Annotated in this window: 214 protein-coding genes, 1 tRNA gene, 3 rRNA genes and 1 riboswitch (2 of these 219 only partly in view); of the genes, 113 read left to right on the forward strand and 105 right to left on the reverse strand. The window is 71.5% G+C overall.

What is annotated here, in order from left to right; all coding sequences use genetic code 11:
• Positions 1–941 carry the final stretch of an HAD-IC family P-type ATPase gene (locus OG867_RS13760; RefSeq protein WP_406285439.1) on the forward strand. 1453 nt of this gene lie to the left of the window's left edge, so only the last 941 of its 2394 coding nucleotides appear in the window; the start codon falls outside the window, past its left edge; its stop codon occupies positions 939–941.
• A 16-nt stretch (positions 942–957) separates the two neighbouring features.
• On the opposite strand, the gene OG867_RS13765 is transcribed toward OG867_RS13760, so the two are convergent.
• Together OG867_RS13765 and OG867_RS13770 are read right to left on the reverse strand one after the other, a co-directional pair.
• Complete coding sequence (locus OG867_RS13765; RefSeq protein WP_406285441.1) at positions 958–4134, reverse strand: sacsin N-terminal ATP-binding-like domain-containing protein; 3177 nt, start codon at positions 4132–4134, stop codon at positions 958–960.
• A 251-nt stretch (positions 4135–4385) separates the two neighbouring features.
• Positions 4386–5288 carry a DUF3027 domain-containing protein gene (locus tag OG867_RS13770; protein ID WP_406285444.1) on the reverse strand — a complete coding sequence of 301 codons (903 nt, stop codon included), beginning with the start codon at positions 5286–5288 and terminating at the stop codon, positions 4386–4388.
• 422 nt (positions 5289–5710) lie between these two features.
• Between OG867_RS13770 and OG867_RS13775 the strand changes: the two genes are divergently transcribed.
• Genes OG867_RS13775 through OG867_RS13790 form a run of 4 tightly spaced genes read left to right on the forward strand, consistent with a single transcriptional unit; the run spans position 5711 to position 9192 of the window.
• On the forward strand, positions 5711–7132 hold the full coding sequence (locus OG867_RS13775) for an MFS transporter (protein ID WP_328901504.1): 1422 nt from the start codon (positions 5711–5713) through the stop codon (positions 7130–7132).
• 27 nt (positions 7133–7159) lie between these two features.
• Positions 7160–7648, forward strand: coding sequence for a DUF2771 domain-containing protein (locus tag OG867_RS13780; protein ID WP_406285446.1), 489 nt, complete (start codon positions 7160–7162; stop codon positions 7646–7648).
• Between the two features lies 1 nt (position 7649).
• Complete coding sequence (locus OG867_RS13785) at positions 7650–8354, forward strand: futalosine hydrolase (protein ID WP_406285448.1); 705 nt, start codon at positions 7650–7652, stop codon at positions 8352–8354.
• Positions 8329–9192: a 1,4-dihydroxy-6-naphthoate synthase gene (locus OG867_RS13790; protein WP_328901501.1), complete on the forward strand. Its 864-nt coding sequence runs from the start codon at positions 8329–8331 to the stop codon at positions 9190–9192. The genes OG867_RS13785 and OG867_RS13790 overlap by 26 nt, the downstream gene beginning before the upstream one ends.
• On the opposite strand, the gene OG867_RS13795 is transcribed toward OG867_RS13790, so the two are convergent.
• Together OG867_RS13795 and OG867_RS13800 are read right to left on the reverse strand one after the other, a co-directional pair.
• Positions 9105–9680 (reverse strand): hypothetical protein, encoded by a 576-nt coding sequence (locus OG867_RS13795; RefSeq protein WP_406285451.1) that lies wholly within the window; start codon positions 9678–9680, stop codon positions 9105–9107. The genes OG867_RS13790 and OG867_RS13795 overlap by 88 nt on opposite strands.
• An 89-nt stretch (positions 9681–9769) precedes the next feature.
• Positions 9770–13777 carry an SGNH/GDSL hydrolase family protein gene (locus OG867_RS13800; RefSeq protein ID WP_406285454.1) on the reverse strand — a complete coding sequence of 1336 codons (4008 nt, stop codon included), beginning with the start codon at positions 13775–13777 and terminating at the stop codon, positions 9770–9772.
• Between the two features lie 555 nt (positions 13778–14332).
• Here OG867_RS13800 and OG867_RS13805 point away from each other — a divergent pair.
• Positions 14333–14623 carry a LuxR C-terminal-related transcriptional regulator gene (locus tag OG867_RS13805; protein WP_406285457.1) on the forward strand — a complete coding sequence of 97 codons (291 nt, stop codon included), beginning with the start codon at positions 14333–14335 and terminating at the stop codon, positions 14621–14623.
• A gap of 72 nt (positions 14624–14695) precedes the next feature.
• On the opposite strand, the gene OG867_RS13810 is transcribed toward OG867_RS13805, so the two are convergent.
• Complete coding sequence (locus OG867_RS13810) at positions 14696–15079, reverse strand: cold-shock protein (RefSeq protein WP_018101528.1); 384 nt, start codon at positions 15077–15079, stop codon at positions 14696–14698.
• A gap of 200 nt (positions 15080–15279) precedes the next feature.
• Here OG867_RS13810 and OG867_RS13815 point away from each other — a divergent pair, with 200 nt between their 5' ends.
• From OG867_RS13815 to OG867_RS13835, 5 genes are all read left to right on the forward strand, one after another.
• Positions 15280–15504, forward strand: a complete 225-nt coding sequence (locus OG867_RS13815) for a hypothetical protein (RefSeq protein WP_328901497.1) — start codon at positions 15280–15282, stop codon at positions 15502–15504.
• Positions 15505–15794: 290 nt separating this feature from the next.
• Positions 15795–16235, forward strand: a complete 441-nt coding sequence (locus tag OG867_RS13820; protein WP_406285460.1) for a hypothetical protein — start codon at positions 15795–15797, stop codon at positions 16233–16235.
• Complete coding sequence (locus OG867_RS13825; RefSeq protein WP_328901494.1) at positions 16232–17245, forward strand: hypothetical protein; 1014 nt, start codon at positions 16232–16234, stop codon at positions 17243–17245. Before OG867_RS13820 ends, OG867_RS13825 begins: the two co-directional genes overlap by 4 nt.
• Positions 17246–17280: 35 nt before the next feature.
• Complete coding sequence (locus tag OG867_RS13830) at positions 17281–18711, forward strand: DUF6177 family protein (protein ID WP_406285462.1); 1431 nt, start codon at positions 17281–17283, stop codon at positions 18709–18711.
• Positions 18712–18774: 63 nt separating this feature from the next.
• Positions 18775–19515: a glycosyltransferase gene (locus tag OG867_RS13835; protein WP_328901492.1), complete on the forward strand. Its 741-nt coding sequence runs from the start codon at positions 18775–18777 to the stop codon at positions 19513–19515.
• On the opposite strand, the gene OG867_RS13840 is transcribed toward OG867_RS13835, so the two are convergent.
• Together OG867_RS13840 and OG867_RS13845 are read right to left on the reverse strand one after the other, a co-directional pair.
• Entirely contained in the window at positions 19512–20138 is a 627-nt protein-coding gene (locus tag OG867_RS13840) for an HAD family hydrolase (protein WP_406285465.1), read from the reverse strand. The genes OG867_RS13835 and OG867_RS13840 overlap by 4 nt on opposite strands.
• A gap of 44 nt (positions 20139–20182) precedes the next feature.
• Positions 20183–21256, reverse strand: coding sequence for a hypothetical protein (locus tag OG867_RS13845; RefSeq protein ID WP_406285467.1), 1074 nt, complete (start codon positions 21254–21256; stop codon positions 20183–20185).
• 85 nt (positions 21257–21341) lie between these two features.
• On the opposite strand from OG867_RS13845, the gene OG867_RS13850 reads away from it, so the two are divergent.
• Complete coding sequence (locus OG867_RS13850; protein ID WP_328901489.1) at positions 21342–23783, forward strand: helicase C-terminal domain-containing protein; 2442 nt, start codon at positions 21342–21344, stop codon at positions 23781–23783.
• 46 nt (positions 23784–23829) lie between these two features.
• On the opposite strand, the gene OG867_RS13855 is transcribed toward OG867_RS13850, so the two are convergent.
• Together OG867_RS13855 and OG867_RS13860 are read right to left on the reverse strand one after the other, a co-directional pair.
• Positions 23830–23940: an SHOCT domain-containing protein gene (locus OG867_RS13855; RefSeq protein WP_406285470.1), complete on the reverse strand. Its 111-nt coding sequence runs from the start codon at positions 23938–23940 to the stop codon at positions 23830–23832.
• Between the two features lie 152 nt (positions 23941–24092).
• A complete protein-coding gene (locus OG867_RS13860; protein ID WP_328901488.1) occupies positions 24093–25733 on the reverse strand; it encodes a recombinase family protein in 1641 nt (546 codons plus the stop codon).
• Here OG867_RS13860 and OG867_RS13865 point away from each other — a divergent pair.
• Entirely contained in the window at positions 25711–27402 is a 1692-nt protein-coding gene (locus tag OG867_RS13865; RefSeq protein ID WP_406285473.1) for a DNA repair helicase XPB, read from the forward strand. The genes OG867_RS13860 and OG867_RS13865 overlap by 23 nt on opposite strands.
• Before the next feature lie 21 nt (positions 27403–27423).
• Here OG867_RS13865 and OG867_RS13870 read toward each other — a convergent pair whose 3' ends face one another.
• Entirely contained in the window at positions 27424–27594 is a 171-nt protein-coding gene (locus OG867_RS13870) for a hypothetical protein (protein WP_406285475.1), read from the reverse strand.
• 349 nt (positions 27595–27943) lie between these two features.
• Here OG867_RS13870 and OG867_RS13875 point away from each other — a divergent pair, with 349 nt between their 5' ends.
• Positions 27944–30013, forward strand: a complete 2070-nt coding sequence (locus tag OG867_RS13875) for a HelD family protein (RefSeq protein WP_406285477.1) — start codon at positions 27944–27946, stop codon at positions 30011–30013.
• 53 nt (positions 30014–30066) lie between these two features.
• On the opposite strand, the gene OG867_RS13880 is transcribed toward OG867_RS13875, so the two are convergent.
• Both OG867_RS13880 and OG867_RS13885 read right to left on the reverse strand, forming a co-directional pair.
• Positions 30067–32703, reverse strand: a complete 2637-nt coding sequence (locus tag OG867_RS13880) for a glycoside hydrolase family 9 protein (protein WP_406285480.1) — start codon at positions 32701–32703, stop codon at positions 30067–30069.
• Between the two features lie 465 nt (positions 32704–33168).
• The gene (locus tag OG867_RS13885; protein ID WP_406285482.1) at positions 33169–33858 is read right to left on the reverse strand and encodes a copper homeostasis protein CutC; all 690 of its coding nucleotides are present in this window, start codon (positions 33856–33858) and stop codon (positions 33169–33171) included.
• 323 nt (positions 33859–34181) lie between these two features.
• On the opposite strand from OG867_RS13885, the gene OG867_RS13890 reads away from it, so the two are divergent.
• Entirely contained in the window at positions 34182–36383 is a 2202-nt protein-coding gene (locus OG867_RS13890; protein WP_406290945.1) for a heavy metal translocating P-type ATPase, read from the forward strand.
• Between the two features lie 23 nt (positions 36384–36406).
• On the opposite strand, the gene OG867_RS13895 is transcribed toward OG867_RS13890, so the two are convergent.
• Complete coding sequence (locus OG867_RS13895) at positions 36407–36958, reverse strand: GNAT family N-acetyltransferase (RefSeq protein ID WP_406285484.1); 552 nt, start codon at positions 36956–36958, stop codon at positions 36407–36409.
• Between the two features lie 41 nt (positions 36959–36999).
• Positions 37000–37614 carry a GNAT family N-acetyltransferase gene (locus OG867_RS13900; RefSeq protein WP_406285486.1) on the reverse strand — a complete coding sequence of 205 codons (615 nt, stop codon included), beginning with the start codon at positions 37612–37614 and terminating at the stop codon, positions 37000–37002.
• Positions 37615–37750: 136 nt separating this feature from the next.
• On the opposite strand from OG867_RS13900, the gene OG867_RS13905 reads away from it, so the two are divergent.
• Entirely contained in the window at positions 37751–38302 is a 552-nt protein-coding gene (locus OG867_RS13905) for a hypothetical protein (RefSeq protein WP_328901481.1), read from the forward strand.
• Positions 38299–38847: a hypothetical protein gene (locus OG867_RS13910; RefSeq protein WP_406285489.1), complete on the forward strand. Its 549-nt coding sequence runs from the start codon at positions 38299–38301 to the stop codon at positions 38845–38847. Before OG867_RS13905 ends, OG867_RS13910 begins: the two co-directional genes overlap by 4 nt.
• Positions 38848–38876: 29 nt before the next feature.
• Here the strand turns inward: OG867_RS13910 and OG867_RS13915 are convergent, their stop codons facing one another.
• Positions 38877–39548, reverse strand: a complete 672-nt coding sequence (locus OG867_RS13915) for a maleylpyruvate isomerase family mycothiol-dependent enzyme (protein WP_406285491.1) — start codon at positions 39546–39548, stop codon at positions 38877–38879.
• Between the two features lie 278 nt (positions 39549–39826).
• Here OG867_RS13915 and OG867_RS13920 point away from each other — a divergent pair, with 278 nt between their 5' ends.
• Genes OG867_RS13920 through OG867_RS13930 form a run of 3 tightly spaced genes read left to right on the forward strand, consistent with a single transcriptional unit; the run spans position 39827 to position 41915 of the window.
• On the forward strand, positions 39827–40186 hold the full coding sequence (locus tag OG867_RS13920; protein WP_328901478.1) for a hypothetical protein: 360 nt from the start codon (positions 39827–39829) through the stop codon (positions 40184–40186).
• Positions 40183–40974, forward strand: a complete 792-nt coding sequence (locus OG867_RS13925) for a hypothetical protein (RefSeq protein WP_328901477.1) — start codon at positions 40183–40185, stop codon at positions 40972–40974. The genes OG867_RS13920 and OG867_RS13925 overlap by 4 nt, the downstream gene beginning before the upstream one ends.
• A 32-nt stretch (positions 40975–41006) precedes the next feature.
• Positions 41007–41915: a transporter substrate-binding domain-containing protein gene (locus OG867_RS13930; protein WP_328901476.1), complete on the forward strand. Its 909-nt coding sequence runs from the start codon at positions 41007–41009 to the stop codon at positions 41913–41915.
• A gap of 31 nt (positions 41916–41946) precedes the next feature.
• Here OG867_RS13930 and OG867_RS13935 read toward each other — a convergent pair whose 3' ends face one another.
• The 3 genes from OG867_RS13935 to OG867_RS13945 form a co-directional block, all read right to left on the reverse strand.
• A complete protein-coding gene (locus tag OG867_RS13935; protein ID WP_406285494.1) occupies positions 41947–42810 on the reverse strand; it encodes a biotin-dependent carboxyltransferase family protein in 864 nt (287 codons plus the stop codon).
• Positions 42807–43445, reverse strand: a complete 639-nt coding sequence (locus OG867_RS13940; RefSeq protein ID WP_406290947.1) for an allophanate hydrolase subunit 1 — start codon at positions 43443–43445, stop codon at positions 42807–42809. Before OG867_RS13940 ends, OG867_RS13935 begins: the two co-directional genes overlap by 4 nt.
• A gap of 110 nt (positions 43446–43555) precedes the next feature.
• Positions 43556–44305 carry a LamB/YcsF family protein gene (locus OG867_RS13945; RefSeq protein WP_406290950.1) on the reverse strand — a complete coding sequence of 250 codons (750 nt, stop codon included), beginning with the start codon at positions 44303–44305 and terminating at the stop codon, positions 43556–43558.
• A gap of 174 nt (positions 44306–44479) precedes the next feature.
• On the opposite strand from OG867_RS13945, the gene OG867_RS13950 reads away from it, so the two are divergent.
• The 6 genes from OG867_RS13950 to OG867_RS13975 all read left to right on the forward strand — a co-directional run bounded on the left by OG867_RS13950 (position 44480) and on the right by OG867_RS13975 (position 50279).
• On the forward strand, positions 44480–45205 hold the full coding sequence (locus tag OG867_RS13950; RefSeq protein ID WP_406285497.1) for a GntR family transcriptional regulator: 726 nt from the start codon (positions 44480–44482) through the stop codon (positions 45203–45205).
• Between the two features lie 287 nt (positions 45206–45492).
• Complete coding sequence (locus tag OG867_RS13955) at positions 45493–46224, forward strand: DUF969 domain-containing protein (protein ID WP_406285500.1); 732 nt, start codon at positions 45493–45495, stop codon at positions 46222–46224.
• A complete protein-coding gene (locus OG867_RS13960; RefSeq protein ID WP_406285503.1) occupies positions 46221–47189 on the forward strand; it encodes a DUF979 domain-containing protein in 969 nt (322 codons plus the stop codon). The genes OG867_RS13955 and OG867_RS13960 overlap by 4 nt, the downstream gene beginning before the upstream one ends.
• 67 nt (positions 47190–47256) lie before the next feature.
• Positions 47257–48285 (forward strand): DUF2891 domain-containing protein, encoded by a 1029-nt coding sequence (locus tag OG867_RS13965; protein WP_406285505.1) that lies wholly within the window; start codon positions 47257–47259, stop codon positions 48283–48285.
• Between the two features lie 29 nt (positions 48286–48314).
• Positions 48315–48962: a hypothetical protein gene (locus OG867_RS13970; RefSeq protein WP_328901472.1), complete on the forward strand. Its 648-nt coding sequence runs from the start codon at positions 48315–48317 to the stop codon at positions 48960–48962.
• 90 nt (positions 48963–49052) lie between these two features.
• Positions 49053–50279, forward strand: a complete 1227-nt coding sequence (locus tag OG867_RS13975; protein ID WP_328901471.1) for a Cmx/CmrA family chloramphenicol efflux MFS transporter — start codon at positions 49053–49055, stop codon at positions 50277–50279.
• A 37-nt stretch (positions 50280–50316) separates the two neighbouring features.
• Here the strand turns inward: OG867_RS13975 and OG867_RS13980 are convergent, their stop codons facing one another.
• Together OG867_RS13980 and OG867_RS13985 are read right to left on the reverse strand one after the other, a co-directional pair.
• Entirely contained in the window at positions 50317–50592 is a 276-nt protein-coding gene (locus OG867_RS13980) for a DUF4031 domain-containing protein (protein WP_328901470.1), read from the reverse strand.
• The gene (locus OG867_RS13985; protein WP_328901469.1) at positions 50589–50981 is read right to left on the reverse strand and encodes a hypothetical protein; all 393 of its coding nucleotides are present in this window, start codon (positions 50979–50981) and stop codon (positions 50589–50591) included. The genes OG867_RS13980 and OG867_RS13985 overlap by 4 nt, the downstream gene beginning before the upstream one ends.
• A gap of 98 nt (positions 50982–51079) precedes the next feature.
• Between OG867_RS13985 and OG867_RS13990 the strand changes: the two genes are divergently transcribed.
• The 4 genes from OG867_RS13990 to OG867_RS14005 all read left to right on the forward strand — a co-directional run bounded on the left by OG867_RS13990 (position 51080) and on the right by OG867_RS14005 (position 56497).
• Positions 51080–51997, forward strand: a complete 918-nt coding sequence (locus tag OG867_RS13990) for a MurR/RpiR family transcriptional regulator (RefSeq protein WP_328901468.1) — start codon at positions 51080–51082, stop codon at positions 51995–51997.
• A gap of 80 nt (positions 51998–52077) precedes the next feature.
• Positions 52078–53034, forward strand: coding sequence for an N-acetylmuramic acid 6-phosphate etherase (gene murQ / locus OG867_RS13995; protein ID WP_328901467.1), 957 nt, complete (start codon positions 52078–52080; stop codon positions 53032–53034).
• Between the two features lie 44 nt (positions 53035–53078).
• Positions 53079–54605: a PTS transporter subunit EIIC gene (locus OG867_RS14000; protein ID WP_328901466.1), complete on the forward strand. Its 1527-nt coding sequence runs from the start codon at positions 53079–53081 to the stop codon at positions 54603–54605.
• Between the two features lie 329 nt (positions 54606–54934).
• Positions 54935–56497, forward strand: a complete 1563-nt coding sequence (locus OG867_RS14005; protein WP_406285510.1) for an FG-GAP repeat domain-containing protein — start codon at positions 54935–54937, stop codon at positions 56495–56497.
• Between the two features lie 59 nt (positions 56498–56556).
• On the opposite strand, the gene OG867_RS14010 is transcribed toward OG867_RS14005, so the two are convergent.
• The 3 genes from OG867_RS14010 to OG867_RS14020 all read right to left on the reverse strand — a co-directional run bounded on the left by OG867_RS14010 (position 56557) and on the right by OG867_RS14020 (position 58968).
• Positions 56557–57162, reverse strand: a complete 606-nt coding sequence (locus OG867_RS14010; protein ID WP_328901464.1) for a Uma2 family endonuclease — start codon at positions 57160–57162, stop codon at positions 56557–56559.
• A gap of 119 nt (positions 57163–57281) precedes the next feature.
• Positions 57282–58163, reverse strand: a complete 882-nt coding sequence (locus OG867_RS14015; RefSeq protein ID WP_406285513.1) for a DMT family transporter — start codon at positions 58161–58163, stop codon at positions 57282–57284.
• A 10-nt stretch (positions 58164–58173) separates the two neighbouring features.
• Positions 58174–58968: a hypothetical protein gene (locus OG867_RS14020; protein ID WP_406285515.1), complete on the reverse strand. Its 795-nt coding sequence runs from the start codon at positions 58966–58968 to the stop codon at positions 58174–58176.
• Here OG867_RS14020 and OG867_RS14025 point away from each other — a divergent pair.
• A complete protein-coding gene (locus tag OG867_RS14025; protein WP_406285517.1) occupies positions 58960–59139 on the forward strand; it encodes a hypothetical protein in 180 nt (59 codons plus the stop codon). The two genes, OG867_RS14020 and OG867_RS14025, sit on opposite strands and share 9 nt — an antisense overlap.
• Positions 59140–59147: 8 nt before the next feature.
• Here OG867_RS14025 and OG867_RS14030 read toward each other — a convergent pair whose 3' ends face one another.
• The 4 genes from OG867_RS14030 to OG867_RS14045 are packed head-to-tail and all read right to left on the reverse strand — an operon-like array spanning position 59148 to position 60840.
• Positions 59148–59975 (reverse strand): inositol monophosphatase family protein, encoded by an 828-nt coding sequence (locus tag OG867_RS14030; protein WP_406285520.1) that lies wholly within the window; start codon positions 59973–59975, stop codon positions 59148–59150.
• 9 nt (positions 59976–59984) lie between these two features.
• Positions 59985–60371, reverse strand: coding sequence for a HEAT repeat domain-containing protein (locus OG867_RS14035; RefSeq protein ID WP_328901462.1), 387 nt, complete (start codon positions 60369–60371; stop codon positions 59985–59987).
• Positions 60368–60607, reverse strand: a complete 240-nt coding sequence (locus OG867_RS14040; RefSeq protein ID WP_328901461.1) for a hypothetical protein — start codon at positions 60605–60607, stop codon at positions 60368–60370. The genes OG867_RS14035 and OG867_RS14040 overlap by 4 nt, the downstream gene beginning before the upstream one ends.
• Positions 60604–60840 (reverse strand): hypothetical protein, encoded by a 237-nt coding sequence (locus OG867_RS14045; RefSeq protein WP_328901460.1) that lies wholly within the window; start codon positions 60838–60840, stop codon positions 60604–60606. The genes OG867_RS14040 and OG867_RS14045 overlap by 4 nt, the downstream gene beginning before the upstream one ends.
• 113 nt (positions 60841–60953) lie before the next feature.
• Here OG867_RS14045 and OG867_RS14050 point away from each other — a divergent pair, with 113 nt between their 5' ends.
• The 5 genes from OG867_RS14050 to OG867_RS14070 all read left to right on the forward strand — a co-directional run bounded on the left by OG867_RS14050 (position 60954) and on the right by OG867_RS14070 (position 64372).
• Entirely contained in the window at positions 60954–61796 is an 843-nt protein-coding gene (locus OG867_RS14050) for a Scr1 family TA system antitoxin-like transcriptional regulator (RefSeq protein ID WP_406285523.1), read from the forward strand.
• Positions 61777–62043, forward strand: coding sequence for a DUF397 domain-containing protein (locus OG867_RS14055; protein ID WP_406285525.1), 267 nt, complete (start codon positions 61777–61779; stop codon positions 62041–62043). The genes OG867_RS14050 and OG867_RS14055 overlap by 20 nt, the downstream gene beginning before the upstream one ends.
• 187 nt (positions 62044–62230) lie before the next feature.
• Complete coding sequence (locus OG867_RS14060; RefSeq protein ID WP_406285527.1) at positions 62231–62596, forward strand: MerR family transcriptional regulator; 366 nt, start codon at positions 62231–62233, stop codon at positions 62594–62596.
• Positions 62597–62642: 46 nt separating this feature from the next.
• Positions 62643–63659, forward strand: coding sequence for an NADPH:quinone oxidoreductase family protein (locus tag OG867_RS14065; protein ID WP_406285530.1), 1017 nt, complete (start codon positions 62643–62645; stop codon positions 63657–63659).
• 71 nt (positions 63660–63730) lie between these two features.
• A complete protein-coding gene (locus OG867_RS14070) occupies positions 63731–64372 on the forward strand; it encodes a maleylpyruvate isomerase N-terminal domain-containing protein (protein WP_406285532.1) in 642 nt (213 codons plus the stop codon).
• Between the two features lie 19 nt (positions 64373–64391).
• Here the strand turns inward: OG867_RS14070 and OG867_RS14075 are convergent, their stop codons facing one another.
• Positions 64392–64514 (reverse strand): hypothetical protein, encoded by a 123-nt coding sequence (locus OG867_RS14075; protein WP_406285534.1) that lies wholly within the window; start codon positions 64512–64514, stop codon positions 64392–64394.
• Between OG867_RS14075 and OG867_RS14080 the strand changes: the two genes are divergently transcribed.
• Positions 64513–64665 carry a hypothetical protein gene (locus OG867_RS14080; protein WP_406285536.1) on the forward strand — a complete coding sequence of 51 codons (153 nt, stop codon included), beginning with the start codon at positions 64513–64515 and terminating at the stop codon, positions 64663–64665. The genes OG867_RS14075 and OG867_RS14080 overlap by 2 nt on opposite strands.
• A 199-nt stretch (positions 64666–64864) precedes the next feature.
• A complete protein-coding gene (locus OG867_RS14085; protein ID WP_406285538.1) occupies positions 64865–65704 on the forward strand; it encodes a hypothetical protein in 840 nt (279 codons plus the stop codon).
• 59 nt (positions 65705–65763) lie between these two features.
• On the opposite strand, the gene OG867_RS14090 is transcribed toward OG867_RS14085, so the two are convergent.
• From OG867_RS14090 to OG867_RS14105, 4 genes are all read right to left on the reverse strand, one after another.
• The gene (locus tag OG867_RS14090) at positions 65764–66189 is read right to left on the reverse strand and encodes a hypothetical protein (protein WP_406285541.1); all 426 of its coding nucleotides are present in this window, start codon (positions 66187–66189) and stop codon (positions 65764–65766) included.
• Positions 66190–66406: 217 nt separating this feature from the next.
• Positions 66407–66991, reverse strand: coding sequence for a DinB family protein (locus OG867_RS14095; RefSeq protein ID WP_406285543.1), 585 nt, complete (start codon positions 66989–66991; stop codon positions 66407–66409).
• Positions 66992–67040: 49 nt separating this feature from the next.
• A complete protein-coding gene (locus OG867_RS14100; protein ID WP_328901450.1) occupies positions 67041–67595 on the reverse strand; it encodes a hypothetical protein in 555 nt (184 codons plus the stop codon).
• Positions 67596–67681: 86 nt separating this feature from the next.
• Entirely contained in the window at positions 67682–68308 is a 627-nt protein-coding gene (locus tag OG867_RS14105) for a maltokinase N-terminal cap-like domain-containing protein (protein ID WP_328901449.1), read from the reverse strand.
• A gap of 85 nt (positions 68309–68393) precedes the next feature.
• On the opposite strand from OG867_RS14105, the gene OG867_RS14110 reads away from it, so the two are divergent.
• Positions 68394–68516 (forward strand): hypothetical protein, encoded by a 123-nt coding sequence (locus OG867_RS14110; RefSeq protein WP_328901448.1) that lies wholly within the window; start codon positions 68394–68396, stop codon positions 68514–68516.
• A gap of 10 nt (positions 68517–68526) precedes the next feature.
• Here OG867_RS14110 and OG867_RS14115 read toward each other — a convergent pair whose 3' ends face one another.
• Together OG867_RS14115 and OG867_RS14120 are read right to left on the reverse strand one after the other, a co-directional pair.
• Positions 68527–70587: a glycosyl hydrolase family 28-related protein gene (locus OG867_RS14115; protein ID WP_406285547.1), complete on the reverse strand. Its 2061-nt coding sequence runs from the start codon at positions 70585–70587 to the stop codon at positions 68527–68529.
• Between the two features lie 197 nt (positions 70588–70784).
• Positions 70785–72467, reverse strand: coding sequence for a CocE/NonD family hydrolase (locus tag OG867_RS14120; protein WP_406285549.1), 1683 nt, complete (start codon positions 72465–72467; stop codon positions 70785–70787).
• Positions 72468–72592: 125 nt separating this feature from the next.
• On the opposite strand from OG867_RS14120, the gene OG867_RS14125 reads away from it, so the two are divergent.
• On the forward strand, positions 72593–73303 hold the full coding sequence (locus tag OG867_RS14125) for a TetR/AcrR family transcriptional regulator (RefSeq protein ID WP_406285551.1): 711 nt from the start codon (positions 72593–72595) through the stop codon (positions 73301–73303).
• 118 nt (positions 73304–73421) lie between these two features.
• Here the strand turns inward: OG867_RS14125 and groL are convergent, their stop codons facing one another.
• The 4 genes from groL to thrC form a co-directional block, all read right to left on the reverse strand.
• A complete protein-coding gene (gene groL / locus OG867_RS14130) occupies positions 73422–75047 on the reverse strand; it encodes a chaperonin GroEL (protein WP_328901444.1) in 1626 nt (541 codons plus the stop codon).
• Positions 75048–75369: 322 nt separating this feature from the next.
• On the reverse strand, positions 75370–75576 hold the full coding sequence (locus tag OG867_RS14135) for a cold-shock protein (RefSeq protein ID WP_003967346.1): 207 nt from the start codon (positions 75574–75576) through the stop codon (positions 75370–75372).
• Between the two features lie 355 nt (positions 75577–75931).
• Complete coding sequence (locus OG867_RS14140; RefSeq protein WP_018101573.1) at positions 75932–76210, reverse strand: MoaD/ThiS family protein; 279 nt, start codon at positions 76208–76210, stop codon at positions 75932–75934.
• Between the two features lie 28 nt (positions 76211–76238).
• The gene (gene thrC / locus OG867_RS14145; RefSeq protein ID WP_406285556.1) at positions 76239–77531 is read right to left on the reverse strand and encodes a threonine synthase; all 1293 of its coding nucleotides are present in this window, start codon (positions 77529–77531) and stop codon (positions 76239–76241) included.
• Positions 77532–77548: 17 nt separating this feature from the next.
• Positions 77549–77675: riboswitch (SAM riboswitch) on the reverse strand.
• Between the two features lie 153 nt (positions 77676–77828).
• On the opposite strand from thrC, the gene OG867_RS14150 reads away from it, so the two are divergent.
• Together OG867_RS14150 and OG867_RS14155 are read left to right on the forward strand one after the other, a co-directional pair.
• Positions 77829–78767, forward strand: coding sequence for a glucosyl-3-phosphoglycerate synthase (locus OG867_RS14150; RefSeq protein WP_406285558.1), 939 nt, complete (start codon positions 77829–77831; stop codon positions 78765–78767).
• 64 nt (positions 78768–78831) lie between these two features.
• The gene (locus OG867_RS14155) at positions 78832–80223 is read left to right on the forward strand and encodes a trehalose-6-phosphate synthase (protein WP_406285560.1); all 1392 of its coding nucleotides are present in this window, start codon (positions 78832–78834) and stop codon (positions 80221–80223) included.
• A 161-nt stretch (positions 80224–80384) separates the two neighbouring features.
• Here OG867_RS14155 and otsB read toward each other — a convergent pair whose 3' ends face one another.
• From otsB to OG867_RS14170, 3 genes are all read right to left on the reverse strand, one after another.
• Positions 80385–81218 (reverse strand): trehalose-phosphatase, encoded by an 834-nt coding sequence (otsB, locus tag OG867_RS14160; RefSeq protein ID WP_328901440.1) that lies wholly within the window; start codon positions 81216–81218, stop codon positions 80385–80387.
• A gap of 128 nt (positions 81219–81346) precedes the next feature.
• Positions 81347–81607, reverse strand: coding sequence for a DUF3263 domain-containing protein (locus OG867_RS14165; protein WP_018101578.1), 261 nt, complete (start codon positions 81605–81607; stop codon positions 81347–81349).
• A 44-nt stretch (positions 81608–81651) separates the two neighbouring features.
• The gene (locus OG867_RS14170) at positions 81652–82875 is read right to left on the reverse strand and encodes an extracellular solute-binding protein (RefSeq protein ID WP_406290952.1); all 1224 of its coding nucleotides are present in this window, start codon (positions 82873–82875) and stop codon (positions 81652–81654) included.
• Positions 82876–83194: 319 nt separating this feature from the next.
• Between OG867_RS14170 and OG867_RS14175 the strand changes: the two genes are divergently transcribed.
• The 5 genes from OG867_RS14175 (at position 83195) to OG867_RS14195 (ending at position 88381) form a co-directional block, all read left to right on the forward strand.
• Entirely contained in the window at positions 83195–84103 is a 909-nt protein-coding gene (locus tag OG867_RS14175; RefSeq protein ID WP_406285562.1) for an SIS domain-containing protein, read from the forward strand.
• A gap of 215 nt (positions 84104–84318) precedes the next feature.
• Positions 84319–85212: an ROK family protein gene (locus OG867_RS14180; RefSeq protein WP_406290953.1), complete on the forward strand. Its 894-nt coding sequence runs from the start codon at positions 84319–84321 to the stop codon at positions 85210–85212.
• Positions 85212–86372 (forward strand): N-acetylglucosamine-6-phosphate deacetylase, encoded by a 1161-nt coding sequence (gene nagA, locus OG867_RS14185; protein WP_406285565.1) that lies wholly within the window; start codon positions 85212–85214, stop codon positions 86370–86372. Before OG867_RS14180 ends, nagA begins: the two co-directional genes overlap by 1 nt.
• Before the next feature lie 149 nt (positions 86373–86521).
• Positions 86522–87466 (forward strand): 1-phosphofructokinase family hexose kinase, encoded by a 945-nt coding sequence (locus tag OG867_RS14190; protein WP_406285567.1) that lies wholly within the window; start codon positions 86522–86524, stop codon positions 87464–87466.
• Between the two features lie 63 nt (positions 87467–87529).
• Positions 87530–88381 carry a ketose-bisphosphate aldolase gene (locus OG867_RS14195; protein WP_406285569.1) on the forward strand — a complete coding sequence of 284 codons (852 nt, stop codon included), beginning with the start codon at positions 87530–87532 and terminating at the stop codon, positions 88379–88381.
• A 70-nt stretch (positions 88382–88451) separates the two neighbouring features.
• Here the strand turns inward: OG867_RS14195 and OG867_RS14200 are convergent, their stop codons facing one another.
• A complete protein-coding gene (locus OG867_RS14200; protein WP_406285571.1) occupies positions 88452–89423 on the reverse strand; it encodes a carbohydrate-binding protein in 972 nt (323 codons plus the stop codon).
• A 143-nt stretch (positions 89424–89566) separates the two neighbouring features.
• Positions 89567–91201 (reverse strand): diguanylate cyclase CdgB, encoded by a 1635-nt coding sequence (cdgB, locus tag OG867_RS14205; protein WP_406285573.1) that lies wholly within the window; start codon positions 91199–91201, stop codon positions 89567–89569.
• A gap of 268 nt (positions 91202–91469) precedes the next feature.
• On the opposite strand from cdgB, the gene OG867_RS14210 reads away from it, so the two are divergent.
• On the forward strand, positions 91470–92033 hold the full coding sequence (locus OG867_RS14210; protein WP_330313019.1) for a flavin reductase family protein: 564 nt from the start codon (positions 91470–91472) through the stop codon (positions 92031–92033).
• Between the two features lie 82 nt (positions 92034–92115).
• On the opposite strand, the gene arfB is transcribed toward OG867_RS14210, so the two are convergent.
• The gene (arfB, locus tag OG867_RS14215) at positions 92116–92550 is read right to left on the reverse strand and encodes an alternative ribosome rescue aminoacyl-tRNA hydrolase ArfB (RefSeq protein ID WP_328901430.1); all 435 of its coding nucleotides are present in this window, start codon (positions 92548–92550) and stop codon (positions 92116–92118) included.
• Positions 92551–92719: 169 nt separating this feature from the next.
• Here arfB and OG867_RS14220 point away from each other — a divergent pair, with 169 nt between their 5' ends.
• Both OG867_RS14220 and OG867_RS14225 read left to right on the forward strand, forming a co-directional pair.
• The gene (locus OG867_RS14220; protein WP_328901429.1) at positions 92720–93295 is read left to right on the forward strand and encodes a TerD family protein; all 576 of its coding nucleotides are present in this window, start codon (positions 92720–92722) and stop codon (positions 93293–93295) included.
• A gap of 254 nt (positions 93296–93549) precedes the next feature.
• Positions 93550–95124, forward strand: a complete 1575-nt coding sequence (locus OG867_RS14225) for a M4 family metallopeptidase (protein WP_406285576.1) — start codon at positions 93550–93552, stop codon at positions 95122–95124.
• Between the two features lie 25 nt (positions 95125–95149).
• Here OG867_RS14225 and OG867_RS14230 read toward each other — a convergent pair whose 3' ends face one another.
• Genes OG867_RS14230 through OG867_RS14245 form a run of 4 tightly spaced genes read right to left on the reverse strand, consistent with a single transcriptional unit; the run spans position 95150 to position 98950 of the window.
• A complete protein-coding gene (locus OG867_RS14230; RefSeq protein WP_406285579.1) occupies positions 95150–96565 on the reverse strand; it encodes a M1 family metallopeptidase in 1416 nt (471 codons plus the stop codon).
• A gap of 51 nt (positions 96566–96616) precedes the next feature.
• Positions 96617–97690 carry a hypothetical protein gene (locus OG867_RS14235; RefSeq protein ID WP_406290955.1) on the reverse strand — a complete coding sequence of 358 codons (1074 nt, stop codon included), beginning with the start codon at positions 97688–97690 and terminating at the stop codon, positions 96617–96619.
• Positions 97691–97731: 41 nt separating this feature from the next.
• Positions 97732–98361 carry an ankyrin repeat domain-containing protein gene (locus tag OG867_RS14240; RefSeq protein WP_328901425.1) on the reverse strand — a complete coding sequence of 210 codons (630 nt, stop codon included), beginning with the start codon at positions 98359–98361 and terminating at the stop codon, positions 97732–97734.
• Positions 98362–98392: 31 nt separating this feature from the next.
• Positions 98393–98950, reverse strand: a complete 558-nt coding sequence (locus OG867_RS14245) for a heme-binding protein (RefSeq protein WP_328901424.1) — start codon at positions 98948–98950, stop codon at positions 98393–98395.
• 230 nt (positions 98951–99180) lie between these two features.
• On the opposite strand from OG867_RS14245, the gene OG867_RS14250 reads away from it, so the two are divergent.
• From OG867_RS14250 to OG867_RS14260, 3 genes are read left to right on the forward strand one after another with little or no spacing between them, the layout of a single operon-like run.
• On the forward strand, positions 99181–100410 hold the full coding sequence (locus OG867_RS14250) for a sensor histidine kinase (RefSeq protein ID WP_406285581.1): 1230 nt from the start codon (positions 99181–99183) through the stop codon (positions 100408–100410).
• On the forward strand, positions 100407–101060 hold the full coding sequence (locus OG867_RS14255; RefSeq protein ID WP_406285583.1) for a response regulator: 654 nt from the start codon (positions 100407–100409) through the stop codon (positions 101058–101060). Before OG867_RS14250 ends, OG867_RS14255 begins: the two co-directional genes overlap by 4 nt.
• Positions 101061–101113: 53 nt before the next feature.
• Positions 101114–101611, forward strand: a complete 498-nt coding sequence (locus OG867_RS14260; RefSeq protein WP_265542672.1) for a hypothetical protein — start codon at positions 101114–101116, stop codon at positions 101609–101611.
• A gap of 18 nt (positions 101612–101629) precedes the next feature.
• Here the strand turns inward: OG867_RS14260 and OG867_RS14265 are convergent, their stop codons facing one another.
• The 3 genes from OG867_RS14265 to OG867_RS14275 are packed head-to-tail and all read right to left on the reverse strand — an operon-like array spanning position 101630 to position 103798.
• Positions 101630–102310: a pentapeptide repeat-containing protein gene (locus OG867_RS14265; RefSeq protein ID WP_328901420.1), complete on the reverse strand. Its 681-nt coding sequence runs from the start codon at positions 102308–102310 to the stop codon at positions 101630–101632.
• Positions 102311–102351: 41 nt separating this feature from the next.
• The gene (locus OG867_RS14270) at positions 102352–102828 is read right to left on the reverse strand and encodes a GNAT family N-acetyltransferase (RefSeq protein WP_406285587.1); all 477 of its coding nucleotides are present in this window, start codon (positions 102826–102828) and stop codon (positions 102352–102354) included.
• Positions 102829–102859: 31 nt separating this feature from the next.
• Positions 102860–103798: an aminoglycoside phosphotransferase family protein gene (locus OG867_RS14275; RefSeq protein ID WP_406285590.1), complete on the reverse strand. Its 939-nt coding sequence runs from the start codon at positions 103796–103798 to the stop codon at positions 102860–102862.
• Between the two features lie 33 nt (positions 103799–103831).
• On the opposite strand from OG867_RS14275, the gene OG867_RS14280 reads away from it, so the two are divergent.
• A complete protein-coding gene (locus OG867_RS14280) occupies positions 103832–104491 on the forward strand; it encodes a rhomboid-like protein (RefSeq protein ID WP_328904404.1) in 660 nt (219 codons plus the stop codon).
• A 32-nt stretch (positions 104492–104523) separates the two neighbouring features.
• On the opposite strand, the gene OG867_RS14285 is transcribed toward OG867_RS14280, so the two are convergent.
• Positions 104524–104600: transfer RNA gene (locus OG867_RS14285), tRNA-Thr, on the reverse strand.
• A gap of 180 nt (positions 104601–104780) precedes the next feature.
• On the opposite strand from OG867_RS14285, the gene OG867_RS14290 reads away from it, so the two are divergent.
• The 3 genes from OG867_RS14290 (at position 104781) to OG867_RS14300 (ending at position 107335) form a co-directional block, all read left to right on the forward strand.
• Positions 104781–105917, forward strand: coding sequence for a sn-glycerol-3-phosphate ABC transporter ATP-binding protein UgpC (locus OG867_RS14290; RefSeq protein ID WP_328901417.1), 1137 nt, complete (start codon positions 104781–104783; stop codon positions 105915–105917).
• Between the two features lie 229 nt (positions 105918–106146).
• Positions 106147–106578 carry a hypothetical protein gene (locus OG867_RS14295; protein ID WP_406285592.1) on the forward strand — a complete coding sequence of 144 codons (432 nt, stop codon included), beginning with the start codon at positions 106147–106149 and terminating at the stop codon, positions 106576–106578.
• Positions 106579–106624: 46 nt separating this feature from the next.
• Positions 106625–107335 carry a nucleotidyltransferase family protein gene (locus tag OG867_RS14300; RefSeq protein WP_328901415.1) on the forward strand — a complete coding sequence of 237 codons (711 nt, stop codon included), beginning with the start codon at positions 106625–106627 and terminating at the stop codon, positions 107333–107335.
• A 71-nt stretch (positions 107336–107406) separates the two neighbouring features.
• On the opposite strand, the gene OG867_RS14305 is transcribed toward OG867_RS14300, so the two are convergent.
• The 6 genes from OG867_RS14305 to OG867_RS14330 all read right to left on the reverse strand — a co-directional run bounded on the left by OG867_RS14305 (position 107407) and on the right by OG867_RS14330 (position 113834).
• On the reverse strand, positions 107407–109020 hold the full coding sequence (locus tag OG867_RS14305; protein WP_406285594.1) for a DoxX family membrane protein: 1614 nt from the start codon (positions 109018–109020) through the stop codon (positions 107407–107409).
• A 191-nt stretch (positions 109021–109211) separates the two neighbouring features.
• Entirely contained in the window at positions 109212–110168 is a 957-nt protein-coding gene (gene rlmB, locus OG867_RS14310) for a 23S rRNA (guanosine(2251)-2'-O)-methyltransferase RlmB (RefSeq protein WP_406285596.1), read from the reverse strand.
• Positions 110169–110248: 80 nt separating this feature from the next.
• Positions 110249–111652: a cysteine--tRNA ligase gene (cysS, locus tag OG867_RS14315; RefSeq protein WP_406285598.1), complete on the reverse strand. Its 1404-nt coding sequence runs from the start codon at positions 111650–111652 to the stop codon at positions 110249–110251.
• An 85-nt stretch (positions 111653–111737) separates the two neighbouring features.
• Positions 111738–112256 (reverse strand): 2-C-methyl-D-erythritol 2,4-cyclodiphosphate synthase, encoded by a 519-nt coding sequence (gene ispF, locus OG867_RS14320; protein ID WP_328901411.1) that lies wholly within the window; start codon positions 112254–112256, stop codon positions 111738–111740.
• A complete protein-coding gene (gene ispD / locus OG867_RS14325; protein WP_406285601.1) occupies positions 112246–112992 on the reverse strand; it encodes a 2-C-methyl-D-erythritol 4-phosphate cytidylyltransferase in 747 nt (248 codons plus the stop codon). Before ispD ends, ispF begins: the two co-directional genes overlap by 11 nt.
• A gap of 359 nt (positions 112993–113351) precedes the next feature.
• A complete protein-coding gene (locus OG867_RS14330; protein WP_006380568.1) occupies positions 113352–113834 on the reverse strand; it encodes a CarD family transcriptional regulator in 483 nt (160 codons plus the stop codon).
• 610 nt (positions 113835–114444) lie between these two features.
• Between OG867_RS14330 and OG867_RS14335 the strand changes: the two genes are divergently transcribed.
• Entirely contained in the window at positions 114445–115095 is a 651-nt protein-coding gene (locus OG867_RS14335) for a DUF461 domain-containing protein (RefSeq protein WP_406285604.1), read from the forward strand.
• A gap of 82 nt (positions 115096–115177) precedes the next feature.
• Here OG867_RS14335 and OG867_RS14340 read toward each other — a convergent pair whose 3' ends face one another.
• The gene (locus tag OG867_RS14340; protein ID WP_328901408.1) at positions 115178–115858 is read right to left on the reverse strand and encodes a response regulator transcription factor; all 681 of its coding nucleotides are present in this window, start codon (positions 115856–115858) and stop codon (positions 115178–115180) included.
• Positions 115855–117129: a sensor histidine kinase gene (locus OG867_RS14345; RefSeq protein WP_406285606.1), complete on the reverse strand. Its 1275-nt coding sequence runs from the start codon at positions 117127–117129 to the stop codon at positions 115855–115857. The genes OG867_RS14340 and OG867_RS14345 overlap by 4 nt, the downstream gene beginning before the upstream one ends.
• A 208-nt stretch (positions 117130–117337) precedes the next feature.
• On the opposite strand from OG867_RS14345, the gene phoU reads away from it, so the two are divergent.
• The gene (gene phoU / locus OG867_RS14350) at positions 117338–118015 is read left to right on the forward strand and encodes a phosphate signaling complex protein PhoU (protein WP_328901406.1); all 678 of its coding nucleotides are present in this window, start codon (positions 117338–117340) and stop codon (positions 118013–118015) included.
• A 237-nt stretch (positions 118016–118252) separates the two neighbouring features.
• Positions 118253–118402: a hypothetical protein gene (locus OG867_RS14355; protein ID WP_185992863.1), complete on the forward strand. Its 150-nt coding sequence runs from the start codon at positions 118253–118255 to the stop codon at positions 118400–118402.
• Positions 118403–118428: 26 nt separating this feature from the next.
• On the opposite strand, the gene OG867_RS14360 is transcribed toward OG867_RS14355, so the two are convergent.
• Positions 118429–119733 (reverse strand): MDR family MFS transporter, encoded by a 1305-nt coding sequence (locus tag OG867_RS14360; RefSeq protein WP_406285609.1) that lies wholly within the window; start codon positions 119731–119733, stop codon positions 118429–118431.
• A 185-nt stretch (positions 119734–119918) separates the two neighbouring features.
• Here OG867_RS14360 and OG867_RS14365 point away from each other — a divergent pair, with 185 nt between their 5' ends.
• From OG867_RS14365 to OG867_RS14375, 3 genes are all read left to right on the forward strand, one after another.
• Positions 119919–120677 (forward strand): phosphoglyceromutase, encoded by a 759-nt coding sequence (locus OG867_RS14365; protein WP_328901404.1) that lies wholly within the window; start codon positions 119919–119921, stop codon positions 120675–120677.
• Between the two features lie 136 nt (positions 120678–120813).
• Positions 120814–121062 (forward strand): hypothetical protein, encoded by a 249-nt coding sequence (locus OG867_RS14370; protein ID WP_073964763.1) that lies wholly within the window; start codon positions 120814–120816, stop codon positions 121060–121062.
• A complete protein-coding gene (locus OG867_RS14375; RefSeq protein ID WP_161207978.1) occupies positions 121059–121301 on the forward strand; it encodes a hypothetical protein in 243 nt (80 codons plus the stop codon). Before OG867_RS14370 ends, OG867_RS14375 begins: the two co-directional genes overlap by 4 nt.
• Before the next feature lie 7 nt (positions 121302–121308).
• On the opposite strand, the gene OG867_RS14380 is transcribed toward OG867_RS14375, so the two are convergent.
• From OG867_RS14380 to mshA, 3 genes are all read right to left on the reverse strand, one after another.
• A complete protein-coding gene (locus OG867_RS14380; RefSeq protein ID WP_406285612.1) occupies positions 121309–122109 on the reverse strand; it encodes a hypothetical protein in 801 nt (266 codons plus the stop codon).
• Between the two features lie 414 nt (positions 122110–122523).
• Positions 122524–123048, reverse strand: a complete 525-nt coding sequence (locus tag OG867_RS14385; protein ID WP_406285614.1) for a YbjN domain-containing protein — start codon at positions 123046–123048, stop codon at positions 122524–122526.
• A gap of 88 nt (positions 123049–123136) precedes the next feature.
• Complete coding sequence (mshA, locus tag OG867_RS14390; protein WP_328901400.1) at positions 123137–124501, reverse strand: D-inositol-3-phosphate glycosyltransferase; 1365 nt, start codon at positions 124499–124501, stop codon at positions 123137–123139.
• Positions 124502–124711: 210 nt separating this feature from the next.
• On the opposite strand from mshA, the gene OG867_RS14395 reads away from it, so the two are divergent.
• The 3 genes from OG867_RS14395 (at position 124712) to OG867_RS14405 (ending at position 128520) form a co-directional block, all read left to right on the forward strand.
• Positions 124712–125491 carry a class I SAM-dependent methyltransferase gene (locus tag OG867_RS14395; protein ID WP_406285616.1) on the forward strand — a complete coding sequence of 260 codons (780 nt, stop codon included), beginning with the start codon at positions 124712–124714 and terminating at the stop codon, positions 125489–125491.
• Positions 125492–125778: 287 nt separating this feature from the next.
• Entirely contained in the window at positions 125779–126831 is a 1053-nt protein-coding gene (locus tag OG867_RS14400) for an NlpC/P60 family protein (RefSeq protein WP_406285618.1), read from the forward strand.
• 351 nt (positions 126832–127182) lie between these two features.
• A complete protein-coding gene (locus OG867_RS14405) occupies positions 127183–128520 on the forward strand; it encodes a SpoIIE family protein phosphatase (protein WP_328901397.1) in 1338 nt (445 codons plus the stop codon).
• Here OG867_RS14405 and OG867_RS14410 read toward each other — a convergent pair.
• The 4 genes from OG867_RS14410 to OG867_RS14425 all read right to left on the reverse strand — a co-directional run bounded on the left by OG867_RS14410 (position 128502) and on the right by OG867_RS14425 (position 131204).
• Entirely contained in the window at positions 128502–128837 is a 336-nt protein-coding gene (locus OG867_RS14410) for a DUF2516 family protein (protein ID WP_328901396.1), read from the reverse strand. The two genes, OG867_RS14405 and OG867_RS14410, sit on opposite strands and share 19 nt — an antisense overlap.
• A 116-nt stretch (positions 128838–128953) precedes the next feature.
• Positions 128954–129613: a hypothetical protein gene (locus tag OG867_RS14415; RefSeq protein ID WP_328901395.1), complete on the reverse strand. Its 660-nt coding sequence runs from the start codon at positions 129611–129613 to the stop codon at positions 128954–128956.
• A gap of 50 nt (positions 129614–129663) precedes the next feature.
• On the reverse strand, positions 129664–130071 hold the full coding sequence (locus OG867_RS14420) for a helix-turn-helix domain-containing protein (RefSeq protein ID WP_328901394.1): 408 nt from the start codon (positions 130069–130071) through the stop codon (positions 129664–129666).
• A gap of 284 nt (positions 130072–130355) precedes the next feature.
• The gene (locus OG867_RS14425; protein WP_406285621.1) at positions 130356–131204 is read right to left on the reverse strand and encodes an alpha/beta fold hydrolase; all 849 of its coding nucleotides are present in this window, start codon (positions 131202–131204) and stop codon (positions 130356–130358) included.
• Positions 131205–131272: 68 nt separating this feature from the next.
• Between OG867_RS14425 and OG867_RS14430 the strand changes: the two genes are divergently transcribed.
• Entirely contained in the window at positions 131273–131878 is a 606-nt protein-coding gene (locus tag OG867_RS14430) for a sigma-70 family RNA polymerase sigma factor (protein ID WP_406285623.1), read from the forward strand.
• Between the two features lie 91 nt (positions 131879–131969).
• Here the strand turns inward: OG867_RS14430 and OG867_RS14435 are convergent, their stop codons facing one another.
• Positions 131970–132956 carry an asparaginase gene (locus OG867_RS14435; protein WP_406285625.1) on the reverse strand — a complete coding sequence of 329 codons (987 nt, stop codon included), beginning with the start codon at positions 132954–132956 and terminating at the stop codon, positions 131970–131972.
• A gap of 50 nt (positions 132957–133006) precedes the next feature.
• Complete coding sequence (locus OG867_RS14440; RefSeq protein WP_406285627.1) at positions 133007–133636, reverse strand: ABC transporter substrate-binding protein; 630 nt, start codon at positions 133634–133636, stop codon at positions 133007–133009.
• Positions 133637–133754: 118 nt separating this feature from the next.
• On the opposite strand from OG867_RS14440, the gene dtd reads away from it, so the two are divergent.
• The gene (gene dtd, locus OG867_RS14445; RefSeq protein ID WP_361029909.1) at positions 133755–134204 is read left to right on the forward strand and encodes a D-aminoacyl-tRNA deacylase; all 450 of its coding nucleotides are present in this window, start codon (positions 133755–133757) and stop codon (positions 134202–134204) included.
• Positions 134205–134222: 18 nt separating this feature from the next.
• Here the strand turns inward: dtd and OG867_RS14450 are convergent, their stop codons facing one another.
• The 6 genes from OG867_RS14450 to OG867_RS14475 form a co-directional block, all read right to left on the reverse strand.
• Complete coding sequence (locus OG867_RS14450) at positions 134223–135188, reverse strand: YgfZ/GcvT domain-containing protein (protein ID WP_406285629.1); 966 nt, start codon at positions 135186–135188, stop codon at positions 134223–134225.
• 45 nt (positions 135189–135233) lie between these two features.
• A complete protein-coding gene (locus OG867_RS14455) occupies positions 135234–135704 on the reverse strand; it encodes a Fur family transcriptional regulator (RefSeq protein WP_406285631.1) in 471 nt (156 codons plus the stop codon).
• A gap of 47 nt (positions 135705–135751) precedes the next feature.
• Positions 135752–136324 (reverse strand): FABP family protein, encoded by a 573-nt coding sequence (locus tag OG867_RS14460; protein ID WP_328901379.1) that lies wholly within the window; start codon positions 136322–136324, stop codon positions 135752–135754.
• Positions 136325–136582: 258 nt separating this feature from the next.
• Positions 136583–137485 (reverse strand): hypothetical protein, encoded by a 903-nt coding sequence (locus OG867_RS14465; protein WP_406285633.1) that lies wholly within the window; start codon positions 137483–137485, stop codon positions 136583–136585.
• Positions 137482–138303, reverse strand: coding sequence for a hypothetical protein (locus OG867_RS14470; protein ID WP_406285635.1), 822 nt, complete (start codon positions 138301–138303; stop codon positions 137482–137484). Before OG867_RS14470 ends, OG867_RS14465 begins: the two co-directional genes overlap by 4 nt.
• Complete coding sequence (locus OG867_RS14475) at positions 138300–139154, reverse strand: hypothetical protein (RefSeq protein ID WP_406285637.1); 855 nt, start codon at positions 139152–139154, stop codon at positions 138300–138302. Before OG867_RS14475 ends, OG867_RS14470 begins: the two co-directional genes overlap by 4 nt.
• Before the next feature lie 107 nt (positions 139155–139261).
• On the opposite strand from OG867_RS14475, the gene OG867_RS14480 reads away from it, so the two are divergent.
• Positions 139262–139624, forward strand: a complete 363-nt coding sequence (locus tag OG867_RS14480) for a DsrE family protein (protein WP_328901375.1) — start codon at positions 139262–139264, stop codon at positions 139622–139624.
• Positions 139625–139633: 9 nt separating this feature from the next.
• On the opposite strand, the gene OG867_RS14485 is transcribed toward OG867_RS14480, so the two are convergent.
• The 8 genes from OG867_RS14485 to OG867_RS14520 form a co-directional block, all read right to left on the reverse strand.
• On the reverse strand, positions 139634–139963 hold the full coding sequence (locus tag OG867_RS14485) for a DUF3099 domain-containing protein (protein ID WP_406285639.1): 330 nt from the start codon (positions 139961–139963) through the stop codon (positions 139634–139636).
• A gap of 155 nt (positions 139964–140118) precedes the next feature.
• Positions 140119–140406: a DUF1416 domain-containing protein gene (locus OG867_RS14490; RefSeq protein WP_018101653.1), complete on the reverse strand. Its 288-nt coding sequence runs from the start codon at positions 140404–140406 to the stop codon at positions 140119–140121.
• Between the two features lie 47 nt (positions 140407–140453).
• On the reverse strand, positions 140454–141299 hold the full coding sequence (locus tag OG867_RS14495; RefSeq protein ID WP_328901373.1) for a sulfurtransferase: 846 nt from the start codon (positions 141297–141299) through the stop codon (positions 140454–140456).
• Positions 141300–141459: 160 nt separating this feature from the next.
• Complete coding sequence (locus tag OG867_RS14500) at positions 141460–141567, reverse strand: putative leader peptide (protein ID WP_406285642.1); 108 nt, start codon at positions 141565–141567, stop codon at positions 141460–141462.
• Positions 141568–141774: 207 nt separating this feature from the next.
• On the reverse strand, positions 141775–142464 hold the full coding sequence (locus OG867_RS14505; protein WP_328901372.1) for a DUF2993 domain-containing protein: 690 nt from the start codon (positions 142462–142464) through the stop codon (positions 141775–141777).
• Positions 142465–142585: 121 nt separating this feature from the next.
• Complete coding sequence (locus tag OG867_RS14510; protein WP_406285644.1) at positions 142586–143722, reverse strand: hypothetical protein; 1137 nt, start codon at positions 143720–143722, stop codon at positions 142586–142588.
• Between the two features lie 10 nt (positions 143723–143732).
• Positions 143733–143987, reverse strand: coding sequence for a MoaD/ThiS family protein (locus OG867_RS14515; RefSeq protein WP_406285646.1), 255 nt, complete (start codon positions 143985–143987; stop codon positions 143733–143735).
• Between the two features lie 65 nt (positions 143988–144052).
• On the reverse strand, positions 144053–144937 hold the full coding sequence (locus OG867_RS14520) for an alpha/beta hydrolase family protein (protein ID WP_406285648.1): 885 nt from the start codon (positions 144935–144937) through the stop codon (positions 144053–144055).
• Between the two features lie 239 nt (positions 144938–145176).
• Here OG867_RS14520 and OG867_RS14525 point away from each other — a divergent pair, with 239 nt between their 5' ends.
• The 8 genes from OG867_RS14525 to OG867_RS14560 all read left to right on the forward strand — a co-directional run bounded on the left by OG867_RS14525 (position 145177) and on the right by OG867_RS14560 (position 154500).
• Entirely contained in the window at positions 145177–145962 is a 786-nt protein-coding gene (locus OG867_RS14525) for a response regulator transcription factor (protein WP_328901369.1), read from the forward strand.
• 24 nt (positions 145963–145986) lie between these two features.
• A complete protein-coding gene (locus tag OG867_RS14530; RefSeq protein ID WP_328901368.1) occupies positions 145987–147027 on the forward strand; it encodes a LacI family DNA-binding transcriptional regulator in 1041 nt (346 codons plus the stop codon).
• Between the two features lie 92 nt (positions 147028–147119).
• The gene (locus OG867_RS14535; RefSeq protein ID WP_406285652.1) at positions 147120–148187 is read left to right on the forward strand and encodes a S1C family serine protease; all 1068 of its coding nucleotides are present in this window, start codon (positions 147120–147122) and stop codon (positions 148185–148187) included.
• Positions 148188–148243: 56 nt separating this feature from the next.
• A complete protein-coding gene (locus OG867_RS14540; protein WP_018101662.1) occupies positions 148244–148975 on the forward strand; it encodes a response regulator transcription factor in 732 nt (243 codons plus the stop codon).
• Positions 148972–150390 (forward strand): HAMP domain-containing sensor histidine kinase, encoded by a 1419-nt coding sequence (locus tag OG867_RS14545; RefSeq protein WP_328901366.1) that lies wholly within the window; start codon positions 148972–148974, stop codon positions 150388–150390. The genes OG867_RS14540 and OG867_RS14545 overlap by 4 nt, the downstream gene beginning before the upstream one ends.
• Before the next feature lie 182 nt (positions 150391–150572).
• A complete protein-coding gene (locus OG867_RS14550) occupies positions 150573–151526 on the forward strand; it encodes a 5-dehydro-4-deoxyglucarate dehydratase (RefSeq protein ID WP_406285656.1) in 954 nt (317 codons plus the stop codon).
• A complete protein-coding gene (locus tag OG867_RS14555) occupies positions 151523–152791 on the forward strand; it encodes a glucarate dehydratase family protein (protein WP_406285659.1) in 1269 nt (422 codons plus the stop codon). Before OG867_RS14550 ends, OG867_RS14555 begins: the two co-directional genes overlap by 4 nt.
• 56 nt (positions 152792–152847) lie before the next feature.
• Positions 152848–154500, forward strand: a complete 1653-nt coding sequence (locus OG867_RS14560; protein WP_328901363.1) for a hypothetical protein — start codon at positions 152848–152850, stop codon at positions 154498–154500.
• A 4-nt stretch (positions 154501–154504) separates the two neighbouring features.
• Here the strand turns inward: OG867_RS14560 and OG867_RS14565 are convergent, their stop codons facing one another.
• On the reverse strand, positions 154505–155317 hold the full coding sequence (locus OG867_RS14565; RefSeq protein WP_328901362.1) for an IclR family transcriptional regulator: 813 nt from the start codon (positions 155315–155317) through the stop codon (positions 154505–154507).
• Between the two features lie 179 nt (positions 155318–155496).
• On the opposite strand from OG867_RS14565, the gene OG867_RS14570 reads away from it, so the two are divergent.
• The 3 genes from OG867_RS14570 to OG867_RS14580 all read left to right on the forward strand — a co-directional run bounded on the left by OG867_RS14570 (position 155497) and on the right by OG867_RS14580 (position 159499).
• A complete protein-coding gene (locus OG867_RS14570) occupies positions 155497–157044 on the forward strand; it encodes a sodium:solute symporter family protein (RefSeq protein WP_328901361.1) in 1548 nt (515 codons plus the stop codon).
• A gap of 49 nt (positions 157045–157093) precedes the next feature.
• On the forward strand, positions 157094–158773 hold the full coding sequence (locus OG867_RS14575) for a hypothetical protein (RefSeq protein WP_406285663.1): 1680 nt from the start codon (positions 157094–157096) through the stop codon (positions 158771–158773).
• A 69-nt stretch (positions 158774–158842) separates the two neighbouring features.
• On the forward strand, positions 158843–159499 hold the full coding sequence (locus OG867_RS14580) for a hypothetical protein (protein ID WP_406285665.1): 657 nt from the start codon (positions 158843–158845) through the stop codon (positions 159497–159499).
• A gap of 76 nt (positions 159500–159575) precedes the next feature.
• Here OG867_RS14580 and OG867_RS14585 read toward each other — a convergent pair whose 3' ends face one another.
• Positions 159576–161459 carry a bifunctional metallophosphatase/5'-nucleotidase gene (locus OG867_RS14585; protein ID WP_406285667.1) on the reverse strand — a complete coding sequence of 628 codons (1884 nt, stop codon included), beginning with the start codon at positions 161457–161459 and terminating at the stop codon, positions 159576–159578.
• Positions 161460–161712: 253 nt separating this feature from the next.
• On the opposite strand from OG867_RS14585, the gene mshD reads away from it, so the two are divergent.
• The 11 genes from mshD (at position 161713) to pstB (ending at position 173285) form a co-directional block, all read left to right on the forward strand.
• On the forward strand, positions 161713–162651 hold the full coding sequence (mshD, locus tag OG867_RS14590; RefSeq protein WP_406285669.1) for a mycothiol synthase: 939 nt from the start codon (positions 161713–161715) through the stop codon (positions 162649–162651).
• A 90-nt stretch (positions 162652–162741) separates the two neighbouring features.
• Positions 162742–163152 (forward strand): GntR family transcriptional regulator, encoded by a 411-nt coding sequence (locus OG867_RS14595; RefSeq protein WP_328901356.1) that lies wholly within the window; start codon positions 162742–162744, stop codon positions 163150–163152.
• Positions 163149–164039: an ABC transporter ATP-binding protein gene (locus tag OG867_RS14600; RefSeq protein WP_406285672.1), complete on the forward strand. Its 891-nt coding sequence runs from the start codon at positions 163149–163151 to the stop codon at positions 164037–164039. The genes OG867_RS14595 and OG867_RS14600 overlap by 4 nt, the downstream gene beginning before the upstream one ends.
• Positions 164036–165052 carry a hypothetical protein gene (locus OG867_RS14605; protein ID WP_406285674.1) on the forward strand — a complete coding sequence of 339 codons (1017 nt, stop codon included), beginning with the start codon at positions 164036–164038 and terminating at the stop codon, positions 165050–165052. Before OG867_RS14600 ends, OG867_RS14605 begins: the two co-directional genes overlap by 4 nt.
• A gap of 252 nt (positions 165053–165304) precedes the next feature.
• A complete protein-coding gene (locus tag OG867_RS14610; protein ID WP_406285677.1) occupies positions 165305–167560 on the forward strand; it encodes an RNA degradosome polyphosphate kinase in 2256 nt (751 codons plus the stop codon).
• Positions 167526–168563: a CHAD domain-containing protein gene (locus OG867_RS14615; protein ID WP_406285679.1), complete on the forward strand. Its 1038-nt coding sequence runs from the start codon at positions 167526–167528 to the stop codon at positions 168561–168563. Before OG867_RS14610 ends, OG867_RS14615 begins: the two co-directional genes overlap by 35 nt.
• Positions 168560–168973 carry an NUDIX hydrolase gene (locus OG867_RS14620; RefSeq protein WP_406285681.1) on the forward strand — a complete coding sequence of 138 codons (414 nt, stop codon included), beginning with the start codon at positions 168560–168562 and terminating at the stop codon, positions 168971–168973. Before OG867_RS14615 ends, OG867_RS14620 begins: the two co-directional genes overlap by 4 nt.
• A 176-nt stretch (positions 168974–169149) precedes the next feature.
• Complete coding sequence (gene pstS / locus OG867_RS14625) at positions 169150–170286, forward strand: phosphate ABC transporter substrate-binding protein PstS (protein ID WP_406285683.1); 1137 nt, start codon at positions 169150–169152, stop codon at positions 170284–170286.
• A gap of 127 nt (positions 170287–170413) precedes the next feature.
• The gene (pstC, locus tag OG867_RS14630; protein ID WP_328901349.1) at positions 170414–171400 is read left to right on the forward strand and encodes a phosphate ABC transporter permease subunit PstC; all 987 of its coding nucleotides are present in this window, start codon (positions 170414–170416) and stop codon (positions 171398–171400) included.
• Entirely contained in the window at positions 171397–172485 is a 1089-nt protein-coding gene (gene pstA / locus OG867_RS14635) for a phosphate ABC transporter permease PstA (protein WP_406285685.1), read from the forward strand. Before pstC ends, pstA begins: the two co-directional genes overlap by 4 nt.
• Positions 172486–172508: 23 nt before the next feature.
• Entirely contained in the window at positions 172509–173285 is a 777-nt protein-coding gene (pstB, locus tag OG867_RS14640; RefSeq protein WP_161210951.1) for a phosphate ABC transporter ATP-binding protein PstB, read from the forward strand.
• A 117-nt stretch (positions 173286–173402) separates the two neighbouring features.
• Here the strand turns inward: pstB and OG867_RS14645 are convergent, their stop codons facing one another.
• On the reverse strand, positions 173403–174401 hold the full coding sequence (locus tag OG867_RS14645) for an anion permease (RefSeq protein WP_406285687.1): 999 nt from the start codon (positions 174399–174401) through the stop codon (positions 173403–173405).
• A 5-nt stretch (positions 174402–174406) separates the two neighbouring features.
• Positions 174407–175027 (reverse strand): DUF47 domain-containing protein, encoded by a 621-nt coding sequence (locus tag OG867_RS14650; protein WP_164401152.1) that lies wholly within the window; start codon positions 175025–175027, stop codon positions 174407–174409.
• A gap of 200 nt (positions 175028–175227) precedes the next feature.
• Between OG867_RS14650 and OG867_RS14655 the strand changes: the two genes are divergently transcribed.
• Positions 175228–175605: a metal-sensitive transcriptional regulator gene (locus OG867_RS14655; protein ID WP_073964812.1), complete on the forward strand. Its 378-nt coding sequence runs from the start codon at positions 175228–175230 to the stop codon at positions 175603–175605.
• A gap of 15 nt (positions 175606–175620) precedes the next feature.
• On the opposite strand, the gene OG867_RS14660 is transcribed toward OG867_RS14655, so the two are convergent.
• Both OG867_RS14660 and OG867_RS14665 read right to left on the reverse strand, forming a co-directional pair.
• Positions 175621–175830, reverse strand: a complete 210-nt coding sequence (locus OG867_RS14660) for a hypothetical protein (RefSeq protein ID WP_328901346.1) — start codon at positions 175828–175830, stop codon at positions 175621–175623.
• Positions 175831–175955: 125 nt separating this feature from the next.
• Complete coding sequence (locus OG867_RS14665) at positions 175956–176816, reverse strand: hypothetical protein (protein WP_406285690.1); 861 nt, start codon at positions 176814–176816, stop codon at positions 175956–175958.
• A gap of 179 nt (positions 176817–176995) precedes the next feature.
• Here OG867_RS14665 and OG867_RS14670 point away from each other — a divergent pair, with 179 nt between their 5' ends.
• Together OG867_RS14670 and OG867_RS14675 are read left to right on the forward strand one after the other, a co-directional pair.
• The gene (locus OG867_RS14670) at positions 176996–177169 is read left to right on the forward strand and encodes a hypothetical protein (RefSeq protein WP_328901344.1); all 174 of its coding nucleotides are present in this window, start codon (positions 176996–176998) and stop codon (positions 177167–177169) included.
• 36 nt (positions 177170–177205) lie between these two features.
• The gene (locus OG867_RS14675) at positions 177206–178801 is read left to right on the forward strand and encodes an FAD-binding oxidoreductase (protein WP_406285692.1); all 1596 of its coding nucleotides are present in this window, start codon (positions 177206–177208) and stop codon (positions 178799–178801) included.
• 77 nt (positions 178802–178878) lie between these two features.
• Here OG867_RS14675 and OG867_RS14680 read toward each other — a convergent pair whose 3' ends face one another.
• The 5 genes from OG867_RS14680 to OG867_RS14700 form a co-directional block, all read right to left on the reverse strand.
• Entirely contained in the window at positions 178879–179610 is a 732-nt protein-coding gene (locus OG867_RS14680) for a phosphatase PAP2 family protein (RefSeq protein WP_406285694.1), read from the reverse strand.
• Positions 179611–179854: 244 nt separating this feature from the next.
• On the reverse strand, positions 179855–180865 hold the full coding sequence (locus tag OG867_RS14685) for an NlpC/P60 family protein (RefSeq protein WP_406285696.1): 1011 nt from the start codon (positions 180863–180865) through the stop codon (positions 179855–179857).
• A 636-nt stretch (positions 180866–181501) separates the two neighbouring features.
• Positions 181502–183379, reverse strand: a complete 1878-nt coding sequence (locus tag OG867_RS14690; protein ID WP_406285698.1) for an alpha/beta hydrolase — start codon at positions 183377–183379, stop codon at positions 181502–181504.
• Complete coding sequence (locus OG867_RS14695) at positions 183376–183639, reverse strand: hypothetical protein (RefSeq protein ID WP_018101688.1); 264 nt, start codon at positions 183637–183639, stop codon at positions 183376–183378. The genes OG867_RS14690 and OG867_RS14695 overlap by 4 nt, the downstream gene beginning before the upstream one ends.
• A 315-nt stretch (positions 183640–183954) precedes the next feature.
• Positions 183955–185502: a hypothetical protein gene (locus OG867_RS14700; protein ID WP_406285700.1), complete on the reverse strand. Its 1548-nt coding sequence runs from the start codon at positions 185500–185502 to the stop codon at positions 183955–183957.
• 336 nt (positions 185503–185838) lie between these two features.
• Between OG867_RS14700 and OG867_RS14705 the strand changes: the two genes are divergently transcribed.
• Positions 185839–187035 carry a low temperature requirement protein A gene (locus OG867_RS14705; protein ID WP_406285702.1) on the forward strand — a complete coding sequence of 399 codons (1197 nt, stop codon included), beginning with the start codon at positions 185839–185841 and terminating at the stop codon, positions 187033–187035.
• Between the two features lie 2 nt (positions 187036–187037).
• Here OG867_RS14705 and OG867_RS14710 read toward each other — a convergent pair whose 3' ends face one another.
• On the reverse strand, positions 187038–188201 hold the full coding sequence (locus OG867_RS14710) for a hypothetical protein (RefSeq protein WP_406285705.1): 1164 nt from the start codon (positions 188199–188201) through the stop codon (positions 187038–187040).
• Between the two features lie 287 nt (positions 188202–188488).
• On the opposite strand from OG867_RS14710, the gene OG867_RS14715 reads away from it, so the two are divergent.
• From OG867_RS14715 to OG867_RS14750, 8 genes are all read left to right on the forward strand, one after another.
• Entirely contained in the window at positions 188489–189277 is a 789-nt protein-coding gene (locus tag OG867_RS14715) for a DUF4232 domain-containing protein (protein ID WP_406285707.1), read from the forward strand.
• Between the two features lie 160 nt (positions 189278–189437).
• The gene (locus OG867_RS14720; RefSeq protein WP_328901334.1) at positions 189438–190127 is read left to right on the forward strand and encodes a DUF402 domain-containing protein; all 690 of its coding nucleotides are present in this window, start codon (positions 189438–189440) and stop codon (positions 190125–190127) included.
• Between the two features lie 279 nt (positions 190128–190406).
• Positions 190407–190715, forward strand: coding sequence for a hypothetical protein (locus OG867_RS14725; RefSeq protein ID WP_024493027.1), 309 nt, complete (start codon positions 190407–190409; stop codon positions 190713–190715).
• A 183-nt stretch (positions 190716–190898) separates the two neighbouring features.
• On the forward strand, positions 190899–191768 hold the full coding sequence (locus OG867_RS14730; RefSeq protein WP_406285710.1) for a hypothetical protein: 870 nt from the start codon (positions 190899–190901) through the stop codon (positions 191766–191768).
• A gap of 49 nt (positions 191769–191817) precedes the next feature.
• Positions 191818–193101, forward strand: a complete 1284-nt coding sequence (locus OG867_RS14735; RefSeq protein ID WP_406285712.1) for a hypothetical protein — start codon at positions 191818–191820, stop codon at positions 193099–193101.
• Entirely contained in the window at positions 193098–194648 is a 1551-nt protein-coding gene (locus OG867_RS14740) for an SCO6880 family protein (RefSeq protein ID WP_406285714.1), read from the forward strand. Before OG867_RS14735 ends, OG867_RS14740 begins: the two co-directional genes overlap by 4 nt.
• Before the next feature lie 39 nt (positions 194649–194687).
• Complete coding sequence (locus OG867_RS14745) at positions 194688–196106, forward strand: ATP-binding protein (protein ID WP_328901331.1); 1419 nt, start codon at positions 194688–194690, stop codon at positions 196104–196106.
• A gap of 1 nt (position 196107) precedes the next feature.
• Positions 196108–197817, forward strand: a complete 1710-nt coding sequence (locus OG867_RS14750; RefSeq protein ID WP_406285716.1) for a type VI secretion protein — start codon at positions 196108–196110, stop codon at positions 197815–197817.
• 15 nt (positions 197818–197832) lie between these two features.
• Here the strand turns inward: OG867_RS14750 and OG867_RS14755 are convergent, their stop codons facing one another.
• The gene (locus tag OG867_RS14755) at positions 197833–198390 is read right to left on the reverse strand and encodes a GNAT family N-acetyltransferase (RefSeq protein ID WP_406285718.1); all 558 of its coding nucleotides are present in this window, start codon (positions 198388–198390) and stop codon (positions 197833–197835) included.
• Positions 198391–198533: 143 nt separating this feature from the next.
• Between OG867_RS14755 and OG867_RS14760 the strand changes: the two genes are divergently transcribed.
• Genes OG867_RS14760 through OG867_RS14775 form a run of 4 tightly spaced genes read left to right on the forward strand, consistent with a single transcriptional unit; the run spans position 198534 to position 202211 of the window.
• On the forward strand, positions 198534–199463 hold the full coding sequence (locus OG867_RS14760; RefSeq protein ID WP_406285720.1) for an ATP-binding cassette domain-containing protein: 930 nt from the start codon (positions 198534–198536) through the stop codon (positions 199461–199463).
• Positions 199460–200248: an ABC transporter permease gene (locus OG867_RS14765; protein ID WP_406285723.1), complete on the forward strand. Its 789-nt coding sequence runs from the start codon at positions 199460–199462 to the stop codon at positions 200246–200248. The genes OG867_RS14760 and OG867_RS14765 overlap by 4 nt, the downstream gene beginning before the upstream one ends.
• A gap of 32 nt (positions 200249–200280) precedes the next feature.
• Complete coding sequence (locus OG867_RS14770; RefSeq protein ID WP_406285726.1) at positions 200281–201549, forward strand: sensor histidine kinase; 1269 nt, start codon at positions 200281–200283, stop codon at positions 201547–201549.
• A complete protein-coding gene (locus OG867_RS14775) occupies positions 201546–202211 on the forward strand; it encodes a response regulator (protein WP_406285728.1) in 666 nt (221 codons plus the stop codon). The genes OG867_RS14770 and OG867_RS14775 overlap by 4 nt, the downstream gene beginning before the upstream one ends.
• Before the next feature lie 49 nt (positions 202212–202260).
• Here the strand turns inward: OG867_RS14775 and rrf are convergent.
• The 4 genes from rrf to OG867_RS14795 all read right to left on the reverse strand — a co-directional run bounded on the left by rrf (position 202261) and on the right by OG867_RS14795 (position 208635).
• A 5S ribosomal RNA gene (gene rrf / locus OG867_RS14780) occupies positions 202261–202377 on the reverse strand.
• A gap of 79 nt (positions 202378–202456) precedes the next feature.
• Positions 202457–205581, reverse strand: a 23S ribosomal RNA gene (locus OG867_RS14785).
• 303 nt (positions 205582–205884) lie between these two features.
• A 16S ribosomal RNA gene (locus tag OG867_RS14790) occupies positions 205885–207410 on the reverse strand.
• Together the 16S, 23S and 5S rRNA genes form the textbook arrangement of a ribosomal RNA operon.
• Before the next feature lie 670 nt (positions 207411–208080).
• Positions 208081–208635, reverse strand: coding sequence for a MarR family transcriptional regulator (locus OG867_RS14795; RefSeq protein ID WP_328901324.1), 555 nt, complete (start codon positions 208633–208635; stop codon positions 208081–208083).
• Between the two features lie 156 nt (positions 208636–208791).
• Between OG867_RS14795 and OG867_RS14800 the strand changes: the two genes are divergently transcribed.
• Positions 208792–210087, forward strand: a complete 1296-nt coding sequence (locus tag OG867_RS14800) for an MFS transporter (protein ID WP_406290957.1) — start codon at positions 208792–208794, stop codon at positions 210085–210087.
• A 9-nt stretch (positions 210088–210096) separates the two neighbouring features.
• Here OG867_RS14800 and OG867_RS14805 read toward each other — a convergent pair whose 3' ends face one another.
• Together OG867_RS14805 and OG867_RS14810 are read right to left on the reverse strand one after the other, a co-directional pair.
• On the reverse strand, positions 210097–211743 hold the full coding sequence (locus tag OG867_RS14805) for a SpoIIE family protein phosphatase (protein WP_406285731.1): 1647 nt from the start codon (positions 211741–211743) through the stop codon (positions 210097–210099).
• 179 nt (positions 211744–211922) lie between these two features.
• Positions 211923–213239 (reverse strand): NAD(P)/FAD-dependent oxidoreductase, encoded by a 1317-nt coding sequence (locus OG867_RS14810; RefSeq protein ID WP_328901322.1) that lies wholly within the window; start codon positions 213237–213239, stop codon positions 211923–211925.
• A 419-nt stretch (positions 213240–213658) separates the two neighbouring features.
• Here OG867_RS14810 and OG867_RS14815 point away from each other — a divergent pair, with 419 nt between their 5' ends.
• Positions 213659–214543, forward strand: coding sequence for a TetR/AcrR family transcriptional regulator (locus tag OG867_RS14815; RefSeq protein ID WP_406285733.1), 885 nt, complete (start codon positions 213659–213661; stop codon positions 214541–214543).
• Positions 214544–214763: 220 nt separating this feature from the next.
• A complete protein-coding gene (locus OG867_RS14820) occupies positions 214764–216815 on the forward strand; it encodes a sigma-70 family RNA polymerase sigma factor (RefSeq protein ID WP_406290959.1) in 2052 nt (683 codons plus the stop codon).
• Between the two features lie 60 nt (positions 216816–216875).
• Here the strand turns inward: OG867_RS14820 and OG867_RS14825 are convergent, their stop codons facing one another.
• Complete coding sequence (locus tag OG867_RS14825; protein ID WP_406285735.1) at positions 216876–220319, reverse strand: AfsR/SARP family transcriptional regulator; 3444 nt, start codon at positions 220317–220319, stop codon at positions 216876–216878.
• A gap of 138 nt (positions 220320–220457) precedes the next feature.
• Positions 220458–222569, reverse strand: coding sequence for an asparagine synthase-related protein (locus OG867_RS14830; RefSeq protein WP_406285738.1), 2112 nt, complete (start codon positions 222567–222569; stop codon positions 220458–220460).
• Between the two features lie 1259 nt (positions 222570–223828).
• Between OG867_RS14830 and OG867_RS14835 the strand changes: the two genes are divergently transcribed.
• From OG867_RS14835 to trmB, 3 genes are all read left to right on the forward strand, one after another.
• On the forward strand, positions 223829–225406 hold the full coding sequence (locus OG867_RS14835) for a sporulation protein (RefSeq protein ID WP_328901319.1): 1578 nt from the start codon (positions 223829–223831) through the stop codon (positions 225404–225406).
• A 112-nt stretch (positions 225407–225518) separates the two neighbouring features.
• Complete coding sequence (gene lhgO / locus OG867_RS14840) at positions 225519–226769, forward strand: L-2-hydroxyglutarate oxidase (protein ID WP_328901318.1); 1251 nt, start codon at positions 225519–225521, stop codon at positions 226767–226769.
• A gap of 81 nt (positions 226770–226850) precedes the next feature.
• Positions 226851–227398 carry the 5' portion of a tRNA (guanosine(46)-N7)-methyltransferase TrmB gene (gene trmB, locus OG867_RS14845; RefSeq protein ID WP_406285740.1) on the forward strand. 289 nt of this gene lie beyond the right edge of the window, so only the first 548 of its 837 coding nucleotides appear in the window; the start codon lies at positions 226851–226853; the stop codon falls past the right edge of the window.

Below are 227398 nucleotides of genomic sequence, written 5' to 3' on the forward strand. Positions count from 1 at the left end.
CGGTCTCGGTCGGCGCGGTGGCCGCGAAGCTCGGGATGGAGGGCGCGGACCATCCCCTGGACGCGCGCCGGATGCCCCAGGACACGGACGAGATAGCGTCCGCCATGGAGCAGAACGCGGTGTTCGGCCGGGTCACCCCGCAGCAGAAGCGGGAGATGGTCGCCGCGCTCCAGTCGCGCGGGCACACGGTCGCGATGACCGGCGACGGCGTCAACGACGTCCTCGCGCTGAAGGACGCCGACATCGGCGTCTCCATGGGCTCGGGCTCCGAGGCGACGCGCGCGGTGGCCCAGATCGTGCTGCTGAACAACAGCTTCGCGACCCTGCCGTCGGTGGTCGCCGAGGGCCGTCGCGTGATCGGCAACATCACCCGGGTCGCGACCCTGTTCCTGACGAAGACCGTGTACTCGGTGCTGCTCGCCGTCCTGGTGGTCTGCTTCCAGGTCGAGTACCCGTTCCTGCCGCGCCATCTGACCCTGCTGTCCACACTGACGATCGGCGTCCCGGCGTTCTTCCTGGCCCTCGCCCCGAACAAGGAGCGCGCGCATCCGCACTTCGTACGCCGCGTGATGCGGTACGCGATCCCCTCGGGCGTCATCTGCGCCGCCGCGACCTTCGTGATGTACCTGATCGCCCGCCACCACTACTCCGGCACGGGCGCGCTGGACGCGGAGACGAGCGCGGCGACGCTGACGCTCTTCCTGGTCTCGATGTGGGTCCTGGCGATCATCGCCCGCCCGTACACCTGGTGGCGGGTCTGCCTGGTGGCCGCGATGGGCCTGGCCTTCCTGGTCGTCCTCGCGGTGCCGTGGCTCCAGGACTTCTTCGCCCTGAAGCTGGTGGGCAGCCGGATGCCGTGGACGGCGGTGGGCATCGCGGTGGTGGCGTCGGCCTTGCTGGAGTACGCGTGGCGGCTGGTGGGCCGCCGCTTCGGGGGGTGAAACGGCGGCCCGGGCCTCAGTCGAACCAGCGGTCCCGGGCCAGTTCCCGCGTACGGGACGGGTCTTCGAGGAGCGCCGCGACCTCGAAGCGGCGGGGCCACTGGGCGGCGGCCCAGGCCAGGCCCGCCGCGACGCCCTCCAGGGTCGAGGCGTGCAACACGCCGTCGGGGGTGCGGCGCCAGTCGAGTTCCACGCCGCCCGCGCGGAGTTCGCCGTGTTCGATGTACGTCGCCGGGGTGGCGGGCCCCAGCAGGACGCGGACGGACTCGGGCACCTCGTGTTCCTCGCCGTCGCTCGTGACCTCGGCCTCCACGGTCTCGCCGAGCCGCCGCACCTGGAACAGCTCGGCCAGTTCCGCCGCGTGCGCCGGGGCGACGGGCAGCAGCGGCAGCCCCCCGGTGAGCGGCAGCAGGTCCGGCGCGTCCGCGATCACGGTGTCCGCCGCGTCCACGACGCGTACCTCGCCGTCCACGACCGCCCGCAGCTCGTCCGGCAGCGTGACCTGGTCCGGGTCGAGCGCGGACAACGCCGTGTACAGCGCGTGCAGGTGTACGGCGGTGACCGGGCGGTCCTCGTCGGCGAGGCGGCCCAGGAGCTCGGCCGCGCCGCCCGGCTCGTCCAGGAGGGCGGCGAGCGACGTCCGTACGCCCAGGGCGCGCAGCACCTCGGCGTCCTCGAAGCCGGTCGCGTCGACGGAGTCGTACAGCCCCGCGAGCCGGGGGTCCCCGCCGTGGGCGCGCAGGCCCGCCGGGCGGCGGCCGTCCAGCACCGGGTGACCGCGCAGCCACCACGCGCTGTACGGGCGCACGGACTCCGTGGTGCCGTCCGGGAGCAGCACCCGGACCGGCTGGGTGAGCGCGTCCCGCAGCGGCGGCCGGGCCAGCATCGCGAGGGCCTGCGGCCAGGCGTCGTCGTCCACCAGGTCCAGATCCCGTACGGCGACGAGCTCGGTGGCGACCGGCGGCACCGGGCCGTCCGGCAGCTGGTCGAGGATGTCCTCGCACCACACGTCCACCGCGTCGAGCAGCCCGGCGTCGTCCGGCTCCGCGAAGTCGCTGTCCCTGGGCTCCAGTTCGTCCGGGTCCAGGACGACATCCGTGGCCCGTACGAGTGCGAAGGTGGCGAGCACCCCGCAGGCGGTGAGCGGCTGTTCGCCCCAGCGCTCGGCCAGCTCCGCGTCGCACAGGGCGAGTTCGCCCTCGCGCATGACGCCGGCGAACGGGCTGTCCGGCAGCACGAGTTCCCCGGCGGGGGCGAGTTCGCCGTCCTCGTCGGGCAGCGCGAGCGCGCCGAGCCAGGGCTCCTCGCCCGGTTCCAGGGCGGCCTCGCGAACCAGGGTGAGCACGGTCTCCACCAGCTCGTCGCCGTCGAGCGCGTCCTCGTCCCAGATCTCGCCCGCGTCCAGCGACCCCGCGACGGCGGCCCGCACCTGCGGGGTCGTCAGCACGGCGCGCGGCGTGGCGGGCAGGGCCCCCAGCTTCTCCAGGAGCGGATGCGCGGCCTCCGGATGCGCGACCTTGAGCCCGAGCCGGCCGAGGCGGTCGAGGACGGGGCCGGAGAGGGCGTCGGGGAGCGGGAGGAGGACCTGACGGGGGCCGATGGTGGTGCGGGGAGGCGCGTCCGGGGTGGCGCCCGCCAGCGGTACCGGGAGCCCCGACAGGCGGTCCGGGTCCACGCCGGCCAGGCTGTCGTAGAGCCGCCGCCACCAGGCGGGTTCGCGTTCCAGGCCGGCCAGGCGGTCGATCGCCTCCGTCAGCGGGACGCGGGCGACGCCGAGCGTGCGCAGCTCGACGCGCCGCTCAAGTCCCGCGGGCAGCAGGCAGGGCAGCACCTCGGCCAGCACGGCGACCGTCAGCGTGCCGGCGCCCTCCACCACCTCGGCCTCGACCGGCCGCAGCCCGACCGTGTCCTTCGCGTCCTTGCGGACGCCCTCGTCCCAGTCCGCCCAGCGCTCCGGTTCGCGCGGGGCGGCGGCCTCCAGGAACGCCACGCGCGGCAGCCGCTCCAGGATCGCCCCGCGCAGGGCGCCGTCCAGCGCGCCCTGGCCGAGGGGGCCCGGCACCAGGCCGATCGTCGCGACGGACACCGGCTCCCAGTCGCCGAGCAGCTCCGCGTACGCGTCGGCGGCGCGCTGCACCAGGAAGTCGGTGAGCGGTCCGGGGGCGGGGTGCCTGCGGGTGGTGTCCAGCGGCAGCGAGGCGATGAGCAGCGCGGGCAGGCCGAGCGGTTCGTCGGTGGGCGTCGGCGCGTGCACGACGGGTGCGGTACGGGGGTGGACCGGGGCGCCGTCCGCGTCCACCGGGACGGCCCAGGTCACCGACCAGTGCGGGCGGAGGCGTTCCTCCAGCGGGCGGTCGGCGAGCAGGGCGGGCTCGACCGGGCCGTGATGGACGGCGGTGCGCCAGCGGTTCGTACCGTGCGCGGAGTCCTCGATGTGCGTGTACGGGCCGTGCTGGGAGCGGCGGAGGGTGCGGACGCCCTCCGGGGTCTCCACGACGACCTCGTCCAGGCCGGTCAGCGTGAGCAGGAGGGCGTCGTCCACGGCGGCCAGCAGCCGTCCGACCAGGTCCTCGGCGACGCCGTCGCGCAGGGGCAGCACGACGACGGTGTCGTAGCCGTCGGGCGCGGTGCCCTCGGCGGGCAGCGGGAGGCGCAGCAGCGGTACGTGGCCGTCGCGGCGGCGCAGCTCGTCGCCCAGGCCGGGGCTGCCGACGGCGGCCTCGCGGGCGAGTTCGCGGGCCTCCGCGAGGGACCAGCGGACGCCGCCGTGCCGGCCGGTGACCGCCGGCTCGTCGCTCACCGCGAGCACGGCGGCGAACCCGACGCCGAAGCGGCCCACGGCGCCCTCGTGCCCCTCGCGCTTCGCGGACGCGCGCAGCGTGGACAGCGATTCGACGCCGGTGGCGTCCAGGGGGGCGCCGGTGTTCGCGGCGGCGAGCACTGCGGGCGTACCGTCCGCTGCGGGGTGCAGCGTGAGCCTCAGGCGGCCCGGGGTCCCGGCCCGGGCGGCCGCGTCGGCGGCGTTCTGGGCCAGCTCGACCACGAGGCGGTCGCGGTAGCCGCCGAGCGCGAGGTCCTCCTCGGCGTTGGCGTCCTCCCGGAACCGGGCGGGTCCGGCGCCCCAGGCGCTGAGCACGCCACGCCGCAACCGCGCGGTGCCGAACGGATCGCCCTCCGTCGCGTTGATGCCCATGCGCGTGCTCCCTCTGCCGGTGCGGTGTCGCGTACCCCGCGAAGCTACCGGTTACGGCCCGGGCCCTCCGACTCCCCGCCCCCCGGGGTGCGCGACCCCCGCCTCAAGGCTTCCGTCCTCAATCGCCGGACAGGCTGGACTTGGCCGGTGCGCGCTGGAAGCGGCTCGCAGCCAAAAGCCCACGCCAACCGAACCGAGCCCGTCCGGCGATTGAGGACGGAACCGGTTCGCCGGGGCAGCCCGCGCCCCGCCTACGCGTGGCCCAGGTCCTCCGGCGAAGCCGAATCGTGCAACGGGTACTCATCCACCCGCACCGTGTCCAACCGATGCGGCACCGCCGCAGGCGGCTTCGGCATGACCGCCGCCTCCGAGTGCCCCCCGCACCCGTACGACAGCGACACCACATGCCCGTCCGCCGGACCGAACTCGTTCGCGCACACCCCGAACGCCTGCCGCAGCGAGCCCGACAGCGGGACCAGGAAGGCGCAGGAGACGCACGAGGCCGGCGCGGCCTGTGCCATCGGGGTCTTCGGGCCGAACTCCTCGTCCCAGCGGTCCGCCGCCGAGTGCAGCCCGTAACGGGACAGCACCCGCGCCCGCCGCATGCCGAGTTCTTCCGCCACCGCCGCGATCGACCCGCGCACGGCCGGATCCGGGCGCGTCGTCAGCTCCGCGTCCTCGACGTCCACCAGGTCGGCCAGCTCATCGGTGGGCGGCGCGTTCGGCGGCGGCTCGTCCGCCCCCGTGTAGCCGGGTTCGAGCCGCAGATCGTCCGCCTCGGTCGGCAGCAGGTCCCCAGGACCCATGTCGCCCGGCCGCAGCCGCTCGCTCCACGGCACCCACTCCGGCGCGAGCAGCGCGTCGGAGCCCGGCAGCAGCACGGTCTCGTCCAGGGTGACGTTCTTCGCGCGGGAGGCCCGGGCCACCGTCACGGCCCAGCGCCAGCCCCGGTAGCCGGGGTCCTTGCACTCGAAGTAATGCGTGACGACCCGGTCCCCCTCGGGGACCACCGCCACATGCTCACCCACGATCCCCGGCGCGGCCGCCTCCTCCGCCGCCGTGCGGGCGAGGTCTACCGCCTCGGCGCACAAACGGTCGGGAGCGGGGGTACGGGCGGTACGGGCCGTACGGCCTCGCGTCGTCGCAGCACTCACAGGTCTCGCTTCTCTCCTACGCCAGTCTCACGAGCGCGCCAGCACATCGACCATCGATTTCGGCCATACGGTCGCGGACGGAGCGGACCTGAGGGCCGCGTCGACGTCCACACCCGTTGAGCCGACCTCGGGCACGCCTTCCGTAATCCATTCTGCGGGATCACCGAGAGGCGCGCGGCCGAGAACAACCGCCGGTGGCGCGCTACGCACGCTACCCTCTCCGCCGCTCCCCGCCCACCTGCCGTCCGAAACGCCGCCGTTTCCGCCCCTCGCGCCGCCCCGCTGACGAGCCCCGCGCACGGCCGTCTCGCGCCGACGCGACGCCCCACGACCTGCCCGGTCGCTGACCCGACGGGGCGTTCCCGACCGCGCCCCGCCAGGATGCCGGTTCGCACGGCCCGGTCCTGGGGCACTATGACCAAGTGGCTTCAGCCAGGTCGCACGACGGTCCCGGCCCGCTCCGCAGTGCGGGCCGGTCGATCGGTCATGCCCTGCGTGTCCCCTTCACCGGCACCGCCCGCGGCATCCGCAAGGCGACCCACGCACACGGCGCCGGCGAGAGCGGCCTCGGCAAGCTGATCGAGCTGCACGCGGTGAACGGCGCGGGCGATGTGATGATCACCGTCGCGCTCGCGTCCACCGTGTTCTTCTCCGTACCGACCGACCAGGCGCGCGGCCGGGTCGCGCTGTACCTCGCGGTGACGATGGCGCCGTTCATCCTGCTGGCCCCGGTCATCGGCCCGCTCCTGGACCGCCTGCCGCACGGCCGCCGGGCCGCGATGGCCGGATCCATGCTGGCGCGGGCGGTGCTGGCGCTGACCATGTCGGGCGCGGTCGCCACCGGCGACCTGGAGCTGTATCCGGCGGCGCTCGGCGTACTGGTCTGCTCGAAGGCGTACGGAGTGGTGCGCAGCGCCGTCGTACCGCGCCTGCTGCCACCGAAGTTCTCGCTGGTGAAGGCCAACTCACGGGTGACCCTCGCCGGGCTGCTGGCCACCGGGGCCGCCGCGCCCGTCGGGGCGGGGCTCCAGACGATCGGCCCGCAGTGGCCGCTGTACGGCGCGTGCGCGATCTTCGTCGGCGGCGGGATCCTGGCGTTCACGCTGCCGCCCAAGGTGGACTCGGCGAAGGGCGAGCGCCGGGCGCAGCTCGTACCGCCGCACGGCGAGAGCGCGCCGCGGCCGTCCTCCACGAAGGCCGGGGACAAGGCCGGAACCAAGGCCGGGGCCAAGGGCCGCGAGCGGCGGCCCGGCCTGCGGTCGGTCGGCCCGTCCGTGCTGCACGGCCTCCAGGCCAACGCGGCGCACCGCGCGCTCTCCGGGTTCCTGATCTTCTTCCTGGCGTTCCTGCTGCGCGAGCACCCGCTCGCCGGGCAGAGCGCCGCGATCTCGCTGGGCATCGTCGGCGTGGCGGCGGGCGTGGGCAACGCGCTGGGCACGGCGGTGGGCTCCTGGCTGCGGGCGCGCGGCCCGGAGATCATCGTCGCCTCGGTGCTGGCCCTGGCCCTGGGCGTGGCGGTCCTGGCGGCCGTCTTCTTCTCCACGGTCATGGTCGCCGCGCTCGCCGCTACGGCGGGCCTCACGCAGGCGCTGTCGAAGCTGTCGCTGGACGCGATGATCCAGCGCGACGTGCCGGAGGAGGTGCGGACGTCCGCGTTCGCCCGCTCCGAGACGGCGCTCCAGATGGCCTGGGTGGTGGGCGGCGCGATCGGCATCGCCCTCCCCCTCAACGGCGTACTGGGCATGGCCGTCGCCGCCGGGCTGCTCGCACTCGGCGCGGCCGCCTCCGTACGGGGGCTGCTGGGCGCCGCACGGCGCGGCTCGCCGCACCCCCGCGTGGCGTGAGCGGGAGCGACCGATAGCCTTCGGCCCATGACCGTTGCGTTCTTCTCCGGTAAGGGCCGTCGAATCGGCGTCGCTCTTGGTGCCGTGTCCGCGGGACTCCTTGTCCTCTCCGCCTGCGACAAGCCGACGCCGCTCGCCACCGTGACGGTCGGCGACAGTTCGGTGAGCTCCGAGGCCGTCTGCTACGACGACGGCAAGGGCATCACGAACTCCGAGGCGCAGAAGTGCCTCAACAAGGAGGCGGAGAAGACCGTCGAGGTCTCGATGACCGACATGGTCCACTTCGGTGTCGACCCGGAGATCGCGGACAACGGCTGGACCCTCTTCCTCGAAGGCCAGCGCGGCGAGCCGGAGCCGTCCAAGAAGACCTACCGGTCCATCAACGGCAGTGCCTTCTTCTCCAGCCAGAGCCAGTCCGGCGAGCCCGCCCCGAAGGAGACGCAGATCTCCATCGTGGAGAACAAGGGCGCGAAGGTGATCGGCATCTGGAGCTTCAAGCTGAAGAAGACCGACTGACGTGCGCGTACTCGTCGTGACCGCGGTCCCGGTGGAACGGGACGCGGTCACGCGTGCGTACGGGGACGAGCCGGCGGTCCACTGGATACGCGGCGCGGAGATCCACCGCGCCGGCCCGCTGGACGTGCTCGCGGGCGGCGCGGGCCCGGCCGCCTCGGCGGCGTCGACGGCGTTCGCGCTGGCGGCGGACCGCTACGACCTGGTGATCTCGGCGGGCATCGGCGGCGGCTTCGCGCCGGTCGCCCCGGTCGGCTCGCTGGCTGTCTCCCGCCGCATCGTCGCGGCGGACCTGGGCGCCGACACACCGGAAGGCTTCGTTCCGGTGACCGAGCTCGGCTTCGGCCGTGCCGCGCACCTCCCGCCCCGCTCCCTCGTACGCGCCGCCGCCGAGGCCACCGGGGCGACGGCCGGCGACATCCTCACCGTCTCCACCGTCACCGGCACGGCGGACCGCACCGCCGCCCTGCTGGCCGCCCACCCGCACGCGGTCGCCGAGGCCATGGAGGGCTTCGGGGTCGCGGAGGCGGCGGACCTGGCCGGCGTACCGGTCCTGGAGATCAGGGCCGTGTCGAACACCGTCGGCCCGCGCGACCGCGACGCCTGGCGCATCGGCGACGCGCTGACCGCGCTGACCGAGGCGTTCGGGAAGCTCATACCCGTACTGGAAGGCTGGACCCGCCATGACCGAGACGACACCGCAGGCTGACGCGCTGCGCATCGCCTTCTCGCCCTGCCCGAACGACACGTTCGTCTTCGACGCCTGGGCGCACGGCAGGGTCCCCGGCGCACCGGCGCTGGACGTCACGTTCGCGGACATCGACCTCACCAACGGCATGGCCGAGCGCGGCGAGCTGGACGTGCTCAAGGTGTCGTACGCGGTGCTGCCCTGGGTCCTGGAGGAGTACGCGCTGCTGCCGTGCGGCGGGGCGCTGGGCCGGGGCTGCGGCCCGCTCGTCCTCACCCGCGAGGCGGGCACCGACCTGACCGGGAAGACGGTCGCCGTACCGAGCGAGCGCTCCACGGCGTACCTGCTGTTCCGGCTCTGGGCGGCCGAGGTGGTGCCGGGCGGGGTGGGCGAGATCGTCGTCATGCCCTTCGACGAGATCATGCCCGCCGTCCGGGACGGCAAGGTGGACGCCGGCCTGGTCATCCACGAGGCGCGCTTCACGTACCAGAACTACGGCCTGCACAACCTGGCCGACATGGGCCGGCACTGGGAGGACACCACCGGCCTGCCGATCCCGCTCGGCGCGATCATCGCCAAGCGCTCGCTGGGCGCGGACACGCTGAAGCTGCTCGCCGAGTCCACCCGCACCTCGGTCCGGATGGCGTGGGACGACCCGGAGACCTCCCGCCCGTACGTCCTCGCGCACGCCCAGGAGATGGACCCGTCCGTCGCGGACCAGCACATCGGCCTGTACGTGAACGAGTTCACCGCGGACCTGGGCGAGGACGGCTACGCGGCGGTCCGCGGCCTGCTGACCCGCGCGGCGGCCGAGGGCCTGGTACCGCCACTGGCGCCGGACGCGCTGTCGTTCGGCTGAGAGCCGGGCGTTTCCTTCGGCCGCGTCCCGGCCCGGCCGGCGCAGAACGAGTCGGGCGCGTTCTTCAGATTCGGGTGGCCGAGCCGCGCGATCAGCTCGGCCTGGTAGCAGGCCATCGTCTCCTTGAGGTCGTCGGGGCGGCCGTAGCGGGCGTGCGTGGAGAAGGTGACGACCGTGGTCTCACCCTCCCGGGAGAGCGCGGCGACCTCGATGGCCCCCTCGTGCGGCACCGGAACGGCGGCGAGCCGCGCCTCGGTGAGCGGGGCGTCGCGGGAGGCGTCGAAGAGCGCCCTGGCGTAGTCCCAGGCGTCGCGCTCCATGGCGGGGGCCATCTGGCTCTCGGCCGTGGTGCCGGGCGGTGGCGGTTCGGGGAGCGTCGCCATCACCCACACGAAGCCGATGACGACGACGGCCGCGAGGGTCCCGCCGCAGCCGGCGATGGCGCGGTAGGTCGCGGACTGACGCGGCGGGGAGTAGCCGGCGCTCATGGCGGTTCCTTCGGCGCACCGGGTGGTGACCTCCGCGCGTGCGGAGGTCACCACCCGGTGGCGGTTCGAGAGGGCGGGAGCCCTCGGGGTCAGTACTTCGCCGCGGCCAGAGCCTGCTGGAAGGCCAGGGCGTAGCGGGAGGTGCCGGTGTTCGTGGGGTGGTAGCTCTCCATGCTGGGGCAGATCAGGCTGCCCGGGCAGGAGAAGTCGCCCAGCACCCCGTCGGCGGGACCTGCGACCAGGTCGTTGATGCCCGAGGGGTTGTCACACATCCGGTAACCGTCGAACGCGTCGTCGGGAGACTGGAAGGTCACGGGGACCCCGTTCCCCTTGGCGGTGTTGACGGCGGCCTGCTGCTTGTCCCGCATGTCGTCCGCCCAGCCGTTAATCAGGACCTGGGCACCCGTCGTCATCACACTGGTGCAGGTGAGGCTGTTCGGATTGAACAGCTTCGGGTACCCGAGAAGAATGATCTTGGCGTTCTTCGCCCTCTTGTGGATCTCGTCAAGGACGTGCGGCAGCCTGCCCGTGGCATACGTGAGCCTCTGCTGGACAGTGGCGTCGTCCGGGCAGCCCACGAGGATGTTGCCGCAGTCCCCCACGGTGCCACCGAAGTTGGCGTCGTTCCCGCCCAGGGTGAGAGCCACCAGTGTGGTGTCGGCGTTGAGGAAGCCCGAGTCCAACTGGGTCACCTCCCCGTAGCGCCCGAGCGAGCCCGGATCCCCGACCCCCGGGGAGGCGTAGAAGGGATCCACATCGTACGTATAGGCCCCGCTGCATGCCACGGAGTGGAAGTCCAGGGTCTTGTCCAGGGCGTCCGCGCGGCCCCCCACCGTGGTGGACGAGCTGGGCAGGACCGCCTTGCGCGCCCAGGAGTTGCGGCTGCGCATGCAGGCGTTCCAGTTGTGCCCCGGCGAGGTCTGGCTGCTGAGGGAGGCGTACGGGCCCGTCACCGTCCCGTAGTCGTACGCGCCCGCGCCGGTGCCCGAGGAGTAGGAGTCGCCGAGCTGCACGACGACGTCCTTGGGCTTGGCCGGAAGCGGCTGGAAGGCGACGGCGTCCCAGGTGACGTCCTCGTCCGCGGTGCCGTCGGGCGTGAAGTTGCTCAGCGAGACGCTCTGGGTGCCCGACGCGGAGGAGAAGTTGAAGACACCGAGACTGACCCAGGTGTTCTTCTCCACGTGCACGTTGAGGATGCGGTTCTGCGAGTCGCCCGCGCCCGGGTCGACGGTGTAGACCGCGTCCTGCGTCTGGGAGCCCGTGTCGGGCAGATGGACCATGACGCGGGTCCAGCCGTCGATCGGCTGGCTCAGTTTCCAGGTGCCGGTGATCGACATGGGCCCGCCGACCTCCGGGATGTCGGAGATGTCGCGCGGGTTGTAGGCGCCGGTACCGGAGTTGCGGGTGTGGGCGTACCAGAAGTGGTCGCCGAAGCCTCCGCCGATCTGGTGGAGGTCCCCCTTGGCCTCGTAGTGGTTCTGCCAGTCCGCCTCGAAGGCGTCGAACTTGAAGGTCCCCTTGTTGGACCAGCCCGCCTTGGAGCAGCCGTCCGTCATCGTGGGGACGTCGTTGGGCACGTTGTCCACGACCAGGGCGCCGGCGGGCACCGAGTTGTCGCACATGTGCCCGGCCCCGTTGTTGCCGTTGGGCAGCTCCGCCTTGAGGGTCTTGTACGTCATGTACTCGTGGCCGCAGCTGGTGGGGCAGTTGACCTTCCAGGTGGTCTGCGTCTCGTGGTACCAGTGCGGCGGGTCGCAGGTCGGGCCGAGGTGGTCGACCTCGCAGCGCGGCGGGTTGGCCGGGTCGCAGGCGTTCGCCTGCGGGTCGCAGAAGGTGTCGAGTTCCGGCTTGACGGTGGAGCGGTCGTGGTCGGTGCTCCACCAGGCGGGCGAGTAGCCGGCGGTGTTGCTGTCGTCCACGACGCCGTCGGAGCCGTAGGCGCGCCCGGTGTCCATCGGCCAGGCGCCCCAGCCGAGCACCTTCTCCTCGTACGACCACTTCTGCGGCGAAGCGGCGTCGGCGTAGGTGTTGCTGTCCAGGAAGGCGTGCCGGTCCGGCGGGTAGAGCGGGTTCGACGGGTTGTTGAGGAAGCCGAGGCCCCACGGTTCGGTCGCGCCGCCGCCCGGGACGTAGAAGTTGAAGCCCGAGTTGTAGTTCCACAGCGCGGCGAACCAGTTCTCCGGCGCGGCGGGGTCGTCCGTGTTCAGCTTGATCGTGGTCGAGGCGTTGTCGGTGTGGATCTCGTTCCACTTGTCCGAGAGCGTCTTCGCCGCTACCGCGATGTTGGACGTGTAGTCGAGGGCGATGGCCTTCTGCTGGCCGGCCGGGAACTCACCGATGCCCCCGATCTTCATGCCATCGGTCTGCTGCCCGATGCCGTAGCCGCAGTCGGCCTCGTCCCAGTCGATCAGCCAGTGGTCCGACGGGTTGGTCGGACTGTTCGGGTGGCCGTAGAAGCCGTTGGTGCTCGCGAGGGTGGAGCTGGTCTGCCCGGGCAGCGCACCGCCCTCGGCCTGCCACATGTTCGATTCCTGGGCCACCACGCCGAGCAGGACCTGGGCGGGGATGCGCCCGCCGCTCGTCCCGTTCAGCGTGGGCAGCGGGAACATGCCCTGCGGGTTGACCGTGCCGAGCCCGTTGGCCGTGCGCCAGCCGCCCTGCCGGACGTACCCGCTGGTGAGTTCTCCGCGTACGGCCATGTCGACGGCCCACTCGACCTGGTTGGGCGTCGGCTGGTACGCCTGCTGCTTGGGGTCGTTACGGGGCTGCGAACAGGCCCGGTCGTTGTCGATGGTGGTGTTGGGGTCGCCGGCCACGGTCGCCGCCAGGGTGGTGCTCTTGGCGGTGGCGCCCTTGGCGGTCGCGCCCTTGGCGGTGGCCGTCAGAGCCGGGGACGCCTTCTTGCCCTGGGCGGCGCGCGCCGCTTCCGGGCGGGCGGCCGCGGCCGCGGGCACCGTGAAGGAGATCTTCTTCGAGGTCGCCGGGACCTCGGTCCTGATCTGGAGGGGCGAGGGCTCGTTCCACCCCGTCGCCGCCAGGGGGCTGGACACATGGCTGCGCAGGCTGGCCGCGACCGCCTGGTCGACGGCGAGCGCGCCCGTGGAGGAGACCTTCGCGTCGGCCGGCACCTTCAGGTGCCGTACCGGAGCGGGCAGGTCGCTCGTGGACGTGGGCGTGCCGGTGAGGAAGACCCGTCCGGCGGTGCCGGCCTCCAGGCCCAGCGCGCCCGTACCGCCCTGCGCGAAGGTGGTGGTGCGGCCGTCCAGCGAGCGGCGCGCCCGCACCGTCTTGCCCTTGCGGTCCAGGAAGTTGACGCCGCCCTCGGCGTCGACCCGCAGCTCGAAGGCGGGCCCGGAGGTGGTGGCGAGCTCGGTGGTGCGGTCCTCGCGGTCGAACCGGATCAGGCGGCCCGCGGCGGCACCGACGATGGCGTCGCCGACCGGGACCGCCGAGGTGACCTGGACGCTCTCGGCCTGCTTCCGGGTGACGGTTCCGGTGACCGTGTCGACGGTCAGCAGCCGTGTGCGGTGCTGGTCGTCGTCGCCGAGCTGCGTCAGCACGGCGGTCTCGCCGGCCCCGCAGCCGGGGTTGAAGTACCCGAGGGTGACGTTGTCGGGGAGCTTGGTGACCTTGCCGTTCGTCAGGTCGACCACCGCCGCGAAGGCGCCCCGCTCCATCAGTTCCGGCTTGTTGGTGAACTCCCGGGGGGCGTACACCACGACGGCGCGTTTTCCGGACCCGGTGACACAGGAGTTCCCGATCCACAGGGCGGTGCCGAACCCGGGCTCCGAGAGCGTGGCCAGGGTGCGCCACTGGTACGCCTGCTTGCTGTCGGCGGCGAGGACATGGAGGCCCGATCCGTCACCGGCGACCGTGACGGCGCGGTCCGCGGACGTCTTCCATGCCTTCGGCAGGTCCTTCTCGGGAGCCAGCACCTTGGACGACTGGTCCTGGCGCGGCCCCTGCGGGCCGGCGCTCTCCGCCGCCGTGGTGCCCTCGTGGGACGGACCGGCCCATGCCTGTCCGCCCTGGATCAGCCCCGCCGCGACGACGGCCATCGTGACCATCGCACAGGGGATGCGCGTTCTCTTCCGCACTCTCAAGGATTCTCCAAGTTTATGCATATATCTGGCAAAGTACATGCCCTCGATATGGCCTTCGGACATGCGCGAACTCGGCGACTACCCCACCCGGCAGCCACCGAGAAGGGCCCGGGCAGGGTCGAAGGTCATTGGCGCGAAACGCGCTTCAGGACCACGTCGCTCTTTTCTCATTTCCTGCCGAGCGAAAGTCGATTACCTTTGAATTCTGCGTACGAATCCTCGCCCGACACGACCGGCCGCACATTCGCCCGCACATTCTCCCGGCGGATTGCATTCGCCTGGCGGACGGCTGATCAACTCTGCGGACCTGGGCGAAGACCAGGGACGTCGTACGCCTGTCAACGAGCCCCCTTACGAGTCGGCACAGCCACCATCGGACACCGATAACTCCCCGCACACGCCTGTCGCCAACCTCGCGGAGCCTGGCGTAAATACGTCAGCCGCGACGCATGTTGGGGCACCTTGGGATGATTCATGGGGGCTGCCCCGCCTCCCCCGAGTGCGCTAGCTTGGTGCGCGCTACAGACTTAGCGATCCCCGGGGGGGGAAATGAGTAAGTCGGACATAGGTAACGGAGTCAACGAAAGAGAGCTAAGGCTCCTGCAACTCCTGTATTCCGGATATGAGGACGCCCGGGCGGCGCGCGCCCTGGGTCTGAGCCATCGCACCGTGCAGCGTGATGTGAAAGGGCTGATGCTCAAGGTCGGCGTGAACAGCAGGCTGGCGCTCGGCGCACGGGCGCAGGAACTCGGCTGGCTCGACCGGCCCCGTGGGAGCAGTGAGGGCCGCCGCCCCGGAGCACCGTGGGAGCAGGGGGTGGCCGGCCGGGATGCGGCCTAGGTGTTCTGTCCGGGGGCGGACACGGCTGTGGGCGCCCCCGGCCGGGGACGCCCACACCGCGATAGGTCGCTGCTATACGTCGAGCTGGTCCGCGACCGCTCTCAGGAGGCCGGCGATCTTGGCGCCCGCCGCCTTGTCGGGGTAGCGGCCGCGCTCCAGCATCGGCGTGATGTTCTCCAGGACGGTCGTCAGGTCCTGGACGATCGAGGCCAGCTCGTCCGGCTTGCGGCGCTGGGCGGCCGCGACGGACGGGGTCGGGTCGAGGATCGACACGGAGAGCGCCTGGTCACCGCGCTGCCCGGCGACCACGCCGAATTCGACGCGCTGACCGGGCTTGAGAGCGTCGACCCCGGCGGGGAGCACGGACGAGTGCACGAAGACGTCGCTGCCGTCGTCGCGGGAGAGGAAGCCGAAGCCCTTCTCGCTGTTGAACCACTTGACCTTGCCAGTCGGCAAAGCACGCACCCCATCTCAACCCGTATGCCGGAACGAATGCCCTCAGCAGGTCAGGCCGTCCTGTGGTCGTGCTCCCCTGCTGGCTGAAGCCTCCACAGGGGAAGTACCCCTCGTCAAGCCTGGTCATCCGGACTGTGTCCGGAAACGGCACCTGCGTCACCCGGACACGGTTCCGCCCGCTCGGGAACTACCCTGACGGGGTGAGTACCTCATCTTCCGGCGCGGGCGACCGGCTGGTCCGGACCGGCGCGATCGTCTTCTTCATCGGCGCCCTCTCCACCCTCGCCACCATGGCCCCGCTCTTCCTCGGCACCCATCCGCTGCCGTCCATCGCCTGGTCCCTCTGCATGCTGATGGGCGTCGGCTTCCTGATCGCCGCGGCAGGCGTGATCCGCTCGGCCCGCGCGGGGTCGCGGGAGCGGTAGCCGCGTCGTCCGGCCTTTGGCCAGAAATGCGTTGCACATGCAACGCACCCCTTGGTAAAGATGGAGCTCCTTGCAGCGCCGTACCGGGGGGACGACATCCGGTTCAGAAGCGAGCCGCTCCAGAACCCGTTCCAGCACATTCGGCTTAGGGCGCTTCCTTCCCGGAACGCTCTGCACGGCGTCGCGGATGCGTTGGGCAGCGCGTCGCCGACATCATCGCTTCGGGCCGGTTCAATCAGGCCGATGAGTACGGCCAGGTCGTCTCCGCTCTGGGAGCGAACAAGGCACACATGTTCCAGCCGTCCGCCGACCAGTTGATCTTCGCGGACAAGCTGGTGGAGAGCGGTGTCCCGGCGCACGCCATCGACTTCGAACAGAAGGTGCCCGTCGGCGCCGATGTGGACATCCGTATCAGGGACGAATCAGGTGATGTGTACGCGTACCAGATGAAGCACCTCAACGATCCGCAGGACCCGGTCAGCGAGATCACGCGGGGCAAGTACTTGTTGCAGTTGGCCATCGCCGACGCAGACCACTCCGTGATGCTCGTGGACGGAGGGCGGGGAACCGTGCGGGACTGGATGACCAACGGCTCCTACGATGAGCTCCTGGCCATCCACAACGGCGCGCGGGGACGCAAGGGCACAGGCATCACGTTTGTCATCCGGCTGGAGGACGGCAGTCTCGTCATTCCGCCGGGCAGTCGCACCGACCCCAAGGACATGTTGTGATCACCTCGACCCCTGTCGGCGAGTGGGTGTGGGAACTCTCCACGAACAGTGACGAATTCCGCCCCAGCGATGCCGCACGGACTGCGGCGGGACTGTGGGGCCGGCTGGCGGACCAGGGCCTCGCCGCATCGGGCGGGACGGCTGCTCTGCGGGTCTCCGGCCGGAGCAACCCGCGGGACATCCGGATGGAGCTGAGCGGGCTGGGCCTCGGAGCGCCGCCATGGGCACCGGCTTCGCCCTTCGCCCGGGCGGTGCGGGAGGCGGACGCGCTGGAAGGGGACCTCGTCGTCGTCATTCGTGTCGAGTGCCCCGGCACGTGGCTGGAGCCCGGGGGCTCCCACCGTGCCGAAAGGCTGTTCGCCGTTCAGGTGGAGGTGTGGGGCGGCACCCTGCTGGTCACGACGCTGGAGACGTACTCCGATGCCTGGCTGACGATGGACACCCGCGGCCGGGAACAGCCCGAGGTGTACGCGTTGAACGCACCCCGGCTCGCCGCCGCGCTCGACGGCATCTCGGCGCTGCTGGGCGGCCCGCCCGAACCGGGTGAGGAGAATCGGTACGCGGCACCGAGCACGAGCGGATTCCGGGACGTACGGGCCGAAGGTCCCGCCTACGACGATGCCTGGGGGACCTTCGAGACGCTCGACCGCACACGGCTGCTCGACTCCCGCCTGCCCCGGTCCGAGGACGACTACGAGCAGATCGCCGACGGTCCCGTCCGGTACCTCGCGGTTCGGCGGGACGACCGGACCGTGGGATTCGTCTGGGCGGCCGTCAACGATTCCGCCGCCGGGTACGTGCCCCGTACCGCAGCCGGCGACGCGGCATTCGACGCCGGGGCCGCGTGGCTGACGGCTCTCAGGGAGGCCCGCCGGAACGGGCTCACCCCGCTCGCGGCTCTGCGTGGGATCCGGCGCCCGGAACGGCCGGAGGCCGGTGTCATCGCCCAGGATGCTCCCGAGGAAGCGCCGACCCTGGACGCCCTGGAGGAGCTGTCCGGCCGGTACTGACCGCATCGCGCGCCCTCCTCACAAGACGGAGCAGCATGACCCAGGACGTCATCGCCCTCACCCCCCGAATGCCCGACACCAGGACGCTGCTGGCCGGGCTGCACGCCGGCGGGCCCGATCTGCGGGTGGACGAGGCGGGGGACGGCGCCGTCGCACGGTTGTGCACGGACTCCGGGCAGACGCTGGTCTCGCTCGAAGCGCCCCGGTATCTCCAAGTGCCCGGCGAGGTCGAGAGGTTGCTCGGCAAGGGCGTCTGGGACGAGTCGCCCGTGTGGTGGACGGAGGCGCGGGCGTCCAGTGCGGCGGCGGAGGCCGCGCGGCTCGCGGGGTCCGTCGCGGGGCGGCTGGCAGCGGTGCTCGGGGGCGCCGTCTGGCCGCCGGGGGCCGGGCACACCGAGGTGGTGCCCGGCCTCGCGGGGCTCAGCGGTGATACGGCTCCCCCCGGCGTCGATGTTCTCACCGCGAGGGCGGCCGTCGTCATCCAGGGACGTCCCGTCGTGGCCGCGACCACGTGGCTGACCGACGTCGCCCGTAACGCCGTACGCACCGGGCGGGAGCTGCAACTCGTCACGCCGCCGGGCACCCGGCTCACGTTCCCCGTTCACACCCTGCTCGACGGGCTGCCGTCGCGCTGGGTCGTCCGGGACCCGGAGTGCGGCTACTACGACGGCCTCTCCGGGGCTGTACTCGACTGGCATGACGGGCACTTCACCCCCGCCACCACGGATCACGGCGCGCCACGGATCGCGGGGGAATTCCGGCGGCGGGCCGGGGTCGAGGGGGAACGACAGCTGCTCCTCTCCCTCCGCACAATTCATCCGCCCGATGACCGCCTCACCCTGGGCGGCGCACTGGAGCTGGCCTGGCGCACGCTCACGGGAGCGCCGCCCGCCGGATGGTCCACCGCGGAGCCCGTCAACGTGCCCTGGTCGACTCGCCAGTTGACCGAACTGGCCCGCGGGCGCGCCCAGCGGTCCCTGCCGACCTGGGTGGTCGCCGTCGGCAGTTCCGACCGCCCCTCGATCGCCACCGTGCGGGTGTCGCACACCGCTGTCGGCGTCGAGGAACGCGCCACGATCGTGCTCGGCTACGGGCCCGGCCACGACGTGCCTCTGGATCTCGTGCCGGAACTCGCGGCGTCCCTGTGCACCGGGCACGGTCTCGCGTCCATGGTCGTCCAACTGCGGTCCGCCCGGGGCGGCCTGAGCACTCCGGCCCGCTACCAACCACCCTCGGCGCCCGTCTCCTTCACACTGGGGCCCGATGCCGTCGCCGACCTCGACCTCATCGGCACGGCCCTCGCCGGCACCGTGCCGATGCGCCTCGGACCGGCCGCCGGGCCGGGTCTGCACTACGCGCTGGGGGACGGCTGCGACCCGTCCGGCTGGGAACGGCTGCGGGAGATCCATGGGCGCATGAGACGCATCGCACCGACCACCGATTTGGTCCCACCGAAAGCCTTTTGACGGGGTGTCGGGGCTGTGCTTCGCTGCCCCGGGCATGTTGTTCCTCTGCCCGGAAGGCCGCTCATGACCCACCTCTTGTCCCTCATCACCCCCGTCCACCGGGCCGGGCTCGCGTATCTGCGGGAGACGTACGACTCGCTCGCGGGACAGGTTCTGCCCGAGGGGTGGGAGTGGGAGTGGCTGATACAGGAGGACGGCGCGGGGGTCGGGGCGGCGGAGTTCCTGCCGGACGATCCCCGTATCAAGGTCGCCTCCTCCCGGCGCGGCGGGCCGCATGTCTCGCAGACCGTGGCGCTGGGGCGGTCGTACGGGGAACTCGTCAAGACGCTGGACGCCGATGACCTGCTGACCGACGGGGCCCTCGCCCGGGACATCCGGGTGCTGACCGAGCGGCCGGAGGTCGGATGGGTCACCTCGGCCGTCCTGGACCTGATGCCGGACGGCAGCCGCGTCGGCTTCCCGGACCCGGCGGAGGGGCCGGTCGAGCCCGGCGACGTCCTCGCCCACTGGGAGCTGCACCACCGGGCACAGGTCCACCCGGCCACCCTCTGCGTACGCCGTCAGCTCATCGTCGCCCTCGGCGGCTGGACCGCCCTGCCGGCCTCGGGCGACACCGGACTGCTGCTCGGACTCGACGCCTTCAGCCCCGGCTGGTTCCTCGGTGAGGTGGGGCTCCTCTACCGGAAGCACGACGGCCAGATCACCACCGACCCGGCCCACGCACAGGGGCCAGAGTGGGACGCGCGCATGCGGATCATCGGGGAACGGGCCAGAGCGTTCCGGGAGCTGTTCGGGGCGCGTTAGCGCGTGGTGCGCTTCGTGTACGCGTCCAGCCAGGCGGGGAGTTCGGTGAGGGAGGCGAGGACGGTGTGTGCTCCGGCCGTACGCAGTTCCTCCGCGTCGCAGGGGCCCGTCGTGACGCCCACCGGGACGGCGTTCGCGGCCTGGGCGCCTCGGACGTCGCCGATGTGGTCGCCGACGTAGACCGTGGCGCCGTGCTCCTTCAGCGCGATGGCCTTCTGCTCCGCCCAGAGGTCGCCCACGATGACGTCCGGCTCGATGCCGAGGTGGGCCAGGTGCAGCTTGGCGCTCGGCTCGTACTTGGCGGTGACGACCATCGTGCGGCCGCCGCGCTCCCGTATCGCCTCGATCGCCTCCCGGGCGCCAGGCAGGGCGAGGGACGCCTCGATGGCGTACGTGGGGTACAACGCCCGGTACCGGTTCACCATGGCGGGGACGTCGGCGGCGGGGAACCAGTTCGCGAGCTCGTGCTCCAGCGGGGGGCCGAGGCGGCTCACCACGAGATCGGTGTCGATCGGGGTGCCCGTCTCGGCGACGAGGGCCTCGTAGGCGGCCTTGATGCCGGGGCGGGAGTCGATGAGCGTCATGTCCAGGTCGAAGCCGACCGTCAGAGGCGAGGAAGTCATACCCCCATTCTGAACGCCGTACGGACCCGGCGGGCCGCCCCCTGCTACCTCCGCCTCGCCCGCCACATCAGGAACAGCGCTGACGCCACCGCCGCCGCGCGTACCGTGACCGGCCATACGTCGCCCAGAGCGTCCTTCATACCGTGTTCCGGGATCGGGGTGCCCCAGCGGCCGTCCATGCGGCCCCAGAGCCAGACCAGGGCGGCCGCCGCGACCACGCCGGGAAGGCCCATCGCGGCCCACTTCGCTTCCGCGCGGGACAGTTTGCGGGAGCTGTACGCGAGCAGCCAGCCGCCCGCGAGGGCCAGCAGGGAGCCCATCGCGGCGCCCACCACGAGGAGGGCCGCCGCCAGCAGCAGCACGGGGTGGCCGAAGCCCCGGCGGGGAGCCGCCTCGGGGGCCACCGGGACCGGGCGGGCGCGACGGAACCGGCGGCGCGCCTTCTCCGGAGGCGCCTCCGGCTCCGCCTCCTCGTCCGGCGCCTCCTCCTCCGCCTCCTCCTCCGCCTCCTCCTCCGGCTCCTCTTCCTCCTCCGCCTCCGGCGGACGCAGCAGCGCCGGGATCTCGACGCCGCCCCGGAACCCCGGCACCTCCGTACCCGGGCCGAACTCGCCGAACGCCCCGGGCCCCGTCTCACCGAACGGCCCGGGCTCGTCCCGCCACCACTCGCCGTCACCGGCGTCCGCCCCGAGCTCGTCCATGCCCAGCCGGTGCGGGGCGGAGGTGTCGGAGTCGTCCGGTCCCGCCTGCCGCGGCACCGGAGCGCCGGCGTCCGGGGCCGCCCGGCGCGGACCGGCCGCATCCGCATCCGCCCCCCGCCGCCCCCGGCCCCGAAGACTCGCGCGACGCGGTTCAGGGATTTCCCGGGGTTCCGGCGTCTCCGACGCCCCCGTCCTCGCCGCCGCCGCCACCAGTTCGTCCGGGGTGCCGAGGGTGCCGATGAGGCGGCGGACCTGGCCGGGGGTGTGGGCGCCCTGCGCCTCACGGCGGCGGTCGATCTCCGTGCGGAGCTCCGCGACGAGGCGCATTCGGGCGCCCGACGGCAACTGTTGCTGCTGGGCCAGGTCGCCGACCCGGCTCAGATAGTCGTAGACGAGCTGGTCGCTCTCGATCCCCACGCGTCGCTTCCCCTCGGTTCCCCGCCACCGGCCTGCACCGACGGTAGCGCCCTCAGGGCTGTCCGGAGCGGCTACCGTGGGGCGGATGGGGACGACCACACCACCGCGGACGCTCGCCGAGGCGCTGCGCGCCCGGGACGACGAGTCACTGGCCTGGCTGCTGCGGGCGCGGCCCGATCTCCTCTCCCCCGTGCCGGGCGACATCACGCAGCTCGCCACGCGCGCGGGCACCCGCGCGTCCGTCGTACGCGCCCTGGAACGCCTGGACCGGTTCGCCCTCCAGGCCGCCGAGGCGCTCGCGGTGGCGCCCGACCCGGCACCGTACGAGACGCTGCTCGGGCTGCTGACCGGGGACGGGCAGGACGACGGCGAGCAGCGCGACGACGCGGGCGCCGCGATCGTGGCGGCGCTGCCCGGCGCGCTCGGGACCCTGCGCGAGCAGGCGCTCGTGTGGGGCGACGACGACCGGCTCCGGCTCGTACGCACGGCGCGGGAGCTGCTGTCGCCGTCGCCGCAGCACCCCTCCCCCACCGGCCTCGGGCCGACCGTCGCCGAGGCCACCGCGGGCATGTCGCCCGGCCGGCTCCAGGAGATCCTGGCCGCCGCCGGGCTGCCCGCCACGCACGACCCGGTGTCCGCGGTGGCGGCCCTGACCGGGCTGTTCACCGACCGCGCCCGGATGGGCGAGCTGCTGGACACCGCGCCCACGGAGGCCCTGGCGGTGCTCGACCGGCTCGTGTGGGGGCCGCCGTACGGGGAGGTCACGCCGAATCCGACGGCGCCCGTGAAGTGGCTGCGCGACCGGGGGCTGCTGCTGCCCGTCTCGACCCGGACCGTCGTGCTGCCGCGCGAGGCCGCGCTGCATCTGCGGGCCGGGCGCGCCCACCGGACGCCGGAGCCCCGGCCCCCGGTCGTGACCGCCGTCGCCGAACGCGATCCACAGGCTGTGGACAGCGCGGCGGCCGGCCAGGCGTACCTGGCGGTGTCGACCGTCGAGGAGCTGCTGAAGCACTGGAACGGCGGCGGCCCGGCCGTCCTGCGCGCGGGCGGGCTGAGCGTGCGGGAGCTGCGGAAGACGGCCGCCGCGCTGGACGCCCCGGAACCGGCCGCCGCGTTCTGGGTGGAACTCGCTTACGCGGCCGGGCTGCTGGCCTCCGACGGCGAGGCGGACGAGCGGTACGCGCCGACGCCGGCGTCCGACGAGTGGCTGGAGCTGCCCGCGCAGGAGCGCTGGGTCTCCCTCGCGACGGCCTGGCTCACCGCGACCCGGACCTCCGGCCTGGTCGGCGGCCTGGACGCGAAGGGGCGGGCGCTGTCCACGCTCGGCCCTGACCTGGACCGTTCCGCCGCACCGGAGGTACGCCACCGGGTCCTCGCCCTGCTCGACGCGTTGCCCGCCGGTACCGCGCCCGACCCCGAGTCCGTGCTCGCCCGGCTCCGCTGGGAGCGACCGCTGCGCGGGGCCGCCGCCGAGGGGACCACGGATCTGCGGTCCCGGATCGCCCTGTGGACGCTGAACGAGTCGGAGTTCCTGGGCATCACCGGGCGCGGCGCGCTCGCCGCCCAGACGCGCGCCCTGCTCACCGAAGGGCCCGCGAAGGCCGCCGGGCTGCTCGCCCCGCTGCTGCCGGAGCCCCTGGACCACGTCCTGCTCCAGGCCGACCTGACGGCCGTCGCGCCCGGTCCGCTGGAACGCCCGCTGGCCGACCTGCTCGGCACGCTCGCGGACGTCGAGTCCAAGGGCGGGGCGACGGTGTACCGCTTCACGCCCGGGTCCGTACGCCGGGCCCTGGACGCCGGGCAGACCGCCGCCGACCTGCACGCCTTCCTCGCCACGCACAGCCGTACGCCGGTGCCGCAGCCGCTGAGCTATCTCATCGATGACGTGGCCCGCCGCCACGGGCACCTCCGGATCGGCGCCGCGTCCTCGTACGTGCGCTGCGACGACGAGACCGTGCTCGGCGAGATCCTGGCCGACAAGCGGTCCGCCGCGCTGCGGCTGCGCCGGATCGCGCCGACGGTGCTGGCGGCCCGGGCCGATCCGGCGTCCCTGCTCGACGGGCTGCGCGAGATGGGGTACGCCCCCGCCGCGGAGTCCGCCGACGGCGACGTCCTGATCACCCGGGCCGGGGCCCACCGCACCCCGCCCCGGTCCGCGCCCGCCCCCGTCCCCGAGGGCCCGCCCGTGCCGGACACCACCCTGCTCGGCGCGGCGGTCCGGGCGATCCGGGCCGGGGACGACGCGGCGACGGTCGTCCACGCCCAGAAGGACACCGCCGCCGCGACGCCGCCGGGCGCACTGCCCCGCACCACCGCCGCGGAGACCCTGGTCACCGTCCAGGCCGCCGCGATGACCGGCTCCGCGGTGTGGATCGGCTACGTCAACGCGGAGGGCGCCGCGAGCCAGCGCGTGATCGCGCCGGTCCGCGTGGAGGGCGGCTATGTGACGGCGTACGACCACACGGCGGACGAGATCCGCACGTACCCGCTGCACCGGATCACGGGCGTGGCGGAGCTGGCGGAGTAGGGCGCGCGCATCGCCCACTGAACTGCGGGAGCAGGTGGACGCAGATTCACTGACCGAGGATGCGAGACTTTTGCGCGTCGAATTCCTCCGGGGTCAATATGCCGGCCTCGCGGAGGCCCGCTAGCTTGGTCAGCTCGTCCGCTCCCGATGACGGCATGGTGTCGTGTGCGTGCCTCGAGGTGTGCTGAGCCAGGATTGCCGCGTCGAGTTGAGTCCACCAGTACGCCGCCTGAACTGACTCGAGACGGCGGCGCCCCCACTGCGTCCGTCCGGTGAGGGCGACCCCGCGTGTGTTCGATGACGTCGGCGTCAGCCCGGGCTGACAGCTGCCTCGGTCCCCTGTGCGCTCTCCTTCACCGCTGCCGCCCGCCGCATGTGCCCCTCCTCGCCGAAGTGCACCGACAGACGCGACGTGTCCAACTTCTTGCCGCCGCGCCGCGCGGGTGCCACCTCCACGTAGCCTCCCGCGTTCAACAGCAGATCTCGCTTGCCGGCCACGTCCGAGCGCTTCCACTGCTCAGCGTGCGTCTCGCCGGTCGGCTCCGCCTTCATGCCGCCCGGCTTCGCCGTTCGCTGTCTCTCCTTCAAGGTCGCCAGTCGCTCCTCCAGATTGGCGTACTGCGCCGTGTACCGGATCGTTCCGTCGTCGCCCTTGAACAGGCCCCGGTCGTATCGATCCTTTTGCAGATCGGACAATGCGTCCTCGGCCTGCCTGATCTGCGGCCGGAAGTCCTCGCCCGCCTCCTGGACCGTCCGCATCACGGAAAGGTGCCCGTATTCCGCGAGGAACTGCTCGGTGACGTACTCCTCGGTGGTCACCCCCGCCACAGTCGGCCCGTAGCACTTCACGCCCGGCTTCTCCTCCCCCTTCGCCGCCCGCTGGCGGTACTTCAGAGGGCCGATGCACCGGTACCGAAGCTGACCGTTGCGCCCACTGAAGGTGTACATGCGCTCCCCGCAGACGCCGCAGTGCATAACGCCGCGCAATAGCGACGTCCCCTCTCGGCGCTTGTCACCGGGGTTGGCCCGGCGCTCCAACTCGTCCTGGAGTATCTGCCAGGTGTCCGTGTCGAGGATCGGCGGGCGGTTGACCAGAGGGAGACCGTCCGTCCGCAGGATCGGCTTTCCGTCCTCTATGACCTGACCGAGCAACTGGGGGTTGGCCAGCAAGCTCCGCAGCGTCGTCGTGTACCACTGCTTGGAGTCGCTGCGCTTGCCCGTGGTCTGGCGTGAGGAGTGGCCCGGGGAAGGAACACCCTCCCTGTTCAGATTGTTGATGATCTGCATGAGCGAGTCCTTGGCCAGGACCCGCTCCACGATCCGCTTGATCGTCCTGGCCTCGTCCTCGTTGACCGCGAGGACCTTGCCCGCACCGTTGGGATTGGGGATGACCAGGTACCCGTACGGGACCCGACCGCCGGTGTAGCGGCCCTCGCGGCGCAGGTGCTCATGCGCGCTGGACACCCGCATGCCGATGGTGTCGGACTCCAGCTCCGCGAAGACCGCGATCACCTTCGCCATGGCCCGGCCCATGGCCGACGTAAGGTCGAGCGGCTCCGTCGCCGACGCGAGCGCCACGTTCTGGTGCTCGGCGAGTCGCATGATCTCCGCGAAGTCGACCGTCGAGCGCGCAAGTCGGTCGATCTTGAAGAACACGATCACGTCCAGCTCAGCGAGCCTGGTCAGGATGCGTTGCAGGCCCGGCCGATCAAGCCCCCGCGAGAAGCCGGAGACATCGATGTCCTCCTCGATGAATATGACGTCCCAGCCACGTGCCTCACACAGCGCCTCGCATGCCGCTCTCTGGCGCTCAGGAGAAGTCGTCTCGTCCGTTTCACGCGATAGGCGAACATAGATAGCGGCGCGCATCCCCGGCGCGTCGGCCGGTACGCCCTTCCGGCGCCGGGCACGGGGCATAGCCCGAGCCATGGCAGGTGTGGTGTCTGTCACGGCGACAACCCTATTCGCGGAGGTATGCGTGTCCTGCCTAATCGTCCAAAGTGACAAAACCCTCCTCCTCGAAGTCGACCACGCGCAGGCCGACGCCTGCCGTCGGGCCATCGCGCCGTTCGCCGAGCTGGAGCGGGCGCCCGAGCACATCCACACGTACCGGCTGACCCCGCTCGGGCTGTGGAACGCCCGCGCGGCCGGGCACGACGCCGAGCAGGTCGTGGACGCGCTCGTGACGTACTCCCGGTATCCCGTACCGCACGCGCTGCTCGTCGACATCGCCGAGACGATGGACCGCTACGGCCGCCTCACCCTGTCCAAGCACCCCGTGCACGGGCTCGTCCTCACGACGACCGACCGGCCGGTCCTTGAGGAGATCCTCCGGTCGAAGAAGGTCCAGCCCCTGGTCGGGGCGAGGCTCGACCCGGACACGGTCGCCGTGCACCCCTCCGAGCGCGGCCAGGTCAAGCAGACGCTGCTCAAGCTGGGCTGGCCCGCCGAGGACCTCGCCGGTTACGTCGACGGCGAGGCGCACGCGATCGAGCTGGCCGAGAACGGCTGGGCGCTGCGCCCGTACCAGCAGCAGGCCGTCGACGGCTTCTGGCACGGCGGCTCCGGCGTCGTCGTGCTGCCCTGCGGCGCGGGCAAGACGCTCGTCGGCGCGGGCGCGATGGCGCAGGCCAAGGCGACGACGCTGATCCTGGTCACGAACACCGTCTCCGCCCGCCAGTGGAAGCACGAACTGGTGAAGCGGACCTCGCTGACCGAGGACGAGATCGGCGAGTACAGCGGCACGCGCAAGGAGATCCGGCCGGTCACGATCGCCACCTACCAGGTGCTGACGACCCGCCGGAAGGGTGTCTACCCGCACCTGGAGCTGTTCGACTCCCGCGACTGGGGCCTCGTGATCTACGACGAGGTGCACCTGCTCCCCGCCCCCGTCTTCAAGTTCACCGCCGACCTCCAGGCCCGCCGCCGCCTCGGCCTGACCGCGACCCTCGTCCGCGAGGACGGCCGCGAGTCGGACGTCTTCTCGCTCATCGGCCCCAAGCGGTTCGACGCCCCGTGGAAGGAGATCGAGGCGCAGGGCTACATCGCCCCGGCGGACTGCGTCGAGGTCCGGGTCAACCTCACGGACTCGGAGCGGCTGGCGTACGCGACCGCCGAGGCCGAGGAGAAGTACCGGTTCTGCGCGACGACCGCGACGAAGCGGAAGGTCACCGAGGCGCTGGTGCGCAAGCACCAGGGCGAGCAGACCCTGGTCATCGGGCAGTACATCGACCAGCTGGACGAGCTGGGCGAACATCTGGACGCCCCGGTGATCAAGGGCGAGACGAGCAACGCGCAGCGCGAGAAGCTGTTCGAGGCGTTCCGTCAGGGCGAGCTGAACGTGCTCGTGGTGTCGAAGGTGGCGAACTTCTCCATCGACCTGCCGGAGGCCACGGTCGCCATCCAGGTGTCGGGGACCTTCGGTTCGCGCCAGGAGGAGGCCCAGCGCCTGGGCCGGGTGCTCCGGCCGAAGGCCGACGGGCACGAGGCGCGGTTCTACTCGGTCGTCGCGCGCGACACGATCGACCAGGACTTCGCGGCGCACCGTCAGCGGTTCCTGGCCGAGCAGGGCTACGCGTACCGCATCGTGGACGCGGACGAGCTGCTGTCGGACAGCTGAGGGAGGGGCACGGGTGCGGCGTCAGCGCCGCCGCACCCCCGCCTCCTCCGCGTACTCGCCGAGGACGGCGACGCCGAAGGCCGCCTGCGCGAAGACCTTCACGGCACGCAGGGCGCCGGAGGCGCGGTTGTGGGGGTGGCCGGGGGCCGCGGTGGCCCCGGTCCTTCGCGGGTCAAGGGTGACGGTGCTCATGTATCCATGGTGCTCCGGACGGATACGCCGGGGCGTCGCCCCGCAGACGGAAGCGCGACGCCCCCCGCGTACGCCTGCGGTCGCACGGCATCCCCTACGGGAGGGACGACCCACCCCCGTAAACCATTCGCGCCCACCCCCCGCCCCCCGGTACACTCCCCGGTCTGCCCGCCTCCCGCACCGTGGTACCGGCGGCCCCCAAGGGGCCCTTCCGGCAGCCGGGGGAGCGCCGCCGACCGGACGGAAACCGGCCGACAACCGTACGCACGATCGATCCCCGAGCGGACCGCACACCCCCCAAGGGTGAGACGCGGTCCGTCGTCCTGCGTTGAATGCCGGAGGCAACACCGTGCCCGCGCACGAATTCGAGAGCGACACCACCACCGACCCCCTCGCCCATGAACGCGCCCATCTCGCGGCGTCCCGCGCCGCGCTGCGCGCCATGCGGGAGGACGCCCAGGCCCTGGACATCCGCGACGTCACCGCGAACTGGGTGAACGCGGCGGTGCTCCAGGCCCAGATCGACGAGCGCATCAAGTCGCTCGCGGACCTGGCCCACACCCCCCTGTTCTTCGGGCGCCTGGACTATCTGCACATCGTCGGGGCGGCGGAGGCGGAAGGCGCGGAGGGCGAGCAGTTCTACATCGGGCGCCGCCATGTGCACGACGCGCAGGGCGACCCGATGGTGATCGACTGGCGCGCCCCGGTCTCCCAGCCCTTCTACCGCGCCTCCCGCAAGGACCCGCTGGACGTCGGCCGCCGGCGCCGCTTCGGCTACACGGGCGGCGACCTCACCGCGTACGAGGACGAGCACCTGACCGACCCCGCCGAGGCCGAGCAGACGAGCAAGCTGCTCCAGGCGGAGATCGAGCGCCCCCGCGTCGGCCCCATGCGGGACATCGTCGCGACGATCCAGCCGGAGCAGGACGAGATCGTCCGCAGCGAGCTGGGCGGCACGGTCTGCGTGCAGGGAGGCCCCGGCACCGGGAAGACCGCCGTCGGCCTGCACCGGGTCGCGTATCTGCTGTACGCGCACCGCGAGCGCCTGGCCCGCACCGGGACCCTGGTCGTCGGCCCGAACCAGTCCTTCCTGCACTACATCGAGCAGGTGCTCCCGGCCCTCGGCGAGCTGGAGGTCAAGCAGGCGACCGTCGAGGACCTGGTCACCGCGCACATCGAGGTCCGGGGGACGGACGAGGCCCCGGCCGCCGTCGTCAAGGGCGACGCCCGCATGGCGGAGGTGCTGCGGCGCGCACTGCGCTCGCACGTCACCCCGCCGACCGAGCCCGTGATGGTGGTGCGCGGCTCGCGGCGCTGGCGCGTACCGGCGTACGAGATCGAGGAGATGGTCCAGGAACTGCTGGCCCGGGACATGCGGTACGGCGCCGCGCACGAGGCGCTGCCGCAGCGCATCGCGCACGCCGTGCTGGTGCGGATGGAGGAGGCGGGCGAGGCGCCCGACGACCGGGTGCAGAACGCGGTGGCCCGCACCCCCGCCGTGAAGGCGGCCGTGAAGGCGGTCTGGCCTGCCGTCGAACCGGCGAAGCTGGTCCTGCGGCTGCTGTCCGACCCGGAGTTCCTGGCGGAGCACGCGGAGGGGCTGCTCTCCGAGGACGAGCAGAAGGCGATCCTGTGGCTCAAGCCCGCCCGCAGCGTGAAGACCGCCCAGTGGTCGACGGCGGACGCGGTGCTGATCGATGAGGCGGGCGACCTGGTGTCGCGTACGCACTCGCTGGGCCATGTCGTGATCGATGAGGCGCAGGACCTCTCCCCCATGCAGTACCGCGCGGTCGGCCGGCGCTGCTCGACCGGTTCGGCGACCGTCCTCGGCGACCTGGCGCAGGGCACGACGCCCTGGTCGACGCAGAGTTGGGAGCAGGCGCTGCACCACCTGGGCAAGGGGGACGCGCTGGTGGAGGAGCTGACGGCCGGATTCCGCGTGCCGCGCGATGTGATCGCGTACGCCTCGCGGCTGCTCCCGGTGATCTCGCCGGGGCTGGCGCCGGTGGAGTCGGTACGTGAGTCGCCCGGTTCGCTGTCCGTACGGGAGGTGGGCGTCGATGGCCTGGACGCGGCGGTGGTCGCGGCCTGCGAGGAGTCCCTGACGCACGAGGGGTCGATCGGCCTGATCGCCGCCGACGCCCGCGTTCCGGCCCTGGCCGACGCGCTGACGGCGGCCGGTCACACGTACCTCTCCCCCGGCCAGGAGACGACCGCCGAGTCCCGGCTGACCCTGGTCCCGGCCTCGCTGGCGAAGGGCCTGGAGTACGACTACGTGGTGCTGGACGAACCGGCCGCCGTGGTCGACGGCGAACCGGACGAACGCACGGGCCTGCGCCGCCTGTACGTGGCGCTGACCCGTGCGGTCTCCGGCCTGACGGTGCTTCACGCCTCGCCGCTGCCGGAGGAGTTGACGTGACGAAGTGAACGGGGGCGGGAGGACCTACGTCCACTCCCGCCCCCGCCCGGTCATCAACCGGCGGTGCAGGCCCGCCCGTTCAGCTTCCCGGTGCCCGGGTCGGCTGCCGGTCCCGTGCGGCTGCTGTTGAACCCGAAGTCGATCGAGGCTCCGGGTGCGAGCGTCCGGTTCCAGGACAGCGGCGTGGCCGTCACCGTCCTTCCGTACTGGCCGAGTTCGGCGCTCCAGGTGTGGCTGAGCTTCTGGTCGCCGGGCAGCAGCCAGGTCAGGGACCACGGGGTGACGGCCTTGCCGCCGGTGTTCTTCACCGTGACCGTGGTGGTCGAGCCGGTGTTCCACGGGTGCGAGGAGTACGTCACCGTGCAGGCCCGCTCCGGCCCCGTGGCGTCGCCCGCGTCGTCCAGGTAGGAGGCGATGTAGGCCAGCGGGGCGTTCCAGTTGACGGCGACCTCGTTGGTGGCGTACGAGCCGTTGTCGTCCAGGTAGCACATCGCGGCCGCGCACCCCTTGAGCTTCGAGGCGGCCTCCGGGTCGCCCGAGGTCGGGGCGGTCAGGTTGGGCCCGCCCGCGAGGGACCCGGCGGGCGGGTGCGGCAGGGACGGGTCGGACTCGTGCGCCCAGAACCGGTGGTGCTGGTTCTGCGAGTACCGCTCGCCGTAACCGGTGACGTACGACTGGTTGAGCGGGTTGCGCCCGAAGAGGTAGTCCGCGCCGCGCAGCACGGCGTCCCGGTATCCGGCGTCACCGGTGAGGTCGGCGGCGGTGGCGAGCACGATCATGTTGTTCAGGACCTGGCTGTTCGAACCCCAGGCGTAGTTCAGGTCCTTGGGCGCGTACGGCACGCCGTACAGCTGGTCCTCGGTCTGCGCCTGGTACTGGTCGGCGGCCGTCGTCACGACGTTCCGTACGTCCGCGAGCTGGGCGGCCGTCAGGTCGTTCGGGACCGTGGCCAGGGTCAGCACGCCGAGCCCGGCGGTGCCGCCCCACCACATCCCGCCGTCGGCGGGGAAGGCCGCGTCCACGTCACCGTGCAGCGGGGAGTCCAGCAGCGCCTGCCGGTACGTGTCCTCGCCGGTCGTGGTGAACAGCTCGGCGGCGGCCCAGTAGAACTCGTCGCGCACGTCGTTGTCCTCGTACGTCCCGCCCCCGACACCGTCGGCCGGGCTGGCGTACACCGCCGGATGCGCCTTCGCGGCGGCCCACGCCGTCTCGGCGGCGGTACGGCACTGGGCCGCGAACTCCGCGTCGAACGGGGCGTACAGGCGGGCGCACTGGGCGGCCGTCGCGGCGAGGTTCAGGGTCGCGGCGGTCGTCGGCGGGTGCAGTTCGCGCTGCTCCGGGTCGAGTTCGGGCCGCATCGGGATGCCGGTCCAGTTGGCGTCGTGCACCTTGTGGTGGACCATGCCCGCCAGCGGCTCCCCGGCCGGGACCTGCATGCGCATCAGGAACTCCAGCTCCCAGCGCGCCTCGTCCAGGATGTCCGGCACGTCGTTGCCGTGCTCGGGCACCCGCAGCGCGCCGTCGCCCAGCTCGGCCGCCTCCGCGCCGTCGGCGGTCAGCGTGCGCTCGTAGGTGTCCATCAGCTCGGCGACCGCGATGCCGCCGTTCACGACGTACTTGCCGTGGTCCCCGGCGTCGTACCAGCCGCCGCGCACGTCGAGCCGGTAGTCGCAGACGCCCGCCTGGCAGGGCACGTCCGTGTCGCCCTTGTTCGGCGCCACACCGAGGTGCCCGGCCGGGCGCGCGTACTCCTCGCCGACCAGGTCCGCGTCGATCGCGATGCCGCTGCGGTTCTGGTAGAAGTACGCCAGCGAGTCGGACCGGAGGCTGTCGTAGAGGTCCGCCCGGATCGAGAAGGGCTCGCTGACCTGCCCGTCCGCCTCGATCGTGAAGCCGTCGCCGGTGGCGGTGGCGTCGCTGAAGTCGAAGGTGTGCACGTTCTGCCGCGAGGTCGGGTCCTCGCCGCCGGGCTTGGTCGTCCCGCTCGCGACAGTCGTCCCGTCGGCCGCCTTCAGCGCCCACGGCAGCGGGTCGGTCGCGTCGGTGACCAGGGTGCCGGTCTTCGGGCCCTTGGGGAGATAGCCGACCTGGTTGACGCGCACGGGCGACCCGGTGTCGGGCTCGTACACGGGCGGTTCGGCGCCCCCGCGCAGCGACACGTCGTCCACGCAGAAGGTCGCCGCGTTCGCGCCTCCGCCGACCTGGAAGGCGACCTGCGCGGCGTCCTGGTCGGCGGCGGCGGTGAAGACGTGCGTGTGCACGGTCGCCTCGGCCCCGATCTGATCGGTCGCGGAGAGATCGGTGGTGTACGGCTCCGTCGCGATCTGCACGTTGGTGTGAATGGACAGCGGTACGGTCGAACTCGCCGTGTACGTAAGGGTGTACGCCTCCCCCGCGACGAGCGGCAGGTCGTTCTGCCCGACGATCGCGTCCCACGGATTGGCGGTCCCGCCAGGAACGTCGGCACACAGCCGCCCGTCCACGACGGCGACCGGCGCATTGGCCGTCGACCACCAGGGCGCGACCCCCGCGGAGAAGTCACCATTCGTGATCTGCTCCGGAGCGGGGTCGCCGTCGGCGGCGACGGCACCGGGCGCGCTGAGAATCCCGCCGCAGAGCGCGGCAGCGGCCAGCACGCCGAGCGCCCGCCGTCGGCGCCGGACGGAGGAGGGGGGTGAGGAGGCGTTCACCGAGGGCCTTTCGTCGTGGGGACGGAAGAAGACGGCGATGGGAGCGCTCCCACAACAGACGGGCATGCCGGGGAGGCGCGCCATGGGAGCGTTCCCATCACCGCGTGGCCATTGTGGGGCGGGGGACGCGGGTTGCGCCAGGGTCATGACAGGAAGACGTTCCGCGCCGCCGCTTGATCGCCCCGGTCCGGGCCGAGGGTTCCGTCCTCAAACGCCGGACGGGCTGACTTTCCAGGGCACGCCGGTCACTCGCGGGGGCGACCCCCCAGCGCCGCCGGGCAATCTCAGCCCCTCCGGCGCTTGAGGAGCGGGGGCACGGGGGCAGCGCCCCCGAAACCACGGCGCCGCACGCGGGCGGCGCACCCACGCCCGCCCAATCCAGCCCCTCCGGCGCTTGAGGAGCAGGGGTCCGGGGGCCGCGCCCCCGCAGGAACGGGGCGCAACGGGCGCCCCCACGCCCCGCGCCTAGCGGTCGAGCACCGCCCGCCACTCCCGTACCGCATCCGCGTCCACCGGCCCGCTCCACCCATCCGACCGCGCCGCACCACCGATGTGCACGGCGTCAATCCCCGCGTCCAGGAGCGCCGGAAGGTGCTCCAGCCGCAACCCGCCCCCCACAAGAATCCGCGGCTCGTACCCGGGCTCGCCCCGCCGCCCCGCCTCAGCCACCAACGTCGGTATCCCGGCGTCCACACCCGCCGCCGCCCCGGCCGTCAGATACGTGTCCAGGCCCGGCAGATCCGCAAGCGCCTTGCGCAGCGCGTCCCGGTCGGCCGCCCGGTCGATCGCCCGGTGGAACGTCCACCGGCAGCCGTCCAGCGCGGCGACGAGCCGTTCGACCGCGACGAGGTCCGGGTTCCCGTCCGCGTCCAGGAAGCCGAGGACGAACTCGTCCGCCCCCTCCGCCCGCAGCTCACGCGCCTTGCGTACGAGTATCTCGACGTCACCGGCCGCGAAACCGTCGGCGACCCTCAGCATCACGCGCAGCGGAATGTCCACCGCGGCGCGAATCGCCGCGAAGGTCGCGCAGGACGGGGTGAGGCCGTCCGCCGCCATGTCGGTGACCAGCTCAAGCCGGTCCGCACCACCCGCCTGGGCAGCGACCGCGTCCTCCGCGTCGAGAGCGATCACCTCCAGGACTGCACGGTTGCTCATGGGATCCCAATCCTCCAGGAAGCAGCTACAGGTCTAGTCCAATGGCCCAGCCTACGGGGCGGTAGGCCGACGGCGCAGCCCTGACCGTGAACGTGAAGATACGCGAGGCCGAACGGCCGACGGGCGACCGACCGGCGCGGTCCGCGCACCCACAGAGGATCACCCTTGCTTCGGCATAGGGGGTGGGGGTATACAGGGGATGAGGAACAGATACCCCTAGGGGGTACCCGGAACGGAGTACCCAGGGACCACCACGAGGAGGGCCCGTGCCCGCGCACACCGCACACACCACAGAGGCCGGGGTAGAGCTGGTCATCGGCGGCATGACCTGCGCCTCCTGCGCGGCCCGCATCGAGAAGAAGCTCAACCGGATGGACGGCGTCACGGCCACCGTGAACTACGCCACGGAGAAGGCCCACGTCACCTACGACGGCGCCGCCGCCTCCGTACAGGACCTCGTCGCCACGGTCGAGAAGACCGGCTACACCGCGCACGAACCCGCACCTCCGGCACGTAGAACGGAAGAGGCGGCCGTACCCACCCCGCAGGCGCCCGACACCCTGCGGCAGCGGCTGATCACGGCCGTGCTCCTCGCGGTGCCGGTGATCGCGATGTCGATGATCCCGGCGCTCCAGTTCGACAACTGGCAGTGGCTCGCGCTCACCCTCACCGCGCCCGTCGTCACGTACGCGGGCCTGCCGTTCCACCGGGCCGCGTGGACCAACGCCCGGCACGGCGCGGCGACGATGGACACGCTCATCTCGCTCGGCACGTCGGCCGCGTTCCTGTGGTCGCTGTGGGCACTGTTCTTCGGCACCGCCGGGATGACCGGCATGACGCACCCGTTCGAGCTGACCATCGGCCGCACCGACGGCGCGGGGAACATCTATCTGGAGGCGGCCGCCGGCGTCACCGCGTTCATCCTCGCCGGGCGCTACTTCGAGGCCCGGTCGAAGCGGAAGGCGGGCGCCGCGCTGAAGGCGCTCCTCGAACTGGGCGCCAAGGAGGTCACCGTCCTGCGCGACGGCCGCGAGGTGACCGTGGACACGGCGGACCTCCGCGTCAGCGACCGCTTCCTCGTGCGCCCCGGCGAGAAGATCGCCACGGACGGCACGGTGGTCGAGGGCTCCTCGGCGGTCGACGCGTCCATGCTCACCGGCGAGTCCGTCCCGGTCGAGGTCTCCACGGGCGACACCGTGACCGGCGCGACCCTCAACGCGGGCGGCCGCCTCGTGGTCGAGGCGACCCGCGTCGGCGCGGACACCCAGCTCGCCCGGATGGCGAAGCTGGTCGAGGACGCGCAGAACGGCAAGGCGGCGGCGCAACGCCTCGCGGACCGGATCTCGGCGGTGTTCGTCCCCGTGGTCATCGCGCTCGCGCTCGGCACGCTGGGCTTCTGGCTGGCGGACGGCGCGGGGCTGACGGCCGCGTTCACGGCGGCGGTGGCGGTCCTGATCATCGCCTGCCCCTGCGCGCTCGGCCTCGCCACCCCGACCGCGCTGATGGTCGGTACGGGACGCGGCGCCCAGCTCGGCATCCTCATCAAGGGCCCCGAGGTCCTGGAGTCCACCCGCCGCGTCGACACGATCGTCCTCGACAAGACCGGCACGGTCACCACGGGCCGCATGACCCTCCAGGCCGTCCACACGACCCCCGGAACCACCGAATCCGACGCCCTCCGCCTCGCCGGAGCCCTGGAACACGCCTCCGAACACCCCATCGCCCAGGCGGTGGCGACCGGAGCCGCCGAACGCACGGGCACCGCTCTTCCCACCCCGGAGGACTTCGCGAACGTCCCCGGCCTGGGCGTGCGGGGCGTGGTGGACGGCCATGCGGTCCTCGTCGGCCGCGAACAGCTCCTCGCGGAGTGGGAGATACGCCTCCCGGCGGACCTGGCCGCCCGCAAGGCCGAGGCGGAGGCCGCCGGACGGACGGCCATCGCGGTCGCCTGGGACGGCGAGGCGCGCGCGGTGCTCGAAGTGGCCGACGCGGTGAAGGACAGCAGCGCGGAGGCGATCGGACGCCTGCGCCGCCTGGGCCTCACGCCCATCCTGCTGACCGGCGACAACCGGGCGGTGGCGGAGTCGGTCGCGGCCGAGGTCGGGATCGACGAGGTGTACGCGGAGGTCATGCCGCAGGACAAGGTGGACGTCGTCAAGCGCCTCCAGACGGAGGGCCGCTCGGTGGCGATGGTCGGCGACGGCGTGAACGACGCCGCCGCGCTGGCCCAGGCCGACCTGGGCCTGGCGATGGGCACCGGCACCGACGCGGCGATCGAGGCGGGCGACCTGACCCTGGTCCGCGGCGACCTCCGCGCGGCCCCGGACGCGATCCGCCTGGCCCGCCGGACCCTGCGCACGATCCGGACGAACCTGTTCTGGGCCTTCGCGTACAACGTGGCAGCGCTGCCACTGGCCGCGGCGGGCCTGCTGAACCCGATGATCGCGGGGGCGGCGATGGCGTTCTCGTCGGTCTTCGTGGTCGGCAACTCGTTGCGCCTGCGGGGGTTCCGGGGGGAGGCGTAGGCGCGGACCGTACGCCCCCGTTGTCAGCTCCGGCGCTCCGCCCACTCCTCGTACAGCAGGCCGTAGACCACCCGGTCGTACCAGCGGTCGCCCACGCGGACGGCGGAGCGCCGGCGTCCTTCCTCCACGAACCCGGCGCGCCGGAAGGTCCGCATGGCGCGCTCGTTGCCGCTCCAGGTGTCAAGTTCGACGCGCCGGATACCGCACGCGCCGAAGAGGTGTTCGAGGAGCAACCGCAGGGCCTCGGAGCCGTATCCGCCTCCCCAGTGGCTGCGCTCGCCGATGGTGATGCCCACCGTCGCCTGCCGGGTGAACGGTTCGACGTCGCGGTAGTCGACGGTGCCGATGACCCGCCCGTCGGCCAGGTCCTCCACGGTGAGCGATGCCTCCGTACGCGGGTCCTGCCGGAGCCGCGCGTCGTGGAACCCCTCCAGGGCCTGACGGGTGATGGGCCCGTAGTGCGGGTCGCCACCGGTGGCCCAGTGCACGACCTCGTGGTCGTTGCGCCATCGCAGGTGGGCGTCCAGGTCGGAGGCGTGCAGGGCGCGGATTCGAACGAGCTTTCCCTCAATCATGCGGTGATCGTAAAGGAGCCGGTACGGCGTACGACCGGCCCTCAGCGCGCGATCCGCGCCTCCAGGCGCCCCCGTACGTCGGGCCACTCCACGGCCGTGACGGAGAAGATCGCCGAGTCCCGAAGCAGCCCCTCCTCGCCGGGCGCCCAGGAGCGGGACCAGTTCCGCAGGACGCCCTCGAAGCGCGCGCCCACCGACTCGATCGCGGCCCGCGAACGCCGGTTGCGCGCATCGGTCTTGAGGTCCACCCGCGAGACGCCCCACTCCTCGAACGCGTGCCGGAAGAGCAGGTACTTGGACTCGGTGTTCACCCCGGTGCCCTGCGCGGACGCGGCGAGCCAGGTGAAGCCGACCTCGATGGCGGTGAGACTGTCGTCACCCATCCAACAGCGCGGCTCCCAGAAGGCCGTGGCCCCGATGATCCGCCCGGACCCCCGGTCCACCTGGACATAGGGCGCCAGCTTCCCGTCGGCGGCCCGCCCCAACTGGGCGTCGATATACCCCTCGACCTCCCCCGGCCCGGGCACCCAGGTGTAGCCGTAGGAACTCCGGTTCTCCTGCCCCGCGAGCAGAAGCCCCTCCGCGTGCCGGTGTTCGAGCGGTTCGAGCCGCACCCGAGAACCTTCCAGAACCGGCCCCACCAGCACGAAAGTCATCGCTCACCATCCAGTCGACACCCAAACTCAACGGGCCCACGCCCGCGCGTAGATTCCCAGAGCCACACCCTCCGTGTCGCCCGAATATGGCCGCACGCCCAACCCCGTTGTCAGTCCCCCCGCCTACGCTCGCCGCATGACTTTTATCGACAGTGCGTACGAGTTCCCGGGCCACGAGGTCAACCTCGTGTTCGCCCGGGGGCTGTCCCGGGACGCGCTCGTGGCGGGGGTGCGGGGGCAGCATCGTGAGGCGCTGGCAGAGGGAGAGGCGGGGGGTTGGGCATGGGCGGTGCATGACATGGCCAACTGGGAGATCGAGGACTACGACAACATCGACTACACGCGCATCTGCGCGTCCGGGGGCGAGATCGTGGTCATCGTGACCGAGCCGTGCAGCGCCAAGGCGCACGGGCCGGACTTCACGTATCTGCGCGACGGGAAGTGGATCGTCCACTTCAGCTTCGAGGACGTGGAAGAACGCGTCGGCGACAACCCGGACTACATGTCCGCCGAACTGCTCGCCGCGAATCTCATAGGCCCCGACGCGGAATGCGTCGCCTGGGAGACCGATCCGAGCCACGACTGCGATGTGCACGACTTCGACAAGAGGGAGCGGATCATGCGCGCGATAGCCGCCTGCTTCGGCCTGCCCTCACCGCCGCTCGCCCAGGAGGTGGCGGCGGCATGAGCGCACCCTTCATCGCCCCGGACACGTTCGTCACGTACGCCAAGGGCCTCGACCTTCCCACCCTGAGCGGGATCTACACGGACCTGGGCCTCCCCGCCCGTACGCAGGGCGCATCCGACGTCTGGGCCTGGCTGACGCACGACGCGGCGACGTACAAGGGCGGCGACCTCGCGACGCGGGCGGGATACCTCACCGGATTCCGTTACGAGGAACGCTTCGGCCGTCCCAATCCCCTGGAAACCGTGTTCCTGGCCTCCACCCCGGCCTGCGCGTGCCCCCATGGGCAGAACTACTCGGTCCCGCACTGCGAGGTGCACCCGTTCCACTTCATCAACACCAGGCGCGGCTTCTCGACCACGTGCTTCAACATCGGCGCCCGCCGCGAGACCCGCCGCTCCGGCGACCTGCTCGTACGCGAACTGCTGGCCGCCGGGATCGTCGGCCGGGAGACCCCGCGTTACGAGACCGAGCCCGGGTTCAACGCGGACGGCGCCGTGACCCTGCGGATCATCGCCGACCGCTTCGGCCTGCCCGCCACGGCCTGAGCGGCGGGCGCGCCGCACCGCACCTCGCCTCAGCCGAAGAGGTTCAGCTCGCCCTCCCGCGCCCCGGCCAGCTCGTACCGCGTGCCGGTCAGCGGCCGGCCCGCGTACAGCCGGATCAGCGTCGCCCCGTCCCCGGCGTACCGGCCCCGCGCACGGCCGCCGTCCTCGGGGCCGCCGTCCTCGGGGCCGAGCCGCAGCTCCCCGTCCGCGCCGGTCAGCCGGGCGGTGAGCGGGACCGGGCTCCGCTTCCGGCTCACCGCCGCGAGGAGGTCCAGGGCGGGGGCGAGTCCGACCCCCGCATAGGCCCCCTCGGCACCGAACGCCTCACGCACGTCCCCCGCGTGCACCCACTCGCCGAGCGCGATCCCGTCCATCGCCCCGCCCCCCGCCGCGATGACCGCGCCCGCCCCGGTCATCCCGCGTTCCAGCTCGTCCACGATGCGCGCGTTCGTCCAGTCGGCCCGCTCCGCGATGTCCCGGTCGTTGGCCTCGGGACTGAACACCCCCGGCTCGAACCGGCCCTCCACCACCCGCGTCAGCGCGGCCCCGCAGTGCGCGAGCACGTCCCGTACGGTCCAGCCGGGGCAGGCGGTGCGCAGCTCGAAGTCGCGGTCGTCCGCCTCGCGCAGCAGCGGCACGAAGACGTCCCGTTCGGTGCGCAGCAGGAGGCCGGGCAGTTCCGGATCACGTTCGTCAGCCATGGCCACAACATAGCGTCCGCCGTCGGCACCGTCGGCCGGGAGAATCCGCGTCACGAGACCGAGCCCGGCTTCGACGCGGACGGCTCTTGCGAAGGACGGCCTATTTCTTACGGAGAAATGACGTTGTCTCAACTACCTTGTAAGTCACGATAGTTGTCTCAGGAAACGCCAAGTCCCCTGGAGCCCTCGTGTCCGTACTGCTCGATCTTGCCGACATGTTGCCCCCTCACCTCACTCGACTCGCCTCCCGCTTGGCCGACGGAGTGCTGCAGAGGACCGTGGACCAGATCGCGGACCGGGGCCTCGAAGCGGGCGAAGGTGTCTTCCGCGGTCTGGTAGGGCGGGACGCTCCGGAGGGTGACGACGAGTCGGCACTCACTCCGCGGACCGCCGGCGAGATGGACCGCAGGCTCGGGGAGCTGACCGACACCGAGCGCGCCCAGCTCGGCGCGGCGATCCTCGCCTGGCTGCGGACTCCGCAGAGCGAGCGCCGCGACCTCGTGGATCTGGTCGTCGCACAGCAGCGCGAGCCCGCTCCGGCCTCTTCGAGCACCACCGTGACGTCGTACGGCAACGACAACACGGTGATGGGCAACGTCGAGACCTTCAACCAGCACGTCAGAAGAGACCGGCCGTGAGGGAGCGCCACGGCGACTCGGACCAAGCCTCGGCCCATTCGACCGGTGACAACAATCTGGTCGTGGGCCGGGTCAACACGCTCTCCCAGATCTTCTACGAGCGGGCCACGTTCGCCATGGGCTGGGCGTTCCTCGTCCTGGCCGCCGCCCTCGCGGGCTACGCCGTGGCGAACTGGCCCGGTGGTTCCCGCAAGCAGTACGTGGGCTTCTTCGCCTTCCTGCTCCTGGCCGCCGTCGCCGCCGTGTGCCATATCGGGGTACGCAAGCCCGACAGCGGCCACAGTGGCGGCGTCGGACCGCACGCGCGACGCCAGGAGTTCCGGAAGGGCGCCCGACCCCGGCTGCCCGACCTGCTGCTGATCGCCGCGCTCGTCTTCTCCCTGCTCAGCTGGTGGTCGTTCGAGAACGTCGTCCGCAACGGCGAGGTGACCGCGACATTCGACGTGCACGGCTCGCGGCCCCTGACCGGAGCGCCGGGCAGCGTGCTCACCATGAAGCTTGTGAAGCCCGACCGCGCGGACCTGAGGGACCGGCTCCGCCTCACCCTCCGCATCGGGGAGGACGACCCGGACGCCCCGGCGTGCTCCCACAAGACACGGGTCGATCTCACGGCGGTCACCGCGGGGGTCACCCCGCACGAGGCCGACCTCCCCGCCCGCTCCACGACCGACTTCGCCCTCGGTGATCTCACCGGCCGGACCGGCGCGGTCTTCGAGATCCGGGTGCGCACCGACGAGGGCTGCGCCCTGCGTCTGGTGGGCTGGCAGGGCATCCTGCACAACGACTGACGGCGCACGACTCAAAGGGAGCGAGACTTGAGATGGCAGGAGCATTCCGGAACCGGCGAGCGCTGACCGTCCCCGCCGCCATGGCGACGGCCCTCGTCTACGTGTCCGCGACCGGCTGCGATTCCGAACCTCCGTCGATCCTGAGCGACCGTACGGAGGTCGCGGCCAAGAGCGACCAGCCCGGTACGAGCTACTCGCCGCACGACGGCGAGTACAACGGCTTCGACATCGCCGTCGTCGGCAACCTCATGAACATGCTCGGCTACGACACCCCGCGCTTCAGCGGGGTGCTGTCCAAGAACCGCGCCAAGCTGCTGCACGACGGCGACGTGCAGCTCGTGGCAGCCACCTTCTCGATCACCCCGACCCGGATGGCGCCGAAGGACGAGGGCGGCGACGACCTCGACTTCGTCGGCCCGTACGCCTCCACCCTGCAGGGCTTCCTGATCCACAAGGACGACGACAGGAACATCCGCACGCTGGCCGACCTCGACGGCAGGACCGTCTGCGTATGGAGGGGCACCACGTCTGCCAACGAGCTCAACAAGCCGTCCCACAACACCATCGTCACGCGTGTGGAGGAGGACGCGAAGACCTGTGTCAACGCGCTCAAGGCCAAGGAAGTCGACGCGGTCTCCACGGATCAGCTGATCCTGTACGGATTCATGCAGGCCAACCCGACGCTCAGGGTGGTGCCCGGCCTCAAGTTCGGCGAGCCCAACGACTACGGCATCGCCATGGCCAAGGGCCACCGCAAGGACTGCGTCCGGCTGCGCGACGTGCTCAAGCAGTACGTCCGCCAGGCGACGTCCTGGGAACGCGACTTCCAGAACAGCCTGCCCAAGGTGCCCAAGGAGACCCGGGACGAGGCCAAACCGACCGAGGACGAGATCATGGCCCTGTCCTGCGTGGACCGTCCGGGCGACAGCCCCGCCGACTGACCGACGCCGCTGATGTCCCCTCGCGCCGGGCTCACCCCCCGGCGCGTACGAACCGCACCACTGTCCCCGCCGCGGCCTGGGCCGCCGCCGCCAACGCGGGTTCGGACACAACCCCCACCACGGGGTAACCGCCCGTCGTCGGATGGTCGTTGAGGAACACCACCGGCCGGCCGTCCGGCGGCACCTGGACGGCGCCGAGCACCATGCCCTCGCTCGGCAGCTCGCCCGCACGAGCGCGCTCCAGAGCCGGTCCCTCGGTGCGCAGGCCGATGCGGTTGCTCTGCGGCGAGACCCGGTACGCGGCCGTGGTCAGCGTCCGCAGCGCCTCGTCGGTGAACCAGGCGTGCCGGGGGCCGAGGTGCACGGGCAGGACCAGCACCTCGGGCACGGCCGGCCACGGCACGGCGTCGACCGCGACGGGCTGCGCCACCTCGTGACCGAGCGGCAGTACGTCCCCGTCGCGCAGCGGCGCGGGGCCCAGCCCGGAGAGCAGGTCCGCGGACCGGCTGCCGAGCACCGGTTCCGGCAGCAGTCCGCCCCCGAACGCGACGTAGCTGCGCAGCCCCCGCGTCGCGGGGCCGGCGTCGAGCACCGCGCCCGCCGGTACGCGGACGGGTGCGCCCCAGGCGACGGGCCGCCCGTCGACCGTGACCCGGCAGGGCGCACCGCCGACGACGGCGACGACCGGCCGGTCCGGGCGGACCGCGCAGCCGGTGACGGTCGTCTCCAGGACCGCCGCCGTGCCGGGATTCCCGGCCAGCCTGTTGGCGAGCCGGTGGGAAGGGGCGTCGAGGGCGCCGGACCGGGGCACCCCGAGGTGCGCCCAGCCTCCGCGCCCCGCGTCCTGGACGGTGGTCAGGGCCCCCGCCCGGACCACCTCGATCCGGCAGGTCACGACCGCACCTCCGAGGCGACGAAGCGCACCCGTGTCCCGGGGCTCAGGAGGGCCGCCGGTTCCCGGGCCGGGTTCCACAGCTCCGCCTGCCGGGACATCCGCCCGATGATTTGCCAGCCGCCGGGCGACGAACGGGGGTAGACCCCGGTGTACGGCCCGGCGAGGGCCAGGGCCCCGGCCGGAACGCGGGTGCGCGGAGTCGCGCGGCGCGGCGTGTGCAGGTGCTCGGGGAGCCCCGTGAGATAGCCGAAGCCGGGAGCGAACCCGCAGAAGGCCACCCGGAATTCGGTCCCGGCGTGGATGCCCGGCACCTCCTCCGCGGTGACGCCCCAGGCGTCGGCCACGTCCGCGAGGTCCGGGCCGTCGTAGACGACGGGGACCTCGACGGCCTCCCCGTCGTCGTGCCGCAGGGGCGGTATGTCCCAGGAGACGAGCGCGTGGGCGAGCGCGGCGCGGCCCTCCGGAGTGCGGTCCGCGATGCCGTCGAGCAGGACGGTCCGGGCCCCGGGCACGATCTCGCGCACCGCGGGCAGCTCGCCGCGCGCCCGGCGCCGCAGCAACTCGGCGTGAAGGGCCCGGGCATGCTCACCGCAGGACAGCTCGACCAGCAACGCACAGGGACCGGCGGGAAGCACCCGGAGGCCGGCGGGGCCGGCCGACTCGGTCCCGCCACGGCCGCCCCGGGCCGGCAGACCGGAAGACCGGGGATCCCCCACCGTCCCCTTCGCGGCGCCCGCTCCTCCCCTCACCCGAACGCCCGCACGGCCACGCCCGCCGCTTCCAGCGCCGACCGGACTCTGTGTGCCAGCGCCGCCGCGCCCGGGGTGTCCCCGTGGACGCACAGTGAGCGTGCGGCGACCGGGATCCGGCTTCCGTCCCCGGCGGTGACGGAACGGTCCACCGCCATCCCGACGCTGCGGCGCACGACCTCGTCCTCGTCGTGCAGCACCGCACCGGGCTCGCTCCGGGGGACGAGGGTGCCCCCCGGGGTGTACGCGCGGTCGGCGAATGCCTCCTCGACGGTGGCGAGACCCACGGCCGCCGCGTGGCCGAGCAGGCGCGAACCGGGAAGTCCGAGGACCGCGAGGTTCCCGCCCGCCATCCGGACCCCTGCGACCACGGCCGCGGCCTGGTCGTCGTCCCAGACGGCGCGGTTGTACAGGGCACCGTGCGGTTTGACGTACGCCACCGTGGAGCCGGCCGCCTCGGCGAAGACCCGCAGCGCACCGATCTGGTAGGCGATCTCCGCGGAGAGTTCCGCCGGGGGCACGTCCATGGAGCGGCGCCCGAAGCCGGCCAGGTCGCGGTAGGAGACCTGGGCGCCTATCACGACCCCCCGGGCCGCGGCCGCGTCGCAGACCCGCCGCATCACGGACGCGTCGCCCGCGTGGAAGCCGCAGGCGACATTGGCACTGGTCACGCAGTCGAGCAACGCCTCGTCGTCGGTGAGGGTCCAACGCCCGAACCCTTCGCCGAGATCCGCGTTGAGATCCATCACATGCGCTTGGTCCGTCTTGCTCACCGGGTTCGTCAGATCCATCACGGGGCGCACGCTAGCGATTGTTCAACAATTCGACAAGACCCGGAGGGGAGGCGGCGACGCCAGTACGGTTCACTGATCACAGGGTGCGCACCCGCACGACGTGCGCCGGGGAGGCAGGGGACGGGCATGGCGGAGACTGCGATCGACCGGACCGCTCCGGACCGTCCGGAACATGCGGAGCCCGCGCCGGACGGCGCGCCCCTCGCCCGGTCCGGCACTGCCGAGCGGGTCGCCGTCACCCTCCGGGACCGCATCGCCGCGGGTTACTTCCCGCCGGGCAGCCGGCTCTCCGAGGAGAGCATCAGCGGCGCCCTCGCGGTGTCCCGGAACACCCTGCGCGAGGCGTTCCGCCTGCTCTCGCACGAACGCCTCCTGGAGCACCGGCTCAACAAGGGCGTCTTCGTCCGCGTCCTCGCCGTGGACGACCTGGTCGACATCTACCGGGTCCGGCTCCTCGTCGAATGTGCGGCCCTGCGGAACCTGGGCGCGCCACCGTACGACCTGACGGCCGTCGAGGCGGCCGTGTCGACGGGCGAACGAGCGGCGCTCGCGGACGACTGGGCCGTCTGCTCGACTGCCAACATCCGCTTCCACCAGGCCCTGGCCGGCCTCGCGAACAGCCCCCGTACGGACGAGCTGATGCGCAGTGTCCTCGCGGAACTCCGGCTGGCGTTCCATGTGATGGCCGACCCACGCCGGTTCCACGAGCCCTACCTCTCCCGCAACAGGGAGATCACCAACAGGCTCGCCGAGGGCGACGCGGCGGGCGCGGAGCGGATGCTCGCCTTCTACCTGGAGGACTCGCGGCGCCAGCTGGCGGAGGCGTACGCGGAGCGTCTGACCGCACGGTAACCCGACCTCGGGCGTCCGACCGCACGGTAACCCGACCTCGGGCATCCGACCGGCGGCGCCTCGACGCCGCCCCACCCGGAACGTTCCACGATCCTTCCAGCCCTCGGGCGCGAAGTCTCCAACGCGCACACGGCCCATGGCGCCCTCCGCCAGGACGGTCGCTTATTCGTGTACCTCACACCCTTGTGTGTTTGTTGAACAATCGCCTATGGTCTCGCGCAATACCCCCGTCCTGTCAGGACCGCGCAGCCTCGCCTGCACGTCCATGCGCGGAAGAAGGCCGACGCGTGATCGTTCTCCTCGGCGTGCTCGTGGTGATCCTCGGATTCGCCACCCGCCGCAATCCCCTCCTCGTGGTGGGTGTCGCCGGCATCGTCACCGGACTGCTCGGCAAGCTCTCCCCGCAGGAAGTGCTCGCCTCGTTCGGCAACAGCTTCGCCTCCGCGCGCTCCGTGACCGTCTTCGTCATCACCCTGCCCGTCATCGGGCTGCTGGAGCGGTACGGACTCCAGGAGCAGGCTCGTACGCTCATCGGCAGGCTGGGCGGACTCACCACCGGCCGCTTCCTGACGCTCTACCTGCTGATCCGGCAGCTCACCGCCTCCGTCGGCCTCACCAGCATCGGTGGACCCGCGCAGAGTGTCCGGCCGCTGATCGCCCCCATGGCCGAGGCCGCGGCCGAGGCGAAGGCGGGGCGCCCGCTGCCGCGGAAGCTGCGCGAGAAGGTCCGCTCACACGCGTCCGGCGCCGACACCATCGGCGTGTTCTTCGGCGAGGACTGCTTCATCGCCATCGGATCGATCCTGCTGATCACCGGCTTCGTGAACTCCACCTACGACCAGCACCTCGAACCCCTGCACCTGGCCCTGTGGGCCATTCCTTCGGCGATCTGCGCCTTCCTGATCCACGGCGCCCGCCTGCTCCACCTCGACCGGCAGCTGGAACGCGAACTCGCCGTCGCCGCCGCCGAGAACGACCTGACGGCCCACACCGAGGTCCGGGCGGAGGACGCCAAGTGATCAAGTCCGAGTACTTCTTCTGGCTGGTGGGCGCGGTGTTCCTCGTCATGGCCGCCCAGATGGCCATGGACCGCACCAACCCCAAGCGCTTCGGCTCGGCCGGCTTCTGGGGTCTGCTGGGCGCCGCGTTCCTCTACTCGACCGGGGTCGTCGACAAGTCCCTCCCCGCCGAACCGCTGGGCGTCGCCGTCCTGATCCTGATCGTCCTGGGCGGCTGCGGCCTCACCGGCAAGGGCGAGTCGCACACACCGCCCCGCGAGAAGCGGGCCGCCTCGGCCGCCCGCTTCGGCAGCAAGCTCTTCCTTCCGGCGCTCACCATCCCCGTCGTCGCGATGATCTGCGCGACGCTCGTGAAGGACTGGAAGATCGGCGGCGAACCCGTCCTGGAACCGGGTTACGAGACCATCCTCGGCCTCGGCGTCGGCGCCATCGCCGCCCTGGCGGTGGGCATGGTGCTGCTGCGCGAACGGAAGGTCTCCGTGCCGCTCCACGCCGGCCGCAACATGCTCGAATCGATGGGATGGGCGCTCCTCCTGCCGCAGTTGCTCTCCGTCCTCGGCTCGATCTTCCAGTCCGCGGGCGTCGGCGAACAGGTCGGAAGGATCACCGAGGCGGTCCTGCCGGACGGCCAGAAGTTCGTCGCCGTGGCCGTCTACTGCTGCGGCATGGCGCTGTTCACCATCGTCATGGGCAACGCCTTCGCCGCGTTCCCGGTGATGACCGCCGCGATCGGCTGGCCCGTCCTCATCCAGCAGATGCACGGCAACACCCCGGCGATCCTCGCCATCGGCATGCTGTGCGGCTTCTGCGGCACCCTCGTCACACCGATGGCCGCCAACTTCAACCTGGTCCCCGCGGCCCTGCTCGAACTCAAGGACCAGTACGGCCCGATCAAGGCCCAGCTCCCGACGGCCGCGGCCCTGCTGGTCTGCAACATCGCGATCATGAGCCTGTTCGCCTTCTGAACCACCGCGCCCGCCCCCGCACGGCTCCCGACCCGAGCAACCCGTCCACCCCTCTGGAGTGACCCCCATGTCCCCCGCGCTCCCCGCCGCGTACGCCGTGCCCTTCGCCGAACTGGCCCTCGCCAACGTCGTACGCGAATACCCCAACGCCCCGGCCCACCTCTACGGCGGCCCCGAGGAGCTGGTCGAGCCCCGCGCCCTGCACCCCGCGTTCTACGGCGGGTACGACTGGCACTCCACGGTGCACATGCACTGGCTGCTCGTCCGGCTGCTGCGCCGCTTCGCGCACACCGGCGACCTCCCCGCCACCCTCACCACCCGCGTCCGCGAAGTGCTGGACACCCACCTGACCCCGGAGAACCTCGCCGTCGAGGCGGCCTACCTGCGCGGGCGCCCGCACTTCGAGCGCCCCTACGGCTGGGCGTGGCTGGTGGCCCTGGCGGCGGAGTGCCGTGCGGTCGGCACCCCGGAGGGCGACCGCTGGGCCGACGCGCTCGCCCCCGCCGTGGAGGTGGTCGGCGAACTCCTCACCGGCTGGCTGCCCCGGGCCACGTACCCGGTCCGGCACGGCGTCCACCCCAACAGCGCCTTCGGCCTGGGCCTGGTCCTGGACGCGGGTCCGCGTGCCGGGCTGTCCGGTGCCGTCCTGGACGCGGTGGCGGACCGGCTCCGCGCCTGGTTCACCGAGGACCACGACGCCCCCGCCCACTGGGAGCCGTCCGGGCAGGACTTCCTGTCCCCGGCCCTGACCGAGGCGGACGCGATGCGCCGTGTCCTGCCCGCCGACGCGTTCCGGAGCTGGCTGGCCGGGTTCCTGCCGGAGCTCACCACGTCCCCGCTGCTCACCCCGCCCGTCGTCTCCGACCACGCGGACCCGCAGATCGGCCACCTCCTCGGCCTCACCCTCAGCCGGGCGGCAGCGCTCCGCACGATCGGCGACGCCCTGGGCCGGGGGCCCGTCCGCGACGCCCTGGCCGCTTCCGCCGAGGCGCACCTCGCCGTGGGCCTGCCCACGGTCTCCTCCGGTGACTTCAGCTCGGACCACTGGCTGGCCACCTTCGCCGCCCTGGCCCTGGACACCCCGCCCGGACACTGACCGTCCGGCACACGCCCTACCCTCGGGGCATGGACGACATGGCTCAGGCGCTCCGCACCCGCTGGCACGACGCCCTCGTCGCGGCCCGGGCCGGTGCGGAGGGGCCCGATCCGCTCCCGTACGCCGACAACCTCCTCGCCCGCTGGGCCGAGCCGCAGCGCAAGTACCACACGACCGCCCACCTCGCGGCGGTCCTGGACCGGATCGACACGCTCGCCGGGCACGCCGCCGACGCGGACGCCGTACGTCTGGCGGCCTGGTTCCACGACGCGGTGTACCGGCCCGACCGGTCGGAGAACGAGGAGCGCAGCGCGGTGCTCGCCGAGCGGGCGCTCCCGGAGGCCGGGGTGCCGGACGCGATGACCGGGGAGGTCGCCCGGCTCGTCCGGCTCACCGTCACGCACGACCCCGCCCCCGGCGACACCAACGGCGAGGTGCTGTGCGACGCGGACCTGGCCATCCTCGCGGCGCCGCCGAAGGAGTACGGGGAGTACGCGGCGCAGGTCCGCGCGGAGTACGGCTTCGTGCCGGACGAGGCGTTCCGGGACGGACGGGCGGCCGTACTGCGGCAACTCCTGGGACTGCCGCAGTTGTTCCGTACGCCGTACGGGACGCGGGAGTGGGAGCCGAAGGCCCGGCAGAACCTGCTGACGGAGCTCGAACTGCTCACGCGCTGACCGGGAGCGACCGGCGCCCGGGGAATGTGAGGAACGTTTCCGCTGTTGCCACCTGTCATGCCTGACTCCGCCGTGCGCACCCCTTCCCGTATGCCCCTGGCCGTATACATCCTCGGTCTCTCGGTCTTCGCCCTGGGCACGAGCGAGTTCATGCTCTCCGGGCTGCTGCCCCCGATCGCCGACGACATGGACGTGTCGATTCCGCGCGCCGGACTCCTCATATCCGCGTTCGCGATCGGCATGGTGGTCGGCGCCCCGCTGCTCGCCGTGGCGACGCTGCGGCTGCCGCGCCGCACGACGCTCATCGCGCTGATCTCGGTCTTCGGCCTCGGCCAGGTCGCGGGTGCGCTCGCTCCGACGTACGAGGTGCTGTTCGCGTCCCGCGTGGTCAGCGCGTTCGCGTGCGCCGGATTCTGGGCGGTCGGGGCGGCCGTCGCGATCGCGATGGTGCCGGTGAACGCACGGGCCCGCGCCATGGCGGTGATGATCGGCGGGCTGTCCATCGCGAACGTGCTGGGCGTCCCGCTGGGCGCGTTCCTCGGCGAGAACCTGGGCTGGCGGTCCGCTTTCTGGGCGGTCGGCGCGGCCTCTGCGGTGGCCCTGGTCGGCGTCGCGACGCTGATCCCGCGCATCCCGCTGCCCGCCGAGAAGCCGCAGCTCAAGCGGGAGATGGGCATCTACCGCGACCGCCAGGTGTGGCTGTCCATCGTGATCACCGCGCTCGCGGCGGGCGGCGTGTTCTGCGCGTTCAGCTACCTCGCGCCGTTGCTGACGGACGTGGCCGGTCTCGACTCCGGCTGGGTGCCGACCGTGCTGGCGCTGTTCGGCGTGGGCGCCCTGGTCGGTACGACGATCGGCGGCCGGGTCGCGGACGCGCACCTCTTCGGGGTGCTGCTGAGCGGGATCGCCGCGTCGACGGTGTTCCTGGCGGCGCTGGCGCTGTTCGCGTCGAACCAGGCGGCCGTGATCACGCTGTCGTTCCTGCTGGGCCTGTCGGCGTTCTACACCGCGCCCGCGCTCAACGCCCGGATGTTCAACGTGGCGGGCGCCGCGCCGACGCTGGCGGGGGCGACGACGACCGCCGCGTTCAACCTGGGCAACACGGGCGGTCCCTGGCTCGGCGGCACGGTGATCGACGCGGACTTCGGCTTCGAGGCGACGGCCTGGGCCGGGGCGGCGATGACCGTGGCGGCGCTGGTAACCGTGGTGTTCTCGCTGCGGCTCCAGCGGGCGCGCGGCTCGGCGGCCTCCCGGCTGGTGGCGCAGGGGGCGCCCAAGGGGGCGCCGGTGGAGTCGACGGAGTGCGCGACGGGCTGAGGCGTACGACGGGGGCGTACGACGGGGGCTTGAGGGCTTACGGCTGCGGCGCCGGGCGCCCCTTCGGTCGCCGCAGCCCCGCCTCGGTCAGCCGCCGGACGAGCTCCTTCGAGCCGATCTCCCGCGCCCCGGCCCGCACCGCGTCCTCGTACCGCGTGGCCGGGATGTCGTAGTGGTCGCGCTCGAACGCCCGCGCCGGGGCGCCGATGGACGCCGCGAAGGCGTGCAGCTCCTCGAAGGACACATCGCTGACCAGATGCGACCAGAGGCGCCCGTGGCCGGGCCAGGTCGGCGGGTCGATGTAGAGCGTCACGGCCGGAGTATCCCGCCGAGCGCGCCGACCGGGGCGACCGCCACCGCGGCCTTGGTGCAGACCCAGTGCGGGTGCGGCCCGAGCTCCGGCTCGACGTCCAGCGCGTGCGGGTCGCCCGCGTCGCAAACCGGGCAGAGCGGCCAGCGGCCGTACCGCTCAAGAAGCGCGTCCTGGACGTCCTGGGCGACGAGGCCGACGACGAACTCCGCGCCCTCCGGCCACTGCTCCACCCACCAGCGGCGGTGCGTCACGGCGTCCTCGACCAGGGACACGATCTGCGCCTCGGCGACGTGTCCGGCGGCGAGGTCGGCCATGACGAGGGCGCGGGCGGTGTGCAGCGCCTGCTCCAGGCGGTCGGGCCGGTCGGACTCCGGCGGATTCTGCTCCATGCAGCCATTGTCCACCCGTACGGCGGCGTCAACGGCTTCTGCCAAAGGTCACACCAAAGAGGGTTGACGCCCTTCCGACTTGAAAATATCTTTCAAAGGTGACCAATGACCTGAAGGAAAGTTTCAGTACGGACTCGCCGCCCGCCCCGGCGGCCCTCGCCGCCAAGGTGCGGACACTGGCGCCGTCCATGACCCGCTCCATGCAGCGCGTCGCCGAGGCCGTCGCCGGCGACCCGGCGGGCTGCGCCGCCCTGACGGTCACCGGTCTCGCCGAGCTGACGGGCACCAGCGAGGCGACGGTGGTCCGCACCGCCCGCCTCCTGGGCTACCCGGGCTACCGCGACCTGCGCCTCGCGCTCGCCGGTCTCGCCGCCCATCAGGAGTCCGGCCGCGCCCCCGCCGTCACCGCGGACATAGCGGTGGACGACCCCATCGCCGACGTGGTCGCCAAGCTGGCCTACGACGAGCAGCAGACCCTCGCCGACACCGCCGCCGGGCTCGACACGGTGCAGCTGGGCGCCGCGGTCGCCGCCGCCGCCACCGCGCGCCGGATCGACATCTACGGCGTGGGCGCGTCCTCCCTCGTCGGCCAGGACCTGGCCCAGAAGCTGTCCCGGATCGGCCTCATCGCCCACTCCCACACGGACCCGCACCTCGCGGTGACCAACGCCGTGCAGCTCCGCTCCGGCGACATGGCCATCGCGATCACCCACTCCGGCTCGACGGGCGACGTCATAGAGCCGCTGCGCGTGGCCTTCGACCGGGGCGCGACGACGGTCGCGATCACCGGCCGCCCCGACGGCCCCGTCACGCAGTACGCGGACCACGTGCTGACGACGTCCACGGCGCGCGAGAGCGAGCTGCGCCCGGCCGCGATGTCGAGCCGAACCAGCCAGCTCCTGGTGGTCGACTGCCTCTTCATAGGCGTCGCCCAGCGTACGTACGAGACGGCCGCCCCGGCCCTCGCCGCCTCCTACGAGGCACTGGCCCACCGCCACACCCCGCGCACCCGCTGACCGTCACCCGGACGCCCTCCGGCAGCGCCCCGCATCCGCCCCGCACCCGCACGCCGTACGAGAAAGCAGAGCCGCCCTCCATGACCTCCCTGACCGACGCCACCCCCGACGGCTACGGCGAGCTGCGCGCCGAGCTCGCGACCCTCACCACCGAGGCGTTCCGCCCGGAGCTCGCCGAGATCGACCGGCTGGCCACCGCGGAGATCGCCCGGATCATGAACGGCGAGGACCAGACCGTCCCAGCCGCCGTCGCCGAGCGGCTGCCCGAGATCGCCGCCGCGATCGACGCCACCGCCGAGCGCATGGCCCGCGGCGGACGGCTGATCTACGCGGGCGCGGGCACCGCGGGACGGCTGGGCGTGCTGGACGCCAGCGAGTGCCCGCCCACGTTCAACACGGACCCGGCGGACGTCGTCGGCCTGATCGCGGGCGGCCCGTCCGCCATGGTCACCGCCGTCGAGGGCGCGGAGGACAGCAAGGAGCTGGCCGCCGCCGACCTGGAGGCGCTGGAGCTCACCGCCGACGACACGGTGGTCGGCATCTCCGCCTCGGGCCGTACGCCGTACGCGATCGGGGCCGTGGAGCACGCCCGGGCGAAGGGCGCCCTGACTCTCGGCCTGTCGTGCAACGCGGCCTCCGCGCTGGGCGCCGCCGCCGAGCACCCCCTTGAGGTCGTCGTCGGCCCCGAGCTGCTGACCGGCTCCACCCGGCTCAAGGCGGGCACGGCCCAGAAGCTCGTGCTCAACATGATCTCGACCATCACGATGATCCGCCTCGGCAAGACGTACGGGAACCTCATGGTCGACGTGCGTGCCTCCAACGAGAAGCTGCGGGCCCGCTCCCGGCGCATCGTCGCGCTGGCCACCGGCGCGTCCGACGAGGAGATCGAGGCGGCGCTCGCCGCCACGGACGGCGAGGTGAAGAACGCCATCCTGACGATCCTCGGCCAGGTCGACGGCCCCACGGCCGCCACGCTCCTCACCGAGTCGCGCGGCCATCTCCGCGCCGCGCTCGCCGCCGCCCCCCGCACCACCTGACCCACCCCGCACCACGTCCCCCGCACAGCAAGGCACCACGCACCATGGCTACAGAAGACAAGAACCGCGCCACTGCCGCCGCGATCCTTCCGCTCGTCGGTGGCGCCGCGAACGTCCGCTCCATCGCCCACTGCATGACCCGGCTCCGGCTCGGGCTGCACGACCGTTCGCTCGTCCAGGACGACGCGCTGAAGGCCGTCCCCGCGGTCATGGGCGTGGTCGAGGACGACACGTACCAGATCGTCCTCGGTCCCGGTACGGTCGCCCGCGTCACGCCGGAGTTCGAGAAGCTGGTCGAGGAGGGCAAGGCCGAGGCTCCCGCCCCGGCCGACGCCGCCCCGCTCACGGCGGAGGAGCTGGCCGCGCAGGGCGCCGAGATGAGGGCGGCCCGCAAGGCGAAGAACGCGACGCCGTTCAAGCTGTTCCTGCGCAAGATCGCCAACATCTTCGTGCCGCTGATCCCGGCCCTGATCGGCTGCGGCATCATCGCCGGGCTCAACGGCCTGCTGGTCAACCTCGAATGGCTGCCGTCGGTCACCCCGGCACTCGCCGCGATGGCCTCCGGCTTCATGGCGCTGATCGCGGTCTTCGTCGGCTACAACACGGCGAAGGAGTTCGGCGGCACGCCGATCCTGGGCGGTGCGGTCGCGGCGATCATCGTCTTCCCGGGCGTCGCGAACATCGAGGCGTTCGGCCAGAAGCTCTCCCCCGGCCAGGGCGGCGTCCTCGGCGCCCTCGGCGCGGCGGTCCTCGCGGTGTACGTGGAGAAGTGGTGCCGCCGCTGGGTGCCGGAGGCGCTGGACGTGCTGGTCACGCCGACGCTGACGGTCCTCATCTCCGGCCTGGTCACGATCTTCGGCCTGATGTACGTGGCCGGTGAGGTCTCCACCGCGATCGGCGACTTCGCCAACTGGCTGCTCTCCAACGGCGGCGCGGGCGCGGGCCTGATCCTGGGCGGCTTCTTCCTCCCGCTCGTCATGCTCGGCCTGCACCAGGCGCTGATCCCGATCCACACCACGCTGATCGAGCAGCAGGGCTACACGGTCCTGCTCCCGATCCTCGCCATGGCCGGTGCGGGCCAGGTCGGCGCGGCCATCGCCACGTACTTCCGCCTCCCGCGCAACGAGTCGATCCGCAAGACCATCAAGTCCGCCCTGCCCGCCGGTTTCCTCGGCGTCGGCGAACCCCTGATCTACGGTGTCTCGCTGCCGCTGGGCCGCCCGTTCATCACGGCCTGCGTGGGCGGTGCCTTCGGCGGCGCGTTCGTCGGCTTCTTCAACCAGCTGGGCGACGCGGTCGGCTCCACCGCGATCGGCCCCTCCGGCTGGGCCCTGTTCCCCCTGCTCGACGGCAACCACGGCCTGGGCGCGACGATCGCGATCTACGCGGGCGGCCTCGTGGTCGGCTACCTCGCGGGCTTCCTGGCGACGTACTTCTTCGGCTTCAGCAAGGAACTCCTGGCGGAGTTCAACGTGAGCCAGGAGGAGGACGCCGCCCCGGCGACGACGGCCACCCCGACCCCGGACCCGGCCACGCCGTCCGAAACGGCGAAGGCGCCGGCGGCGGTCTGAGACACGCGCGGAACGAAGCGGCGGCACCCTTCACCAAGGGGGGCCGCCGCTTCGTCGTCACGGCTCGGTTCTTGCCGGCACCGAGGGAGATGGCCGAAAATTTGCACCGCAGATGGCTGAAAATCGCCCCCTCCAACGGGGGCCGACGCGGGTCGATGTGAACACCAGCTGATTCAAGCCTGAATCACTCCCGTCCCACTGGTGACACCCATACGCGGAGAATCCCTGGGGGGACATTGTCTTCCGCTACACCCGGCCGTTTCGGTCCCGCACGCGCGAAGCGCGCGAGACGCATCTCGGCCTGCACCGCACTCGTTCTCTCCGCCGGCATGCTGCTGGCGGCTCCGGCCTCGGCCGACGACGCCTCCAAGGGCTCCGGCGGCCCCGAGACGCCGGCCACTACGAAGCCGCGCCTGGACCTGAACGGCAACGGCGACAACGACCTCATCTACCGAGGCGTGGACGGCGGCCTGTACGTCAAGACGGGCCCGAACACCCCGGACTACCCGTTCCGGATCCCCGCCACCGACCAGCGGGAGATGCACAAGGACATCATCGCGATGGGCGACCTCAACGCCGACGGCCCGCCCGAGATCGTCACGCTGTCCGCGAGCGGCACGCTCACGCTGTACCCGAGCGCGGGCGAGGAGCGCACCTCCCCCGCCACATGGTCCAGTGACGGCTGGCAGAAGTACAACAAGATCCTCTCCCCCGGCGACCTGACCGGTGACGGCCGCAACGACCTGCTCGCGCGCACGCCCTCCGGCGACGTCTACCTCCACGCCTCCACCGGCGCCATCAAGGGCGAGCCCTTCGCGCCCCCGGTCAAGGTGGCCTCCGGCTGGGAGACGTACGACCAGATCGTCGGCCTCAACGACAGCAACGGTGACGGGTTCGGCGATGTCGTCACCCGCACCACGGGTGGCGACCTGTACTTCCTCGCGGGCACCGGCGACGCGGCGAAGCCCTTCAAGGCGCCCGACAAGATCGGCTACGGCTTCCAGATCTACAACCAGCTCGTGGGTGTAGACGACCTCAACGGAGACGGCCACGGCGACCTCATGGGCCGCAAGCCGAACGGCGACACGTACGTCTACCGGTCCACCGGTCAGGGCAGCTTCCGCGCGCGTGCCGCCGATGCCTTCGGCTGGCAGAAGGCCGCCCTGTTCGTCGGCCAGGGCGGAAACCCCGACTTCGGCAAGCACGAGACCGTGGGCATCACCGACGATGGCCGTTCGTGGTGGTACGACTCCAGGAACAACGGGCAGTTCAACACCCGCATGTTCCACAGCGCCGCCCAGCCCGGGCTGATGAGGCTCGTCTCCTCCCTCGACGCCGACGGCCGGGCCGAAGAACTCCGGGTCCAGGACGGTCGGCTGACCATCGGGGACCACTCCTTCGGTACCGGCTGGGGCGTCTACGACGATCTCATCGGGCCGGGCGACCTGAGCGGTGACGGCAAGGGTGACCTGCTGGCCCGCGACGCCAAGGGCGACCTGTACCTGTATCCGGGCAACGGCCTCACCGAGTTCGGTGCCAAGATCAAGGTCGGCTACGGCTACGGCACGTACCGCCACATCGTCGGCGCCGGCGACCTCACCGATGACGGCAGGACCGATGTGGTGGCCGTCGCCAAGGACGGCACGCTGTACCTGTACGCGGGCACGGGCGAGGCGTCCGCACCGCTGAAGGCGCGCGTGAAGATCGGCTACGGCTTCGACATCTACGCCAAGTTCGCCGCGCCCGGCGACATCAACGGGGACGGCAGGGCCGACCTGATCGGCGTCAACGGCTACGGCGACCTGTACCGCTACACGTCCACCGGGACCGGCACGATCAGCAAGCGCGTACAGATCGGCTACGGCTTCGACATCTACAACGGCCTGTACTGATCACTGCGCCGCCGGCGCCCTCCTCGCGGATCCGCGGGAGGGCGCCTTCGTCGTAGACCTCAGACCGGAAAGCCGTCCGTGGGCAGCGCGACGTCGAAGGGCGCGGGAAGCGCGAGCGGCTTACCGAACGGCACCGCGTCGGAGTGCTTGTACGTGCCGTGCTCGCCCGGCTCCGTGAACAGGGTGGCCAGGGCGCCCCGGGTGTCGAACCGGTCGATCAGCAGGTACATCGGCACCCCGGCCCGGGCGTAGGCCCGGTACTTCTTCGTACGGTCCTCGCGGGCGTTGCCCTTCGAGGTGATCTCCACGACGAGGAGGGCTTCGGAGGCGTCCATGGGGGCGCTGACGTCGGGGTCGGCGGCGTCGATCAGCTCGGACGGCATGACCACGAGGTCGGGGACGTACAGCTTGTCGAGCGGGGCGACGTGCACGCCCAGCGTCTGGTAGATCTCCAGTTCGTCAGGCAGATTCCCGTAGAGACAGCGCTGCACCTTGGCGGCGATCCCGTTGTGATGTGCATGCGGCGGCGGTACCAAGACGATCTGCCCCTCGTCGATCTCGGCGCGCCACCCCTCGGGCACGTCCAGTTCCTGCCAGGTGCGCAGGAGGTAGTCCCACTGGCGGCCTTCAGGGTCCTGCTGGGGTTCGACCATCGCGGCGGTCATCGCGGGTCCCTTCTCCGAAGCCTGTCCGAGGGAGCGTAGATCGGCGGTTTCACGGCGCGAGGCCGCTTTCCTCAGCGTCCCACGTTCGTGTGAGCGACGCACCGAGCGCCGCACGCTCCTCAGCGCCCCGAGGGAACGGGCTCCGACGGCCGTTCCCTCCGCACCGTCACCAGCGTGATCCCCGCGCAGCACGCCGCCAGCAGCAGGAGTTCGGCGGGGGACGGGGCCGACGCGCTGCCCAGCGCCCAGTCACCGAGCCGGACGGTGAACGGAACGGCCAGTTGTACGGCAGCCGTGAAGACGGGGCCCCGGAGCAGGATCAGCCGGTGCTGTACGAGGTAGGCGGGCGCGTACACAGCGGCGCCCAGCACGACGATCCCGCCCGTCGCGGCGAGCCCCGGCGGATGCGCGATCAGCCCGGGAAGCGACATCGGGAGCAGCAGGCAGGTGGCCGCCGCGAGCAGCACCGGCAGCACGGCGAGCGGCGGCAGCCCCGACAGCCGCTGCCGGTAGAGAAACCCGTACACCGCGAAGGCGACCGTAGCCGCCGCCACCAGCAGGAGACCCACCCCGTCGAGGTCCCCCGCGTCCGCGCCCAGCGCCGCGTACCCGGCGGCCGCCGCGCAGGCCAGCACGGCGCCACCGGCCCGGCGCGGCCCCGACCGCTCGCCGAAGAACAGCGCACCGACGGCCACCGAGGCGCACGGCATCAGCGCGACCACGAGGTTGGTGAGCGAGGTCCCGATGCGCGGGATGGCGAGCAGCGTGCCGGCGGCGTACCCGGCGAAGCCGAGAAGTCCCAGCAGCCACACGGTCCCCGGCCGCCCCGCCGTACGCCGCAGATCGGCCCGTCCGCTCGCGGACGACGCGGCGACGACGGTCAGGACCAGACAGCACACGGCCGTCCGCCCGACCGCCACGGTCAGCGGTTCCGTACCGGTGACCAGGGCCCCGGAGAGCAGCCAGGTCCCGGCGAGCAGCAGGACGAGAACGATCGGCATGGCGGTCCCGTCACCGGTCCAGCGTCGCGGCGTGCAGCGTCACGTTGCCGTCACCGGCCGCGCTGTGCGAGGTCCCGACCTGGTAGGTGATGGTCAGGGTGGCCTGCGGCGAGGCCGCTGCGAACCTCAGCTCGGCCGTCCCGTACGCGCTGCCCGACGCGGCGTCGAAGGTGCCCCGCCATACGGGCGCGGAGCCGTCGCTGAGGGTCGCCGTCAGCTCTCCCTCCGCGCTCCAGGCGCCGAGGTGGATCCGCAACCGCCGCGCGGGATCGCCGAGCCCGATGGTGGCGAGTTCACCGATCGACGGCGAGGCGACGGCCTTGCGGTCGGCTTCACCGACGGCGGTCCGCCCCCAGTGCACCCAGTCGATGCCGCCCCGCGCCGTGAGGTCCACGTTCCCCGGACGCTGGATGCTCTCGGCGGGGTGGACGACGCCTTCGAGGTTGATGGGCTGGTCGCCCACCACGAAGTCGGCGTGCGCCGGATCGATGGTCTCCGCGAGGGTGTAGACGGACGTGCCCGCATAGGTGCTGGTGGGCAGGGACGAGCCGGTGTCCAGGATGTGCTGCCAGCGGGCGCGCTCCGCGCGGTCGACGCCAAGCACCCGGGAGGTCTCGATCAAGGTGCGGTGGACTGTTCGGATGTAGCCGAGGTCGAGTCCGGAGTTGAAGTCGTCCCAGCCCTCGTGGGAGCCGCTGTGCTCCACGACGTAGCGGGAGGCCACCGCGTCCCACGTCATGTAGTCGTCCCAGAAAGCGGCCAGTTCCTTGAACGCAGGGTACAACTCCTTCCGCAGGTGAGCCACTTCCCGGTCCTGCTCGACCCGCTGCGCGACCGGCTCGCCGGCCTCTGCCTGTTCCCGGTCGACGTGGTGGCCTCCGGGCTCGGCGATCGCTCGGTCGCGACGGGTGCGGTACGTCTGGCTCTCGACGCGCTGGAGCGGCGGCTGTTCGAGGTGCCGACCCGGACGGCCTGACGTTCGACTCAGCCTTGGGCGGGGGTACGCGCCAGAGTCATCAACACCCCATGCGTCTCCCGGTCCGCAGCCACGATGAGTCCGCCCGCCCCCTCGTCCACCGGCAGCCCGTCGATCCCCGTCACCACGCAGCCCGCCGCCTCGCACAGCGCGATGCCCGCCGCGAAGTGGACGCTGTCCAGGCGGAGGCCGGGCCCGCCGTCCGTGACGTACGCGGCACGGCGCCCCGCCGCCACCCACGCCACGGCCACCGTGCTGGAGACGACGCGCGGGCGGAACCCGGCGACGAACTCCGGCGCGGCCATGACCTCCACCGCCCGGAACCCCGGCGCGTGCGGAAACGGCGGGTCCAGGTTCAGGTCCACCAGCCGGGAGCCCGCCGAGGGTATGAGGCGGTCGTCCCGCCCGTCCGCCCCCCGGACCCACGCCCCTGCCCCGTCCGTCCAGAAGACCTCCCCGCTGAACGGGTCGGCGGAGGCGGCCGCCGTGATGCGGGAGGACGAGGCGTCCCGGAGCGCGACGTTCACCGCGACGAGCATGCTGCCCACCGCGTAGTTGAGCGTCCCGCACAGCGGGTCGACCAGCCACCGCCGCCCCGCCCCGGCCGCCCCGGTCGCCCCGCTCTCCTCACCCGTCACCGCGTCCTCGGGCCGGGCCGCGCGCAGCACGTCGAGGACGGCCTCCTCCGCCGCGAGGTCGGCGGCCGTGGCGAAGTCACCGCCGCCCTTCTCGTACCGCGCCAGCGACGCCCCGTACATCTCGCGTACGACGGCCGCACCGGCGGACGCGGCCCGGAGGGCCACCAGCGCATCGCTTTCCATGTCCATGGTCACCATCTCCGCAGGCTAACTCCGGCCCCTCACCCACACCATGAGCTCCGCAGCCGCCCGCCGGACCTCCTCATCCGGGTCCCAGGCAAGCGCCGCGCAGGCCGCCGCGAGGTCCGGCGCCTCCGCGTCCAGCACCCCGGTCTCCAACCAGTCCGCCTGCCCCTCGTCCGCCCCGGCCACCGCGCGGGCCAGCACCCGCACCGCCGCCACCGACCCCACCCGGGCCAGCGCCTCCGCCGTCCGCCGGGTCACCGCCGTGTCCTCGGCGTCCAGCACCAGCCGTACCAACGCCTCCGCGACCTCCGGCACCTCCGCGAAGGCCGCGAGGTCCCGCCCCGCACGCGCCCGCCGCTCCCACGAGGGAGACGACGCCGCGACCAAGCCCGCCTCCCACGCGCTCACCTCGGCAACTGTCCTTCCCGGTTGATCTCCGTCACCCGCGCCCGCAGCACCGCCCCGGGCGGCGCCTGCCGTACGGAGTCGGCGGGGCAGTCCCACACCACCCCGCCCCCCGGCGGCCGCAGCCGCACGTACGGCCCGACGCGTCCCAGCACCCGCCCGATCCGCCCGTCCCGCACGTCCACCGCGAACGACCCCGGTTCCGGCGTACACGCCTCCAGACTCTCCCCGCCCGTCACGAGGCCGCCGCCTTCTCGTCCAGCACCCGGCTGAGCTGCTGCGCCGCCGCGAGGTTGCACCGCCCCAGGTCCACCAGGACCGCCGGGTCGTCGCCCGCACACGAGGCCGCGTCGATCCGCAGCGAGGGCAGCTTCACCCCGGCCCGCGCGAAGCCCTCCCTCAGCAACGCCACCACCTCCTCCGCCTCCCGAATCTTCGCCACTGCCGCTCTGCGCCGTTCCGTTGTCGTCATGATCCATTCCTTCCACGCTGAGTAATGACGATGCATACCCAGAGTGGTGATTCTCTCGCTAGCCTGAAAGAGGCGCAGGCCCAACAAACTCACGTGTGTAACAGGGAGTTGTCATGCCAGGTCCCAAAAAGCTCGACCCCTCGTCCTCCCCCCGAGCCCTCCTGGGCGCCGAACTCCGCCATCGAAGAGAGCGCTCAGACCTCTCCCAGTCCGAGCTGGGCGAACTGCTGTACGTCAGCGGCTCGTTCATCGGCCATCTGGAGAACGGCTCCCGGAGCATGCAGATGGACCAGGCGATCAAGCTTGACGAGTTCCTGAACGCGGATGGCTTCTTCGAGCGCAACTGTGCGGCTTTGGAGAAGTCGAAGTACCCGGATCATTTCGTGGAAGCGGCGGAGGCAGAGGCGCGGGCGACCGAGATCAAGGAGTACGCGCCGCAGCTCATCCCGGGCCTGTTGCAGACGGAGGCGTACGCGCGGGCGGTGTTCTGGGAGTACCACCCCACGGCCGTCGAGAGTGTGATCGACGAACTGGTGGCAGCCCGTCTGGAGCGGGCACAGCTCCTCGCAGATCCAACTGTGCCCTTGTTGTGGGCCGTGCTGGACGAATCGGTGTTACGTCGACGGGTGGGCGGCCCGGACGTCATGGCAGCCGCACTCCGCCACATCGCGGGCCTAATAAGGCGGCATCGGATCATCGTGCAAGTACTGCCATTCGACGCAGGCGCGCACATGGCACTGGAAGGCCCTCTCAAACTGATGGCCTTCCCCGACGCGCCCCCACTCGCCTACCTGCAGGCCCTGGGCACAGGGCAGTTGCAAGACGATCCGGCAACGGTCAAGCAGTACGAACTGACCTACGATCTGGTCGTGGCCAGCGCGCTCTCACCGACAGCGTCCCTGGCGTTGATCGAGTCGGTGGCGGAGGATTACGAACATGAAGCACAACAGTTCTAACTACGACCTGTCCACGGTCATCTGGCACAAGTCGAGCTACAGCGGCCCGAGCGGCGGGGACTGCGTAGAGGTCGCCACCTGGCGCAAGTCCACGTACAGCGGCGGCAGCGGCGGCGACTGCCTCGAAGTCCTCGACGGCATCCCGGACGTCGTCCCCGTCCGCGACTCCAAGATGACCGACGGCCCGGCCGTCATGTTCGCAACGACCGCCTGGCAGCAGTTCGTCACCGACCTCAAGCACGTCTGACGCGGCGAGAGCCGAACGCCGGTACCACTGACGGCCACGGTGGTACCGGCTCCTTGACCTCAAGCTCGCTTGAGGCAACACGACCTGCGCCCGCTCGCCCCGCTGGTGCGCCGCATCCTGGCCGACCAGACCCGTACGCGACTGGTCGGCCGGAAGAACCCGGGGCCTCCTGGGCGTTGGTGCCTGTATGAAGATCGGTGAGGCTTCCAGAGTCAGCGGTGTGAGTGCGCGGTCGTTACGGCACTACGAGGACGAGGGCCTGATCGTCCCCGGCCGTTTCAGCAACGGATTCCGTGACTACTGCCAGACGACCGTCGACCGGGTGCTCGTCATCCGCTCGCTGCTGGAGTCCGGGCTGCCCGTGCGGCTGATCAGGGAAGCCCTGCCCGGCCTCACCGAGGGCTCCGATGCCGGCACCGACGTGGTGTGCGCGGAGTTCCTCCGCGAGGTGCAGAGCCATCGCGATCGGCTCGCCGCCCGCATCGCCGTGCTCAGCGGTCAGCAGGCGGCACTCGACGCCTACCTGCGAGACGCCCGTCGTACTGATCTCTGACGGCCGCTTGACCTTGACGCAAGTGTCAGGTTTCTACGTTCGGTGCATGGGAAACAACGAGCGGCGGAACACCGTAGAACCGACCGTACGAGCACTGGTCCAGCAGTCGCGGCGGGGGCCGAGGGACCTGACTCTCACGACCGATCGGCGCCGCCCCGCCCCGGGGCCCGGCGAGTACCTGATCCGCGTCGGCGCCGCCGGGGTCAACTTCGCTGATGTCATGCAGACCCACGGCACCTACGCAGGGGGTCCGCAGGCTCCCTACGTGGCGGGTTTCGAGGCCGCCGGCGAGATCGTGGGGGTCGGTCCGGACGTCGGGACTCCGCTGCGGCTCGGCACACACGTGGTCGGGGCCGGACCGGGCGCCTTCGCGCAGTACATGACGATGCCCGCCGCGGGTGTGCTTCCCGTGCCGTCCGGCTGGAGCGACGCCGAAGCCCTCGGCCTGGTGCTGAACTGGGCCACGGCCTTGGCGGCACTGAGGCCGCTCGGCGGGATCAGGGCGGGTGAGGTGGTCCTCGTTCATGCCGCGGCCGGAGGTGTGGGGCAGGCCGCCGTCCGCCTGGCCCGCCACTACGGCGCACGCGTGATCGCCACGGCCTCACCGGAGAAGCACCGCACCGTCGAGGCGCTCGGCGCCGACGAGGTCCTGGACGGTCGACGCCCCGATCTGGCCGAGGAGATCACCCGCCTGACCGGCGGTGTCGATCTCGTCCTGGAATCGGTGGGACGGGCCACGTTCAGGACCAGCCTGTCCGTCGCCAAACCCTTCGCCGGACGCGTCGTCGTCTTCGGCGCCGCGTCCGGCGACGCCACCCTCACCACCCACGACCTGGTCTTCACCCACCAGGTCCAGGTCAAGGGCCTGCACATCGGCGCACTGGCGGTCGCGGCCCCTTCCCTCTACCGGTCGTTGCTCGCCGAGCTCGAAGACCTCATCGCCCACGGTGTCTACCCGCCCGGTACCCCCCACGTGCATCCCCTGGCCGAGGGCCCGGCGGTTCTTCGGCAACTCGAAACGGGCCGCACCCAGGGCAAGGTGGCCCTCGACCCCTGGCTCTAGCGCGATGCCGTCGAACGACCGACAGGCGGACAGCTCGGCCGCTGTGGTCTTCGCATGGGCAGGATGCCCGCATGACTACGGAGACACGCAAGGCGTACCTACTGGCCGCTGAACAGGCTGTGCAACTCCTCGCCACCGAAGGGGTGGCGAGGAGTTGGGATGAGGAGTCCGTGCTGCCGGGGATGTCGGTGGGCGGACTCGCCGGACACCTCGCACGCAGCGTTCTGCAGGTCGAGTGGTTCCTCGATGGCGAGGTGGTCGGCGCGGAACCGGTCTCCCCGGTGCACTACTACGCCAGGCTCGTGGGCACGTCCGTTCCCGACTCCGCGCTGAACGTCGGCGTGCGGGCGCGGAGCGAGGAAACGGCCGCCGCCGGTCCCGCCGCCGTTGCGGAGCAGGCGCACGCCGCGTGGCAACGGTTGGCGGACCGGCTGGGCAGGGAGCCGGCGGACCGGCGGGTTTCCGTCCTCCACAGGCCGGGAGAGGAGATGCTGCTCGACGGCTACCTCCAGACCCGCTGCGTCGAACTGGCGGTTCACCTGCATGACTTGGCCCTGAGCGTGGGCGCTCGTTGCTCGGCGCACGAGGCCGCCCTGGCCATCGCGGTCGACGTACTCGTCGCGGCTGCCCGCGAACGGCATGGCGATCAAGCCGTCTTGCACGCGCTGGCCAGGCGCGAACGCGACGCCGGCCAGGCCCTGCGCGTCCTGTAGGCGGTCTCACGGATCGTGCTCAGCGCGCGCCGGTCCGCCGGGCCCGGCCGGTGGCGGTGCGGACGTCACCGGTGCCGGGCAGGCCGTGGCCGGGCAGGAGCAGGGTCGCCCCGGTGAGCGGGGACGATGAACCGCTCACCATGGCCGAGCGCCCTCAGCTCCAGGCCGTCCTGGCCACGCGCGACGCCCGCACCAGGCTCCGCCTGTACGCCGCCGCCTACGAGGACTGGCTGACGGGCATGCTCGCCTCGGCCCTTCCGGGGCTCAAGCCCCGAGCTTCGAGCGCTCTTTGAGTGGAATGGTTGGGAGGGCCTTTACCCGCCCACCCGCCCCGTTACCCGCAAGGGTTCACTTTTCGCGATCGAGTTGCGACGGACGGTAGGGACGTTCTAGCTTCAGCGAGGACATAGACCTTGAAGACGGCCCCCGCCGGTGTTGCCACACCGCCAGGGGCCTGACCACCTCGATCGAACCCTCGAAAGCAGCGATCTGATGGCCGACGTTCAGTCTAGTAGCGCCCCCTTCCCCCACCACCCGATGGCGAACCCCGGTTACGGCAAACGTTCCGCGCCGGACGAACGCCCGCGTACGGGTCAGGACTTCACGCACCTCCATCCCCGTGATGCCGCCATCGCGGCGTACATCGACGGGCTGTGCGACGGCGCCGACATCTCCGTGAAGGCGCTCGCGAAAGCCCTCCCGTACGGGCAGTGCGCGGTCCGGACGTCACTGAACCGCCTTCAGGAGGCGGGGCACCTGCGCCGGGGCAGCGAGTGCGTGGCGAGCGGGGTGAACCTGCTGTGGGTGACGCGGACGTTCTTTTCCCGCACCGCTCGCGACGACACGTGGTGGGCGAGTTTCAGCCGGGGCGACGTACCCAAGGAGACCCAACGGGAAACGCGCTCACGGGCGTTCATCCTGCTCGCGGCGCTGGGCCGCCAGGCCCCCGTGCTGTCGCTGTCGCACCGGGAGTGCGTGGCGCTGGAGCCCCAGGCGTCGGAGTGGCTGCGCAGGGGCGCCACGGAGCCCGAAGTCCTCCGGGCCCTCACCACCGGGCTCCCGAGCCCCATCCACCACCCGGCGGCCTTCGTTGCCAAACGCCTCCAGACGAAACTTCCCCCGGCCCGCGAACCCCACCCGGTCCTGCGCACCCTGGAATGCAGCGCGTGCCGCGCCCCGGGCACCCCTGAAGCGCTCCCGGGCGGCAAGTGCCGCCCCTGCGCGGGCAAACCGACCCGCGAGACCCCGGCCCTCCCCGCCCAACAGGTCCGGGCCCAGGCCCGAGCCGTACGAGCGGGCCTGATCCCCAAGTCGGACCGCCCCAAGCGCTGACGGCAGCCCCGAAGTCAACGGCTCCGCGCCGGAGGGCGGCCTTCGGCAAGCGAAGCCGATCAGGAGAGGTACGGCGAAGAGCACAGGTTCAGCTGCGTACTTCCCTCGTACCTGGCGACCTGCACCCAGACCGCAGTGATTCCATCACTGCCCGCCGGCACGTATGAATTGAACATCTTCCATGTTCCGGCGCCATCGTTATTGGCATGCCACGGATAGTAGGTAATACCGCCACGGTAGTAGGTCACGCCCAGCCGAATACTCGCGTGATGCCCGTCGGACAGCGAATCGTAGACGCTCAATTGCACGCTGGGGATTCCCTTGTCCATGGACTTCCAGCCAGATATATTCGCATCTCCGGTGGCGCCGGTCGTCTTACAGCTGGTGTAGCGCGCCGTGTTGGCGGCGGTCGCAGGGCTGGCCCCGAACCCCGCGACCATGAGGGCACTCGCCGTAAGAATTCCCAGCTGCGTCATTTTCTTCATTCCGACCTCCATCGGTCCGACATTAATTGCGCGGGATCGCATGCCGACCCCATGGACGCACGGAGAGTATCGCGCGGTACGTGCATTTCTCGATGCATTGACGCTTTTACGTCATGCATGCGCTACGACGCCCCCGCGCCGGGTGACGGCACCGAGGTCAACGGCTCCGCGCCGCAGGGCGGTCTTGATCATGAAAGGTTCCCCGCCTCGAAAACGGTCACGGCCTGCCGGGCGCGGCCGGCCCGGCCGCCCGCTCGATCATCGCGCGATGCGCCGCGCGGGCGTTCTCATCGATCGGCTGCTCGTGCTCGGGACGCAACCCGGTCCGGCCGTCGAGGCCCTCGCGCAGGATGTCGGCGTGACCGGCATGCCGGATGGAGTCGCCGAGAACGTGGATCAGGACGGCGAACAGGGTCGTGTCGTCATAGGGTTCCGGCCACCACGGCACATGACCGGGGGCGTCGAGGGGAAGGGCCGCGATCGTCGCGTCCGCGTGCACCCAGGTGCGCCGGTAGAACCCGATGACCTGCTCGCGGGTCTCCCCCTCGGCCGCCCACAGATCACTCCCGTCGGCATCCTGCCACCGGGGCAGCGACTCGGGCGAAGGACGCCCGAAGACCTCCCCGAAGTACCGGGCCTCGACGGTGGCCACATGCTTCACGAGCCCGAGCAGATTGGTCCCGGTCGCCGTCAGCGGCCGCCGGGCGTCGTACGCGGACAACCCGTCGAGCTTCCAGAGCAACGCCTCACGGTCGCGCCGGAGCCGCTGGTGCAGAACGTCTTTCGCCGTCTCATCGATCATGCGACGCGACCCTGCCACGGAGCCCCCGGGCCCTCAAGGTCCACAGGCCCTAGTACGGAGCCATGACCCCATCACCAATCACCCGCAGCCCGAGCTGTGCGGCCAGCCAAGGCGCGCGCTCGGCCTCGAATTGCTTGACGTGTACGTAGACCATGTAATCGTCCGCAGGCTCAGCCAGTTCGAGATCGTGAACGTTCACACACAGCGTCACGAAGGCCCCTCTGGCCCCTCCGACGCCCAACCCGACCTCGGGTGCGGCCGGCCACCCGCTGAAGTCCCACCGCACCGTGGCCGGGGTGCCGTTCAACGCTTCGAGGAACCGCGGAACGGTCTCCGGCTCATCCGCCAAGGCGCGCCAGTAAATCGGCAGGCACGCCGCCGGATCAAGGCCCGGCCCCGGCGACCCGCTCTCGTCGCAGGCGAACCATGTTCCGTACGCCAGGAACTCCGACAGCGCCTTCAGCGCGTCGGGCGAGGAAATCAACGCCGTGTAGTCGACTTCGAGATCCATGAGGTCGGCGATCCCGAGCAATCCGTCGACCGCGCGCAGCGCCGCCGAGAGATCAGCCGTCTTCAGGATGGGCACCGCGTGCGAGTTGGACATGCCGTCCATCCTCCCGCCACCGACCGCGAAAGCGCTCCCGGTTTACGCGCGGCGGTCGGGACTCCTCAGGCGGGACTCAAGGGCGCCTAAGCCGTACGCAGCTCCGCGAACACCCCGCGCACCTCCGTGTCGTCCGGTGTGCGCCACGGCCCTGAGATGTGGCCCGTCGCCTCCTTGGGGGCGGCGGGGCGCAGGACGCGGTTCACGTGGAGGGTCGCGCCCGGGACGGACAGGTCGGTGCCCTCGGGGCCGTCGGTCACCGCGGTGACGACGGAACCGAAGGGGCTCCCCGTGGCGGAGTGCGTGATCGTCGGGTCCGGGGCGTCCGTCTCGCTCTGGGCCTGGGGTGCGGCCCGGCCGTCGAGGAGGGCGAAGAGCTGGGCCGTGAGGACCGGGTCGTGGCAGCCGTCGTACACCCAGCGCTCGCCCAGCACGCCGTGCGTGGTCATGCCGACGAGCGCGTCCTCCGCGCCCCCGAGCGGGGCGCCCCGGTAGGTGAGCGGCACGAAGTACGGCACCGGCCCGTCGCCCGAGGTGTCGGTGACCACCATGAACTCGATGCCCACCTCACCCCGCGGGTCGTCCAGCCGGAAGCCGCCGGACTTGACGAGGGAGGGGCGCCCGGGGCCCCCGTACCAGGGGCGGGTCGGAAGCCAGGCGGTGAGCAGTTCGGTCTTGGTCGGCGACAGGGTGGTGCGGTGGATGACGGCCATGCCGGAGGTCTCCCGTGGGTCGCGTGAACAGCTGGTTTCCCTGCGGGCGGAGGCCGTTGTCAGACCCCCGCGCTACCTTGAGCCTATGACCTCTGGGGGCAGCACCACCGTGCGTATCAGGCCGCAGCAGTTCCACGAGACCGCCGGTCCCGGGGACAACGAGGCGTGCATAGGGGTGGCCGGTCCGCCCGGACCGGCCACCGACTAGCGCTTACGCGTCACCAGCCGGACGGTGCCGGGGGCGGGACCACCTCCGGACGGTCGTCGCAGGTGATCGTGTTGGGCAGCAGCCACGGCGCGAGCCAGCCGCCGTCGTTGCCGCCCAGGTCCGTCAGGCCGAACTCCGAACCGGTCGAGGGGAAGTTGAACGAGCCGCAGTTGTTGACGCCCACCGCGCCCACGTTGCGCGCGTCCACGTTCTCGAAGGTGGCGCCGCCCGCCGCGCGGGCGCTCAGCACCGAGGTGCCCGTGCCGTCGACCCTGATGTCCTTGAAGTGGAGGTTCTTGATGACGTACTGGTCCTTCACCCCCCAGTCCGAGACCAGCATGACCGCGTTGTAGGTGCTGTCCAGGAAGTCGCTGCCGGTGACCCGGATATCGGCGCCGTCGATGCTCCGGTCCAGGGCGTAGACCCACAGCGCGCCGAGCCCGATCTTCCAGTTGAGCTCGAACGTGCCCGCGCGGACCGTGGTGTTGCGCGCGAGGTCCACCTTCCCGGCGAAGGGCTCGGCGCCGAAGCGGGAGCCGAGGTGCAGGGCGCTGCCCTCGCGGACCGGGTCGGCGACGAGGTTGTCGGAGACGGTGATGTCGCTGCCGCCGTAGATCGCGATGCCGTTGGCGAGGACCGGGGTCTGCACGGTGTTGTGGTCGAAGGTGTTGCGGGCGTTCGTGGTCTTCTCGGCCCACATGGCGAGGCCGTCGTCGCCCGAGTTGCGTACGAAGGTGTTCGTGACGCGCGAATCGGTCACGCCGGTGTGGAAGTTGATGGCGTCCGCGATCTGGTCCACGATCACGGTGTCGGAGACCTTCAGGTTCTTCATCGGGCCGTCGAACCACATGCCGACCTTGGTGTGGCTGATGTGCAGGCCCGCGAGGGTCGAATCGCTCATCGCGCCGCCGATCGCGTTGACCTGGTCGGTGTCGACGCGCTCGCGCACGTCGCCCTCGATGGCGAAGCCGGACAGATGCACGTTGCGGCTGCCGCCCTCGGCCGCGGACTTCCCGTAGAAGCCGACGCCGGTGTGCGTCGAGCCGTCGGCGGCGGGCTCGGCGAGCGCGACCTCGCGGCCCTTGATCTTCGTGTACCAGCTGCCCGCGCCGGTGATCGTGACGTCGTCCACGACGATGTGCCGGTCGACGCGGTACGTCCCCGACGGGATGTACACCTTCAGATGGGTGCGCCGGGCGAACGCGATCGCCTTCTCGATCGCCCCCGCCGCGTCCCGCCGCCCGGTCGGATCCGCTCCGAACGCGAGGACGTTGGCGGCGAGGAGTTCGACGTGCGGCAGCCCGACCCGCTCGGAGTCCAGCAGGTCGATCGCCGTCCACGCCGCCCGGCTCCCGGCCGGCACGGTCAGCCGTACGGTGTCGCCCGCGCGGTACGTACGGCCGAGCAGGAGGCGCTGCTCGTCGTAGAAGTGGCTCGGCCGGAAGGGCTTGTCCACGACCGGGGAGGGCGTCGTCTCGGCGGGCACGCAGCCGCACTCGGTGATCCACCAGTCGGGGTGGAGGAGCCCGGCGCCCGGGTCGTTGGAGAACGGGTACTGGTTGTACAGCCAGGAGTACTGGGAGGTCAGCGTCATCGTGGACCGCTTGGAGCCGTTCACCGAGACGTCCAGCGGCGCCGTGATCCCGCCGCCGCCCGGCGCGTCCGGGATGCTGTAGCGCACGGTGATCGCGTTGGCCGCGGCGGGCAGCGTGAACTCCACGTGCTGCCCGGGCGCCAGCTTGACCGCCTTCCGGCCGGACGCCTCGGACGGCAGCGTGTACGCGTCCCGGTCCGGGCCGATGACCGTGCCGTTGGTGACCGCGTTCTCGGCCTCCTGCTCCGCGAACGCCACCTTCGCGCCCCGCCCCTGCACCAGCGCGGGGTCGAGCGCGGCGCGCGTGACGACCGGGGCCGGAGCGGCGGCGGGCCGGGGCCCGGCGAGCGCGGGCGCACCGGCCAGCACCCCGAACCCGACGGCGGCCGCGGTCACCGAGGCGACCGTGGACGCGTACAGCCCGGCCCGACGCGGTCTTCGCACCGCCGCCGCGACAGCGGCGATCTTCCGTGACATCGCATGCCCGTTTCTCTGAGGAGTCGACGGGGCTCAACAGCCGTACACGCGTGGGGAGGCCGCCACCGTCATGAGTGAGCCGACAGTAGGGCGCGCGGCGGCCCACCCACAAGACTTATGCGAGGAGATTTCCTCTATATGAGTATTACGTGCACTGACTCGTCATCTTTTTGCGTTCAGATACGCAACAGTGTCGCTCAGCCCTCCGCCACCGCCAGCGTCAACTCCGAGTCCGCGTGCACCGTCACCCCTACGGGTACGAACTCCGTCGCGTCGATCCGGGGCTCCCCCGTGCCCGGGTTCAGGGCGTAGCGCGGGTGGGGGCCGGGGCTGATCTGCCAGCGGACGCGGTGGCCCGGGGCGAAGCGGTGGGCGGCGGGGGTCATCGGGATCGTGACGCGGACCGGGTCCATGCCCGTGGTCCGGAGCCGGGCCAGACCGTCGCAGACGTTGACCGACCGGCCCTCGGGGTCCACGTCGCACAGCCGGACGAACAGGTCGCCGTGCCCCGTGTCCGTGGAGGCGCTGATCCGCGCGGAGACCGGACCGAGGACGGTGAGCGGTCCGGCCAGGGCGGGCCCGGTGAACGTGAGGACGTCCGCGCGCGCCTCCGACGACACGTTGTCCCGCGCCCCCGCCGTACGGGAGAGCAGCGCGCCGCCCAGCGTGGGGACCGGATCGTCCGGGTCGTGGCGGAAGGAGGCGACGGGGGCGGTGTCCGTGGGGGCCTCGCGGGTGAGGTGGCCGTCGGCGGTCGGGTACCAGGAGGCCGTGGCCGCCTCCGGGGGCCACGCGTCCAGGTCCCGGGCGCCCGCCTCCGCGCCGCCCACGTGCACGCGTACCGGCGTCGGGCGCAGACCGGACGGGTCGTCGCACAGATGGGCCCGGAGCCAGGCCAGGGATTCGGTGAACACCTCGGCCCAGCCCGCCTGGAGCGCCGAGGTGTGGGTCCACGGGCCGACGAGCAGGGACGCCTCGCCGCCCGCCCGGCGCAGCCGTCCGTACTGCGCGAACGTCTGGTCCACGAGGGCGTCGTGCCATCCGGTGACGAGGGCGGTGGGCACGGCCGCCCGGTCCGCCGCCCCGGTCAGGGACGCGCCCTCCCAGTACGGGTCGTCCGCCTCCGGGTGGGCCATCACCTCGTCCAGCCAGGGGATCTCACCGCCGAGCGCGTCCGCGTACGCCCCGCGCAGCGGACGCGCGGTGACGGCGGAGCGCAGCCGGCGCTGGAGGCGCAGGGCCGCCCGGAGGAACGCGCCCATACCCCGGTGCTGGTGGGTCATGCCGGCGCCCACGGCGAGCGCGGTCTCCAGGTTGAGGACGCCGTCGGTGTGGAAGAGGGCGTACGGATCGTGCAGCCCCACCTGCACCACCATGGCCTTCAGCTCCGGCGGCGGGTCGAGGGCCAGCGCCCACTGGACGTACCCGAGGTAGCTGGGGCCGACGGTGCCCAAGCGGCCGTCGAACCACGGCTGTTCGCGCAGCCGGCCGACCGCCGCGAGGCCGTCGGCGTGCTCATTGCGCCAGAGGTGGAAGTCGCCGCCCGAGCCGCCCGTGCCCCGGCAGCTCTGAACGACCACGTGGAAGCCCTGCTCGGCGAAGAGGATGCCGTACTGCGGGGACCACGGCACTCCCCGCCCGTACGGCGTACGGACCAGGAGGGTCGGGAAGTCGCCCTCGGCACGCGGGAAGTAGTGGTCGGTGAGCAGAGGACTGCCATCGGCGGCGGGGACCGTCAGGCCGCGCTCGACGCCCACCTTGTGGCGCGCGGCGGGCAGACCGCGCCAGGAGGCGCGCATCAGCCGGGAGGCGAGCGGCGGCTTCGCGGACGACGGCGTCCATGCGGCCCGGGGGCGGGCGTCGTGCGTCGGTCGGGTCATCGTCGCCTCCATCGGTACGTCATGCAGTGGTGCGGCAGCCCCGCACTCTATTCTCGTACTAAGTACGAGAATACTCGATGCTTGGATGGCCTGAGGAGGCGACCCGGGTGAGAGAGGCTGAGCACGTGACCCGCACCGAAGGTGCCGCAGGCATCGATCCACGAGTTCTCTGGCGGGAGCAGGACCGGCCCAGGCGCGGCCGCAGACCCGCCTTCAGCCGCGAGGCGATCACGGCCGCCGCCGTCGCCGTCGCGGACGCCGAGGGGATCGAAGCGGTCACCATGCGGCGGGTCGCCGCGGAGGTGGGCGCCGGCGTCATGTCCCTGTACAGCTACGCCCCCGACAAGGAGACGCTGCTCGACCTGATGATCGACCACGTCTCCGGTGAGCTGCCCACGTCCGGCCCGCTCACCGGCGACTGGCGCGCCGACCTCAAGACCCTCGGCCGCCACCAGCGCGCGAACATGCTCAGCCACCCCTGGCTGCCCGCGGCCGTGCAGGCCCGCCGCACCCTGGGCCCCCGCACGCTCGCCTTCGTGGAGCACGCCCTCGCGGCACTGCGGCCCATCGGGCTCGACGGGGCGGCCCGGCTGGAGATCTTCGCCCAGCTCACGTCGTTCGTGGCGGCCCATGTGGCCTACGAGGTCGCCCAGGCCCGCGCGGCCCAGGACCCCGGGCGGGCGGCCGCCGAGGCGCTGTATCTGGCGGAGGTCGCGGCGGACGGCGACCATCCGGAGCTCGCCGACGCGCTGGCGACGGCCGGACGGCCGGTCACCCCGGACGCCATGTTCGACCGCTTCCTCACCCGGCTCGTGGACGGCCTCGACGCGGGCTGACCCGTACTCGTACACGTACGCACACAGGCGTACCCGTGCACACGACGACACCGGCCCCCGGGGACGAATCCCCGGGGGCCGGTGTCTTGGTACTGCTGGAACTACCGATCCGTCAGGATCAGAAGTCCATGTCACCGCCCGGCATGCCGCCCGGAGCGCCGCCGGCAGCGGCCTTCTCCGGCTTGTCGGCGATGACGGCCTCGGTGGTGAGGAACAGCGCGGCGATCGACGCGGCGTTCTGCAGCGCGGAGCGCGTGACCTTCGCCGGGTCGAGGATGCCCTCGGCGATCATGTCGACGTAGTCGCCGGTCGCGGCGTTCAGGCCGTGACCGATCGGCAGGTTGCGGACCTTCTCCACGACGACGCCGCCCTCAAGACCACCGTTGACGGCGATCTGCTTCAGCGGGGCCTCAAGCGCGAGCTTGACGGCGTTGGCGCCGGTCGCCTCGTCGCCCGAGAGCTCCAGCTTCTCGAAGACGGCCGAAGCCTGGAGCAGAGCCACGCCACCACCGGCGACGATGCCCTCCTCGACGGCGGCCTTGGCGTTGCGCACCGCGTCCTCGATGCGGTGCTTGCGCTCCTTGAGCTCGACCTCGGTGGCGGCACCGGCCTTGATGACGGCCACGCCGCCGGCCAGCTTCGCCAGGCGCTCCTGGAGCTTCTCGCGGTCGTAGTCCGAGTCGGAGTTCTCGATCTCGGCACGGATCTGGTTGACGCGGCCCTGGACCTGGTCGCTGTCACCGGCGCCGTCGACGATCGTCGTCTCGTCCTTGGTGATGACGACCTTGCGGGCGCGGCCGAGCAGGTCGAGACCGGCGTTCTCCAGCTTGAGGCCGACCTCCTCGGAGATGACGGTGCCGCCCGTGAGGATGGCGATGTCACCGAGCATGGCCTTGCGGCGGTCGCCGAAGCCCGGGGCCTTGACGGCGACGGACTTGAAGGTGCCGCGGATCTTGTTGACGACCAGGGTCGACAGGGCCTCGCCCTCGACGTCCTCGGCGATGATCAGCAGCGGCTTGCCCGACTGCATGACCTTCTCCAGCAGCGGAAGGAGGTCCTTCACGTTGCTGACCTTGGAGTTGACGATCAGGATGTACGGGTCGTCCAGGGACGACTCCATGCGCTCCATGTCGGTGGCGAAGTACGCCGAGATGTAGCCCTTGTCGAAGCGCATACCCTCGGTGAGCTCCAGCTCCAGACCGAAGGTCTGGGACTCCTCGACGGTGATGACGCCTTCCTTGCCGACCTTGTCCATGGCCTCGGCGATGAGCTCGCCGATCTGGGTGTCGGCGGCGGAGATGGAGGCGGTCGAAGCGATCTGCTCCTTGGTCTCCACGTCCTTGGCCTGCTCCAGGAGGGCGGCGGAGACGGCCTCGACGGCCTTCTCGATGCCCCGCTTGAGAGCCATCGGGTTCGCACCCGCGGCCACGTTGCGCAGACCCTCGCGGACGAGCGCCTGGGCGAGAACGGTGGCGGTGGTCGTACCGTCGCCGGCGACGTCGTCCGTCTTCTTGGCGACCTCCTTGACCAGCTCCGCACCGATCTTCTCGTACGGGTCCTCCAGCTCGATCTCCTTGGCGATGGACACACCATCGTTGGTGATCGTGGGGGCGCCCCACTTCTTCTCAAGGACGACGTTGCGACCCTTGGGGCCAAGGGTGACCTTGACGGCGTCGGCGAGCTGGTTCATGCCGCGCTCGAGACCGCGCCGGGCCTCCTCGTCGAACGCGATGATCTTGGCCATGTGAAGTGGTCCTCCCGGACAGGGGTGGATTGCTCCGGACCGAGTGGCGCCCGCGACGGACGGCCTGCGTGCCCTGCGGTTCCTTCCCGCCTGGCCTGCGGGCCTCACCGGCCCGGTCCAAAATTCTGTCACTCTCACCTGGAGAGTGCTAAGCCCAATGATTAGCACTCGACCCCCGAGAGTGCAAGCGCCCCCGGCCGGAGTGTGGACAACCCCGGCAGCCCCGGGACGCACCCGGGCAACGCGAAGGGCCCGTACCCCTATAGGTACGGACCCTTCGTACGTACGTGCGTGGCGTCGCGGCCGACGTGCCGTGCCGGGCTCAGCCGACGGCGAGCTTGACCATGTCCGCCTGCGGCCCCTTCTGGCCCTGCGAGATCTCGAACTCGACCCGCTGACCTTCTTCGAGGGTGCGGTACCCGTCCATCTGGATCGCGCTGTAGTGGACGAATACATCCGCACCACCGTCGACCGCGATGAAGCCGTACCCCTTCTCCGCGTTGAACCATTTGACGGTGCCCTGAGCCATGCCTAACTCCCCTGTAACGTGTATGCGCCGAAGCGCGTCGACCGCGGCTGAATGTATCTGCCCAACTGCCCTGTGCAACAGGTCAATCGGACGACAATTCTGCGCAGCACCGATCGCCCGAATATGAGGAATTCATGAGTTTCCGGGGCAAGTCGGGCCCGGCAAAGGCGACTTAAGGCGCAAGAGGCGCAGGCACATTGGCTGCTTCTGATCGTGGCGCGGCGCATTCTCATATGCGAGGGGCACGGGCAGCGAAGGGGACTTCCCACACTCTACCCCGCTCAACCATGCAGAATTGCCCCCTCCGCTTCTCGCGCGGAGGGGGCAATTACGGTGACGCCACGGAGCCTTGGGCTCAGCAGCCGCCGGCCACTGCGGGGATGATCGAGACGCCGGCACCGTCCGGGGTCGCCGCGTCGAGGCCGCCTTCAAAGCGCACGTCGTCGTCGTTGACGTACACGTTGACGAAGCGGCGCAGCTTGCCCTGGTCGTCCAGCACGCGGGCGGCGATGCCCGGGTGGTCCTTCTCCAGCGAGGCGATGACCTCGGAGAGGGTCGCGCCCTCGGCCGGAACCTCGGCCTGGCCGCCGGTGTAGGTGCGGAGGATGGTGGGAATGCGGACCTTGACGCTCATGGCGGTGCCTTCCTGAAGTCTCGGGTGGTCAGCTGGTGGCGAGTCCGGCGGCGCGGAAGGCGTCCAGGCTCGGGCGGATCGTGGCGGTCGCCTGCGAGGTGTCGGCCACCGCGTCCAGCGTCTTGAGGCCGTCACCCGTGTTCAGGACGACGGTGGTGAGTGCCGGGTCGAGCAGGCCGGCGTCGATCAGCTTCTTCGTCACGCCGACCGTCACCCCGCCCGCCGTCTCGGCGAAGATGCCCTCGGTGCGGGCCAGCAGCTTGATCGCGTCCACGACCTGCTCGTCGTTGACGTCCTCGATGGCACCGCCGGTGCGGCGGGCGATGTCCAGGACGTACGGGCCGTCGGCCGGGTTGCCGATCGCGAGGGACTTGGCGATCGTGTTCGGCTTCTGCGGGCGGACCACGTCGTGACCGGCCTTGAAGGCGGTGGAGACCGGGGAGCAGCCCTCGGCCTGGGCGCCGAAGATCTTGTACGGCCTGTCCTCGACCAGGCCGAGCTTGATCAGCTCCTGGAGGCCCTTGTCGATCTTCGTGAGCTGCGAGCCGGACGCGATCGGGATGACGATCTGGTCGGGCAGCTGCCAGCCGAGCTGCTCGCAGATCTCGTACGCGAGCGTCTTGGAACCCTCGCCGTAGTACGGACGCAGGTTGACGTTGACGAACCCCCAGCCCTCGCCCAGCGGATCGCCGATGAGCTCGGAGCAGAAGCGGTTGACGTCGTCGTAGTTGCCCTCGATGCCGACCAGCTCACCGCCGTACACCGCGGCCATGACGACCTTGCCCTGCTCCAGGTCGTGCGGGATGAACACGCAGGAGCGCAGGCCCGCCCGCGACGCGGCGGCGCCGACCGCACCGGCGAGGTTGCCGGTCGAGGAGCAGGAGAGCGTGGTGAAGCCGAAGGCACGGGCCGCCTCGACGGCGATGGCGACGACGCGGTCCTTGAAGGAGTGCGTCGGGTTGCCGGAGTCGTCCTTCACGTACAGGCCGCCGGTCACACCCAGCTCGCGGGCGAGGTTGTCGGCCTTGACCAGCTTGGTGAAGCCGGGGTTGAGATTGGGCTTGTCGGCCACATCGGCGGGCACCGGCAGCAGCGGCGCGTAACGCCAGATGTTGTTCGGGCCGGCCTCGATGCGCTTCTTCAGCTCGTCGGAGGAGCCGCTCGGCAGGTCGTACGCCACTTCGAGCGGCCCGAAACAGGACGCACAGGCGAAAAGGGGACCGAGTGCGAACCGTTCACCGCACTCGCGACAGGAAAGAGCCGCGGCGGGACCCAGGTCCACAGAAGATTCGGTGTTCACTGCGACGGTTTCAACAGCCATGATGGCGAGGCCCTTTCTCCTCATCTTCCTCACGGCGCTTTTCGCCGCAAGACGGAATTGGCACCTTCCCCACCTGACCTCGCGGTCGGCAGGAGGGTTGCCGGGACTTCAACGGGCCGTTCCCTCTGTCCCTCTGGATGAGCGCTGTGGCAACGGATCATGGATCCGCGCGTTTGTCGGCGGACCGACCCCGACATGCGAGGGACGTCCGCGTTGTTCAAGACTGTAACCGAAGGACCGGACGGGTGAGATAGCCGTCCGTACCGCGAGATGGATCACAAACAGGGAGTATCGACCGTGCTCGAAGAGGTCGAACGCTGGCTGACCAGGCGTTCCTGGTCAGCCGCCGACCACCCGCCGGAGAGTGTGCGGGCCGCCGCGAACGGTACGGGCGTGAGCGTCGTTCTACCGGCCCTCAACGAGGCCGCGACCGTCGGCGACATCGTCGCGACGATCCGGCGCGAGCTGATGGAGCGCGTTCCGCTGGTGGACGAGCTGGTCGTGATCGACTCGGGCTCCACGGACGCCACCGCCGAGGTCGCCCGCCGCGCGGGCGCCCGGGTCGTCCACCGCGACGCGATCCTGCCCCGCCTCCCCGCCGTCCCCGGCAAGGGCGAGGTGCTGTGGCGGTCGCTCCTGGTGACCAGCGGCGACATCCTGTGCTTCATCGACGCGGACCTGAAGGACTTCTCGGCCGACTTCGTCTCCGGCATCGTCGGCCCGCTGCTCGCCCACCCCGAGGTCCAGTTCGTCAAGGCGATGTACGACCGGCCGCTCGGCGAGCTGGCCGGCCAGGGCGGCCGCGTCACCGAGCTGGTGGCCCGCCCCCTGCTGAACCTCCACTGGCCGCTGCTCGCGGGCTTCGTCCAGCCGCTCGGCGGCGAGTATGCCGTACGCCGTACGCTTTTGGAGCGGCTGCCGTTCCCGGTCGGTTACGGGGTCGAGCTCGGCCTGCTCGTGGACGCGCTGCACACCGTGGGCCTCGACGCCCTCGCCCAGGTGGACGTCGGCGTCCGCGTCCACCGCCACCAGGACGGCCAGGCGCTCGGCCGGATGGCCGCCGCGATCTACCGCACCGCGCAGGTGCGGCTCTCCCGGGGCCATCTGGTGCGCCCCTCGCTGACCCAGTACGAACGCGGACCGGACGGGTTCGTTCCCCGCACGTACCCCGTCGACACGCAGGAGAGGCCGCCCATGTGCGAGATCGAGGAGTACGTGGCACGCCGCGCGGCCTGATCACGACCCCACGCCGTCCGGCTTCGTACGTTTGGGCGGATCGGGTTCGGGCTAGATTCCGGCCATGGTCTCCGAGCACGCCCCCCAGCCCGCTGCCCAGGTCCTCGTCGCGTCCAACCGCGGCCCCGTCTCGTACGCCGTGGGCGTAGACGGCACCCTCGAAGCGAAACGGGGCGGGGGCGGGCTCGTCTCCGGCCTCAGCGCCGTGGACGACAAGATGTGGGTCTGCGCCGCCCTCGGCGACGGCGACCGCGAGGCGGTGCGCCGGGGGGTCGGCGAACCGGGCGTCCGGATGCTCGACATCGACGCCGGGGTGCACGCCGACGCGTACAACGGCATCGCCAACTCCGTACTGTGGTTCGTCCACCACATGCTGTACCAGACGCCCGTCGAGCCCGTATTCGACGCGGAGTTCCGCAGGCAGTGGGCCTCCTTCGAGACGTACAACCGGGCCTTCGCCGAGGCGCTGGCCCAGGAGGCGGGCGAGGGCGCGGCCGTCCTCGTGCAGGACTACCACCTCTCGCTGGTCCCCGGCATGCTCCGCGAGCTCCGCCCCGACCTGCGGATCGGCCACTTCTCGCACACCCCGTGGGCGCCCGTCGACTACTTCCGGCTGCTCCCCGACGACATCGCCGAACAGCTGCTGCGCGGCATCCTCGGCGCCGACCGCGCCGCCTTCCTGACCCGCCGCTGGGCGGACGCCTTCATCAGCTGCTGTACGGAGATCCTGGGCGGCACCGGCCGCACGCGCATCGGCGTCCACGGCCTGGGCGCCGACGCCGGTTTCCTGCGGAGCCGGGCGCACGAGGCGGACGTGGACGAGCGGATGGCGGCCCTGCGCGAGCAGATCGGGCCCGACCGGAAGACCATCGTCCGCGTCGACCGCACGGAGCTGTCCAAGAACATCGTCCGGGGCCTCCACGCCTACCGCACCCTGCTGGACGAACGCCCCGAGTGGCGCGAACGCGTCGTGCACGTCGCCTTCGCCTACCCCTCGCGCCAGGACCTCGCGGTCTACCGGGAGTACACCGCGGAGGTCCAGCAGGTCGCCGACGCGATCAACAAGTCGTACGGCACGGCCGGCTGGACCCCGGTCGTCCTGCACGTGAAGGACGACTTCGCCCGCTCGCTCGCCGCGTACCGGCTGGCCGACGTCGCCCTCGTCAACCCGATCCGGGACGGCATGAACCTGGTCGCCAAGGAGGTCCCCGTCGTCTCCGACGAGGGCTGCGCGCTGGTCCTGTCGCGGGAGGCCGGAGCGTACGAGGAGCTGGGCGAGCACGCGTTCACGGTCAACCCGTACGACGTCTCGGCCACGGCCGACGCGCTGCACGAGGCGCTGACGCTCCCGGACGACGTGCGGGCCGCCCGCACGGAACGGCTGGCCGAGGCGGCCACCGCACTGCCCCCGCAGCAGTGGTTCCTGGACCAGCTGGACGCGCTGCGGCGCGACTAGGGCCTGTCCGGCGGATCTTCGTGGATCAGCCCGCGGCGTCTGGTGCGTGCTCTCGGCGTGCGCCCGGATCGTCCTTGTACTGGATGTACTTGGATGATTCGGGCGTGCGGCGAGAGTGCGTGCCAGGCGTCGCGGGCCCGCGAAGATCCGCCGGACAGGCCCTAGCCGAGGCGGTCGGCGAGTTCCCGCAGGTACGCCACGACCGCGCCGGGTCCGGGCAGGGCCAGGTCGGCGCGGTCGGCGAGCTCCGGCACCTCGGCGCTGCCGCTGCAGATGAGCAGCCCGGGGACGGGATTCGCCTCGTCCGCGCGCAGCTTCTCCACCGCCGCGTACGCGGCGAGGTCGCCCAGGTCGTCGCCCGCGTACAGCACGGACGTCGCGCCGATCTCGCGCACGTACTCGGTGAGCGCGACGCCCTTGTCCATGCCCGGCGGGCGCAACTCCAGGACCAGGCGCCCCGGTTCCACGATCAGCCCGTGGCGCGCGGCCAGCTCGCCGAGGGGCCCGCGCAGCGCCTCGAACGCGGCCTGCGGGTCGGCGGCGCGGCGGGTGTGCACGGCGAGGGCGCGGCCCTTGTCCTCGGTCCAGGTCTCGCCCCGCGGGTCGGACTCCGCCAGCACGCCGGGGAGTTCGGCGCGCACGGCCGCGACGCCGGGGTGCGGGGCGGGGGCGTGCACGGTCCCGGTCACGGCGTCCCAGCGCTCGGCGCCGTAGTGCCCGAGCACGACGAGGTGGTCGAGCCCTTCGACTCCGGCGACCCCGGCATACCGCACGGCGACCTCGGCGGGGCGCCCGGTGATCACGGCCACGGACGCGACCTTCGGCGCGAGGGCGGCGAGCGCCGCCACGGCTCCGGGGTGCGCCCGCGCCTGCTCGGGGTCCGGCACGATGTCCGCCAGCGTCCCGTCGAAGTCGAGCGCGACGAGGGCCTCGGCCGGCCTGGCGAGGATGGCGTCGAGGCCGGTACGGCCTGCGGTCGTCTGTGGGGTGCCCATACGGTGAGCGTATCGGGGGCGCTGCCCCCGCACCCCCGCTGCTCAATCGCCGCAGGGGCTTGAAGTGGCCGCCGCACCATCCGGCCCCGCCGGCGTTTGAGGCGCGGGGTCCGGGGCAGAGCCCCCGGTTACCGTCGCCCCCGCCGAGCGTCCCGCACCCGCCGAAGGCGATTCACCGTCACCGGGTCCTCCTCCAGCGCCCGCCGATCATCCAGCAACGCATTCAGCAGCTGGTAATACCGCGTCGGCGACAACCCCAACCGCTCCCGGATCGCCCGCTCCTTCGCCCCCGCCCCCGCCCACGACTGCCGCTCCACCGCAAGCACCGCGCGATCGCGGTCGGACAGCGGCGCGGACTCGGCAGGGCCGTTCGGGGGGTGGGCGGTCATATCAGCCAATATATGGCGCGCCCCGCCCCCGCGGAACGCGGAGGTTACTCCGCCGCCTCCGCGTGCGTCGCATCCCGCGATATCCGCTCCAGCACGCTCTGCGGGCTGGATCCCGGCTCGACCGCCTTGCCGATGTTCTCCTTGATCGACTCGCTCGCCGCCGCCCAGGACGTCTTGCCGAACGGGTAGAACTCCGACTCCGGCAGCGCCGCCAGGAACTGGTGCAGCGGCTTGTACTTGGCGTCGTCCTCCATCGCCGCCGACGCGCTGTTCGTGGGCGGCAGCAGGTCGTACATGTCGGCGAACTGGATCACGTTCTTGTCGGTGAACAGGTAGTCGAAGAACTTGCCGACCTCGACCCGGTGATCGTTCTGCTTGAAGCCCATGATCCAGTCGGCGACGCCTATCGACCCCTCGGTGGGACCGTGCTCGCCGGGCAGCGGGACCATGCCGACGCTGACGCCCTGCTTCTGCGCCTCCTCCATCAGCGTGGGGTGGCCGTTGAGCATGCCGACCTTCCCCTTCGAGAACTCCTCGAACGCCTTCGCGCGGTTCAGCTTGCCGGGGGCGACCGGGCCGACGAGCCCCTTGTCCACGAGGTTCGACTTCAGCCAGTCGAACGTCTTGACGTTCTCCTCGGAGGCGATGTCGTACGAGCCGACCTCGTCGGTGTAGGCGCCGCCCCCGCTGAGCATCCACATCAGGGTCTCGGCCTGGGACTCCTCCGGGCCGAGCGGCAGCGCGAAGGGGTACGACACCCCGCGCTGCTTGAGCGCGGCGGCGTCGGAGGCTATGTCGCTCCACGTCTTCGGGGCGTTGAGGCCGGCCTGCGAGAAGAGCTTCTTGTTGTAGAAGAGCAGCCGGGTGGAGGCGACGAACGGCAGCCCGTACTGGATGCGGTTGACCTGCCCCGCGTCGATCAGCTTCGGCAGGAAGTTCGCCTGGGTGGGGATGCTCAGCATCTCGTCGGCGGAGTAGAGCTTCCCGGCCTTCGCGTAGTCCGCGTAGGCGCCGATCTGCGCGATGTCGGGGGCCTCGCCGTCCTTGACCATCTTGGCGACGTCGCGGTCGATGTCGGTCCAGGGCAGGACGGTCACGTCGACCTTGATGCCGGGGTGGGACGCCTCGAAGCCGCGGGCGATGCCGTCCCAGTACTTGTCGGACTTGTTCGCCTCGCTCGTGCCGTAGTCGGCCGCGACCAGCTTCAGCGTCACGTCGCCGGAGCCGCCGCTCGTGCCACAGCCCGAGAGCGTCGCCGTCATCCCCATCACGGCGACAGCCGCCGTCAGTCCCAAGTAACGCCGCTGCACAGCTCAGTCCGTCCTCGTCGATTACACCGCCCGCGGCTCCCACGTCCGCGCGGGGCACTCCGGGTGAGCTGCGATTTTCCCCGCCACCGGCGTAGAGGTCTACACCACGGAGGTATCGCTTCCACAACGCAGCAGCATTGCACGGGGGCCGCGGCGACTGCTAAGTAGGTCTCGACGTACGGGCCTTATTGGTCCAGACCTTCTATCGAAGGTGCGTCAGTTCTCTTGCAGGTCCGTTCCGTCGCCCGACCCGCCCAGCCTCAAGGAGCCGCTCCGCATGTCGCGTACCGCATCTGAGATTGCCACCCAGCCCAGCTGCTGGCGGCGCGCCGCACAGGCGGGCGCGGAGTTCGAGGGGCTGCCGAAGCCGGGCGAGCGCGTCGCCGTCACGGGATGCGGCACCTCGTGGTTCATGGCCATCGCGTACGCGGCCCTGCGGGAGGCCGCCGGGCAGGGCGAGACGGACGCGTACGCCTCCTCGGAGTTCCCGGTGGGACGGCCGTACGACCGCGTGGTCGCGATCACCCGCTCCGGTACGACGAGCGAGGTACTGGCGCTCCTGCGCGAGCTGCGCGGGAAGACCGCGACCGTCGCGCTGACCGGCGACCCGAGGACCCCGGTCATGGAGGCCGCCGACGCGGTCGCGGTGCTGGACTGGGCGGACGAGGAATCAGTGGTCCAGACCCGGTTCGCGACGACCGCGCTCGCCTTCCTGCGGGCGGGCCTGGAGGCGGCCGGTCCGCTTCCCGCGGGCGTGAAGACGGTCGCCGAGGCGGCGGTGGACGCGGAGCTGGCGGTGACCGAGCCGCTGGCCGAGGCGGTGGTCGCGGCCGAGCAGTGGACGTTCCTGGGGCGCGGCTGGACCTACGGTCTCGCCCAGGAGGCCGGGCTGAAGATGCGCGAGGCGGCGGGCGCCTGGACCGAGTCGTACCCGGCGATGGAGTACCGCCACGGCCCGATCGCGATCACCGGTCCGAACCGGGTGGCCTGGGTCCTCGGCGCCCTGCCCGAGGGGCTGGCCGGCGAGGTCGCGGCGGTCGGCGGCACGCTCGTCGCGCACGGGACGGCGGACCCGATGGCCGACCTGATCCGCGCGCAGCGGCTCGCGGTGGCCCTGGCCGAGTCGAAGGGGTACGACCCCGACCACCCGCGCAACCTCTCGCGCAGCGTGATCCTGCCGGAGTAGGGCCTGCGCGAACGGGGAACGGACCCGGGATCGGGCAGGCGCGGAGCCCTTCCCGGGCGGCCTTCTCGACAAACCGGGTCCTTCCCCGTAACCGGTACCGGGATTTTGTATGGATGCGCAACAAACAGCACTAGTGGACTAGACCTTTTGGGGTCCCTCGGGCGAAACTGTTCCACGTGAAACACGTCATCGCCCTCGATGTGGGCGGCACCGGAATGAAGGCCGCACTGGTCGGGGCCGACGGCGCCCTGCTCCACGAGGCACGGCGCGCGACCGGCAGAGAGCGCGGCCCCGAAGCCGTCGTGGAGTCGATCCTCGCCTTCGCCGCCGACCTGCGCGCATACGGCGAGGAGCACTTCGGCGAGAGCGCCCTCGCGGCCGGTGTCGCCGTACCCGGCATCGTGGACGCGGAGAAGGGGATCGCCGTCTACGCGGCGAACCTGGGCTGGCGCGACGTACCCATGCGGCAGCTGCTCGGCGAACGGCTCGGCGGCGTACCCGTGGCGCTCGGCCACGACGTCCGCACCGGCGGGCTCGCCGAGGGCCGGATCGGCGCAGGTCAGGGCGCCGACCGCTTCCTCTTCATCCCGCTCGGCACCGGGATCGCCGGAGCCATCGGCATCGCCGGCGCGATCGAGGAGGGCGCCCACGGCTACGCGGGCGAGATCGGCCACATCGTGATCCGGCCGGACGGTCCGGACTGCGGCTGCGGCCAGCGCGGCTGCCTGGAGACCCTGGCCTCCGCCTCCGCCGTCAGCCGCGCCTGGGCGGCCGCGTCCGGCGACCCGAAGGCGGACGCCGCCGACTGCGCCAAGGCCGTCGAATCCGGCGACCCGAAGGCCGTCGAGGTCTGGCAGAACGCCGTCGACGCGCTCGCCGCCGGACTCGTCACCGCACTCACCCTGCTGGACCCGCGCACGCTCATCATCGGTGGCGGGCTCGCCGAGGCCGGGGAAACCTTGTTCACACCACTCCGTGCGGCCGTCGAGGAACGCGTCACGTTCCAGAAGCTGCCCCACATCGTCCCGGCGGCCCTCGGGGACACCGCCGGATGCCTGGGCGCAGGGCTGCTCGCCTGGGATCTACTCTCCACGGAGGTATCCGCCTGATGGCCGGACGCGTAGACAGCACCGTTCTCGCAGGGGCCCGGGTGGTACTGCCCACCGGCACCGTCGAGGACGGCCGGGTGACCGTCGAAGGCACCCGCATCTCCGGCACCCAGGCCGAGAACGCCCCGGTCCTGGACCTCTCCGGCCACTGGATCGTCCCCGGCTTCGTGGACATGCACAACCACGGCGGCGGCGGCGCGTCCTTCACCTCCGGCACCGTGGACGAGGTCCTCACCGGCGTCCGCACCCACCGCGAGCACGGCACCACCACCCTCGTCGCCTCCACGGTCACCGGCGAGATGGACTTCCTCGCCGAGCGCGCCGGCATCCTCTCGGAACTGGTCGAACAGGGCGACCTCGCCGGTATCCACTTCGAGGGCCCGTTCATCTCCCCCTGCCGCAAGGGCGCCCACAGCGAGGCTCTGCTGCGCCACCCGGACCCGGCCGAGGTCCGCAAGCTGATGGACGCCGCGCGCGGCACCGCGAAGATGTTCACCCTCGCGACCGAGCTGCCCGGCGGCATCGAGTCCGTACGGCTGCTCGCCGAGCACGGCGTCATCGCGGCCATCGGCCACACCGACGCCACGTACGAGCAGACCGTCGAGGCGATCGACGCGGGCGCCACCGTCGCCACGCACCTCTACAACGCGATGCCGGCCATCGGCCACCGCGCGCCCGGCCCGATCGCCGCGCTCCTGGAGGACGAGCGGATCACCGTCGAGCTGATCAACGACGGCACGCACCTGCACCCGGCCGCGCTCGGACTGGCCTACCACCACGCGGGCGCCGACCGCGTCGCCCTCATCACCGACGCCATGGACGCGGCCGGCTTCGGCGACGGCGTGTACCAGCTCGGCCCGCTCGCCGTGAACGTCGAGAACGGCGTCGCCCGGCTGGTCGAGGGCAACTCCATCGCCGGCTCCACCCTCACCCTGGACACCGCCTTCCACCGCGCCGTGACCATCGACCGCATCCCCGTCGGGGACGTGGTCACGTCCATCTCCGCCAACCCGGCGCGGCTCCTCGGCGTGTACGACAAGGTCGGCTCGCTGGAGCCCGGCAAGGACGCCGACCTGGTCGTTCTGGACGGGGACTTCCGGCTCAAGGGCGTCATGCGCAAGGGCGAGTGGATCGTCCGCCCCGAGGCCGCGGCGAACTGACCCGCACGTAACGAAGAGACGGCGGTTGGCCCCGAGGTCTGGGCCGACCGCCCCCTCTTTGGCATGATCGCCTGGGAAACCAGCACGGAAAGCGCGTTCCAGCAAGGAATCAGCGCGCAGCACGGAACGAACGCGAAAGGGCGGCCGCGGTGATCCTCACGGTCACGCTGAACACGGCACTCGACCTCACCTACTCGGTCCCCGCCCTCGTACCGCACTCCAGCCACCGGGTCACCGATCTCTCCGAGCGCCCCGGCGGCAAGGGCCTCAACGTCGCCCGCGTGCTCACCGCCCTCGGCCACGACACCGTCGTCACCGGCTTCGCCGGCGGCGCCACCGGGGCCGTCCTGCGTGACCTGCTCGCCGCGCTCCCCCGGCAGGGCGGCGCCCTCACCGACGCGCTCGTCCCCGTCTCCGGCGACACCCGCCGCACCCTCGCCGTGGCTGACGCGGCCACCGGCGACACCACCCAGTTCAACGAGGCGGGACCGCACGTCACCGCCGACGAGTGGACCGCCTTCCTCGGCGCGTACGCGGGCCTGCTGAAGACCGCCGACGCCGTCGCCCTGTGCGGCAGCCTCCCGCCCGGCATCCACGTCGGCGCGTACGGCGAACTCGTCCGGCTCGCCCGCACCGCCGGCGTCCCCGTCCTCCTGGACACCAGCGGCGAACCGCTGCGCCGGGGCATCGCCGCCCGCCCCGACCTGATCAAGCCGAACGCCGACGAGCTCGCCCAGCTCACCGGCTCCCGCGAGCCCCTGCGCGCCACCCGCGACGCCCGCCGCCGCGGCGCCCACGGCGTCATCGCCTCGCTCGGCCCGGACGGCATGCTCGCCGTCACCCCGGACGGCGTCTGGCGGGCCTCGCCGCCCGCGCCGGTCAGGGGCAACCCGACCGGAGCGGGCGACTCCGCCGTGGCCGGGCTGCTCTCCGGCCTCGTGGAGTCCCTGAGCTGGCCGGACCGGCTGCGCCGGGCGGTGGCACTGTCGACGGCGACCGTGCTGGCCCCCACCGCGGGCGACTTCGACCGCACGGCGTACGAGGAGCTGCTGCCCCGCGTCGCCATCGAGGAACACGCAGCGGGGGCGGCCTGACGCCGCGCCCCGCCCCACACCGGGCCCGCCTGCCGGGTCCGGAGAAACAAACAGAGGTCAGCAATGCCGCTCGTCAGCACCGGTGAACTCGTCTCGGCCGCCCAGGCCCAGGGACGCGGGATCGCCGCCTTCAACGTCATCACCCTGGAACACGCGGAGGCCATCGCCACCGGCGCCGAACGCGCCGGCGCGCCCGCCATCCTCCAGATCTCCGAGAACGCCGTGAAGTTCCACGGTGGGCGGCTCACCGCCATCGCCGCGGCCGCCGCCGCCGTCGCCCGGACCTCCTCCGCGCCGCTCGCCCTGCACCTCGACCACGTCGAGTCCGTGGACCTGCTCCACCAGGCCCACGACGAGGGCTTCGGCTCCGTGATGTTCGACGCGTCCAAGCTCACCTACGAGGACAACGTCCGGGCCACCGCCGAGGCCGTCGCCTGGGGTCACGAGCGCGGCATCTGGATCGAGGCCGAGCTCGGCAAGGTCGGCGGCAAGGAGGGCGAGGCCCCGCTCGACGCCCACGCCCCCGGCGTCCGCACCGACCCGGACGAGGCCGCCGCGTACGTCGCCGCGACCGGCGTGGACGCCCTCGCCGTCGCGGTCGGCTCCTCGCACGCCATGACCGAGCGCACCGCCGCCCTCGACCACGAGCTCATCGGCCGGCTCCGCGCCGCCGTCCCCGTCCCGCTCGTCCTGCACGGCTCCAGCGGCGTCCCGGATGACGAGATCCGCCAGGCCGTAGCCGCCTCCGGCATGGTCAAGATCAATGTCGGCACCGCCCTGAACACCGCGTTCACCGGCGCCGTCCGCGCCCACCTGGCCGAGAACACCACGGGTGTCGACCCCCGCAAGTACATCGCCCCCGGCCGCGAGGCCATGGCCGCCACGGTCGCCGGCTTCCTCGCCCTGATGGGCTGAGCGGACCCGGGAAACGCACCGGCCCCCTCGCCCGGAGGCGAGGGGGCCTGGTAAGCCGTACGTCGTACGGTCAGCGGGTCTGGTGACCGGCCTTCAGCGACAGCTGGTCCAGGTTGGCGTCGCACTGATCGCCCTCGTTGCACGAGATCATCAGCGTGTTCTGGCCCTTGACGAGATTGACGTAGGCGTACGTCGTCGTCCAGCCCTTCTCCAGATCGCCCTCGGGGGCGTTGGCGAAGTTCTTCATGTTGATGTCGCGCGGGTCCTCGGCGTTGACCGTCAGCGAGGTCTTGGCATCCTTGCCCGGCACGCCGTACGTCACGAACAGCGTGTACTCACCGGCCTCCGGCACCTCGACGGACCAGGTCGCCGAGCGGCCCACCTCGTTGAGGTTGATGTACTGCCCGTTCGCGCTCTTGGCGCCCTTCACCGTGTTGTCGAGCTGCGCCGTGCCGCCCAGCTGGAGCGCGGCCGCGTCCTGCTTCGGGAGCTCCGCCGGGGCCGACGAGGACGAGGACGTCTCCGGCTTCGGGGACTCCTCGACCTCCGAGCCGGGGCCCTCCGAGGACGTCGCCTCGGCCTTCTTGTCCTTGTCGCCGTCGCTCGTCATCAGCGCCGCGCCGATGCCGATGAGCACCACCGCGACGACCGCGACCGCCGCGATCAGCAGGCCCTTGGTGTTGGGGCCGCCCTTGCCGGGACCGCCGCCGCGACCGCCCTGCTGCGGCACCTGCGTGGTGGCCGCGCCACCGGGATACGTCTCCGGGGCGGCGTACTGCGGGCTGGGCTGACCGTACTGGCCCTGGGGCGCCTGCGGCGGGTAGCCGTACGCCTGCTGCGGGACCTGCTGCCCGTACTGGCGCTCGCCGACGGTCCGCACCTGGTTGTACGAGGTCCGGGGCACACCCGGCTGGGCGGCGGGACCCGGGTAGCCGTAGCCGCCCTGTCCCGGCGGCTGCGCACCGGCCGCCTGCCCGTCCTCGTAGAGGTAGCCGAACGGATCGTCGTCCTCGGGTGTGCTCGCGCCGTTGTTCCCGGCCATCCCTGGGTCACTCCTCACCATGTCGCCGGCCGTCGCCGAATAGCGCCGACCGTCGCCGACCGGCCGAGCCTACCTCGAATGGACGATGTCAAGAATTGACAAGGACCTCGGCGGGAACCCGGGCGGGGACGCGCGGAAGAACGTCAGCCGGCCCTGCGGTGAACCTTCGACCGCGACCGCTTCTCCACGTACATCCGCTGGTCGGCGGAGCGCAGCACCTCTTCCGCGGTCATCCCGCAGGCCGCCCAGCCGATGCCGAAACTCGCCCCCACGCGCACCGCGCGACCGTCGACCCGAATGGGCGGAATGATCGCATTTCGCAGGCGAACGGCCAGGTCAGCCGCGTCCGCCGCACCCAGGCCGTCCGCGAGAACGACGAATTCGTCACCCCCGAGCCGGGCGACGGTGTCCCCGTCCCTGACGCAGGTGGTCAGCCGCCGGGCCACCTCGATGAGAACCGCGTCACCCGTGTGGTGCCCGAACCGGTCGTTGATCGACTTGAAGCCGTCCAGGTCGCAGAAGAGGACCGCCAGCCCCTTCGCCCCGTCGTCCCGCGATGTGTCCGGCGCCACCGCGTGCACATGGTGGTCGAACGGATGCGTACCCGGACCGCCGACCGGGTAGTGCCCCCGCGTCTCGTCCACGTCCCCGTACGCCGCGTCCACCGCCTCGACGTCCGTCGTCGCCGCCGCGTCCGGGCGGGCGCACAGCCGGGCGCCCAGCCGGGCCCGCAGCTCCGCGCTGTTGGGCAGCCCGGTGAGCGCGTCGTGCGAGGCGCGGTGCGCGAGGTTCAGCTCATGGCGCTTGCGCTCCTCGATGTCCTCCACGTGCGTCAGCAGGAAGCGCGGCCCGTCCGCCGTGTCCGCGACGACGGAGTTGCGCAGCGACACCCACAGGTACGAGCCGTCCCGCCGGCCCAGGCGCAGCTCGGCCCGTCCGCCCTCGGCGGAGGTACGGAGCAGGGTGCCGATGTCCTCGGGGTGGACCAGGTCGGCGAAGGAGTAGCGGCGCAGCACCGACGCGGGGCGGCCCAGCAGCCGGCACAGCGCGTCGTTCGTCCGCAGCAGCCGCCCCTGCTGGTCGCCGCCCAGCTCGGCGATCGCCATGCCGCTGGGGGCGTACTCGAATGCCTGGCGGAAGGATTCCTCGCTGGCCCGGAGCGCCTGCTGCTCGCGCTCCAGCCGGACCAGGGCCCGCTGCATGTTGGCCCGGAGTCTGGCGTTGCTGATCGCGATGGCGGACTGCGAGGCGTACATATGGAGCGCCTCGCGGCCCCAGGCGCCCGGGCGGCGTCCGTTGCGCGGCCGGTCGACGGATATGACGCCCAGGAGGTCCGAGCCGCCGCCGGACGCGTACATCGGGGCGTACAGCCGGTCCTGCGGGTGCCACTCGTCCTCGAAGCGCGGCTCCGGGCCCTCCGTGTGCCACTGCGGCACGTCGTCGTCCAGGAGGACCCAGCCCTCGGTGTGCGGTATGAACCGCAACCCGTCCCACGCCTCGCCCATCAGGAGCCGGCGTTCCCAGGAGGCGCGGGAGCCGACCCGGCCGGTGATCAGGGCCTCGGCGGCGTGGTTCCCGGCGAGGGCGGCGACGACGAGGTCGCCGTCGGGACGGACGAGGTTGACGCAGGCAAGCTCGTAGCCGAGGTTGGCGACGATCCCGTCGGCCACGGTCTGCAGGGTGTCGGCCAGGCTCCGCGCCGTGTTGAGATCGGCGACGGCCTGATGCAGCTGCCGCATCGTCGCGAGACGGACGTAGGGCTCCGACTCGGCGTCCATCGCTCGCACTCCCCGAGACCTCGACAGCACTCCAGAATTCATATCGACGTACGTGACGTACTTACTGCAGTGTCACGGCCACTGAATCACAGCGAGCTGTGCACCCGGTACACAGGGTCAGCAAATATTGCACTCTGTGACTCAAGTCACAAACGAGCGGGAAGAGGTCACAGCAGGTCAGAGAGGTGTCAGGAGCGGGCGGTCCTAGGACCCGGCTGGTCCCCTGGCCCGATGCGGGGGCGCGGAAGGCGCGGCTAGCGTTCCCGGTGTGTTGCAGACGAAACCCCCCACCCCGCGTACCGAGCCCGTCCCCCATGCTGAGGGGGTGAGCAACGAAGAGTTCCGTGCCGCCCTGTCCCGGCTGGCGGCCGGCGTGGTGCTGGTCACCGCCCAGGAGCCGCCGCTCGACGCGGACGGACGCGGTGAGGACGTCGGCATGACCGCGACCGCCTTCATGTCCGTGTCCCTGGACCCGCCGCTGGTCATGGTGAGCCTGCGCAACGACTCCCGGATGGACGACCTGCTCGCGGAGCAGCCGCTGTGGGCGGTGTCCGTGCTGGCGGAGAGCCAGCGGCACATCGCGGGCCGGTTCGCGATGAAGGGCCGGATCAGCGACCGGCTGCTCTTCGAGGACATCCCGTACGTACGCGGCGAGGTCACCGGCGCCCCGCTGGCGGGCGGCGCGCTCGCGACGCTGGAGTGCCGCACGGAACAGCGGGTGGTCGCGGGCGACCACACCCTGGTGATCGGCCGCGTGCTGGGGGCGCGGGTCCCGAGCGGGGACGGCGGGCCGCTGACGTATTTCCGGGGCAAGTACCGGCAACTGGGCTGAGCCGAGGGGCCGGGGCCGGAGGGCCGGGGCCGGAGGGCCGGGCCGGACAGCCCGCAGCGCCGGGCCGGGCACGGCGACCGCGCTACCAGTCGCGCCCCGAGCGACCCCGCTTCGTATCGCCGCGCTGCTTCTTCTCGCGCAGCCGGCGTTCGTTGATCCCGCGGGGGATCTTCTTCTTCACGCGCGGCCTGGGCGGCGGGGCGGACGCCTCCGCCAGGAGGGCCGCGAGGCGTACGGCGGCCGTCTCACGGTTGCGCCACTGCGAGCGGTGCTCCGATGCGCGTACCGCGAGCACACCGCCGGTCAGCCGGCCCGCCAGCCTTTCCAGCGCGCGGGCCTTCCACACCTCGGGCAGCGCCTCGGTGGCCGCGAGGTCGAAGCGCAGCTCGACCTGCGAGTCGCTGGTGTTGACGTGCTGCCCGCCGGGCCCGGAGGACCGCGAGAAACGCCACATGAGCTCGGCCTCCGGCAGGGAGACCGAACCGCGGATGACATAGGGCCCGGACATGACACCCATGTTCCCCGCCCCACCAGCTGTTCGTCACCTCTTTTTGCGGCGCCCCGGCACCTCTTCGGCAAAGAAAGTAAAGGCGCGCGGAACCTCTCGGTCCCCTGTCGGCGTTATGACCTGTGACGGTAGCTTCGTGACCGCGAAGCCCGCACCCGACAGATGAAAGGGACTTCCCATGGCAGTAAGCCTGTCCAAGGGCGGCAACGTCTCCCTCACCAAGGAGGCCCCCGGCCTCACCGCCGTCACGGTCGGCCTCGGCTGGGACGTCCGTACCACCACCGGCACCGACTTCGACCTCGACGCCTCGGCGATCGCGGTCAACACCGGCGGCAAGGTCTACTCCGACGGCCACTTCGTCTTCTTCAACAACAAGGCGACCCCGGACCAGACCATCGTGCACACCGGTGACAACCTCACGGGTGCGGGCGAGGGCGACGACGAGCAGATCAACGTCAACCTGGCGGGCCTGCCGGCCGACGTCGACAAGATCGTCTTCCCGGTCTCCATCTACGACGCCGAGACCCGCAGCCAGAACTTCGGCCAGGTGCGCAACGCGTACATCCGCATCCTCAACCAGGCCGGCGGCGCCGAGATCGCCCGCTACGACCTGAGCGAGGACGCCGCCACCGAGACCGCCATGGTCTTCGGCGAGCTGTACCGCAACGGCGCCGAATGGAAGTTCCGCGCCGTGGGCCAGGGCTACGCCTCCGGCCTGCGCGGCATCGCCCAGGACTTCGGCGTCACCCTCTGACGCCAGCAAGCCCTTTCGAGGAGCCCCCGGCCGCACGTCCTGCGGCCGGGGGCTCCCGCATGTCCGGACACCCGATCCCGACATGCCCGGTCCCGACCGGTCAAAGGCCGCCGGATAACGGACATGACAGTGCCTCAGTCGGACAAGAACTGGTCAAGGAAATGTGAGGCATTTGTTGGTACACCGTCAATAGCGCCGATTCGGTGGCAGGCTCCCGGCTCGTAACCCCCCACGGAACGAGCAACGGAGCTTGTATGACCCCCCACATCACCACCCGTCGCGCCGCAGCCCTGGCCGCCGTGGCCGCGATGGTCCTCGTCGGGATGCAGTCCGGTGCGGCGAACGCCCACCCGAACACCCCCGGCGACTCCGCCTCCGCCTCCACCACCCCGGCCTTCAGCAGTGCCTCGGTCCGCACCACCGCCATCAAGTCCGCCCAGTCCGACGCCTCCTCCACCGCCTCCGCACTGAAGCTGGGCGCCAAGGAGAAGCTGATCGCGCGTGACGTGATCAAGGACGCCAACGGCACCGTCCACACCCGCTACGAGCGCACCTACGCCGGGCTGCCCGTCCTCGGCGGCGACCTCGTCACCCACACCGCCGCCGACGGCAAGCTCAAGAGCGTCACCAAGGCGACCACCGCACGCATATCCGTGCCGTCCACCACGCCGAAGATCAAGACCGCGGCGAGCGCCCGCACGGTGATCTGGGCCGGTGACGGCACCCCCGTCCTCGCCCTGGAATCCGTGAAGACCGGCGTCCAGAAGGACGGCACCCCCAGCCGCAAGCGCGTCATCACCGACGCCACCACCGGCAAGGTCCTCCAGAGCTACGAGGAGATCGAGACCGCCGGCGTCGGCAACAGCCAGTACAGCGGCAAGGTCGACCTCACCACCACCGCGTCCGGCTCCGGCTTCGAGCTGACCGACGGCGACCGCGGCGGCCACAAGACGTACGACCTCGACCAGGGCGAGAGCGGCACCGGCGACCTCGTCACGGACGACGACGACACCTGGGGCGACGGCACCGGCAACGACCGCCAGACCGCCGCCGTCGACGCCCACTACGGCGCCGCGCAGACCTGGGACTTCTACAAGTCCGCCTTCGGCCGCGACGGCATCGCGGGCGACGGCAAGGCCGCGTACTCCCGGGTCCACTACGGCGACGCGTACGTCAACGCCTTCTGGGACGACAGCTGCTTCTGCATGACGTACGGCGACGGCGCCGACAACAAGAGCGCCCTCACCGCCCTCGACGTCGCCGGCCACGAGATGAGCCACGGCCTCACCTCTTCCACCGCCAACCTCAACTACTCCGGCGAGTCCGGCGGGCTCAACGAGGCCACGAGCGACATCCTCGGCACCTCCGTCGAGTTCTTCGCCGACAACGCGACCGACGTCGGCGACTACCTCATCGGCGAGAAGATCGACATCAACGGCGACGGCAGCCCGCTGCGCTACATGGACGAGCCCAGCAAGGACGGCGGCTCGGCCGACTACTGGGACAGCGGCGTCGGCGACCTCGACGTCCACTACTCCTCCGGCGTCGCCAACCACTTCTTCTACCTGCTGTCCGAGGGCAGCGGCGCGAAGACCGTCAACGGCGTCGACTACGACTCCCCGACCTCCGACGGCTCCACCGTCACCGGCATCGGCCGGGACAAGGCCGTCCAGATCTGGTACAAGGCCCTGTCCGAGTACATGACCTCCACCACCGACTACGCGGACGCCCGCACCGCCACCGAGAAGGCTGCGACCGACCTCTACGGCGCCGACAGTGCCGAACTCAAGGCCGTCGACGCGGCCTGGAGCGGCGTCAACGTGAAGTAACCCGTACGCGGGAAGCGGGAGCCGGTCAGCCGTCCGCGGCGGGCCGGCTCCTGCCGTACAGCCATGCCTTCCACAGATCCGACAGGTCCTGGCCCGTCTCCTCCTCCACGTACGCCGTGAAGTCGGCCGTCGACGCGTTGCGGTGCCGGTACTTCTTCGTCCAGCCCTTCAGCAGCGCGAAGAACTCCTCGTCGTCGTCCACCGCCTCGCGGATCCTGTGGATGACCATCGCCCCGCGCCCGTACACCGGATCGTCCGAGATCCGGGCGGCGGACGGCGGATCGGCGGGCGGGAAGGCCCAGTTGTCCTTGTCCTCGTAGGCGTCCTCGAACGACTCCTCGGCCGGGGTGTCGTTCCTCTCCTCCTCCCACAGCCACTCCGCGTACGTCGCCAGACCCTCGTTCAGCCACATGTCGCGCCAGCTCTCCGGCGTGACCGAATCGCCGAACCACTGGTGCGCCATCTCGTGGACGAGCAGCCCCACGCTCGGCGGGCCGGGGAAGAACGGCCTGTTCTGCGTCTCCAGCGCGTACCCCGCGTCGTCCTCGCGGTCCACGATCGCGCCCGTCGCGGAGAACGGATACGGACCGAAGTGCTCCGCCTCCCAGGCCACGACCTCCGGCACCCGGGCGACCGTCCGCGCGCTCGCCTTCGCCACCTCCGGGTCCACCGCTGTGAACACCGTGATGCCGCCGGCCATCGTGGACGTCTTCGTCTCGAACCTCCCGATGGCCAGCGTCGCGAGATAGCTCGCCATCGGCTCGGCGGTGTGCCAGCGGAACGTCGTGCGACCCTTCTCCGTGACCGGCGGACCCGCCATCACCCCGTTGGAGACCGCCGTCAGCCCCTTCGGGACGGTGACCGTCAGGTCGTACGCGGCCTTGTCGCTCGGGTGGTGATTGCCGGGGAACCAGGCCATCGAACCGATCGGCTCACCGAGGGCCAGCGCCCCGTCGTCGGTCGGCAGCCAGCCCTCCTCGGACTCGTCCGGGTCGGTGATCGTCTTCGGTGAGCCGGAGTAGCGCACGACGGCACGGAACGTCTCGCCCTTCCGCAGCCGGTCCTCGACCTTCGCGTCCGTACGGAGCGTCAGCTCGTTGCCCGCCCGGTTCACGGCGGCCGGACGCCCTTCCACGGTCGCCGACTTCACGGTCAGCCCGGCCAGGTCCAGATGGAACGAGCTGAGATCCTGCGTGGCGCGCGCGGTGATCTCGGCCGTCCCGCGCAGGGTCTGCTCGTCCGGGTCGACGTCGAGCGTGAGGGCGTAGTGCGTGACGTCGTAGCCCCCGTTGCCCAGCTTCGGGAAGTACGGATCGCGGACCCCGGCCGCGCCCGGCCTGCCCTCCACCCCGCCCGTGCAGGCGGGCGCGAGGACGGCGAGGGCGAGCAGGGGGAAGGCTGCGCGGGCCGCCCTGCGGCGTGCCGGGGTTCGATGATCCACACGGATGATCCTATGTGCGGAATGTCGTAATCCGGAGGTGGTACGCCGGGCTCACAGCACCGCGATCCCCAGCGGCCGTTCACCCGCAGCCAGACGGACCGGAGGGGTCTTCCCGTCGAGAGTGACGATCGTGATGCCGTTCCAGTAGCCGTCCCGGGTGAAGCCTCCTGTGACGTACGCCGTACGGCCATCCTGCGACACGGCGACGTCCTCGTGCGGGCCGTCCAGCTTCACGACGCGTTCGGAGCCGTTCGGCTCACGGATCGTCAGCGACGCCTCCTCGTCGTCGGAGGCGATCGGGCCGGTGCCGACGACGAGCAGCGTGCCGTCGGGGGCGAGCGCCGCGCCGTGCTGGTGGGTGTTGGCCGTCATCCGCTCGACGGCCACCTTCCCGGTGCGCGGGTCGAGGACGGCGAGCCGCTCGCCCTCGAACGGCAGCAGCACCTTCCCGTCGGACGGCCGGACCACCGCGTAGTGCGGCTTCAGCCAGGAGCCGAGCCCGCCCTCGGTGCCGTACGGGGCGACCTCCATGCGGCGCGCGCGGAGCGTGTCCGTACGGACGGACGTCACGTCGAACGAGTCGTGCCCGGTGGCGTACGCCTCCGAGCCGTCGCGCGACACGTCCACGTCGAACGGCCGGCGCCCGACGGGGACCGTGCCGGTCACCTTCCGGGTCGCGGTGTCGATGACCTCAAGGACCCCGTCGCCACCGGGCACGTTGACGCCGACGTACGCGTGCCGGCCGTCGGGAGCCAGCGCGATACCCATCCCGCCGCCCCGGTACTCACCGGTGGTCGCGGGGCCGGTCCGCGTCTTGTACGGGATCAGGGCCGGCCGCGTCCGCTTCTCGGTGTCCACGACCGCGACGCCCTCGGCGGTGGTGACCCACGCCCGCCCGTCCGCGCCGACAGCGACGCCGTAGGGAGCGGTGCCGACCTTCACCCGGTCGAAGGCACCCCGTACCGGATCCACGAAGGACACGGTGTCGGCCCCGAAGTCGGCGACGAGCAGGGTGCCGTCCGGGGTGGTGCGCGGGGCGGGCGCCTGCGCGCCGGGGGAAGTGGTGGGCGAGGCGGCGGGGGACACCGGCGCCTGCGTGGCACCGCATCCCGCGAGCACGGCCATCGCCGCGACGGTGGCCAGGAGGGCGGGAACAGGGCGGGCCCTCACCGCGCACCCCCGCTGTCCGGCGCCTCCGCGCCCCGCGCGGCACGCAGCAGCGCCGCGATCCCCGCGAACCCGCGCCGCTCCGCGTGCTCCAGCGCGGTCACCCCGTCGCCGTCCGGCAGCCCCGGCGTCGCGCCCGCCGCGAGCAGCAGCTCCACGATCTCCTGGTGCGCCCGGCCGCCGTCGCCGAGGATCACGGCCTCCAGCAGGGCGGTCCAGCCCAGCCGGTTCACGTGGTCGACGTCGATGTCGGTGACCCTCAGCAGCTCCCGTACGTACGCGACATGACCGCGCTCGCTCGCCGGGATCAGCGCGATCCCGCCGAACCGGTTCCGCAGCTTCAGGTCGGGACCGGCCGGCAGCAGGACGCGCAGCATCTCCACGCTGCCCGTCACGCCGGTGGCCAGCCAGGGGCTCTCCTCGCGCCGGTCCTGCGCGTCCGGGTCGGCGCCCGCCGCGACGAGCGCCCGGGCGGCCCCGGCGTGGTTGCCGTGGACGGCCAGGAGCAGCGGGGTGCGCAGCTCCTCGTCGCGGGCGTCGACCCGGGCGCCGCCCTCGATCGCGGTCCGCACTCCGTCGGTGTCGCCGGTGCGCGCGGCGTCGAGCAGCTGGTGATCGAGGGCGTTCATGTCCGTCTCCCGGGAGGTGTGCGCGTACGTACTACTTGGCGAGGGCGGCGACGCCGGCCTGCGCGAACTTCTCGTCCAGGTCGCCGCTCGGGGCCCCCGCGACGCCGATGCCCGCCACCGGGGCACCCTTGACCTGCACGGGGGCGCCGCCCGCGAGGAACAGCGTGCCAGGGATGTCCTTCAGGTTCGGGGCCTGGGCGAGCCGCTTGGCCAGCTCGGAGGTCGGGGCGTTCCACGACACGGCGGTGTACGCCTTCTTCTCGGCCGACTCGTACGCCTGCGGGCCCGAGCCGTCGCCGCGCAGGGTCAGGATCGTGTTGCCGTTGCGGTCGACCACCGAGACGGCGACGCGCTGGTTCTCCTTCTTCGCCGCGTCCAGGGCGGCCTGCGCGGCCTTCGTCGCGGCGTCGAGCGTCAGGTGCGGCGTCTCCTGGAGGTTGCGATGCGCGGTGTCGGCCTTGACGGTGGTCGCGGGGGCGGCGGCCGGGGTGGACGCGTTCGCGGACATCGCGCCGAAGGTGCCGGCCCCGAGGGCGGCGGCGGCGACGGCACCGGTCAGGACACGGGTGCGCAGCGACATCTTCTTCATCAGGGGCTCCTCAGCGGGGCGGACGGAAGCGGGTGGTTCCCGCGTCCTGTCATCCATCGTTGGCCCGGAACCGCCCCCGGACGGTCGTCGTACCGGCTCGACCCGGCGCCCGGGACGGCTGACGTCCCCATCGGCCGATCGGTTGATGCGGAGACGGCCGTCCGGGGGGACGATGGAATGTCCACGCAGGTCAGCGCGGGTCCACCCGGACCGGAGAACAGGGGTACGAGGTGCGGCACGGGTACGAGGACGGGCCCCGGCCCACGCCGGAGCGGGACGCCGACGACACCCGCTCCCTCGCCCTCCTCATGCACGCCGCGTTCTTCCTGCTCCTCGGCGCCTCGCTCGCCCGGTTCCTGCTCCGGCACCCCGGTGAGGCCCGCACGCCCTGGATCATCGGCCTGTCGATCGCCCTGGCCGTGCTCTACGTCGTCGGGCCCGTGCTCGGCTCGCGCCCCACCGCCCGCAGCCTCGTCTGGCTCGGCGGGCTCGTCGTCGTGTGGATGGTGGTGGTCGTCCTCGCGCCCAGCTTCGCCTGGTGCGCGGTGCCGCTCTTCTACACCGGGCTGCGCATCCTGCCGCCCCGTGCCGCGTACGCGCTCGTCGCGCTGCTCACCCTGCTCGTCGTCGCCGCGCAACTCCGCCTCGCACACGGCTTCGACCCCAACCTCGTGCTCGCCCCGCCCGCCGTCGCCGCCGTCGCCACCGCCGTGTTCGTCCATATGCGGCGCCAGGCCGTACGGCAGAGCGGGCTCATCGACGACCTGCTCCGCACCCGCCGCGAACTCGCCGCCACCGAGCGCCGCGAAGGCACGCTCGCCGAACGCCAGCGGCTGTCCATGGAGATCCACGACACCCTCGCCCAGGGCCTGTCCAGCCAGCAGATGCTCCTCCAGGCCGCCGACCGCACCTGGGACACCGACCCGGCCGCCGCCCGACGCCACATCCGTACCGCCGAAGGCATCGCCGAACGCAACCTCGCCGAGGCCCGCCGCTTCGTCCACGACCTGGCCCCCGCCGACCTGGCCGAGGGCGGCGGCCTCGACGCCGCCCTGCACGCACTCGCCGCCCGCGAAACCGCCCAGGCACAGGGCAGGCTCACCGTCCGCTGCCACATCGAGGGCGCCCCGCACACCGTCCTGCCCGACCGCACCCAGTCCGCCCTGCTGCGGATCGCCCAGGGCGCCCTGGCCAACGTCACCGAACACGCGGGCGCCACCGAGGCCGCCCTCACGCTCACGCACCTGGACGACCGCACCGTCCTCGACATCGCCGACAACGGCCACGGCTTCACGCCCACCGCCGGCACCCCCGGCGGGGTGCGCGGCCACGGGCTGCCCGCGATGCGCGCCCGCCTCCACCAGCTCGGCGGCACCCTCACCATCGAATCGGCCCCCGGCGAAGGCACCGTCGTCACCGCCACCGTCCCCGTCGCCCCCACACCCCAGGACCCCGCATGACCGCCGACAGGACCACAGACATGAGCGCCGACCGCATCCGCATCCTGCTCTGCGACGACCACGCCGTCGTACGCGCCGGGCTCCTCGCCCTCCTCGGCAGCGAACCCGACATCGAGGTCGTCGGCGAGGCGGGCAGCGGCGAGGAGGCCGTGGCACTCGCCGCCCGGCTCGCCCCCGACGTCGTCCTGATGGACCTCCAGCTCGGCACCGGCATCGACGGCGTCGAAGCGACCCGCCGCATCGCGGCCGGCCCCGGCACCCACGTCCTCGTCCTCACCACGTACGACACCGACGCCGACATCACGCGCGCCATCGAGGCGGGCGCCACCGGCTACCTGCTCAAGGCCGAACGCCCCGAGGAGCTGTTCGCCGCGATCCGCTCCGCCGCCCAGGGCCGCACCACGCTCTCCCCGCCCGTCGCCAGCCGCGTGATGGCCCGCATGCGCGCACCCCGCCCCACGCTCACCGACCGCGAACGCGACATCCTCGGCCAGCTCTCCCGGGGCCTCGGCAACCGCGAGATCGCCCGTGCCCTGTTCATCAGCGAGGCCACGGTCAAGACGCACCTGGGCCGCATCTACGACAAGCTCGGCGTCGACACCCGCGCCGGAGCCGTCGCCGTCGCCAAGGAACAGCGCCTGCTGCCCTGAAGCCCCCGCCCGCTGGTGCCGGACCGACACGCCGGGCATGACACCATCGAACCGTGCTCGACATCGGCTACTCCCTCTCCCGCCGCTTCCCCGACCCCCCGCAGACCGACTACCGCCGCGCGGACGTCCGCGCGCTGCGGCACGACCTGTTCTCCGGGGACGTCTACCTCGCGGACACCAAGGCGGACCGCGAAGTATCCACAGCCTGGGGATGGGTGCCGGTGCTCGACTTCGCCTGGGCGCTGTGCGACATCGTGGAGCGGATCGACCAGGACCCGCGCGGCAGCCGCTCGCACCGCCGCCAGCAGGCCGAACTCGACTTCACCGAGTCCACCGACCGCATGCTCTTCGAGCGCCGCTTCGGCTGGGTCGACATCGAGGCCGACTGGATGGACCCCGAGGAACCGCCGCTGACCTTCAGCCACTCCCTCCTGCGCCGCGAAGCCCGCGACTTCCTGCACGACCTGATCGCCGACCTGGCCGACATGCACGAGGGCCTGGCCGACAACCCGGCCGTCTGGGACCTCCAGGCCCGCTTCCCCCGCCTCTGACCGGGCCCGGCCCGCGCCTCACGCCTCCACCCGCACCCCGATCTGCGCCGCGAACGCCGGCGCCAGCTCCATCAGCTGCACCGGGCTGATCACCGCGCCCGCCAGCCGCTCCACGCCCCGCGCGATGTCCAGCTCCGCGGTCCCCCGCAGATCCACGTCCTCCATCCGCACCGCGCTGAAGTCCGCCCGCTTCAGCACGCAGTCCCGGAACTCGACCCGCGTCAGCCGCGCACCCCCGAAGTCCGGCTCCGCCAGCACACAGCCCTCGAAGACGACGTCCGTCAGCCGGGCCTCCCGCAGATTCAGGTAGTCGATCTTCCCGCCCCGCACCACCACCCGCTCCAGCACCGCGCCGTGCAACTGCACCCCGCCCAGCCGCGCGTCCACCACCTCGACATCCCGCAGCGACGCCTCCGCGAGATCGGTGCCCACCCCCCGTACGCCCGTCAGCACCGAGTCGATGAACCGGGCCCGCACCAGCTCCGCCCGGTCCAGGGCGCAGCCCTCCAGCGCGCAGTCCATGAACCGCGCACCCCGCCCCGACGCGTCCTCCAGGTCCACGGACGCCCCGAACCGCACCCCGTCGTAATCCCCGTCCGGTTCGAGCCCGCCCTCCTCGAAATCCACCAGCGGCGGCAACCGCACCTCAGGCCGCCGCGCCGCCTTCACCCCACCGCTCCGACCACCACTGCGCACCATGCCCCCATCGTGACGCACGCCACTGACAACGCCCCGGCGCCTCACGCCCCGCCCAGCTCCGCCAGCGCCCCGTCGGTCAGCCGGTACACCGTCCACTCGTCCTGCGGACGCGCGCCCAGCGACTCGTAGAACGCGATCGACGGGGCGTTCCAGTTCAGCACCGACCACTCCAGGCGCTCGTAACCCCGCTCCCCACAGATCCGCGCCAGCTCCCTCAGCAGCGCCTTCCCGTGCCCGCCGCCGCGCCGCTGCGGGCGTACGTACAGGTCCTCCAGGTAGATGCCGTGCACCCCGCGCCACGTCGAGAAGTTCAGGAACCAGAGCGCGAAGCCGACGACCTCGCCGTCCTCGTCCGACTCCGCGATGTGCGCGAACGCCGCCGGCCGCTCGCCGAACAGCGCCTCCCGCAACTGCTCCTCCGTCGCACGCACCTCGTGCAGCGCCTTCTCGTAGTCGGCCAACTCACACACCATGGCGTGGATGACGGGGACATCGGCGGGGGTGGCGGTACGAATCATGCGTGCAGCGTAGACATCGCCCCGCCGAAAGCTACGCCCGGCCCATCCGTCGGACAGACCCCCGCACCACCCGCGCGATCTCCGCCTGCTCCGGCGCCAGCCGCCGCGACCCGCCCTCCGCCGACCAGCACGCGTTCTGGAGCACCCTCCCCAGGGTCCAGGCCGCCGCCCTGCCCCGGTCGAGCCCCAGCACCCCGGTCATCGCGTTGAACCGCTTCCCCACCGCGCCCGCGTCGAACCGGTCCACCAGCGCGGGCAGCAGTTCGAACCCCGGGTCCCCCACCAAGGGCTTCGGGTCGATGGCCACCCACCCGGCGCCGTCCTCCCCCGCCAGCACGTTCCCGAAGTGCAGGTCCCAGTGCAGCAGCCGGTCTCCCGGCTCCCCCGCCACCTCACGCACCGCCGCCGCACAGTCCCGTACGAGCCCCCGCTCCTCCTCGTCCACCAGTGCCGCCACGACATCCGGCGCGGCGGCCAGCATCCGCGCGGCGGCCTCCCCGAGCCCTCGCAGCCCGGCCCCGGCCCCCTTCGCGCGCTCCCCCGGCCGCACCGCCGTCAGCTCCGCCAGCAGCCCCGCGATCACCCGGACCGCCCGGTCCGGGTCCGGCTCGCCCGCCAGCGAACGGTGTCCGTCCAGCCGCTCCAGGAGCATCGACCCGGTCTCCGGATCGTGCTCCAGCAACCGCACCGCCCCGGCCCCCGCCGCATCCCACAGCCGCAGCGCGACCGGCTCCCCCGCCGTCTCCGCGTCCACCGGCTGCAACTTCAGCACCGCCCGCCGCCCGTCCCCCGCCCGCACCACCGGCAGGACCAGCGCGCACACCCCGTACATCGCCGCACCGTCCCGGCGCAGCCCCCACCGCTCCAGGAACTCCGCCGCCAGCCCCGGCAGCGCCGCCACGAACGCCCGGCCAGCCTCCCCGTTGTATGCGGACTGAGTAGCGATGAGCGCATCCGGAATGTCGATCACGCCCCCGATCGTAGGAGCGTGCGTCAATCGGGCATGCCCTCCGGCCACCCAGCCCCGCCCGCCCGGCCCCGCACCACCCCCGCCGGGCGGCTGCTCCGCACCCTCGGCTCCTGGATCCGCAGCGCCCCCGGCACGTACCTCTGGCTGACCGCCCTCTTCGTCACCACGGTGATCGTCCACCAGATGTCACCGGCCTTCGAGGAGGAGTTCCTCCGCCAGCGCTCCACCAACATCCACGAGCTCTCCCGTAACCCCGTCCGCGTCCTCATCACCAGCGCCTTCTGGATCGACAGCGGACAGTGGCTCCCCTACGCCGTCCTCTACACCGTCTTCCACGCCCCCGCCGAACGCCGCCTCGGCACCCTGCGCTGGCTCACCGTCGCCGCGACCGCGCACGTCCTCGCCACCCTCGTCAGCGAGGGCATCCTCGCCTGGGCCATCCGCCACGGCCACGCCCCGGCCTCCGCCGCCAACACCCTCGACGTGGGCGTCAGCTACGCCCTGGCCGGCGTGGTCGCGGTCCTCACCTATTACGTCCCCCGCCCCTGGCGCCCGGCCTACCTCTTCGCGGTCCTGGTGATCTACACGGTCCCCCTGATCACCAACCCGACGTTCACGGACATCGGCCACCTGACAGCGGCACTGATCGGCCTGGGGTGCTACCCGCTGACCCGACGCGGAACAGAGGCATGAAAAAACCAGGCCGGGGAAGACCGGCCTGGCGGTGGAGCCCCCTGTCGGATTCGAACCGACGACCTACGCATTACAAGTGCGTTGCTCTGGCCAGCTGAGCTAAGGAGGCGTGCCGGAGCAGTCTAACCAACCCGGCCCCCGGCACCGTGCAGAAATTTCACAGCCAGGGAACTACTGACAGATCCGAAACCGCCAGGTAGCGTCCATGCAGGTTCACTCAGATGGACCAGACCACTCCCTTACAACGGATCGTCCGGCACGTTCCTGCCGGTGGAGGAGAAGAATCAGCATGGCCAGTGTCACGTTCGACAAGGCGTCCCGCGTCTACCCCGGCTCCACGAAGCCCGCGGTCGACCAGCTCGAGATCGACATCGCGGACGGCGAGTTCCTCGTCCTCGTCGGTCCCTCCGGTTGTGGCAAGTCCACCTCGCTCCGCATGCTCGCGGGTCTTGAGGACGTCAACGGCGGTGCGATCCGCATCGGTGACCGCGACGTCACGCACCTGCCGCCGAAGGACCGGGACATCGCCATGGTGTTCCAGAACTACGCGCTGTACCCGCACATGTCCGTCGCGGACAACATGGGCTTCGCGCTCAAGATCGCCGGTATCAACAAGACCGAGATCCGGGCGAAGGTCGAAGAGGCCGCCAAGATGCTGGACCTCACCGACTACCTGGACCGCAAGCCGAAGGCGCTCTCCGGTGGTCAGCGCCAGCGTGTGGCGATGGGCCGCGCGATCGTGCGTGAGCCGCAGGTCTTCCTCATGGACGAGCCGCTGTCGAACCTCGACGCCAAGCTCCGTGTCTCCACCCGTACGCAGATCGCCTCGCTCCAGCGCCGCCTGGGCATCACCACCGTGTACGTCACGCACGACCAGGTCGAGGCCCTCACCATGGGCGACCGCGTCGCGGTCCTCAAGGACGGTCTCCTCCAGCAGGTCGACTCGCCGCGCAACATGTACGACCGCCCGGCCAACCTCTTCGTGGCCGGCTTCATCGGCTCCCCCGCGATGAACCTGGTCGAGGTCCCGATCACCGACGGTGGCGTGAAGTTCGGCAACAGCGTCGTCCCGGTCTCCCGCGAGGCGCTGACCGCCGCCGCGGACCGCGGCGACACCACCGTCACGGTCGGCATCCGCCCCGAGCACTTCGACATCGTGGAGCACGGCGGCGCCGCCGCGAAGTCCCTCACCAAGGACTCCTCGGACGCCCCGGCCGGCCTGGCCGTCTCGGTCAACGTGGTCGAGGAGCTCGGCGCCGACGGCTTCGTCTACGGTGCCGCCGAGGTCGGGGGCGAGCACAAGGACCTGGTCGTCCGCGTCGGCGGCCGCGCCGTCCCGGAGAAGGGCACCAAGCTGCACGTCGTGCCCCGCCCGGACGAGCTGCACGTCTTCGCCACGTCGACCGGTGAGCGCCTCACCGACTGACGTCGCACCCGCTGTACGGTGGCCCCGCACGATCTTCGTGCGGGGCCACCGCGCGTCGCGGGCCCGGTTCGAAGCGCCGGACGCGTGTAAAGCGGCGGAGGCGAATTCCCCGCCAGAACGGTCATTTCGCTTCCGTTCGTCAACACGCGATTCGAAAAGCACACTCGAACCATCCCCCGCGAGGGTGACGTAATGTCGCCATGTCATCACCGGCCGCTACGCTCGCTGCGTGACCCACACCGTGCGCCGTATCGGCCGAACTCTCGCTTTCGTACTGCCCGTCGTCATGGTCCTGTCCGGGACCCTCGCGGTCACCGCCGTGCCGTGGGCAGCCAGCAACTCCGACTCGCAGCTCCTCGCCGCGTCGGCCCGTACCGTCTCCGACGCCAAGGGTGCCAAGGCCGCCGTCAAGCCGCGCGCCCCGCAGGACGTCCTGCGCGACCGGCTCCTCCAGGAGCTCCGCGCCAAGGACCCGGGCGTCGCGCTGACAGACCTCCAGCGCGCCGTCGAGGGACGCCCGTCGCTCGCCAAGCACTGCATGTCCCTCGCGAAGACCCTGGGCAAGGCGGCCGTCGACAAGTACGGCCCGACGCGCGCGCACCGCTTCTCGCGCCCCGTCTGCGACACCTCGTTCGCCTCGGGCGTCGCCCAGTTCAGCTGACCGACGCGACGCTCCCCGCTGCCGGGCACGGCTTATCGTGCCTGGCATGCATACGTTTCCGACGCAGGCCGTGATCCTGGCGGGTGGCCAGGGGTCACGGCTGCGCCCGTATACCGATGACCGCCCCAAGCCGATGGTCGAGATCCCGGGTACCGGGACGCCGATCATCGGCCATCAGCTTTCCTGGCTGGCCGCCGAGGGCGTGACCGATGCCGTGGTGTCGTGCGGGCACCTGGCCGAGGTGCTCCAGGAGTGGCTGGCAGACGCGGTGCTTCCGCTGCGCGTGACGACGGTGGTGGAGTCCGAGCCGCTGGGACGCGGCGGCGGCCTGAAGTACGCGGCGACGCGCCTGCCCGAGCCGGACGAGCCGTGGTACGCGACCAACGGGGACATCTGGACGCGGTTCTCGCTGCGCGAGATGGCGGCGTTCCACGCGGAACGCGACGCCACGGCGACACTGGCGCTGGCACGGCCCCGGATTCCGTGGGGCGCGGTCGAGACGGACGCGTTCGGGCACATCACCGACTTCATCGAGGCGCCGCCGTCGCCGTATCTGATCAATGCCGGGGTGTACGTGTTCTCCCCCGCTTTCAAGGGAACGCTGCCGGACCGGGGCGACCACGAGCGGACCACGTTCCCGCGACTGGCCCGCGAACGCCGACTGGCCGGTTATCCGTTGCCGCACGGGGCGTACTGGCGGGCGATCGACACCGCGAAGGACCTGACGGAGGCCGCCAAGGAGCTGGACGGGCGGTAGGGCGTACGAAAACGGGGCGGACCCGGAGGATTTCCTCCGAGCCCGCCCCGTTCCCGTGTGGGCGCCCGCCGTCAGCCCAGGAGGCCGCCGATCGGGTTGCGGCCCCCGCTGTCGTCGCCGCCCGAGGTGGAGCCGGGGTCGGGGTCGGTGCCGCCGGTGCTGGAGCCGCCGCCGGTGCCGGTGCTCCCGGAGGAACTGGGGCCGGAGCTGGTGGCGGGCGGCTGCTGGGGGGTGGTCTGCCGCGGGGGCTGCTGGCCGGTGCCCTGCGTCTGGCTGGGCTGCCCGGTGCTCGCGCCCGCGGCCTGGCCCGTCTCGCGGACGCTGTCCGAGGAGGGGGTGGAGGCGTCGGCGGACGGGGTGTGCGGTGCGGTGCTGTGCGAGGGCGTGGGCTGGTGGCCGGTGGGGCTCTTGGACGCCTTGCCCTTGCGGGACTTGTCGGGGAGGGGCGAGCCGGGCAGCTGGTTGGTCGGGACACCGTGGGGGCCGGGGACGGTGACGACCTCCGTGGAGCGGACGGCGCCGCCGAGGACGGAGCCGATGAGCAGGGTAAGGCCGACGACGACGCTGGCGACGACGGCGCCCCGGCGCAGCACACGGCGGCGCAGGTCCCAGATCTCGGAGCGGGGGCCGAGCTTGCGCCAGGCTTCCCCGGCGAGCCGTCCGTCGATGGAGTAGACGGGGGCGCCCGCGATGATCAGGGGGCTCCAGGCGGCGAGGTAGATGATGTCCGGCGCGTCGTAGGCGGCGACGGTGCGCCAGCTGACGGTGACCAGGAGGGCGGCGGACAGCAGGGCGCCGACGGTGGCGGCGACGCGCTGCCAGAGCCCGAGGACGGTGAGGACGCCGACGACGACCTGGAGGAAGGCGATCGAGAGCCCGGCGCCGACCGGGTGCGAGAGGGCGAACTCGCGCAGCGGCTCGGCCAGCGCCCACGGGTGGAGCGAGTTGAGCCACTTGACCATCGAGCCGCGCTCGCCGCCGTCGAAGTAGACGGGGTCGCAGAGCTTGCCCATGCCCGCGTAGATGGAGATGAAGCCGAGGAAGACCCGCATCGGCAGCAGAACGACGCCGAGGTTCATGCGGCGGCCCGGGTAGTACGCGTGGCGCACGTCGTCGGTGCCGCTCTGGCGCCGGCCACGGTCCTCCTCGTCGGTGAGGTCGCCGGCGGACTCGTCGTCGTACGGGCCCCGCGCGTCGTAGCCGTCCGGGGCGTACGGGCCCGGGTCGACCGGGTCGTAGGCGCCGACCGCCCGGCGCATGGGGGGCAGCAGGGGGCCGCCGCCGGAGCGGGGTGCGCCGATGACCGGGTTGGGCTGGGTCTCTTCGAGGGGGGACTCGTCGAGGCGCGGGATGACCTGGGTGCCGGCGCCGCCACGTCCCTGGTCGAACTCGTACGAGGCGTACGGGTCGTAGGGGTCGTACGCGGTGTCGGGGCGGCCGGCGGTGGAGTTGCGTACGGCCTGGAGGAGTCCGGTGGCGCCGGGGTCGCCGGGGGCGGACTTGCCGCTCCAGACGACGGGGGCGCGCCGGCCGCGACCGGCTCCGGGGGCGCTCATGGCGGGGATCCTGGGCGCGCCGGCGGGGGTCACACCGCGCAGCCGTGCGCGCTGGCCGGGGGCGAGCTGCACCCGGAAGCTGGCGTGGTTGACGATGACCTGCGCAGGGTCGCAGTCCACCTTGGTCATGCTCAGGGCGGGTAGTTCGTCGAACCGAGGCGTTCTGGTGTCCACACTCATCTAACCGAGTGATGTGTGATTAGGACACTGCCTCGACCGTGTCGAAGGTGTCCGAGACCCGTCAACAGGTGGTGGTGGGTTGCGCGGGGGCGCGTGCACGTGCGCGCGCGCCCCCGCCGGCCCGTTCCGGGCCGGGTGGATCAGGCGCGGCGGCGCGCGACCTCGTACATGACGATGCCGGCGGCGACACCGGCGTTGAGCGATTCGGCGCCGCCCGGCATGTTGATGCGGACGCGGTAGTCGCAGGTCTCGCCGACGAGGCGGCCGAGGCCCTTGCCCTCGCTGCCGATGACGATGACGACGGGCCCGCCGAGCGCTTCGAGGTCCTCGACGGTGTGCTCGCCGTCGGCGGCGAGGCCGACGACCGCGATGCCCTCCTTCTTGAACGCTTCGAGGGCGCGGGTCAGGTTGGTGACCTTGGAGACGGGGGTACGGGCGGCGGTGCCGGCCGAGGACTTCCAGGCGCCCGCGGTCATGCCGGCCGCGCGGCGCTCGGGGACGACGACGCCGTGACCGCCGAAGGCGGAGACGGAGCGGACGATCGCGCCGAGGTTGCGCGGGTCGGTGACGCCGTCGAGGGCGACGATGAGCGGGTCCTCGCCGTTGTCGTACGCGGCTTCGAGGAGGTCCTGCGGGTCGGCGTACTCGTAGGGCGGGACCTGGAGGACGAGACCCTGGTGGTTGAGCCCGCCCGTCATGCGGTCGAGCTCGGGGCGCGGCGCCTCCATGAGGTTGATGTTGCCGCGCTCACCGGCGAGCTGAAGGGCCTCACGGACGCGCTCGTCGTTGTCGATGTACTGCTGGACGTAGAGCGTGGTGGCGGGGACGCCGTCGCGCAGGGCCTCGAACACCGGGTTGCGGCCGACGACCATCTCCGAGGTGCCCTTGACACCGCCGCGCCGGGGGGCGGGGCGGCGGTTGGCGGCCTGCTTGGCCTTGGCGGTCGCGATGCGGTTCTTCTTGTGCTTCTTGCGCTCCTCGGCGGGCGGGGTGGGGCCCTTGCCTTCGAGGCCCCGGCGTCGCTGGCCACCGCTGCCGACCGTGGCGCCCTTCTTGTTGGACGTGCGGCGGTTCCTGCGCTGGCTGTTCCCGGCCATGACCTACCTGTTTCGTTGCTTCGTCGTGCGTACGTATAAGTGCAGTGTGCCGCCCGGCGGACCGGGCGGCATGTGGTGGGCTACTGGCGCGGGCCGAGTGTCCACCGGGGGCCGGACGGGCTGTCCTCGATGACGAGTCCGGACTGGTTGAGTTGGTCGCGGATGGCGTCGGCGGCGGCCCAGTCCTTGCGGGCGCGCGCGGACTGCCGCTGGTCGAGGACGAGGCGGACCAGGGTGTCCACCACGCCGTGGAGGTCGTCGCCGCGGTCGCCCTCCCCGGCCCAGTGGTCGTCCAGCGGGTCGAGGCCGAGGACGCCCAGCATGGCGCGGACCTCGGCGAGCCGCGCGACGGCGGCTTCCTTGTCGTCGGCGGCGAGGGCGGAGTTGCCCTGGCGGACCGTGGTGTGGACGATCGCGAGGGCCTGTGGAACGCCGAGGTCGTCGTCCATGGCTTCGGCGAAGGCGGGCGGCACCTCGGCGGCCGGGGCGACGGTCTCGCCGGCCTTCTCGGTGACGCGCTGGATGAAGCCCTCGATGCGGGCGAACGCGGACTCGGCCTCGCGCAGGGCCTCCTCGCTGTACTCGATCATGGACCGGTAGTGCGGGGTGCCCAGGTAGTAGCGCAGGACGATGGGGCGCCAGGTCTTGACCATCTCGCTGACGAGCACGGAGTTGCCCAGCGACTTCGACATCTTCTCGCCGGACATGGTGACCCAGCCGTTGTGCACCCAGTAGCCCGCGAAGTCGTCGCCGAACGCCTTGGCCTGGGCGATCTCGTTCTCGTGGTGCGGGAAGATCAGGTCGATGCCGCCGCCGTGGATGTCGAAGGCGGTGCCGAGGTACTTGTGCGCCATGGCGGAGCACTCCAGGTGCCAGCCGGGGCGGCCGCGGCCCCAGGGCGTCTCCCAGCTGGGCTCGCCGGGCTTCGACGCCTTCCACATGGCGAAGTCGCGCTGGTCGCGCTTGCCGGTCTCGCCCTCGCCGGAGGGCTGGCGCAGATCGTCCAGCTCCTGGTTGGACAGCTGCAGATAGCCGTCGTACGAGCGCACGTCGAAGTAGACGTTGCCCTCGGCGGCGTACGCGTGGCCGCGCTCGATGAGGCCCCGCATCATCTCGACCATCTCCGGGACGTGCCCGGTCGCGCGCGGTTCGTAGGTGGGCGGCAGGCAGCCGAGCGCGTCGTAGCCCGCGTTGAACGCCCGCTCGTTCTCGTAACCGATGGACCACCAGGGGCGGCCCTGCTCGGCGGACTTGGCGATGATCTTGTCGTCGATGTCCGTGACGTTCCGGACGAACGTCACCTCGTAGCCGCGGTGGGCGAACCAGCGGCGCATGATGTCGAAGTTCAGTCCGGACCTGATGTGCCCGATGTGCGGGGCGGCCTGGACGGTAGCGCCACAGAGGTAGATCGAGACACAGCCCGCTGCGAGCGGGACGAAGTCACGGATCTGCCGGGCGCTGGTGTCGTACAGGCGAATAGTCACCCCTCAAGGGTAGTGGGCCCGCACCAGTGCCCCGCGCCCCTGTGGATATCGCGGTCGCAGTTGTTACGGGGCGGGCGCGGGCGGGTCAGCCGGTGCGGTGGACGAGGGCGGTCGCGAGGCCCGCGATGCCCTCGCCGCGGCCGGTGAAACCCAGCCCGTCGGAGGTCGCGGCGGACAGCGAGACGGGGGCGCCGACCGCGTCGGACAGCACCTGCTGCGCCTCCTCGCGCCGCTTGCCGATCTTCGGGCGTACGCCGACGACCTGCACGGCCACGTTGCCGATCTCGAACCCCGCCGCGCGGACGATGCGGGCGGCCTCCGCGAGCAGGGTGACCCCGGCGGCGCCGGACCACTCGGGGCGCCCGGTGCCGAAGTGCTGCCCGAGGTCGCCGAGGCCGGCGGCGGAGAAGAGCGCGTTGCACGCGGCATGGGCGACGACGTCCGCGTCGGAGTGGCCGGCCAGGCCGGGGCCCTCGCCGTCCCAGCGCAGACCGGCGCACCACAGCTCGCGGCCCTCCTCGAAGGCGTGGATGTCGGTGCCGATGCCGACGAGCGGGATGACGGGGGCGGGGGCCTGGGCGGGCCCGGTGGTCTCAGAAGCCATCGTTGGCCCTCCTGCGTGCGAGAACCGCCTCGGCCAGGACCAGGTCCAGGGGGCGGGTGACCTTGAACGCCTCTTCGTGTCCGGGGACGACGACGACGGGCGCGCCGAGCTGTTCGACCATGCCGGCGTCGTCGGTCGCGCCCTCGCCGCTGACGGCGACCTGCTCGTGGGCGCGGAGCAGGGTGGCGCGGTCGAAGCCCTGCGGGGTCTGTACGGCCCTGAGCCGGGCGCGGGCCGGGGTGGAGAGCACCGGCTCGGGCGCGCCGGGGGCCCCGGGCTCGACCTCCTTGACGGTGTCGGCGAGCGGCAGGGCGGGAACCACGGCGGGGGCGCCGTCGCGTACGGCCTCGACGACGGCGTCGACGGTGTCCACGGGGACGAGGGGCCGGGCCGCGTCGTGCACCAGGACGGCGGAGATGGTGTCGGGGAGCGCGTCGAGGCCGCGTTTCACGGATTCCTGGCGGGTGTCGGCGCCGGGCACGACGAGGAAGTCGGTGCGCTCCGGCAGGGCGTACTCGTCCAGGAGGGTGCGGACCTCTGCGACGCCCTCGGGCGGGGCGACGACGACGACCAGGGACACGTGCCGGGAGGCCGCCATGGCGCGGACGGCGTGCACGAGCATGGGCGTCCCGCCGAGCGCGCGGAGCGCCTTGGGGGCGCCGGGGCCGAGCCGTACGCCGCGGCCGGCCGCGGGGATCACGGCGGCCGTGCGGTAAGGACGCGGTTCTTCAGACATCGGTTGCACTCCGAGGCTTCGGCATGTTTGTGTCCACGGTGGACGTGGGTATGGCCACAAGCGAGCCGGGCGCTGCGCCATGACTCGACCGGGACCCTTTCCGTGACCCCGGGGCGAGCCGGGACGCGCCGCGGCCGTTCGGGGTCGGTCTCGCACGCCGGGTTCAGCAAGATCGCGAGCAACGTACCAAGGACGTGTACCGGGGGATGATCGGCGCGTGGCCGGAATTCGCCGTTGGATTGCGGTCCGGACATGCCGCAGCGCCCGACGACACAGCGTGAATACAGCTGGTCAGCGGGCACCGCGGCACATTATCTACGGCCGGTGCGATCCGGTCGTCATGACCGGTGCCATCCGGTTCAGGATGCGAGGACCTCGTCGAGGAGAGCCTCGGCCTTGTCCTCGTTGGTGTTCTCCGCGAGAGCGAGCTCGCTCACCAGGATCTGCCGCGCCTTGGCGAGCATGCGCTTCTCACCTGCGGAGAGTCCGCGCTCACGCTCACGACGCCACAGGTCGCGAACCACTTCGGCGACCTTGATGACATCACCGGATGCGAGCTTCTCGAGATTTGCCTTGTAACGCCGGGACCAGTTCGTCGGCTCCTCGGCATACGGTGCGCGCAGCACCTCGAAGACGCGGTCCAGCCCTTCCTGCCCGACTACGTCGCGCACGCCCACGAACTCCGCATTGTCCGCCGGCACACGCACCGTCAAGTCGCCCTGAGCGACCTTGAGCACCAAGTAGGTCTTGTCCACGCCTTTGATCTGGCGAGTTTCGATAGCCTCGATCAGCGCGGCCCCGTGATGGGGATAGACCACGGTGTCGCCAACCTTGAACGTCATGTGACAGGTACCCCTTCCGTGGCTATCAAGCGTAACACGAGAATCGCCACTCCTGAATGGCGTTTTCGCAGGTCAGGGCATATCTCGGGGCTTGACAAGAGAGACAGGAACGTGCTGCGGAGGCCCCGCGGAAGACGGTATTCGCAGGTCGGAGCGGCTGTCCGGCGACAGAGAAACGCGGACGTTACACACACCCCGACCCGCTTCGAAGAGGTCGAACGTCCCGTTTTGTCGGGTTCCACTTGCTGAACTTTCCGTAGCCCGTTCGATGATGGATCACTCGTTCGGACGTAAGTACCCATGGCCAATGAAATTGATCAACGTACGACCCCGGCGGGGATTATGCGCAATGAATGCGCCACCGTCCGTGAACAGCACAGGAAGCCCAGGGCGAACGCGTGGCCGGAATTTGATCAAGCGCGTTATGTGCGGGGACTGCGAATGTCCGTACGTGTCCGGGTGCCGCGATCACGGACCCGTCAGGGGCGGGTCGGGTGCGAGGCGGCGAGGAGGGCTCGGTAACCTGACGGCTGACAGACCCTTAGGGCGGCTTTACCCCAGGCGCCCGACCCGTCCGAACCGTCCGCACGTTCAAGGAGTTGCCGCCGCCGTGAGCCGCAGCCTTCGACACGGCGCCCTCGCCGCCACTGCCATCGCGTTCTCGATCACCGCGCTCACCGCATGCGGTGCGGGCAACAACGCGCAGACGCTCGAAGTCCGCCCGGACAACGCCTCCACCCGGTCCGGCGACATCAAGATCCAGAACGCCAACGTCATCACCCAGCCCGAGCGCGAGGCCAAGGGCCCGGCGGTCGTCACCGCCACGGTGTTCAACAACGGCTCCCAGGCGGAGACCCTGGACTCCATCACCCTGAAGGGCGGCAGCGGCACCGTGCAGCTGCACCCCGCCGAGGGCTCGGGTCCGGTCGTCGTCCCGGCCGGCGGCCGGGTGATCCTGGGCGGCCAGGGCAACGCCTCCGCCGTCATCGAGAACGGCGACGAGGCCACGGAGAACGGCAACGTGCAGCCGCTGGTCTTCAAGCTCAGCCGCTCCGGCGACATCTCGCTGACCGCCTCGGTCGTCCCGGCGAAGCACTACTTCAAGGGCTTCGGCCCCAGCGCGCTGCCCCAGCCGTCGGAGACGCCGGACGCCTCGCCGTCCGGTTCCCCGACCGGCTCCGCGTCGCCTGACGCGTCCGGGAGCCCGTCCGGCGAGGCGTCGGCCTCGTCCTCGGCCTCCGAGTCCGGCCAGCCCGGCTGAGCCGCACCCCGCACCGCACATGGCCGAGGCGCCTTCCCCGCCGGGGGGAGGCGCCTCGGCCATGTCATGCGTACGGGCCGGCCTACGGCTCGAACTTGTACCCGAGGCCCCGGACCGTCACCAGGAACCTGGGCGCGCCCGGGTCCGGCTCGATCTTGGCGCGCAGCCGCTTCACGTGGACGTCGAGGGTCTTGGTGTCGCCCACGTAGTCCGCGCCCCAGACCCGGTCGATGAGCTGCATCCGGGTCAGCACCCGGCCCGCGTTGCGCAGCAGCATCTCCAGCAGGTCGAACTCCTTCAGCGGCAGGTCGACCTTGCCGCCGGAGACCGTGACGACGTGCCGGTCGACGTCCATGCGGACCGGTCCGGCCTCCAGGGCGGCGGGGGTCACCTCCTCGGGCTCGCCGCGCCGGCGCAGCACGGCGCGGATGCGGGCGACGAGCTCGCGGGAGGAGTAGGGCTTGGTGACGTAGTCGTCGGCCCCTATCTCCAGGCCGACGACCTTGTCGATCTCGCTGTCCTTGGCGGTCACCATGATCACGGGCACGTTGGAGCGGCTGCGCAGCTGGCGACAGACCTCGGTGCCGGGGAGTCCGGGCAGCATCAGGTCGAGCAGTACGAGGTCGGCGCCGTTGCGCTCGAACTCGTCCAGGCCGTCGGGTCCGGTGGCCGCGATGGCGACCTCGAAGCCTTCCTTGCGGAGCATGTAGGACAGGACGTCGCTGAAGGATTCCTCATCCTCGACGACAAGCACTCGGGTCACGGAAGGGCCTCCGGGGAAGGGAATGAATCGAAGGAGTCGGGGGCGGCGTCCGGATGGGACGCCTCGTCGCCGTTGACGATGAGCGGACCGCCGGACGCACGGTCCCGGCCGCGTGCGGAGCCCGCTTCGGGCAGCCGCAGGGTGAAGGTGGAGCCCTGTCCCTCCGAGCTCCACACGGTGACCTCCCCGCCGTGCGAGGCGGCCACGTGTTTGACGATGGCCAGGCCGAGGCCCGTACCACCGGTGGCGCGTGAGCGGGCCGGGTCGACGCGGTAGAAGCGTTCGAAGACCCGTTCCCGGTCCTTCTCGGAGATGCCGATGCCCTGGTCGGTCACGGCGATCTCGATCTCGTCCCCGCCGGGCACGACCACGCGGCGGGCGGCGATGCCGACGCGGGTGCGGGCGGGGCTGTAGTTGACGGCGTTCTCGACCAGGTTGCCCAGGGCCGCCGCGAGCTGGCCCCGGTTTCCCCATATCCGCAGGTCGGCGGTGCCGCCGGCGGCCATGGTGATCTGCTTGGAGCCGGCCTGCTGGCGGCAGCGGTCGATGGCCTCGGCGACCAGCTCGTCCACGCGGACCGGCTCGGCGTCCTCCAGCGGGTCGTCGTTCTGCACCCGGGAGAGGTCGATCAGCTCCTGGACGAGGTTGGTGAGCCGGGTCGCCTCGATCTGCATGCGGCGGGCGAAGTGCTCGACGGCCTCCTGGTCGTCGGAGGCGTCGAGCACGGCCTCCGAGAGCAGGGACAGGGCGCCGGTCGGGGTCTTGAGCTCATGGCTGACGTTGGCGACGAAGTCGCGCCGGACCGCCTCGATGCGGCGGGCCTCGGTGAGGTCCTCCACGAGCAGCAGCACCAGGCGGGAGCCGAGCGGGGCGACCCGCGCGGAGACGGCCAGGGCCTCGCCCCGGCCCGTACCGCGGCGCGGGAGGTCCAGTTCGACCTGCCGTATCTCGCCGTCGCGGCGGGTGTCCCGCGCCATGTTGAGCATCGGCTCCACGGCGAGGCGCCCGCCCCGGACGAGCCCCAGCGCGTACGCGGCGGAGCTGGCCTTGACGACGCTGTCACTCTCGTCCAGCACCACCGCGGAGGAGCTGAGCACGGACAGGACCGTGTCGACGCCCGGGGGCAGCGGGGCGCCGCTGTCGGGCCGCAGGGAGGTGCGCGTCGGCTTCTTCTGGTCGCGCTCGCTCCAGCGGAACGCCAGCATGGCGATCACACCGGTACCGACACCGGCGATCGCGGCAGCTGCGGCGACCGCCGCGTTCACGTCCATGTCTCCAGGTTATGCGGCACCTCGGACACTCTCCCAGCCGTCGGGGGGCCTCCTCGGTCACTCGTCGCCCAGAGTTCACCGAGGGGCAAGGGCCGGTTCACTTGGCCGGTCGGAATCCGACGCGTACGCCCGTCACGGTGGTGGCGTGGGGTTCGGAGCCGGTCGTCGGCGGGCCCCGGCCTCGGTCAAGGACTGGAGAGGGACACCCATGCGTGACGCGTACCACGAGGAACTCGACTCGATCGGCGAGGACCTGGTCGAGATGGCCCGGCTCGTCGGCTCGGCGATAGGCCGGGCGACGACGGCGATGCTCGACGCCGATCTGAAGCTGGCGGAGTCGGTGATCGCCGCCGACCAGAAGGTGGACGACCTCCAGCACGAGCTGGAGGCGCGGGCCATCGCGCTCCTGGCCCGCCAGCAGCCGGTGGCGACCGATCTGCGGATCGTGGTGACGTCGCTGCGGATGAGCGCGGACCTGGAGCGCTCGGGCGACCTCGCCCAGCACGTCGCCAAACTGGCCCGGCTGCGCTTCCCGCAGTCCGCGGTCCCGTACGACCTGCACGCCACCATCCTGGAGATGGGCCAGCTCGCGCAGCGCCTGATGGCGAAGGCGGCCGAGGTGATCGTCACCAAGGACGTCGACCTCGCGCTCCAGCTGGAGCAGGACGACGACGAGATGGACCTGCTGCACCGCGCGCTGTTCCAGCACCTGATGGACGACCGCTGGAAGCACGGCATCGAGACGGCCGTCGACGTGACGCTGCTCGGCCGCTACTACGAGCGGTTCGCGGACCACGCGGTGTCGGTGGCGAAGCGCGTGGTCTACCTGGTGACGGGTGAGCACGCGGACGAGATCCAGCAGCCCACGCCGGTCGACGGAGCTTAGAGCCGGCCGGGTCGACAGGGCTTGGACGGGCTCCGGTGCGGGAAGGGGGCGGGGCACTCGGTGGCCGGGCGCACGCCCGCGCGCACGGCTCGTACATACGTTCCTGCGCGCGTGCGCCGTTGATGCGCCCGTCCGGGTGGGCATGCAATAGGGCGGGGCGGCACGACGTGTCCGTACGCCCCGGTCGCGAGCCCCTCGGTGGGCCTGCGGCCCTGTCGTACGCCTTGAGGAGGAACCATGGCCGATTCCCCCATGACCGAACCGGAGCGGGAGGCCCCCGCCGAGGTGGTGCCGCTGACCGTGCTGGGCGCCTGCGGCTGCGGATCGGGCTGCGGGTGCGGCTGCCAGTCCGGAGCGCCGTGCCAGTGCGGGGGCTGCTCCGGCTGACACCGCCGGCCGCTGGGCCGTACGGGTTACGAGGGTGACGCCTCCGCCTTCGTGACCCGTGCCCCGGCCGGCCGCGCCGGTGCGTCGGTCTCCGCCACCGCGGTCTCCGCCGTCGGTAGCCCGCGCATGAGCAGCCAGTAGCCGGCGGAGGCCACCGTGCCCAGGAGGGCGGTGGTCGCCCACAGCCAGCCGGCGCCCAAGTGGTCGATGACCACACCGGACATCAGCGGGGCGATGAGCGCGGCGGCCGACCAGGACAGGGTGTACATGCCCTGGTAGCGGCCCCTGCCGTGGGCCGGGGACAGCTGGACGACCAGACCGTTCTGCACGGGCGCGTTGATGATCTCGGCGACCGTCCACACGCTGATGGTCAGCGCGTACACCCCGACGGAACCGGCGAAGGCCGTCAGCCCGAACCCGTACCCCGCGAGCAGCGAGGAGGCGACGAGCAGTCGGCGCGGGTCGCGGCTCTGGATGAACCGGGTGACGGGGATCTGGAGCACGACGATGAGGACGCCGTTGACGGCGATCGCCGTACCGAAGTCGGAGCTGCTGAGCCCGTCCGTGCCCATGGCCACCGGCAGGCCCACGTAACCCTGCTGGAAGATCAGCGCGATCACGAACGACAGGCCGACGACGCCCATGAACCGTCCGTCGCGCAGCACGGTGGAGAGCCGTACGCCGTCGCCTGTGGGCACCCCGCCGACCGAGGGCCCGCCGGACCGCTCCGGGCGGGACTCCGGCACCTTCAGGAAGACGACGACCGCGCAGACGAGGGTCATCGCGGCCTCGCCGACGAAGCCCGCGCGGTAGCTGTACTCGGCGACGAACCCGGCGCCGGCGGAGGAGACCGCGAAGCCGAGGTTGATGGCCCAGTAGTTGAGCGAGAAGGCCCGCACCCGGTCCTTCGCGGGGACGATGTCGGCGATCATCGCCTGGACCGCGGGGCGGGAGGCGTTGCTCGCCATGCCGACGAGGAACGCGACCCCGGCGATGGCCGCCGGATGCGTCATGAAGCCGAGCACGGCGACCGCGGCGGCGGTGGAGAGCTGGGCGGCGAGCATGGTGGGCCGCCGCCCGACGCGGTCGGTCAGCACCCCGGCCCCGAGCGAGGAGACGACCCCGCCGAGCCCGTGGAGGGCGGCGACGAGACCGGCGTACGAGGCGGAGTAGCCGCGGTCCAGGGTCAGATAGAGGGCCATGAAGGTGGCGACGAACGCGCCCAGGCGGTTGACCAGGGTGCTGGTCCACAGCCACCAGAACTCCCTGGGGAGCCCGGAGACGGTTTCCCGGGTGGCACGGGTGGCCCGTCCGAGACCGGTGGCAGACATGCGGGTTCCCCCCGGGGACGTACGACGGATGACGCCGGGGGAAGTAAGAGGCCCACCGACGGTCCGAACATTACGAATCCGTGAGGCCGCCTGCCACTCGATTGACGGTCGCCGTCAAACGACGGCCCTGTCCGCTCTGTGACCGGTCGCGCGCGGCTCGGACGGGTTCGATTACGCTCGGACTCATGGCCGACGCACCGTACAAGCTGATCCTCCTCCGCCACGGCGAGAGCGAGTGGAACGCGAAGAACCTGTTCACCGGATGGGTGGACGTCAACCTCACCGAGAAGGGCGAGAAGGAGGCGGTCCGCGGCGGTGAGCTGCTGAAGGACGCCGGCCTGCTCCCCGACGTGCTGCACACCTCCCTGCAGAAGCGCGCCATCCGCACGGCCCAGCTCGCGCTGGAGGCCGCGGACCGCCACTGGATCCCCGTACACCGCTCCTGGCGTCTGAACGAACGTCACTACGGCGCGCTCCAGGGCAAGGACAAGGCGCAGACGCTCGCCGAGTTCGGCGAGGAGCAGTTCATGCTCTGGCGCCGCTCGTACGACACCCCGCCGCCCGCCCTTGAGGACGGCACCGAGTTCTCCCAGAGCGACGACGCGCGCTACGCGACGATCCCGCCGGAGATCCGCCCGCGCACGGAGTGCCTGAAGGACGTCGTCACGCGCATGCTGCCGTACTGGTACGACGGCATCGTCCCGGACCTCCTGACCGGCCGCACGGTCCTGGTCGCCGCCCACGGCAACAGCCTCCGCGCCCTGGTCAAGCACCTCGACGGCGTCTCCGACGCCGACATCGCGGGCCTGAACATCCCCACGGGCATCCCGCTCACCTACGAACTCGACGCGGAGTTCCGCCCCCTGAACCCGGGCGGCACCTACCTCGACGCGGACGCGGCGAAGGCCGCCATCGAGGCAGTGAAGAACCAGGGCAAGAAGTAGTACCTGCCCCGAGAAGGCCCCCGCCCTGCACGGTCAGGCGGGGGCTTCTCCGTGTTCCGGAACTCCTGGACGGAGTGACGCGCGTCACCCCGGCCCGTACCCTGTGCCCCATGCGGGGAAGAGCGGGAGGGCGGTTATGGGTGAGCCTTTGAAGACCTTTGTCGGGGGTGCCGAGGTCGAGGTGCCCAACAGCATTCCGGCGATCCGGGACGCGTTGCCGGAGGGGCGGCGGGCGGAGTTCGAGCGGGCCATCAACGAGGCCGGGGTGCATGAGATCCAGGCCGTGATGCGGCACTGGATGCTGGAGGCCGTGCCCGATCCGGAGGCCGAGCGGATTCTGGACCGGCTGGCGCGGGACGAGGCCGAGAGGCGGAGCGTCGCTTGAGCTTCCGGATCTCCTACGCGCCGCCCGCCGACGACACCCTTGCCAAGATGGCGGACGGTGAAACATTCCGGGACGAGATGGCGGCGACCCTGGGCCGTGAGCCCTATGGGCACGGGTCGACCGCCGTCAAGGGGGAGCACGATCGCCGGGAGGCGACGGTCGCCGGGGCGATCGTGCTCTATTACGTCTCCGGTTCGGTCCTCACCGTCACCGTCGTACGGCTCGTTCCGCTTCCTTGACGAGAGGTCAGGCGAGCTTCTTCGCCTGCGCGTCGATCACCGCGGTCGGCAGGTCGAAGTCCTCGCCGGAGCCCGCGGCCGCGAGGTTCATCGAGCTGAGCGTGGCGAGCGTCGCGCCCTGACGCAGCGCGGTGAGCTTGAGGGAGTTCTTCTCGCCGTCCGACTCCACCGTCACCGTCCAGGCCGCCGCCTCCTCGCCGCCCTTGACCTGCTCCTCCACGATCTTGGCGACCTTCTGCTTGTCCCCGCCGACGGTGAATGTGAAGCCGCCCGCGCAGTCCGTCGCGGCGGTGCGCAGCGCGGCCAGCGTCTCCTCGGCGCCCTTGCCGTCGTACGACGCGAGCGTGGTCATCGTGGTCGTGATGTCGAAGGCGGCCTTGAACGCCTCCTCCGGGTCGGCGATGTCCTTGTCCGCGCCCTTCTTCGGCACGCTGGCAACCTTGCGCTGGGTGCTGGCGACGGGCGAACCGGCCTTCGCACCCATCAGCGCGTCGCCGAGGACGTCGCAGGACTCCTTGTCCGCGGTCACGTCCTTGGCGTCGATCAGGTCGGCCGGACCGGCCTTGGTGATCTTGTGGTCCTTGACGTCGCCCTGTGCCAGCGAGACCTGCTCCAGCTCGGCGGCGGACAACGCCTTCGCGGGGGCCTCCGCGCCCTTGTCGGCGCCCTTCCCCGAAGGCTGGGCAGAGGAGCCGGCCGCCTTGTCGGCGCCCTTGTCGTCGCTGTCCGAACCGCAGGCGGCGGCGAACAGCGCCAGGGACATCACGGAGGCGGCAACGGCGGTACGGCGTATGACAGTGGGTCGCATGGCCCGTCCTTCTGCTCAAAGTGTTTCGCCCGCACGCGAGCAGCCAGGCCGGGTTCGGCGCGGCTGAAATGAGGGTGCGTGGGGGTGCTCCAACTCTATGAGCCCACTGTGGTTTGGCAATCCTTTACCTTGGGCATCGCACGTGATCGTGACGACGTCGTGATCACTTCGCGCACACCGTTCAGGGGGCCCGTCCGTCAGCCGGACGCGGCTGACGGCGTTGTACATGCCCCCGGTCAGCGGCTCGCAGGCCGCCGAGCTCGACCCGACCGCCGCCACCGGCCCGTACGTGGTCATGTCCGCGCGGCACGTCCGGGGACCAGCTGGAGTGGGCCCGGAACGAGGTCGCACCCCGTCTTGAGGCCACGCTGAAGGGGATCGAGTCGGCGACGCGCGTACGAGGGTGACGCGAGGTCAGCCCGATGGGCGCTGGGTGAGGTGCGCGAAGGCGTCGAGATTACGCGTGGACTCGCCGCGCGAGACCCGCCAGGCGTACTCCTTGCGGATCGCGGTCGCGAAACCGATCTCCAGCAGGGAGTTGAAGGCGCCGTCCGCCGCCTCCAGCACGGAGCCGAGCAGCCGGTCCACCTCCTCGGGCGTCACGACGGCCAGCGGCAGCTTGCCGGTGAGGTAGATGTCCCCGAGCTGGTCGATCGCGTAACCCACGCCGAACAGGCGCAGGTTCCGTTCCAGCAGCCAGCGGTGCACCGCCGCGTCGTTCTCGTCGGGGTGCCGGATGACGAAGGCGTTGAGGGAGAGGCTGTGCGCACCGACGATCAGCGAGCAGGTGGTCGCCAGCTTGCGGGTGCCGGGGAGCTGGACGACGTAGCTGCCCGGTGCGGGGCTCTCCCAGTCGAGCCCGGCGTCGGCGAAGCTCGCTTCGAGCACCTGGGCGGCCCGAGTGGCCTCGTTCTTCGCCGGTACGGGTGCGTCAGCCATGTTTCGAGCGTACGTCAGGTGGCAAAGGCGCGCGGTCGGGGCTGGTGTGGAGGGGGTTACGCGGTGGCGCGCGGCGGGTACGGCCCGGTCAGGCGTGACGGGTGCGGGTCCGCCTGCGGTGTTCCTGAATGGCCGCCGTGTACACCTCCGCGGTGGCGGCCGCCGCCGTGTCCCAGCCGAACCGCTGGGCATGCTCCGCCGCCGCTCCGCCCATCCGCGCGACCAGCTCCGGCGCCTGCGCGAACCGCTCCAGCGCCTGGGCGTACGCGGCCGGATCGTGCCCGGGGATCAGGAAGCCGCTGACCCCGTCGCGCACGGCCACCGGGAGGCCGCCCACCGCCGCCGCGACGACCGGCGTCCCGGCTGCCTGGGCCTCGACCGCGACAAGCCCGAAGGACTCGCTGTACGAGGGCATGACCAGCACGGAGGCGGCCCGGAACCAGTCGGCGAGCTGGTCCTGCCCGACCGGCGGGTGGAACCGCACGACGTCCGCGATGCCCAGCCGGGCCGCGAGCTTCTGCAGCCCCTCCGGCTTCGCGAGGCCGCTGCCGCTGGGGCCGCCGACGACGGGCACGACGATCCGGGACCGCAGCGAGGGGTCCCGGTCGAGCAGCACGGCGACCGCCCGCAGCAGCACGTCGGGGGCCTTCAGCGGCTGTATGCGGCCCGCGAAGAGGGGGATCAGGGCGTCCTGCGGAAGGCCGAGACGGGCGCGGGCGGCGGCCCGGCCGTCGCCGGGGCGGAAGCGGTCGAGGTTGACGCCGGGATGGACGACGGCGACGGCCTGCGGGTCGGCGTCGTAGAACCGGACCAGCTCGCCCGCCTCCTCGGCGGTGTTGGCGATCAGCCGGTCCGCGGCGTCCACGATCTGGGTCTCGCCGATGACGCGGGCGGCGGGCTCGGGGCTGTCGCCCTCGGCGAGCGCGGCGTTCTTCACCTTGGCCATGGTGTGCATGGCGTGCACGAGGGGAACGCCCCAGCGCTGTGCGGCCAGCCAGCCGACGTGTCCGGAGAGCCAGTAGTGGGAATGGACGAGGTCGTAGTAGCCGGGGCGCTGACCGGCCCACGCCTGCATCACACCGTGGGTGAAGGCGCAGAGCTGCGCGGGCAGCTCCTCCTTGGCCAGACCCTCGTACGGCCCCGCGTCGATGTGTCGGACGAGGACACCGGGCGCCAGGTCCACGGCGGAGGGCAGCCCTCCGGTGGTGGAGCGGGTGAAGATCTCGACCTCGATGTTGATCGCGGCGAGCCGCTTGGCCAGCTCCACGATGTACACGTTCATCCCGCCGGCGTCGCCCGTCCCCGGCTGGTGCAGCGGGGAGGTGTGCACGGAGAGCATCGCGATACGGCGGGGCCTGCGGTGACCGGCGGTGAAGGAGCCGGTGAGACCTGCGGGGAACCTGAGACGCGGTGCGCCACGGCTGCTGCCGAGCCGAGAGACGTACTGGGTCACGTCGTCCGTCCTCCTCGCTGGGCCCCGGTGCCGGCGCGGTTCACGGCATGGCACCGAAGGGGCACACGGTCCCTTCGAAGGTGGGGAACAGCGGAATCCCTCCTTTCATTTCCGCTTTGCCAAATCATTACGGCGCAAACGCGGGGGCCGCCCCGATGCTCTCCCGCCCGCCCGGCGCCCGCATCCGCCCGGATCGTTACGCTCTGTGTCATGCGCCCGATCGGCACCGCGACCCGCGGGACCACCAACCCGAACCGGCTGCGCCGCATGGACCGCTGGATCGCCGCCACGCACGGCCCCGCCCTGCGCCGCGCCGAGACCCCCGTCGCCGTCGACCTCGGTTACGGGGCCGCGCCCTGGACCGCGGTCGAACTGCTGGAGCGCCTGCGCACCGCCGAACCACGCACGGCGGTGGTCGGCATCGAGATCTCCCCGGAGCGGGTCGCCGCCGCGCAGCCGTACGCCCGCGAGGGCCTCACCTTCCGGCACGGCGGCTTCGAGATCCCGTTGCCGGAGCGGCCCTCCCTGATCCGGGCGGCGAATGTGCTGCGCCAGTACGACGAGGGCGAGGTGGCCGGGGTCTGGCAGCGGCTGTGCGAACGGCTGGCGCCGGGCGGGCTGCTGGTGGAGGGCACCTGCGACGAGATCGGGCGCCGGCACGTGTGGGTGGCGCTGGGGCCGGAGGGGCCGCGCACGGTGACCTTCGCGACCCGGCTGGGCTCGCTGGACCGGCCCTCCGATCTCGCCGAACGGCTGCCGAAGGCACTGATCCACCGCAATGTCCCGGGTGAGCGGGTGCACGCCTTCCTGCGCGACTTCGACCGGGCGTGGGCGGCCGCGGCGCCCTACGCCTCGCTGGGGGCCCGGCAGCGCTGGATCACGGCGGTGCGGGCGCTCTCGGGCGACTGGCCGCTGACGGACGGGGTGCGGCGGTGGCGCCAGGGCGAGGTAACGGTGGCGTGGGGGGCGCTGGAGCCCGGGGGGTGGTGAGGGGGCGCACTTGGGCAGCGCGAGGGCGCGTCCTCGTTGCGCCGGGATTCACCCCCTGCGGTGGGAACGGCCGGCGGTCATCGTTCGTCGGAGTGAGTGGGACGTCGGGGGCGCGGGGTGGCGGGGAATCACGGAATAGCGAAGTGCCGCCCGAAGGCCGGGGTGTGTCTGCCTCTGTTGCTTTTCGGTACGGCATGGCACGATCTGGTCGACGTCACATGTTACTGACGGTTAATCAGTTTTCTGGTGCTGCTCGAACAGTTGGGAACTGCTCGGAGGGGGAGCTCGTGTACCGACGCCACTGTGCCGCCGCCGCGATCACTCTGGTCTGCGCGCTGGCGGTCCTCGCCTCGCCGGTCCAGGCACTCGCCGCACCGCCACCGCCGGGGTCCGCCGACGGCGGCGGGAAAAGCCTGGAAGAGGTGCGCGCGGAGATCGATGAGCTGTACCTGGAGGCGGGCGCCGCCACGGACGCGTACAACCTCGCCGAGGAGAGGGCCAAGAAGCAGTCGGGCGAGCTGGTCGAGCTGGCGCAGTCGATAGTTGAGGGCCGGGCGAAGATCGCCGCTCTCAAGGACCGCGCCGGCGCCCAGGCCCGCGAGGAGTACCGCAACGCCGGGCTCCCGCCGGGCGCGCGGCTCATGCTCAGCGGCGACCCGCAGCTCTTCCTCGACGGCATCAGCCGTACGCGCCAGGGCCAGCAGGCCGGCAAGGGTCTCCTGGAGGAACTGACCAGGACGCAGCAGGACTTGGAGACGTACACCAAGGACGCCAGCACCAACTGGACCAAGCTGGAAGCCGGCCGGGTCAAGCAGGCCAAGGCCAAGAAGAAGATCAACTCACAGATAGCGGCGGCGAAGAAGCTGGAGTCGCGGCTGGAGAAGGAGGAGCGGGCCCGGCTCCTCGAACTGGAGCGGGAGGCGGCGCGGCAGGCGCAGACCGCGTGGCTCGACTCCGGCGCGCTGAAGGAGATCAACCGGAACGCGAGCCCGCTCGGCAAGCAGGCGGTGGCCTTCGCGACCGCGCAGATCGGCAAGCCGTACGTGTGGGGCGCGGAGGGCCCCAAGTCGTACGACTGCTCCGGGCTGACGTCCCAGGCGTGGGCGGCGGCGGGCCGCCCGATCCCGCGCACCTCGCAGGAGCAGTGGCGGCTGCTGCCGCACATCGCGATCAAGGACATGCGCCCCGGCGACCTGATCATCTACCACGCCGACGCCACCCACGTCGGCATGTACGTGGGCAACGGCCAGATCATCCACGCCCCTCGCCCCGGCCGCGACGTCACCCTGGCGGGCGCGGGCTCGATGCAGATACTCGGCGTGGTCCGCCCCGACGCGTAGTCCTCGGGCGGACGGCGGGGCGGGGTACCGCGCCGGACGCCGTTGGCCCCGGCGGGGCCGGGCCCCGGGCCGCCCACCCGCGCCAACGCCTTCCGGGGCCTTTCCGTCGGCTGCGCGCGGCCCGGGACGGGCCCCGGGTGGCGTGACCTTTGTCATGTCGGGATCGGCCGCCTCGGCGCGGCCACCGCGCCTGATCCGTGGTGGGACGCGGCTTATGGCGGTGCAGATGCCAGGCGCGGCGGGCGGGTCGCCATTCCGTTCCCCTGGTCCGTACCGCTATGGTCCCCGTCTGGCGGGACGTCGTTCGTCGCTCCGCCGCGCCCTCGGGGGGAGGGAAGGAAACCCGAACCGATGCCCGTACCCGTACCGCAGCCGTGTTCCGCGCCCGCTGCGGAGAACAGCTCCGGCGCCGGCCTCACCCTCCTCGTGATCGAGGACGACCCGGCGGGCACCTTCACCGCCCCGGAGCTCTCCACCGCGGCCGGTGCCCGGGTCCGTATCCGTGCCGCCCGGAACCTCACCGAGGCGGGCCGGCTCCTCACCGACGACGTGGACTGCATCCTGCTGGACCTGGCCCTGCCGGCCGGCGCCGAGGCGCGGGGCGACGGGGAGGGCGAGGAGGACGGGCTCGCCACGCTCAAGCACGTCCTGCGGATCGCCCCCCGGCACGCCGTGCTCGCCCTCACCGCGGAGGACGACGCCGAGCTGGCCGCCGAGGCGGTCCGGGTGGGCGCGCAGGACTATCTCTTCCGGGGCGAGCTGGACAGCAGGCTGCTGAGCCGGGCCATCCGCTACGCCGTGGAACGCAAACGGGCCGACGTCGCACAGCACCAGCTCACCGAGTCCCGGCTGCGCGCCCAGGAGAACGCCCGGCTGGAACGCGGGCTGCTCCCGACCCCGCTCCTCGACGGCTCCGACCTGCGCTTCGCGGCGCGCTACCGCCCGGGCCGCAGCCGCGCGCTGCTCGGCGGGGACTTCTACGACACGGTCCGCACTCCGGACGGCACGGTGCACGCGATGATCGGCGACGTCTGCGGCCACGGCCCGGACGAGGCCGCGCTCGGCGTGGAACTGCGCATAGCGTGGCGCGCGTTGACGCTGGCGGGGCTGTGCGGCGACGAGCTGCTGTCCACGCTCCAGGAGGTCCTGGAGCACGAGCGGGAGAGCGAGGAGATCTTCGCGACGCTCTGCACGGTGGACATCGCACCGGACGGCCGCCGGGCGGGCCTGTGCCTGGCCGGGCACCCCGCACCGCTGATCGCCCGCCACGGACGGGCGGCGCAGCTGCTCCCGTACCAGGACGGCGGACCGGCCCTGGGCCTGCTGCCGCGTGCGCGGTGGCCGCGCCGGCAAGTGGAACTGGGCGGGGCCTGGAGCCTGATGATGTACACGGACGGCCTGATCGAGGGCCGCGTCGGCGACGGCACGCAGCGCCTCGGACAGGACGGCATGGTGGCGATGGTCAACCGGCAGCTCGCCGAGGGCCTGACCGGCGAGGAACTGCTGGAAGCTGCGGTCGCCCAGGTGCGGGAACTGAACGGCGGCGAACTGACGGACGACGTCGCGGTCCTGCTGCTCGACCGCGACCAGGACGCCACCCGCCTCCGGCCCCCGGGCGGCGCGCGGAGCGTGAACATCCCGCGCCCGCGCCCGGCCTCACCGGCGAGGGCTCAGCGCCCGCCGTTGTAGGGGCCGTACGGGCCGTCACTGCTGGATCCGCCGCGTCGGCGGCCACCGCCACCGACGGCCTTGAGGGCGGGCCGTACGTCCACGAAGAAGACGATGGTGGCGATCAGGCCGGCGATCTGCAGGAAGATGAAGATGGGCCAGAGGTTCACCGCCACCACGATGCCGAGGACGATCAGCCAGAAGGACTTCTTCTGCTTGTCCGCCGCGCGGTAGGCGTCCTCGCGGGCCATCAGAGCCATGACCAGCGCGACCACGGCAAGGACGAGCATGGCCGCGGAGAGCAGCCCGAGGAACGAGTTGAAGCCGTCGAGCAACATGATGTGCACCGCCTAGTCAGGTGAAAGCGCCTCGCGGCCAAGGTACCGGGACAACGAACGGGCCACCCGGAATGTGCCCGCCCGCCGCCCCGGCACACCTGCCGGGGGCATCGGCGCTACTTGCCGGAGGGCGGGGTGGCCTTCTTCGCGGCGGGCTTCCGCGCCGGCGCCTTCTTGGCGGCGGTCGGCTTGGCAGCGGCGGGCTTCGGCTTCGCGGCGGCGGGCTTGGCCGTGGTGGCCGGCTTGACGGCGGCGGGCTTGGCGGCGGGAGCGGGCTTCGCGGGGGCGGCCGGCTTCGGCGCGGCAGCCGGCTCGGACTCCTTGCGCGGCTCCACGACGACGGCGATCTCCACGATCTCGTCGGCGGTCTCGCCCCGCCACGTCCGCACGGTGCGCTCGCCGCGCTCGGCGACCTTCTCGTACGTCTCCCGGGCCCGTACGGCGTACTCGGCGGCGACGCCCACCCCGCGCAGCGCCAGGTCCTGGGCGTTCTCGCCGAGCTTCTTCAGGTCGGTATCGAAGGCGCCGATCACCTCGGTGACCCTGGCCTGGAAGACGGCCTGCGCCTCCCGGGCCTGCTCGGTGACCCTCTCCTGGACGGCCTTGGGGTCGGTGTTCCGTACGGCCTCGATCCGCTCCGGGGCCTCGGCCCGCAGCTGGTCGAGCAGCGCGGGCACCTTGCGGGCCTGGCGCACGGCGAGGTCGGCGGTGCCGGCGGCGAAGTAGAGGGGGGTCGGGTCGGTGAGGGTCTTGCGCAGGTCATCGGTGATGGCCATGACTGTGGTCCTCCCGGATCATCAGACTGGGTGTGAGGGTGATGGAGCTCTCAAGCTGTATCGGCAGCACTGCCGTCGGCATTGAAGGGAGTGTCTGCCCCGGGCTCGTCGTCCAACCCGTTCTCCTTGCGGAAGGACGCGTAGATCTGGAGCAGCACGCTCTTCTGGCGCTCGTTGATCGACGGATCGGCGAGGATCACCGCCCGCGTCTCCAGCTCGTCCTGCTGCCGCTCGTCCAGAATCCCGGCCCGCACGTACAGGGTCTCGGCGGAGATGCGCAGCGCCTTGGCGACCTGCTGCAACACCTCTGCGCTCGGCTTGCGCAGCCCGCGCTCGATCTGGCTGAGGTAGGGGTTGGACACCCCGGCGGCATCGGCGAGCTGCCGCAGGGAGAGCTGCGCGCTGCGGCGCTGCTCCCGCAGGTACTCGCCGAGATTGCCGACGTTGAGTGAGGCCATGCCTCGATGCTGCCCCCGTTTGCTAACTTTTGCAAGCACCCGCTTGCAAAAGTGTTCCGCGCGACCACCCGGCACACGAGCCGCCCAAACCGTCCTGGACGAGGTCGACCCCAGGCACGGCACGCGGTTCCGGCTGATGCGTCGCCCGGAAGCATCCTCCTGGACGCCGGGCGGGTCAGCGGCGTCGTGGACATCGAGGCGGTCGGCAGCGGGACCCCGGGCCTTCGACTACGCGATCCTGCTCAGCGCCGAGGGCCCCGGAGACGGACCGGGCGGCGCCCTCCTCAGCCGCGCCCTCCGAGGAACCCCGCCACCACCGCCCCGAACGCCTCCGCGTCGTCCGCCCACGGATAGTGCCCCGCCCCCGGCTGCACGACGAGCGCGGCATCCCGGAACAGCTCGGCGAACGCGGCCACCGCGCTCGGCGGGCTGTTCAGGTCGTACGCGCCGGCGAGCAGCAGGACGGGCGCGGCGAGGGAGGCGAGGGCCTTGCGGGTGGCCGGCGGGTCGAACGCACCCTCGGCGCCGAAGAGCGCGACGGACTCCGGGTTGCCGGGGCGGCCGAGCTCCCGCAGGCGGCGGGCCGCGTCGTCCCAGCGGCCGTGGAAGAACGGTTCGACGGCCTCCCGGTCGGTGCCGTTCCCGCGTGTGATCGCCTCCAGCGCGGGGAAGGCCGCCGGGAACCACGGTTCGCCGCTCCTCAGCCGCGCGAGCGCCCGTCGCTCGTCCCCGGTGATGTCGATGCCGACGGCCCGTGTACTCGGGGCGATCAGGGCGAGCCTGCCGATCCGGGCCGGGCGGCGCTCCGCGTACTGGACGACGATGTTCGCCCCGGCGGAGTGGCCGAGCAGATCGACGCGGGCGAGCCCGAGGTGGCGGCGCAGCGCCTCCACGTCCTCGGCCAGACGGTCGCAGCGGTACGAGGAGACGTCCTCCGGAACCGCCGAGCCCCCGTTGCCCCGCAGGTCGGGGACGACCAGGCGGCGGTGGGCCGACAGGCCGCCGAGGTCACCCAGATAACGGGAGTCGGCCGGGCCGCCCGGCACGCAGACGACGGGGTCGCCCGGGCCGTCCCCGTAGGTCCGGTAAGCGAGCAGGGTGCCGTCGGGCGCGGTGAAGGTGTGCGTGGTCATGCGAGCAGAGTGACAGCCATAACCAGGTTGTACAACCTGGTTATGGAACCCCGGTATATAACTGGGTTGTGGCAGGCGATCAGAGGCAGAAGAACTGCGGCACCCCCGCGCTCACCGAGGCGCAGGCCGCCCGCATGCTCGCCGGGATGAACGAGGCCATCCGCGCGGGCGAGGAGATGCGCGGACTGCGCACCGAGATGATCAAGGTGCTCGCCGACCTCGGCTGGACCCAGGAACGCATCGCCCGCCTCACCGGAATGAGCCAGCCCGCCGTCTCCAAGCAGATGGTCAAACACCGCGACGCCGGACCGCCCCAGCCGCTCGGCCTCGCACTCGGCCAGGACGACCCCCCGTGGCTGGAGGGGCGGCTGTGGGGCGTGGCGGAGGACATCGCGGAGACGTACGGCTCCGCCGCGCGCTGCCGCCCCGCCGTCGACGCCCTCGCGCGCGGCCGGCAGCGCTTCACGCCCGAGAACACCGACGCGCTGCGCCGGCTCGTCGAGGAGGACCTGCGGCGGTACGGGGACGAGCTGGCCGCGCACCGGGCCGCGTACGACGAGATCAGCCGCGCGCTCGACGTGCCGTCACGGACCGCCGGCTCCCCGCCCGGCTCCCCATCCGTACGCCGTACGCTCGCCCACCGCCTGCAACTCGGCCGGCTGCGGGGCGAGTAGGCCGGGGGCAGGACGCCCGCCGCGCCGTGGCCTCGCCCGACGACGCGTGGCGGCCCGTTTTGACGGCCGCACACGCGGGAAGATCCGGGGCTCAGAACGCCGCCCGGATCTCCCCCACCTGCGCCCGGCCGCCCGACAGCGGCGCGCGGCCGATCCGGCCGACCACGGGGGCGTCGATCCCCAGCAGCTCCAGCGCGCGGGCCAGGACCGGGCCCAGTGCCCGGGTCGAGCCGTCATCGATCTTGAAGGCCAGCGCCCGGCCGTCCGCCAGGGCCACCGCCTGCACGGCCTCCGCGCCCATCTTGGAGAGGGTGCCGGGCACCTCGCGCATCAGCCAGGTGTCGGGGCGCCGGGTGCCCGCCACGTACTCCGGGTGCGCCCGCATCGCGTCCGCCACCCGGCGCTCCGCCGTACCCGGCTCCGCCAGGACGAAACCGCGGAACGCGCGCGCCAGGCCCACCAGCGAGATCGCCATCAGCGGCGCCCCGCAGCCGTCCGTGCCGACGGCGGCGACCTCCTCGCCCGCGGCCTCCTCCACGACCTGGTGCACCAGCTGCTGGAGAGGGTGCGCCGGGTCCAGGTAGCCGTCCATGTCCCAGCCGTTGTGCGCGCAGACGGCGAGCATCGCCGCGTGCTTGCCGGAGCAGTTCATCGTGAGGCGCTCGCGGACATGCCCGGCGGCGAGATACGTCTCGGCCTCCACCGCGTCCAGCGGCAGGTCCGGCGGGGTCTGAAGGTCCTCGGGCGACAGTCCGTGCTCGGTGAGCATCTTGCGTACGAGATCGAGGTGGAAGCCCTCGCCGGAATGGCTCGCGGCGGCCAGCGCCAGCCGCTCCCCCGACAGGTCGAGCCCGGCCCGCAGCACCGCCGCCGCCTGCATCGGCTTGTTCGAGGAGCGCGGGAACACCGGCGCCGCCGGGTCGCCCAGGGACAGCTCCACGCTGCCGTCGGCGGCCAGCACGACCAGTGAGCCCCGGTGGTGGCCCTCGGTGAAGCCGGACCGCACGACCTCCGCCAGCACGGGCAGGCCGGGGGCCGGGTCGGATATGGCGGAGGTGCGGGCTGCGCTGGAGGTCATGGTGGCCTTCCGGGGACGGGAGGGACCCGCCCGTCCCCGGAGGGATCGCCTCAGGCGAGCAGGTCGTCTACTTGTGCTTCCCCGTCACGGTACCTGCGGGCGATCTCCGCGCCGCAACCGTCCGTCGTGCGCTGGAGCCGGTGCCGGCGCCGGGAAACCTGCTGCTCGTAGCGGACCAGCCGCCCCATCGCGGTGTGCAGCTCTTCGTCCGTCCGGGCGTCGAGGTCGGACAGCTCCACCTCGGCCAGCGTCTCGGCGGCGAGCTTGCGGTACTCGTCGCTGCGCGGCGTCGACAGCGTGACGTGCCGGGCGGACGAACGCTGCGGGGACGGGGCGTCGGCGAGGATCTCCGACAGCCGGTCCACCACCGGCGACTCCGGGCCCCGGCGCCGGGCCAGCTCGGCCCGCAGGATGTCGATCCGCCCCTGCACGAGCCGCCGCACATAGCTGAGGTCGGCCTCGTCGCGCTGGGCGTCGCGGCGCAGCGCGCGCAGCTCCGGCAGGCGCAGGGCGGTCAGTTCGGCCCGGGCCGCGCCGTCGCCGGTGTCGTCGCCCTGCCCGGTCCGCTGTACGGGTGGGCGCATGGTGCTGATACTCGTACCGTTGCCCGTGCTGCCGCTGACACCGGGGCGCGCGACCGGCACTGCGCCCGGGGACTGCCCGGTTCCATGGGTGCTCATGCTTGTGTCCATCCCCTCGACCCGGTGCGTCGGCGCACCGCCTCCCGAGCATCGTGCCACCCCGAGGGGCCTTCTGAGGTTGCTCTGTACCCGTTCGGCCCAAGATAGGTTGGTCTGTATGCGTGCAGTGGTACAGAGGGTGGATGGTGCGAGCGTCACGGTGGCGGACGTCGCGGACGGCGACGGCGGTTCCCGCGTCGTCGGGGAAATAACCGGCGAGGGCCTGTGTGTGCTGGTGGGGGTGACCCATGAGGACACCCCGGAGAAGGCCGCACAGCTCGCCCGGAAGCTCTGGTCGGTCCGCATTCTGGAGGGCGAGAAGTCCTGCTCCGACGTGAATGCGCCGCTTCTGGTGATTTCGCAGTTCACCCTCTACGGGGACGCCCGGAAGGGCCGCCGCCCCACCTGGAACGCCGCCGCGCCCGGCGAGGTCGCCGAGCCCCTGGTGGACGAGGTGGTGGCGCGACTGCGGGCGCTCGGGGCGACGGTGGAGACGGGCCGGTTCGGGGCGGACATGCGCGTCTCGCTCACCAACCACGGCCCGTTCACCGTCATCATCGAGGTCTGAGCCCCACTCCCCAGGTTCCTACGGCTCGACCACCGTCTCCTGTGCCGCCGCCGTGTCCCCGGCCAGCAGCCGCGCGTCGACCGCCACGTTCCGCTTCACCAGGGCGAGGGCGATCGGGCCCAGCTCGTGGTGGCGGGCGGACGTGGTGACGAAGCCCAACTGGCGGCCCTCCGGCCCGTCCGACGCGAGCCGGACCGGGGTGCCGGGGCCCGGCAGGTGGACCTCGCTGCCGTCCAGGTGCAGGAAGACCAGGCGGCGCGGCGGCTTGCCCAGGTTGTGCACCCGGGCGACGGTCTCCTGACCCCGGTAGCAGCCCTTCTGCAGGTGGACGGCGACGCCGATCAGGCCCAGCTCGTGCGGGATGGTGCGGTGGTCGGTCTCGAAGCCGAGCCGCGGCCGGTGCGCCTCCACGCGCAGCGCCTCGTACGCCAGCACCCCGGCGACCGGGCCGTGCTCCGCCGCGTACGCCTCCAGCCCGGCGCGCGGCAGGAACAGGTCGCGGCCGTGCGGTGTCTCGCGTACGACGGCCCCGTCCGGGACCTCGGCGATCGAGCCGGCCGGGAGGTACACCACCGCGAAGTCCTCGGTGCGGTCGGCGACCTCCACCCGGTAGAAGAACTTCATCGACTCCAGGTACGCGATGAGGTCGCCCTGCGTACCCGGTTCGACGTGCATCCACACCGTCTCGCCGTCGTCCACGAGATACAGGGCGTGTTCGATGTGGCCGTTCGCGCTGAGGATGAGCGCTTCGGTGGCCTGGCCCGGGCCGAGCTCGGTGACGTGCTGCGTGATCAGGAGGTGCAGCCAGGCCAGCCGGTCGCTGCCGGTGACGGCGACGACGCCGCGGTGCGAGAGGTCGACCAGGCCCGAACCGTCGGCGAGGGCGCGCTGCTCGCGGAACAGGTCGCCGTAGTGCGCGGCGACGCCTTCGTCGCGGCCCTCGGCGGGGACGGCGCCGGGCAGGGACAGCAAGGGGCTCTTCATGCGACCAGCGTACGACTGCTTTTCGGGCCCCGGCCGCCCGGTGCCTCAGGCCCCTGCCGCCGGTGCCGGACCGGTGGCGTCCGGGCCGTCCTTCGCCGCCTTCGCCGTGCAGTCGGCGCAGCGGCCGAAGATCGCGAAGTGCTTCATGTCCGTCTCGAACCCGAACGCGCCGCGCAGCTTCTCGGTGAACTCCGCGACGACGCTCACATCGGCCTCGATCACGTCCGTGCAGTCCCGGCACACCAGGTGGATGTGGTGGTGGCGGTCGGCCAGGTGGTACGTGGGAGCGCCGTGCCCCAGATGGGCGTGGCTGACCAGCTCCAGCTCCTCCAGGAGCTCCAGCGTCCGGTAGACCGTCGAGATGTTCACGCCCGACGCGGTCCGGCGCACCTCGGAGAGGATGGCGTCGGGCGTCGCGTGTTCGAGCGCGTCGACGGCCTCCAGGACCAGTTGGCGCTGCGGGGTCAGCCGGTAACCGCGATTCCGGAGGTCGGTCTTCCAGTCGGTGCTCACCACAGACCCAGTGTAGGTCCGGGCGGACGGCCGCTCGGCGGAAACGGCGGCTACTTGAAGAAGGCGATCCCGTCGTCCGGCAGGTCACCGAGGCTCTTGGCCATCGCCTCGACCTCCTCGGGCGTGACGGTCTTCTTCAGGTGCGCCGACATGTACGGCCGCAGCTCGACCTCGGGCGTCGCCTTCTCGCCGACCCACATCAGGTCGCTTTTCACATAGCCGTAGAGCCGCTTGCCACCGCTGTACGGGCCGGAGGCCGCGGTACGGGCCACCGCGTCGGTGACCAGGTCGATCTGCGGCTTCTTGTCGGCCAGCTCGCCGTACCAGATCTCGATGACGCCCTGGTCGCGGGCCATGACGACCTCGACCTTGCGGTCCTTGTCGATGCGCCAGTAGCCGGTCTCGGTCTCCAGCGGGCGCACCTTGTTGCCCTCGGAGTCGAGGACCCAGGAGTGCGAGGTGTACTCCAGGAAGTCGCGGCCGTCCTGGCTGAACGTGACCTCCTGGCCGAAGTTGCACTTCTCGGCGCCCGGGAAGTCGGAGACTCCCGCGCCCGCCCAGTTGCCCAGGAGGAAGGCCAGCGGGACGAGGTCCGGGTGGAGGTCGGACGGGATCTCGATCATGAGCGGCTCAGTCGATCTGTGAGGCGGGAGGCGGGAACGCCGGGAACAAGGAGGGGGTCAGCGCTGACCCTGGTACAGCTTCTTCACGGTCACGGCGGCGAAGGCGAGAACGCCGACGCAGACCAGGACCAGCAGGGCGGAGAAGAATGCCTCAAGCACGGGGGCTCCTCGGACGAGCGGTTGGGCGGCAGTACAGGGCAGTACAGGACCGGGCCCCAGCCTAATAGGTGGGGCCCGGTCCCGCCGTTCCGGGTCCGGTCAGCCCAGCAGCTGGTTCTGGAGGATCAGCGTCTGGTGGAACGGCACGCGCGGCGTCCCGGCGCCGCCCTTGCGCGACTGGACGACCACGGCGAGGGTGTCCCCCGCGATGACGTAGCCCGTCCGTACCTGCGCGGAGCCGTAGGGCTTCGGCTCGCTGAAGACGTACGAGGCCGTGGCCTCCACCTTCCCGCCGCCCTTCCAGCTCTCGTCGAGCTCCATCTCGTGCGCGCCGGGCATGTCGTCCCCGGCCGACGCCCCGATGAAACGGTCGTCGCGGTACGCGTCGGCGTCGTCCGCCGAGCTGAACTGGAGCAGGTAGATCCGGTTCGACGTGCCGTCGGGCATGGTCCAGCCGCGTGCCGCGATGTGCCGCAGGGTGCCCTCGCGCAGGGTCTCGCCGATGCCGGCGCGCCCGCCCTCGGTGAACTCGGAGGCGAACCGCTCGTTGCTGACCCAGCCGCCCTTGAGCTTCTTGTCCACCGTGGCCCCGGCCGGCGCGGGCAGCAGCAGCTCGCGCAGGTCCGCGTGGTGGATCTCGGACGGGTTGCCGTCGTTGTAGGGGCGCGGCGTGTCCGCCGGGAGCGCGGGCAGGGTGAGCCGGGGGTAGTCCCAGCGCCCGTCGTCCTCGGTGGCGAGACCCGGTACGTCGGTGCGCTCCATCGAGGTGATGCCGTACGCCGTACCCGCCCCGGCCGCGCCGAACACCAGCACCGCGGCGGTCCACCGCGCCACGGCCCGCAGCACCCGGCGCGGGGGGCGGGGGCCCTGCGCCACGGGGGCCGGCGGCGCCGGCGGCATGGGCGGGAGCTCAGGGAGGTCCGGGAGCCGCGGGGGCACGGGGGCGGAGGCCGGAGCCTCGGACTCCGGACCGGTCGCGGGCGCGGCCGTCTGCTCGGTCATACGTACTCCCCCGGGGACGTGATGTGGTTCAGCTGGTCCTTGACCAGTTCGGCGACGGCCGACTTACGGAACGGATCGGTGCCCGACGCCGAGAAGGTGACCATCACCTCGCCCTCGTACGCCATGCAGAACATGCCCTCGATCCGCCGGTCGTCGTCCTTCGGGTCGAGGAAGCAGGAGGCGTTCCTCTTGTGGCCGGCGATCTTCGGGCCGTCGCGTAGGACGTCGACGCTGTCGAAGAGTTCGTGCCGGAAGGTGTAGAGGTCCCGGAGGGCCTTCTTGTCCTTCATCCGCACCAGCTGGGTGTCGATGACCAGGTCGTTGTCGTGCGAGGCGTAGGTGCGGACCGCCAGGCCCTGGATGCGGAGCTTGTCGATCCGCTTCTCGAACTCGCGCCGCTGCCGGCCCGACAGGCCGCGCCCGCCGTCCTTCATCTCGGCGGTGGCCGCGGCGCCGCTGAGTTCGGCGTCGTTGCCGTACGTGCCGGAGTCCGGGCCGAGCCGGTAGCCGGCCGGCACGGGCAGCAGCAGCTTGCTCAGCTCGGTGGTGGCCCTGCCCCGCGCCAGGTCCCCGGCGGGGTCCTTGGCCGGTTCGTGGGCGGGCTTCTGCCACAGCCGCGTCGGGACCGCGCGGTCCGCGCCGTCGACGGTGACCTTCGTGTACGCGGCGGCGCCACCGACCGCGGCGAGCACCAGCACGACGGGGAGGACCGCGAGGACCACCCGGCGCGCCCTGCCCCTGCTCACGGGAGCGGGCGCCGCGAAGGGGTTGCCGTCGTTCACCGGCGGAACGGGCTCGGGGGTGTGGTCGTCGTTCACAGGCGCTCCAGCTGTCGCTCGGCCAGCGTCCGGATGTCCTTCTTGCTGATCGGAGCGCTGTCGAAGATGTGGATGTCGACCATCACGTCGCCCCGGCTGAAGATCGCCCTGGCCTGGTAGAAGGGCAGGTATCCGGCCTCGCGCTCGGCCGGGAAGAGGTAGTAGCGGCCTTCCGCGCTGCCCTTGAGGGCGGTGCCCTCGTTACCGGCGCTCTTCTTCTCGGGCATGTACGAGCGCTGGTCCTCGGCGTGCGCGGCGGCTGCGGCGCCCGAGCGGAACTGCACCAGGGAGACGGCTCCCGTGCGGTACTCGCCCTTCTTCCAGGCGGCGCCCGCGACCCGGCGGATGCCCTGGTCGAGGAGGTCGCTGAACATGTAGTCCTCGCTCTCGAAGTCCAGGGCGTAGTTCTCGACCCCCAGCCACCCGTCCTGGGTGAGGGCGGTCAGGCTCTTGTCCTCCTGCCAGCCCTTCGGCCGGGGCACGATCAGCTTGCGCAGGTCACCGTCGGTGCGGACCCGGCGGTCCTGCGAGGCCGGCAGCGGATCGGGCGCCTTGCCGGCGGGCAGGGCCTTGCCCGGGTACGCCAGACCCGGCTGCGAGAGCGCGGCGAGCGGCGTCGGGGCGCGGCCGGCCTGGACGCCGTAACCGGTCGCGATGCCGCCGGCGATGCCGAGCGCCGCTGCGGCGGCGATGATCAGGGTCGTACGCCCGCGTGGGCGCCGCCTCACGGGGACGGCGGGCTCCACGGCGGGCTCCACGGCGGGCTCAGGGTGCTCCCCCGCATCGGCCGCCTCGGCCGCGTCGACGGGCGGCTCTGGCTGCCCGTCGGAAATGCTGTCGTTCGCGTGCAAAATGGGTCCCCCCACGAGACCTTGAAGCACGGATTCCGTTATCCGCGCACACAACTGACCCACAGCTACGGGGTGGGGTTGTGCGGCCGAGGATTACAGTTCCGTATATGCCGAAGAAGCTCGTGATCAAGGTGACCGCAGGTGCCGACTCCGCCGAGCGCTGCTCGCAGGCGTTCACGGTGGCGGCGGTGGCCGTCGCCAGCGGGGTGGAGGTTTCGCTCTGGCTGACCGGGGAATCGGCGTGGTTCGCGCTGCCGGGCCGCGCCGCCGAGTTCGAACTGCCGCACGCCGCACCGCTGCCGGACCTGATCGAGTCCATCCAGGCGGCCGGCCGGATCACGCTGTGCACGCAGTGCGCGGCCCGCCGCGACATCACCGAGGCAGACGTCCTGGAGGGCGTGCGGATCGCCGGGGCGCAGGTCTTCGTCAGCGAGATCATGGCCGACGGGGTGCAGGCGCTCGTCTACTGAGAGGCCCGCTCAGCCGCGCCGCTTCCGGCCGTCCAGCTCGTCCCACCACGCGTCCGACTCCGGATCGCCGGTGGCGCCGCCGTCCTTGCGCGGCCGGGCGTCACCGGGCGGCGGAGGCCGCTGCCGCTCCTCCTGCCCCCCGGGCTCGTCCCACCAGCGGTCCTCGGGCCCTTTGCGGTTGCCGACCATCGCGGCGACGGGCGGGATCACCATCGCGACCACGCACATCGCGATGGCGGCCGGCATCGACCAGAGCCTCACGAAGGCCCAGGCCGAGACGAAGAGGACGAGGCATACGCCCATCAGTACGAAGTAGGCGCGCCGGCGTCGGCGGTACATGAGTCCAGCGTAGGCCCGATCGGCCTGCTCGGCCGGTCCTGGGCGAACCCGCACTTCACGCGGGCGGCACGAAGGGCCGTACCCGTGCCAGGCAAGCGTCCAAACCCCCTGGGGTACGGCCCTTCGGCCGGTCATCGGCCACGCCGACGGTCGTGCTAGACGGCGATGGCCACCTCGGCCAGGCCACCGGTCTGCGCGACGACCGTGCGGTCCGCGGTGCCGCCGGGGACGAGGGCGCGAACGGTCCAGGTGCCCTCGGCCGCGTAGAAGCGGAACTGGCCGGTCGCCGAGGTGGGGACCTCGGCGGTGAACTCGCCGGTCGAGTCCAGCAGGCGGACGTAGCCGGTGACGGGCTCGCCGTCGCGGGTCACGCTGCCCTGGATGGTGGTCTCACCGGGCTTGATGGTCGAAGCGTCGGGGCCGCCGGCCTTTGCTCCACACATGGTTCAGTCCTTCTGGTCGGGGGTCGTGCAGGTCCGGGTCGTACGGATTACTTGTTGGCGCCGAGCTCGATCGGCACGCCGACGAGGGAGCCGTACTCGGTCCACGAACCGTCGTAGTTCTTGACGTTCTCCTGGCCGAGCAGCTGGTGCAGCACGAACCAGGTGAGCGCGGAGCGCTCGCCGATGCGGCAGTACGCGATGGTGTCCTTCGCCAGGTCGACCTGCTCGGCCTCGTAGAGGGCGCGCAGCTCGTCGTCCGACTTGAAGGTGCCGTCGTCGTTGGCGTTCTTCGACCACGGGATGTTGCGGGCGCTCGGCACGTGGCCGGGGCGCTGCGACTGCTCCTGCGGGAGGTGCGCCGGGGCGAGCAGCTTGCCGCTGAACTCGTCGGGCGACCGCACGTCGACCAGGTTCTGGGTGCCGATGGCCTTCACGACGTCGTCGCGGTAGGCGCGGATCGACTCGTCCTGCGGCTGGGCCTGGTACTGCGTGGCCGGGCGGGACGGGATCTGGTCGCCGTCCACGAGGTCGCGGGAGTCGAGCTCCCACTTCTTGCGGCCGCCGTCGAGCAGGCGGACGTCCTGGTGGCCGTAGAGCTTGAAGTACCAGAACGCGTAGGACGCGAACCAGTTGTTGTTGCCGCCGTAGAGGACGACCGTGGTGTCGTTGCCGATGCCCTTCGCGGACAGCAGCGCCTCAAAGCCGGCCTGGTCGATGAAGTCGCGGCGGACCGGGTCCTGGAGGTCCTTGGTCCAGTCGATCCGGATCGCGTTCTTGATGTGGTTCTTCTCGTACGCGGAGGTGTCCTCGTCGACCTCGACGATGGCGACCTGCGGGTCGTCGATGCGGGCCTCGACCCAGTCGGCGTCTACCAGGACGTCACTGCGGCTCATTGTGTTTCTCCTCCGGGGCAGTCTGCGGCGAGATGGTGCACGGGTCGTGCGTGATGCGGATGTGCGGGGCGCGGGCCGGGCCCGAATCCACGGGCGGCATGCGCGAGGGCCCCGACGTGCGGTCGAAGGGCCTGGGAACGCGGGAAACCGGGCGTCCCGCTCAGACAGTGCGACAGAGCATGGCGGCGACGCGGCACAGGTCCACTGCCCGCCGCTTCGTGAGATCCGCCTGGCCACCCTGAGAGAGGCCGCCCATAGAGCACTGCATGGGACCGATCGTAGGGACGTACGGGCGGACATGTCACCGCCGTGTCGTATGTTGAGACAGGATCGTCCGCAATGCGGAACGACTGCCGCTACGACACCGGCCGGGCGCCGTCGCGCGAGGCGCCGGAGCGGTCGTCCATCTGCGGACCGGACCGGTCCGTCTCACTATGTGGCGGGGCCACCCATCCCTACCCCCGCGCGGGCCCGGTCATCCCGCCAGGCGCACGTCGGTGCCGGTCCCCGATATCTCCAGACCGTCCTCGGTCGGCTGGATCTTCTCCAGCTTCAGGCCGCTCGGCAGCCCGCCGACCTCGCGCTCGAAGTCGGTCTTCTCGCGGACCAGCTTCTCCAGGCCGGGAATGCCCTCACCCGGCACCTTGTCCGCGTGGACGCGGACGGTGTGGCCGTCGAGCAGGGTGACGGTGGACAGGACGCTGCGCGAGATCGGGCGTCCCAGGACGTTGACCGTCCCGGTCACCTTCACCTTGTTCTTGCCGCCGTACTCGACCTTGACGCCGTCGCTGGCGGCCTTGGTCAGGTCCTCGTACGAGATGACGACCGTCCCGGTGGCGCGGTCGGCGACGGCGCCCGAGAAGCCGTCGGTCAGCCGCACGTCGTGCAGCTCGGCGTCCAAGGTGGAGATCCGCAGCGTGTGCCCCCCGGCGCGGGTCTCGATGCCGGTGATCTTCACGTCGACCTCGTCCAGCTCCGAGCCGGCGAGCTGGGTGAGGAACGGGAAGCCCTTGACGGAGATGTCGGTGGAGTCGATCTGCGCGCCCGGGACCTTCACCCGGTCCTCGGCCTGCGACTCGGCGATGTTCACCGCCACCCGGTCCACGGCCACGAACAACGCCGCCAGGATCACCAGGGCGATGCCCCATATTCGCAGTGCACGCATGCCTGTCCTTCCCCCACCCTGCCGCCCGTACGGCGTGATCGACGTGCGAAAGCCCCCCAACGGTTCCCCGTGGAGGGCTTCGCCATGCGGATGGAGCGGTACGAATGTGAGCGGTACGGGACTACGTCAGCACGCGGCCCAGCACATAGACGGCCGGCGCGGCCGCGGTCAGCGGCAGGGCCACACCCGCCGTCATGTGCACGAAGCGTGACGGGTAGTCATAGCTCGCGACCCGCAGCCCGATCAGCGCGCAGACCCCGGCGGCGAGGCCCAGCAACGCCCCCCTCGCACCCAGGTCCGTCACGCCCCCCGCCACCGCTCCCGCCCCCGCCGCGACGGCCAGCGCGGCCACGACGGACACCGGCGCGGGCAGCGGCAGCGCCCGTACGAGCACGGCGGCGGCCACCGCGACCGCGCCCACCGTCACGGCGTCCGGGACGGCCGCGAGGTGGCCGGCCGCCAGCACCGCGAGAGCGGCCGACGCGACGGTGGCCATGAGGCCCTGCATCCGCTCGTCCGCGCCGGCCCGGCTGCGCAGCTGGAGGACCACGGTGAGCAGCACCCAGACGCCCAGCGTGCCGATGATCGCGGCCGGACCGTTCTCCCGGCCCGCCGCGAGGAGCGCCACATCGGCGACCAGGCCACCGGCGAACGCCAGCGCGATGCCCTGCCGGGCCGGCCACATGCCGTTCAGCCGGAACCAGCCCGCCGCCGTCACCGCCTGGAGCAGCACCAGCGGCACGGCCAGCGCGTACGAACCGATCGCGGCGCCGAGCGCCAGCAGCAGCCCGAGCACCGCGGTGATCGCGGCCGGCTGGATTCCCGGCGCGATGACCGGGGAACGCCCCTCGGCCCGGGCGCGCTGCGCGTCGGTGATCCGGGCGTTGCCGACGGTGGTGGGCGCGCTGTACCCCTCGGCGGCGGAAGCGGCGGGGGCGGGCGGCGCGGGCGGCACGGGCTCCGCGTGGGCCTCGGGCGGCAACGGGTAGGAGCCGGTGGCCGGCTGGTACTGCGTGTCCCAGGTCTGCCCCTGCCAGGTCTGCGCGGCGCCCTGGTCCGGCTGCCCGGCCGAGGGGTCCGGATACACCTGACCGCCGTACGCGGGTTCGCCGTACGCCTGCTGCGGGTACGCCTGGTCCGGGTACGCCTGCGGCTGCGGCTGGCCGTACTGCCGCGGGTCCTGTCCGTACCCGTACTGCGGCTGCTGTTCCGGGCCCTGGCCGCCCGGGTGGTACGGATACTGCTGATCGTTGCTCATGTGCTGGGGTTCACCCTCCTGCGAACGGCGGGAGCACCTCGACCGTGCCGCCCTCGGCAAGGCGTACGGTCTCATGGCTCCGGGTACCGACGGGATCGCCGTCGATGAGGAACGAGCACCTTCGCAGGACGCTGCTCAGCTCGCCGGGGTGCCGCTCGCGCACCGCGTCGAGCGCCTCCTTGAGGGTCCCGGCGGCGTACGGCTCCTCCGCGGTCCCGGCCGCGGCCTTGGCGGCTGCCCAGTAACGGATCGTTCCCGCGGGCATGGCGGCGCTCCTTTCGTTCCGTTCCTCCGGTGCCGGTTCGGGGGACACCGGCCCCCCATCATGGTTCACCGTCGCACCACCCAGTCGGCGATGCGGGTGAGCAAGCTCTCGTCGGCCGCGTTCTCCGCGTGCCCCATGCCGCGCTCCAGCCACAGCTCCGCCGCGTCGCCCGCCGCCGCCGCGAGCATGCGGGGGTGGTCGAGCGGGAAGTACGGGTCCCGGTCGCCGTGCACGATCAGCAGCGGGGCCGGGGCGATCAGGGCGGCGGCCGCGACCGGGGAGAGCGGGACCTGGTCCCACGCCTCGCGGTGGATGCGCGTGCGGAAGCCGTAGCGCCCGACGAGTCTTCCGGCGGGCCGGGTCACCATCCAGTGCAGGCGGCGCATCGGAGCCGTCCCCCGGTAGTACCAGCGCGCGGGGGCGCTCACGGACACCACCGCATCCGCGTGCGCCCCCGTACGCGCTCCCACGCGCCCCCCGCGCTCCGCAACGTCCCGGTCGGCGCCGACGTCCCCGCCGGCCGCCCCCGGGGAGGCGTACAGCGCCCCGTGCCGCAGCACCACCGAGCCGCCCATCGAGAAGCCGACGGTCACCACGCGCCGGTGTCCCAGCGAGCGCGCCCAGGCGACCGCCGCCGCCAGGTCCAGCACCTCGCGGTCGCCGACCGTGGAGAACCCGCCGGACCTGCCGTGACCCCGGAAGGAGAAGGTCACCACCGCCGCGTGCCGGGAGAACGTACGCACCGCCCTCCGCACCGCCGGGCGGTCCACCGAACCGGTGAATCCGTGCGCGACGACGATCGCCGTCTCCCCGCCGCCATCCCCCGTGCACGGGTCGTACACCGCCTCGATCCAGGTCCCGTCATCCGCCCGCAACGCGGCCCTCAGGGGCACCCGCGTGACCGAGCGAACAGCGAAATCCGGAATTCTCCCCTCTGACACAGAACTCATGTGGGTTATTCTCCTGTGAAGAGGATCCGGGCAGAGCAGCCCCCGGATCCTTTTGTGCTTTCCGGACGTTGTTACGGCGACGTTTCGACAAGCTCAGCGGAACCGTACGAAGCAGAGCCGCATACTCCCCCGGGCCCCGCCCGGGAGTGCCCCTCTCGCAGGGAACGAGGAGGACCGAACGTCATGGGCGAGCCGACCGTGCACCATCAACGACCGACGAACCGGGCAGGTGGACGGCGATGAGTTCTCTGCTGCTCCTCACGAATGCCCTCCAGCCGTCGACGGAGGTGCTTCCCGCCCTCGGTCTCCTGCTCCACAGCGTGCGCGTCGCCCCCGCCGAGGGCCCCGCGCTCGTGGACACCCCGGGGGCCGACGTGATCCTCGTGGACGGGCGCCGCGACCTCCCTCAGGTCCGCTCCCTCTGCCAGCTGCTGCGGTCCACCGGGCCCGGCTGTCCGCTGATCCTCGTCGTCACGGAGGGCGGCCTCGCGGCCGTCACCGCCGACTGGGGCATCGACGACGTCCTGCTGGACACCGCGGGCCCCGCCGAGGTCGAGGCCCGGCTGCGGCTGGCGACCGGCCGGCAGCAGATCACCGCCGACGACTCCCCGATGGAGATCCGCAACGGCGACCTCTCGGTGGACGAGGCGACGTACAGCGCGAAACTCAAGGGCCGGGTCCTCGACCTGACCTTCAAGGAATTCGAACTGCTGAAATACCTGGCGCAGCACCCGGGCCGGGTCTTCACCCGCGCCCAGCTGCTCCAGGAGGTCTGGGGCTACGACTACTTCGGCGGTACGCGCACGGTCGACGTGCACGTGCGGCGGCTGCGCGCCAAGCTCGGCCCGGAGCACGAGTCGCTGATCGGGACCGTACGGAACGTGGGCTACCGCTTCGTCACCCCCGAGAAGGTCGAGCGGGCGGCGGAGGAGGCCAAGGCGGCCAAGCGGGAGGTCACCCGTTCGGAGCAGTCACGCGTTGCCGAGGTCACGGAAGAAGCCCCGGTCCGGCCTGCCAAGAGGTAGTTCCATCCGCGTAGACTGCCGCGCGTGGCCAAGGTGACGCGGGACGATGTGGCGAGACTGGCGGGGACGTCGACCGCGGTGGTCAGTTACGTCATCAACAACGGACCCCGGCCGGTCGCCCCGGCCACGCGCGAGCGGGTGCTCGCCGCGATCAAGGAGCTGGGCTACCGGCCCGACCGGGTCGCCCAGGCGATGGCCTCGCGGCGGACCGATCTCATAGGGATGATCGTCCCGGACGCCCGGCAGCCCTTCTTCGCGGAGATGGCGCACGCGGTCGAACAGGCCGCCGCCGAGCGCGGGAAAATGGTCCTCGTCGGCAACTCCGACTACCGCGACGAGCGCGAGGTCCACTACCTGCGGGCCTTCCTCGGCATGCGGGTCTCCGGACTCATCCTGGTCAGCCAGGGCCCCAGCGAGCGCGCCGCCGCGGAGATAGAGGCGTGGGACGCCCGGGTCGTGCTGCTGCACGAGCGGCCCGAGGCCATCGACGACGTCGCGGTCGTCACGGACGACATCGGCGGCGCCCAGCTCGCCACCCGCCACCTCCTCGAACACGGCAACGCGTACGTGGCCTGCCTCGGCGGTACGGAGGAGACCCCGGCGGTCGGCGACCCGGTCGCCGACCACGTCGAGGGGTGGCGGCGCGCGATGCACGAGTCGGGCCGCTCGACGGAGGGCCGGCTCTTCCAGGCCCCGTACAACCGCTACGACGCCTATCAGGTGGCCCTGGGGCTGCTCGCCGGGCCGGACAGGCCGCCGGCCATCTTCTGCGCCACGGACGACCAGGCGATCGGCGTGCTGCGGGCCGCGCGCGAGCTGCGCATCGATGTGCCGGGCGAACTGGCCGTCGCCGGGTTCGACGACGTCAAGGAAGCCGGGCTGACCGATCCGCCGCTCACCACGGTCTCCTCGGACCGCCCGGCGATGGCGCGGGCGGCGGTGGACCTGGTGCTCGACGACTCGCTGCGGGTGTCGGGGTCGCGGCGGGAGCGGCTGAAGCAGTTCCCCTCGGCGCTGGTGGTCCGCCGCTCGTGCGGCTGCGGAGAGCCGCCGGCCTCCGCCTGAGCCCCGGGCTTTATATCGGGCATACGAGGTTCTGCCGGGCTTCTCAGGGCGCCCTCACGCTCCTCTCATCTTGGCCGGACAGGCTCATAGACATGACAGAGAGCCAGCGCCCGAGCGGCGAGTACCCGATGTACCCCTCGTACGGCAACGGCGAAGCGGCCTACCCGCCGCCGCCGTCATACCAGCCCGCTCAGCCGGTCTTCCCGGACCCGATGGGCCCCGGTCCCGCCCCCGAGCCGCCCGCCCCCCACCGTCGGGTCCGCAAGCCGGTCGCGCTCCTCGCCGCGGTGGCCATCGCGGCGGCGATCGTCGGCGGCGGCACGGCGACGGTGATCGGCAGGCTCACCGACGACCCGGCCACCACCGCGGCCGCCGGCAGCGGGGTCGTGCCGGGCACCACCGTCTCGCAGAGCGACAAGGGCACGGTGGCCGGTGTGGCCAAGGCCCTCTCGCCGGCCATCGTGGAGATCGGCGCGACCTCGACGGCCGGCCAGTCCACCGGTTCGGGCGTGGTCATCACCTCGGACGGCGAGATCGTCACCAACAACCACGTCATCGCGGACGCCTCCCAGATCAAGGTCACCCTCAGCACCGGCAGGACGTACACCGCCGACGTCGTCGGCACCGACGCCGACAAGGACCTCGCGCTGATCAAGCTCCAGGGCGCGAGCGGGCTGAAGACGGCCACGCTCGGCGACTCCTCCCAGGTCGCCGTCGGCGACGAGGTCGTCGCGATCGGCTCGCCCGAGGGCCTGACCGGCACCGTCACCAGCGGCATCGTCTCCGCCCTCGACCGCGACGTCACCGTCGCCAAGGAGGGCGACAACGGCCAGAGCCGGGGTCAGGGCCAGGAGCAGCAGGGCGGCGGGCGCCAGTGGCCCTTCGAGTTCGGCGGACAGCAGTTCAACGGCGACACCGGCGAGTCCACCACCACGTACAAGGCCCTCCAGACCGACGCCTCGCTCAACCCGGGCAACTCCGGCGGTGCGCTGATCAACATGAACGGCGAGATCATCGGCATCAACTCCGCGATGTACTCGGCGAGCTCCGCCGCCGGCCAGGGCAGCTCCAGTGCGGGCAGCGTGGGCCTCGGCTTCGCCATCCCGGTGAACACCCTGAAGGCCGACCTCGACACCCTGCGGGCCGGGAACGGCTCCTGACCGTGCGGGGCTGAGAAACTGGCGGCCCGTACGACCGAGAAGAGGACAAGACAGCGATGAGCCCCGCCGAAGACGATCCGCAGCGCATCCTGATCGTCGACGACGAGCCCGCCGTGCGCGAGGCCCTGCAGCGCAGCCTCGCCTTCGAGGGATACGGCACCGAGGTCGCCGTCGACGGCCTCGACGCCCTCACCAAGGCGGAGTCGTACGCCCCCGACCTCATCGTCCTGGACATCCAGATGCCCCGCATGGACGGACTGACCGCCGCGCGCCGCATCCGCTCCACGGGCGCCACCACGCCCATCCTGATGCTCACGGCCCGGGACACCGTCGGCGACCGCGTCACCGGACTCGACGCGGGCGCCGACGACTACCTGGTCAAGCCGTTCGAACTGGACGAGCTGTTCGCCCGCATCCGCGCGCTGCTGCGCCGCAGCTCGTACGCGACGGCGTCGGGCGGTCCGGTCCCCGACGACAACGTGCTCTCCTTCGCCGACCTGCGCATGGACCTGTCCACCCGCGAGGTCATGCGCGGCAACCGGCGCGTGGAGCTGACCCGTACCGAATTCACGCTCCTGGAGATGTTCCTCGCGCACCCGCGCCAGGTGCTGACCCGCGAGCAGATCCTCAAGGCCGTGTGGGGCTTCGACTTCGAGCCGAGCTCCAACTCCCTGGACGTGTACGTGATGTACCTGCGCCGCAAGACGGAGGCCGGCGGCGAACCGCGCCTCGTGCATACCGTGCGCGGTGTCGGGTACGCGCTCCGCTCGGGCGGGGGCGACGGATGACGGGGCCGCTGCGACGCGTCCGCGCGCTGCCGCTCCGCTCCCGGCTGGCCCTGCTGGTCGCGACGGCGGTCGCGGCGGCGGTCGCGGCGGTGGCGGTGGCGTGCTGGTTCGTGACGCGGGAGCAGCTGGAGGAGCAGCAGGACGAGGCGCTGCGCGGTGCCACGGTCGACAAGGACTATCTGAGCGACCTGTACCAGTACTGCAAGCGCACCACCGCCAAACGGCCGCCCACGCCCTACACCGGCCTCACCGTCCAGCTCATCGACAGCCAGGGGAACGTGTGCGTGGCCCCCGGCTCGCCCCGGCTCCCGGTGACGCAGGACGACCTCGCGGTGATCGGTGGCGAGCCGTCCGGCGAGCTGCACACGGAGACCGACTCCGACGGGGCGAAGATGCGCGTCCTCACCTCCCCGGTGACGGCGACGGGTGTTCCGGGTGAGCCACCCATCCCCCTCGGGCTCTCCGTCGCCCGTCCCCTCAGCGAGATCGACGACCCCCTGTCCACCCTCGCCTGGGTCCTCCTCCTCGTCGGCGGCATCGGCGTCATCGGCGCGGGCGCCGCCGGGCTCTGGGTCGCCCGGTCCGGCCTCCGTCCCGTGGACGAGCTCACCGAGGCCGTCGAGCACGTGGCCAGGACCGAGGACCTGACCGTCCGCATCCCCGTCGAGGGCGAGGACGAGATCGCGCGCCTGTCCCGGTCGTTCAACTCGATGACCGCGTCCCTGGCGACCTCCCGCGACCGGCAGGCCCAGCTCATCGCGGACGCGGGCCACGAGCTGCGTACCCCGCTCACCTCGCTGCGAACCAACGTCGAGCTGCTGGCCCGCAGCGACGAGACCGGCCGGGCGATCCCGCCGGACGACCGCAGGGCCCTGATGTCCTCGGTGAAGGCGCAGATGACGGAGCTGGCCGCGCTCATCGGCGACCTCCAGGAGCTGGCCCGCCCGGACGCCGCCCAGCCGGGCCCGCTCCAGGTGGTGGCCCTGCACGACATCGCCCGCGCCGCCCTCCGCCGCGCCCGGCTGCGCGGTCCGGAGCTGACGATCACGGAGGACCTGGCCCCCTGGTACGTACGCGCCGAACCGGCCGCCCTTGAGCGGGCGATCGTCAACGTCCTGGACAACGCGGTCAAGTTCAGCCCGTCGCACGGCACGATCGACGTGGTGCTGCACCGGGGCCGCCTCACGGTACGCGACCACGGCCCCGGCATCCCCGCCGACGAACTCCCGCACGTCTTCGAACGCTTCTGGCGCTCCCCGTCCGCCCGCCAGCTCCCGGGCTCGGGCCTCGGCCTGTCGATCGTGGCCCGTACGGTCCAGCAGTCGGGCGGCGACATCGCCCTCACCCCGGCCCCGGGCGGCGGCACCGAAGCGGTGATCAGCCTCCCGGGGGCGCCGCAGCCGCCGCCGGAGTAGCCACGCGCATCCCCTCGGGCGCCTGCCGGTTCGTGACCGCTCACGAACCGGCAGGCGCCTTTCGCTGTCCGCCGCGCTTCTCGTACGAGCCCTGCGCACAGGGTTGACCGCTCCTGGGCGCACGCCTACAGTCCCGAATGCAATCCACGGATGCATACATCGTCTACATATGAAGATTGACCATGGAGGGGAGCCCCGAGTTGTCGACGTTCGACGGCGTGCTGTTCTTTCCGGTGACACCGTTCACCTCTTCCGGCGAGGTCGATCCGCAGGCGCTCGCGGAACACGTCCGCACCGGACTCGACGCGGGGCCGGGCGGCGTCTTCGTCGCGTGCGGCACCGGCGAGTTCCACGCCCTGGAACCCGAGGAGTACGCGCGGGTGGTGCGTACCGCCGTCGAGGCCGTCGACGGCCGGGTGCCGGTCTACGCGGGCACCGGCGGGGCCCTCCCGCTGGCCAGGCGGTTCGCCCGGGCCGCGAAGGAGGCCGGGGCGGACGGGCTGCTGCTGCTTCCGCCGTACCTGGTCCAGGGGCCGCCCGCCGGGCTCGTCGCGTACACCAGGGCGGTCGCGGAGGAGACGGACCTTCCGCTGATCGTCTACAACCGTGGAACCGCCCGCTTCGACACCGCGTCGGCCGTGGAAGTGGCACTGCTGCCCCAGGTGGTGGGCTTCAAGGACGGCCACGGCGATCTGGAGCAGCTCGCCCGCAGCGTCGTCGCGGTCCGCTCGGCCCTCCGGGACGAGGGCGGAACCAAGCCCTTCCAGTTCTTCAACGGCATGCCGACCGCCGAGGCCACCGTGCCCGTGTACCGGGGCATCGGCGTCGAGTTGTACTCCTCCGCGGTGTTCTGCTTCGCACCGGAGATCTCCCTCGCCTACTACCGGGCCGTGTCCAAGGGGGACGACGCGCTGGTGGAGCGGTTCCAGACGGTGTTCTTCCACCCGCTGATCGCGCTGCGCGACCAGGTCCCCGGCTACGCTGTCTCCCTCGTCAAGGCGGCCGTGCGACAGCGCGGGCTCGACGTCGGCGGCGTCAGGCCGCCGCTCACCGACCCGGCGCCCGAGCACCTGGAGGAACTGCGGCGCATCACCGAGGCCGGGCTCGCGCTGTGCGCGGAGGTGGCCGCCCGATGAGCGACCGCATCCTCATCACCTCGGTGACCGTGACCCCGGTCGCCTTCCGCGACCAGGCGCTGCTCAACGCCGTGGGCGTGCACGAGCCGTACGCGCTGCGCGCCGTCATCGAGATCGCCACCGACCAGGGGATCTCCGGGCTCGGCGAGACCTACGCGGACGAGGGGCACCTGCGGCGCCTCGCCGCCGCCGGGCAGGCGGTGACCGGCATGGACGTGTACGCGCTCCACGCGATGCACGCCGAGGTGACCCGGGTGCTCGGCGGCGACACCGGCACCGACGGCCACGGGCTGACCGGCATGATCACCACCAGCTCCACGGTGGACCGGGTGTTCTCGCCCTTCGAGGTCGCCTGCCTGGACATCCAGGGCAAGGCCGCCGGGCGCCCGGTCTCCGACCTGCTCGGCGGTGCGGTGCGCGACTCCGTACCGTTCAGCGCCTACCTGTTCTACAAGTGGGACGGGCACCCGGGCGCGGCGCCCGACGACTACCCCGAGGCCCTCGACAGCTCCGGGATCGTCGCCCAGGCGCAGCGCATGGTCGGCGCGTACGGCTTCTCGGCCATCAAGCTCAAGGGCGGGGTGCTGCCCCCTGGGCAGGAGGTCGAGTCGGTCCTCGCCCTGCGCGAGGCGTTCCCGGACACCCCGCTCCGGCTCGACCCCAACGCGGCGTGGACCGTGGACACCTCGATCGAGGTCGCGCGCCGGCTCGACGGCGTACTGGAGTATCTGGAGGACCCCACGCCCGGGCTCGACGGGATGGCCCGCGTCGCGCGCGAGGCGCGCATGCCCCTCGCGACGAACATGTGCGTCGTCGCCTTCGACGAACTCGCCCCTTCGGTCGCCCGGGACTCGGTCCAGGTCGTGCTCTCCGACCACCACTACTGGGGCGGGCTGCACCGCTCGAAGCTGCTGTCGGGCATCTGCGACACCTTCGGCATGGGTCTTTCCATGCACTCCAACTCCCACCTGGGCATCAGCCTCGCCGCGATGACCCATCTGGCCGCCGCCACCCCGAACCTCACGTACGCCTGCGACACGCACTGGCCCTGGAAGTCCGAGGAGGTCGTCCAGGACGGGGCGCTCGCGTTCTCCGACGGGGCGGTGCGGGTGCCGACGGGCCCGGGGCTGGGCGTCGAACTGGACCCGGACGCGCTCGCCCGGCTGCACGAGCAGTACCTGCAGTGCGGTCTGCGCAACCGGGACGACACCGGCTACATGCGGCGCATCGACCCGGACTACCGGGCCGTGTCGCCCCGCTGGTGAACGCACTCCTCACCTCGTCACCGCCATCGATGAGAACGCCGAAGGAGATTTCCACGATGAATGACCGGAACGCGCGCGGCACCACCAGGCGCAGGCTCACCCGGACCGCGCTGGCCGCCGCCCTTGTGGCGGGCGCGGGCCTACCCGCCGGGCACGCCTTCGCCCAGGACGGCGGGGACACCCCCGCCGCCACCCCCTTCGCCCTGAACGCCACGACGCACGGCCCGGGCGCCGGGACCCGGCTCACCGGCGACCACCAGGGCTTCTCCGTGGAGTCCGCGGACTTCGCCCACGGCTACCTGACCAAGGAGCGGATGGCGGACCGGCTGCGGACCCTGGGCGACGACGGGGTGATCCGGCTGGGCGGCTACTCGATGGACCTGGTGTGGCCCGCGTTCGGCAGGTGGAGCGGATCGGCGGCACCGAAGGAGGCGATCGGCGGCACGGTCGACCAGTCGGACCTGGACGCGCTCAAGAGGCTGGTGCGCGCCTCCGGCTGGAAGGTCACGCTGGGCGTCCCGCTGAAGGCGGTCATCGACCAGTCCCTGCTGAAGGACCCGTCGAAGGACCCGGCCCCGCCGGTCACCCTCGACCAGGTCGTCGCCGAGGTGAAGGCGGCGCACGAGACGCTCGGGGACGACCTGCTGTCCGTGGAGATCGGCAACGAGTTCGACAACGTCACCACCATGACCGGCGGCGACATGTGGGAGACCGTCAAGCGGTACGAGGCCGCCATCCACACGGCCCTGCCGCACGCGCACATCAAGGTGCTGGGCCCGTCCGCCAACACCGCGGCGACCAACACGAAGCTCGACGAGTTCACCGCGGCCGCGGCGGCGGACACCACCGTGAAGCCGGAGAAGATCCTCTCCGAGCTCTCCTCCCACTTGTATCCGGGAAGCCACTGCGGCTCGGCGAACATGCCGCTCGCGCAGGTGCTCGCCCCGGAGACGTACACGAAGACGCAGGCCAAGCTCGACGGCATCAAGGCGCTCGGAGCCCGGTTCGGCGACCGGATACCGATGACGCTGAACGAGTCCAACAGCGCCTCGTGCAGCGGGCAGCCGGGCGTCAGCAACGCGTACGCGACCGCGCTGTGGTCGCTCGACTACCTGATGCAGACCGCCCAAAGCGGTGTCGACCGGGTCGAGTTCCACACCAACACCGGCGGGATCTGCGGGGACTTCAAGCCGCGTGACTCGGCCGACTACCCGATCTCGTACCGCTATTACGGGGCGTTCTGCGCGAAGGACCGGGCGGAGCTGGACGCCGGCGGGCTCTCCGCGAACCCGCTGTACTACGGCCTGTGGGCGTTCCGCCAGGTGCCGGAGGGCACGTTCGTGGATCTCGGCCTCGCCGACGCCGACCTGGGCGAGCTGCGGGCATACGGTGTCCAGGGACGGGACGGGAAGCTCACGCTGGTCCTGATCAACGTCCAGGACCCGGCGGCGGCCGGCAGCACCGCGGACGAGGTCACGGTCACCCTCCCGTCCTCGTACCGCACGGGCCGCGCCACGACGCTGCGCACCTCCGCGCCGGACGGGCTCGCCTCGGTGGACGCGTCCGCCGTGCGCCTCGGGGACCGTACGGTCTCCCCGGCGGGCAAGGCGTCCGGGCACCTTCGGACGACCTCCGTGGACGTCGGCCACCGGAGCGCCACGGTCGAGGTGGCGCCGGGCACGGCGCGGATCGTGACGCTCTCGCGGTGACCCGCTAGCGGATTCCCTGCCGCCGCAGCACCCGGGCCAGCTCCTCCGCGTGCCGCAGGACGGTCCCGCCGACCCGGGCCAGCTCCTCGGCGGTCGCCCGCGCCACCGGGATCGCGCAGCTGATGGCGTCGGTGGCGGGAATCCGGTACGGGACGGAGGCCGCGACACAGCACAGGCCCGGGGTGTTCTGCTCGCGCTCGACGGACCACCCGCGCTCGCGGGCCTCCTCCAGCTCGGCGAGCAGTTCGGGCCGCCCGGTCACGGTGTTCTCGGTCAGCGGGTCCTGCTCGACGTCCGCCATGAGCGTCTCGACCTCCGGGCCGGTCAGCTCGGCGAGCAGGGCCTTGCCCAGCGCCGTCGCGTGGGCCGGGAGCTGGCGCCCCACCCGGGAGGTGAGCCGATGCGAGTCGGTGGCCTCGCGGCTGGCCAGGTAGATGACGTGCGGGAGATCGAGCCGGGCGTAGTGGGTCGTGTATCCCACCTCCTCGCGCAGCCGCTCGATCTGACGGATCGCCGGCGGCAGCGCCGGATCCCGGTCCAGATAGGCGGTGCCGCACAGCAGGGCGCGCGGGCCGATACCGAAGGACAGATCGCCCTCGGGGCTCTCCACCCACTTCAGGGCGCTGAGGGTGCGGAGCAGGGCGTAGAGGCTGGAGCGGGGGTATCCCGTGGCCTCCTGCAACTGCCCCAGGCTGAGCCGGCCGGGCGAGGCTGCCAGCGCTTCCATGATCAGGACCGCGCGCTCGGCCGACTTGACCAGACCGCGTCCGGACTCGTCGGTCTCGCTCGCGGACGGGGTGGCCTTTTGTCCAACCAATGAAAACCCTCCCAAGTCATTGACCGCCATCATACGGCGGGCTAGCCTCCCGCCTGATCAAAGTCCACGAATGAAATCACTGTCTACATATGCAGACACGAATTTCATGAACCACCTCTCCCTTCCGCTCACTGCCCACCGACAGCCGGCGAGTGCCGACCGGGCAACTAGGAGTTCACATGGCTGCGTTGGACTGGGTCGCACTCGGCGGCTACTTCGTCGTGATGCTGCTGATCGGCTTGTGGTCGCACAAACGCATCAGCAACGTCAGCGATTACTTCACCGGCGGAGGCCGGATGCCCTGGTGGCTCTCCGGCATCTCGCACCACATGTCCGGCTACAGCGCGGCCGTGTTCGTCGCCTACGCCGCGGTGGCCTACAGCTACGGCATCACCGTCTACGTCTGGGCGTTCATCCCGCTGGCGGTGGGCACCGGCCTCGGCGCCGTCGTCTTCGCCCCCCGCTGGAACCGGCTCCGCAAGCGGTACGGGGTCGCCTCGCCCCTCGAATACCTCGCCACCCGGTACAACGTGCCCACCCAGCAGGCCCTCGCCTGGAGCGGCACCCTGCTCAAGGTCTTCGACGTGGCGGCCAAGTGGGCCTCGGTGGCGATCCTGCTCAACGTGTTCACCGGCATGAACATGAACACCGGCATCGTGCTGACCGGTGTGGTCACCCTGCTGTACTGCACCGTGGGCGGCCTCTGGGCCGACGCCCTCACCGACTTCGGTCAGTTCGTCATCCAGGGCGTGGCCGCCATCGCCATGGTCGTGGTCGTCCTCGGCGAGCTGGGCGGGATCTCCGGCCTGGGGACGCTCTGGGACGACCTCCCCGCGCACCACACCGAGCCGCTGGTCGGCCCGTACACGGCGACCTTCCTCACCGCTTACATCATCATCAAGATCTTCGAGTACAACGGCGGCATGTGGAACCTGGCCCAGCGCTACATGGCCACGGAGAACGCCAGGGACGCCCGCCGCTCCGCCGGCCTCTCCGCGGTGCTCTACCTGATCTGGCCGGCCTTCCTGCTCTTCCCGTCCGTCGCCGCGCCCGTCCTGCTCCCGCACGTCGCGGACCCCCAGCAGGTCTACGCGCTCATGAGCGAGAAGTTCCTGCCCGCGGGACTGGTGGGGCTCACGCTCGCCGGGATGTTCTCGCACACCATGGCCATGGCCTCCTCGGACGCCAACGCGATCTCCGCGGTCGTGACCCGCGACATGATGCCCGCCCTCTCCCGCAGGGCGCGCGGGATGAGCGAGCGGTCCGCGCTGCTGGCCGCCCGGATCGTCACGGTCGCCTTCATCACGCTCAGCATGCTCGTGGCCATCGAGGCCGACCACTTCGGCGGCGTGCTCGGCATCATCGTGGCCCTCGTCGCGGCGGTCATGGGACCGATCTCCATCCCGCTGCTGCTCGGGCTGCTCGCCCCCTTCCGGAAGTTCGGGCCGCGCGCCGCACTGATCTCCTGGGCCGGCGGGCTCATCGGGTACTGGATCGTCAAGTACGGCATCGACAGCACCGACCAGACCGCGGTCGTCCTCACCCCCCTGGTCACCTCGCTGGTCCTCTTCCTCGTCGTCGGCCTCCTCAGCCCCGAACCCAGCCCGGAGGCCGACGCGCTCGTCGCGGCCCTGTCCACCGACGGCGACGACGACAGCGGTGCGGCGGCCGGCGCCGTCCCCGTGCCCGCGCGGGAGCCGCAGCCCTTGTCCCGGGCCGAGGACTGAGCCTCCCGGCCGGCCGCACCCCACTCCCCCGTACGAGAGAGGCAGGGTCATGACGCATCCCCCCGCTCCACCGCGCGACGGCACCCACCGCGCCCGTCACCGGGTCCGTGCCGTCGCCTGCGCCCTGGCCCTCGCCGCGGTCGCGCTGGGCACGGGCCCGGGAGTCGGGCACGCCGGTACGCCGCACGTCTCCGGGCCGGCCGTCCCGGGCCTCCGGGACGGCCGCGTACCCGGCCACTACGTCGGCCTCAGCATCGAGTGGTCCCTGATCGAGCGGTACATGGGGGAGAAGAGCCGCCCGGCGTTCGTCGCCCTGCTGCGCAACCTCGGCACCGGCATCCTGCGCATCGGCGGCTCCTCCCAGGACATCACGCCGTTCGACGCCACCGCGCCGAACACCGACCGGGTGATCACACCGGAGGACCTGCGCGACATCCGCGACACCCTGGAAGCCGCCGACGCGGGCCGCCCGCACGGCTCCCGGCCCGCCTGGGGCGTGGTCCTCGGCACGGCCATGGCGCCGCCCGGTGAGACGAGGCCCTTCGTGAGCCCGGACCACACCCGCGCGTTCCTCACCCAAGGTGTCGCGCCGGTGTTCGCGGGGAAGGCCGCCCGGTTCGTCGCCGGCATCGAACTCGGGAACGAGCCCGACCTCTCGTACGGCTCGCACCTCGACGACTACCTCGCGGACCTCGCCACGTACACCGACCCCTCCGTCACCGGCCGCTTCCCGCTCGTCGCGCCGAGCACCAGCGAGGACATCCTCCCGTGGACGGACGTCGCCCAGCGGACCGTGCCCACGCGGTACTTCTGGAACTGGCCGCAGATCCTGGACACCACCGCGGACCGGGTCAGGGCGAACGCGGGCCCGTTCGGCGGGTGGGTGAGCGATCACTTCTACCCGCTGGCCCGCACCTGTGTGAACAAGCCCTACCGCTGCCCCAGCGCGGAGGCCCTGCTCTCCGACACCCACATGGACTCCCTGGACCACCAGGTGTACGTCCACGCCCGCGAGGCAACGGCACACGGCCTCGGCTACCGGCTGGAGGAGACGAACACCGCCGCGAACCGGGGCGCCGACGGCGTCAGCAACACCGCAGCCGCTGCCACCTACGCCCTGGACCTGATGTTCCACACGGCCTGCCCGCAACCGCCCGCCGCGCCGGGAACCAACACCGGCTGCGCCGCCGGCACGGGCGCCACGGGCGTCAACTTCCACAACGCCGAGGTGCGCGCCTTCTACGCCCCCGAAGAGGGCAACGCCTACTACAACGCCGTGAACTACGACCCCACCCCGGCCATCGGCTCCCCCACGGCAGCGCCCCTCTACTACGCCCTGCTGCTGTTCGGCCGCTTCGCCCAGGACGCGCGCGACCTGCGTCCCGTACACCCGCGCGTCGAGGGTTCCGAGCCCGCACAGCTCAAGGCGTGGCAGCTGACCGGCCAGGACGGTGAGCGCCGGATCTTCCTCATCAACAAGAGCGCCCACCCCGCCACGACCACGCTCGACGCGTCCACGCCCCGCGCACGGATCGACCGGATGACCCCGTACGACCCGACCGGCGCCGGGCGCGGCCTGGACGCACCGGAGGTACGCATCGACGGACGGGCCGTGTCCCCCGACGGTTCCTGGGCAGGATTCCGCCCGTCGTACGCGAGTGCCCTCGGGCACCGGCTCACCACCACCCTGCAACCGGGTGAGGCGGCGGTGATCACACTGCGGCGATGAGACCGCGATCCCGGCCGAGGAACAGCGCGACCCCCACAGCAGGCTCCCCCCACCAGCAGGAGGACACCCATGGCGCGACGCACCCACGCACTGCTGCTCGGCCTCGCCACCGCCGCCGCGGTCGCCGTGGTCCCGGGCACCGCCGTACAGCAGACGACGGCCCAGGCGGCCGTACGCAAGCAGATCGACACCGACTACACCCTGCTGCGCCGCAGCCCCGCCTCGTACGTCATCGGCACCGCCTACCGGGGCTGGACCGTCGACGTGCACGGCGAGGCGGACGGCGGCTACCGATGGGGGCGGGTCTTCGGGACCATCAACACCTGTCTGTGGACGTACGCCGGTGCCGTCTCGGGCGACGGCGCGACCACCGACAGCTGCGGCGCCGCCACGACCCTGCCGACCTCGGCGTTCACCAACGGCCAGATCGGCGGCGGCACGTCCGACGGTGCCTCGGTGGCCACCGTGGCGGGCGCCGGCTGCGCGACGTGGGACGGCACGCACATCACCGCGTACGGCAACGTCAGCCCCTGGGACGTACCGGCGAAGCCGAGCACCCAGGTCAACAGCCAGGTGGCGATGGGCCAGACGGTGCTGTGGCGCTATGTGTCGAGGGACGGCGGCTACGTGATGGTCCGCGACCCGCGCGGCGGCTCCACGGACGGGGTCGGCCTCCAGAGCTGGTACTTCATCCCGCGCGGCTGCCTGCCGACCACCCTCCCCTGACGGTCCCCGCCCCGTAACAACGGAGGCGCGGTCCGGGGCGACTGCCCCGGACCGCGCCTCCGTCGTCACCTACCGCCTACTGCACGATCGTGATCCGGTCCGTCGCCGGCGGGGCCAGCGGGGACGAGGCCGTGGAGTGCGCGGCCAGGTAGGCGTTGAACAGGTCCAGGTCGGAGGCGCCGACCAGCTTGTTCGTGCCCTCGCCGAGCGCAGCGAAGCCGTCGCCGCCGCCCGCCAGGAACTCGTTCATCGCGACGCGGTACGTCTTGCCCGGGTCGATCGCCTCGCCGTTCAGCAGAATCGTGTCCGTGACGACGCGGTCCGCGCCGGACTTCGTCATGTCCAGCGTGTAGGTGAGGCCCTTCGAGACCTGGAGGATCTTCGGGCTGGCCTCGTTCGAGCCGCTGACCTGCTGCTGAAGGGCGCTGACGAGCTGGGCGCCGGTCAGGTCCACTACGTTCATCATGTTGGTGAACGGCTGCACGGTGAACGACTCGCCGTAGGTGACGACGCCGTCGCCCTCACTGCCGGACGCCTTGTACACCAGGTCCGCGCGGATGCCGCCCGGGTTCATGAAGGCGACGACCGCCCCGCCCTTGTCCGCCGGGGCCAGGCCCTCCAGCTGCGCGTCGGCGATCAGGTTGCCGAGCGGCTTCTCCGGGGCGGTGGAACCGCGCCCGTTGATGTCCGCCGAGATGTAGCCCTGCGGCCGGTTCGAGATCGGCGCCGCGAGCGTGTTCCAGCGGGCGATCAGGTCCGTCATGTCCTTGGCGGGCTTCTGGTCGCGGCTGACGAGGTGGTTCGCGGAGACCGGGTTCGACGGCGCGGGAGCGTGGTGCTTCGAGCCGTGCTTGCCGCTGCCCCTCACCGCCGTGCGCACGATGTCGCCGGTGCGGCGGTCGTACGTCAGCGTCGTGTCCGTGTACAGCCGGCCGAAGGAGGCCGCCGACGTGACGAGGCGCGGGTTGCCCGCGGGGTCCGGGATGGTGCAGACGTACGCCTGGTGGGTGTGGCCCGTGACCAGGGCGTCCACCTTCGGCGTGATGCCCTTGGCGATGTCCGTGATCGGCCCGGAGATGCCGTCACCGGCGCCGGGGCTGTCGCAGTCGTAGTTGTACGAGGCGGAGGCGGGCAGGCCGCCCTCGTGGATGAGCGCGACGATCGACTTCACGCCCTGGCGGTCCAGCTCCTTGGCGTACTTGTTGATCGTCTCGACCTCGTCGTGGAACGTGAGCCCCTTGACGCCGTTGGCCGTCACGATGTTCGGCGTGCCCTCCAGGGTCACCCCGATGAAGCCGATCTTGACGCCGTTCTTCTTCCATACGGTGTACGGCTTGAGGATCGGCTTCCCGGTCTTCTCGCTCGTCACATTGGCCGCGAGGTACGGGAAGTCAGCGCCGGGGAACTTCTTGCCCTTCTCGTAGCACCCCTCGACCGGGTGGCAGCCGCCGTTCTGCAGGCGCGCCAGCTCGGTCGCACCCTCGTCGAACTCGTGGTTGCCGACGCTCGTCACATCGAGGTCGATCTTGTTCAGCGCCTCGATGGTCGGCTCGTCGTGGAAGAGCCCCGACAGCAGCGGGCTCGCGCCGACCATGTCGCCGCCGGCCGCGGTGATCGAGTACGGGTGGCCCTTGCGGGCGGTACGCAGCGAGGAGGCGAGGTACTCGACGCCGCCGGCCGGGATCGCCTTCGTCGTACCGTCGGCCTGCGTCTCGGTGACCGTACCGGCCGAACCGGCCGGCGGCTCCAGGTTGCCGTGCAGGTCGTTGAAGGACAGCAGCTGTACGTCGACGGTCCGGGCCGGCGTGTGGTGACCGTGACCGTGGTCGCCGCCGTGCCCGTGGCCGCGCCCGTGGGCACTGGCCGGCATCGCGGCGACGAGCGCGCCCACGGTGGCGAGACCGGCCGCGGCGGCGAGCACCCGCCGTGACGCCCGGTTCTTCTGCGGTGTCGCTGACATCGGTCCCCTTGTGAGTTCAGCGGGTGGAGTTCGAGCCGCAGCCTAAAGTCAACGCGCGTAGCGCGACAGATGTTTGGGGTTACGAACTGGTTGCCGACCGGTCTGAACCTGGACGATTCACCCGTCCGGAGGCCGGGAACGCGGGGTCGGGCGCGCACTTTCGAGCCCGTCCGGCGGTTGAGGACGGAACCGTCGCGCCGGACCGGGGCAAGCAGCCGGGATCCCCGGGCCGGAGGCCCGTACGCTCGGACCCATGACGACAGACGCACCCCTCCCCGCACCCGGACGCGAGATCCAGACGCTCGACACCCTCTCCCCCGACCAGGCCGCGGCCGTGCTCGACCTGCTCGCCGAGGCCGCGCGGTCCGACGGCCGGCAGGCCGTCTCGGAGCAGGGCCGTCTGCAACTGCGGGGCGGACAGCGGGCAGGCGTACGGCACTTCCTGCTGTCCGCCGGGGGCGTGCTCGCCGGGTACGCGCAACTGGAGGACACCGACCCCGTGGAGGCACCGGCCGCCGAACTGGTCGTGCACCCCGCACACCGGGGCCACGGCCACGGCCGCGCGCTCGGGGCCGCCCTGCTCGCCGCCACCGGGAAGCGGCTGCGGGTCTGGGCGCACGGCGGGAAGGCCGCGGCGCGCCACCTCGCCCAGGTCCTCGGCCTCTCCCTGTTCCGGGAACTGCGCCAGCTGCGCCGCCCGTTGAACCCGCTGAACCTCGCCGAGCCGGTCCTCCCGCCGGGCGTCACCGTGCGCACCTTCGTCCCGGGCGAGGACGACGCCGCCTGGCTCGCGGCGAACCGCGCGGCCTTCGCCCACCACCCCGAGCAGGGCTCGCTGACCCAGCGCGACCTGGACGACCGCAAGGCCGAGTCCTGGTTCGACCCGGAGGGCTTCTTCCTGGCCGAGCGCGAGGACGGCGCGGGCGGCGCGGAGCTGATCGGCTTCCACTGGACGAAGGTGCACGCCGAGGAGCAGCTCGGCGAGGTGTACGTGGTCGGCATCAGGCCCGACGCCCAGGGCAGCGGCCTCGGCAAGGCGCTCACCGCGATCGGCCTGCACCACCTGGCGGCGGAGGGCCTGCCGACCGCGATGCTCTACGTCGACGCGGACAACCCGGCGGCGCTCGCCGTGTACGAGCGGATGGGCTTCGTCACGCACGAGGTCGACCTGATGTACCGCACGGAGTCCTGACCTCCCCTCAACTCCTCCCGGGGCGGCGTCGCTTGACGCCGCCCCTTCTTTACGACACCCTTTCACTACTCAATTAGTGAAAGGGTGAAGATGGCAGAGTCCGCGGCAGTCGAGTTCCGCATCGACCGGCGCAGCGGCGTCGCCACCTACCTCCAGATCGTCCAGCAGACCAAACAGGCCCTGCGCCTGGGCCTGCTGGAGCCGGGCGACCGGCTGCCCACCGCCCGGGAGGTGGTCGAGGCGACCGCGATCAACCCGAACACCGTGCTCAAGGCGTACCGCGAACTGGAACGCGAAGGGCTGGTCGAGGGCCGTCGCGGCCTCGGCACCTTCGTCACCCGGTCGCTCGGCGGCGCGGCGGCTGCCGACGACTCCCCGCTGCGCGCCGAACTCGCCGCCTGGGCGGGCCGGGCGCGGGCGGCCGGACTCGAACGCGACGACGTGAGCGCGCTCTTCACCGCCGTACTGGACAGCACATTCGAGGGGGACCAGGACCGATGACGGGTACCGCGCTGGAGGCCGAAGGGCTCGGCATGAGATACGGGGGCCGCAGGGGCGACTGGGCACTGCGGGACTGCGCGTTCCGGCTGCCGGCCGGCGCCGTCTGCGCGCTCGTCGGGCCCAACGGCGCCGGCAAGTCCACCCTGCTCGCCCTGGCGGCGGGTTTCCTGCGGCCGGCGGAGGGAACGCTGCGGGTCCTGGGTTCGGCGCCCGGCGAGACGCGTGCCCGGATGGCGTACGTGGCCCAGGACAAGCCGCTCTACCCGCAGTTGACGGTCTCCGAAACACTGTGGGCGGGTGCCGAGCTGAACCCGGACGGCTGGGACCGGGAGGCGGCGGCGCGCATCGCCGAACCGCTGCCGTCGGACGCGAAGGTCCGCGCCCTCTCGGGCGGGCAGCGCACCCGGCTCGCCCTCGCCCTCGCCCTGGGCAAGCGGACCGAACTCCTGCTCCTGGACGAGCCGATGGCCGACCTCGACCCCCTCGCCCGCCACCAGCTGATGGGCGTCCTGATGGCCGAGGCCGCCGAGCACCGGACGACCATCGTGATGTCCTCGCACATCCTCAGCGAGCTGGAAGGCTCCTGCGACCACCTCCTCCTCGTCGACGGCGGCCGCGTCCGCCTCGGCGGCGAGACGGACGAACTGCTCGCCGCCCACGCCCTGCTCACGGGCCCGGTCCGCGACCTCGCCCCGCACACGGTGATCGAATCCCGCACGACGGGCCGCACCCTGACCGCCCTGGTCCGCCCGGAGGGCCCGGTCGACGCCGCCTGGGACCGCTCCGAACCCTCCCTGGAGGAACTGTTGCTCGCCCACCTGCGCTCCCCGGAGGCCCCCGCGCTGCTGACGCCGAGCGCGACGGTCCGCGAGGGGGTGGCGGCATGAGTGCGCTCACCGGCATCGCGCCCGCCACGCCGCGTACGGCCCGGCCCGGACCCGCCCTGGGCGCCGGTGCCCGCGTCCTCGTACGCCAGCACCGGTGGGCCCTGTGGTGCACGGGCGTCCTCGCCCTGGTCTGGATCGCCGTCGTCGTGGGCATCACCCTGTGGGCCGGCCACGTCAACGACGCGTTCGAGGCGAGCCCCTGCACGTCGCTGGTGACCGACCGCGCCTGTGACGACCGGTGGCAGAAGTTCGACCTCGCCCTGTCGGTCCGGCAGACGGTGCTCGGCTACGCGGGGCTCTGCCTGACCGTCCTGCCCGGACTCGTCGCCGCGTTCGTCGCGGGCCCGATGATCGGCAAGGAGTTCGAAAGCGGTACGTACAAACTCGCCTGGACGCAGTCGGTGTCCCCCGTCCACTGGCTCCTGGCCAGGCTCGCGGTCCCGGCCGCACTGCTGGTCGCGGGGGTGTCCGTCCTGTCCGCCGTCCTCGCCTGGGCACGGGCGCGGTCGGAGGGGCAGTACCCGGTCCACTGGTTCGGCAACACCTCCTTCGGCGCGCTGGGAACCGCACCCGTGGGGTACGCCCTGCTCGGGCTCGCCCTCGGGGCGCTCGCCGGGCTGCTGACGCGCCGCACCCTGCCCGCCATGGCCGTGGCCTTGGTCGCCACCGCCGCGGCGGCCGTGGCGCTGAACCGGGTACGCAGCGGACTGTGGCCGCTGAGCACGCGGACCAGCACCGGCTCGGTCCCGCCCCCGACGCCCGACGACGCGTGGCTCGTCGAGACCGGCCGGCTCACCGGCGACGGCGCCCGGCTTCCGGTCGACACCTGCTGGGCCGCAGGAGCCAAGGCCGACCGCTGTCTCGCGGACCGCGGCGTCACCGGCTACTACGTCGACCACCACCCCGTCTCCCATTTCTGGCCCCTCCAGCTCATGGAGACGGGCATCCTCCTCGCCCTCACCGCAGCCGTCACCGCCCTCGCTTTCCGGGTGCTGCGCCGCTACCACGCCTGACGCGTTCCCAAACCCGTCCGGGGCCCCGGCCCCGGACGGGACCCCCACACACGGCCACCCACCGCTTCCCGCACGTCATATCGTCGTAACCAGCCATTCAGACGACCTTGCGACCCTCGCAGGATGCAGCCAGCTGTGCCGTCCCCCCGCGACGGGCGAAATACCGGCAGAACGCGCCCCGACCGCGCCGTTCTCGCGATCTCGTCCGCCTCCGACGCGCCCCCGGAGCACTCCGGGCGGAACAATGGATCCATGAGCCAGCAGCCCAGCTCCGAGGTCCCGGTCCAGCCCGCCGCCCAGCCGTCCGTCGGCGCCCTCGCCGCACACCGGCCGCACGCCGTCGCCCCCTCCTCCGGAACAAGCGCGGCCCTGTCCACCGCCGCCGATTTCGACCCCGACATCGACGCCGACGCCGACGCCTACGAACCCGAGGTGGACGGCGACGAGCTGCCGCAGGGCCGTTTCCTGGACCGCGAACGCAGCTGGCTCGCGTTCAACGAACGGGTGCTCGAACTGGCCGAGGACCCCACCACGCCCCTCCTGGAGCGGGCCAACTTCCTGGCGATCTTCGCGTCGAACCTGGACGAGTTCTTCATGGTCCGGGTCGCAGGACTCAAGCGCCGCATCGCGACCGGGGTCGCCACCCGGTCCGCGTCCGGCCTCCAGCCCCGCGAGGTGCTGGAGCTGATCTGGACCCGCTCACGCGAGCTCATGGCCCGGCACGCCGCCTGCTACCAGCAGGACGTCGCCCCGGCCCTCTCCGACGAGGGCATCCAGCTGATCCGCTGGCCGGAGCTGACCGACAAGGAGCAGGCCCGCCTGTTCACCTTCTTCCGGCAGCGCGTCTTCCCCGTCCTCACCCCCCTCGCCGTGGACCCGGCCCACCCCTTCCCGTACATCTCCGGCCTGTCGCTGAACCTCGCCGTCGTCGTACGCAACCCGGTCAGCGGCCACCGCCACTTCGCCCGGGTCAAGGTGCCGCCGCTGCTGACCCGCTTCCTGGAGGCGTCGCCGCAGCGCTACGTCCCCATAGAGGACGTCATCGCGGCCCACCTGGAGGAGCTGTTCCCGGGAATGGAGGTGCTGGCGCACCACATGTTCCGGGTCACCAGGAACGAGGACCTGGAGGTCGAGGAGGACGACGCCGAGAACCTCCTCAAGGCCCTGGAGAAGGAGCTCATGCGGCGCCGCTTCGGCCCGCCGGTCCGCCTGGAGGTCGAGGAGTCCATCGACCCGTACGTACTGGACCTGCTGGTCCGCGAGCTGAAGGTGTCCGACGCCGAGGTCTACCCGCTGCCCGGACCCCTCGACCTCACCGGCCTCTTCGGCATAGCGTCGCTGGACCGCCCCGAGCTGAAGTACCCCAAGTTCATCGCCGGCACCCACCGCGACCTCGCCGAGGTCGAGTCCGCGTCCGCACCGGACATCTTCGCCGCCGTACGCGAACGGGACGTCCTCCTGCACCACCCGTACGACTCCTTCTCCACCTCCGTCCAGGCGTTCCTGGAACAGGCGGCCGGCGACCCGGACGTCCTCGCGATCAAGCAGACGCTGTACCGGACCTCGGGCGACTCGCCGATAGTGGACGCCCTCATCGACGCCGCCGAGTCCGGCAAACAGGTCCTCGTCCTCGTCGAGATCAAGGCCCGCTTCGACGAGCAGGCCAACATCAAGTGGGCACGCAAGCTGGAGGAGGCGGGCTGCCACGTCGTCTACGGGCTCGTCGGCCTGAAGACCCACTGCAAGCTCTCCCTCGTCGTCCGCCAGGAGGGCGACACGCTGCGCCGCTACTCGCACGTCGGCACCGGCAACTACCACCCGAAGACGGCCAGGCTCTACGAGGACCTGGGGCTGCTCACCACGGACCCGCAGGTCGGCGCCGACCTCTCCGACCTCTTCAACCGGCTCTCCGGCTACTCCCGCCGCGAGACCTACCGCCGCCTCCTCGTCGCCCCCAAGTCGCTGCGCGACGGACTGGTCGCCCGCATCACCAAGGAAGTCACGCACCACCGCGCGGGCCGACCCGCCTACGTACGGATCAAGGTCAACTCGATGGTGGACGAGGCGATCATCGACGCCTGCTACCGGGCCGCCCAGGCCGGCGTCCCCGTCGACATCTGGGTACGCGGCATCTGCGCGATCCGCCCCGGCGTCACCGGCCTCTCCGAGAACATCCGGGTCCGCTCGGTCCTCGGCCGCTTCCTCGAACACTCCCGGGTCTTCGCCTTCGGCAACGGCGGCGAACCCGAGGTCTGGTTCGGCAGCGCCGACATGATGCACCGCAACCTCGACCGCCGCATCGAGGCCCTGGTCCGGGTCACCGACCCCGCCCACCGCGCCGCGCTCAGCCGCCTCCTGGAGACCGGCATGGCCGACACCACCTCCTCCTGGCACCTCGGCCCCGACGGCAACTGGACCCGGCACTCCACGGACGCGGACGGCAAGCCCCTGCGGCACGTACAGGAAATGCTCATTGACGCCCGGAGGCGCCGGCGTGCGACGCCCTGACCAGCACACCCAGGCCGCGGCCCCGGCCCACGCGCCCGGCATCACCGGCGTGAGCGCGGGGTCGGTCCTCGGCCCCTATCTGCGCACCCAGGCCGCGGACTTCCTCCGCAGCCTGCGCCTGCACCGCGAGAACACCGCCCCCACGGACGCCGGATCACGCGCCGCCGACCAGGCCGCCACCGCGCTGCGCCGCTCCTCCCGCCGGATCGGCGCCACCCTGCGCACCTTCCGCACCGCGCTCGACCCGCTCTGGGCGGAGCAGCTGCGCACCGAGCTGTCCTGGCTCTCGGGCACCCTCGCCCGCGAACACGCGTACGCGGACCGGCTGACCCGGCTCCTGGAAGCGCTGCACGGCCTCTCCGGGGAACCCGTCCTTCCGGCCGCCCGCACCGGCGACTCCGCGGGAACGGGCCGCCCCGTCCTCGGCGTCGGCGCCGCCCGTGCCGGCGCCCTGCTGGAACGGCAGCTCACCCTCGCCCGGACCCGCGCCCACTCCGCCGCCCTCCAGGCCCTCGGCTCCGCCCGCTTCCACGCGGTGGCCGACGCGGTCGCGCTGCTCGCCTCCGAGGTCCCGCTCGCCCCCGCCGCGGCCGGCCCCGCCGGCGAACTGCTCGCCGAGCCCGCGGACCGGGCGGAACAGCGGCTGCTCGGGGCCGTCGCCGCCCTGCCCTCCGACGAGTCGGCGGAGCCGTACAACGAGGCGCACGACGCGCCCTGGCACCAGACCCGCCTGCTCCTCCGGTTGCACCGCTACGCCCACGAGGTGGTGCACGGCGCCCCCGACCCGGTCCTGGCCGCCCCAGGCCGCGCCCTCGACCTGCACCGGGACGCGGCGGAGGCGGCGGGCGCGGCGGCCGCGGCCGCCCGCACTCCGAGGATCGCCCCGGCGACCGCGTACGCCCTGGGCGCGCTCCACGCCGACCAGCGCCACGAGGTGGAGGCGGCGCGCGCGGTCTTCCGCGCGAGCTGGCCCTACGCCACGACGGGGCCGGCGCGGCCGTGAGCGGCACGGTGCGGGCGGCGGGCTGCGTCCTGTGGCGCCGGCCGCCCGCACCCGCCGGGGGCGTGGAGCTGTGCCTCGTACACCGGCCGCGTTACGACGACTGGTCGTTCCCCAAGGGCAAGCTGAAGCGCGGCGAGTCCCTGCGGGAGGCGGCGGCTCGCGAGGTCCTGGAGGAGACGGGCCACCACTGTGTACCGGGGGCCGTGCTGCCCATGGTCCGGTACGTCGCGCACGGCCGCCCGAAGGAGGTCACGTACTGGTCCGCCGAGGCCACGACGGGCACCTTCACCCCGAACGACGAGGTGGACGCGGTGCTGTGGCTGCCGCCGACGGCCGCCCGCGAACGGCTGACCCAGTCGCGTGACCGCGAGGTGCTGGAGGCGGCGCTGAAGACGCTGCCGGAGGCATAGCACCGGAACCGGGCCGCCCGCCACGGTTCACTCTCCGTTCACTCACCCCCGTAAACCACGTCACCTGTTCTGCCTAATTTCAGACCTACCGGGTGCAGCGATCAGCCACTGCACCACCCGCGTCGCACGCCGCCCGACACAGCAGCCGCGGCGGCTCCTGGAAGGAACACCCGAAAGTGAAGCTTCAGCGCAAGAACCGGCTTCGTGCCACCGCGCTCGGTGCCCTCGCCGTCTCCGGCGCCCTGGTCCTCACGGCGTGCGGTTCGGACGACAACAGCGGCGAGACCTCGGCCACCGGCGGCGCCAAGACGAAGGCCGCGTCCAACGTCAAGTGCGACGGCGCCAAGGGCCAGCTGCGCGCCTCCGGCTCCAGCGCGCAGAAGAACGCCATGGACCTCTGGGTCAAGGAGTACATGGCCGCCTGCTCCGGCGTGGAGATCAACTACAACTCCTCCTCGTCCGGCGAGGGCATCGTCGCCTTCAACCAGGGCACCGTCGGCTTCGCCGGCTCCGACTCGGCGCTGAAGCCCGAGGAGGTCGCCGACTCCAAGAAGATCTGCAAGACCGGCCAGGGCATCAACCTCCCGATGGTCGGCGGCCCGATCGCCGTCGGCTTCCACCTCGAAGGCGTCGACAGCCTGACCCTGGACGCCCCCACCCTCGCCAAGATCTTCGACACGAAGATCAAGAAGTGGAACGACGAGGCGATCGCCAAGCTCAACCCCGACGCCGAGCTGCCGGACAAGGCGATCCAGCCCTTCCACCGCTCCGAGGACTCCGGCACCACCCAGAACCTCGGCAAGTACCTCGGCGCGGCCGCCCCGAAGGACTGGACGTACGAGGCCGAGAAGAAGTGGCCCGCCCCCGGCGGCCAGGCCGCGTCCGGCTCCTCCGGCGTCGCCTCCTCGGTCAAGCAGGTCGACGGCTCCATCGGCTACTTCGAGCTGTCCTACGCGACCTCGCAGCAGATCTCCACGGTCGACATCGACACCGGCGGCTCCGCCCCGGTCAAGGCGTCCTCCGAGAACGCCTCCAAGGCCATCGCCGCCGCCAAGGTCAAGGGCACCGGCAAGGACCTGGCGCTCGACCTCGACTACACGACCAAGGCCGACGGCGCCTACCCGCTGGTCCTCGTCACGTACGAGGTCGTCTGCGACACCGGCAACAAGGCCGACACCCTCGGCACCGTCAAGTCCTTCCTGACCTACACCGCCTCCGCGGACGGCCAGAAGCTCCTCACCGAGGCGGGCTACGCCCCGATCCCCGAGGAGATCAACGCCAAGGTCCGCGAGACCGTCGCCGGCCTCTCGTAACCAGCCGTACGACACCCAGCGCAACCGGCGGCCGGTCCGGAACACCCCTCCGGACCGGACCGCCCCAGCCCCTCCGGTGCACCGCCGCCAGGGGAGCCCCGGCTCCCCCACACAGACCGGAAAGACCATGGCTTCCACCACGCAACAGATACAAACCCCGCCGGGCAGGCGATCTCGCCCCCGGTCCACGGGCCGCGCAGGCGACCGGATCTTCCTCGGCCTCTCCCGCGGCTCCGGCATCCTGCTCCTGGTGATCATGGCGTCGATCGCCGTGTTCCTCACCTACCGCGCCGCGATCGCCCTCTCGAAGGACGAGGGCAACTTCCTCACCACCTTCGACTGGAACCCGGCCGGTGACCCGCCCGTCTTCGGCATCGCCGTCCTGCTCTTCGGGACCGTCGTCAGCTCCGTCATCGCGATGGCCATCGCGGTCCCGGTCGCCGTCGGCATCGCCCTGTTCATCTCGCACTACGCCCCGCGCAAGCTGGCCGGCGCCATCGCGTACGTCATCGACCTGCTCGCCGCGGTCCCCAGCATCGTCTACGGCATCTGGGGCGCCCTCGTCCTCGTGCCGTACCTGGAGGGGCTCAACCTCTGGCTCGACCAGTTCTTCGGCTGGACCTACGTCTTCGAGAAGACCGAGATCGGCGTCGCCCGCTCCCTCTTCACCGTCGGCATCCTGCTCGCGATCATGATCCTGCCGATCGTGACCAGCGTCAGCCGCGAGGTCTTCCGCCAGGTCCCCCGGACGAACGAGGAGGCCGCGCTCGCCCTCGGCGCCACGCGCTGGGAGGTCATCCGCCTCTCGGTCCTGCCGTTCGGCCGCTCCGGCGTCATCTCCGCCTCGATGCTGGGCCTCGGCCGCGCGCTCGGCGAGACGATGGCCGTCGCCACCGTCCTGTCGCCGAACTTCCTGATCTCGCTGCACGTGCTCAACCCGGGCGGCGGGACGTTCGCCCAGAACATCGCGGCGAAGTTCGGCGAGGCCGACGCGTTCGGGCGGGACGCCCTGATCGCCTCCGGCCTGGTCCTCTTCGTCCTCACCCTGCTGGTCAACGGCGCGGCCCGGCTCATCATCGCCCGCCGCAAGGAGTACTCGGGGGCCAACGCATGAGCCACGCCACCACCACCCCCGGCGTCCAGGACCTCCCGACGCCCACACCGGCCGCCCCGAAGGGCAGCCTCAGCAGCCGGTCCCTGCCGCGCCTCGCGCCGCTCGGCTTCGCCGTCGTCGCCCTCGCCCTCGGCATCGGTCTGAGCCTCGCCGCCGGCTGGCAGAGCCGTGTGCAGTGGGGCCTGATCTCCGCGCTGCTCTTCCTGGCCATCTCGTACGTCGCCACCAGCGTGGTCGAGAACCAGCGCCAGGCCCGCGACCGCCTCGCCACCAGCCTGGTCTGGGTGTGCTTCCTGCTCGCCGTCGTGCCGCTGGCCTCGCTGCTCTGGACGACCGTCAGCCGCGGCTCCGAACGCCTGGACGGCTACTTCCTGACCCACTCGATGGCCGGGGTCCTCGGCCCCGAGGCCAGCGGCGGCGTCTACCACGCGCTGATCGGCACCCTCGAACAGGTCGGCATCGCCACCCTGATCTCCGCCCCGCTCGGCCTGCTCACCGCCGTCTACCTGGTCGAGTACGGCAAGGGCGCGCTGGCCAAAGCCGTCACCTTCTTCGTTGACGTCATGACCGGCATCCCGTCGATCGTGGCCGGTCTCTTCATCCTGTCGATCATGCTCATCGCGGGCCTGGAACCGTCCGGCCTGATGGGCGCGCTCGCCCTGACGATCCTGATGATCCCGGTCGTCGTCCGCTCCACCGAGGAGATGCTCAAGCTCGTCCCGAACGAGCTCCGCGAGGCGTCCCTCGCCCTCGGCATCCCGAAGTGGCGCACGATCCTGAAGGTGGTCCTGCCGACCGCGATCGGCGGCATCGCGACCGGCGTCATGCTCGCCGTCGCCCGCGTCGCCGGCGAGACCGCCCCGATCATCCTGCTGGTCTTCGGCAGCCAGCTGATCAACACCAACCCCTTCGAAGGCGCCCAGTCGTCACTGCCCTTCTACATCTACGAGCAGTACAAGATCGGTGAGGCCGCGTCCTACGACCGTGCCTGGGCGGCGGCCCTGGTCCTGATCGCCTTCGTCATGATCCTCAACCTGGTGGCCCGCGGCATCGCCCGCTGGAAGGCCCCGAAGACCGGCCGCTGAGGCCACCGAAAGCAGTGATCCAGATGGCCAAGCGCATCGACGTCAGCGGACTGTCGGCCTACTACGGCAGCCACAAGGCGATAGACGACATCTCCATGACCATCGAGCCCCGCTCGGTGACCGCCTTCATCGGCCCCTCCGGCTGCGGCAAGTCCACCTTCCTGCGCACCCTGAACCGTATGCACGAGGTCACCCCCGGCGGCCGCGTCGAGGGCAAGGTGCTCCTGGACGACGAGAACCTGTACGGCACGCATGTCGACCCGGTGACCGTACGCCGTACGGTCGGCATGGTCTTCCAGCGCCCGAACCCCTTCCCCACCATGTCGATCTTCGACAACGTGGCGGCGGGCCTGCGCCTCAACGGCTCGTACCGCAAGAGCGCCCTCAACGACATCGTGGAGAAGTCCCTGCGCGGCGCGAACCTGTGGAACGAGGTCAAGGACCGGCTGAACAAGCCCGGCTCCGGCCTCTCCGGCGGCCAGCAGCAGCGCCTGTGCATCGCCCGCGCCATCGCCGTCGAGCCGGACGTGCTGCTGATGGACGAGCCGTGCTCCGCCCTCGACCCGATCTCCACCCTCGCCATCGAGGACCTGGTCGGCGAGCTCAAGGAGCGGTTCACGATCGTCATCGTCACGCACAACATGCAGCAGGCGGCCCGCGTCTCGGACCGCACCGCGTTCTTCAACCTGGCGGCGGTCGGCAAGCCCGGCAAGCTCATCGAGATCGATGAGACGGAACGCATCTTCTCCAACCCGTCGGTCCAGGCCACCGAGGACTACATCTCCGGCCGCTTCGGCTGATCCGCCCGGCCCTCCTACGGCCTTGGGGTGCTGCATGGCGGTGCCACCACAAGGCGAAAAGGGTCCGCCCCGCACTCCCTCGGGAGTGCGGGGCGGACCCACGTAAAGCAGCCGGCGTCAGCCGAACATCAGGTAGACGACCCCGTAACTCGCGGCAGCGACCAGCGCGGCGGCCGGCATCGTGATGAACCAGCCGAGGATGATGTTCTTCGCGACACCCCACCGCACCGCGTTCACCCGCTTCGTGGCGCCCACACCCATGATCGCCGAGGTGATCACATGAGTGGTCGAGATCGGCGCGTGGAAGAGGAAGGCCGAACCGAACATGATCGACGCACCCGTCGTCTCGGCGGCGAAGCCCTGCGGCGGGTCCAGCTCGATGATCTTCCGACCGAGCGTACGCATGATGCGCCAGCCGCCCGCGTACGTACCGAGCGACAGCATCAGCGCGCAGACCAGCTTCACCCAGACCGGGATCGGATCGCTCGGGGACTCGACGTCGGCGATGACCAGGGCCATCACCACGATGCCCATCGTCTTCTGCGCGTCCTGGAGACCGTGCCCGAGCGCCATGCCCGCCGCCGAGACCGTCTGCGCGATACGGAAACCGCGCTTGGCCTTGTGCGGGTTGGCCTTCCGGAACATCCACATGATGGCGACCATCACCAGATAGCCGACCACCAGGCCGATCACCGGCGACAGGAACATCGGGATGACGACCTTGTCGAGCACCCCGTCCCAGTGCACCATCGTCCCGCCGGCCAGCGCCGCGCCGACCATCCCGCCGAACAGCGCGTGCGAGGACGACGAAGGCAGGCCGAAGTACCAGGTGACCAGGTTCCAGATGACGGCACCGACGAGCGCGGCGAAGAGGATGCCCATCCCCTTGTTGCCCTCGGGCGTCGCGATCAGGCCCTCACTGACGGTCTTGGCGACCCCGCTGCCGAGGAACGCGCCCGCGAGGTTCATCACGGCCGCCATCGCCAGCGCCGCACGCGGCGTCAGCGCACGGGTCGAGACCGACGTGGCGATCGCGTTCGCCGAGTCGTGGAAGCCGTTGGTATAGGTGAAGCCGAGCGCGACGCCGATGGTCACGATCAGTACGAAGGTGTCCACGTGGTTCAGGACTCCTTGACCGCGATGGTCTCCACCGTGTTCGCGACGTGCTCGAACGCGTCGGCAGCCTCTTCCAGCACGTCCACGATCTGCTTCAGCTTCAGCACCTCTATGGCGTCGTACTTGCCGTTGAAGAGGTGGGCGAGCAGCTTGCGGTGGATCTGGTCGGCCTGGTTCTCCAGACGGTTGACCTCGATCCAGTACTCGGTGAGGTTGTCCATCGTGCGCAGACCCGGCATGGCCTCGGCGGTCAGTTCGGCCGCCCGCGCCAGCACCTCGACCTGCTGCTCCACACCCTTGGGAAGCTGGTCGATCTGATACAGCACGACCAGATCGACGGCCTCCTCCATGAAGTCCATGATGTCGTCGAGCGACGACGCGAGGTTGTAAATGTCCTCACGGTCGAACGGCGTAATGAAGGAGGAGTTCAGCTGGTGGAAGATCGCGTGGGTGGCATCGTCCCCCGCGTGCTCCGCTGCCCGCATACGCTCCGCGATCTCGGCCCGGGAGGACGAATCCGCCCCGAGCAGTTCCATCAGGAGTTTCGAGCCCGTGACGATGTTGTCCGCGGATGCGGAGAACATGTCGTAGAAGCTCGTCTCCCTGGGGGTCAGACGAAAGCGCACGTGGGGTCCTCGGGGTGCTTTGGATTCGGTCAGGCTGATGCTAGGCGCATCATCCGGCCACGGCTAACCGGCATTCTTCAGTGTCGCGCATCAGGCACAGTGATCAGCACGGGACCCCGGTCACGTTTCAGCTGAATTCGTTAGGATATACCCACCAGGGGTATATAAACGGCAGGGTAAAGGGAAAACGGGAGGCAGCAATGACCACCACCGAGGCCATGGGGACCGGGCCCTCACCGGACGCGGTACCCGGCGCGGCCCCCGTGGAAGCGATCGTCACCGACCACGACCGCGGAATACACGGCTACCACCACCAGAAGGCCGAACACCTCAAGCGCCTGCGCCGCATCGAGGGCCAGATCCGCGGCCTCCAGCGCATGGTGGACGAGGACGTCTACTGCATCGACATACTCACCCAGGTCTCGGCGTCCACCAAGGCGCTCCAGTCCTTCGCGCTCCAGCTCCTGGAGGAGCACCTGCGGCACTGCGTCGCCGACGCGGCCCTCAAGGGCGGCGACGAGGTCGACGCGAAGGTCGAGGAGGCCACCAAGGCCATCGCCCGCCTGCTGCGCACCTGACCCCTGGCGATCCCGTCAGCCCCGGTGCTCGCCCTGCCGGGGGACGGTGGTGCGGTCGGTGGCGGTGGTGCGGTCGGTGCTCACCTTCACATCGAGCACCTCGTCAATGCGGTCCGCACTGAGCCGTTCCCCGATCGCCGCGGACGCGGCGATCATCAGTTCCCCGCACAGCTCGATCTCGGCGAGCGCCACATGGTCCGATACGGTCGGGCTGAGCGTCACCACGTCACTCACCTCTCACTGCCGTCACCGGCTTCCTAGGGTAGAGAGCCCGGCACGCACCGCGCATGGCACGGACGGACCATTTCGCCCCCACCGGAGGGCTAGGAGACGGGTCCGTGCGACTCATCTCACGCCCGTCCCTGTTCGATCTCGCCGGTGTAGATGTCCCGGTCGTGCGGCAGCCGTACGGTGACGGGCACGCCGAACCCGTACAGGAGCGTCGTGGAGACGACCTCCGCCGCCGGGCCCTCGTTGGCGAAGCTGAACCGGTGGCGCACCTTGCGCAGCCTCCCCTGCTCGTCCAGATACGCGTCGAACGGCACGGCCCGCGTGCGGAACCCTTTCGCCGCCGCCGCCAGTGCCGCCCGCGCACCGGGCGCCGCCAGCCGGGCCGCCCGGCCGATGTCAGCGGTGCCCCGGTAGTGCCGCACGGCCACTCCGGCCACATCCGTCTCGCCCACGTACGTCACGGCCCCGGCACCCCGCAACAGTTCGGCGGCGGCCAGCGGATCGGTCACCCCGCCGGTGACCAGGTTCCCGTCGTCCAGGGCCGTCGTGTCGATCCGCACCCACTTGCCGGCGGGCACCCCCGCGCCCCGGTTCATCATGTACAGCGCACCCGGCGCCAGCAGCTCCGTGATCGGCCGGTGCTCCTCCTCGCCCGCCGCGTCGGGCGGCAGCACCACCTTCAGCCGGCCCGAACCGGCCCGGAAGTCGTACGACCCCGAGCCCCTGATCGTGACCCGGGTGCCGCCGGCGGCCGTCTCCATCGACGTACTCACCTCGGCGCTCGCGACCCCGTCCCCGGCGAGCACCGCCGCCGCCCGCCGCACCACCTCGACGCCGCCGTCCCGGGCGTCCGCGGCCGCCGCGGCACGGTCGGCGCCGCCGCCACCGGAGCACCCGGCGGCCGCCGCCGTCACGCCCACCGCGACGAGGGCGCGCACGACGCGCGCCCCACCTCCGGACCTGTGCTGCTGCACCACCATCGCCTGCCATCCCCAAACGCCGAACCGCTTGCCCGAGGCCCCGCCCGCCTCGCATAACGACGACCCGTGCCCCCTGTAACGTCCACGCCCCCGATTGGCGCCGTCGCTACCGTCCGAGCGCCCCCTCCTGGTTGACGGACCCCTCCCGGCCGGGCCGCCCCGCCCAGTACCGTGTTCGCGTGTACGACCAACACACCGCCGACATCCCGCCGGCCCGCCCCGCCCATGAACCCACCACCGTCGAACGCGGCTCGTTCTGCACCGCCCGCTGCGCCTGCGGCTGGTCCGGGCCCGCCCGGCGGTCCCGCGACCGGGCCCGCGCGGACGCCGACGAGCACCGCACCACGGCCTGACCACCGGCCTCCCCCTCTCCCCCCACCGGAGGTCCGATGACCCCGCCGAACCGGCGCACGCTCCTCGCGGCGGGCGCCGCCGTCCTCACCGGCGCCACCGCCACCGCGTGCGAGGGCCCCGACGCGACGGACCCGGCCCCGGGCGACACCCCGGCCACCACCGGGTCCGCGTCGTCCCCGGCCCCCTCGACGTCCACACCCTCCAAGCCCTCCGGCCCAGCGGACTGGTCCGCGCTGGCCAAGAGCCTCGACGGGCCGCTGATCCGCCCCGGCGACACCGCGTACCCGACCGCCCGTCAGCTCTACAACACCCGCTTCGACGGCCAGAAACCGGCCGGGATCGCCTATGTCCGGCACGAGGACGACATCCGCGAGTGCCTGGCCTTCGCCCGCCGCGCCTCCGTGCCGGTCGCGATCCGCAGCGGCGGCCACTCGTACGCCGGCTGGTCGAGCGGCAACGGCCGCCTGGTGATTGACGTCGCGTCACTCAACCGCGTCGAGGCGAACGGCACGATCGGCGCAGGCGCCAAGCTCCTCGACGTCTACGAGGGCCTGGCCGCGCACGGCGTGACGATCCCCGGCGGCTCCTGCCCCACGGTCGGCATCTCCGGGCTCACCCTCGGCGGCGGCCACGGCGTCGCCGCCCGCGCCTACGGCCTGACCTGCGACAGCCTCACCGGCGCCACCCTCGTCACGGCCGACGGCCGCACGGTGACCGCCGACGCCACACACGACCCGGACCTCTTCTGGGCGCTGCGCGGCGCGGGCAACGGCAACTTCGGCGTCGTCACGAGCCTCCGCTTCCGTACGCACTCCGCCCCCCGGACGGTCACCGCGTACATGTCCTGGCCCTGGTCGCGCGCCCGGGACGTCGTCACCGCCTGGCAGGAATGGGGCCCGGCCCAGCCCGACGAGATCTGGTCCGCCGCGCACCTCGACGCCGGGCCGGGCGGCAGCAACCCGACGGTCTCGGTCTCCGCGTTCAGCCTCGGCACGTACGGGGACCTGCAGAACGCCGTCGACCGCCTCGCCGACCGCATCGGCGCCTCCGCCACCTCGGTCTCGCTGCGCCGCCGCGACTACCGGGAGGCGATGCTCGTGTACGCGGGCTGCTCGGGCCTCACGGACGCGCAGTGCCACCTCCCGGGAACCACGCCGGGCCGCACCCCGCGGGGCGCCCTCCAGCGCGAGACGTACGCCGCCGCCTCCGACTTCTACGACCGCTCCCTGCCCCCGGCGGGGGTGTCGGCCCTGCTCGACGCGGTCCGGGCGTTCACCCGGCTCGCCCCGGGCGAGGGCGGCGGCGGCTCGGTCGCGCTGACCGCGCTGGGCGGGGCGGTGAACCGGGTGGACCCGCAGGCCACGGCGTTCGTCCACCGTCGCTCCCGGATGCTCGCCCAGTACATCGGGGCCTGGCGGCCCGGGGCCCCGGGAACCGCCCAGCAGAAGTGGCTGAAAGAAACCCATGCGGCGATGCGCCCGTACGCCTCCGGGGCGGCGTACCAGAACTACACGGACCCGACCCTGACCAACTGGCGCTCCGCGTACTACGGCTCGGGGGCGACGCGCCTGGCCCAGGTGAAGAAGCGGTACGACCCGGAGGGGCTGTTCACGTACGCGCAGGGGGTGTGAGGGGCGCGGGTCCCCTCACACACGTGTGCCCCGGGCCGCCTTGCGGGCTCCGGGGCACATGACGGGGACGACCGGGCTCAGGCCGCGAGGCCCTTCTCGCCGTCGGAGCCGCCGCCGCGCGAACCGGGGCGCGGCTCGGGGATCCCGAGCGCGTCGTCGCGGCCGGAGTCCACCGCCCGGGGGCGGCGCGAGCGGACGAGGGGGCCGATGCGGGCGGACCGGGAGACGGCCGCCACGAGGGGCGTCAGCATCATCATCGCCAGGGGCGCGAGGAGCAGCGCGACGGCCGTACCGAGGGCGAAGCCGCCGACGACGTCGGTCGGGTAGTGGACGCCCATGTAGACCCGGCAGAAGCCTTCCAGCAGGGCGAGCCCGATGGCCGCGATGCCGAACTTCCGGTGGGCGACGAAGAGCCCGACGCCGAGGGCCATCGCCATCGTGGCGTGGTCGCTGACGAATGAGAAGTCGTTCTTCCCATCGACCAGGACGTCGAGCCCGGAGTGGTCCTTGAACGGCCGCGGCCGCTCCACGAAGCCACGGATCGGAATGTTGATGAGCAGGGCGATCCCGGCCGCGAGCGGGGCCCAGACGAGCCCGGCCACCGCCGACACGGAGTCCTCGGCCGTGCCGCGCCGGCGAACGCTCCACCAGCACCACAGGACCACGAGGACCATGCCGAACATGATCCCGTACTCTCCGACGAACTCCATGACCCGGTCGAACCAGGTCGGAGCGGACTTGGCGAGCCCGTTGATGTCGTAGAGCAGGCTGACGTCGGGGTTCGACCCATCCAGTGCGAGTCCAGCCATCTGCTGCGGCCCCTTGCCTTGTCTGCTGCTGCGGCACACGTCCCTGTGCGCCGCGATTCACGAACCCCCGTGTTATTCGGTTCGTCCACGTCGATCACTCACGCGCCCAGCCAGAGAACGACGCGCCCCGTGCGTACGTTCCACTCTCCACCGAATGATCACCATGACGTTATCGAAGAGTGACACATCGTCGCTGCTCAGGGCCCGGGCTTCACGGAGGGTTCCAGCCACCGGCACGCGCACCTCAGGCGGCCGGCCGCGCGGTCGGCAGCGCCGCGGCCCCGTCCTTGGTCACGCGAGTGGCACCGAAGTAGTCGGGCGTGTCGATCTTGTCGAACCGAATGACCGCACCAGTGTACGGAGCGTTGATCATGTACCCGCCCCCGACGTAGAGGCCGACGTGATGAATGGCACGGGAATTGGTCAGATCGTCGGAGAAGAACACGAGATCGCCGGGAAGCAGTTCATCGCGTGCCGGATGCGGCCCGGCGTTGTACTGGTCGTTCGCGACGCGGGGCAGCTCGATGTCCACGGTCCGGTACGCGGCCTGGGTCAGCCCGGAACAGTCGAACCGCCCGCCCTGCTCGGGCGTACCGTTGCCGCCCCACAGGTACTTCGTGCCGAGCTTCTTCTGCGCGAAGTAAATGGCCCCGGCCGCCTGCTGAGAGGGCTGCACACGGCCGACGGGCCGGGCGAAGCTCTTCTCCAGTGAGCGGATGATCTTGACGTAGTTCTTGGTCTCGGCGATGTCGGGCACGCCCCCCGACTTGATCACCCGGTACGCCCCCGCGTTGTAGGCGGCGAGCATGTTGTCGGTGGGGTCACCGGGGACCTTCTTCACGTACCCGGCGAGCTCGCAGTCGTACGAAGCGGCGGAGGGGATCGCGTCGGCCGGATCCCACACGTCCCGGTCCCCGTCCCCGTCCCCGTCGATCCCGTGCCCCGCCCACGTCCCGGGAATGAACTGCGCGATGCCCTGCGCGGCGGCGGAGCTCTCGGCGCGGGGGTTCCACCCGCTCTCCTGGTAGAGCTGCGCGGCGAGCAGGGCCGGATTGATCGCGGAGCACAGGTTCCCCCACTTCTGCACAAGCCCCTGATACTTGGCCGGCACCGCCCCCTTGGCCAACGCAACGGCCCCCCCACCCGCCCCCCCGACGAGCCCGGCAGCAGCGGAGTAGGTCCCCACGACGAGCAACGCCACAAAACACAGGGCCCCCCCGACCCCGACCCCCACGGCCACCCAGAATCTACGCACCCGTCAACCATCCCCCATCGGGGCACGGTTCGGCAGCGTTTTCGACGGTGTGTACGAGTCATGCGGGGGGAGCGGGGAGCGCTCAGGGAGCGCGGAGCGACCAGAAGTCGGAGCGGACGTTGGGGGCTGGTACCGGTTCGCCCACATGCTCGTCACTACCGGCGCGCGGAGTGGGCTTAGAAACCGAGGACCGATCAACGCATGGCGTAGCGACCTCAAAGAACGCCTGCCCACGCCCCCCAATGAGCAGCCTCACTCGAAATCGGTCCGGCGTCTCAAAGTATGTTGCCGGGCTCCGCGTGCTGGCGTTTACCCCGACCTGGCGATAACCGGCCTTCTCCCACTGCCGTTCAACAACCCCCAGGAAGCTTCCCCGTCGCTCCTCAGAGATCACCGTGGTAACCGCCCTTCTGCGTGAAACATCACAACTTCCTTCAGTCGATTCACCATGAACCCACTCCACCGGAGGTTTGATTCCAGAAAACGTCTCGTCGAGAATCCCGTCAGCTCGATCGGCAGCCTCTTGCATGTTCAATCCACCGCTCCTCTGGCCATCCTGCGAAACATTAGAATCATCTGACCACGCACAGCTTGATACCAGCGACACGACAGCTACTGCGGCAGCCATGCGAACCTTCACCTTGGACGCTCCCGCTCGATTTCATCCGATTTTCCGGAAACAATTCTCGCGATGTTATCTGCCGACACTTGATCTTTCGCAGGGTCGAAATAGTTGGAGTGCGCTTCCCCGGGCCCGTGCCCCCACTCCAGGGGCCGAGGTCCTTCGCTTACCGCAAACCGGGTTGCCCCGAAATTCCGGTGCGCGGGATCGGTGCCGAACCAAACGTCACTTTCCTCGCTCTGGGCATCTTGCGCCGCATACCCCATAGCGCCGCCGGCCACGCCGCCCGCCACACCACCGACCGCCGCTCCAACGGGCCCTCCACTCAACCCGAGCGAAAATCCGGCCGATGCGCCCCCAACGACCCCGGAGCCCAAGCCACTCGCTTCCCGATCATTAGGCAACTTCGTGACTGGGTCGTTCTCGGCTGCGCCGACAAAGACGTGCTCTCTCCCCACCCCAAGTTCATCTGCGGACTGTGCGCCTGTCCCCGGGCTTCCAACCAAGACCACGTCGTCAACCCCCGGGATTCCGCCCTTCTCCTGAGCGGCGAGGCCCACTGTCAGCGAACCGTACGAGTGTCCGATCGCGGTGACATGAGGGTCTGAATTCTGATTCGTTGCCGAAATGCCCTCCATGAACTGATTGTAGGCAGCTGCACCGGCCTCTGCGTTCGACTGACTCGTAACACCCAAAGGTTCATCCAACGATGCTTGCGGTGCGTCGTAACCAAGCCACACAATCGATGCCACGGAAGCTCCTGGGTTCATCTCTTTCGCGCCGATGGCGGTATCACGCGCCCGCTTGAGGTCCCCCCTAGCAAAATCCTCATCCAACGAAGTGTTCAATCCCGGCACATACGCCGCAACATTCCGCGCCGTATCCGGATTCCCGTACGACACAATCGCGCGCCCGTTCCCCTCGTCCCCAATGCCGAGGAGGTACATCGGCGGCTGGCCGCCCGCGTCCAGTTGCCGGTGAATCTCCCGCAGCCCCGCCAACCGCACCCGTGACACCTCGTCATCCCGCCCCTCCAGCTTGCCGATCAGGAGCTGGAGGTTGTCGCGGTTCGCCGTGTCGCGGGTCAGGGACGGGATGCCGTCCAGGTTGCCGATCTGGTCCGGGTACACCGCGAGGTACTCTTCGCGCTGTTCGTCCGTCAGGTGTTCCCACCACTCACGCACCGCCGCAGGCGACGCGTCACGCGGGATGCGGGACTTGAGGTACCCGCGCGCCGCCTCCCGGACCGCCGCCGCGTCACCCGCCGCGTCGGTCCACGTGCGGTCCGGGACCTTCAGGCCCTCCTCGGCCCGCAGCCGCCGCAGGATCCGCGTGAAACGCCAGTCGATCCGGGCAGCCGTACGGACCGCCCCCGTGACCCGGTCCGAGATGTCCCGCGCCCGCGCGGCATGGGTGTCCGGGGCGACCAGCCCCGAGGAAGGCAGCAGCCCGGGCATGCCGGTCACCCGCGCCGTGCCACCGGGCAGCGGATCGCCGTCGAACAGCCCCCCGGGCCCGGACGGATACGACACCGACCCATCCGCGTGCACGGTGAACTTCAGCGACTCCGCCTCCTCCAACGCACGCCGCAGCACCCCCTGCTGCACCCGCATCTCGTGCGCGAGGCTGTTCAACGCGGTACGGATCAACCCGCACTCCGTGTACACGTACTGCAAGTTCCGGCTCATCCGCCGCAGCCGCCCGACCGCCGCATCGGCCGCCGCTCCGCGCTGGGACTCGCGCAGACCGACGAGCAACTGCTTCTCGATCCGGTCCCGCCCCGCATCCGCACGGTTGCTCGCCTTGCCCCAGCCATCCGCCGCGCTCTCCAGCTCGGCGCACTTGAGGTCGCGTAACTGAGCCCACGTCAACGTGGAGGACAACGCGGTCACCGCTCGACCCCGTGGGTCAGGCGCGCGACGGGCGAGAAGGACGACCGCACGGACTCATTCGTCTCACCCTGCGCCCGCGCGACAGCGCGCAGGCTGCCCGCGAGCGCCCCGCACTCATGACGGGCGGACTCGACACGGCGTACCCAGGACTCCCGCACCGCACCCAGCTCGGCCAGGGAGTTCAGACCGGCGGTCCCGGCGATCAACCCCTCGTGCGCCGTCGTCAGTTCCCCGCGCACAGGCCCGAGATGGGCCCCCATTCCCTCCGCACCCCCGGCGGCCCGCAGCCACGCACCACCGCTGTGCCGCAGCTCATCCCCGGCGGCAGGGCCGCCACCCGCACCGGAGCCGCCCCCGCCGGCGGAGCCGGCACCCGCAAGATCGACCAACCTCAACCGCGCACCACTCATCGTCCACCCCGTTCTTGATCACGAAGATCGTGGAGCGGCACTGTGCCAAACGCGGCAACCGCGACACGCCGGACACACAGCGGCCGGGGAGCGGGCACACCCCCGCGCCCCGGCCCTGCCAACGCCTCGGCCCCGCACAGGAATCACCCGATCGGTGGACCGGCGCTAACGCCCGTACGCCCTCGGGTCCTCCTCACTCAGCCGCCGCAACGCGGCCGCCGCACGGTCCTCCGGCGGGGTGCCGTCCTCGGGGATGTGCCAGAGGATCTGCCGTACGTGGCCGTCCTCGACGTCGTGCAAGAGGCTGACCAGCGTCTCGTCCGGGTCACGGAAGGCCGTCCCGGCCCAGTCGAACCGGACGCTCCAACGCGCGAGGAGGTCCGGCCGTCCGCGCAGTCCGGCAGCGACCAGCCGGGCGGCCCGGCCACATCCAGCTCTCGTCGCCCGACGCACGGGCGATCTCGGCGTCGTACGCGGATGCGTCGAAGCGGAGTTCGGGCAGTTCACGTCTGCCACCCGGCGGAACGGGGCCTCGCCAGCCGGACCAGACGACCTGATCCCCGTCCCGCCGCACGGTGACATACAGCGCCCCGCAACAGCCCTCCGCGCAGTACGCCTCGGCAAGCCGCACCTCGCGCGGTTCGTCCGTGGCCCGCAGGGTGCCGGGGAACAGCAACTCCTCCGGGGAGTTGGCGGGCCCCCGGCCGAAGTAGTCCGGGACGAGCGGACGCCCGTCGACAAGAACACGCGCCTCGACGGTGGCCGGATCTCCGGGTCCCGCTCATGGATCGCGATACGCAACCGCGCACCCGGCGCCTGCGGCGCCCCCAGCACCTGCGCCCGCGTACGCCGCACCCACGCGACCCGCCACCGCACACCGGACTCGTCGCCCTCACCGTCCGGCACCACCCACCACTCCGGCCGCCTCAGGACGGCCATCAGCTGCGACAGCGCCGCCTCACGCCGCCCGGGCCCCCAGGCGTGCAGCACGGTGGGCCCCGTGCTCAGCTCCTGAACGGCGGACAGAAGAAGCGCATGGTGGTCGAGCGTGGCGGGAAGGAGCCCGGCGCCCCGCGCGAACGCTGCGTACGCGCGAGGGGCGTCCAGGTAGGAGAGGATCTCGGGCCGATAGTCGCGGAGGGTGGTCATGAGGAACAGCAGCCGCCCGGTCCGGGCGACCAGTGCGGCGCCCTCGCGGATCGGAAGGCCGGGGACAGCCGTCAACAGATCGGCCAGTCGGAACGCCTCCGCCACCCGCCGGGCCACATCGGGCGCCAGGTCCCCTTCCAGCGCGGCCAGCCGTCCCCGTACGGCGGTGCGGTCACCGGCGTCGAGGGCGGCGAGCAGCGGCCCGAAGGTCACGGGCTCGCGGTGGTTGCGGAGTTCGAGCAGCGCACCGGCCGGCCTGTCGAGGACGTCGAGCGCGTGGATGACGGGATACGCGAGGGTACGCAGCCGGCCGAGGGTCCGGAGATACGGCACGTCCTGCGACTCGCCGAGCTCGGTGAGCAGGGCGAGCCCGGTGCAGACGGCCAGGTAACCGGTCCCCGTGCGCACGAGCACCCGCGCCAGCGCCCGCGCCCGTTCCTCGTTCTCCACCGGCATCCCGGCGACGAGGAGGCGCAGCGTGCGATGCCTGACGGGCGGGTCCAGGGCGTCGAGCCGCCGGTGCACCTCTTCCGCCGCCTCGACCGGATCGGGGGCGACCAGCAAGGGACCGAGGAGACGGGTCAGCTCGTCCCTGGTTTGAGTGAAGTCCCGGCTGCCCCGATTGGACGAGGCCCGGCGGGGTACGGGCGGCGCCGCGTCCACCCGGGACCAAGGCCCCTCGGGCTCCGCGCGTTCGACACGCAGCGCGCACGCGTGCAGGGAGGAGGGCCGGGGAATGAGCGCTCCGCGCTCTTCCGGGGCGCTCAACGGGCGGGGTGGTTCTCGATTCCGTAGGTCATGGCGCGGAGTCTGGCAGAGCCCCGCCGCACCACGCCGGCACTTTCCCTCCGGGCGCGGTTCACGCGTGCTTACCCCGCCCAGCCGGAAGAATGCGCCCCCATGAGCTCATCGCCCCCCTCCCCCAGCTTCTGGCACCGGCCCATGGTGGCGCGCAGCGCCGACGAGCAGCACCGCGCCTCTACGATGCTGGAACTCTTCTTCGACCTCTGCTTCGTCGCCGCCGTCGCCCAGGCGGCCTCCGCCTTCGAACACGAACTCGCGGCAGGCCGCATCGGCCACGCCGTCCTCGGCTACGCGATGGTGTTCTTCGCGATCTGGTGGGCGTGGATGAACTTCACCTGGTTCGCCTCCGCGTACGACACCGACGACGTCCCGTACCGGCTGCTGACGCTCGTACAGATCACCGGAGCGCTCGTCCTCGCGGCGGGCGCGCCCGAGGCGCTGGAGCACGAGGACTTCACCGTCATCACCTGGGGCTATGTGATCATGCGGCTCGCGATGGTCACGCAGTGGCTGCGCGCCGCCCGCTCGGATCCGGAGCGGCGCCGCACCTGCCTGGGGTACGCCGCCGGGATCCTCCTGGTGCAGATCGGCTGGGTCGTACGGCTGGCCCTGCCCCAGGACGCCGGCCTGGTGACGTTCGCGGTCCTCGTCGTCGCGGAAATCGCCGTTCCCGCACTGGCGGAACGTAAAACCACCACCACCTGGCACCCGCACCACATCGCCGAACGGTACGGCCTCTTCACGCTGATCGTGCTCGGCGAGTCCATCACCGCCGCCACCGGGGCCGTACGCGCAGCGCTGGACACGCACGCGGCGCTCGGCGACCTCGCCGCACTGGTCGCGGGCGGACTCCTGACGGTGTTCGCCCTGTGGTGGCTGTACTTCGCGCAGAGCGCACCCCGGCTGCTGACCAGCCTGCGTACGGCGCTGCTGTGGGGGTACGGGCACTACCTCGTCTTCGCGTCGGCGGCCGCGGTCGGCTCCGGGCTCGCCCTCAACGTGGCGCACACCGCGGGCCACGGCCACCTCTCCGACCGCACGGCGGCGGCCGTCTACACCGTCCCGGTCGCCGTGTTCATCACCCTCGTCTGGCTACTGCACCACCGCACCGCGGGGCTTCGCCGCGCGGCCGACGTGCTCCACCCGGTGGCGGTGCTCGCGGTCCTGGCGGCCACCTACGCCCCGTCCCCCATCCTGACCACCGGCATCGTCACCGCACTGCTCATCGCGGCGACCCTGCTCCTGGCCGCCCGGAACGCGGGCAGCGGCCCCGGGCAGACCGCGGCGCACTGACCTCAGCCGCCGGTCCGCACCGCCTGTCCGGGCAGGGCGATCCCCTGCGCCTGGGCGGTCCTCCCCGGCCTCAGGGTCCACGGCACCGGAGGCGTGGACGCCAGCCAGCCCTCCGCGATGAGGGTGTGCACGATGATCCCGCGCAGCTCCCGCCCGAGCTTCTTCCACCGCAGGCCCTTGCACAGCTGGCCGTGCGACGGTCCGTGGCCGTGCTCCGCCCGGAACTCGACGGTGAACAGGGCCGCCTCGCGCCCACAGTCCGGGTGGGCGGCTCGCCACGACTCGTACGCGTCGAGAGCCGCCCGGGGCGCCGGCAGCGGGGACGGCCCGCACATGAACGCCGGAGCGAGCCGCACGAAGGGGAGATGGCAGAGGGCGCACGCCTCGACCGCCTCCGCGTGCCGCAGCAGTGCGGGGCTGACGCCGGACTTCCAGGCAGCCCAGCTCTCCGGAGTGGGCTCGGCGGCGGCCGCCGCCTCCCGGGCCGCCCGGCGTTCCTCCTCCTCCCGCGCGATTGCGGCGAGCTCCTCCGGGGTACGGAACCGGCCCGCGAGGTGCCTCACCGACTCGCCGAGCCGGTACGTCTGCCCGGACACCTCGGCGAGGAACCCCTTCTCCAGGAGCATGGGCACCGCCCCGTAACAGGCGACGGGCAGCTCGGCCGGCGCCCGGCCGACCAGCTCGTCGGAGCAGTGGGCCGCCAGGAACAGCGCGGCCAGCCGGACCCCCGACGCCCCCTTCCGTACCGGCTTGGCCAGCCTCGTACGCATGGACCAGCCCGACACCCGCGACCGCGCGTCCTTGCCGAGGCGCAGTACGCGGTCGGGCCCCGGGGCCAGTTCCGGCACCACGATGGCGTACGGCACATCCGGATCCCCGCCGATGAGCTGTCCGGGCACCTCCCACCCCGCCGCCGTCAGCTCGGCCAGGGCGCCCTCCGGATCCTCCAGCCGCAACGAGCGCAGATCGGTCCCCGTGAGGTTGCCCGCCCCCGTCCGCGCGGCCCGGATCCCCACGACGACCGCCAGGAGCCGCGCGTCGACGGAGTCCAGCGGCAGGCCGGCCACGTACGAGAGGAGCGCACGGGCGCCCTCCCCCTGACCCGGTGTGAGCAGGAAGGGCGGCGGCGAGGCGGCGACACCGTCCGCGGCGGAAGCGGTCGTCACGGGCGGCACGGCGGACACGACAGGCTTGGGCACATCACATCTAACGGTGATCGGACCGCCGAAGTCACGCCCGGACCCGCTCTTCCCGCTCGGCCGGCAGGTCATGCGTGAGCCGAAGCCCTCCTTCGAGGGACGTCAGCGGGACGTCAGGCAGGCGTTAGCAGAACATGAGCGGCGCGCGGGAGGCTTCCCATGTCAGACGGTCCGGAGGGGGAGCGGTTCGCCGCAGATCCCGGCCCTGTCTGCGCCGACCGACCCACCGACCGCCACACACTTCGGGGAATCCCATGCAAACGCTCCGCAAGCGCTCCGCTGTCCTCGGCGCCGCTGCCACCGCCGTGCTCGCCCTCGCCCTCACCGCCTGCGGCGGGGACGGCAGCGGGACGAAGGCGGCCGGTCCGGCCGACGACTCCGCCTCGGCCAAGGCCACCGTGGCCGCGAAGGACACCTCCAAGGACACCGCCGGCGACGCCGCCCAGGACCAGGGCGGCACGGCGGGCGACGGCGCGAAGACGGGCGGCGGCTCCACGGACGCGGTCACCTCCAGCACCGGCAAGTCCAACGGGGGCGCCGCGAAGACGGGCGGGGCCGCCGCCGGCGACACCAGTGACGGCTACGCGTACAAGCACCCCTGCAAGAGCGGCGACCTGTCGGTGCGCGTGTACGCCCGCGAGGGTTCGGCCACCCAGCACGTGATCGAGGTCAACAACACCGGCAAGAACTCCTGCGGCCTGAGCTACTTCCCGCGCGTCAGCCTGGGCGCGGCGAAGGCCACGGACCACAGCGGCGACATCATCCCGCTGGTCCCGGGCGGCCTCGGCGGCGCACCGGCGTACCCGGTGAAGCCGAAGACCGCCGCGATCGCGGTGATCGACCTCAACCCGGGCGGCGGCAACGGCGTGACCTGGGTGGACGAACTGAACGTACTCGCCGACGGCGACCACATGGCCAACGCCGAGCAGCTCAACTTCCCGCTCGGCCCCGACGTGAAGGTCGGCACCCCGAAGCTGGGCCTGTACGAGCGCACGGTCGCCGACGCGGTGGCCTCCATGAAGCAGGCGAACACGAAGCCCTGATCCCCGGACCACGACGGCGCCCTCGGACGGACCACGAAGGTCTGTCCGAGGGCATCGCCACCGCCTGACGGACGACGCCCCGTCAGGGACGTTTCCTGAGCTGCCTGTACGTGTCCGGCTGTACGTGTCCGGCACCCGCGCGGCGGGAATGATCAATCGCATGAAAGAGGACAACAGAGACACCGCGAGCGGCACACCCGGCCAGATCCTGCACTGGAACCTGTTCATAGGCGGCCACCTCAGCGCCTCCGTACCCGTGCGCCTGGTCGAACGAACGGACACCGGGCAACTGGTGTGGATGAAATCGGGCACCCCGATGTGGCACACCGCCCTCCCGCGCGGCGTGACCCACCTGCGCGACATCGCCCCGCACGAGCGCCCGGCCGAGGGCTTCCCCGTCGTCGCGGGCCGCTGGCCGATGGGCGACGCCCTCTTCTACCAGCCGACGGGGGCGGCCCATGCGGTGCTGTGGCTCTTCGGCCGCAGGCACAAGTTCCGCGGCTGGTACGTCAACCTCGAACGGCGCGTGCATCACGGCGCGGACATCGACATCGCCGACCACGAGCTGGACATCAACGTCGCGCCGGACCGGACGTGGAGCTGGAAGGACGAGCAGTCCTTCGCCGAGAAGACCGGCCACCCCGCGTACTGGACGGCCGAGGAAGCGCTGGCGATCCGGTCCGAAGGAGCGACCGTCGCACACCTCGCCGAGGCCGGAACCTTTCCCTTCGACGGCTCCTGGTGCGACTTCCGGCCACCGTCGTACTGGAGGACCCCGCCCCGTCCACCGATTCCGCGCCACTCATTGCTGCGCCCGATGGGCGCTCCGGCCTCGCCTCCGCCGCCCTGAAGTGGGCGATTCGGCCGCTGCGGGACATCTCGGCCAGCCTGGCGCGATGGCGATCGTTGCCCGGCGTCACTCTGCGTGATACACAGAGTAACCATATGCATTTCGTCCCTACACCGATTCGATCCGCAGGTCAGGGCGGTCAGACCGGTCAAATGTGCGAGATCAGGGTAAAGAGAGCCGTGAAGCCGTCGTACGAATCCAGTTTCATCAGCGAAGATAGAGACTGACCCGTGCCATGCGGTACGGGCGGTGAACTACCCAACTGGGGCGGTGACTTACATGATCCTGGCAGCTGAAAAGGGCGACATCACCACCATCATCGGCGGAATCGCCCCGAACTGGGGGCCGTTCGGGACCCTGGGCAACGAGGCCCGCGTGATGATCGAGGTGGTGATGGCGATCGCCATCCTGCTGTGCCTCGGCATCGCGATCTGGGGGGCAGCCAAGCAGCGGATCGGCGCGACGGCTCTGCGCGACACGTTCAGCGCGGAACAGGGCAAGGGGCTGATCGTGGCCGGCCTGACCGGTGTGTTCATCATCGGATCGCTCGGCACCCTGTTCACCATTGTCTACGGGATGGCCGTCTGACCCGGCGTCACCCTGGACTCTGGCCCGTCCCCCCGCCCCTCCCATCCGTCCGTCCGTCGTGCCCACCGGCAGAGGTTGCGTACCCCTGATGTCGAGTCACCACACCGCGTCCGCGCGGAGAGCAGCACGGCTACCGTCGTACTACGACGTGGTTCAAGCAACGGTTGAGGGGGCGTACGCGGCATGAGTCTCGGCGACGAGGACGGCTACGGCAACGACGCGGGACGCACGAGCGACGCCTACAGCACGATCGGCGGCACCCGCCAGACCCGCACCCGCCTGCCCGACGGCCCCACCGGCGACCCCTACGGCCCCCGCCGCCCGGTCCGCAGCTCCCGCTCCCTCATCACCGTCGCCGGCGTGGTGATCCTCCTGCTGGGCGCCATCGCCTTCGCCAACATGGGCGGCGACAAGGACGACTCGAACGCCAAGCCCGGCACCACCTCGGGCAACAGGGCGGACGCCGCCCCGACGTCCCCCACCGGCACCAAGCCGGTCACCGGCAAGACCGGAACAATCCCCTCAGGCTTCGCCCACGACCAACAGGGCGCGGAGAGCGCGGCCTCAAACTTCGCGGTGGCGCTGGGGTCTGCCGACATGTTCGTCGCCTCATCCCGTCAGGCCATCGTGCAGGCCACCCACGACCCGGCCGTCGTCGGGAAGCTGACTGCAGATCTCGATACCGCCTACTCCCCGGACTTCCTCAAGAACGTCGGCCTGAATGAAGACGGCAATGCTCCCAGCGGCTTGACGTTCGTCTCTCGCACGATCCCAGTAGGAACGAAGGTGATCGAGCACACCGATGGCTCGGCCACGATCGAGGTCTGGTGCACCGGTCTCGTCGGAATGGCCGGTGAGGGATCCACGAAGCCAGTGACCGAGACCTGGTTCACAATCTCGGAGAAGCTCAAGTGGATCGGCAACGACTGGAAGATCGAGTCGTCAAGTCAGACAGAGGGGCCCACTCCCGTGAGCGGTGACAACCGGGCTTCCTCGGCCGACGAGATCGCCGGCGCGGTAGAGGGATACGGAGGATTCGTCTATGCCCGCTAGCCGTCGCCGGAGCATGCGCTCCCTGACCACACTGAGCATCCTTCCCGCGATGGTCCTGCTGGCCTCACGGGCCGCAGCGGCACCATCACCGTCCCCGTCGCCCAGTAAAGAGGGCAACGATGCATGCGACCTCATCGTGGGGCTCGCCAAGGACTACTGCGAAGGCGGAAGCGCCAGCTCCCCCAAGTCCACCCCGCCCGCCAGCACCGACCCCGCGCTCGATCCGCTCACCTCGCTCGGGCGCGGCTGCGCCGACGCCGCCGCGTGGATCGTGGGCAAGCTCAGCGACGCCGTCAAGGACACCGCCAACGTCGACTTCACGAACACCCGCTTCCTCCAGCAGTACGCCATCGTCTTCGCCGCCTCCACCGTCCTCACGCTCGTCCTCTGGCTCCTCGCCGTAGCCAAGCGCGCCATCCGCGGCGTCCCCCTCACCACCGCCATCTCCGAGGCCATCGGCTTCCTCTGGCTCACCGTCCTCGCCTCCGCCTTCACCCCCCTCATCCTCTACACCATCGTCTCCGCCACCGACGGCGTCACCGAAGTCATCGCCTCCTCCTCCGGCGGCCAGACCGACGTCTTCTTCGGCTCCTTCGCCCAAGCCCTCAAGAAGGACTCCGACATCGGCGGCGGCCCGATCATGCTGATCGTCGTCTCCCTCGTCTCCATCCTCGCCGCCGGCATCCTCTGGCTCGAACTCGTCATCCGCGCCGCCCTGCTCTACGTAGGCGCCCTCCTGGGAACCGCCGTCTACGCCGGACTCGTGGACAAGAACATGTGGGGACACGTACGCCGCTGGGCAGGCATCATGATCGCGGTGATCATGGTCAAACCCGTCATCGTCGTCGTACTCGGCCTCGCCGGCGCCCTCTCCTCCGACGACGGCCCCGACGCCTTCTCCGCCGTCGTCTCCGGCCTCGCCATCATCCTGCTGGCCATCTTCGCCTCCGCGATGATCTACCGCTTCGTCCCCGGCTTCGGCGACGAGATCCAAGGCGCCCGCACCAACCGCAAACAGGCCACCGACGGCTCCCAGGCCGCCGCCATGATCAGCTCCCCCGCCGCCCTCGTCTCCCAGGGCATCAAGACCCACAGCAGCCGCGGCGGCCAGAACAGCGGCGACACCAGCAGCGGCGGCGGCCGCCCCGCCAACCCGGTCAGTGGCGGAGTCGCCGCCCACAGCTCCCGTAACCCCGGCGGCGGATCCACCCCCTCCGCCGCACCCCCGCCCCGCAGCGGCTCCCCGACCGCCGGCACCCCCCACAGCAGCCGCGGCACCCGCGGCGGACCAGGCAGCACAGGTAACAACCGCACAGGAGGTGGCGGGCGTTGAGCACACAGTCCCATCCGATCGCGCCCCGCCGTACGTATCTCATCGGCCGCGCCCGGCCGAACGCGATCGTCGGCAAGAACCGCGAGACGGGCGAAATCGCCCTGATCATCGCCGGCGCGTTCCTCGGCATGATGAGCGGCCTGCTCGTCCCCGTCCTCTCCCTGCGCATCGTGCTGCTCACCGGCTTCCCGCTGCTCGCCATCGCCATGGTCTACGTCCCGTACCGGCACCGGACCTTCTACAAGTGGTTCGAGATCAACCGCAGCTACAAGCGCTCCGTCCGCCGCGGCACCACCTACCGCTCCACCGCCATCGAAGCCGGCACCCGCGCCGACGGCCGCGAGATCGAGATCGGCCCACCCCCCGGCATCGGCCGCATCAACTGGCTCTCCGCCCCCTTCGGCCCCGACGAGATCGCCGTCCTCCTCCACGCCGACCGGCGCACCGTCACCGCCGCCATCGAGATCGAGGGCCCCGGCGTCGGCCTCCGCGACAGCGAGGACCAGGAAGCCCTCGTCGACCGCTTCGGCACCCTCCTCAAGCACGTCGCCAACGGAGACGGCTTCGTCACCCGCCTCCAGATGCTCGCCCGCACCCTCCCCGCCGACCCCGACGCCCACGCCAAGGACGTCGCCCAGCGCGGCGCCAAGGCATCCCCCCGCTGGCTCCAGGACTCCTACGACCAGCTGCAGTCCATGGTCTCCACCTCCAGCGAGCAGCACCGCGCCTACCTCGTCGCCTGCATGCACTTCAACCGCGAGCTCTCCGCCGAGGCCCACGCCATGGCCCGCGCCGCCCGCCCGCACTCCGGCCGCAAGCTGGACCGCGACGCCGGCCTCGCCGTCGTCATGGCCCGCGAGCTCACCGACATCTGCGCCCGCCTCGCCGAGGCCGACATCCGGGTCCGCCAGCCCCTCGGCCAGAGCCGGCTGGCCTCCCTCGTCCACTCCATGTACGACCCCGACCACCCCATCGACCACATCCAGGCCATGACGAAGCGCAACGCCTGGCCCGCCGAGCTCGACGCCGTAGAGCCGACCTACCTCCAGGCCAAGACCCGCGAATCGTCCACCCGCGCCCCCTGGTGCCACTCCACGGCCTGGGTGAAGGAGTGGCCGATGACCCCCGTCGGCGTCAACTTCCTGGCCCCCCTCCTCGTCCACACCCCCGACGTCATCCGCACCGTCGCCGTCTGCATGGACCTGGAACCCACCGAGATCGCCATCGAGCGCATGCTCACCGAGAAGACCAACGACGACGCTGAGGCCAGCCGCCAGGCCAAGATGAACCGCACCGTCGACCCCCGCGACATCGCCGCCCACGGCCGCCTCGACCAGCGGGGCGAAGACCTCGCCAGTGGCGCCGCCGGCGTCAACATCGTGGGGTACATCACCGTGTCGTCCCGCTCCCCCGAAGCCCTCGCCCGCGACAAGCGGACCATCCGCGCCTCGGCCGGAAAGTCGTACCTGAAGCTCGAATGGTGCGACCGCGAGCACCACCGCGCCTTCGTCAACACCCTGCCGTTCGCCACCGGCATCCGCCGCTAACCGCCAGTCCGCGACACCGAGAGGGAGGTCAGTCACGCCATGCGAGATCCGCTGTCCGCGTTGTCGGACGCCTTTACCGCCTTCCTCTTCGGGAAGGTGGAGACCACCCGGCTGCCCGTCCGCACCTCGACCGGCCAAGCCCAGGCCGTCTACCTGCCCACCGCCGCCCCCGGCCTCGGCGACTCCGGTGTGATCATCGGCCGCGAGGTGTACTCCGGCAAGGGCTACATCTACGACCCCTTCCAGCTGTACGGACAGCAGCTCCCCGCCCCGCACTGGCTGGTCCTCGGCGAGTCCGGGAACGGCAAGTCCGCGCTGGAGAAGACGTACGTGCTCCGCCAGCTCCGCTTCCGCGACCGCCAGGTCGTCGTCCTCGACGCCCAGGGCGAGGACGGCGTCGGCGAGTGGAACCTCATCGCGCAGGAGCTCGGCCTCACCCCCATCCGCCTCGACCCCACCTCCGCACTCAACGGCGGCATCCGGCTCAACCCGCTCGACCCGGCCATCACCACCACCGGCCAGCTCGCCCTGCTGCGCACCATCATCGAGGTCGCCATGGGCCACGGCCTGGACGAACGCTCCGGCTTCGCCCTCAAGGTCGCCCACGCCTACGTCAACGCCACGACGAGCGACCGCCAGCCCGTCCTCACGGACATCGTCGAGCAACTGCGCCACCCCGAACCGGAATCCGCCCAGGCGATGAACGTCGACATAGACGACGTCCGCGCCTGGGGCCTGGACGTCGCCCTCGTCCTCGACCGGCTGGTCGACGGCGACCTGCGCGGCATGTTCGACGGCCCCACGTCCTTCGGCATCGACCTGGACGCCCCCCTGATCGTCTTCGACCTCTCGCACATCGACCGCAACTCCATCGCCATGCCCATCCTGATGGCGATCGTCGGCGTCTGGCTCGAACACACCTGGATCAGGCCCGACCGCAAGAAGCGCATCTTCCTGGTCGAAGAGGCGTGGCACATCATCAACTCGCCCTTCGTCGCCCAGCTCTTCCAACGCCTGCTGAAGTTCGGCCGCCGCCTCGGCCTCTCCTTCGTCGCCGTCGTCCATCACCTCAGCGACGTGGTCGACGGCGCCGCCGCACGCGAAGCCGCCGCCATCCTCAAAATGGCCTCCACCCGCACCATCTACGCCCAGAAGGCCGACGAGGCCAGAGCCACCGGACGGGTCCTCGGCCTGCCCCGCTGGGCCGTCGAAATCATCCCCACCCTCACACCGGGCATCGCGGTCTGGGACGTGAACGGCAACGTACAGGTCGTCAAACACCTCATCACCGAGGCCGAACGCCCCCTCGTCTTCACCGACCGCGCCATGACCGAGTCGTCCGTGAGCGACCTCCTCCCGGACGACGTACGAGCCGCCGACCTCGAAGCGGAGGAACGCGCGGCCAGGATCGAGAACCAGCAGCGACTGAACGAGTCGTCCGAGTCAACGGTGGCATGACATGGCAGGGAGCGACGGGGGACGGTCCGGCGACGGCAAGGGGGGCGGCATCCCCGACGGCCTGCTCGTCGGACTGCTGGCCTTCCTTCTCGGACTGACGCTGCTGGCCTGGGCGGCCACCGGATTCGCCGCCCTCCTCGCCCACGGCGCCTGGCCCGACGGCGTCACACCGACCGAGACACCACTGGCCCTCCGGCGCCTGCTGGAAGCCCCGCACGACCTGCCCGCCGCCTGGCCGAACACCCCACCCGGCCAGCTCTCCGGATACGGCCTGTTCTGGGGCCTGCTCATCGGCGAACTGATGGTGCTCGTGGTGCTGACCGTCTTCGTCATGGGCGTCATCACCCGCTGGCGCGCCCAACTGGCCCGCCGCCGCGAGGAACGCACGGAGCGGCTGACCCTCCTCGAACAGGCCCACCGCGAGGAACGCGCGCGGCGCAAAACGGCCCAGGGCAAGGGCCGGAAGACCGGCCGATGGAGCAAGCGGCAGGATTACGCGTACGAGTCGGCGCTCCCCGAACCGGAACCGGCCCCCGAGCCCACCCCCGACGCCCTGCGCAAGACGGCCCCCGTCCCCGCACCGGCCGCCCCCGTTCCCGCCGAACACCTCACCGAAACCGCACTGCGAACGACGGCCCTTCCCACCGAAGCCGCCCCCGAAGCACTCACCACCCGAAAAACCCGGCACGCACCGACCGCACCGGCGCACGCCGAACCGGCACCCACCGAACCGGCCCCCACCACCGGCCCCCTCCCCGCAGCCGTCCCCTCCCCGCGCACCCCCCTCGTCCTCTACGGCCCCGCCGCCACCCGCCGGGCCACCGCCGTCCAGGCCATCCGCGAAGCCGACGGCCCCGTGCTCGTCGTGACCTCCGACCCCACCCTCTGGGCCGAGACCAAAGACGCCCGCGCCAAGCTCGGCCCCGTCCTCGTCTACGACCCCGGCCACCTCTGCGACACCCCGGCCCGGCTGCACTGGGCGCCCACCACCGGCTGCGAACAGGCCGACCGGGCCGCGGCCCGCGCGGGCGCACTGCTCGCCCCCGTCCGCCCCCAGGACCGCGTCGACTCGGCGACGGCCGACCTCGCCGAAACCCTCCTGCGCTGCTGGCTGCACGCCGCCGCCATCGACGGCCGCCCCTTCCGCCAGGTCCACCGCTGGGCCATCGGCGGCAACGCCCACGAACCGGTCCGCCTGCTGCGCACCCACCCCAAGGCGGCCCCCGGACTCGCCGGACTCCTGGAGTCCGCGCTCACCGGCCATCCCGAACGCCGCGAGATGGCCCAGGAACTGACGGTGCGGGCGTTCGGCGCCCTCTCCTCCGTCCACGTCCGCGACGCCTGCACACCAAATCGAGCAGATGCGCTCGCACTGGATTCCTTTGCGGACGAAGGGGGCAGCATCTATGTGGTGGGTGAAGCCATCGAGACCCCGCGATCCGGTCCAGGGACGATGCCCCTGCTCACCGCGTTCGCCGCAGACGTGGTCGAGCACGGCCGCCGCATGGCCGCACGGTCATCCGACGGCCGGCTCGACCCACCAATGACGCTCGTCCTCGACGACATCGCGGCCGTCGCCCCCCTGCCCCGCCTGCCCGAGCTGCTGAGATCCGGCCAGACCCAGGGCCTGTCCACCATCGCCCTGCTCCGTTCCCCGGAACAGGCCCGCTCACACTGGACGCAACAGCTCCGGACACCCAGCAGCCTCTGAGGAGCAGGCACGGCCTCAGGGCCGCGCCACCGCGTACTCCAGCTCGCGCGCGTCCGGATCGCCCGGCATCGCCACCGTCTTCCCGGTCGGCACGAAACCGAACCGCCGATAGAACGCCTCGGCACGCGGATTGTCCTCGTGCACATACAGCCGTACGCGCTCCAGCCGCGGCGCCTCCAGCGACCACGCCCAGTCCACAGCAGCCCGGAACAGCGCGTCCGCCACCCCCGCACCCCGCGCCTCCGGCCGCACGAACACGGCGACCAGGTGCCCCTGGTTCACCGACGCCGCCTCACCGAACCGCGCCTCGACGTCCGGGCCCTCCACGAGCACCGTCACCGAGCCCGCCCAGGCACCGTCCGGGCCCTCCGCGACGAACTGCCGCACCTCGCCCCCACCGTCCTCGGAGGCGTCCACCGTCCGCTCCCGCCACGCCTCGTCGGACCGCTTCAGCCCCTGCTCGTACGTCTCGAGGAACGCCACCGGGGCGGCCGGATCCTGCAAGGCGGCCAGCCTGAGCTCCTTCACCGGTCGCCACTCATCGGCGCGCACCGGCCGTATCACGTAGTCCATGCACCGATCCTGACCCGCGCGCTCGAGACCGCGCAAACGGATTGGCGCCGCCCGCCGGCTGTCGTACCCCGGTACTACGCGCCCCCGCACATCCCGCCCCCGGTCCGACGACCGGCCCACGCCCGCTCCGTAGCGTCGACCGCATGATCAGGGCACACGCACTCACCAAACGCTACGGCGACACCACCGTCGTCCAGGACCTCGACTTCACCGTCCGCCCGGGCACGGTCACCGGCTTCCTCGGCCCCAACGGCGCCGGAAAATCCACCACCATGCGCATGCTGCTCGGCCTGGACGCGCCCACCCAGGGACGCTCCACGATCGGCGGACGCGCGTACAGCTCCCACAGCGCGCCCCTCACCGAGGTCGGCGCCCTCCTGGAGGCGCGCTCCGTCCACCCCGGCCGGACCGCCTTTCACCACCTCATGGCGCTCGCCCACACCCACGGCATCCCGCGCACCCGCGTGGAACACGTCCTGGACCTCGCCGGTCTCACCGCCGTCGCCGGGAAACGGGTCAAGGGCTTCTCGCTCGGCATGGGCCAGCGCCTGGGCATCGCCGCCGCCCTCCTCGGCGACCCCGCCACCGTGATCCTGGACGAGCCCGTCAACGGCCTCGACCCGGAGGGCGTCCTCTGGATCCGCACCCTCCTCCGCGACCTCGCCGCACAGGGCCGCACGGTCCTCGTCTCCTCGCACCTGATGAGCGAGATGGCCCTCACCGCCGACCACCTGGTCGTCATCGGCCGCGGCCGCCTCCTCGCCGACACCACCGTCACCGAATTCACCGCCACGGCCGGCGGCAGCTCCGTCACCGTCCTCACCCCCCAGGCCGGCATCCTGTGCGACCTGCTGCGGGGCCCCGGCATCGAGATCACCGCGACGCCCGGCTCCGACCGCCTGGACATACGTGGCACGGACGCCGAACACATCGGCCGCACCGCCGCGGCCCACGCCATCCCCCTCTACGAACTCACCCCGCACACCGCGTCCCTGGAGCAGGCGTTCATGGACCTCACCCAGGAGTCCGTCGACTACCGGACCACCACCGAACCGACCGGAGCCGCCGCATGACCACCACGGCCCTTCCCCACCCCCACCGCGTCACACCTGCCCGGGTGCTGCGCTCCGAATGGCACAAGCTGCGCACCCTGCGCTCCAGCTGGATCACTCTGGGCCTGGCCGCCGTCTTCGTCCTCGGCGTCGGAATCCTCATGGGCACCACCTACACCTCCGACGGCGGCGACTCGGACATCGACACCGTCATCCTCGTCCTCTACGGCTCGCTCCTCGCCTCACTCTGCACGGTGGTCCTCGGCGTCCTCGTCACGGCGGGCGAGTACTCCTCGGGCCTGATCCGCGCCTCGCTGACCGCCGTCCCGCGCCGCCTCCCGGTGCTGTGGGCGAAGGCCGCCGTCTTCACGGTCACCGTGTTCACCGCCATGTTCGCGACCGCGCTGGTCACCTTCGTCGTCGCCCAGTTGTTCCTGCACGACACGGACCAGGCCGCTTCCCTCACCGACCCGGGTGTACTGCGCGCCGTAGCGGGGAACGCCGCCGGAACCACCCTCCTCGGCCTCATCGCCCTGGGCCTCGGCGCACTCCTGCGCTCGGTCCCCGGAGCGATCGGAGCGTTCATCGGCGGTGTGATGATCCTCCCCGAGGTGCTGACCATGCTCCCGTACGGAGCGGTGGAGACCGTCGTCCGCTACTTCCCCACCCAGGCCGCGGGCGTACTCGGCTCCGCCACCCCGCTCCCGGACGCCGCGTCCCCGGGCCCGGCCCTGCTCGCCCTGGCCCTGTGGGCCTCGGCCACACTGGTCGCGGCAGCCGTACTCCTGCGGCGCCGGGACGCATGAGCCCTACGCTGCCGGGCACAGGGGAGACACCAATGGCGGACACCACCGAGGCCCAGGCACCGGCTCCACCGTCCGCCCCCAGCCCGCTCACCGGACACATACAGCGCCTGTTCCAGCGCATCCGCGCCTTCGACCGGCGCCGGCCGTCGGTCTGGAACGGCGTCCTGACCACGTTCTGGGTGCTGTTCGCCGTCCTCGACGTGTCCTCCGGCGGTTGGCGCACGGTTGCCGTCGACCCGCACGTCCCGGCACCGCTGGTGTTCACCATGAGCGCGGCCCTCTCCGCCCCGCTGCTGTGGCGCCGCACCCACCCATTGGCCGTGCTCGCCTTCATGGCCCCGTTCTCGCTGGCCAACGTGTGGACGGGTGCGGTCATCCAGGCGTCCCTGCTCCAAGAGATCGTCGTCTTCAACATCGCGGTACGCCTTCCGATGCGCACCCTCGCCTGGTCGGGTGCCCTGGTCGCGGCACCGCTGGTGATCGCTTCGGGCCGGTTCCCGGACGTCTGGAGCCGCCTCCTGCTCCCGCACGTCTGGATGTTCGCCATCGCCGCCCTGGCGGGGATACTGGTGCGTACGCGCAAGGAGTACACCGAGGCCCTTCTCGACCGGGCCTACCGCCTGGAACGCGAACGCGACCAGCAGGCCCGTCTGGCCGCCGCCGCCGAACGGACCCGGATCGCCCGGGAGATGCACGACATCATCGGCCACAACCTCTCCGTCATCACGGGGCTGGCCGACGGCGGCTCTTACGCGGCGGCCCGCAGCCCGGAACGCGCGGCCCAGGCGCTGGAAGCCATCGGCACCACCAGCCGCCAGGCCCTCGCCGAACTCCGTCGCCTGCTCGGTGTGCTGCGCGACCAGCCGGAGGACGCGGACCGCACCCCGCAGCCCACTCTCGACGACATCCACGCGCTTCTGGGGGGCGTACGCCGGGCAGGTCTGCCGGTACGCCTCGATGTACGGGGTACGCCTCCGGCCCAACCGCCCACACCAGGCCGTCAGCTGACGGTCTACCGGGTGGTGCAGGAGGCCCTGACCAACACGCTGAAGCACGCGGGCACTTCACCGTCCCTCGCGGTCGAGGTCACCCTGACGTACCGCCCCGGCGCGCTGGAAGCCCTCGTCACGGACAATGGCACCCCGCCCCCGGACGAGCGGATCTCCGCAGGCACCGGGCAGGGCATCACCGGGATGCGCGCACGCGCTTCCCTGTACGACGGCACACTCGAAGCCGGCCCGTCCGCCGAAGGCGGCTGGCGGGTACGGCTCCGGCTTCCCCTGGAGGACTCCCTCTCGTGACGACCGTGCTCATCGCGGACGACCAGCCGATGCAACGCTTCGGCTTCCGCATGCTGCTGGAGAGCCAGGACGACATGACGGTCGTCGGCGAGGCCGCCAACGGCCACGAAGCGCTCCAGCTCGTCGCCCGGCACCAGCCGGACGTGGCCCTGATGGACATCCGCATGCCGCTCATGGACGGCATAGAGGCGACCCGCCGCATCATCAGGGCGGGCTCCCGCACCCGCGTCCTGATCGTCACGACCTTTGACCTGGATCGGTACGCGTACGACGGTCTCCGCGCCGGCGCCAGCGGCTTCCTGATCAAGGACGCGTTGCCGGAGGAGATGCTGTCCGGCATCAGGGCCGTGGCCCTCGGCGACGCGGTGGTCGCCCCGAGCCTGACCCGCCGTCTCCTGGACGCGTACGTACAGCACTTGCCGGTCGAGCCGGGCGAACCGGCCACCCAGGATCCGCGCATCGCCGGTCTCACCGGCAGGGAACGGGAAATCCTGACGGTGATCGGCCAGGGCTGGACCAATTCCGAAATCTCCGAACGCCTTCATCTCGCGGAATCAACGGTGAAGACCCACGTCTCCCGCATTCTCGCCAAGACGGGGGCCAGGGACCGCGTCCAAGCGGTGATCCTGGCGTACGACGCCCGCCTGGTCTCCCCGGGCTGAAACGCAGAAAAGCCCCGTGCCATCGGCACGGGGCTTTCCCACAATGATTGTTCGGCGGCGTCCTACTCTCCCACAGGGTCCCCCCTGCAGTACCATCGGCGCTGAAAGGCTTAGCTTCCGGGTTCGGAATGTAACCGGGCGTTTCCCTAACGCAATGACCACCGAAACACTATGAAATTAACCAACACCGGATGAAAACACGGCCGTTCGTTATTTCAGAACTAACACAGTGGACGCGAGCAACTGAGGACAAGCCCTCGGCCTATTAGTACCAGTCAGCTCCACCCGTTACCGGGCTTCCACATCTGGCCTATCAACCCAGTCGTCTACTGGGAGCCTTAACCCTTCAAGAGGGTGGGAATACTCATCTCGAAGCAGGCTTCCCGCTTAGATGCTTTCAGCGGTTATCCTTTCCGAACGTAGCCAACCAGCCATGCCCTTGGCAGGACAACTGGCACACCAGAGGTTCGTCCGTCCCGGTCCTCTCGTACTAGGGACAGCCCTTCTCAATATTCCTACGCGCACAGCGGATAGGGACCGAACTGTCTCACGACGTTCTAAACCCAGCTCGCGTACCGCTTTAATGGGCGAACAGCCCAACCCTTGGGACCGACTCCAGCCCCAGGATGCGACGAGCCGACATCGAGGTGCCAAACCATCCCGTCGATATGGACTCTTGGGGAAGATCAGCCTGTTATCCCCGGGGTACCTTTTATCCGTTGAGCGACAGCGCTTCCACAAGCCACTGCCGGATCACTAGTCCCGACTTTCGTCCCTGCTCGACCCGTCGGTCTCACAGTCAAGCTCCCTTGTGCACTTACACTCAACACCTGATTGCCAACCAGGCTGAGGGAACCTTTGGGCGCCTCCGTTACTCTTTAGGAGGCAACCGCCCCAGTTAAACTACCCATCAGACACTGTCCCTGATCCGGATCACGGACCCAGGTTAGACATCCAGCACGACCAGAGTGGTATTTCAACGACGACTCCACAACCACTGGCGTGGCCGCTTCAAAGTCTCCCACCTATCCTACACAAGCCGAACCGAACACCAATATCAAACTATAGTAAAGGTCCCGGGGTCTTTCCGTCCTGCTGCGCGAAACGAGCATCTTTACTCGTAGTGCAATTTCACCGGGCCTATGGTTGAGACAGTCGAGAAGTCGTTACGCCATTCGTGCAGGTCGGAACTTACCCGACAAGGAATTTCGCTACCTTAGGATGGTTATAGTTACCACCGCCGTTTACTGGCGCTTAAGTTCTCAGCTTCGCCACCCCGAAGAGCAGCTAACCGGTCCCCTTAACGTTCCAGCACCGGGCAGGCGTCAGTCCGTATACATCGCCTTACGGCTTCGCACGGACCTGTGTTTTTAGTAAACAGTCGCTTCTCGCTGGTCTCTGCGGCCACCCCCAGCTCAAGCAGCAAGTGCTCTCACCAGTGATGGCCCCCCTTCTCCCGAAGTTACGGGGGCATTTTGCCGAGTTCCTTAACCATAGTTCACCCGAACGCCTCGGTATTCTCTACCTGACCACCTGAGTCGGTTTAGGGTACGGGCCGCCATGAAACTCGCTAGAGGCTTTTCTCGACAGCATAGGATCATCCACTTCACCACAATCGGCTCGGCATCAGGTCTCAGCCTTAACGTGTGACGGATTTGCCTACCACACGGCCTACACCCTTACCCCGGGACAACCACCGCCCGGGCTGGACTACCTTCCTGCGTCACCCCATCGCTTACCTACTACAAGTCTGGTTCATCGGCTCCACCACTACCCTCAACTCCGAAGAGATCGGGCCGGCTTCACGGACTTAGCATCGCCTGATTCAGTACTGGGCGTTTCAAAGCGGGTACCGGAATATCAACCGGTTGTCCATCGACTACGCCTGTCGGCCTCGCCTTAGGTCCCGACTTACCCTGGGCAGATCAGCTTGACCCAGGAACCCTTAGTCAATCGGCGCACACGTTTCTCACGTGTGTATCGCTACTCATGCCTGCATTCTCACTCGTGAACCGTCCACAACTCGCTTCCGCGGCTGCTTCACCCGGCACACGACGCTCCCCTACCCATCCATACAGGCGTTGGCCCTATGTGTATGAATGACACGACTTCGGCGGTACGCTTGAGCCCCGCTACATTGTCGGCGCGGAATCACTTGACCAGTGAGCTATTACGCACTCTTTCAAGGGTGGCTGCTTCTAAGCCAACCTCCTGGTTGTCTCTGCGACTCCACATCCTTTCCCACTTAGCGTACGCTTAGGGGCCTTAGTCGATGCTCTGGGCTGTTTCCCTCTCGACCATGGAGCTTATCCCCCACAGTCTCACTGCCGCGCTCTCACTTACCGGCATTCGGAGTTTGGCTAAGGTCAGTAACCCGGTAGGGCCCATCGCCTATCCAGTGCTCTACCTCCGGCAAGAAACACACGACGCTGCACCTAAATGCATTTCGGGGAGAACCAGCTATCACGGAGTTTGATTGGCCTTTCACCCCTAACCACAGGTCATCCCCCAGGTTTTCAACCCTGGTGGGTTCGGTCCTCCACGAAGTCTTACCTCCGCTTCAACCTGCCCATGGCTAGATCACTCCGCTTCGGGTCTAGAGCGTGCAACTCAATCGCCCTATTCGGACTCGCTTTCGCTACGGCTTCCCCACACGGGTTAACCTCGCTACACACCGCTAACTCGCAGGCTCATTCTTCAAAAGGCACGCAGTCACGACTGTATGTGCAAGCACATACAGCGACGCTCCCACGGCTTGTAGGCACACGGTTTCAGGTACTATTTCACTCCGCTCCCGCGGTACTTTTCACCATTCCCTCACGGTACTATCCGCTATCGGTCACCAGGGAATATTTAGGCTTAACGGGTGGTCCCGCCAGATTCACACGGGATTTCTCGGGCCCCGTGCTACTTGGGTGTCTCTCAAACGAGCCGTTGATGTTTCAGCTACGGGGGTCTTACCCTCTACGCCGGACCTTTCGCATGTCCTTCGCCTACATCAACGGTTTCTGACTCGTCTCACAGCCGGCAGACTATGAAAGAGAGATCCCACAACCCCGCATGCGCAACCCCTGCCGGGTATCACACGCATACGGTTTGGCCTGATCCAGTTTCGCTCGCCACTACTCCCGGAATCACGGTTGTTTTCTCTTCCTGAGGGTACTGAGATGTTTCACTTCCCCTCGTTCCCTCCACACTGCCTATGTGTTCAGCAGCGGGTGACAGCCCATGACGACTGCCGGGTTTCCCCATTCGGACACCCCCGGATCAAAGCTTGGTTGACAGCTCCCCGGGGCCTATCGTGGCCTCCCACGTCCTTCATCGGTTCCTGGTGCCAAGGCATCCACCGTGCGCCCTTAAAAACTTGGCCACAGATGCTCGCGTCCACTGTGCAGTTCTCAAACAACGACCAGCCACCCACCACCCCACCCAATACAGGCGAGTTCACTGGGGCCGGCAACCGAAGGAACAGACTCAAACGAGCCCGTACCTTCAGATACCCAACAGCGTGCCCGACCCGACCAATCATTTTTCACGTTCCACGCCGAAGCAGTACTAGTGACAAACAACTTGCCGTGCCGAGTAGTCAACGTTCCACCCATGAGCTAACCACCGTCGAACATTTGCCGACGTAGTGGCTCTGGATTCCTTGCGGAATCTAGATGCTCCTTAGAAAGGAGGTGATCCAGCCGCACCTTCCGGTACGGCTACCTTGTTACGACTTCGTCCCAATCGCCAGTCCCACCTTCGACAGCTCCCTCCCACAAGGGGTTGGGCCACCGGCTTCGGGTGTTACCGACTTTCGTGACGTGACGGGCGGTGTGTACAAGGCCCGGGAACGTATTCACCGCAGCAATGCTGATCTGCGATTACTAGCAACTCCGACTTCATGGGGTCGAGTTGCAGACCCCAATCCGAACTGAGACCGGCTTTTTGAGATTCGCTCCGCCTCGCGGCATCGCAGCTCATTGTACCGGCCATTGTAGCACGTGTGCAGCCCAAGACATAAGGGGCATGATGACTTGACGTCGTCCCCACCTTCCTCCGAGTTGACCCCGGCAGTCTCCTGTGAGTCCCCATCACCCCGAAGGGCATGCTGGCAACACAGAACAAGGGTTGCGCTCGTTGCGGGACTTAACCCAACATCTCACGACACGAGCTGACGACAGCCATGCACCACCTGTACACCGACCACAAGGGGGGCACCATCTCTGATGCTTTCCGGTGTATGTCAAGCCTTGGTAAGGTTCTTCGCGTTGCGTCGAATTAAGCCACATGCTCCGCTGCTTGTGCGGGCCCCCGTCAATTCCTTTGAGTTTTAGCCTTGCGGCCGTACTCCCCAGGCGGGGAACTTAATGCGTTAGCTGCGGCACCGACGACGTGGAATGTCGCCAACACCTAGTTCCCAACGTTTACGGCGTGGACTACCAGGGTATCTAATCCTGTTCGCTCCCCACGCTTTCGCTCCTCAGCGTCAGTAATGGCCCAGAGATCCGCCTTCGCCACCGGTGTTCCTCCTGATATCTGCGCATTTCACCGCTACACCAGGAATTCCGATCTCCCCTACCACACTCTAGCCTGCCCGTATCGACTGCAGACCCGGGGTTAAGCCCCGGGCTTTCACAACCGACGTGACAAGCCGCCTACGAGCTCTTTACGCCCAATAATTCCGGACAACGCTTGCGCCCTACGTATTACCGCGGCTGCTGGCACGTAGTTAGCCGGCGCTTCTTCTGCAGGTACCGTCACTTTCGCTTCTTCCCTGCTGAAAGAGGTTTACAACCCGAAGGCCGTCATCCCTCACGCGGCGTCGCTGCATCAGGCTTTCGCCCATTGTGCAATATTCCCCACTGCTGCCTCCCGTAGGAGTCTGGGCCGTGTCTCAGTCCCAGTGTGGCCGGTCGCCCTCTCAGGCCGGCTACCCGTCGTCGCCTTGGTAGGCCATTACCCCACCAACTAGCTGATAGGCCGCGGGCTCATCCTTCACCGCCGGAGCTTTCAACCTTCTCCCAGGAGGGAGAAAGTATTATCCGGTATTAGACCCCGTTTCCAGGGCTTGTCCCAGAGTGAAGGGCAGATTGCCCACGTGTTACTCACCCGTTCGCCACTAATCCACCCCGAAGGGCTTCATCGTTCGACTTGCATGTGTTAAGCACGCCGCCAGCGTTCGTCCTGAGCCAGGATCAAACTCTCCGTGAATGTTTTCCCGTAATCGGGAGACACATCACGAGAGCGGAACGACAAGGTCGGAATAAGACCCGTCGTCCACTGCGTCCTCGCTGTGTTTTGCCTACCCGGACCCAAAGAGGACCGTGTAGGACTTTCAAAGGAACCACCAACCTGCCGAAGCAGGCCGGGGTATCAACATATCTGGCGTTGACTTTTGGCACGCTGTTGAGTTCTCAAGGAACGGACGCTTCCTTTGTACTCACCCTCTCGGGCTTTCCTCCGGGCGCTTCCCTTCGGTCTTGCGTTTCCGACTCTATCAGACTCTTTCGTGTCCGATTCCCGGTCGAAGCGGGTTTCGCTTTCCAGTTCTTCGCTTTCGCGTTTCCCTTTCCGGCGAGTCCGACTCTATCAGATCCTTTCGGGCCTGATTCCCAGTCAGCGAGGCTTGTCCTCCGGGCCGTTGGGCCCTTCCGACGTCCAAAACTCTAGCGGATTTTCCCGGCGGCTCATAATCGGGCCTTCGAAATGAATTTCGGCATGCCGAAATTTCCCCGAACGGGAGATCGTGCTGAGTTTGGTGTGCCGCGTCTGCGGCGGGATCGGCTACCGCAGAACCGTTCAGGCTCCGTGGCAACTCGAAGGACCTTACGGATCGCCGAGGGGCGTGTCAACCCCCTCCCCACCTGCCCGGCAGGGCCGCTCAGTCCAGGTCGGTGAGCCGGCCGCCGGCGTCCGGCTGGGCGTGCTCCACCCTCCGCAGCAGGCGGGTCAGCATCGCGCCGAGCGCCCCGCGCTCCTCACCGTCGAGGTCCTGGAGCAGGTCCGCCTCGAAGTCCGTGGCCATCCGCATCGCCTCAAGCCACTTCGTACGGCCCTCGTCCGTCAGCTCCACGATGACGCGGACGCGGTTGTTCTCGTCGCGGTCGCGGGTCACCAAGCCCTCACCGGCCATCCGGTCGATGCGGTGCGTCATCGCGGCCGGAGTGAGACCGAGCCGCTTGGCGAGCTCACCGGGGCCGAGGCGGTAGGGCTCCCCGCCCAGGACGAGGGTCTTGAGGACCTCCCACTCCGCGTTGCTGATGCCGAGCGCGCCGAGCTGTCTCCCGTACGCGACGTTCATCCGGCGGTTCAGCCGGCCGAGGGCGGAGACGACCTGTTCGACCTGGGGGTCCAGGTCGCGGTACTCGCGCTGGTAGGCGGCGATCTGCTCGTCGAGGCTCGGCTCATCGAGTCCGGGCTCGGTGGTGTCGGACATGGCGCGCAGTATGGCACGCCGCCCATAGACATCGAAGTCCTTCGAGTCGTAGTGTTCAACATCTAACTTTAGTGATAAAGTCTTCGGGTTCGAGTCGTTCGATCGGTGCGACTCAAAGGCTTCGAGAGCTTGAGGTAGGTGAGTGTGACCAGGGAAATGGGCGCAGCACTGCGGCGGATCCAGCTGGGGAGCGCGCTGAGCGCGTTCGGGCTCGGGTTCACCGTTCCGTACCTGTACGTCTATGTGGCGCAGGTTCGGGATCTGGGCGCCGGTACGGCCGGGATCGTGCTGGCGGTCTTCGCCATGGCGGCGCTCGCCGTCCTGCCGTTCACCGGCCGGGCGATCGACCGTCGCGGACCGCTGCCCGTGCTGATCGCCGCCTCGGCCGTCGCTTCCCTGGGCGCCGCCGCGCTCGGCGTGTCCTCGCAGGTCAGCGCCGCCGTTCTGGCGGCGGCGGTGCTCGGCGCCGGCACCGCCGTCATGCAGCCCGCGCTCGCCACCATGCTCGTCCGGTGCACCGGCACCGCCACCCGCACGCGCGCCTTCGCGATGCAGTTCTTCCTGCAGAACCTGGGCCTGGGGATCGGCGGTCTGGTCGGCGGGCTGATTGTCGACACGAGCAGCCCGGCTTCGTTCACGCTGCTGTTCCTGATCGAAGCGGTGATGTTCCTGGTGCTCGGCGTCATCGCGGCGACCGTGCGGATGCCGAACGTCCCCGTTCGCACGCCGGAGACGGTGGCCGGGGCACCGGCTCCGCGCAGCGGGCTGCGGGCGCTGGTCTCGCACCGCGCGATGGTGCAGCTGTGCGTGCTGGGCTTCGTGCTCTTCTTCGCCTGCTACGGACAGTTCGAGTCCGGACTCGCGGCGTACGGCACCGAGGCCGCCGGCATCGAGCCCTCCACGCTCGGCATCGCGCTGGCCGCCAACACCGCCGTGATCGTCGTCGCCCAGTTCGTGGTGCTGCGTCTCGTGGAGCGCCGGCGGCGCACCCGGGTCATCGCGGCGGTCGGCCTGATCTGGGCCTTCGCCTGGATCGTGGCCGGTTACGCGGGCCTCGGGCACAGCAGCCAGACCATGGCGACGGCCGCGATGATCTCCACGTACGCGCTGTTCGGGCTCGGTGAGTCCATGCTGTCGCCGACCGTCGCGCCGCTGGTCGCGGACCTGGCTCCGGAGTCGATGGTGGGCCAGTACAACTCGGCGTTCGCGCTCTGCAAGCAGCTCGCGCTCGCCGTCGGCCCGGCCGTGGGCGGTCCGATGGGGGCCTCGCTGCACGGCCCGTACATCGTGACGTTCGTGCTGTTCTCGCTGGCCATCACCGCGCTCGCGCTGCGGCTCGGCCGACGGCTCACCCCCGTACAGGACCAGCCCTCGCTCGCGCACGTGCCGTCGCGGGTGGTGGCCGTCTCCGTGCCGGAGAGCGCGCCGGCGCCCGTGGCCGCCGCGCGCTGAGCGCGGCCGCTACCGCGGCAGGACGAACTCGCACCACACCGCCTTGCCGCCACCCGGCGTGCGGCGGCTCCCCCACGACGTGGCGATCGAGGCGACGATCGAGATGCCCCGGCCCGCCTCGTCCGCCGGTTCGGCACGGCGGCGGCGCGGCAGGTGGTCGTCGCCGTCGGTCACCTCGATGATCAGGCGGCGGTCGGTGCGGCGCAGGCCGAGGCGCATCGGCGGGGTGCCGTGCTGGAGGGAGTTCGCGACGAGCTCCCCGGCGGCGAGGACCCCGAGGTCGCACAGCTCCACCGGGAAACGCCACGAGGCGAGCACGCCCGTCGCGAAGGCGCGGGCGCGGGGAGCCGCTTCGATGCCGCCGAGCAGGTCGAGCGAGGCGTTGTGGAACAGCTCGGCGGCGGCGCCCGTGCGCGCCGGGTGCTGCACGACCAGGACCGCCACGTCGTCGTCGTGCTCCGCGGTGACGTTGAGGGAGCGGATCAGCCGGTCGCAGACGACCTGCGGCGCGCCCGTCGCCCCGGACAGCGCCCGCTCCAGCGCGCCCACGCCCTCGTCGATGTCCTCGCTGCGGCGCTCGACCAGCCCGTCCGTGTAAAGGACGGCGGTGGAACCGGGCGGCAGCGGGATCGTGCCCGAGGTGTGGATCCAGCCGCCGGTGCCGAGCGGCGGGCCGATCGGGTCCTCCGCGCGGCGGACCGTGCCGTCCTCGTCGCGCACCAGGATCGGCAGATGGCCGGCGGAGGAGTAGACGAGCAGCCCCTCGTTGGGATCGTGCACGGCATAGGCGCAGGTGGCGATCTGGCTGGCGTCGATCTCGGCGGCGAGCCCGTCGAGCAGCTGAAGGACCTCGTGCGGCGGGAGGTCCAGGCGGGCGTAGGCCCGTACGGCGGTGCGGAGCTGGCCCATGACGGCGGCGGCGCGCACCCCGCGCCCCATCACGTCCCCGATGACCAGCGCGGTGCGGCCCGCGCCCAGGGTGATGACGTCGTACCAGTCGCCGCCGACCGCGGCGTCCGTGCCGCCCGGCTGGTAGGTGGCGGCGATCCGCAGGTCGTCGGGCTGTTCCAGCTCCTGCGGGAGCAGCGAGCGCTGGAGCGTGACGGCGGTTTCGCGGTGGCGGCCCTCGCTGGCGCGCAGCCGCTCGGCGGCCTCGGCGTGATCGGTGACGTCGGCCGCGTACACGAGGACTCCGCTGTCGCGGCCCTTCTCCTTGTCGGGGCGCACGGGCGTGCAGGTCACGGTGTACGAGCGGCCGTCGGCGGCCTTGCGGGACTTGACCGTGCGGGGGGTGCCGCTGCGCAGGACCTGGTCCATGAGGGGCAGCAGGCCGATCTCGGTCAGCTCGGGCATCACCTCGGCGGCCCTGGCGCCGCAGGGGCGGGGGCCGAAGGCGGCGGCGTACGCGTCGTTGACGTAGGCGATGTGGTGGTGGGGGCCGTGCACCAGGGCGACGAGGGCGGGCAGCCGGCCCAGGATGTCGCGGGCGGAGAGGTCCTCCAGGTCGGGCGCCGAGGGCAGGGGGACGCCGACGGTCCCGCCCTGCGGCGGGGCGGCGCCCGATTCGGCGCGGGCCGCCGGTACGGAGCTGTGGTCCTCCCGGGCGGCGCGACGCTGCGTACCGGGGAGGCGGGCGCTCCAACGCGTGAAGTTCACGGAATTTCTGGCCTCGTGTGTCGGTCTGGTCCGCTCGGGCGGGTGCTTCCTCTGCCAGGGCGTCGGGCGCGTTCGTCGCTCCTGGGACGGTCTTCGCTGGTCACTGTCGGTTGCTGCCGGCCGGGTCACTCTGTGCAGATGTGGGCCCACCCATGGTCACACGTCCAGTGTGTCGGACCCTACTGACAGTCGTCCCCGTCGGGCCGCGGCCGGCGTCCGGCGGCGAGTTCGAACTCCGCCCGGGGATGCTCCAGGGAGCCCAGGGAGACGATCTCGCGTTTGAAGAGACCGGCGAGCGTCCATTCGGCCAGGACCCGTGCCTTCCGGTTGAAGGTGGGAACCCGGCTCAGGTGGTACATGCGGTGTATCAGCCAGGCTGGATAGCCCTTCAGTCGGCGCCCGTAGATGTGCGCGACGCCCTTGTGGAGTCCGAGCGAGGCGACGGAGCCCGCGTAGCTGTGGCGGTATTCGGTCAGCGGTCCCCCGTCGAGCGCGGCGACGACGTTGTCCGCGAGGACCTTCGCCTGACGGACGGCGTGCTGGGCGTTGGGGGCGGTCGTGCGGCCGGTTTCGGCAGCGGTGAGGTCGGGAACGGCGGCGGCGTCGCCCGCCGACCAGGCGTGCTCCGTGCCCTCGACGGTCAGCTTCGCGGTGCACACGAGCCGGCCGCGTGCGTCCAGGGGGAGGCCGGTGGCGGCGAGGAGCGGTGCGGGTTTGACGCCGGCCGTCCACACGAGGGTGCGGGTGGGGAAGCGGGAGCCGTCGCTGAGGACGGCGACGCGGTCCTCGCAGGAGTCCAGCCGGGTGTCCAGGCGTACGTCGATGTTGCGCCCCCGCAGTTCCCGTACGGCGTACCGGCCGAGGGATTCGCCGACCTCGGGCAGGATGCGGCCGGTGGCCTCCACGAGGATCCACTTCAGGTCCTCGGCCTTGATGTTGTGGTAGTACCGCGAGGTGTAGCGGGCCATGTCCTCCAGTTCCGCGAGCGCCTCCACGCCCGCGTAGCCGCCGCCGACGAAGACGAAGGTCAGGGCGGCGTCACGGACGGCGGGGTCACGGGTGGCGGACGCGATGTCCATCTGTTCGATGACGTGGTTACGCAGCCCGATGGCCTCCTCGATCGTCTTGAAACCCACGCCGTGGTCGGCGAGGCCGGGGACGGGGAGAGTGCGTGAGACGGACCCGGGAGCGAGGACCAACTCGTCGTACCCGATCTCCAGGGCGCCGGTGCCGTCCTCGCCGCTGGCGAGGGTGGTGACGGTCGCGGTGCGCTTGGTGTGGTCGATGGCCCGGGCCTCGCCGATGACGATGGTGCAGTGCGGCAGGACGCGGCGCAACGGTACGACGACATGGCGCGGTGAGATCGAGCCGGCGGCGGCCTCGGGGAGGAACGGCTGGTACGTCATATAGGGCTCGGGCGCGACCACCACGATCTCGGTCTCGCCACTTCTCAGTCTCTGCTTCAGCTTCCGCTGGAGACGCAGCGCTGTGTACATCCCGACGTAGCCTCCGCCGACGACGAGAATGCGCTCACCCGGCGGAGGGCCGGGGGGTGTGCCCCCGGAAACTGAAGCCATCACCACCCCATGACGCAACGCGCACCGGAGTTTGTCCACAGCCCCGGCAAATTGTGTGACCGGAGGTCGTGCACGGGCCGGTGGTGCCGGACGGACCCTTGGTATGCAAGCCCCGCAGGTCAGGCATCGCGGCACGGGGCCGGGACGTGGATCAAGTGGTGACCAACCGGTCCTTGCGCCGATCGGGGGGCGCTCCGGGCGGAACTGCCCCCTTCTGAATTGACCCGGGCTCAACTATGTTCGTATGTCGTCGGGGTGTCGGACGGTGACGATCGGTCCACCCTCGACGGACACGGCGGGAGTCTCCGGGGGGAGACGTCATAACCGGGGGAACAGTTATGGACATTCAGGAATCGCATTGGCCGACCACTGCTGTCGCGCCTGAAGGAAGCGGACTCAGCGGGGCAGTTGGCACCCTCAACGGCACGGGCGGCACCACGGCGACCGTGCCCCCGGCGGCGGTGAACGCGCTGGGCAACGAACTCGGTGCCCAGCCCGCTGGCGCGTCGGCGCACGCACGGTCCGTCCCACTGCGGGTGGACGCGCAGCGCAATCTCGAACACGTACTGCGCGCTGCGCGCGAGGTGTTCGGGGAGCTCGGGTACGGGGCCCCGATGGAGGACGTGGCCCGCCGGGCCAGAGTCGGCGTCGGCACGGTCTACCGACGTTTCCCCAGCAAGGACGTGCTGGTGCGCCGGATAGCCGAGGAGGAGACCTCCCGGCTCACCGACCAGGCGCGTTCCGCGCTCGGGCAGGAGGACGAGCCGTGGTCGGCGCTCTCGCGCTTCCTGCGGACCTCCGTGGCCTCGGGGGCGGGGCGGCTCCTGCCCCCGCAGATACTGCGGGTCGGTGTGGAGGCCGAGGACTCGACCGTGGCAGGCGAGGCCGTCGAGGCCGTCGAGGGCGGGGACGAGCCCCGGGTGCCGCAGCAGCGGCAGGAGGCGGGCACGGCCGTGCCCCGGGCGGTGTCCCGGCAGCGGACCGGTCCGGAGGCCGGCGACGAGGACCTGGGCGCCGGTGCGGCCGAGTTGCTGGAGGTCGTGGGGCGGCTGGTCGACCGGGCGCGGACGTCGGGCGAGCTGCGCCACGATGTGACGGTGTCGGACGTCCTGCTGGTCATCGCGACGTCCGCCCCCGCGCTGCCGGACGCGGCCCAGCAGGCGGCGGCCTCTTCCCGCCTGCTGGACATCCTGCTGGAGGGACTGCGCTCGCGCCCCGAGTGACGGGTGCCGGGCGTGGGACGGGGTCGCGATGCCCTGCCCCCGCCCGCTGCCACGTCAACCCAACCCCTCGCTCCTTCCCCGAATGAGTGCCGGCTAGTGCTCACATTCGGCGAGGACGCCCCGGATGAGTGGTTGGTGGGACTGAGGGCACGCCGCATCGGCGCTCTGTGGCACGCTTGCCCGGTATTCGGGTCCGATGGCGCATACGGGGGCGTCCGCGATGAGCGGTGACGGGCAGAGGGAAGAGTCGTGCGACGGTGTGTCCACCGCCGGCGGCGGTACGGAGCCGGCCGGCTCACCCGGGCACCAGGTGCCGAGCCAGGCCGCCCCCGGCCACCACGATGTCGACGCGGAGGCGAACGACCCAGGCGGAACGGTCCTGCCGGGCCCCTGGCCGCCCGCGCCGACCCAGGACGGCGGGGCGGAGCGCGCTTCCGAGAGCCTTGGCGCGGGGCCCGCCGAGCCCGTTCCCGCCGTGCCGATGCAGCGGGTGGGGCGGGGTTCCGGCGGGGCGGACGGCGCGGTGGCGGGGCCGTCGGACGCCCAGTTGATCCAGCGCATGCGGGAGGGCGACAACCTCGCCTACGAGGAGTTGTTCCGGCGCCACTCCCAGGCCGTGCGCCGCTATGCCCGCACCTGCTGCCGGGACGCGCACACCGCCGACGACCTGACCGCCGAGGTCTTCGCCCGGACCCTGCAGGCGGTACGGGGCGGCAAGGGGCCCGAGGAGGCGGTGCGCGCCTACCTGATGACGGCGGTCCGGCACGTGGCCGCCGCCTGGACGAAGACCGCGAAGCGCGAGCATCTGGTGGACGACTTCGCCGCGTTCGCCGCCCAGGCCGCCCGGTCGTCCGAGGTGTCCGACGACGACACCCTGGACCTCGGCGCGGACGTGCTCGCGATGCACGAGGCCGATCAGTCGATGGCCATGCAGGCGTTCCGCAGCCTCCCGGAGCGCTGGCAGGCGGTCCTGTGGCACACCACCGTCGAGGAGGAGTCGCCCAGCGACATCGCGCCTCTGTTCGGGCTGACCGCCAACGCCACGTCGGTGCTGGCCAGCCGGGCGCGCGAAGGGCTCAAGCAGGCGTATCTGCAGGCCCATGTGAGCCAGGCGCTCACCTCCGGCGGCGACTGCGCGCGGTACGCCGACCGGCTCGGCGCGTACGCCCGGGGCGGGTTGCGAATGCGGGCGGAGCGCGGGCTGCGGGGACATCTGGACGAGTGCGCGAAGTGCCGCGTCGCGGCGGGCGAGCTGGCCCAGGTCAACGCCGGCATCCCCGCGCTGCTCCCGGTCGCGGTCATCGGCTGGTTCGCCGCCGGGTACGCCCTCAAGGCCGCCGGGATCGTGGCGGGAGGCGCGGTCGGCGCCGCCGGGGCGAGTGCCGCCGCGGCGGCGACCGGAAGCGGCTCATCCGCAGGTACGGCGGGTGGTGCGGCGGCCTCCGAGGGGCTCGGCGCACCCGCGAAGGCCGGGATCGCCGCGGCGGTGGCCGTCGCGGCGGCGGCCGGGCTCGTCTGGGCCCTGGTGGGCGACGACAGCCCCCGGCCCGAGGCGAAACCGGTCCCCAAGCCCCCGGCCGTGGCGCCCGCGGTGCCCTCCCCCACACCGCCGAAGCCGGAGCCGGCCCCGCCGGAGCCGACGCCCCCGAAGCCCGCACCGTCGGCCCCCACACCGCCGAAGCCCACGCCCACGCCCACACCCAAACCGACGCCCACGCCGACACCGACGCCGACTCCTGAGCCGCGTCCCACGCCGACGCCGACGTCCGCACCACCGAAGCCGAAGCCGCCCGCCAGCCCGCCCGCCCCGGCTCCGCCGCCTCCCGCTCCGGCGCCGGACGTCTACCAGGTCAGCGAGCTGGACTACTCCCTCTTCGGCGACCACACCGCACCCGAAGTTGTGCTCGGGGAGAGCGGCTGGGTCTGGCAGCGCTCCGGCGTATCGGTCGGCGGCACGCGGTACGCGCACGGGGTGACCGTCAACAGCCGCTCCTCGGTGGTCATCCAGCTGAACCGCCAGTGCACCCGCTACGAGGCCATGGCCGGGGTGGACGACCTCACCCTGGGGCTCGGCGCGGTGCGGTTCTCGGTGTTCGGCGGGGACGGGACGCGGCTCTGGCAGTCCCCCGTGGTCCGGGGCAACGACCCCGCCGTGCCGGTCGGGGTGAACGTGGCGGGCCAGGAGCGGATTCGGCTGGTGGTCGAGCCGGAGCAGCCGTTCGGCGGGGTCGCCCTCGCGGACTGGGCCGAGTCGCGCATCAGCTGTCGCTGAGGATCGCGGCAGCCCGCCTCTCGGCACGGCCGGGCCGCGCTTGTCAGGACAGGTCCGCTGTCACGGCAGGTCCACGACGACCTCCTGCAGCAGGGCGATGACGTCGTCCAGGGACAGCCCGTGGCCCGCGGCGCGCTCCTCCTCGTAGCGCGCGGAGCCCAGCGCCTCGCGGCACAGGCGCTCGGCCGCGTCGGTCTCGGCCAGCTCCCCCCCGGTCCGCGGGCTCGACGTCCGCCGCCAGTCGTCGGCGGCGGCGGACACGCGGGCGGCCACCTCGTGGTGGCCGAGCCTCGCCAGGACCGACACCGCGCCGTCCGCCAGATGCCCCGTGACGATCTCGGCGCACTGGGCCTCCTTGGCCGCGACGAGGGACCGGGTCAGCCCGTGCGCCCCGGCGACGAGGCCGCCTTCGGGCCCCGGCTCGTGCACCGCGATCCGGGCCGACAGGCCGGCCATCGCCACGGTGAAGTGCGACGGCGGGCCGCCGCGCCCGGCCTCCTCCAGGGCGGCCGTGAGCAGCCGCCGGGCGTCCGCGATGTCGCCCCGGTAGAACGCCATCGTGGCGCGCAGGTAGTAAACGTACGCGGTGGCGTCATGGGCCTGGTGGCGCTCGGCCTCCGCCTCCGAGCTGTCCAGCCGCTGGTGGGCGCCCGCCAGGTCGCCGGTGCGGTAGGAGAGTTCGGCGAGCCGGGCCAGGAGGAACGGCGCCTCGGCGTGCGCGCCGACCTCGCGGGCGAGCAGCAGCGCCTCCTCGTACGCGGTGCGGGCCTCGGCGTAGCGTCCGCGCATCATGCCCGCCTCGGCCGCCGCGCTGGCCACCTGGGCGCGCATCCAGCGGTCGCCGACGCGGCGGCTCAGGGTGCGCAGCTCGTCCAGGTCGTCATCGATCCCGGGCATGCCGCCGGGCATGTCGACCATCATGTGCGCGCGGAACATCAGGATGACTCCGTACTCCCACGGGCCGCCGTGCTCGCGGGCGTTGTCGACCGCCGCGTCGATCTTCTCCCGGGCGTCATCCGGCGTACCGGTGAGATATGCGGTCATCGGCCAGAGCAGCCCCGGGAACCGGACGCTGTGGGTGAGCGAGGTGGCGAACGCGTCGGCCACCCTCACCACGAGCGCGTGGAGCGCGGTGTCGCCGTGCGCCATCGCGGACTGCCCGCTCTCCGCCGCGAAGAAGAACCACAGCATGTGCAGGTCCATCCGGGGCCAGTACCGGGGGTCCGACTCGTCGGTGGGCTCGGGGCCGAGCGCACGAGCCTTCCGGGTCCAGGACAGGCCCTCGGAACGGTAGTTGCGCAGCCACCAGAACCAGCCCATGCCCAGCACCAGGCGGGCCGCCTCGGCCTCGGAGGCGGCGGACGAGGTGGTCCGCTGGAGGACGGCCCGGATGTTGTCGAGGTCGGTCTCCAGACGCTGGATCCAGGGCAGTTGGCCGTCGGAGCGCAGGAGCGGATCGGCCTCCTCGACCAGGGCGAGGAAGTACGCGGTGTGCGCGCTCTCGGCGGTGGCCCGCACCTCCGGGACCTCGCCGCACCGCTCGGTGGCGTACTCGTGGATCGTCTCCAGGAGGCGGTAGCGCATCGCGCCGTCCGTGCCCGGGGCGGCCACCACCAGGGACTTGTCGACCAGCGCACCGAGCAGGTCGGCGGTGTCGGCGGCCGGCCTGCCGGGGAGGGCCGGTGTCCTGATGATCGCTTCGGCGGCGGCCAGGTCCCAGCCGCCCGCGAAGACGGAGACCTGGCGCAGGGCGGTGCGCTCGTCCTCGTCCAGGAGGTCCCAGGACCAGTCGACCACCGCGCGCAGCGTCTGCTGGCGGGGCAGTACGGTCCGGCTGCCGCCCGTCAGCAGACGGAACCTGTCGTCGAGCCGGTCCGCGATCTGGCGCGGTCCGAGCAGGCGCAGCCGGGCGGCGGCCAGCTCGATGGCGAGTGGCAGCCCGTCCAGCCGGCGGCAGATCTCCGCGACGGCGTCCGCGTCGTGCGCGGGCCCCTGACTGGGGTCGAATCCGGGGCGCACGGCCCTGGCGCGCTCCGTGAACAAGCGGTGCGCGGGGTCGGCGGGGAGGGGGCCGACGGGTCGTACGGACTCGCCGGGGACCGCGAGCGGTTCGCGGCTGGTGGCGAGGATGCGCAGCTGCGGGCAGCGGGTCAGCAAGGTCTCGGCCAGCGCGGCGGCGGCGCCGATGACGTGTTCGCAGTTGTCGAGCACGAGGAGAACGGGTGCGGGCCGGGTGCCGTGGCCCAGGCGGTCGACCAGCAGGTCGACCGGGTCCGTGCGTGGGGGCGCGGCATCGAGGGCGGTGTCCCGCAACAGGGCGGTCTCGCGCAGCCCGAGCGCGGAGAGCACGGCGCCGGGGACGGCCTCGGGGTCCTCGACAGGGGCGAGTTCGGCGATCCAGACATCCGGCGGAGCGTCACCCCGGGCAGGGGCCAGATGTGCGGCGGACTCCTCGGCGAGGCGGGTCTTCCCGGAGCCGCCGGGGCCGGTGAGGGTGACCAGCCTCGACCGGATCAGGTCATCGCGGATGGCACGCAGTTCGGGCTCGCGCCCCACGAAGGAGGTCAGTCGGGGGCGCAGATTGCTCCGACCGGGTTTCACGTGAAACAACCCGGTTTCGGCGGGCGCGGGCTCCGGGGTGAGAAGTTCGCGGTGCAGGGCCGCCAGCTCGGGTCCAGGATCGGTGCCGAGTCCGTCCGCGAGGGCCCGGCGCGCATCCTCGTACGCGGCGAGCGCGTCGGCCTGCCGGCCGTCGGTGCGCAGGGCCCGTATCAGCTGGGCCCGGAAGCGCTCGTCGTACGGGTGGGCGGCGGTCAGCTCGGTCAGCTCGGCGACCAGGGCGGCGGGCGGGGCGGGGGCTTCGCCGGGACGGGGCTCGGCGAGGATCGGTGTCCCGTAAGCGGACTCCCCGGCGCCGCCGGAGCCCGCTCCCCCGGCTGAGCCCGCGCCCCCGCCGGAGCCCGCTCCCCCGGCTGAGCCCGCTGATCCCGCACCCCCCGTCGCGCGGCGCAGGTCCGCCTCGATGCGGCGTTCCAGGGCGGCGAGGCGGTGGGCCTCGGGGCGCAGCGCATGGCCCTGGTCTCCGTCGGGCAGGTCGGCCAGGGCCGGGCCGCGCCAGAGGGCGAGGGCGGTCCGCAGGGTCCGGGCGGCCCGGTCCGGCGCGCCCGCCTCCAGTTCGGCCCCGCCCTGCCGGGCCAGCCGCTCGAACACATAGAGGTCGACGTCGTCCGGGCCGGCCGTCAGGCGGTAACCGCCCGGCGTACTGGCCAGCGCCTCCCGGCCCAGCACCCTGCGGAGCCGCCCGACGAGGGCCTGGAGCGCCGCGGGCGCGTCGGCGGGGGGATCGTCCGCCCAGACGTCGTCCACGAGGTCGGCCACGGGCACGGGGCGTCCCGGCCGCAGGGCGAGGGCGGCGAGAAGGGCGCGCAGCCTGCTGCCGCCGAGGGGCAGCGCGCCGCCGTTCTCGTCTCGCGCCTCGGTGGCGCCCAGGATCAGATACCGCACGGCACCATTGTGTCCCGGCGGAACCGCCGGTGAGCAGCGGTCGGACGGACCGGGACGCCCGGGGACGAACCCACCCGGCGCGCCTCCGCCCTCAGGACGCCCGGGGACGAACCCACCCCGGCGCGCCCACGCCCCCTCTCACCCTTGAAGCGAGCGCCGGGCCGGGACCACGCCCCCCGCCACCGCGCGCTGCCGGGGGGCCGCCGTACCGGTCCAGCAGGTGCCGCGCCGGGAGACGAGGCGGCGCAGCCACAGCTCCGTGGAGGCGAGCTCGGCGAGGCCGTCCAGGGGCAGCGGCTCCCCCTCGGAGGCCGCGCGCAGGGCCTTGCGTACGACGCGGGCCTCCACCAGGCCGGCGTCGGCGAGCAGCGGGGCGTCGAAGAGCGCGATCAGCTCGGGCAGGGCGGCGCGCAACCCGGTCCGGGTCACCGCCGTCGAGGTGTGCTGCGAGGGAGCGCCCCAGCCGGGAGGCAGTTCGTGGATGCCCGCGCCGGCCAGCACACGGCGCAGGATCGCCGCGCGGGCGCCCGGCTGGACCCGCAGTGACTCGGGGAGCGCGCGGGCCGCGCGTACGACCTGGTTGTCCAGGAAGGGGGCGTGCAGCCGCTGGCTGCGAATCTCGGCGGCCTGCTCCAGGATGCGGTGGTCGGCGGCGCTGCGGGCGAGGGCGGCCCTCGCCCGGGCCTCACCGGGGCGCTGGACCGAGGAGGGGCGGATCGCCGCCTCCTGAAGGCGAACCGATACTTCGGCCAGCGCCTCTCCGGTCAGCCACCGGGCGGCAGGCCCCGGTCTCGACCAGGCGAGTGCGGCGAGCGAGGCATCGGCCGGGGTGTCGAGGCCGGGCGTGAGGCGGTTGGCGTCGGGCAGCCGGCCTGCGGCCGTTTCGAGGCCGGTGCGGTAGGACGTACGGGCCAGCTTGCGGGCCGCCCGGTAGACGGTCAGCGGCACGAACAGCGAGTGGGCGGAAGGGCCTTCGGCCTTGGCGAGGGCGGCGACCGGGCGCAGCAGGTGGCGGCGGCGCCGGTCCATCAGCAGGTCGGCGAGGCGGGCCGGGTGGGCGTCGAGCACCTGTCGGGCACCCGCGCCCACGAAGTGGTCGGCGCTGCCCGCGGAGAGCCGGCGCCGGTGCCGTTCGGCGAGGACGAGGGAAGGGGCCGGCTCGTCGGTGAGCGGTCCGGCCCCCAGCTCGGCGTAGGGCAGGGCCTCTTCGCCCGCCGCGACGACGACGTGGTGCAGCCGGGGGTTGGCCGCGATGGCGCGGGCCCGTTCGAGTTCGGGTTCGTGGGCGCGGGTCGTCAGGTCGTTGAAGGTGACGGCGAGCAGCCGCTCCCCCGCCCCGGTGCCGTGGCCCAGGATCGTGCCGGGCAGCCCGGGAAGACCGGCGGCGAGCAGGGCGAGGGTCGCCGATGCGCTGCCCCCGGAGAGGTCGGCGCCGATGCCGGGTACCGGCGCGCCCCGGGCGGCGCGGCGTTCGGCCGGGCCCATGCCGGGGACCGGACCGGGGTCGGGCGGCAGGGTCTCTGGGGCGTGGCGCGGGGCCAGGAGCCGGGCGCGTACCGCTTCGACCAGGGCGTCGCGCACCCCGTCGACGGCGCTCACCGGGTCGAGCTCGGGCGCCGCGACGGCGAGGGAGGCCACCGCCTCGTAACCGGTGATCTCCCGCGAGCCCTCGCGGAGGATCAGGGCGTGTCCGGGCGGGATGCGCTTCACGCCCGCGTAGGGGGTGCCGTCGCGCAGCGCCTCCGGGGTCTCGGGGCAGGCCAGCAGCGCGGCCAGGTGGCCGATGTCGAGCTGGGCCTCGATGAGGTCGGCGAGCGGCAGCGCGGCGGTGGCGTACGCCGTGCCGCCGGCCCACGGCGTGTAGAAGACGGGGCGGGCCCCGGCGAGGTCGCCGACGACGGTGATCCGGCGGCCGATCTGGACGACGACCGTGTAGCTGCCGGTCCAGGCGGTGAGGTGGCGCAGGGCGCCGCCCCGGGCGGCGAGCAGGCCGACGCGCAGCTGTTCGTCGGTGGCCCCGCAGCAGCCGAGGACGGCGAGCCGGACCATGGGGGCGCCCTCGGCGGTGTCCACCCGGACGGTGCGGATCTCGTCGGGCCGCCAGTCACCGACCGCCCAGAGCGGATCGGGGTCGCCCCAAAGGAGTTGGGAGCCCACGGGGTGCATCGTGCGCCCGTCGTCACTGCCGCCGACCGCCCCGGCCGTGCCGAAGCTCGCGGCGATACTGCTCCAACCCACCAACCAACGCATCGCCGCCTCCACAGGCTGTGGACAAAAAACGGCGCGGCAGGCAAGCACCCGGAGAACTCCGGTGACGATCGGCGCCGTTGCGGACATGCTGCCACGACAACGGCGCGCAGGAGTGGCTACGGACGGCGCACGTCGTGAGCGCATGCGCCCCTGGCAAAGGCCACTGGGCGGACGCCGGGACGCACGATCCGCGCGAGGCTCGCGCGCGTCGCCCGGGAGGGCAACGGGATGGTGAATTCCGGGCGTTGCGTTCCCCGCTGCGGTCCCCGGGGAACGGCCCGCTTCCGGCCAATCCCCGCACCCGGGTCTCGCGACGGCGGGACGGTCCGCGCCTCCCCCGGCCCGACCTCATCCGACCGTCGACATCCGGCCAATCTCAGGGCGGAACGGAACCGTTGCCCACGTGATCCATTGGTCGATTCACTCTAATATGACCACAATTGGCCAGCGTCGCCCCGGTAAAACGCATCCGCTCGGCAATCCACCCGCCGCACCGAAGGTTCACACCCGGGAACCCCGGGAACACACGGTCCGGGAGGCGGGCCTCGCCCCCCGGACCGGTTCACCGCCTGCGGGGAATGAGGCGGCGATATATCCCCCAGCCCCCTGCGTCAGACGCAGCGGGCCGATCCACGCAGCACCCATGCAAGCGCCGCCTCCGGGGCCGGGCCAGAGCGCACGTGCGGGCGCACGGCCACACACCGGGGTGCACGCACGGAGCCCTCGGAGGCCCCCGGCCGAACCGACCGGGGGCGAGCGGGACGACAGCGGGCACGTACGCCCCGCGCGCCGGTCCGCGCTGGTCGGCAAGGAGAGAGAGCGGCGCGACGAAGCCCGTACACCGCCGCCGCGAAGCGGAATCGCACACCCTCACGCACCGGCTCGTCCCCGGCCCTGGCGACCTCCACTCCCTCTCCCCCGCACCCCCGTCATTCCCCCGCTCTTCCTTTTCCCTTCCTCCGCCGCGTGTTCGCCTCCACCGCCCCGTACGTCCCTCGCGTCACCTCCCGTCCCACAGCACTCCGCGCGTGGCCGGGACCGACAACAATCCCGCCATACGGACGTCCGGCCCTTAACGGTAGGGATGCGACGAACTACGCTGGGTGCACTGATGTTCTCTGCAGGGCGGCATATTCCCCGGGGCACGGCCAAATGCGTGTGCGGGCGGAGTGACAGGGTTCGTCCCTGGGGAGAACACGGTACGAATGCCGCGCGCCGAGACGGTGACGCGGCTGCCGTCTGTGTGTCGAGGGGTGGCCATGTCCAGGGAGCAACGAGGACCGAACGAGAAGCTCGGCACCGTTCTCGCCCTCGCGGGAATCAGTAACGCCGGGCTCGCCCGGCGGGTCAACGACCTCGGGGCGCAGCGCGGACTGACCCTCCGCTACGACAAGACGTCGGTCGCCCGGTGGGTCTCCAAGGGCATGGTGCCCCAGGGCGCCGCGCCCCATCTCATCGCCGCGGCGATCGGCGCCAAGCTGGGCCGGCCCGTCCCGCTGCACGAGATCGGTCTCGCCGACGCCGATCCGGCGCCGGAGGTCGGCCTGGCGTTCCCGCGTGACGTGGACGCGGCCGTCCGGTCCGCGACGGAGCTGTACCGGCTGGATCTGGCCGGGCGGCGCGCGGGCAGCGGCGGGATCTGGCAGTCGCTCGCGGGCTCGTTCTCGGTGAGCGCGTACGCCACACCCACGTCCCGCTGGCTGATATCCCCCGCCGACCCGTCGGTCGCGCGGGCACCGGCCACGGTCGGGGGGCAGCCGACCGGCGCGCACGGCGCACCGGGGGCGCACGGCCCCGCCGGGGCGCCCGCCCAGCCGGGCACACCCGCATCGCCCGCGCAGGCGACCGGCACGGCCACCGGCCACAGCCTCCTCATCCCGGCACAGCCCGGCCCCGAATCCGGAGGCGACGCCTCCTCGTTGCGCGTCGGCCACAGCGACGTCTCCAAACTCCGCGAGGCCGCCCAGGACGCGCGCCGCTGGGACTCCAAGTACGGCGGCGGGGACTGGCGCTCCTCGATGGTCCCGGAATGTTTACGCGTGGACGCGGCTCCGCTCCTGCTGGGCTCGTACAGCGACGAGGTCGGCCGTGCGCTGTTCGGCGCGGCGGCCGAGCTGACCCGGCTCGCCGGCTGGATGGCCTTCGACACCGGCCAGCAGGAGGCGGCCCAGCGGTACTACATCCAGGCGCTGCGCCTCGCGCGGGCGGCGGCCGACGTTCCGCTCGGCGGCTACGTCCTGGCGTCGATGTCGCTCCAGGCGACCTACCGCGGCTTCGCCGACGAGGGCGTCGACCTCGCGCAGGCCGCCGTCGAGCGCAACCGGGGCCTCGCGACCGCCCGCACGATGAGCTTCTTCCGCCTGGTCGAGGCCCGCGCGCACGCGAAGGCGAACGACGCGCCGGCCGCGGGAGCCGCGCTCAAGGCGTCCGAGAGCTGGCTCGAACGCTCCCGGGAGGGCGACGCCGACCCGGCGTGGCTCGGCTTCTACTCGTACGACCGCTTCGCGGCCGACGCCGCCGAGTGCCATCTCGACCTGAAGGCGCCCCGCCAGGTCCGGCGCTTCACCGAGCAGGCGCTGTCCCGGCCCACCGAGGAGTTCGTCCGCTCGCACGGGCTGCGGCTCGTCGTGTCGGCGGTCGCCGAACTGGAGTCGGGGAATCTGGACGCCGCCTGCGCGGCGGGCACCCGGGCCGTCGAGGTGGCGGGCCGCATCTCATCGGCGCGGACCACGGAGTACGTGCGCGACCTGCTGCACCGACTGGAGCCGTACGGGGACGAGCCGCGCGTCGTGGAGCTGCGCGAGCGCGCCCGCCCTCTGCTGGTCGCCCCGGCATAGAAGTCCCGGCTTCGGCATAGGAGTCCCGTTTCCCGGGAAGCGCCACGCTGGCCGCCCGGGTTTGAGTGCGTTGTCAGTGGGTCAGTGCACTATCGGGGTGGGAGGTGGCGTGATGATGACGCACGCGGCGTACGACTGCGATGTGCTGGTGATCGGCGGCGGGATCGTCGGACTGTCGGCCGCGTACGCGCTCACGCGCACCGCGCCGGGCACCCGCGTGACCGTGCTGGAGAAGGAGAGGGGTCCGGCGCGCCACCAGACGGGGCGCAACAGCGGGGTGATCCACAGCGGGATCTACTACCCGCCGGGCTCGCTCAAGGCGCGGTACGCGCTGCGCGGCAACGCCGAGATGACCGACTTCTGCCGGGAGCACTCCCTCGCCCACGCGGTGACCGGCAAGCTGATCGTCGCGACGGACCGCGCCGAGCTGCCCCGGCTGCACGCCCTGGTCCAGCGCGGCCGTGAGCACGGGCTGCCGGTGCGCGAGCTGGGGCCCGCGCAGATCGCCGAGTACGAGCCGAAGGTGCGGGGCCTCGCCGCGATCCGGGTCGGCACGACGGGCGTGTGCGACTTCCGGGCGGTCGCCGGGCGCCTCGCCGACGAGGTACGCGGCGCGGGCGGCGTGCTCCGCTTCGGCGCCGAGGTCACGGCGATCGACCGCCGCCCCTGGGGCGTGGCCGTGCGCACCGCCGACGGGCTGGTGGTCCGGGCCAGGGTGCTGGTCAACTGCGCGGGCCTGCACTGCGACCGGATCGCCCGGCTGGCCGGCGACGACCCGGGGATGCGGATCGTGCCGTTCCGGGGGGAGTACTACGAGCTGGCGCGGCCCGAGCTCGTGCGCGGGCTCGTCTACCCGGTGCCCGACCCGGCGTTCCCGTTCCTCGGCGTCCACCTGACCCGGGGCTTCGACGGCTCCGTCCACGTCGGCCCCAACGCGGTGCCCGCCGCCGCCCGCGAGGGCTACGGCTGGCCCGTCGTCCGGCCCCGCGAGCTGATGGACACGCTCAGCTGGCCGGGCTCGTGGCGCATCGCCCGCAGACACTGGCGGTACGGGGCGGGCGAGGTGCACCGCTCCCTCTCGAAGCGCGCGTTCACGGAGGCGGTCCGCCGCCTCCTGCCCGAGGTCACGGAGGAGGACCTGCGCCCCTCGCCGGCCGGGGTCCGCGCCCAGGCCGTGCTCCGGGACGGCACGCTGGTGGACGACTTCCTGATCCGCGAGGCCCCGCACACGGTGCACGTGCTGAACGCCCCGTCGCCCGCCGCCACCGCCTCGCTGCCCATCGGCCGCGAGGTGGCCCGCCGTGCCCTGCTCCGCGCCCGGGCGGCCGGGTGGAAGCCTCCGACACCGGCACCGGCGGGGTGACGGGCGCCCCGGCCCCGCGGTCGCCGGCCCCGCGGTCGCCGAGCGACCCGCCGTCGCCCGGCCCCGTAGAATCAGAGCATTGTGTCTGAGCCCAAGAACCCCTCCCGTCCGACGCCCGACGGCACCGTGCCCACCACCGCCGGGATCCCGGACGACGTGCGGGCCGCGTCCCTGGAGCGCGCGCGCCGGATGCGCCAGCAGCCCCGCTTCCCCGGCGGCCCCGCGGCCGACCCGGCCGGCTCGCACCACGAGCGCCGCATCCGCAGCTTCCAGCCGCGCCGCAGCCGGGTCACGCCCGGCCAACAGAACGCCCTGGAACGGCTCTGGCCCAAGTGGGGCCTGGACATCGACGGGCTGAGCGTCCTCGACCTGCCCGCACTGTTCGACGGCCTCCCGGTGATCCTGGAGATCGGCTTCGGCATGGGTGAGGCCACCGCGCAGATGGCGGCCGACGACCCGGGGACCGGCATCCTCGCCGTCGACGTGCACACGCCCGGCCAGGGCAACCTGCTCGGCCTCGCCGACCGGAACGGCTCGGCCAACGTCCGGGTCGCCAACGGTGACGCGATCATCCTGCTGCGCGAAATGCTGGAGCCGGATTCGCTGGACGGGCTGCGGGTCTACTTCCC

Source organism: Streptomyces sp. NBC_00209 (genome assembly GCF_045206345.1).
Lineage (GTDB): Bacteria > Actinomycetota > Actinomycetes > Streptomycetales > Streptomycetaceae > Streptomyces.

What these genes read in the sequence shown, in the direction of transcription:
- OG867_RS13765 (WP_406285441.1), bottom strand. Translation starts at nt 4,134, where the DNA reads ATGGGCATCAACGCGACGGAGGGCGATCCGTTCGGCACCGCGCGGTTG.
- OG867_RS13780 (WP_406285446.1), top strand. Translation starts at nt 7,160, where the DNA reads ATGACCGTTGCGTTCTTCTCCGGTAAGGGCCGTCGAATCGGCGTCGCT.
- OG867_RS13790 (WP_328901501.1), top strand. Translation starts at nt 8,329, where the DNA reads ATGACCGAGACGACACCGCAGGCTGACGCGCTGCGCATCGCCTTCTCG.
- OG867_RS13795 (WP_406285451.1), bottom strand. Translation starts at nt 9,680, where the DNA reads ATGAGCGCCGGCTACTCCCCGCCGCGTCAGTCCGCGACCTACCGCGCC.
- OG867_RS13805 (WP_406285457.1), top strand. Translation starts at nt 14,333, where the DNA reads ATGAGTAAGTCGGACATAGGTAACGGAGTCAACGAAAGAGAGCTAAGG.
- OG867_RS13820 (WP_406285460.1), top strand. Translation starts at nt 15,795, where the DNA reads ATGTTCCAGCCGTCCGCCGACCAGTTGATCTTCGCGGACAAGCTGGTG.
- OG867_RS13830 (WP_406285462.1), top strand. Translation starts at nt 17,281, where the DNA reads ATGACCCAGGACGTCATCGCCCTCACCCCCCGAATGCCCGACACCAGG.
- OG867_RS13835 (WP_328901492.1), top strand. Translation starts at nt 18,775, where the DNA reads ATGACCCACCTCTTGTCCCTCATCACCCCCGTCCACCGGGCCGGGCTC.
- OG867_RS13840 (WP_406285465.1), bottom strand. Translation starts at nt 20,138, where the DNA reads ATGACTTCCTCGCCTCTGACGGTCGGCTTCGACCTGGACATGACGCTC.
- OG867_RS13850 (WP_328901489.1), top strand. Translation starts at nt 21,342, where the DNA reads ATGGGGACGACCACACCACCGCGGACGCTCGCCGAGGCGCTGCGCGCC.
- OG867_RS13855 (WP_406285470.1), bottom strand. Translation starts at nt 23,940, where the DNA reads ATGCCGTCATCGGGAGCGGACGAGCTGACCAAGCTAGCGGGCCTCCGC.
- OG867_RS13865 (WP_406285473.1), top strand. Translation starts at nt 25,711, where the DNA reads ATGGCAGGTGTGGTGTCTGTCACGGCGACAACCCTATTCGCGGAGGTA.
- OG867_RS13870 (WP_406285475.1), bottom strand. Translation starts at nt 27,594, where the DNA reads ATGAGCACCGTCACCCTTGACCCGCGAAGGACCGGGGCCACCGCGGCC.
- OG867_RS13885 (WP_406285482.1), bottom strand. Translation starts at nt 33,858, where the DNA reads ATGAGCAACCGTGCAGTCCTGGAGGTGATCGCTCTCGACGCGGAGGAC.
- OG867_RS13890 (WP_406290945.1), top strand. Translation starts at nt 34,182, where the DNA reads ATGACCTGCGCCTCCTGCGCGGCCCGCATCGAGAAGAAGCTCAACCGG.
- OG867_RS13895 (WP_406285484.1), bottom strand. Translation starts at nt 36,958, where the DNA reads ATGATTGAGGGAAAGCTCGTTCGAATCCGCGCCCTGCACGCCTCCGAC.
- OG867_RS13900 (WP_406285486.1), bottom strand. Translation starts at nt 37,614, where the DNA reads ATGACTTTCGTGCTGGTGGGGCCGGTTCTGGAAGGTTCTCGGGTGCGG.
- OG867_RS13905 (WP_328901481.1), top strand. Translation starts at nt 37,751, where the DNA reads ATGACTTTTATCGACAGTGCGTACGAGTTCCCGGGCCACGAGGTCAAC.
- OG867_RS13910 (WP_406285489.1), top strand. Translation starts at nt 38,299, where the DNA reads ATGAGCGCACCCTTCATCGCCCCGGACACGTTCGTCACGTACGCCAAG.
- OG867_RS13915 (WP_406285491.1), bottom strand. Translation starts at nt 39,548, where the DNA reads ATGGCTGACGAACGTGATCCGGAACTGCCCGGCCTCCTGCTGCGCACC.
- OG867_RS13930 (WP_328901476.1), top strand. Translation starts at nt 41,007, where the DNA reads ATGGCAGGAGCATTCCGGAACCGGCGAGCGCTGACCGTCCCCGCCGCC.
- OG867_RS13945 (WP_406290950.1), bottom strand. Translation starts at nt 44,305, where the DNA reads ATGGATCTCAACGCGGATCTCGGCGAAGGGTTCGGGCGTTGGACCCTC.
- OG867_RS13950 (WP_406285497.1), top strand. Translation starts at nt 44,480, where the DNA reads ATGGCGGAGACTGCGATCGACCGGACCGCTCCGGACCGTCCGGAACAT.
- OG867_RS13965 (WP_406285505.1), top strand. Translation starts at nt 47,257, where the DNA reads ATGTCCCCCGCGCTCCCCGCCGCGTACGCCGTGCCCTTCGCCGAACTG.
- OG867_RS13970 (WP_328901472.1), top strand. Translation starts at nt 48,315, where the DNA reads ATGGACGACATGGCTCAGGCGCTCCGCACCCGCTGGCACGACGCCCTC.
- OG867_RS13975 (WP_328901471.1), top strand. Translation starts at nt 49,053, where the DNA reads ATGCCCCTGGCCGTATACATCCTCGGTCTCTCGGTCTTCGCCCTGGGC.
- OG867_RS13985 (WP_328901469.1), bottom strand. Translation starts at nt 50,981, where the DNA reads ATGGAGCAGAATCCGCCGGAGTCCGACCGGCCCGACCGCCTGGAGCAG.
- murQ (WP_328901467.1), top strand. Translation starts at nt 52,078, where the DNA reads ATGACCTCCCTGACCGACGCCACCCCCGACGGCTACGGCGAGCTGCGC.
- OG867_RS14000 (WP_328901466.1), top strand. Translation starts at nt 53,079, where the DNA reads ATGGCTACAGAAGACAAGAACCGCGCCACTGCCGCCGCGATCCTTCCG.
- OG867_RS14005 (WP_406285510.1), top strand. Translation starts at nt 54,935, where the DNA reads ATGCTGCTGGCGGCTCCGGCCTCGGCCGACGACGCCTCCAAGGGCTCC.
- OG867_RS14010 (WP_328901464.1), bottom strand. Translation starts at nt 57,162, where the DNA reads ATGACCGCCGCGATGGTCGAACCCCAGCAGGACCCTGAAGGCCGCCAG.
- OG867_RS14015 (WP_406285513.1), bottom strand. Translation starts at nt 58,163, where the DNA reads ATGCCGATCGTTCTCGTCCTGCTGCTCGCCGGGACCTGGCTGCTCTCC.
- OG867_RS14030 (WP_406285520.1), bottom strand. Translation starts at nt 59,975, where the DNA reads ATGGTGACCATGGACATGGAAAGCGATGCGCTGGTGGCCCTCCGGGCC.
- OG867_RS14045 (WP_328901460.1), bottom strand. Translation starts at nt 60,840, where the DNA reads ATGACGACAACGGAACGGCGCAGAGCGGCAGTGGCGAAGATTCGGGAG.
- OG867_RS14050 (WP_406285523.1), top strand. Translation starts at nt 60,954, where the DNA reads ATGCCAGGTCCCAAAAAGCTCGACCCCTCGTCCTCCCCCCGAGCCCTC.
- OG867_RS14055 (WP_406285525.1), top strand. Translation starts at nt 61,777, where the DNA reads ATGAAGCACAACAGTTCTAACTACGACCTGTCCACGGTCATCTGGCAC.
- OG867_RS14060 (WP_406285527.1), top strand. Translation starts at nt 62,231, where the DNA reads ATGAAGATCGGTGAGGCTTCCAGAGTCAGCGGTGTGAGTGCGCGGTCG.
- OG867_RS14065 (WP_406285530.1), top strand. Translation starts at nt 62,643, where the DNA reads ATGGGAAACAACGAGCGGCGGAACACCGTAGAACCGACCGTACGAGCA.
- OG867_RS14070 (WP_406285532.1), top strand. Translation starts at nt 63,731, where the DNA reads ATGACTACGGAGACACGCAAGGCGTACCTACTGGCCGCTGAACAGGCT.
- OG867_RS14080 (WP_406285536.1), top strand. Translation starts at nt 64,513, where the DNA reads ATGGCCGAGCGCCCTCAGCTCCAGGCCGTCCTGGCCACGCGCGACGCC.
- OG867_RS14075 (WP_406285534.1), bottom strand. Translation starts at nt 64,514, where the DNA reads ATGGTGAGCGGTTCATCGTCCCCGCTCACCGGGGCGACCCTGCTCCTG.
- OG867_RS14085 (WP_406285538.1), top strand. Translation starts at nt 64,865, where the DNA reads ATGGCCGACGTTCAGTCTAGTAGCGCCCCCTTCCCCCACCACCCGATG.
- OG867_RS14090 (WP_406285541.1), bottom strand. Translation starts at nt 66,189, where the DNA reads ATGAAGAAAATGACGCAGCTGGGAATTCTTACGGCGAGTGCCCTCATG.
- OG867_RS14095 (WP_406285543.1), bottom strand. Translation starts at nt 66,991, where the DNA reads ATGATCGATGAGACGGCGAAAGACGTTCTGCACCAGCGGCTCCGGCGC.
- OG867_RS14100 (WP_328901450.1), bottom strand. Translation starts at nt 67,595, where the DNA reads ATGTCCAACTCGCACGCGGTGCCCATCCTGAAGACGGCTGATCTCTCG.
- OG867_RS14105 (WP_328901449.1), bottom strand. Translation starts at nt 68,308, where the DNA reads ATGGCCGTCATCCACCGCACCACCCTGTCGCCGACCAAGACCGAACTG.
- OG867_RS14110 (WP_328901448.1), top strand. Translation starts at nt 68,394, where the DNA reads ATGACCTCTGGGGGCAGCACCACCGTGCGTATCAGGCCGCAGCAGTTC.
- OG867_RS14115 (WP_406285547.1), bottom strand. Translation starts at nt 70,587, where the DNA reads ATGTCACGGAAGATCGCCGCTGTCGCGGCGGCGGTGCGAAGACCGCGT.
- OG867_RS14120 (WP_406285549.1), bottom strand. Translation starts at nt 72,467, where the DNA reads ATGACCCGACCGACGCACGACGCCCGCCCCCGGGCCGCATGGACGCCG.
- groL (WP_328901444.1), bottom strand. Translation starts at nt 75,047, where the DNA reads ATGGCCAAGATCATCGCGTTCGACGAGGAGGCCCGGCGCGGTCTCGAG.
- OG867_RS14135 (WP_003967346.1), bottom strand. Translation starts at nt 75,576, where the DNA reads ATGGCTCAGGGCACCGTCAAATGGTTCAACGCGGAGAAGGGGTACGGC.
- OG867_RS14140 (WP_018101573.1), bottom strand. Translation starts at nt 76,210, where the DNA reads ATGAGCGTCAAGGTCCGCATTCCCACCATCCTCCGCACCTACACCGGC.
- thrC (WP_406285556.1), bottom strand. Translation starts at nt 77,531, where the DNA reads ATGGCTGTTGAAACCGTCGCAGTGAACACCGAATCTTCTGTGGACCTG.
- OG867_RS14155 (WP_406285560.1), top strand. Translation starts at nt 78,832, where the DNA reads ATGGTCTCCGAGCACGCCCCCCAGCCCGCTGCCCAGGTCCTCGTCGCG.
- otsB (WP_328901440.1), bottom strand. Translation starts at nt 81,218, where the DNA reads ATGGGCACCCCACAGACGACCGCAGGCCGTACCGGCCTCGACGCCATC.
- OG867_RS14165 (WP_018101578.1), bottom strand. Translation starts at nt 81,607, where the DNA reads ATGACCGCCCACCCCCCGAACGGCCCTGCCGAGTCCGCGCCGCTGTCC.
- OG867_RS14170 (WP_406290952.1), bottom strand. Translation starts at nt 82,875, where the DNA reads ATGGGGATGACGGCGACGCTCTCGGGCTGTGGCACGAGCGGCGGCTCC.
- OG867_RS14175 (WP_406285562.1), top strand. Translation starts at nt 83,195, where the DNA reads ATGTCGCGTACCGCATCTGAGATTGCCACCCAGCCCAGCTGCTGGCGG.
- OG867_RS14180 (WP_406290953.1), top strand. Translation starts at nt 84,319, where the DNA reads ATGAAGGCCGCACTGGTCGGGGCCGACGGCGCCCTGCTCCACGAGGCA.
- nagA (WP_406285565.1), top strand. Translation starts at nt 85,212, where the DNA reads ATGGCCGGACGCGTAGACAGCACCGTTCTCGCAGGGGCCCGGGTGGTA.
- OG867_RS14195 (WP_406285569.1), top strand. Translation starts at nt 87,530, where the DNA reads ATGCCGCTCGTCAGCACCGGTGAACTCGTCTCGGCCGCCCAGGCCCAG.
- OG867_RS14200 (WP_406285571.1), bottom strand. Translation starts at nt 89,423, where the DNA reads ATGGCCGGGAACAACGGCGCGAGCACACCCGAGGACGACGATCCGTTC.
- cdgB (WP_406285573.1), bottom strand. Translation starts at nt 91,201, where the DNA reads ATGGACGCCGAGTCGGAGCCCTACGTCCGTCTCGCGACGATGCGGCAG.
- arfB (WP_328901430.1), bottom strand. Translation starts at nt 92,550, where the DNA reads ATGGGTGTCATGTCCGGGCCCTATGTCATCCGCGGTTCGGTCTCCCTG.
- OG867_RS14220 (WP_328901429.1), top strand. Translation starts at nt 92,720, where the DNA reads ATGGCAGTAAGCCTGTCCAAGGGCGGCAACGTCTCCCTCACCAAGGAG.
- OG867_RS14225 (WP_406285576.1), top strand. Translation starts at nt 93,550, where the DNA reads ATGACCCCCCACATCACCACCCGTCGCGCCGCAGCCCTGGCCGCCGTG.
- OG867_RS14235 (WP_406290955.1), bottom strand. Translation starts at nt 97,690, where the DNA reads ATGGCCGTGCTCGCGGGATGCGGTGCCACGCAGGCGCCGGTGTCCCCC.
- OG867_RS14240 (WP_328901425.1), bottom strand. Translation starts at nt 98,361, where the DNA reads ATGAACGCCCTCGATCACCAGCTGCTCGACGCCGCGCGCACCGGCGAC.
- OG867_RS14245 (WP_328901424.1), bottom strand. Translation starts at nt 98,950, where the DNA reads ATGAAGAAGATGTCGCTGCGCACCCGTGTCCTGACCGGTGCCGTCGCC.
- OG867_RS14255 (WP_406285583.1), top strand. Translation starts at nt 100,407, where the DNA reads ATGACCGCCGACAGGACCACAGACATGAGCGCCGACCGCATCCGCATC.
- OG867_RS14265 (WP_328901420.1), bottom strand. Translation starts at nt 102,310, where the DNA reads ATGGTGCGCAGTGGTGGTCGGAGCGGTGGGGTGAAGGCGGCGCGGCGG.
- OG867_RS14270 (WP_406285587.1), bottom strand. Translation starts at nt 102,828, where the DNA reads ATGATTCGTACCGCCACCCCCGCCGATGTCCCCGTCATCCACGCCATG.
- OG867_RS14280 (WP_328904404.1), top strand. Translation starts at nt 103,832, where the DNA reads ATGCCCTCCGGCCACCCAGCCCCGCCCGCCCGGCCCCGCACCACCCCC.
- OG867_RS14290 (WP_328901417.1), top strand. Translation starts at nt 104,781, where the DNA reads ATGGCCAGTGTCACGTTCGACAAGGCGTCCCGCGTCTACCCCGGCTCC.
- OG867_RS14300 (WP_328901415.1), top strand. Translation starts at nt 106,625, where the DNA reads ATGCATACGTTTCCGACGCAGGCCGTGATCCTGGCGGGTGGCCAGGGG.
- OG867_RS14305 (WP_406285594.1), bottom strand. Translation starts at nt 109,020, where the DNA reads ATGACCAAGGTGGACTGCGACCCTGCGCAGGTCATCGTCAACCACGCC.
- rlmB (WP_406285596.1), bottom strand. Translation starts at nt 110,168, where the DNA reads ATGGCCGGGAACAGCCAGCGCAGGAACCGCCGCACGTCCAACAAGAAG.
- ispF (WP_328901411.1), bottom strand. Translation starts at nt 112,256, where the DNA reads ATGGCTTCTGAGACCACCGGGCCCGCCCAGGCCCCCGCCCCCGTCATC.
- ispD (WP_406285601.1), bottom strand. Translation starts at nt 112,992, where the DNA reads ATGTCTGAAGAACCGCGTCCTTACCGCACGGCCGCCGTGATCCCCGCG.
- OG867_RS14330 (WP_006380568.1), bottom strand. Translation starts at nt 113,834, where the DNA reads ATGACGTTCAAGGTTGGCGACACCGTGGTCTATCCCCATCACGGGGCC.
- OG867_RS14345 (WP_406285606.1), bottom strand. Translation starts at nt 117,129, where the DNA reads ATGGACGTGAACGCGGCGGTCGCCGCAGCTGCCGCGATCGCCGGTGTC.
- phoU (WP_328901406.1), top strand. Translation starts at nt 117,338, where the DNA reads ATGCGTGACGCGTACCACGAGGAACTCGACTCGATCGGCGAGGACCTG.
- OG867_RS14355 (WP_185992863.1), top strand. Translation starts at nt 118,253, where the DNA reads ATGGCCGATTCCCCCATGACCGAACCGGAGCGGGAGGCCCCCGCCGAG.
- OG867_RS14360 (WP_406285609.1), bottom strand. Translation starts at nt 119,733, where the DNA reads ATGTCTGCCACCGGTCTCGGACGGGCCACCCGTGCCACCCGGGAAACC.
- OG867_RS14365 (WP_328901404.1), top strand. Translation starts at nt 119,919, where the DNA reads ATGGCCGACGCACCGTACAAGCTGATCCTCCTCCGCCACGGCGAGAGC.
- OG867_RS14370 (WP_073964763.1), top strand. Translation starts at nt 120,814, where the DNA reads ATGGGTGAGCCTTTGAAGACCTTTGTCGGGGGTGCCGAGGTCGAGGTG.
- OG867_RS14380 (WP_406285612.1), bottom strand. Translation starts at nt 122,109, where the DNA reads ATGCGACCCACTGTCATACGCCGTACCGCCGTTGCCGCCTCCGTGATG.
- OG867_RS14385 (WP_406285614.1), bottom strand. Translation starts at nt 123,048, where the DNA reads ATGGCTGACGCACCCGTACCGGCGAAGAACGAGGCCACTCGGGCCGCC.
- OG867_RS14395 (WP_406285616.1), top strand. Translation starts at nt 124,712, where the DNA reads ATGCGCCCGATCGGCACCGCGACCCGCGGGACCACCAACCCGAACCGG.
- OG867_RS14405 (WP_328901397.1), top strand. Translation starts at nt 127,183, where the DNA reads ATGCCCGTACCCGTACCGCAGCCGTGTTCCGCGCCCGCTGCGGAGAAC.
- OG867_RS14410 (WP_328901396.1), bottom strand. Translation starts at nt 128,837, where the DNA reads ATGTTGCTCGACGGCTTCAACTCGTTCCTCGGGCTGCTCTCCGCGGCC.
- OG867_RS14415 (WP_328901395.1), bottom strand. Translation starts at nt 129,613, where the DNA reads ATGGCCATCACCGATGACCTGCGCAAGACCCTCACCGACCCGACCCCC.
- OG867_RS14420 (WP_328901394.1), bottom strand. Translation starts at nt 130,071, where the DNA reads ATGGCCTCACTCAACGTCGGCAATCTCGGCGAGTACCTGCGGGAGCAG.
- OG867_RS14425 (WP_406285621.1), bottom strand. Translation starts at nt 131,204, where the DNA reads ATGACCACGCACACCTTCACCGCGCCCGACGGCACCCTGCTCGCTTAC.
- OG867_RS14435 (WP_406285625.1), bottom strand. Translation starts at nt 132,956, where the DNA reads ATGACCTCCAGCGCAGCCCGCACCTCCGCCATATCCGACCCGGCCCCC.
- OG867_RS14440 (WP_406285627.1), bottom strand. Translation starts at nt 133,636, where the DNA reads ATGAGCACCCATGGAACCGGGCAGTCCCCGGGCGCAGTGCCGGTCGCG.
- dtd (WP_361029909.1), top strand. Translation starts at nt 133,755, where the DNA reads ATGCGTGCAGTGGTACAGAGGGTGGATGGTGCGAGCGTCACGGTGGCG.
- OG867_RS14450 (WP_406285629.1), bottom strand. Translation starts at nt 135,188, where the DNA reads ATGAAGAGCCCCTTGCTGTCCCTGCCCGGCGCCGTCCCCGCCGAGGGC.
- OG867_RS14460 (WP_328901379.1), bottom strand. Translation starts at nt 136,324, where the DNA reads ATGATCGAGATCCCGTCCGACCTCCACCCGGACCTCGTCCCGCTGGCC.
- OG867_RS14465 (WP_406285633.1), bottom strand. Translation starts at nt 137,485, where the DNA reads ATGACCGAGCAGACGGCCGCGCCCGCGACCGGTCCGGAGTCCGAGGCT.
- OG867_RS14480 (WP_328901375.1), top strand. Translation starts at nt 139,262, where the DNA reads ATGCCGAAGAAGCTCGTGATCAAGGTGACCGCAGGTGCCGACTCCGCC.
- OG867_RS14485 (WP_406285639.1), bottom strand. Translation starts at nt 139,963, where the DNA reads ATGTACCGCCGACGCCGGCGCGCCTACTTCGTACTGATGGGCGTATGC.
- OG867_RS14490 (WP_018101653.1), bottom strand. Translation starts at nt 140,406, where the DNA reads ATGTGTGGAGCAAAGGCCGGCGGCCCCGACGCTTCGACCATCAAGCCC.
- OG867_RS14495 (WP_328901373.1), bottom strand. Translation starts at nt 141,299, where the DNA reads ATGAGCCGCAGTGACGTCCTGGTAGACGCCGACTGGGTCGAGGCCCGC.
- OG867_RS14500 (WP_406285642.1), bottom strand. Translation starts at nt 141,567, where the DNA reads ATGCAGTGCTCTATGGGCGGCCTCTCTCAGGGTGGCCAGGCGGATCTC.
- OG867_RS14505 (WP_328901372.1), bottom strand. Translation starts at nt 142,464, where the DNA reads ATGCGTGCACTGCGAATATGGGGCATCGCCCTGGTGATCCTGGCGGCG.
- OG867_RS14510 (WP_406285644.1), bottom strand. Translation starts at nt 143,722, where the DNA reads ATGAGCAACGATCAGCAGTATCCGTACCACCCGGGCGGCCAGGGCCCG.
- OG867_RS14515 (WP_406285646.1), bottom strand. Translation starts at nt 143,987, where the DNA reads ATGCCCGCGGGAACGATCCGTTACTGGGCAGCCGCCAAGGCCGCGGCC.
- OG867_RS14520 (WP_406285648.1), bottom strand. Translation starts at nt 144,937, where the DNA reads ATGAGTTCTGTGTCAGAGGGGAGAATTCCGGATTTCGCTGTTCGCTCG.
- OG867_RS14525 (WP_328901369.1), top strand. Translation starts at nt 145,177, where the DNA reads ATGAGTTCTCTGCTGCTCCTCACGAATGCCCTCCAGCCGTCGACGGAG.
- OG867_RS14535 (WP_406285652.1), top strand. Translation starts at nt 147,120, where the DNA reads ATGACAGAGAGCCAGCGCCCGAGCGGCGAGTACCCGATGTACCCCTCG.
- OG867_RS14540 (WP_018101662.1), top strand. Translation starts at nt 148,244, where the DNA reads ATGAGCCCCGCCGAAGACGATCCGCAGCGCATCCTGATCGTCGACGAC.
- OG867_RS14545 (WP_328901366.1), top strand. Translation starts at nt 148,972, where the DNA reads ATGACGGGGCCGCTGCGACGCGTCCGCGCGCTGCCGCTCCGCTCCCGG.
- OG867_RS14550 (WP_406285656.1), top strand. Translation starts at nt 150,573, where the DNA reads ATGGAGGGGAGCCCCGAGTTGTCGACGTTCGACGGCGTGCTGTTCTTT.
- OG867_RS14555 (WP_406285659.1), top strand. Translation starts at nt 151,523, where the DNA reads ATGAGCGACCGCATCCTCATCACCTCGGTGACCGTGACCCCGGTCGCC.
- OG867_RS14560 (WP_328901363.1), top strand. Translation starts at nt 152,848, where the DNA reads ATGAATGACCGGAACGCGCGCGGCACCACCAGGCGCAGGCTCACCCGG.
- OG867_RS14570 (WP_328901361.1), top strand. Translation starts at nt 155,497, where the DNA reads ATGGCTGCGTTGGACTGGGTCGCACTCGGCGGCTACTTCGTCGTGATG.
- OG867_RS14575 (WP_406285663.1), top strand. Translation starts at nt 157,094, where the DNA reads ATGACGCATCCCCCCGCTCCACCGCGCGACGGCACCCACCGCGCCCGT.
- OG867_RS14580 (WP_406285665.1), top strand. Translation starts at nt 158,843, where the DNA reads ATGGCGCGACGCACCCACGCACTGCTGCTCGGCCTCGCCACCGCCGCC.
- OG867_RS14585 (WP_406285667.1), bottom strand. Translation starts at nt 161,459, where the DNA reads ATGTCAGCGACACCGCAGAAGAACCGGGCGTCACGGCGGGTGCTCGCC.
- mshD (WP_406285669.1), top strand. Translation starts at nt 161,713, where the DNA reads ATGACGACAGACGCACCCCTCCCCGCACCCGGACGCGAGATCCAGACG.
- OG867_RS14595 (WP_328901356.1), top strand. Translation starts at nt 162,742, where the DNA reads ATGGCAGAGTCCGCGGCAGTCGAGTTCCGCATCGACCGGCGCAGCGGC.
- OG867_RS14600 (WP_406285672.1), top strand. Translation starts at nt 163,149, where the DNA reads ATGACGGGTACCGCGCTGGAGGCCGAAGGGCTCGGCATGAGATACGGG.
- OG867_RS14605 (WP_406285674.1), top strand. Translation starts at nt 164,036, where the DNA reads ATGAGTGCGCTCACCGGCATCGCGCCCGCCACGCCGCGTACGGCCCGG.
- OG867_RS14610 (WP_406285677.1), top strand. Translation starts at nt 165,305, where the DNA reads ATGAGCCAGCAGCCCAGCTCCGAGGTCCCGGTCCAGCCCGCCGCCCAG.
- pstC (WP_328901349.1), top strand. Translation starts at nt 170,414, where the DNA reads ATGGCTTCCACCACGCAACAGATACAAACCCCGCCGGGCAGGCGATCT.
- pstA (WP_406285685.1), top strand. Translation starts at nt 171,397, where the DNA reads ATGAGCCACGCCACCACCACCCCCGGCGTCCAGGACCTCCCGACGCCC.
- pstB (WP_161210951.1), top strand. Translation starts at nt 172,509, where the DNA reads ATGGCCAAGCGCATCGACGTCAGCGGACTGTCGGCCTACTACGGCAGC.
- OG867_RS14655 (WP_073964812.1), top strand. Translation starts at nt 175,228, where the DNA reads ATGACCACCACCGAGGCCATGGGGACCGGGCCCTCACCGGACGCGGTA.
- OG867_RS14665 (WP_406285690.1), bottom strand. Translation starts at nt 176,816, where the DNA reads ATGGTGGTGCAGCAGCACAGGTCCGGAGGTGGGGCGCGCGTCGTGCGC.
- OG867_RS14675 (WP_406285692.1), top strand. Translation starts at nt 177,206, where the DNA reads ATGACCCCGCCGAACCGGCGCACGCTCCTCGCGGCGGGCGCCGCCGTC.
- OG867_RS14680 (WP_406285694.1), bottom strand. Translation starts at nt 179,610, where the DNA reads ATGGCTGGACTCGCACTGGATGGGTCGAACCCCGACGTCAGCCTGCTC.
- OG867_RS14695 (WP_018101688.1), bottom strand. Translation starts at nt 183,639, where the DNA reads ATGGGGGCCCATCTCGGGCCTGTGCGCGGGGAACTGACGACGGCGCAC.
- OG867_RS14705 (WP_406285702.1), top strand. Translation starts at nt 185,839, where the DNA reads ATGAGCTCATCGCCCCCCTCCCCCAGCTTCTGGCACCGGCCCATGGTG.
- OG867_RS14715 (WP_406285707.1), top strand. Translation starts at nt 188,489, where the DNA reads ATGCAAACGCTCCGCAAGCGCTCCGCTGTCCTCGGCGCCGCTGCCACC.
- OG867_RS14720 (WP_328901334.1), top strand. Translation starts at nt 189,438, where the DNA reads ATGAAAGAGGACAACAGAGACACCGCGAGCGGCACACCCGGCCAGATC.
- OG867_RS14725 (WP_024493027.1), top strand. Translation starts at nt 190,407, where the DNA reads ATGATCCTGGCAGCTGAAAAGGGCGACATCACCACCATCATCGGCGGA.
- OG867_RS14730 (WP_406285710.1), top strand. Translation starts at nt 190,899, where the DNA reads ATGAGTCTCGGCGACGAGGACGGCTACGGCAACGACGCGGGACGCACG.
- OG867_RS14735 (WP_406285712.1), top strand. Translation starts at nt 191,818, where the DNA reads ATGGTCCTGCTGGCCTCACGGGCCGCAGCGGCACCATCACCGTCCCCG.
- OG867_RS14745 (WP_328901331.1), top strand. Translation starts at nt 194,688, where the DNA reads ATGCGAGATCCGCTGTCCGCGTTGTCGGACGCCTTTACCGCCTTCCTC.
- OG867_RS14750 (WP_406285716.1), top strand. Translation starts at nt 196,108, where the DNA reads ATGGCAGGGAGCGACGGGGGACGGTCCGGCGACGGCAAGGGGGGCGGC.
- OG867_RS14755 (WP_406285718.1), bottom strand. Translation starts at nt 198,390, where the DNA reads ATGGACTACGTGATACGGCCGGTGCGCGCCGATGAGTGGCGACCGGTG.
- OG867_RS14760 (WP_406285720.1), top strand. Translation starts at nt 198,534, where the DNA reads ATGATCAGGGCACACGCACTCACCAAACGCTACGGCGACACCACCGTC.
- OG867_RS14765 (WP_406285723.1), top strand. Translation starts at nt 199,460, where the DNA reads ATGACCACCACGGCCCTTCCCCACCCCCACCGCGTCACACCTGCCCGG.
- OG867_RS14770 (WP_406285726.1), top strand. Translation starts at nt 200,281, where the DNA reads ATGGCGGACACCACCGAGGCCCAGGCACCGGCTCCACCGTCCGCCCCC.
- OG867_RS14795 (WP_328901324.1), bottom strand. Translation starts at nt 208,635, where the DNA reads ATGTCCGACACCACCGAGCCCGGACTCGATGAGCCGAGCCTCGACGAG.
- OG867_RS14800 (WP_406290957.1), top strand. Translation starts at nt 208,792, where the DNA reads ATGGGCGCAGCACTGCGGCGGATCCAGCTGGGGAGCGCGCTGAGCGCG.
- OG867_RS14810 (WP_328901322.1), bottom strand. Translation starts at nt 213,239, where the DNA reads ATGTACACAGCGCTGCGTCTCCAGCGGAAGCTGAAGCAGAGACTGAGA.
- OG867_RS14815 (WP_406285733.1), top strand. Translation starts at nt 213,659, where the DNA reads ATGGACATTCAGGAATCGCATTGGCCGACCACTGCTGTCGCGCCTGAA.
- OG867_RS14820 (WP_406290959.1), top strand. Translation starts at nt 214,764, where the DNA reads ATGAGCGGTGACGGGCAGAGGGAAGAGTCGTGCGACGGTGTGTCCACC.
- OG867_RS14830 (WP_406285738.1), bottom strand. Translation starts at nt 222,569, where the DNA reads ATGCGTTGGTTGGTGGGTTGGAGCAGTATCGCCGCGAGCTTCGGCACG.
- OG867_RS14835 (WP_328901319.1), top strand. Translation starts at nt 223,829, where the DNA reads ATGTCCAGGGAGCAACGAGGACCGAACGAGAAGCTCGGCACCGTTCTC.
- lhgO (WP_328901318.1), top strand. Translation starts at nt 225,519, where the DNA reads ATGATGACGCACGCGGCGTACGACTGCGATGTGCTGGTGATCGGCGGC.